The following is a 230,686-nucleotide window of genomic DNA, read 5'->3' as shown; positions in this document are numbered from 1 at the left end:
AACGTGGGATGGGTAAAGGGAGTAGCGCGTCAACGAAAACCGTCGATTCTTCCGATTCAAAAAGCAAATTTGATTCTCCCATGTCAGCTACAAATAAACGCAAAGATTGGCAGTCGGCCAAGCTAATCTTGCCAGCGAAGTGTTTGGACTAGATGAATCGCGTCTTGTTTCAAAAATTGAATGATAGGGGCTAATGAATCATTTTGGGTGGCGGTTTTAACATAAATCGCACCACGTAGAAAATGTTTAGAACTATCTGTCGTAAAGAATTGTAAAGAAGTGGCGACTTCACCATTTAATTCAATAAGTCCTGCTTTACGACCATCAGTCGTCGTCATGACATAATCTTGAATGCCTGAGGCTTTCCCTTGGTGTTTATAGGCCAATGCATAAGAATCATTAATCAGTGCATTCATTTTTTTACGATCACCACCTAAAGCCTTGTACGTAATCTGAATGAACGCGTCCCAGCGTGGATAGTAAATGTAAATCCAATGTGGCTCTGCTTTCCAGATTTTCTTTTTATTTCCTATTTCTGCAGTATCAGGTATTACTTGGGCGTACTTAGAAATTTCAAACCGGTATGGATGTCCTTTTTCTACTGGCTGAAAAACAGCGGGCGGCATAACAATTCGGTTAAATCCTTTGGGGCGAGGAAGGGAGTTAGTTTGCTCTGTATTCACCTGACAAGACCAAAGAATCAAAAGAATGAGTAGATAGCGCATGATTACCGAGGTTGGTCTACTCCATGAAAATCCAATATTGGCTTTTGGATGATTTCAAAAACTTTCTCCCTTAATACAGGCATATCCTCTTGCGTCAAACCTTTAGTTTCAACGGGCGCATGTATAATGACTTTGATTTTTCCAGGTTTTAAAGCAAAAAAATCATCATCCATCATTTGAAAATTATTCAAAAAGGAGACAGGAAGCACGGGGACTTGTTGCTGTATAGCCATTGCGAAGGCTCCATCTTTCAATGGGGTCGACATAAATGGGAATTTTTTTGACGTGATCCCGCCCTCGGGGAAAATGATAATACTGCGATTGGCTTGCAGCGCTCGGATGGATTTTGACAAGGTCGCAGTTCGAGAGGCGCGGTCATTACGGTCGACTAAAATATTCAGCCGACTATACAAATAACCGAAAAGGGGGACTTTTTTAATGGACGATTTCCCCACGAAGGAGAAATAGTTAGGCAAAATCTTGACAAATGCAGGAATATCCAAATAGGAAAAGTGATTGGAGCAGAAAACATACACCTGCTTGGAATCTAATTTTTCACTACGTTGAATCTCAAAACGCACTAATCCAAAAGCAAAGAATAAACTTGACCAAAGTCGGACTAGTTTATGCGCATAGCGTTTCGTATCCCGATGTTGGAGTAAAAGAAACATGAATGGATAAAGTGCTAAGAACCACCCAATAAACCAAAAACCGGTCCATACAGAGTATAGACCGATTAGCGGATTTGAAATATGTGGATTCTTTTTTTTCATAAACACATTACTCAACGATACCCAATTGAACCGTATTAGTTTTCTTGGTAGTATGCGCTGGAATTGATAAGGTAGTTACAAAAACATCACCTGGTGTCAGAAGCTTTTCTTGCTTTAACTTTTCTACCATGCCTTGAACCGTTTTTTCTGCACTTTCAGAGCTAGCTTCGTAATAAAATACTTTCACACCCCAAAGCAAGCCCATCGTAGACATCAGTTGCTTGTTGTTTGTGAATACAAACAAGTCAGCTTTTGGTCGGTGAGCTGATAATTTAAACGCAGTCTGACCCGAGTTTGTGATGCAAAGAATAGCTTTGGCTTTTGAATCACGTGCTAGTCTACAAGCGCCTGAAATTAGGCGATCGGTTAACGTAACATTGGAGGTATTAGCCAATGCGTGATTTTTAAAATAAATCGCAGCCTCATCTCCCTTGATAATTTCTATTGCATTTTGCTGTTGTTCAACAATCTCATGGATATGTGCCATGGTTTCGACAGCCTTGATTGGGTAGGCACCTGAAGCGGATTCACCCGAAAGCATGGTAGCCGAAGCACCTTGCAATACCGCATTAGCTACGTCAGAAGTCTCAGCACGCGTAGGCACTGGATTGGTAATCATCGACTCTAACATTTGGGTAGCGACAATCACTGGTTTTCCAGCAGCTGTACACTTCTCTACCATCACTTTTTGTAGGTATGGAACAACGGCTCCATCCATTTCAACGCCTAGGTCTCCACGTGCAACCATGATTGCATCCGTCGCTTCAATGATTTCATCTAAGTTATCAATAGCCTCAGGTTTTTCGATCTTAGCAATCACGCGCGCTGTTTTGCCGTATGCTTTAATTTTATCTTTAATATCCCAAATGTCAGATGCTTTACGCACAAAAGATAAAGCAATCCAGTCAACACCATGGTCTAAACCAAAATATAAATCTTCGGTATCTTTTTCAGTTAAACATGGTAATGAAACTTTAGTACCCGGAAGGTTAATACCCTTCTTTGACTTTAAAATCCCACCATATACAACCTCCGTAAGAACTTCTTTTTTAACCTTATCAATTGCTAATACCTTAACTTCTAGGTTGCCATCATCCATCAAAATACGCTCGCCTACATTCACATCTAAATACATTGACGTATATGTAGTTCCGACCTTCTCCGATGTTCCCAAAAGATTTTCATCCATCGCAAAAATCAATTGCTTTCCTGCTTCTAAAGGCACTCCATTGTTTTCAACTAACTGCGTACGAATTTTTGGACCTTGTAAATCTTGAAGAATTGTCAAATTCAAACCCTTCTCTTCACTGATTGAGCGAATAGTCTTTAAGCGTTCTAAATGATCCGCATGTGTACCATGTGAAAAATTCAAACGAAAGATATTTACACCTGCTTCTGCTAATTGGATTAAAGATTCTCTGGATTCAGAGGCTGGGCCTACTGTGGCAACTATTTTTGTTTTGCGTTGATACGACATAGATTAATTTAGTCAATTTACTCTGCAATTTACATTTTACTCAGCAAAAAATGGAATTAAATCAAGATAATACACTTGATATTTTGGAAAAAAATAAGAATAAAAACGCGATGCAGAACTAACGTTTTATTTTTTATCAAATTAATCCAAAATCAGAAAACACATAAAAAAAGGGAGCCATACATAGCTCCCTTCTTAATTACATCTTAGTTTTCCCAGAGATCATGCTCCATTTCTAACAACTTATATTCAAGCAATTGAGACATCATCAAACCCTCTTTTTCTCCTCCGTATAAATCAGTCAAGAATTTATTCTCCACATTCCCTTTTTTGATTATACGCGCCTGAAACATCCGTAAATCAAAGGCATCAGCCATGTTTTTGTGCTGCATTTCATTTTCCGAATTGTACCAAATACAATTTGGATTGCTACGGAACAATTTATACAAATCTTTATAACGGAATGAAGCGATTGCTTTATCAAATCCGGCTTTCGTTTTTGAAGCTGGAATAATTAGCGTGATGGATTGAATATCAAAATATAAACGTGAACGCCGACGGTCAATCACGGCATCTTCCCGAATTTCTAGAATAGATAATTCCTTCGGGAAATAGTACGAAACAGCACCATCTGCAGGCTTTGCTTCGAATGCATCTTTCGCAGGTGCTGCGGAAGACTTCGTGCCTCCACCCCAGCCATCATCAGCTCCTGTTGCTTTCGGTGTTGCACCTTCAGCACCAAAACCTGCTGCTTTTTCTGCATCTGAAAGCGCTGCATCTTCTGACTGCTCTTCCATCTTCAAGTTTTCTTGAAATTGGTCGGCGGTCAACTTTGTAATCAAAGAATCATTCGTGTATGGAGTTAACACCCCAGCCTTAACCCACTCCAAAATAAATTTTGAAATCTCGTTATTTACAGAAAAGAACGGTTGGTTAATTTTTTCGTTCAAGTCCATCCGGCGCCACAAACGAGCCTTGTAATGAATGCTAGATTCATCAATAGGACGAACTGAGTTTTGGTTGCCAGGGACAGGCTTTTCTTGCGCAAGCGATTGAAAAGCAAGGCCAACACACGCACTAAACAAGATTAATTTCGATACTAATTTCATGTATTTCGTATTAATTCAACGGAATATTTTTCGCCATGGTAAAAGGAATTGTTTCAACGGCACCTTTAAAGTTTTTCCGTTGGACTCCTTTAATCTCTATATAATAGCGGTCTCCTGCTTGCGCTTGAGCAGCTAATTTGGCAATTGAACCTGAACCAGGCAATGTCACATCATCTATTTTTCGTTGGCCACGCGCCAATGCAACATAAAGCTCCGATACACGGAAATTTGCATCTTCTGGGTTGGTCGTCTTAAACGATTCATCAGCTAAAGCACGGGCATCGATGCTACGTAAACCAGAAGCACTGGCTCCACGCTTTTCATCTAACTCCCCGCCATTACCAAACACCTTAACCTCAGGTCTTGGTACACGACGAACGCGGAATGTTTCTTTACCTAATAAAGTACCACTATTCGCTACATTTAAAGTGATTGACGCAGCACTTGGCACGATTGTTACTTTTCCACGCGTCTGGCCGGCGATAGCCTCGCCTCCATCCGCAGTAAATGATGGATTCCACAAGGCACCAAGACCTGGACTCGCTACACTAAGGCGGTTTGCACAGCCTAAATAAAGGGCTGGCAATGTAGCTGTTTCAATATTGTACGTTGGCTTTAGTACAAAATACTCCTTTTGGATTGTTTCTGTTTTAGGACCTGCTGGGCTCATGTAAGAAACAGATGCTGTGTACGTCTTTTTCGACATCCCATTCGCATCATATCCACCACCCGACGTTTTAAATTTGATTTGACCACGACCATCCACGACAGGAATTGATGCTCCATTGAAGCTCATCCGTGGAGTGAATCCACTCGACGTCGCTGCGATAAATACCTCAGCTTGATAATCCATACCCGCTACAACCGTGTTGGCATTGGCAGAAACTTGAGCAAATACTTTATCAAATTTAATCTCTTTGGCTCCTACTTTAGCCGCTAGCTGAGCTAGTACATCACTTTCATACCGTCTAATCTCCGCTTGTTTCTGACTAATAGTAGCCATGGCAGCAGGAACTGGCGTTTGAGCAAAATTCAATTCAGCAAAATCTTTGTTGGCCTGATTAGGATCCTTACTCGCAATTGGATCTGATTTACCATCTGCCGCCAAACTAGGGAATTTAGTTCCAGGATCAGCAAGACCTTCTAGTTTCTTAACATAGGCATCAAAAAGACCTACTAGCTTGTAGGCTTCACCTGATTTGTTGGCGCCTACCATCAAACTATATACTTTTTCTTCTTCTTTGGGATTTTTGATATTTCCTGTTTCAGGATCAATACCACCGCCAGTCTCTAAAACCTGTGACTTTAACGACTCCAAATGACCAACTAATGCGTCGGCTTCTTTCTTAACTTCATTCGCACGCTTCAAAATATCTGCATAAGCAGCAGGATTGGGCAAATCTTTGATTCGCTCCTCAATACCTTGAACCATTCCTTTATTCTTAGAAGCTGCAGACTGATTAGCAACCTCTAGACTTGAATTTAGAAGTGTAAATTTTTGCAATAGTGCATCGCTCACTTGCAGCGCAAGAAGAGCTGTTAACACTAAATACATCATCCCGATCATTTTCTGCCGGGGTGTTTCTTTTAAACTAGCCATAGTATCTGATACGTGACAAAAACGTGATTACCCTTTCATTGCAGTTAACATACTTCCGTATACTTGATTCAAAGCTTGAATGTTAGCGTTTAACTTCGCTAATTCAGCTTGGAACAAAGCAGCGTCTTTCGAAGAAGCAGCAAGCTGCTCTGTCGTCGCCGTCACATTAGAATAATATCCGTTTATTGCTTTTAAATGCTTAGATGATTCTTGAATTTCTGTTTCGTAGACTGCATTTAATGCAGCTAACTGATCACCTGCTTTTGCATATTGTTGCGCATACTTCGCAGCCTCTGTAGATGAAATCGAGATAGAACCTAACGATGTTGTCGCATCAGCTACCGTCTTATTTAATGCACCTAAAGACTGAGATGAAGTAGTCAATGACTGAACAAATTCTTGAGTAGCACCTGTCGCTTTAGAAATTTCTTGCAAACTGTTTGCCGTTGCCGTCAAACCTTGTAAGCTTTTTGTCAAATTAGCTACTACATCAGCACCTAAGCCTGGTTGGTTCGCTAAATCAGCTAACCCAGAACTTGTAGAACGCGCCGCAGCTGGCTTATCTCCCATTAATTCTGGATACACATTTTCCCAATTATATTCCTTTTCTGGCTTTGCTCTCAAATACAATACACCAAACAAAATAAAAATGGCTGCTTCGGTGAACATGCCGACCATCAACATCTCGTTAGCACCAGTCCAGTGAACAATCTTAAATAAAGCTCCGATAATAACAACTGCAGCACCAAAACTAGCTACGACGTTGATTGATTTTTCTAATCCCATTGAATTAATCGATTTAATGTGTTGTAAAATGAATGTTATTTAACTGCTGGTCGTCCTAGGTAACGCATCATCGAGCGGAAACCAATATATGAACGTTTTTTATTTTGTAACTCGTAGGCACGTGTACCTGTCTCCAAATAATAAGCAATATCTTTCCAAGATCCCCCACGCGTAACTTTTCTTGGTTCATCGGCATCTTTATTAACCGTATTCAAATCCCAAGTTACCGCAGAAGCATTGTCGGCATACGCATCTTCACACCACTCAGCCACATTGCCAGCCATGTTATATAAACCATAATCATTTGGCTCAAAGGCATTCGCAGGAGATGTATATGAATAACCATCTGCATCATAGTTTCCACGATGCGGCTTGAAATTAGCCTGCAAACAACCCACAGAGTTCGCAACGTATGGATTTCCCCAAGGATATTTAGTCGCTGCACGACCTCCACGAGCCGCCCATTCCCACTCAGATTCAGATGGAAGTTCAAAACGTGGAAGAATATATTGACCTTGTTTCTTCCGGTAGTCATTCATCATTTTTGAACGCCATAAGCAGAAGTATTTGGATGCGTCCCAACTAACCCCTACGACAGGATAAAGATCAAACGCAGGACTTGAGAAGTAATATTCGGTCATTGGATCACCATTGTGATAGGTGAAATCACTATTCCAAACCGTTGTATCCGGATAATATTCTGTGAAAATCTTATCCTCTCCTAAAACGGAAACAGAGTCTTTCAACAAGGCGTTTGTAAACTGACGAAATTCGTGATTCGTAATCTCTGTATCGTCCATGTAAAAGGCCGCAACAGTCACTCGCTTATTGAAACTTATACCTGAACGCGATGCATCTTCATCAGCTTGCCCCATCATAAAACTACCAGATGGAACTAAAACCATGCCATAAGGCGTAGGTTGACTCCAGCCCTTACGTGAAGCTGCAACGATTTCTCCGTTTTCAACTCCTGGAGCCTCTTTTGCTTGCTTACCAAAGCTCAATAAACCTTTTCCTTTTGAACCTCCTTTGGAGCTACTTAACGTTTTACCGCCAGATTTGGAATTTTTGGGGCCACCACAACTGTAAACAGCCATAGCTAACGCAATAACGGATAAACTTAAGGCGAGTTGCTTACCAACTAATTTAAAATTCATATACACGAATTAATAGATCTTTGTACAAAACGATTTGAACTAACAAATATTGTATGCCATGTAAATAGGCTACGGAATTAATTCAAATTCCTCAAAATTAAGGGATATTTCTGATAAAAAATACTGAAAGTCTGTTTTTTTTAAACGGATTAAAAGTGCTTAGTTTAGCCGAAAACGAGGCGTTTTGACCGGTGCATTCACTGTCTTAAATGTAAAACTAGGCAGATTAAATCGACAAAATACTTCATGTGTTAACAGGGCCTTAACCGGCAAATTAACGGTCGTGTAATCTATGGCGTAACCAGCCTCAATGCGTTGCTTCCAAATATTGGCCCCAATCATACCCACAACAGCGTCATTTGACCTAAAACTACCCCCAATCCATAGTGCGTTTTGATAGACAACACGTACACCGGGCTCCACAACAATTGCATCTGAGATGGAACGAAGGCGCAAAAAAGGATTAAGCTCTACACTCGTAACCACAGGAATCGTGTGCTCCGCATGCAAGGTGAATTCTTGCGCTTGATCATAGATGAAAGCACTCATGCCCACGTGCAGTTGCTTCCACTTAACTAGGGCTCCCCCACGAAAAGTAGGCTTTGCTTGACTTACCTGTTTATCCAAAAATTGATTTAGGATGGGATCTCCTGAATCACGCACGCGAAAAGCGGCACCATCTAAGGACTTGGTTTGTAGACCTACACCTGCACCAACTGAAATTTGTGCTTCTCCAATGGGTAAGTGATACGCCAGCTGAAGATTTCCCAATTGCATGCCGACACCAGAAGGAGTAAGATCAGACAAATAATTCAATCCTACGCCCAGTCCAGTTGTGCCTACAGGCAAAGAGGCACTCAATAGTCGCGTGCCTAAACTACCGCCCCCGTCTTGAGTCGTCTGATATCCCGTCCACTGATTACGTACATGTAATTGTATGTAAGTGCGATCACCTTCGCCCGAATAGGCCGGATTTAGATAGATGCGATTCTGAGTAAATAAACTTAGGTTAGGACCTAATTGGCTATATAGTCGAATTTGAGGAGTAAAACATATCCCCAAAATGACCCACAATAAAAGACGTGTACAATAGCCCATGAATATTATCAATCCTTTTATGACTTGACAAATCTAAGGAAAAAAAAAGCTCCCGATGGGAGCTTAACTGATTTATTTATTGACTTGTTTAATATAATATTCAAGCGCTCCAGTCATGGAAGGAGCGTTAGGCATCGGGGCCTGAATATCAATAATCAAACCTGCATCTGTAACAGCTTGTGCCGTAGTAGGACCAAAAGCCGCAAGACGTGTATTATTCTGTTTGAAGTCTGGAAAATTCAAAAACAATGAAGTGATCCCTGAAGGGCTGTAGAATGCAATTATATCATAAAATACATTTTCCAAATCCGACAAGTCCGCAGACACTGTTTCATACATCACAGCTTCTGTCAATTGAAAATCATTCGTGCCCATGTAATCTGGCAAATCCTTTTGTCGCTTGTTTGAACAAGGAAATAAGAATTTCTCCGTCTTGTGCTTCTTGATTATCTCCAATAAATCCAGTGCCGTACGTGTACCTGTAAATACCTTACGCTTACGGATTACAATATATTTTTGAAGGTAATTGGCTGTTTGCTCCGTAATACAGAAATATTTCATGTCCGCAGGAACCTCAATCTTCGCTTCCTTACAAATACGGAAAAAGTGATCAATCGCATTCCGACTTGTAAAAATAATTGCTGTATGCGTCAGAATATCAATTTTTTGCTTGCGAAATTCTTTGTAAGCAATACCTTGAACCTCAATAAAAGGGCGAAAATCTACCTTTACATTGTATTTACGCTCAATCTCAAAATATGGGGATTTCGCATCCGTAGGAGCCGCTTGGGTAACCAAGATACTTTTAACTTTCTTTAACCGACTGGCATCCTGTTGGACCCCATTTGCAATTTCACTCATAAGAACAATATTCAATTAATGTGCTTGAGACTACTAATTCTCAAAATGCCTGCAAATATACGATTTTTTTTAATCAAAAAATTATTGACCCTACATGTATTCTGGGAATATAAGCTCACGTAAACCAAAGACCAATACTTGACCTTCCATCAGAACTAAATATGCCAATAGTGATAGTTGGTTTACTTGGAATGACTTTCGGAAAACTTGAAACAAGTAAAAGGACCTAACAATAAAATAACCTGTAATGACAAAAGATATGTGTGTTAAGTTAATGGCAATCAAAGGTCCTTGGTAAAGTGAATAGAGACTGATGCCAACAAACAACAGAGAAAAAAACTGTAGGTTAGTTTGTAAGGACTTAAAGTAGTGCGCTTCTGCGACCTGTGATAAGCGAAACAGATTCGTAAAAAGCTTGAACATAAAGTACCGAGAAACAAACAAGATAAAACCAACAAAGACCTTTACACCTATAAAACCTAAGGATGCTCCGATGGATTGAAGGTTTTCCAAGGATTCGAATACTGCCTCATTGGACTGGCCCATCAGCCGATTGTAAAAAGAAATAAAGGCTGTTAACAGACTCAGCGTCAAAATGACCCACAAATTGGGGAATGCGAATGGGCTCTTTAAGACGGCATCCTCTTTAACTTCCCAATGAATCCAGTCAGAAAACCGATAATACGTTTGAAAATAACGTGGAAATGCGGCAAACAACGTGCCTATACACAGTAATAATACGATAAAGGCAAATCCAAAAAATTGATAGAAAATAAATGAACCTCGTCGCTTGATGGATAGAAAGTCGGCCATGGCGTCGGAGTTCACTTGAATTTTTCGTTCAATACTAAATTCAGTTGGCAGCCCTTTTAACTCATTGCTATAAATTGTCAATACCAGTTGCTCCTCGCCTCGGTATTTTTGTTGCATACTATCTAGCGATAAACGCATCAATTCATCTTTGGGCAAAAACCGTTGAAAGGTGCCTTGAACAAACAAATGATAATCCGCATCGGATTTAATTCGCAAAAATCCTTTGGGATAATCTGCAGGATTTAAGGCAAGTGATTTTGATTTATAGCTAAAATGCTTGTTGGCAATATAAGGCAAAAAGCCTTTGACACTAGGTTGATAAACCATCCATTCCTTATCAAATGTATGTGTTCGCTTCCATTGCGCATGTGCGAATGACACGGCTAAGCAAAAACAAAAACATAAAAAAAATCTGCTGACCTGGCCAATACGGTTCAGATAAGCAGATTTTTGAGCTAAAGGATGCATCCTTTTGAATTTATTATTTTCCAGCTAATGCCTTAATCATTGTTTCACCAATATCAGCAGGAGAGTAAACAACGTGAATACCACATTCTTTCATGATCTTCATTTTTGCTTCTGCTGTATCATCAGCACCACCAATAATCGCACCTGCGTGACCCATACGACGTCCTTTCGGCGCTGTTTGGCCAGCAATAAAGCCAACTACTGGTTTACGGTTGCCATCAGCCTTGATCCAACGAGCTGCTTCAGCTTCCATGCCTCCACCGATTTCGCCGATCATTACGATACCTTCTGTTTCAGGATCATTCATTAATAATTCAACCGCTTCTTTCGTTGTTGTTCCGATGATTGGATCACCACCGATTCCGATTGCCGTCGTTTGACCTAAACCAGCTTTGGTTAGTTGGTCTACTGCTTCATACGTTAATGTTCCTGACTTAGAAACGATACCTACACGACCTTTTTGGAAGATAAAACCAGGCATAATACCCACTTTACACTCTTCAGCCGTCATAACTCCTGGGCAGTTTGGCCCAATTAAGCGGCAATCATGGTTTTGAATATATTCCTTCGCAACGATCATATCTTTCGTTGGAATTCCTTCTGTAATACAAATAATGACTTTAATTCCAGCGTCAGCAGCTTCCATAATGGCATCCGCAGCAAATGCTGGGGGAACAAAAATGATTGACGTATCAGCTCCAGTCTTGCTAACTGCGTCAGCTACCGTATTAAAAATTGGTTTTTCTAAATGTGTACCACCACCTTTTCCTGGGGTAACCCCTCCAACAACTTGCGTACCATATGCAATCATTTGCTCTGCATGAAAGGTACCTTCTGTTCCGGTAAATCCTTGTACTATAATTTTCGAATTCTTGTTAACTAAAACACTCATTTTGTTGGGGTTAAATAAACGTAGGCGAAAAATTTTTCCAAAGGTACAAAATATTGATAAAATTCATCAAAAACCTTTTAAGCTTGGAAATAAAAATCCGAACAGATTATTTTTGTGTAAATTCGAATTCGGAATCCTTTTCATGCTTAAACACCTGCACATTCAGAACTATGCCCTAATAGACTCAATTGATTTGAGCCTATCTGATGGCTTGAGTGTAATCACAGGTGAAACAGGTGCTGGAAAATCCATTTTACTGGGTGCCATATCGCTGCTCATGGGTGCTCGGTCTGACGGAAAATCACTCTTTAATCCAGCTAAAAAATGCATTATTGAAGGTACATTTTCAGTTGCACCCTACCCACACATGCAGCAGATTTTCGAAGAGGAAGGAATCGACTTTGAAGAACCTTGCCTGATTAGGCGAGAGATTAATCCACAAGGAAAATCACGCACCTTCGTAAATGACAGTCCAGTGAATATAGATTCACTCAAAAAAATCGGCCAGGAGTTGGTTGATATTCATTCCCAACAAGACACTTGGTGGCTGGCCAACGCAGATTTTACGCTAGAATTAGTCGATAGCTTTGCTCAAAATCAGGAGGTAAAAACAGCGTACCAAAGCGCCTTTCGCGCCTACTCCCAAGCCATTAAAAATCTCCATTCGCTTCAAAAGAAAGCCGCGGAGGGGACTCAGGGACTCGATTTTTTGCAATTCCAATTCCAAGAATTAGTTGACGCCAAACTAGAAATTAATGAGTACGAATCACTGCGCTCACATGTAGAGAAAGGGCAAAATGCAGAACTGATTCATGAAAGATTAGCTCAACTTGCGAACTTGATGAGCTCTACAGACATGTCTACTGTAGAACAAATGCGTGCGGCGTTGCAACAAGCCAATGCACTAAGCAAGTATGGTGAGGATTATGCGAGTTGGAAAAATAGATTAGAGTCAATTTGGTTAGAAACCAAAGACTTGGCTAATGAGATTGAACGTGAGGCTGAAAATTTTCAATCCGACCCGAATGAATTAGCCCAATCGCAACAGCGACTCGACCTACTGAATCGACTACTTCAAAAGTATCAAGTGCGTGAAATAAGTGACTTAATTGCGTTACGCGACTCCATCGATGCACAAATTTCAGGACACGCAAATGTCGATGAAGCGCTTGCTTTGGCCGAAAAAGAAGTAGCCTCGCGTTTAAAAATCGCCGAAAATCAAGCAGCAAAATTGCAAACTAGTCGGCAAGTGGTCTACGATATCATCACACAAAAACTGGCAGAATCACTCCATGCCCTCGGAATTCCAAACGCGACACTGGCTTGGGAAATCCGTGAACAAGAATTACAGCTATCGGGTATTGACAAAGTACAGTTGTTGTTTTCAGCAAATAAAGGATTGGCCCCGAAGCCATTTAGACAAATTGCATCGGGTGGAGAAATGAGCCGACTCATGCTTTCGATCAAACATTTATTGGCCGAAAAGCGTGCTATGCCTACACTGATACTTGATGAAATTGATACCGGCGTATCTGGTGAAATTGCGATAAAAATTGGACAAATGTTGACGCAAATGAGTCGCTCACACCAAATCATCGCGATTACCCACCTCCCACAAATCGCTGCTGCTGGCGCGCATCATTGGTTTGTCTATAAAGATCATGCGGGTGAAAAAACTGTATCGAGCCTACGCGAGCTTAGTGGAGAAGATCGGGTAGATGAAATCGCCAAGATGATTGGTGGAAGTAAAGGGTATCTTGAACTTAAAGAGAACGTTAGAAAACTAATTCACGCTAACCATGACTAAAAAAATATGCACTTTATTTCTCCTCATGACAGGCTTTGCTTGTTCCACTGCGGAAGAAAAATTAAGTACGGAATTGCAAGAAAAAGTGCTTCAATTACACGACACGTTAATGCCCAAGACAGAACAATTAGTGTCCTTGAAATCTTCTTTGGACAGCCTATCGCGCGGAAAAGATTCTGTCCATGTGAAACAATTAATTTTTGCCCTGGGTAAAGCAGACCAATCCATGATGGATTGGATGCATCAATTTTCGATAGTCAGCCTATCAAAAATGGCCGTTGGCGATAAGATTTCTTATCTCCAATCACAATATTCCGCTTTGACCAACCTAAAATCATCAACAGACTCCAGTCTACATGCCGCACAAACTTATTTATCTCGTTAGTTTCGCACTACTTGTTTTCGGTTGCTCGCAGGACAAAAAGCTCCCTTACCTAGGAAAGCACGAAACCCGGGTTGTAGATGGCAAAACAGACACACTGTATCACCAAGTACCTCCATTTAAATTTCTAAATCAGGATTCCGTTTGGGTGAGCGAAAAAGACATGGCGGGTAAAATTTACATCGCTGATTTCTTTTTTACGACCTGTCCGACGATCTGCCCGAAAATGAAAACGCAATTAGTACGTCTTTATGAACGCTATGCGGACAATGATCAAATTCGGATTCTTTCGCATACCATCGATCCCGAATTTGATAGGCCACATGTTTTGAAACAATATGCGAATCGCCTGCAAGTTCAAGCTCCTCGCTGGAACATGGTGACGGGAGACAAGCAAGCGATTTATACCTTAGGCGAAAAAAGCTACCTGGTAACTGCCCAAGAAGACAAAAATGAGGTTGGCGGATTTGTGCACAGCGGAGCTTTTATTTTAGTAGATAAGCAGCGTCATATTCGTGGCATATATGATGGAACAAAGGAAGAGGAGGTAAATCACCTTATCGAAGATTTAGAAATCTTATTAAAAACAAACTAACATGAAGTCATTTTTGCTAGCCGCGTTGGCTTTAAGTTTATTTGCTTGTCAGACCAAAGAAGAAATTCTGCATGATCAATATGTCATTGAAGGCCGAATTCAATACGAAAATAATTGTGCGAATTGCCATCAATCCAACGGCGAAGGTCTTCGAAATTTGTATCCAGCTATCTCAAAAAGCACGCTATCCGCTCCTGAACTCGCTCGACTTATCAAACAAGGACGTAAATCAGCCACAGGTTACATGCCGGCCAACCCAAAATTACAGGCCATCGACATTGCTGAAATAATCACTTTTATGCGGCATGAATGGGGAAAAAACGAACAAACCTTTACGTTTGATTCGACCCGAATCGTCTTAAAAGGAATTAATTAGCAGGTAATTCATCTACCGTCAGTACTGAATTGGTTACTTGACGCAATGAATAGGTCGAGAAATCTTGGGCTGCATCGAGGCCCACGCCATGGATAATATCCGTACGTGTTTTGATGGATACAGGCTTCGTAGTGAAAATACGCTTCTCACTAGGCAACCAGGTAAATTCATCCGTTTTAATCAATTCACCCTTCAACTGATTATTAATCACGACGTGACCCATTAATCGATATGAATTCGTTTGGCGAAAAAAGTGAGCAGAATCTCCCCGAATCAAGGAGGTAACATTGCCTAATTTATCATAAAACCAAAGTTTCATTTCTTTCGGATAAACTCGATCTTCTGAAGGCGTGGTAATTTGGCTCTCTGTAACCATGCGAACAATGGCACGTGCAGAATCCGAATAGATCATATCAATTCCCGAAAGCTCTGATTTAGGTCCTTTGAAAACTAGATTTTGCTCCTTTTTTTCTTCACTGCATGCCAGTAAGAAAAAGGCCCAACCGAACAAAGAAATGATTCGAAGCTGGCGCATGGAAACGAGACTAGTTTAATTTGATTTTTTGGAACCACGCATCCCCTAGCGTTAAGCCAATAACAACCCGTTGATATTGTTCCTCCAAGGCGTTGTCGGCCAATAACCCTCTGCGTCCAAATTGATATGAAACGTTAACGTAATTCAAGAAATTACGTAATGGGAAGGCAAATCCACCACTGACAAATTGGTCTTTGGCGAAACGGCCATTTCCCGCAAAATCATAGGGTGTACTGGAATAACTGTAACCAATGCGGTAAGTTGTTCGCTTGAAAAAACTTGAAATAGACTCAAAATCTGGGGTATATTCCGCGCCAAAAGCAACCGTAGATGTCGTAGGTAATTTAGTCGAACGACCTAAATTGTTTTCAATGGATGTCCAATTTGTACGTGAGTAATCAACACCCACCATCCAATACGCAGGACGTTCTAAACTAATTCCAAATCGTTGGGACACGGGAATGTTTTGCTTGAATTTTGTTTCCTTCTCTAGCGTATCCGCATTAATTACATTCATACCAGTTAAATCCAAGGTGGCAAACCGACGTAAATTCGTAGCTCCTAATTGATTCGTCAAATCAAGTGTAGCTCCCACATTTAAGAAAAGATCCTTCTTTATCAGCTGGCGATAAGCCACACCGGCTTTGAATGAAAAGTCGGAATAACGTGTCGCGTTTTCTAATTGGATCTTATAAAATTGCCCATCCGATAAGTTTTGTGTGGATACCTGACGTGAAACTGAACCAAACAGGTAGGCAGCCTCTATGCCGACGTACAATTCCTTCGCGATGCGTACACCATGACTCATGGTCAACTTACTTACACCTCCGGTTCCTTTGTAGCCATAAATTAAACTATCTACACCCAATACATTTAGCCGACGATACGATATAGTCTCGTAGTTTACATTTGAATGTGGACGAATCCCAAAGGACATAGTCCAGCGATTCGACATGGGCAAGGTTAAATTGAAAGACTGATAATTACCCCCCAAGACTTGTTGGCGCTGACGATAATCCTGCATATTTTTCAATTCCAAGTTAATGCCAGCCTCCAAAACCGTATATCGGTTACGCGCTAAGAGTGCAGGATTCATCTGATTGGAATAAATTCCGTTCGAATTTGAGATACCGATACCTCCCATCATGGAATTTGACGGGGTTTCTGACGTATACATCTCACCCATTCCAATGTAGGAAAGCGGCGAATTAACAATTGTTTGCGCTTTAGATACTTGAAAAATGCCCAATAAAAGACAAATCACGGTACAAAAAAATACTCGAAGAGCCTTTTGTGTTTGTTGGGTATAAATCAATTGCTTGTAAATCATGCGGTTAAAAATCGGCTCTAGTATATAATTCAAGTCTGCAAAGGTCGTAATTTTTTTCATAATCGAGTAAGATATTAGCTATATTTGAAATCATATTTTGTTTGCAGATCTATGGATAGACTTCACGAATGGGTTTGGTTAGAAAATTCAGCGTTTGATTTAATCGCATTTTTCAGTGTCTTAATCTTAGGCATTCTTTTCCGTCGTTTTTTCTCCAATTCATTTTCTAAAATTGTCTATCGATTCATCCCAGTGGAATCGGTATCTATTCAAGACTGCATTCAGTTGCTACGCAAGCCGTTTGAATTGTTGCTCTTCTGGGTTTTCTTATATCTGGCTTCCCAAAATTTACACATACCTCAATCCTGGCATATCGCCTCTATTGATAATTTTGGACTATTATTTGTCCTCCAAAAAGTATTTGAAACGATCCTAATTATTTCAATTACCTGGGTGATTATTCGCCTCATGAAAGTGGGGATTTTGGTCGCTCAGGAGAAATGGCAAGGGGTAGGCGAGAAAGCAAAACAACAGTTTATTCCCTTTTTAAACGATCTTTCGCTTGTCTTTATTATGACAGGCGCCACCTTTGTTTTGCTTGGACGTGTCTTTGAGGTAGATGTCGTAGCGTTAATTACAGGACTTGGGTTGGGAGGTTTGGCGCTAGCTTTAGCGGCTCGGGAAACACTTGAAAACTTATTTGCCTCCTTCACGATATTCTTAGATCTCCCCTTTGTTGTGGGCGATAGCATTCAAGTGGGGACGATTTCAGGCGATATTGAAAAAATTGGATTCCGAAGTACAAGGCTGCGCGGAGTGGATGGAAATTTAATCGTGATCCCTAACCGATTACTAACCTCGCAGTCCCTGGAAAACATGACGGATCGCGAATTCCGCCGGGCCAAATACACCTTAACCTGTGACCTGGATACGAAAACGGCCCAGATTGAGTCGGCCATAGCAGCCATTGAAAAAACAATTCTTGAAGATACTTTATGTAAAAAGAAAGCACCTAAAGTGGTATTTGAGGGATTTGGATTGTACGCACTGGAAATCAGTGTAACCTACTTTGTGCAAACAAAAGACTTCGCTAAATTCCAACAAGTGAAACAAGAAATCAATTTGCGAATACTGCAAATTCTAGAGGCCAATCAAATCAAATTGGCCAGTAGCGTAAAATAAAAAAGGGACACTAGCGCGTCCCTTGGATGGTTGATTAACCAACTAACTCTTTCAGATCTTCATCATGAATCATTTTACGCGCGTCAGCCATGAGTAGGAAACGTGTGTAAATCTTGTCCAATTCAGGTTTTTCAAAATCAAATCCTAATATATTGAGGCGGTGACGCAAGGCTGCCCGACCAGAACGAGAGGTCAATAAAATCGCCGACGAGGGAACACCTACATCCTCTGGATTCATGATTTCATAATTCTGCGCATGCTTCAAAAATCCATCTTGATGGATTCCCGATGAATGAGCAAAGGCATTAGCGCCCACAACGGCTTTGTTGGCCTGCACCGGCATGCCCATCAAATTTGACACCAAACAACTTGTTGGGTATAAATATTTCGGGTTAATCCCAGTACTAAATCCTAAATCTTTATGGACATTTAAAATCATGGCAACTTCCTCCAGGGAAGTATTTCCAGCACGTTCGCCGATGCCGTTGATGGTCACCTCGACTTGACGAGCACCTGCCTGAATACCCGCGATGGTATTTGCCGTTGCTAATCCTAAGTCATTATGATTGTGCATGGAGATCGTAGCCTGATGGATATTATCCACATGTTCATATAAATAGGTGATGCGATCATACATCTGATTGGGCAACAAATAACCCGTAGTATCAGGTAAATTCACAACAGTTGCACCCGCCTTAATTACCTCGGAGGTTAATTTAGCCAGGAAAGGCAAATCGGCCCGACCAGCATCTTCCGCAAAAAATTCAACATCTTCCACGAAGGATTTGGCATACTTTACAGCCCATACCCCACGCTCAATAATTTCTTCTCGAGTTGAATTAAATTTATGCTTAATGTGCACATCTGAGGCACCTATTCCCGTATGAATACGCGGTCTGCGGGCAGACTTAAGCGCTTCCACAGCTGCATCAATATCTTCTTTTTTGGCACGTGTTAACGCACACACAGTAGGCTCAATGACAGACTCCGCAATGGCTTTTACTGAGGCAAAATCGCCAGGGGAAGAAATGGGGAAACCAGCTTCAATGATGTCAACACCCAACTTTTCGAGTTCTTTAGCCACTTCAACTTTTTCTTCTCGGTTTAATTGACAACCGGGTACTTGTTCTCCGTCGCGAAGTGTAGTATCAAAAATCTGAATGCGATTACTCATGGGGTTTGTGTGCTAATTAGGACGTAAAACTAAATTAATTTATACTAGGAAGCAAAAATCACTAGCGCCCTCATTTAGACTAAAAACCTATATATTTCGATAAATTGAATCAAATAAAGACTTAATATCTAAATATTAAACTAATTTAGATTAATTATCTAAAGTTGCTCGATGAATTGGAATGAAAATAGCCAAAGAAATTATTCTTTTTATCCATTTTTTTGATATCATGGATCTAAAGTTCGTGCATGTAATAAGTGGTAAAGTTGCACACACGTGAAAGTCCGAACAAAAAAAAAGTCGCCCAGGTATGCCTGGGCGACTTTACGCATGTCTATAAAATTAGTTGTTTTCAGGACGTAAGCTACGTACTGCAGCTCCCGCTCTCCACATTTCCATATCTGCCATTTCTTTCAATTCAGCATCTAATTTCACACGGTAATCTGGTTGAGAATTCAACGTGATAGAACGCTCTGCTTCTGCTTGCGTTTTCACTGAGTTATATAATTGCGCAAATACAGGCTTAGTTGCATCACGGAAAGGCTTCCACCAATCCAAAGCACCACGTTGCGCCGTTGTAGAGCAGTTGGCATACATCCAATCCATGCCATTCTCAGCCACTAATGGCATTAATGATTGTGTCAATTCCTCAACTGTTTCGTTGAAAGCTTCAGATGGTGAGTGACCATTTTCACGTAACACTTCGTATTGAGCTGCGAAAATTCCTTGGATAGCACCCATCAAAGTACCACGCTCACCTGTTAAGTCAGATGTTACTTCTTTGTAGAAATCGGTTTCGAATAAATATCCAGAACCAACACCAATCGCCATCGCGATACATTTTTCACGTGCTTTACCTGTTGCGTCTTGGTATACTGCGAACGAAGAGTTCAAACCTTTACCAGCTACGAATAAACGACGTAACGAAGTACCTGAACCTTTAGGTGCTGCTAAGAATACGTCGACATCTGCTGGAGGTACGATACCTGTTTTTTCTTTGTATGTAATTCCAAATCCATGAGAGAAATAAAGCGACTTACCAGCCGTTAAATATTTCTTCACTGTTGGCCATAATTCGATTTGAGCCGCATCTGAAAGTAAGTAACATATGATCGTTCCTTTTTCCAATGCTTCTTCGATTTCAAATAAAGTCACACCTGGAACCCAACCGTCGGCAACTGCCTTATCGTACGTTTTACCTTTACGCTGACCTACAATTACATTCAGACCATTGTCTTTCATGTTTAACGCTTGACCTGGACCTTGAACGCCGTAACCAATTACTGCGATTGTTTGATCAGCTAATACTTGTCTAGCTTTCTCTAACGGAAACTCTTCTCTTGTTACGATGTCTTCAACAACTCCACCGAAATTAATCTTTGCCATTTTTTTGTCTTTTAATTTATATACTATTTCGATTATACTATTTCCCAGTTACCCTCAGGAAGAAACTCAACCAATCCTTTTTCCGTTTTACCTACAGCAATACGGCCAGATTTAACATATTCTAATATTTCCCACTTTTTCAAATAGGCATAAAATTCATTCAAATCATCTTCGGTCCCATTTTTTTCTACCACTACATATTCCAGTCCCCAATGAACCACTTTGGCATTCCAATCTAAATTGATGGTTTTCACATCGATGGGTTCACCACCCAGCGGAGTTGCCAATTTAAACAAGGCTACCTCATTGAAAATTATCTCATCATCCAGGTATCCGTAAACGGCCAAGACATCGGTTACTTTACGAATTTGGCGAACCAACTTCTCTACGACCTCCCGATTCTCGTTTCGGATGACAATCGTAAAGCGTGAAACGCCACGACGCTCCGTTTCAGAAACCGTCAAACTTTCAATATTCAAACGGCGACGCGTGAAAATGATGGTAATCCGATTTAATAAACCGACCGTATTGGTTGTAAAAACTGAAAGTGTATAATTTGTCAACATATTACTCTAGCCTAACGTTGGTTACGGTACTGCCCGCAGGCACCATTGGGAAAACATTTCCCTCCTTTTCACAAACAATTTCTAACAAATAAGGTGTTTCTGAATTCAATAAAGTATCCAAAGACTCGCTTAGCAAACTGCGATCTGATACGGTATGACCAGGTATACCAAAGCCTTTGGCAATCATAATGAAATCAGGATTTTCCAATTCAACGAATGAATAACGACGCGCGTGGAATAATTCTTGCCACTGGCGAACCATCCCCAAAAAGTTATTATTCAAAATAATGATCTTCACTGGCAACTTGCTTTGAGCAATCGTACCCAATTCCTGCAAGGTCATTTGAAATCCTCCGTCACCAATCACCGCAACAACTTCTCGCTCAGGAACGGCAACTTTAGCACCGAATGCTGCCGGCAAAGCAAAACCCATAGTTCCTGCTCCACCTGAAGTCACAACCGAATTCTGTTTCTTAAATCGGTAGTAGCGGTTAGTCACCATTTGGTGCTGTCCTACGTCCGTGACGATAACGGCCTCACCTTTCGTCTTGTCAGACATCATGGCTATAGCCTCGCCCATTTTAATCTGATCCCCATCATGGAATACATCCTTCAAGGTAATCTTGGTGTATTCTTCTTTGTCGTAAGCGTCAAATTCCGCACGCCAAGCAAGGTGTTCAGCCGGTTTAATTAACGGCAATAATGCACGTAATGCGGCTTTGGCATCTCCCACAACAGGCGCATCTGCTTTAACATTTTTGTCCACTTCCGCCGGATCAATCTCTATATGAACCACTTTCGCCTGCTTCGCATACGTCGACAAATCTCCCGTAATCCGGTCGTCAAAACGCATACCAATCGCAATCAAAACGTCACATGAATTTGTCAAGACATTCGCTCCGTAGTTACCATGCATGCCTGGCCAACCCACATACATGGGGTGATCCGCATCCATCGAGGACATGCCTAATAGCGTCGTAGCTACTGGAATGCCAGCTTTGTCGACCAATTCATTTAATTCTTTTTCAGCACCGGAGATAATAATTCCGTGACCGGCAAGAATGTAAGGTTTTTTGGCACCATTAATCAGCTTGGCAGCGGCTTCTAAATGCTCGCGCTTCGGCTCGATACGTGGTTTATATGAAATAATGGACGTACACGGTGTATATTTGAAAGGCTCGGTCATCATTTCTGACTGAGCTGTACGCGTGATATCAATTAAAACTGGACCTGGACGGCCTGTTTCTGCAATGTAAAATGCTTTGGAAATGATCTCCGGAATTTCGTTGGGATCTACTACTTGGTAATTCCACTTCGTTACAGGCATGGAAATACCCATTAAATCACACTCTTGGAAAGCATCCGTACCTAATAAATTTCCTTTTACCTGGCCTACTAGACAAACGAGCGGCGTTGAATCCAACATCGCATCAGCGATCGGTGTAATCAAGTTGGTGGCACCAGGACCTGAGGTCACCATACACACGCCCGCTTTATTCAGCATACGTGCGTACCCTTGTGCGGCGTGACCAGCACCTTGTTCGTGGCGAACTAAAATATGCTTTAAGCGATCTTGATAATCAAATAATGCATCGTAGGTAGGCATAATCGCACCACCTGGATAACCAAAAATAGTTGTCACCCCTTGCGCAACCAATGATTCCATAATGGCTTGCGCACCAGTCAAGAATTTTTTCTGGTCGGCCTGATTCGAATCTGCAGTCTGCGTTTGGGTTTGTCCCATGGTATTCATTTTTTTATTCTCAACTTTCAAGGAAAGGCTAATTTAAGCTATCCCATGCTAGTAAAAAAGGTAATTTTCTTTTTTTACAAATCAGTCACACAACCTAGGCTGGCTGAGGCAACGTTTTTTATGTACTTCCGTAACACGCCTGAAGTGTGTGGAGAAACTTTTGGTTTCCACAGTTTCCGGCGTTCGGCTAACTCTTCATCTGATACGTGCAGGATGATTTTATTGTCCACTGCATCGATCGTAATTTTATCTCCGTCTTTCACTAAGGCGATGTTTCCACCTTCTTGCGCTTCAGGCGTCACGTGTCCTACCACAAAGCCGTGCGTTCCTCCAGAGAAACGTCCGTCCGTAATCATAGCTACTGAATTACCTAAACCAGCACCCATCAGTGCGGACGTAGGCTTTAACATTTCAGGCATTCCGGGTCCACCTTTCGGTCCTTCGTTACGAATAACCACCACATGTCCTGCTTTAATTTCTCCTTTGGATAAGAATTCCATCACATCTTCCTCGCGATCACAAACCTTCGCCAGCCCCTCAAAACGCTCCCCTTCTTTTCCTGTGATCTTCGCAATAGCACCTTCTGTCGCTAAATTTCCATATAATACCTGGATGTGACCTGAAGATTTCAAGGCCTTTGATTTAGGGAAAATGATTTTTTGTGCATCAAAATCCAAATCTGGCGCATCCGTCAAATTCTCAGCCATTGTTTTTCCGGTTACCGTCAAACATTCGCCATGCAAATAACCTTCTTTCCACAAATATTTTAAAATCGCTGGCATGCCACCGATCGCCAAAACATCCTCCATGTAATATTTTCCTGAAGGCTTCAAATCAGCCATTAATGGCGTACGATCCGAAATGTCTTGAATATCTTTCAAGGTAAATTCTACCCCCGCAGAATGCGCAATAGCCAAATAATGTAACACGGCATTGGTACTTCCACCCAAAGCCATCACTACAGTCATCGCATTCTCAAATGCATGACGCGTCATGATGTCGCGTGGACAAATGTTTTTCTCCAACAATACCTTCATCGCTGCACCGATCGCCAAACACTCCGCTTTTTTACCTTCGTGTGTCGCTGGATAAGACGACGAATTTGGCAAAACTAAGCCCATCGCTTCCATCGAGGATGCCATGGTATTTGCTGTATACATACCTCCACAAGCCCCTGCGCCCGGAATAGAATTCCGAATCACTCCCTCATAATCTTCATCTGAAATAGTTCCGGCATATTTTTTACCTAAAGCTTCAAAAGCCGAAACGATATCTAATTTTTCTCCTTTGTAATTTCCAGAACGAATCGTTCCTCCATAAACCAACATCCCCGGGCGGTTCAAACGCGCAAGCGCCATCATCGCTCCTGGCATATTTTTATCACAACCTACAACAGCAATCACGCCATCATACCATTGTGCACCCACCACATTTTCGATTGAATCAGCAATAATATCACGGGAAGGCAACGAATAGCTCATCCCCTCATTTCCGTTGGTCATTCCATCCGACACACCGATCGTATGAAAGATCAACCCCACCATCCCATTTTCTTGAATTCCTTTTTTCACATGAACCGATAAGCCATTCAAGTGCATATTGCATGGATTACCTTCGTAACCAGTACTGGCAATACCTATCTGCGCCTTCTCCATGTCCTCCGGAGTAAGTCCAATGCCATAAAGCATTGCTTTCGCCGCAGGATTTGTCACTTCTTGTGTTAACGTTCTAGAGAATTTGTTTAACGACATATGAATAAATTTTTTCAAACAACAAATATACGCAATCCGATTTGTTCAAGCCAAAGGATTGCCAAACAATATATGGCCAATCAAGGAAATACAAAATAAATTATTTGTTTTCCCCTACTTGTTGGCGCCACATGGCATAGTACAAACCTTTGTCGGCCAACAAACTATCGTGATTCCCCGATTCGACCACTTTTCCTTTTTCCAACACATAAATGCGCGTGGCATGCATGATGGTAGATAAGCGGTGGGCAATCAAAATTGTCAAATGCTCCGCATCCTGCGAAACTGCACGAATCGTTTCCGAAATTTCTTCCTCCGTTAAGGAATCTAAGGCAGAAGTTGCTTCGTCGAAAACCAACAAGTTTGGATTCCGTAATAAAGCCCGAGCAATACTTAAGCGTTGCTTTTCTCCTCCGGATACTTTTACGCCCCCTTCACCAATGAGCGAGTCTAAACCTTTATCGGCACGCGCCAATAAACTCTGACAAGCTGCTTTTTCTAACACTTCTAAACATTGAGCGTCAGTCGCATAAGGATTTACGAATAATAGATTCTCTCGAATGGATCCGGAAAACAATTGCGTATCCTGTGTTACAAAACCTATCTTTTTTCGTAGTTGGTCAAAATCAATCGCATCTCCAGCCTCCCCATTATAGAAAACCTGCCCTTTTTTTGGTCTGTATAGGCCCACTAATAATTTGACCAACGTCGATTTACCGGCACCCGATGGGCCAACAAACGCGATGGTTTCCCCGCCTTTAACTTGAAAGGAAATATCAGAAAGCGCTTCTTGCGTCGCGGATTGATGTTGGAACGAAACGTGATCAAATGTTAAGTCCTCAATGTGTGTGATAGCTTTGGGGTTCGCTGGTTTTTGTTCCCCAGGAATAGCCAAAATTTGTTCGAAATTCTGCAATGACACCTCGGCCTCGCGGAAGGTGTTGACTACATTTCCAATCTCTTGCAACGGGTTAAACAGGAAGAATGAATAGATGTTCAACGAGTAAAATTGGCCTATCGTAATTTTACCTTGGTAGATTAAATAGATCAAAACTACGACCATGAGCATGCGTAGTAAATTCACGCAGGTTCCCTGAACAAAGGCCATCGAGCGCACATAACGCACTTTTTTCAATTCAAGCTTTAGAATTTTCTCTGTCGTTGCATTTAAGTGGGCAATTTCTTGTTCGGCCAAACCTAGTGATTTTACTAGTTCGATGTTACGTAAAGATTCTGTCGTGGAACCAGCCAAACCGGTGGATTCTTTGACAATTTCAATTTGAATGACTTTGATTTTTTTACTTAAAACGGAAGATACCCAAGCAATTAATGGACCTGTCACTAAAAACAAAGGCATGACCATCCAATGCACAGAAAATGCATAGATCGAGATGAACACGAGGGCAATCACGGATTGAAAAAGGATGTTGATGCCCAATGTGATCAACTTTTCTACATCGGTACGTACCTTTTGCAACTTACCTAAAGTCTCCCCGGAGCGCTGATCTTCAAACGTTTCATACGGCAATTCCAACGAATGGCGGATTCCATCGGAATAAAGATTAGCCCCCACCTTTTGGGTGACCGTATTAATCATATAGTCTTGAAAGTTTTTCGCGACCCGACTCACGAACGCCACACCTACGGATGCCAAAGCTAAAGGCCAAATGGCATCTACAAACTGGCTCATCGTATGCGTGTCAGCCCGGTAAATGGCCGCTACATCGTCAATGATTTTTCGGAAGATGTAGGGATCCATCAACGAGAAAATCTGGTTGGTCGCAGCTAAACCTAGTGCGGCCATGACACGCCAGCGGTAATGAGAAAGGTAATTAAGTAATAATTTCATGTGGGTGACGGATCATTTTTCCATGACGCGAAAACTCGCGTCAAATTTGTAGAGACGCGATACCTCGCGTCTGCATATTTTCATAGACGCGATTATCGCGTCTCTATATTTTACTCAAACCGCACGAGCGCCATTTCGGCTACTGTCTTCCCAATTGCCAAAGAGGAAGTCGCTGCAGGGCTTGGGGCATTTAAAATATTGATAACCTTCTCATCTTGAACGATTGAGAAATCATCCAACAAACCTCCTGTGCGGTCACATGCTTGTGCACGAACACCGGCTCCTCCTGCTACTAAATCATCGATTTGAATTTCGGGAATAAGTACCTGTAGTGCTTTGGTAAAAGCCTCTTTAGAGAAACTTCGATACATTTCACCGAGGCCCGTTTCCCAATATTTAACAGCAACTTTCTGGAAGCCTGGCCACGTGAGGGTGTCCCAAAGTTCTTTGGCATTAATGCCTAATTTTTTGTAGCCTTCTTTTTTAAAGGCCAATACCGCGTTAGGTCCTGCCTCCACGCCACCGCGCATCATCCGTGTAAAGTGAACACCTAGGAATGGGAAGTTGGGATCTGGAACGGGATAAATCAAATTTTTAACGAGATACTCTTTGTCTTTTCTAAGCTTGAAATATTCGCCTCGGAAAGGAACAATGCGCACATCGAGCGGTTCTTTTTGGGTCCATTGCGCCACTTGATCGGAGTACAATCCGGCACAATTGATGATGAGTTTTGCTTCATAAACAGACTTTTCGGTTTCCACGATCGAAAAGGTAAGTCCTTTAGTGATATTGGTTACTTTTTCCCCTAAATGCATCTCACATCCGTTGGCTTGAACCCCTTGCGCTAATTTAACAGCGACAGCACGGTAGTCGACAATACCTGTTTGAGGTACAAACAAACCCTCCACGCCGGTCACGTGTGGCTCATATTCACGCATTTCCGCTAATGATAATTTCTTCAATCCGCCAAGTCCATTTTCTTGACCCCGCTGAAACAAGGTCTCTAATTGTGGGCGCTGTTCTTGGGTACTGGCAACCACCACTTTTCCCGTTAATTCGAAAGGAATATCTTCTTTTTGGCAATACTCGATTAATTGATGGTAGCCTTCAATGCAATTTTTGGCTTTTAATGAACCGGGTTTGTAATAGAGACCGGAATGGATAACGCCTGAATTATTTCCCGTTTGATGCATGGAAACGGTGGCTTCTTTTTCAAAAAGCGCAATTTTCAAGCTTGGTTTTGATTCTAACAGTCGGTGTGCTGTCGCGAGACCCACAATGCCTCCGCCGACGATGATTACATCTAATGCCATAAGGTGGATAGGTAAAATAAATAAGCCCCAAAGATACGAATTCCTGCGACGGAATTATCAATTAATTATCAAGTACTTGCTTAAATTTCAACCTCGCATGGCTGTTTTTTTTGTAGCTTTGTGCTCCCTCATTTAGCTTCGCCAAACCTCAAAGGATTGGCGAAGCTGAGGGGTTAAGCACAAAGCATTGAATCCACAACTCGAAAAATTATACCGCATCGCTCAGCAACCTAGTCGCGTGATTCTAGGATTGATGTCGGGTACCTCCATGGATGGATTAGACATGGCGCTTTGTCGGTTTACCGGCCAAGGCCCTACTACAAAATGCGAACTACTTCATTTCGATTCGGTTTCCTTTGACGAAGGCTTTAAAGCTTCAATTCGTGCGGTATTTGCACAAGAAAACATACATTTTCCGAGTCTGAGTACCCTAAACGCACAAATTGCGCGAACACACGCAAAGATAATTCTCCAAACGCTGGAGTCGTGGCAGGTAAAACCGGAGGAAGTGGATCTGATTGCTTCGCATGGACAAACGGTGATGCACCGGCCGGACCGCACGGGGAGATTACCTCATTCAACCCTGCAAATTGGGGATGGGGACCATTTGGCACATGTTACGGGTATCATTACCCTGTCGGATTTTAGACAAAAGCATATCGCAGCTGGAGGCGAAGGTGCCCCTTTAGCCATGTTTGGTGATTATTTTTTATTCAGCCAAGGAGGTGAAGCTCGCATATTATTGAACATTGGTGGCATCGGTAATTTTACCTACTTGCCGGCTGATCAAGATTCTACCCGCATACTAGTTAGTGACACGGGACCAGGAAATACGTTGCTCGATGCGTATATCAGACAACATTTTGCTGGGATGAATTTTGACAAAGATGCCCAAATCGCCCGCTCGGGAACAATTCATGCTGGATTCTTGCAAAATTTATTGAGCCTTCCTTTTTTCGAAGAGGCATTTCCAAAAAGCACGGGGCCTGAATATTTTAATTTGGAGCGCATAAAAGAACTAGCTCCCGCGGATCTAAACCCAGCTGATTTCTTAGCGACCTTAACGCGCTTTACGGCAGAAAGTATCGCTTTGGCAATCCAACATTACACAGGATTACATCAGGCGCATATTTATGTAAGTGGTGGTGGTGCGCGGAACCCGTTGATGATGGAGCATTTGAAAAACTTAATGCCTGGATTTACCATTCAGAATTCTGCCGTTTTAGGAATTGAGTCAGCGGCAAAAGAAGCAGTTTTGTTTGGCTTGTTGGCCAATGAAACCTTGATGGATCCGAATCCGGCACCTGATCGCCGACTGGGTGATTCGCCGTGGATGACGATGGGGAAGATAAGTTTACCGAATTAGAATTAAGAAGTAAGAGGTAAGAGGTGAGAGGTAAAACTCCGGACTAAAGACTAGCGACTAGTGACTAGCGACTGATATATGAAATACAAATTACAAGATTACATTCTTTTTGAAAACGACGATTTCATTGTCATCAATAAACCATCTGGGATAGCGACCTTGGATGAGCGGAAGGATGATTATGCGCCTAGTATTTTAAGAATGGCCAAAGTTTATTGGGAAGACGCGCAGGTGGGACACCGCTTGGATAAGGAAACGACGGGGGCTTTGGTGATTGCTAAAAACCCGGAAGCATACCGACATATTTCTATGCAATTTGAGCATCGTGAAACGGCGAAACGCTACCACGCAGTTGTGGAAGGCATGTACGACTGGGATGGCATGTTGGTGAATTTACCCATCCTCCCACTCAAAGATGGCAAAGTCATTATCGCGCGATCAAATGGTAAACATGCGGAGACTTGGTTCCGGACGCTGAAAGTATACAAAGGGTATACGCTCGTGGAATGTATGCCCATTACAGGCCGTATGCATCAAATCCGCATTCACCTCACCTGCCTACATGCGCCGATTGTCGCCGACGAAATGTATAGTGGAAAAGATGTGTATTTATCTGATTTGAAGCGCAATTTTCATCTGAAAAAGGAAACGGAAGAACGTCCTTTAATGCGACGAGTAGCCCTTCATGCGCACAGTTTGAGTTTCAAATTAATGGATGGAAATCCGATTACGGTCGAGGCTCCTTACCCGAAAGATTTTAATGTATTGACCAAACAGTTGGAGAAGTTTTCGTAAATTTGCAGCCCTGGCTCCGTAGTTCAATGGATAGAATGTAGGTTTCCGGTACCTAAGATGAAGGTTCGATTCCTTCCGGGGCTACTTATAAGTATCATAACCTCTTCTAAATCAATCAATTAGAAGGGGTTATTTGTTTCTTAATCCTTTATACATCTTACAGAAAATCCAGTTCCCCTAATTGATACTGAGGCTCCTGCGACACCAACTTTAAAAACACCAACATATGAATATTTTGGGTCACTAAATTGAGAATTATCTCCTACTGTACCTAACCAATAAGCACCTCCGATTCCACAATTCGAAATACAATATGTACCATTAGAGCCTCGACTAGTTGCTTCTGGCAATCTTAATGCTGAAACCAAAGCGCCTTTTGAATCTTTTGAAGACCAACTACTTACCTCTTCTATCCACTCATCCTTTGTGGGCAATCTGAATCCATTTGGACATGGATTGTTAACACCGTTTACTCCCTGCCACAATTTATCATTTTGCGTACTTCGCCAGTCTCCGCTTGTTATAATGAAATTTCCATTGTTTGGAATATCAGAACTAGATAAGGCAATAGTAGTAGAGGAAGATCTTAATTGATGCCCATCCGAACCACGTCCCCATTGATATAAATCTCCATATGATTGAATATCATCTGAACCTCTAGCTACCTGGGAAGCACCTAAATTCCTATCCATCCAAATGCGTCCTGTTTTGGATTTAACTTCTATGACTATAGTCGATGAATTTTGAGTTGAATTTAGTGGTTCCTCAGTTTTACAGCCAACAAAAACTATCAAGAAAAAATGGATAATAATATTTATTCGCAACATCTTAATATTCACTTTAAATATTTTCTGATGATTTTTTACAAGCAAAATACGATTCATTTAAGCCAAATTAAACCAAAATCTTCAAATTCCTAAAATTTGCCATCTACCCCTCCTTTAAGGTACTCCAGACTGCAACCCCTCCCATGACTTGGGCAGGCGGGTGTCTCCCACTGGGTCAATTCTGGCCTAGCAATTAATCATTTTTAAACATTTAACGCTATTTACATGGAAAAGGTCAACTCGACGTGTGGCTAAACGCAATTTAGTTTATTCATGACTGATTAATTTTTCAACAACCACACATCAAAAACTTTGGAATGTTGGCGCCAATTTAAATGAGACTCTTCGGGTTCATCAAACGATATGTCAATTTTACCATCGCGCACATATTGTGGACTGAGCTGAAACTCCTTGAACTCCCCCATGCCTTTTTGATAGAGCGTTGGCGCAATGCGAACCCCATCCACGCGTAACAAGGCCTCTCCATAACCTGAAATCCGAATGGAGTATTTGGCGTTCGGATCTAGGTCAACATAAGTTAGTTTAGGAAAATTTTGATACAACTGGGAGGATAGTCGGCGCCTACTTTTACCATTTTCCTCCCAAAGGACATCCGTTCCATCATCCGTTCGAGTCGTCACGCGTGGACCTTTCGCAACATCGGATACGTTATCGTAAAAACTACCAACCCCCGGATTCTCCCAGTTGGCAATCACCGCGATGCGCGCCAACTGATCTTCTACTTTTGGCATTTTTTTAATTTTCTCGAACTCATCAGCTAACCACCACCGGTTATTTAGTGGGTAATCAATAAAATCCAATATGGCCCCACGTTCCGCGCCACTTGCCCGATATTTCTCCACACTCGTTTGCAAACCAATGGAAGTAAATAATGCGTCGCAATACGTGATGATTTTTTGGCGTATTTCTGAATTTTCCAACGCGTTATCTGCCTCATTAACCTTTGCAAGCGCCATGTCCATCGCTTGAAGCACACCTATTTCGCTCGCTTTTGCTAAAATTAAATTGGCTTGTTGCTCCAGTTTTTGCTCACGTATTTTTCGTCGTTTTATATAGGTGTCGTAATAGGCACGCAATAATAGCTGTTGCCAGCGCCAATTATTCTTCAACGTTGGATGTTGCATTTCTAAATTTGTCCAATACGAAAACGTAGTTTCAATACCCCCATTTTCCTCTACCGGACCCACCCAATTACGCTCCAAAGCCAAAATACCATCAGCCACTTTCTCGGATACCTGATGGCCAAAAAAGAATCGCGCATAATCAACCAACACCTCACGCACATCTTTTGAAGGATCTACTGATTTTTGGCTCCAAACAACTTTGTTGATATCATCATGCACACCATCTGAATAAGCTATGGATCCATCTGTCAAATGCGCAAAGCGCTGATGTATTTTCGCATAATATACCGGCTGGGGATTCGAAACCTCCCGCCCCTCGGTGAGGGCAAATGCTTGATCCCAATTTTCCGTGGGATATTGGCAACGCACCGTATGGGTAATATCCGGGTAATGGCGGTGCTTGTATTGCTTGGGCAGTCTAAAACGCGTACTAGCCAGATCAGGGCTGCTGGGGCCTGTGACAACGCCCACTAACCAATTGGGCTGATACTTCTCCAGGTATTCGTAAAAACAATTAACCTCCTCATCACTAAATCCTTGCAAAGAGACCCACATGCCAGCTGCAGGATGTGATGATTTCAATGCTGCTGAAATTGCTTTTAAGAATGGCAACACATATTTCGGATGATTACTACCGGGATCTCCCCCTGGAAAAAAAACACCATCGATCTTGGGCGTTCTTTTGTAAAACTCAGCATGTTTGAGAACCTCTTGCTTAAACTTGGCTTCATCCGCTAAGTCCACAACGGCAGGTGTCCAAACCCAATAATCAAGTCCATAATTCTGACAGATTTGGCTTAATTTAACATTCATTTCCTCCCGCGATAATTTCATGTGAGGCCCCAGCGGACTGTCCTCCATCGGAATATTTTCAATCGCATTCGTTCCAAAAAGTGCTAAATCTAGAATGTACTGTTCATACTGCTTCGGATCCCAAGCATCCCATGAATTCGCTGTATTTCGGTAACCCAACTGGTGGCCACGAATCGTATACAGCGGTGAAACAGCCACCTCGTATTTTTTGTCAACTACAATTTTGTTCTTTGACAAATGGGCTTTTCGAAAAAACTCCCCTAAGGAATATAAAATACCCCTTTCATCCCCACCTATGAGCCATAAAATAGGCCTTTTCGTACGTATGTCGATGGAGAAAGCATATCCCTCTTTGGCAAAAGCAGGCGAATTCTTAGGTAATTGGGGCAATGGAATGCCATGTAAATTTTGATCTGTTGCAAACGCCAAAGCAATCATCGGCATCGCATCGGATTGATCTTGTACGCGCAAATTTAGCTCGGTCCGCTTTTTTATCTCTTCCTGAATTAGCCTAATATAGGTTTCTCGATAAGGAGATTTTAATTCTTTCGTCACATGTATATGCGCATTTGAAAAGTCAACAAGTTGCGCTTGACTCGAAATAGCATTCGCGAACAAAACAATAAACAATGCAAGAACTAATTTTTTCATGTGTGCCCATGTTATGGAATTGAAAAATTTTGTGCTAGTTGGCACAAACATATAAACCCCGCCAATATAATTTTATATTGCCAATCATTCCTGAAAAATAACATTTTAAATAAAATTTACGATGAAGTTAAATCAAGAAATCATCCAACTATTTGATGAATATACACACAAGCCTTTAACTAGAGAGGTCTTTTTAAATCGATTAACCAAATTAATCGGCGGCACAGCTGCATTAAGCACGATATTGCCAGTTTTGGAGGGCAGTTATGCGGCAAGTGCGCAAGTTGCCGAAGATGATAGCGACTTACTCATTTCAACGGCGGAATTCCAGTCCCCCAACGGAATTATCAAAGGCTATTTAGCGCAACCGAAGCAGGGGAAAAAGCGCTTGGGCGCTGTTTTAGTTATCCATGAAAACAGAGGATTAACTCCACACATTAAGGATGTAACTAGGCGAATCGCGAAGGAAGGTTTTATTGCGTTAGGGATTGACGGTTTGAGTCAGTTTGGTGGAACGCCAACCAATGAAGATGAAGGACGAACGCTGATTGGAAAATTAGATGCAAAGCAAAACATAGAAAATATGCTAAGCGGCCTGAGCTACCTTAGATCCTTGAAAAATAGTAATCAAAAAACGGCTTGCATTGGATTCTGTTGGGGTGGAGGTGTCGTGAACGATTTGGCCGCTGCGGATCCTGCGTTAACGCTAGGCGTGCCTTATTACGGTCGGCAAATCGATGCTACACTCGTTCCTAAAATTAAAGCCAAATTAATGCTTCATTATGCAGGTTTAGATGAACGTATCAATGGAGGTATTCCAGCCTACGAAAATGCATTAAAAAGTAATCAAATTGACTATCAATTGTTTATTTACGAAGGGGCCCAGCATGCCTTTAATAATGACTCATCTCCAGCGCGCTATCAGAAAGAGCCGGCTGATTTAGCTTGGAGTAGAACAATAAGTTTTTTCAAAAAGTATTTATAATATGATTGTTCGCTAGCGGGTAAAAGCTTCCGGATGAATTTCTTCATGCTTCGTATGATCCTGGTAAAATTGCGCAATCCGCAATAGATTGCCCTCATCATACAATTTACCCACAAATGATATCCCCGTAGGTAGCTTATTTTTCACATCCAATCCTGTAGGAACGCAAACCACGGGGTGACCCGTCAAATTCGTGATGGCCGATTGATTGCCTCCTCCCCGGGATGGACAAATAATCGCGTCATATTGTGAAATAACTGCGTCAACCTTTTGCATTAAGGTATACCGGTGCCGCTGGGCATTTATGTATTCTACTGCGGGAATAAATCGGGAAGTTCTGAATTGATTTGGCCAGTCATTTTTCGTTTGACGGGTCAACTGATCATCGATATTTTTTCTGGTCATCTCGTCAAATTGCGCCGCACATTCTGCCCCAATAATCACATCCATAATTTTGAACGTATATACCTTTTCATCTGGAAATTCCACCGGAATCAACGTCACCCCTTGCTGCCTCAATGCAGCCAAAGCGCGCCATTCATTCCGCGTCGTATCCTTAATCTTATCAAAATAGTTTTTGGCATACGCAATCTTCATTCCTTTCAATGAACGATTTGCCTGGTAATTGAATGGCATATTAACCGCTGCCAAATCCTTCCCATCCGTCCCATGTAGGTAATGAAAAACGATGGCCGCGTCGTTTGCCGACCGGCATATCGGGCCCACTTTATCCAACGAATAACTTAGTGCCATGGCACCAGACCGACTAATACTTCCAAAAGTAGGTCGTAATCCCGTCGCTCCGCAAGTCGTTGCTGGCGAAACAATACTACCCCATGTCTCCGTCCCAATCGCAAATGGGACAAGTCCCGCCACTGTGGCTGAGGCTGATCCTGCAGATGAACCTGATGAACCCACATTCAAATTCCACGGATTTTTTGTTCTCCCACCAAACCAATAATCACCCATCGCTAGTGCACCCAACGTGAATTTCGCCACCAAGACAGCCCCAGATTCTTTGAGTTTGGCATATACATACGCATCCTCCTCAATCACTTGATCTTGATAAGGTGCCGCCCCCCAAGTCGTTTTAGTTCCTTTCACCGCAAACAAATCTTTTAAGCCATACGGGATTCCATGCAACAAGCCCCGATATTTTCCGGCAGCAATTTCTCGATCCGCTTGACGCGCTTGCGCCAAAGCAATTTCCTCCTGCAGGCTGACCACACACTGTAAGCTAGCCCCATAGGTCTTGATGCGCTCAATGAAAAATTGAGTTAATGCAACAGAGGTAATTTGTTTCGTCTTAATCAAATACGCGAGCTGATCAATCGAATAAAACGCCAACTCTGCTTTATTCGCAGGCATTGAAGCCTTCACGGTAGGCCAAACCACCGCACGCTGCGTTTCATCAAACTTCATTCCAGGCAATCTTGGATTCTGCCATAAACTTAAAGGCACCTCATTCCCCAAACTTAATCCATGCATTGCCTTGTAATTCACCACGTTATCCAACACATCTGAATACAGCGTGTCAATTTCCTGAGAAGTGAAGGTTAAATCAAACAGGCGAGAAGCGCCTTGTATGTCAGATTTTGTTTGGCCAACGGCCACGTAGCTGAATAGTACTAAGAAGATAATTTTTTTCATGACGGTGAAAAGGGGATTAAAAAAGCCAACCGTGGATTTTGTCATAGTGCTTCCTCGGCAAGCCTAAAATTAATTATTTATTGGTCATATCATACCCTGTCATATATTTTCAAATGCATTTACCGCCAATAACCTCTGTGGATACCAAAAAATAAAGCCCCCGCTATCCCTAGCAGAGGCTTTGTATAAATTTAAGGTATTAGGGTTAGGTAATCGCGTATTGAATTAGAACTAGGAATTTTACTTATTCAAAGGAACGACCTTCTCCAGATAACCACAATAGGCCCTAGGCCTCATTTTGCAGATTTGAACCGATTGACCATTAACTAATTTATGAGCGGACTCACTGACAAATTGCTTAGCTTTACAGCGCTTTAAAGCTTCTCCTCTGTTTTGAAATTTATACCCACGTTATTGTTGATTAGTGTATGTGTACACCATGGCTTGATAGGCCAACAAATCACTTTTCATCAACTGCCGCAAAATCTACAGCTCTACCCGCGTGATGCTCAAAATATCGCATACATTCCCATTTCAGGGAAGATGAATGCGGGTACACCGGGAGCGATTTCGGTCAACGTCAAAAAAAATAATTCCCCCTACTCGTATGTCAAAACCGCACTAAAAACAGCCGGAGACTTCACATTACGCATTCCTATTCGGGCAGAATTAGCCGAATACCATCTAGATGTATATTGGCTAAACGGCAAGGACTCCACGTTCCTCGCGCGCCGAGAAAATATCGTCGCTGGCGATGTTTTTCTCGTGAGTGGCCAATCCAATTCGTATACGGGTAAAGATCACCCCAAGGTCTATAAAGGTGAATTTGCGCGTAGCTTTGGACGAAATCCAGACTATGAAAACTATGCGCCATACCATGCGGCGGATACACTTTGGTCGATTTCCAATAGCCCATCGGACGTTGGCCTCTTCGCCTCCGAACTCCAGCGCCTCCTAATTGAAAAACAAAAAATTCCCATCTGCATCATCAACGGTGGCTCTGGCGGCTCTTCCATGGAATATAACCTTTTCCGAAGTGCAAACCCCATTGATCTAAAAACATCTAGCGGAAAATTGTTTTACCGTAGCCAAAAAGCCGGCGTCACAAATCAAGTGAAAGCATTCATTTACCGACAAGGCGAAAATGAAACCAGCGGCAACGCCCCGGAGTGGTTGGCCAATTTCAAAAAGCACGCCGAATTGCTCAAGAAAGAATACCCGAGCATTCAAAAAATATACCTACCACAGATCAACATCCTTCACGGTGAACTTTCGATACAAAGCGTCATCCGCGATGGGCAGCGATCGATCACGCAAACGGATACCTTCATCAGGGGTTTTGCGACTATTGGAACGAAAGGATATGATGGGATTCATTATTCGCCAGAAGGTTATGCACAAACTGCGGCGGAATTACACCGATTGCTTGAGGCCGATTTATACCGTCCGGAGACAAATCCCCAGATTGAAAGTCCCAATATCCAACGTGCATATTTCGCGAGTAAAGACAAGAAAAAAATCATTTTGGTATTTGATAAAGGCCAAAAACTCCGCATACCGGCTGATTCAACCGTGACTGATTGGAATGGGAATAAATTAACTCAAAGTCTGAAAAACAACTTCTTCTTTGCTCCTATCGCGTTTCCACATGCGAATTTTACGGAATTAGTACGTATAGAAGCGAAGGAAAACGAATTGACTTTGTTGCTTTCAAAACCACCTACCACGGACACACTTGCGTATACCCCGTCATTTTATAATCATCCCAAAGGGTATCAAATTGCCGCTCCATTATTAACTAACCAAACGGGAATGCGGGCCTTTGCCTTCGATCATTTTTTAATTGAACCGTATGACAATTATTTTGATGATGATGCGGACGGCTATGTGAATGCGAAAGATCAATGTCCGAATACCAGCCCAAATAACCCCGTTGACAAAAACGGTTGCGCTTCAGATCAGCGCGATAGTGATGCAGATGGGCTCTTGGACAAAGTAGATGATTGTCCATTTGAGAAGCAATTGCCGATTCCTCAAATCAGTAACTTAAGCGAAAATACGCTAACTTCCTCACCAGCAGGATCTTACCAATGGTTCCAAAATGGCACCTTAATGCCTGGCGAAGTCAAGCAAAATTTAACGGTCATGGTTTCTGGAACCTATGCCGTAGAGATAAAAAGTGCGGCTGGATGCATGGTGCCCAGATCAGCAAATAAGCAAGTGCTAATCTTAGGGAATGAAGAGGAGATATCCGGTATACGCATTTTTCCCAATCCTGCTCAGGATTACGTACAAATAGAATTTGATACGAAAATCTACCCGAACCTGCAGGTGCAATTGATCGACTTACAAGGTCGGATTTGGTGGGGGAAATTGGAATTTCAAACCAAAGATCAAATCCCGCTGAGCCAAGTTCCCGTAGGAAACTATGTGGTCAAATTCAGCCATGGGCTAAAATCTATCAAGGTGCAAAAACAATAAAGTGTCCCGAATTTGTATCAGGACACTTTATATGGATTTATTAGAACGAGGAGTATTTCTACAAAGGAACGCTAATTTCCTCCCGATGACTATGAGTCCCGGGCCTCATATTTACATGTTTTTCAACGCCCAGGAGAGTAGGCTGTTATTTTCATTCGACAAGCCTAATTTCTTCGAAATATGATAGCGGTGGTTTTTCACCGTTTTCTCCGATATGAAAAGTATTTCGGCAATTTCCTTGGTCTTTTTTTGCGCCGCAATTAATTCCAAAATTCGCTTTTCGGCTGGCGTAAAGTCATGCCCTTCGCCCGATTTCTTATGGATAGCTTGAAAAGCCATTTCAACTGAAATGCTGATTTGACTTTCATTCCATGGTTTAACAAGGTAGTTTATTGGACTTGACTCATGGGTTTGATCTAAATGATTCCGATCTCCAAAGGCCGTCAAAAAGATAACTTCTAGTGAAGGCACCCGACTTTTGGCATCCAAGGCAAATTCAATGCCCGTTTTACCTTGCCCAAGGTCTATGTCGCAGATAGCCAACTGTGGTTTCCAGTCGACTAGAATCGTAAAAGCTTCCACGTAATTATGGGCTATCGTCACCTCAAAACCCGATTTTTCCAAAATTTCTTGAAGATCCATCGCTACAATTACCTCATCCTCCAAAACCAAAATTCGATTATTCCCCATCTAGATATAGTTAAACGTTATTTGGTGAATGATTCCACCGTCTGCCCGCATTTCGTGCGTAGCATCCATTTGCTTGCACATGAGTGTGATTAGTTTCATGCCTAATTGGCCCGAATCTGTCAAATCAGACTCCTTCCCCGGCCCATTGTCCGAAATGACGATACTAATCTTAGCCCCTTGACGCTGCACGCGAATCGTCAAAATGCCATTCTTTACCTGTGTAAATGCATATTTAAATGCATTCGAAATGATTTCATTTAGGATTAAACCAAACGAGGTGATTTTCTCCAAACTTAATTGGAGCTCCGTATCGATATCATACTGAATGGTCACAGGAATATCTTCCTCATGTTGGAAAACTAAAATCAAATGCGCAACCAAGGTCTCTATGTACTCTTTGACATTCACAAATTCAAATTCTTGGGTATTGTGTAAGTTTGAATGCACGAGGGCAAAGGTTTGAATCCGATTTTGCATGGAGCGAATCAGCTCATTTGATTCTTTATTTCTAACGCGTCGCTTTTGTAAATTCAATAGACTGTAAATCACTTGCAGGTTATTCTTAACCCGATGATGTAATTCTTTGAGTAAAATTTCGTTCCGACTATTCTGCAAAACGATTTGTTCTGCACGAACATTTAGCAGGTATTTTTGTCGAATGATAATGATGGAAACAAGGACTGAGACCAGCATGATAATCACCAATAAAATCAAACTGCGCACTTGAACTTGTTGGACCTCTGAAATCTTAGTTAGTTTCAACAGGTCATTTTTAGAAGCCAAAAGCTCTGCACGCCGTTTCGTCACTTCGAGTTGGCCCAATAACAACACCGACTTATTTCGATTCATGGTCTCGTTCAAACTATCCTGATAATTGTATTGTGCTTTCAAGAAATAAAAGGCAGAATCTGATTGACTGACCGACTTATGATACGCAGCATAGGTCGCTAGCAACTCAATTTTTAAGGGCCGAATCACTTTTCCACGCATGTAACGATTGGCTGAATCCAGGTAAATTTTGGCAACGGGGTATTGTTTGGCGTGAATGAAACATTGACTTAACACAATCATACTTTGAATTTGATGATCGATATCGTCTTTTGTCAAGGCCAAATCTTCTTTTAATGTCTGGATCGCATGGGTATAAATCCCTTTTTTGATACGACAAATGACCAACTTACCCTTAAAATCGCCTCGCCAGAAATTCAGCTCACGCGGCAAGTATTGTTTAGATTTTCTATTCCACTGTATCAATAACTGGATTTGTTCGGCACCTTTGGTATACTGTTGAAAGGCTTGATCTATTTGGCCATTCAATAGATATAAGTTGCCTAGGCGATCATAATAATATACGCGTCTGAGTTCCAATTTAGCGGGGAAAGGCTGATTGGCCCGATAATCTTTGATGGCATCTTCGTATAAGCCGCAATCGCGGTAAATTTCCCAAAAGGTTTTAATGTAGCCCTTTTCGATTCGCTTCTGCCGAATAACGATGGCCTTCTCGAGTAGATTTTTTCCTCGATATTCCTCTTCCAACTTAATGTGTACGTCGCGATGGTAATGTTTGGGAACCAGGTGGAGGTGTTGAAAAAGCCATTCCAACAAGGGTAGACCTTGGTCAAATTTAGCTTGATTGTGGTAGACCATGGACAATGGCAAGAGCACACGGACCACCTTGGGCAGGTCTTTCTCTTTTCGTGCTTTTTGTAAATGTCCAATTAGGATAGCCTCAAGGTCGGCTACATTGGCAAATGAAAAATAGCCTTCATCTGATCGATACTTTTGATCCCAATCTTGCCACATGGCGTCAAAATCAGCGTATTGGGCATGATTTGAAAACTTGCGGGGATGATAGCTATCAGCTACGGCCTGTGCTGGGGGACTACACCAAAGTGCACGCAGCAGCAGTAGGCAAAAACCGTAGGCGATTTTACGAAACATGTATAATTTGATTAGAACTAGGCCCTTTCGGGTTTTATTTTTTTACGCGTTTAATGCACTTCTAAAATCATGGCCGTTTTTCCGGCAACGCTTAGGTTGGCTCCTAAGGTAAATTGTTTATCCGTCATAACCTCTTTAACGGCCATGCCGGGTTGAATAATTTCTGCAAATTTGGCGAGATCAATGACTTTTTCTTGCACATTTTTATTCAGAACAACCATCACTTTTCCAGTATTCGTATATCTAAAATATACATAAACGCCATTTTCTGGCCCAAAATGAAGCAATTTACCCTCATGAATCACGGTGTTATTTTTCCGCCAATTCAATAATTTTTTAAAGAAATCCTGCGTGCTTTTCTCGTCGGCAGTAAACCCTTTTTGGCTCACTGCATCTTTCGCATCGCCTGGCCAGCCGCCATAAAAATCACCACGAATTTCGCCATGCTCGCTGCTTTTTGGGTTCGACATCAAATTCTCGGTACCATAAAAGATCTGTGGAATACCACGCGTGGTCATTAAAAACGTGATACCCATACGAAATAATGCTTGGTCATGTTTCACTTGGGTGTAAAAACGAGACATGTCATGATTGTCGCCGAAGACCACCAAATTATCTGGATTGGCATAAATCAAATCATTTGACAAGACATTGTACAGTTTATTTAGCCCTTTTCCCCATTCTTGGTCATTTTCGTTCATGGATTCTGTCAATGCATTCTGCAATGGGAAGTCCATTAAAGCCGGCAAGGACGATTTAAATCCATCGCGATTCACTTTTCCTTTTTGCCAATAGGACGTGATGATTGGATTTGAGGACCATTCTTCACCTACCAGATTGAGGTTAGGGTATTCCGCCAAAACGGCATCTGACCATTGCGCCGCAAATAGCTTCTCGGAATATGGATAGGTATCAATGCGAATGCCACCTAAATGGGCATATTCAATCCACCAAATCGTATTTTGAATCAAATATTTGGCCATGAACGGGTTTTTTTGATTCAAATCAGGCATGGCGGGCACGAACCAACCTTCTGATTGCATCTTCGCGTCGAATTTGGACACGTGTGGATCTTGCACCGTTTCTCTGCGATGAGTGGTTGAGACAAACTTTCCATCGAAGTTTATCCAATCCTTGAATGGAAAATCTTTCATCCACCAGTGGCCATCTCCACAGTGATTTAATACGACATCCATGATGATCTTGATGCCTTTTTGGCCAGCTTTTACGGATAAATTTTTATAATCTTCGTTGGTGCCAAAACGCGGGTCAATCGCATAATGATCTGTAATGGCGTAACCATGATAGCTTTCCTTTGCTTGGTCATTGGTTTGAACCGGCAAGCTCCAAATCGCGGTGAAGCCCATGTCGTGGATGTAATCCAACCGATCTGTTATTCCTTTGATATCTCCACCGTGGCGTCCGTACATTTCATTGCGTGCGGGATTGGGCTCGCGGTATCCAGGTGCTGCATCATTCGATGGGTCACCGTTTGCAAAACGATCTGGCGTGATTAGGTAGATGACGTCTTTGGTACTGTATGAGGGACGATTTGCGGAATTTTTATCGCGTGCTTGTAAGGAATAATCGATGTGATGGATGATTTTACCGCCTTTTTTTAGGTCAATGGGATATGTCCCTGCCGGGGTGTTTTTCGAGATTTCACAGTCAACAAATAGGTAATTTGGGCTGTCGGCCGAATGCACTTTCACAATCTTTAAACCTGGCTTTTTGGCAATTACCTCGCTCCCTTTAATGTCCTTTCCGTGGATCATTAATTGTAGTTGGCTATTTTTCATGCCCGTCCACCAGTTGAGTGGTTCCACGCGTAAGTCTTGGGCGTGAGCGGTTTGAAGGCTTAACGATACGAATAGGAATAATATAAGTTTCTTCATGATTCTGGAAGGTTTTGTTCAGGTTGGTGGGGTCAGGACCCCACCAACCTGTGACTTAAAATTAGGTTAAATAGCTCAAAAAAGCGCCTAAAAAGGGCTAAAAATGTGAAAATAATCAGGTTTTAGGTAGTTAAGCTGGCGAAATAGTACTTCTTTGCGTTACGCTGCCGGGGTCTGAAGACCTTGGCAGCGTTTACCGGTTTCTTGCATTTAAGCCGATATTTCAAGATATTTGTGCTTCTAAAATTCGCCCTAAAAATCAATCTATATGTGTGGAATTGTCGCTTACATCGGCCACCAAGCCGCTTACTCAATTATCCTAAAGGGATTAAAACGTTTGGAATACCGCGGTTATGACAGTTCAGGAATCGCACTTTATGGAGATCAAGTCACGAGTTTTAAGCGAAAAGGTCGGGTAGCTGAATTGGAGGCTTGGACAGATCCAATTACACAAACGGCTACAGTGGGCATTGGCCATACGCGCTGGGCCACACACGGTGAACCATCGGATGCAAATGCCCATCCACACAAATCTAATTCGGGAAAATTGACCTTAGTCCATAATGGGATTATCGAAAATTATGCCTCATTGAAGCAGGAGTTAATCCAAAAAGGATACACATTCGAAAGCGAAACGGATACGGAGGTATTGGTTAATTTCATTGAGGAAATTCAAAAAAACAACCAGTCATCACTCGAGGAAGCCATGCGCATCGCGCTTAAACGCGTGGTGGGTGCATACGTGATCATCGTCATCGAAGAGGGCTTTCCTAATCGCTTGATTGCAGCACGTAAAGGAAGTCCGCTCGTGATCGGTGTCGGAGAAGGCGAACATTTTTTAGCGTCGGACGCCTCGCCTATTATCGAGTATACGAAGCAAGTAATTTATGTCAATGACTATGAATTGGCCATTATTTCCCCGGATGAAATCATTCTAAAAAACCTGGGTAATGAGCCGATTACACCTTATATCCAGCAGCTCGACATGGAATTAGCCCAAATTGAAAAAGGAGGTTATGACCATTTTATGTTGAAGGAGATTTTCGACCAACCAGCCAGTTTGACGGATTGTTTGCGTGGACGTTTGGACAGTGAAAACATGACGTTAACCTTAGCGGGTGTTGAGCAACATTTATCTGTTTTTGCGCAAGCCAAACGCATCGTAATCGTGGCCTGTGGAACCAGTTGGCACGCCGGCCTCGTCGCCGAATACATGATCGAAACGCTTTGTCGGATCCCCGTTGAAGTGGAATACGCCTCGGAATTTCGCTACCGCAATCCAGTTATCGGACCAGGAGATATCATTTTAGCCATCTCACAAAGTGGCGAAACGGCTGATACGTTAGTTGCCATTGAACGGGCTAAAGAACAGGGTGCTTTTATTTTTGGCGTAGTCAATGCAGTAGGTTCCTCCATCGCACGCTTATCGCACGCGGGTGCCTATACGCATGCCGGACCGGAAATTGGCGTAGCTTCGACTAAGGCATTTACGGCCCAACTGACCGTTCTCGCCATGATGGCCATGAAAATAGGTAAGGCAAAAGGGACATTGGCTGAAGCTGAATACAATCGCTTGTTGGGTGAATTGGCCTTAATTCCTGAAAAAGTCAAAACAACATTAGCAACGCATGAGGCAATCAAGGAAGTTGCTAAACACTACGCTGACGCGCGTGATTTCCTATTTCTAGGACGTGGATACAATTTCCCAGTAGCCTTGGAAGGTGCGTTGAAATTGAAAGAAATTTCATACATCCACGCAGAGGGCTACCCTGCTGCCGAAATGAAACATGGCCCCATTGCCTTGGTAGACGAGAACTTACCCGTTTTATTCATCGCAACTAAAGATGCGTATTACGAAAAAATCGTTTCCAATATCCAAGAAATTAAAGCCAGAAAAGGCAAAGTGATTGCGGTAATATCCGAAGGAGATACACTCATCCGAAGCATGGCAGATCACGTGATGGTTGTACCCGAAGTGGATGAGCTTTTGGCGCCGTTGATCAGCGTATTACCCACTCAGCTTTTATCGTATTACATTGGGGTGGAGCGTGGATTGGATGTAGATAAACCAAGAAATTTGGCAAAAAGTGTTACGGTGGAATAAGTAGCTATTTTTTACCTTACCAGATGATGGCAAAAAAATTGTACCAACGTATATTTCTCGGATTTTTCGCACTCCTAGCCATTGCGCTAGTTTCTCCGATAAATTATGCGACCGTTGGCCTAGACGCAAGTTGGACACAAGCCATTCTGATGATCATGCAACAAGGCAAGACGTTCGGACATGATCTAGTGTTTACCTACGGCCCACTTGGTTACTTAAGCTTTAAATTACCACAAGAAAACGGATCCGTTATCCCCATTTTACTCGTTGACTGCATTTCCGTAGGACATTTCGTATTCCTACTCAAACTTGCATTCGATCGTTTTGAAGGGAACAAATGGATTTATCCAGCGATACTTGGACTCGTCATCCTTTTACCTTGGGGATTTTTCGCAGATTTATCGTTCACTTTTTTATACTTTTTTGTTTTCTGGATTCTGTATGCCTACTACCAAAATAAAACCATAGGTACGTGGGCAGCACTTCTCATTGCGATTTTGTTGTTTTTTATCAAAGTCAATATCAGTCTAATTGTATGCGCGCTGTTCGTTCTCAATTCGATCATCTTGGCTAGCACCCAAAAGACAACTTGGAAATTGGCAATCGCACAGAACCTCTTACTCATGTTGGGAATCATCTTAGGTTCCAGCTTCCTACATGTAGACCTCATCAATTACATCGCGTATTCGCTTCCATTAATAGATGGCTATCAAGATAGCATGGCCACAATCATCATCTCAACCAAAGCCTTGGTTGGGCTACTAATGTTTCAAGGCATAATTTTCGGGGTGTTTTGTTGGCAGATTTTTATCTTAAAAAACACAATAAAACAAAATCTCTACCTCTACTTTCTCATACTTTTTATTGCCTTTTTGGGATTTAAGCAAGCGCATACGGCTATTTCAAACCCAAATATTTTTGGGCTTTTCCTACTAATTCCCATGCTAAATGGCTTACTATTTTTGTTTTCCGATCGAACATATAACGCTAAAATTGGATGGGGATTTGTCCTTGTTTTGGCCGTCAATTTACTTGCCACCCAATACATCCGATTTTCAGATGGCAACAACACCTTAGGTGGATACATGGCGACATTCCGCCCCATTAATCCCAATCCTATCAAGTATTTTGGAACGCTATTTAATTATACATACAGCAAAAACTTTGACGAAAAACCGCTCCAATTTCCAGAAAGGGTTAAATCTAAAATTGGCCAAAGGACCGTTGACATACTTCACAACGACGTTTCATACATTTTCTTCAACAAGTTAAATTACAATCCAAGACCGGTTATTCAGACCTATTCCGCCTATACCGCAGAGTTAATGCAACTCAACGGCAGAAAATATGCGAGTGCTTCAGCACCGGATTTTGTCTTATTTAAACTAGATCAATTCAGAGAGCAAAACCCTTTTTGGGCGGATACAGATGTTAATTTTGAATTGTTAAAACGGTATTCCGTCAACGAACAATTTACAGTAGGTAAGGATACGCTCTTGTTACTGCAGAAAAATAGCGCGACCGCTCGGGGAGAAAATTTTGTATTTAGGCTGCCAACAATCCATCAGGATCAATACATTCCGCTTCCACAAAAAAGTGCCCCCTATCGCATGGTGGCAAATTTAGAATATAGTGTGTGGGGGAAACTTTGCCGACTGCTATTTCAGCCTCCCTACATGTATTGCACGATTTACTACGACGACGGCACCCAAAAAGAGTTCAGGGTCATTGACAAGATTTTAAAAGGTGGAGTCATTGTAAATAAACGCGTGACCACTCAAAATGAACTTTTGTCATTTTACATGCACGGCGGAGAAAAGAGTACGAATGTCGCGGGTATCAAATTTCACACGCGATTTCCATGGGCTTATTTATAAATTAAGAAACAATTTTTCCCCAGAGCGTGTTACGCTACCATGTCTGATTCGATTATTTCCATCCAGCATTTAGCTAAAAATTTTGGTTCTTTTCAAGCCGTCCGTGACGTAAATATTCAGGTCAATCGTGGTGATGTCTATGGATTTCTGGGGCCAAATGGCGCAGGAAAAAGTACCACCATGCGTTGTATGCTATCGCTCATCAAACCGGATGCGGGGGATATTTCACTTTTTGGTTTGCCACTTGCTTCCAATCGTACGCAAATTCTACGCCGCGTTGGTAGTCTGATTGAGAAACCAGATTTTTATAAATTTCTAAGCGCTTACCGAAATCTTGATTTGTTTTCCCGGATTTCAGGTGCGCCATCCACGAAAAAAGAAATCTATAACATGCTCGAATTCGTAGGCCTGGAAGGTCGCGAAAAAGATCAAGTGGGAGGATTTTCCCACGGCATGCGCCAGCGACTTGGCATTGCCCAAACATTATTACATAATCCAGATCTCATTGTTCTCGACGAACCTACTACCGGACTTGATCCGCAGGGAATCATCGATATGCGCAACTTGATTTTGCGCTTGAAAAATGAACAACAAAAAACGATTGTTTTCTCCTCACACAATCTCAGTGAAGTTGAAATTATCTGCAACAGAATGGTGATTATTCACCAGGGAAAAAGCGTGGTCGAAGGAAATGTGAAAGAATTATTAAACGAGGAAGACCAAATCATTCGGATTCAAACGCAAGAAGATGCAATCTCTAAAGGCATGTCCATTGTTGAAAAATATCCAAATGCTCAGGTGAAGAAAATCGGCAGCGACACCATCGAAGTCACCTTACAAAAAGAATTAATTCCGGAGGTAAATCGCCAACTGATCGAAGCCGGGGTACCTATTTTTTCGATAGAATCGAAACGGAAATTAGAAGATTACTTCATCAACTTACTTGCCTCATGATATTTTTACATAGCACCCGAAACGAGTTGATCAAAATCGCGCTGAAACCTCGAAGTTATTTAGGACTCGCGGCAATCACGGGATTGGTAGGCATCATTTTATTTGCGTTGATGGCAGATGGCATGTCGATGATTTCATTCGTCACGGCCTCTTTTGAACAAACGTTACGCTTTGAAGGCAAGGTACTCAACGGCAATTTAGTGGCATTTATCATCCTACAGATGCTTATCGTGCACATTCCACTGCTAGTTGCCCTAGTCACCGGCGACCTCATTTCAGGTGAAGCCGCCATGGGAACCTTGCGCATGCTCATGACCAAACCAATTACACGGACCCAACTCCTCATGTCCAAATTCCTAGCCGGTGGTATCTATACGTTTTTGATCGTTCTATGGTTGGGCTTTATGGCGGTTGGGATTGGTCGATTTTTATTCGGACCTGGAGATTTAATGGTTCTGAATTCAGATGGGCTCGTTATTCTTCAAGAAGGGGACGTTATGTGGCGATACGCTGGCGCATTTTGTGGCGCATTTTTAGCCCTGTTGACCATCAGCTCCTTATCCATTTGCCTGTCCTGCTTCTCCGATAATTCCATCGGTCCCATCGTCAGTACGATGGCCATTATTCTATTATTTACGATTATTGGCACCTTGGATGTACCCGTTTTTGATACGATTCGCCCACTATTGTTTACGACCCACATGGCTGCGTGGCGTTCCTTTTTTGAGGACCCAATTCCATGGCAACAGATCAAAGAATCTATCGGAATCCTCGTGGCACATAACGCCTTATTTATTGGCCTTTCTGTCATCACTTTTCACCGCAAAGACATCACTGTATAATGAAATATTGGCTTTTAATATGTTTTCCGTTTTTCGCTTCGGCCCAACAAGCCGACGAGCTTTTTGCCCGTTTGACTCAAAAATTCAAGCAGGTGCATCACTATGAAGTCGTCGCCCAAATCAAGCCCAATATTCCGCTAATCAAGATTTTACCGGTAAAAGCAAACGTGCAATTCACCTATCCCAATACCTATAAAATCAAATCGGCCGGCATCTCCATCCTACCGAAAAACGGTTTCTCGGAACTGCCTTTGCTTTTCAGTCAGCCCAATCAATTTACGGCCATCGCATCTGGAAACGAAGTAATTCAAGGTGTGCGTGCGGAAATCATCACGTTGTTGCCACGCGCAAATGAAGGGGATTTAGTACTAGCCAAAATCTGGGTGGATACCCAATCCATGCTCATCCTAAAATCGTTGATAACCAGTAGGTCAAACGGGACCATCCTCAGCGAGTTTGAATATACGAGCGAGAAATCCTGGGGTTTGCCCGCTCGTATGAAGTTCACGATTGACGTGAAAAAATTTAAAATTCCGAAAGGCGTGGCGACGGATATTAATCGCACAAGCCGACAAGTGGACGACGGAAACAGCACCAAAAAGGGCTCTATTGAGGTTATTTTCGGAAAGTACCGCGTAAATTCCTAAAGGTATTTACGTAGTAAATCGACACTTTTCTGAACGCCAACAGTCCCAGGTTCTTTGCCTTCGAACTCAATGGAAATGTAGCCTTGATAATTTGCTTTTTTTAACATCGCGATGATGCGCTGATAATCTAATTCGAGGCTATACCATTCACCACCACCGTAGTACGTTTTGGCTTGTACAAAACTCGTTTTAGAAACAATTTTCTCCAATTTATCGTAGGGATTTTCAAGGAAATTACCCGTGTCCATAAGTAGACCAAGCCAAGGCGAATTCACGGTATCATGAATGCGCAACATCCCTTCGGGTGTCGAACCTAAGCCCCAATGATTTTCAAGCGCCAATAACACACCACATTCCTCCGCTTTTTTTAAGCATTGTTGGATTCCATCCACACACCATTTATATCCATCATCCTCCGTATATCCTGGCAAAATGGGTTCAATCCCACGATTAGCCATTAATTCATCAAAACTTTTGATGGTATTCCAGCGACCCGTATTCAATCGTAAACAGGGAATACCCATTTTATAAGCAAGCTCAATACAATGATTCGTATGATCCACATGCTTTTGCAATTCCGCTTTGTCTGGGGTCACGAACCCCTGATGAATCGACAAACAAGTCAGCGCGATTCCATTCAAAAATGCATGTTTTTTAATGTCCTGTAGGTAGGCATTGTCCTCACTTTCCATTTGTCGGTGCAATACATCAATCCCATCCAAGCCCATTTTCGCCGCTTCATCAATCACGCGTTGAATTGGGAATTTATCACCTTTAAAATGCCAATAAGAATAGGAAGAAACACTTAACTTGATTTTGGGACTTGGTTTTACAACTGCAGATTGAAGCGGTGCAACCAAGGGAGCGGCGGTAGTTAGCGCGGCTGAAGACAAAAAATTACGGCGATTCATCATAGGATCTATTTATTTTTCCTGCCTAACTTACGTAAATATTTTAAATAAATAACAAGGATGTATCTGGATGAACTAGTCGAATTTTGTTTGAATCTGCCGGATGTCGAGGAGACGCAACCATTTGGCCCTGAACACGTTGTATATAAAACAAAAGGGAAAATGTTTTTGCTGGTTGGCCTAGAAGATTCCCCTATTCGCTTCAATGTCAAATGCAATCCGGAGCTTGCCATTCAATTACGCGAGGAATTCCCGCTGGCAGTCCTGCCCGGTTTTCACATGAATAAAAAACATTGGAATACGATTGTGGTGGGACCGGAGCTATCGCGTAAACAAATTGAATCGTTTATTTTACATTCGTATCAGTTAGTGCATAAGTAAACTGATCTTTGAAGTCAGTTTTTGAATAAACCATTGAAAATCACCTTCCACCCTGTAGCTTTGGCAAACCTTGGAGGCTTGCCAAAGCTAAGAGAGCAACTATGAAAAAAATACTCGCATTATTTCTACTATTCCCATTCCTAAGCCTAGCGCAAAAAACTAATTGGGAATTATCTGGATTTAAAAAACAAGATCAGGCAAATCCAATCATGAAACCTGATATTAACGCACGGTTTTTATGCCCCATTCAAAAAAAATCCGTGGGCTGGGAAAATAAAAATGTGCTGAATCCTACGGCTTTAGTACGTAATGGAAAAATTCATTTGTTATATCGCGCTCAGGATTCGTTAGGCACTTCGCGAATCGGAATGGCCACGTCAACCGATGGCGTTCATTTTATCAAAAATCCAACACCCATCTTATTTCCAACCAATGACCCATTTCAAAAATATGAATGGCCAGGTGGCATTGAAGATCCGCGCGTGATCGAGACGGTGGACGGTAAATACCTGATGACCTACACTTCCTATGATGGAAAAACAGCCCGACTTTGCTCAGCAATTTCGAGTGATTTGTTGGCCTGGGAAAAACTAGGACCGATGTTGAATAGCCCAAAATACGTGAACCTTTGGTCCAAATCCGGCGCTATCGTTGGCAAAGAAATCAATAGCCGAATCATCGCCCAAAAAATCGATGGATTCTATTGGATGTATTTCGGGGATACCGATTTATTCATGGCGAAATCTAGTGACCTACGCTCATGGGAGGTTTGTGAGAATGCAGAAAGCCAACAAAAAATCTCCGTCCTGCACCCGAGAATGGGGTATTTTGATTCCCGCCTCGTTGAACCGGGGCCGTATGCCTTACTCAGGCCGCAAGGAATTCTACTCATCTATAATGCGAGTAATGCCGCAAATTTCAACGATGCCAAATTCCCCAAATTCACCTATGCCGCCGGTCAAGCACTCTTCGATGCTAAAAAACCATACCGATTAATAAACCGGTCGAATCAGGCATTTATTTGGCCAGACAAAGATTACGAGCGTATCGGCGAAGTCAATGAGGTTTGTTTTGTGGAAGGACTTGTCCACTTTAATGGCAAATGGTTCTTGTATTACGGAACTGCAGATTCAAAAATCGCCGTGGCAGTAACAAACTGATAATTTTAAAAAACATGTAAAAATCTCACTTTTCCCCCCTAGCTTTGCCAAACCTTGGAGGATTGGCAAAGCTAAGAGAAAAGATATGATTTTAGGAATTCACCACATCGCAATTATTTGCAGCGATTATCAGAAATCGAAAACATTTTATACCGAAAAACTGGGCTTCACCATCGTGCGCGAAGTGTACCGCGAAGCACGAGATTCATATAAATTGGACCTGGAAGTCAATGGCTTATATCAAATCGAGTTGTTTTCATTTCCCAACCCACCGGCCAGAACTTCACGTCCAGAGGCCTCAGGACTTAGGCATCTTGCCTTTTCAGTTGACGATTTAGACGCGACCGTTGCCTCATTAAATCGGCAAAATATTACGTCCGAACCCATCAGAATCGATGAATTTACAGGAAAACGCTTTACTTTTATAGCTGATCCCGACGATCTCCCTATAGAATTTTACGAGCAATGAATCGAATAGATAAAAAACCACTAGCGCAATTAGGCTTTGATTTCGTGACAGAAAACTTCCTGAAAGCAAATGAAACAGAGTTCAAACACCGAAATACCCACATAAATCAAAGTCTTTACCGCCAACTTCAAGCACGCGAAATAAGTATTTTAGAGGCCAATTTAAATGAGGCCGAAAACTGGAAAGATCTTTGGGTAAAAGACGGATTCAACCCCTATTTGGTTAAAAATTGCCGATTTTTTGGCATTGTGCGCATTGGAAAATTAGAGTCTTGCTACCTCGAATTCAAGAACCTCCGCATGCCGGTGGGTCTATATAATTCCACGATTATTTCGAGTGATTTTGGCGATAATGTGGCCATAGATCGGGTCAATCTCCTCTCCCACTATCAAATAGGCAACGAGGTCATGATTTTGCAAGTCAATGAACTCGCTACAACCCCCACCGCTAAATTCGGCAATGGTATTGTCAAAGATGGAGAAGAAGAGCGCATTCGGATTTGGCTTGAATTAGGCAACGAAAATGGTGGCCGAAAAGTCGTTCCGTTTATCGGGATGCGACCTGCTGACGCATTTCTTTGGACGCAAGATCGAGAAGATAAAGAACTTCAAGCTGGATATTTAAACTTGACCAAAGCCGAATTTTCTTCGGAAAGAGGGTTTTATGGACAGATTGGCGATCGTACCGTTATCAAAAATACCGGTATCATTAAGGATGTCAATATGGGTTCGGACGCCTACATTAAGGGCGCGAATAAACTCAAGAATTTGACCATCATTTCTTATCCAAACGCCTCCACGCAAATCGGCGAAGGCTGTGAAATCGTCAACGGCATCATCCATGAAGGTTGTCGGATTTTTTACGGTGTCAAAGCTGTTCGATTTATTTTGGAAGCACATTCTCAGCTCAAATATGGGGCACGATTGATCAACTCATTTTTGGGAAGTAACTCAACTATTTCCTGCTGCGAGGTACTTAATTCCTTAATTTTTCCGGCACACGAACAACATCACAATAATTCATTTTTGTGCGCGTCCATCATTAAAGGCCAAAGCAACATGGCCGCTGGAGCTACATTAGGTTCAAATCACAATTCACGCGGAGCGGATGGTGAATTGCAGACAGGCCGTGGATTTTGGCCAGGCCTTTCAGTGGCATTAAAACACAATTCCAAATTTGCGTCCTTTAACCTAATTTCAAAAGGCAATTATCCAGCTGAAATCCACAATCCCATGCCCTTTTCATTATTGGGAAATGACGATCAAACAGGCGGTTTATTGATTATTGCTGGATATTGGTTTCAATACAACATGTATGCGATTGCCCGCAATGCATGGAAATTTGCAGCGCGGGATCAACGCGTGGAAAAAAACATGCTGCTTGAGTTTGATTATTTGGCACCAGATACCGTCAGTGAAATCCTACAAGCGCGTGAATTGTTTTGCCAGTGGGTCGGTGACGCTATCGGGAAAGATGCAGCCGCGGGAAAAGCTTGGTTGGCAAACCCTGCCAACGAGCATGAGAATCTAGCTGTTTGGGCCACCGGAATTGAAAATACCAAACGGAAAACACGCGTGGCTAAAGTGTATCGGGCATACCAGATTTTTGGCGACTTATTGCATTACCATGCGGCCAAAGAATGGGTCGCCACATGTGACCGCAATCCAAGCCAGAAACCGCTCGATTTACTACATAAGACCATGGAAAAAGCAACAGCTATTCAAACCTGGGACAACCTAGGCGGGCAGTTGATTCCTTCCGGGGCGGTACTCGAACTCAAAAACAGCATCAAAAACAGTCAAATCACGCGCTGGTCTCAAGTTCATGACTTCTACGAAACACAGGCCAAAGTATACCCAGATCAAAAATTTGAAAATGCATTAAATGGCTTGTTGAAAGTTGCTCCAGAGTCCATGGACAACATTCCAGCCTGGTTAAATAAAGCCGTAGAAACCGCACGTTTCTTAACTGCAGGAATCGAAAAATCACGCGAAAAAGATTATCAAGATCCATTCCGCCTGGCCATGTTTGGCAATGCCCAAGAACTCGAAGCGGTGGTAGGGGATCTGAATGATAATGAGTTTATCCAACAGTCGAAAGTAAGTCAGCAGATTTTTGAGGAGAAAATAAAAGCGATACAGGTTATACGCTAGGAATCGGCGTGAAGAACGCCTCAAACTTTGGCAATCCTTTGAGGTTTGCCAAAGAAAAAAGCCCACAGTTTCGCGCCAAGAAAAATAAAAGTCTTTCCAATTAGTCACTAGGAATCGGCATGAAGAACGCCTCAAACTTTGGCAATCCTTTGAGGTTTGCCAAAGAAAAAAGCCCACAGTTTCACGTCTCCACCAAAAAAAGCCCCAAGCATCGCTTGGGGCCCTCCAAAGTCTAACGTCCGACGTCTAGCGTCTAGATGCTTATGGCTTATTCGAATCAACCTTCAAACGCTCCTCGCGATTTGAAATTTCCCACGCCATGTAAAACACCAAACGACCCACTTTTTGTACCTGATCAAATTCAATTTTCTCCACATCATCACCCGGCTGGTGATAATCATCATGAACCCCGTTAAAGAAAAACGCCACAGGAATACCATGCTTGGCAAAGTTATAGTGATCTGAACGGTAATAGAAACGGTTCGGATCATTTGGATCATTAAAACGGAAATCCAACTCCAAACCTACGTGCTTCTTATTCTGATCAATCAAAATCTCGCGCAACGATGAAGACAATTTATCAGATCCAATCTCATAAATATAATCCGGCTTACCCAAGTGCTCATCGTCGATCCGACCGGTCATGTCGGTGTTTAGGTCAACCACCGTATTTGCCAATGGAAACAACGGATGCTTGGAATAATACTCGGAACCCAACAAACCTTTCTCCTCACCCGTCACCGTCATAAATAAGATACTCCGGCGCGGTTTTTTACCTTCTGCCGCCGCCTTTCCAAACGCCTCCGCCAATTCCATAATCGTCACCGTTCCCGAACCATCATCATTCGCACCATTGTTGATTTGGCCATCAGCCGAAATACCAATGTGATCATAATGAGCGGTTAATATCACCAACTCCTCTTTCTTGTCCGTTCCCTCTAAATAGCCAACCACATTGTAGGTGTCAACTGGTTTTTCCGTACGCTCAATAGTTAAGTTGATGGGTGCCGACTTATACGTAGGCGCAATCGATTTTTTGGCAGCAGCAATAGATGCTTTATAGGCTAATAATTGATCCTCACTTGTACCCAAAATTTCCGCTGCCATGGCAGATGAAATCAATAAAACAGGTGCCTCGTTTGGCGAAGCAGCCTCATCCGCAAAAACCATACGCTCATTACCAAAACGCTTCATCATCACCTGACGCTGACGCAATTGGTTACCAAAATCTTTCTCAGATTTATCCGAAATCAAAATCAATCCCGTCGCACCCACTGCCTGCGCACGCTTCAACTTCTCTTTCCATCCATCCCCTTTACCAAAAACAGACGGATCCTTAGTTCCTGATAAAACATAATTACCCGCTTCGTCTTTCGCCTCTCCTTCGAATGCTAAAACATATTTTCCTTTGGCATTTAATTTAGCAAAATCCGTAAAGCCCGCCTGCTGAATTCCAAATCCAGCAAAGACAACAGATACTTTCGTATTCGCAGCTACTGGTACCAAAGCACTCGCCATAAACTGGCCCAAATAATCGTATGATTTCCCTTTGATAGCTAAGGCAACCTTCGTCCACGAACGATTTACCAAATCTACTTTTTGAAAGTAAGATCCATTCACAGGTGCTAATCCTGATTTCTTAAAATGATCCGCAATGTAATTCGCAGCCACCTTTTGTTCTGGTGATCCCGTATTCCGCCCTTTCAAGCTATCGGATGCAATAAATGTCAGGTGCTTTTTTAGATCTTCTGCCTTAATTGTCAAGGCATAAGGCACCGGATTTGATTGAGCAAATGCACCCAATGAAATTAAATTAGCGAACAGAATGAGCGCTAACACATAGTTTGTAGATTTTTTCATCGATTGAAACAAATTATAAGAAAGCGAAGTTACGGAATCAAAAATAAATCGCTAAAAAAACATTACTTTTGTGGCGATTTTCAATCCAAATTCAGACGAATTTTATGACCCCAAATTTCAAGTATCGGGAAGATTTTTCATTGCGTCACAACAATGTTGAGCCGACCGATGTAGCAGCTATGTTAAAAGAAATCGGCGTAGCTGATTTAAACACACTCATCAATCAAACTGTACCCGAAAAAATTCGTTTGGCACAAGGCCTTCGCCTACCTGCTCCGAAAACTGAATTTGAATTCCTGCGCGATTTCAAACAAGTCATGGGTCAAAATAAAATCTTCAAAAGCCACATCGGCTTAGGATATTACGACACATTTACACCTACGGTTATTTTGCGCAATATTTTGGAAAATCCATCTTGGTACACGGCCTACACGCCATACCAGGCTGAAATTGCACAAGGTCGTTTGGAAATGTTGTTGAACTACCAAACCATGATCATCGACCTAACTGGCATGGAATTAGCGAACGCATCCCTCTTAGATGAAGGAACAGCTGCAGCGGAAGCCATGACCATGTTATATGGCCAGCGTCCGACCGAACGTGGAAATGCAGAAACCCTTTTCGTTTCATCACTTTGCCTGCCACAAACCATCGATTTATTGATGACCCGCGCAGAGCCAATTGGCATTGAAATCGAAGTGGGCGACCATACCAAAATTGACCTAACCAATCCGAAATATTACGGCATCGTGTTACAATACCCAGCCGCAAACGGTGACGTAATTGATTATACTGATTTTGTAAGTGCTGCCAAAGAACAACTTATACAAATTGTTGTTGCTGCCGACTTACTCGCATTGACTTTATTGACGCCTCCAGGAGAATGGGGAGCGGATGTTGTGGTAGGAAGTTCTCAGCGTTTTGGTGTACCGATGGGATTCGGTGGTCCACATGCGGCCTTCTTCGCGACGAAAGAAAAATACAAGCGTAGCATTCCAGGACGGATCATCGGGGTTTCCGTAGACACTGAAGGAAATCGTGCGCTTCGTATGGCTTTGCAAACCCGCGAACAACATATTAGAAGAGAAAAAGCAACGTCCAATATCTGTACCGCACAAGTGTTGTTGTCCATCATGGCTGCCGCTTATTCGATTTACCACGGACCCGAAGGCTTAAAGAAAATCGCTTCGCGTGTTTATGGCCTAACAGAATTATTAGCTGCTGGTTTGAAAAAACTAGGCTACACCTTAGAAAACACCCAGCACTTTGATACGCTAACTGTTTTAACCGGCGAACAAACCGAAGAAATTCGGGAATACGCAGAGGAATCTGAGCGCAATTTCAGATACTACAGAAACGATGCAGGTAAGCTAAGCATTGCGCTAGATGAGACGACTTCGGAAGATGACGTGATTGAGATTTTGGCATTTTTCCAACGGGCACAAGGCCAACGAATACTGGGTGATGAATTGACCGTCGCTTGGAACATCCCAACATCCTTAACACGCGCATCAAACTTCATGACCCATGAGGTCTTCAATCGCTACCATTCCGAGCACGGCATGTTGCGTTATTTGAAGTCATTGGAATCCAAAGATTTATCGATGGTACATTCTATGATTTCCTTGGGATCATGTACGATGAAATTGAATGCAACGACCGAAATGATTCCGGTAACCTGGCCAGAATTGGGCAAAATGCATCCATTTGCTCCGGGCTTCCAGACACGTGGGTACCAACAAATGATTACGGAATTAAGTAAGTGGTTATGTGAAATCACTGGATTTGCGGCGATGTCGATGCAACCTAATTCAGGTGCGCAAGGCGAATACGCAGGTTTGATGGTGATTCGTGCTTACCATGCTTCGCGTGGAGATTCGCACCGTAACATCGCGCTGATTCCTTCTTCTGCACACGGAACCAATCCTGCTTCTGCCGTAATGGCGGGCATGAAAGTAATCGTGACGCCTTGTGATGCAAACGGAAATATTGACGTAGCTGAACTACGCGCAAAAGCGGAAGAGCATAAAGATAATTTGGCTTGCTTAATGATTACCTATCCAAGTACGCACGGCGTATTCGAAGAAAGCGTCATTGACATTTGCCAAATGATTCACGAGTTCGGTGGACAAGTATATATGGATGGAGCAAACATGAACGCGCAGGTGGGGTTAACATCTCCGGCACGGATTGGCGCCGATGTATGTCACTTGAACTTGCACAAGACATTCTGTATTCCACACGGAGGTGGCGGTCCAGGCATGGGACCTATCGGCGTGGCACCACAATTGGTTCCATTCTTACCAGGTCACGTGATTACGGATTCGGTCGAAGCACCGGCACACGGCGCAGTTTCTGCGGCACCGGTTGGTTCAGCTTCTATCCTAGCTATCTCATACGCATACATTGCGATGATGGGCGGCGAAGGATTAACGATGGCCACGATGACAGCTATTTTAAATGCCAATTACATCAAAGCGCGTTTGGAAAAAGAATTCCCAATCCTATACACCGGCTCACAAGGTCGTTGTGCACACGAAATGATTGTGGATTGTCGGCCATTCAAAATCTCCGCTGCCGTTGAAGCAGAGGACATCGCTAAACGTTTAATGGATTACGGTTTCCATGCACCTACCCTATCGTTCCCGGTAGCAGGAACCTTAATGATTGAGCCAACAGAATCTGAAAGCAAGGAAGAATTGGATCGCTTTTGCGATGCGTTGTTAAGTATCCGGGCTGAAATTCGTGCGATTGAAGAAGGCCGAGTAGAGAAGACAAACAACTTACTGAAAAACGCGCCGCATACACAAACACGTGTGTTGGCTGCTGAATGGGATAAAGTGTACACGCGTGAAGAGGCTGTATTCCCACTTCCGTATGTACGAGCTAATAAATTCTGGCCAACAGTTTCGCGTATTGACTCAGCATATGGCGATCGAAACTTGGTTTGCGCATGTGAACCTATTTCGAGTTACGCAGAATCAAATTAAGTTATTGTAAAATTTAATCCCTCTGGAGCAATTCAGAGGGATTTTTGCTGATAATTTAATTAGTATGCTTGCATAACATTTTGTTTTTTCTTTATATTTACTGCGTTAGAAGTTGGCGCGGTCTCGGTACCCAACAACCCTAATAAAAATCAATCTCAAACTTGTTAACATGAATCGTTCCATTAAACGCGTAGCCATCCTTGGCTCAGGAATCATGGGCTCTCGCATAGCCTGTCATTTCGCAAACATTGGCGTTCAAGTATTGCTTTTGGACATCGCTCCCAAAGAACTGAACCCAGAGGAACAAGCAAAAGGCCTTAGCCTGGAGCACCCATCCGTGAAAAATCGGATCGTCCATACGGCATTTCAACAAACTATACAGGCAAAGCCCGCATCGCTTTATAGCAGCGGCTTTGCCAAAAACATCAAACTAGGCAACTTCGATGATAACTTATCGGAGATTGCGCAGGCCGACTGGATTATGGAGGTCGTGGTGGAAAATTTAGCGATTAAAAAATCGCTTTATGACCGCGTCGAGCAATTCCGTAAACCAGGAACACTAATCACATCGAACACGTCCGGCATCCCCATTCACTTGATGGCTGAGGGACGTTCAGATGATTTCCAAAACCACTTTTGTGGTACACACTTTTTCAATCCGCCACGTTACTTACGCTTGTTGGAGATTATCCCAACACCCAAAACGGATCCCAAAATCATCGATTTCCTCATGCAATTCGGCGAAACCCAATTGGGTAAAACTACCGTTTTGTGTAAAGACACACCTGCCTTTATCGCCAACCGCATCGGGGTTTATTCGATGATGCAAACGATGAAAGTGGTAGAGGAATTGGGATTGACGGTAGAGCAGGTAGATAAATTGACCTCGAAAGTCGTAGGCCGACCGAAATCAGGGACCTTCCGTTTATCGGATGTCGTGGGTTTAGATACGACGGTTCACGTAGCGAATAATTTGAAGCAAGCATTGACAAACGATGAGAGCAAGTCGATCTTCGAATTGCCCAACATGCTTCAAAAATTAATGGAAAATAAATGGCTCGGCGACAAGACCGGCCAAGGATTTTATAAGAAGACCAAAGAAGGTGGTAAGACTGTCATCTTAAGTTTGGACTTACAAACATTTGAATACCGACCGTCACAAAAGGTTTCTTTCGAAACCTTAGAACGCACGAAGGCCATCGACAAATTAGCTGATCGCTTTACTGTTTTATTAGCTGGCAAAGATTTAGCGGGAGAATTTTACCGCAAGACATTCCTAGACGGTTTCCGTTATGCTTCGATGCGTGTGCCTGAAATCGCGGATGATTTTGTTAAAATTGACCAAGCAATCTGCGCAGGTTTCGGTTGGGAAATGGGCATTTTCGAAACTTGGGATGCTATTGGCGTTCAAGCTGGAATCGATCTCATGGCTGCGGAAGGAATCCAACCAGCCGCTTGGGTGACCGAAATGGTGAAGGCGGGACATATCAGTTTTTACAGAGCAGATAATGGCGAACGTCAGTACTATGACATTCACAGCAAAAAATACCTAACGATACCGGGATCCAATAAGCAGATCAATCTGCAAATATTGAAGCCCACTAAAACCATCTTCAAAAACGACGATGCGAGCATCATAGATATTGGCGATGGCATCATCAACTTGGAGTTCCATTCGAAAATGAATACGATGGGCCAAGGAGTTTTGGAAGGAATCCAAAAAGCATTAGATGTTGCGGAGAAAGATTACCGTGGTTTGGTGATTGGAAACGAGGGTGTTGAGGCATTCTCGGCGGGCGCGAATTTGGGCATGTTGTTTATGTATGCGGCCCAGCAAGAGTTTGATGAAGTGAATCAAATGATTGCCATCTTCCAGAAAACCATGATGCGCGTGCGTTACTCGTCCATTCCGGTGGTTGTTGCACCGCATACACTTGCGTTAGGTGGAGGAACAGAAATCAATTTACATGCGGATAAAATTGTTGCCCATGCAGAATTGTACATGGGATTGGTGGAAGTGGGCGTTGGCTTAATTCCAGCCGGTGGTGGTACCAAAGAAATGGCTTTACGTATGGGCGATGCCCGTCGGAAAGGCGATGTGGAACTCAACCGTTTGCAAGAAGCATTCATGAACATTGCCACAGCGCGCGTGAGTACATCGGCGTATGAAGCGCTGGAAATGAACTACTTACGTAAGGAAGATCGCATTGTATTGAATCGCAGCCAATTGATTTCGGAGGCGAAAAAAGAGGCGATAGCATTGGCCGAAGCAGGTTATGTGCAGCAGCAGCCACGAAGTGATGTCTGGGTGGAAGGAAAACAAGGTTTGGCATTATTTAAAGCAGGAATCCAAGGCATGTTGATGGGTAAATACATCTCCGAACATGATGCCTTAATTGCAAATAAACTAGCTTATGCGATTTGTGGAGGTGATTTAGATACGCCACAAATGGTAACAGAAGAATACCTAATCGACCTAGAGCGCGAGGCATTCTTATCGCTTTCTGGCGAACGCAAAACATTGGAACGAATCAGTAGCATATTAAATGGAGGTAAACCTTTAAGAAATTAATCATGAACGCATATATCATAGCAGGTTACCGCACGGCGGTGGCAAAAGCAAACAAAGGTGGATTTAGAACCATGCGACCAGATGATTTGGCGGCAGAGGTGATCAAACATTTGATGGCGCAAGTTCCTTCGGTGGACCCAGCTTTAGTGGAAGATTTAATCGTAGGTAACGCGATTCCAGAAGCGGAACAAGGTATGCAAATGGCGCGTTACATTTCTCTTTTATCACTGCCAAAGAGCGTACCAGGATTCATCATCAACCGTTACTGCGGATCAGGTTTGGAGGCGATTGCTTTGGCTTCTTCCAAAGTTGCTGCCGGCATTGCGGATTGCATTATTGCCGGTGGAACCGAATCCATGAGCATGTTACCGATGATGGGACATAAAACTGTTTTGAATTACAACATCGCATCTGAGCATCCCGATTACTACATTGGGATGGGCTTAACGGCTGAAGAGGTTGCGAAGAAATATGAAATTTCACGTGATGACCAAGATGCTTTTGCATTGGCATCGCATCAAAAAGCATTAGCTGCTCAAGCGGCAGGTCATTTTGACGCTTCTATCGTACCGATTAATGTATCTGAAAATTATTTCGATGCGGCATCGGGCAAGAAGCAAACAAGAACTTGGACCGTCTCAAAAGATGAAGGTCCACGTGCTGATACGACCATCGAAGCATTAGGTAAATTAAAACCTGTATTCGCCATGGGTGGAACGGTGACGGCAGGAAATGCCTCGCAAACTTCAGACGGAGCAGCCTTTTTTTTAGTCGTTTCCGAAGCATTTGTGAAGCAACACAAATTGGAACCTATCGCGCGCATGGTGACGTATGCGACTGCTGGTGTGGAGCCAAGTTTGATGGGAATCGGTCCAGTGGAAGCGATTCCATTAGCTTTGAAAAAAGCGGGATTGAAACTGAATGACATCCAACAAATCGAATTGAATGAGGCCTTTGCGGCACAGTCTTTGGCCGTAATCAAAACCTTAGGAATTGATCCAAATATCGTGAATGTAAACGGCGGTGCGATTGCCTTAGGACACCCACTGGGATGTTCAGGTGCTAAATTATCCATTCAATTATTCGACGAAATGAAACGCCGCAACCAAAAGTACGGTATGGTAACTGCCTGCGTAGGTGGCGGCCAGGGCGTTGCGGGGATTTATGAGCGACTATAATACCCTAGGCTAAAGCCTAGGGATATCAAATATTTCATAACCCCAGACTTTAGTCTGGGGAACTCATCAACAAATGACATCAACCGATTACATTAGCCTAGAATCCGAATACGGTGCGCATAACTATCATCCCATACCCGTTGTCCTAAATAAAGGTTTAGGTGTGCATGTGTGGGACGTTGAAGGTAAAAAATACCTTGACTTTTTATCTGCCTACAGCGCAGTGAATCAAGGACATTGCCACCCCCGATTAATCCAGGCCATCACGGAACAAGCCCAAAAACTCACCTTGAGTTCACGTGCTTTTCACAATGACCAATTGGGATTAACGGAAAAAAAGCTCGCTGAAAAATTCGGTTACGAGAAAGTATTGTTGATGAATACCGGCGTCGAAGCCGGCGAATCCGCCATCAAATTAGCCCGAAAATGGGCGTATGAAGTAAAAGGAATTCCGGCAAATCAGGCCCAAATCATATTTGCTGAAGGCAACTTCTGGGGCCGAACGATATCGGCAATTTCCTCATCAACAGACCCGAGTAGCTATACCAACTTTGGTCCATTTACACCTGGATTTTTAAAAATTCCCTACAATAACTTAGCGGCTTTAGAAGAAAAATTACAAGATCCCAACGTCGCGGCATTCATGGTGGAACCTATTCAAGGTGAAGCTGGTGTAGTTTTACCCGACGCGGGCTACCTGAAAAAAGCAGCAGATCTTTGCAAAAAACATCGAGTACTTTTCATCGCCGATGAAATCCAAACGGGTCTCGGTCGGACCGGTGCGTGGTTGGCCTGCCACCACGAATTCGTACACCCTGATATTTTACTATTAGGAAAGGCGTTATCCGGCGGGTTCATGCCGGTTTCAGCAGTATTATGCAGCAACGAAATTATGTTGACCATTAAACCAGGTGAACATGGATCGACTTTTGGTGGTAATCCATTAGCCTGTGCGGTAGCAAACGTCGCGATTGATATCTTGGAGGATGAGGATTTAATTGAGAATGCGGAAAAACGCGGAAAACAATTAATGAAATTCCTTCAAACCCTGAAAGCAAAAACTGCCTTGATTCGGGAAGTGCGCGGAAAAGGATTATTATGTGCGATTGAAATCAACACCGAAGAATCTAGTCCGGTGGCTTGGGAAATCTGCCTAGATTTCATGCGCGCAGGTCTTTTGGCAAAGCCTACACACGGCAATAAAATTCGTTTAGCACCACCGTTGACCATTACGAAAAACGAAATGGATCAAGCCTGCGAAATTATTGAAAAGGTATTTTTTGGCTATTAACGCATTCATCGGACTGCCATGCCCGATAAACCAAACGGGCTGACGATCCGATGAACGTAATTCAATGGGTAAAATCGGCATACTAGCGATTCATGGAAACCAAAAACTCTTCGTTGTTTCGTGTACCTTTCATTTGCTGTTGCAAGAATTCCATGGCCTCTACTGAGTTCATGTCCGACATGTGCTTGCGTAAAATCCAAACACGTTGCAATACCGCTGGATCCATTAATAGATCCTCACGACGCGTACCAGATGCAGTAACATCAATAGATGGGTAAATACGGCGGTTGGCCAATTTACGATCCAATTGTAATTCCATGTTACCTGTACCTTTGAATTCCTCAAAGATTACCTCATCCATTTTAGAACCGGTTTCGATCAAGGCTGTTGCGATGATGGTCAAAGAACCACCATTTTCCACATTACGAGCCGCACCGAAGAAACGTTTTGGTTTGTGTAGGGCATTGGCATCCACACCACCCGATAAAATCTTACCTGAAGATGGAACAACCGTATTATAAGCACGCGCTAAACGCGTAATTGAATCTAATAAAATCACGACATCGTGACCACATTCCACCATCCGTTTTGCTTTTTCCAAAACCAGGTTAGCCACTTTCACGTGACGTTCTGCTTGCTCATCGAACGTGGATGAAATAACCTCCGCACGTACCGAACGCTGCATATCCGTTACCTCCTCTGGACGCTCATCGATCAATAAAATGATCAAATAAACCTCTGGGTGGTTGCGTGAAATTGCGTTTGCAATGTCTTTCAATAAGACTGTTTTACCCGTTTTCGGTTGGGCTACAATCATACCCCTTTGGCCTTTACCAATCGGCGCAAACAAGTCCAAAATACGCGTCGAATAATTATCCGCCGTGGAAGACAAGTTTAATTTTTCCTCGGGAAACAAAGGTGTTAAATATTCAAAATTGATCCGATCACGAATCTCATCCGTCGTTTTTCCATTCACAGATTCCACTTTCAATAAAGCGAAATACTTCTCCCCTTCTTTCGGTGGACGAATCTTTCCTAAAATGGTATCCCCCGTCTTCAAACCAAACATTTTGATTTGCGAAGGTGAAACATAAATATCATCTGGCGATGCCAAATAGTTGTAATCCGATGAACGCATGAAACCGTATCCACCTTCTTGCATGATTTCCAAAACCCCTTCATTGTCAATTAAGCCATCCAATTCTTTGATCACTTGATTGTAATTATTGCGGTGTTGGCGGTGATGCGGTTGTGGCTGTTGGCTCGGCGCATCTTCCTTCGGCAAGGTACTTAAATCCACCGGTGCATCTGTTGGCGACACTTTATCCGCTGCCAAAGGCGCATCACTTGTCACAAACGATGTATCCACTTCGTCTGGCTCAGGAATTCCATCTACTTCAATAGGGGCTTCATCGGAAGGACTAGGCTTGCCTTTACGCGGACGAATGTTACGCGCTGGCTTAGCTGATTCGGATGATTCTTCTGTTGTTTCTGCTGAAGGCGCTTCTCCCATAGGTAAAAGTGGAGCTTGCTCTTCGTTTGATTTTTGAATTCGTTGACGCTTAGGACGTTCGGCGGAATTGGAGGATTCTTTATTATCCATAAATGGGGTAAATGATGTTCTTTTTTGATTGATCAATCCTTATTGAATTGCAAAATTCTGTACCGAATTTGTTTGGCAAAGAGCTAATAAAAGAGGGATTGTCTATTTTGAAGCGCTCTCGTATCGAAACGCTCTGCAATACTACACGCTAAGTATTAGATTGTCAAGCATTTTCTTCTGTTTTTACACCAAAGCCCGATAATTTCGTATTTTTACGACCAATCCAGGTCATGAAATCAGCTAACGAACTCCTAATCACGCAATTGAATGAACGTAAAGCCTCTGGGCTCTTGCGGGAAACCAAATGTGTGGATGACCTCATCGACTTCTGTTCCAATGATTATTTAGGGCTTGCGCGCAACCGAGAATTGGGTGAAGCGATGGCGAAAAATTATTCCGCGTGGTTAGGCCAGCAACCCTTAGAAACGCCGATCAATGGGGCTACAGGATCTCGCCTTATTTCGGGACATAGTAAACTTGTAGACATTTTTGAAACACAATGCGCCGCCATGCATCAAGCAGAGGCAGCCTTATTATTCAGTTCGGGCTATGAAGCGAACGTTGGCCTAATTGCCGCTTTGGCCCAAAAGGACCATGTTATTTTTTGCGATAAATTATTACATGCCAGTTTAATTGATGGCTTACGTTTAAGTGCGGCGGAACGCCGGATATTTAAACATAACGATTTGGGGGATTTGATGCACTTATTGGAACAATACCCGAGCACTACCACCAAATGGGTTGTTGTTGAGTCCATCTATTCGATGGATGGTGACCAGGCACCTTTGGCAGAACTAATTGCACTTCGTGAAAAATATCAGTTTGAACTGATTGTAGATGAGGCGCATGCAGGAGGACTTTATGGATCCAAAGGAGCGGGATTAGGTGCTGCGTTTCCTGAAATTTTTGCGCGCGTCGTTACCTTTGGTAAAGCGTGGGGGAATGCAGGTGCCATTGTTTTGGGGTCCGCAATTTTAAAGCAGTATTTAATCAATTTTGCGCGCCCATTCATTTATTCCACGGCACCCACGCCAGAGCATGTACATCATTTACTAACGGCCATGCCGTTTGTCCAGCAAGCTGAAGAAGCAAGGTTCAGGTTGAAAAGTAATATTGATTTGTTCCGAAAAAACATCAACGCGTCCTCTTGGGGGCCGAGTGAAACCGCCATTCAAACCTTTTTTGTCTCGGGCAACGAGGCGATTCGTACAGTTGCCAAAGCAGCACAAGATGCCGGATATGCTGTCAAACCAATCGTTTATCCCACAGTTCCGAAGGGTAAAGAGCGCATCCGAATTACATTAACATCCCAGACAAAGGAATCAGATATCATTGGACTCATCCAAACCCTTGAATCACATGCATAAGCAGTATATCATCGCGGGGATTGGTACTGAAATAGGCAAAACTGTTTGCGCCGCTATTGTGACTAAAGCATTAAATGCGGCTTATTGGAAACCTATACAAGCAGGAAATTTAACGGATGGAGATGCGTATTGGGTCAAGCAATGGGTTCCGGAAACCAAGCTGTTTCCATCTGTATATGCACTTAATCACCCGCTTTCTCCGCATACCGCGGCGGAACTTGATGGGGTCAGCATTGAAATAGGTGCCTTTTCTTTGCCTGAGACGACTGGAAATTTAGTTGTCGAATTAGCAGGCGGAATTATGGTCCCCTTAAATGATCAGCAAACTAATTTGGACTTGATTAAACACCTCGGAGCCCCTGTAATTTTGGTGAGTAAAAATTACTTGGGAAGTATCAATCATACATTGATGACCTATGAAATTTTAAAATCACATCAGATTCCCATCGCGGGAATTATCTTTAATGGCCAAACAAATTCTTCCGGGGAGGCGTTTATTTTAAATCATACGGGGCTTCCTGTGTTGTTACGTGTGAACGAAGAAAAAGAAATTAACTCAAGCATTATTGCGCACTATGCCGAATCATTCCAACGCTAATTTATCTTCACGTGATGCCGCCGTGGTTTGGCATCCATTTACCCAGCATCAAATCGAACCACTTTCGATTCCAATTACGCATGGAGAGGGCGTGTATTTAGTTGATGCAGATGGCAAAAAATACATCGATGCCATCTCCTCTTGGTGGGTTAGTATTCATGGGCATGCGCATCCATATTTGGCCCAAAAGATTTACGAGCAAGCTTTAAAACTAGAACAAGTTATTTTTGCTGGCTTTACGCACGAACCAGCCATACAATTAGCTGAGCGTTTACTTGGGCATTTGCCTGCTAATTTTCAGAAAGTTTTCTATTCGGATAATGGAAGTACGGCGGTGGAAGTGGGCGTTAAAATGGCTTTGCAATTTTTCCATAACCAAGGGCAGACGCAGAAACGTAAAATCATTGCCTTTGAAGATGCTTATCATGGTGACACCTTTGGAGCGATGAGTCTCGGAGCACCGAGTGCCTTTAATGCGCCGTTTCAAGATATGTTATTTGAGGTAGAATTTTTACCTAGTCCAAGTGATCCGGAAGCATGTATCGCAGCCATGCGTGAAAAAATGCAGGATGCAGAAACGTATGCAGCCTTTATTTTTGAACCTTTAATCCAAGGTGCAGGCGGGATGAAAATGTATGCCCCAGAGACATTGGATACGTTGATTTCTTTGGCGCATGCCAACAAGCTTTTGTGTATCGCCGATGAAATCATGACGGGTTTTGGTCGGACGGGCAAGTGGTTTGCGATGGATTATTTGCAGCATAAACCTGATATAGCTTGTTTCTCGAAAGGATTAACCGGTGGCATGTTGGCGATGGGAATCACTACATGTTCGAATGAACTTTTCGATACATTTCTATCGGATGACCGCAAAAAAATGCTTTTTCATAGCCATTCATTTACGGCAAATCCGATGGCTTGTGCTGTTTCCCTTGCAAGTTTAGATCTGATGGAGAAACCGGAAACGTGGGAAAACATTGCGCGCGTTCAGGCGTGCCATGAGGCTTGGGTTGAAAAAATACGTCCCCATCAAATCATTCAAAATTTACGTGTGCAAGGGACAATCCTCGCATTTGAATTAGAAGATGGACAGGAGAATGGATATATGCATTCCATCCGAGATGATGCGTATCAGTATTTCATAAAAAAAGGGATCCTGATGAGACCCCTGGGTAATACCATTTATATTCTAGCACCTTATTGCATCAGCAATGATGAATTGGAAATCATCTATACGGAAATCGAAAACTTTGCTTCCGGGCTAGTTGGCTAATTTTGTCGACTGCCACGAAACCATTTGCCAGCGTCCATCTTCATATACGAATACATCCGTAAAGCGTAATTTAAGTGGCGTTTCCTTTCCATCTGCACCTAAATTTACAATATTGACAATTCCCGTATTGATACCTGTTTTTCCATAAACGCGCGTGACTAATTCTACTGGATCAATGGATTGGTAGTTTGATTTACCTGAAAAGATTGAGGCAATGTAGGAGTCCTTATTATCCGCTACTCCGCTGGAATGAAAATATACCAGATCCCGATGCATCACTGCCTCAAGACCCGCGCGATCCTTGGCGACCATCACTTTAAATCGACTTAATTCAGCTTGTTTTAATGATGTGACATCTGCTTTTTGCGCTAACGCAATGAAAGTCAAGCAAGTACATACGAGGGTTAATAGACTTTTTTTCATGTTTCAAATTTTAAATTAAAGACAATAAAATAAACGAACTACTCAAAATCTTTCCTATAAATAAATATATTGCGCCCGCTAAACCTACTTTATGTCAACTTTTCAAACGTATTTACTGCTCGGATTGCAGCATATTCTTAACTGGCAAGCCTTAGATCATTTGCTGTTTATACTCGCTATCACCTGTATTTATACCTTAACTGACCTGAAGCGACTATTTTATTTGATCAGTGCGTTCACCTTAGGACATTCACTTACCTTGGTATTAGCCACGTTAAAACTGATTGAAATTTCAGCTGATTGGATTGAGTGGCTGATTCCGTGCACCATATTGATTACTGCGCTGACTAACCTTCGATTTAAAGAGCGCCAAAAACAAAAAAATACCTATTGGATGGTTACCGCTTTCGGTTTAATTCATGGCTTAGGATTCTCAAATTACTTACAAAGTTTATTGGGCAAGGAAGCTGGAATTATCGGACCACTCTTTGCATTTAATGTTGGCCTTGAATTAGGCCAAATGATCGTCGTTGCAGTCATTTTAGGCCTAGGGACATTGTTGATGCACACCTTGCATGTACGCCAACGGACCTATGTGCTGGTCATATCGGGAATTATCATTGGTTTAGTTTTACCGATGATTCTGGAAAGGTGGTAAAAAAAAATGCCCTGAATTTCTCCAGGGCATCCAACATTTGAATCAATATGACTAAAAGTCTTCGTCCATGGAGAATGACATGGATTCTTTGTCGGACATAACACCTGATTTTTGGTATTCTGCCACACGTTTTTCGAAGAAATTTGTTTTGCCTTGTAATGAAATCATTTCCATGAAATCGAATGGATTGGTTGCATTGTAGTTCTTTTTGCAACCTAAAGAAACCAACAAACGATCCGCTACAAACTCAATGTACTGACACATCAATTCAGCGTTCATGCCAATTAATGATACAGGAAGTGCAACAGTTACGAATTCTTTTTCAATTTCTACTGCGTGTAAAATGATTTCATAAATACGCTCTTGAGAAATTTTATTTTTGATGTGATCAGTATATAACATACAAGCGAAATCACAGTGTAAACCTTCATCACGAGAAATCAATTCATTGGAGAAAGATAAACCTGGCATTAATCCACGTTTCTTCAACCAGAAAATAGAGCAGAATGAACCCGAAAAGAAGATTCCTTCTACGGCTGCAAACGAGATTAATCGCTCCACAAAATTATCGCTTTCAATCCACTTCAAAGCCCAGTCGGCCTTTTTCTTCACACAATCAATTGTCTCAATGGCACGCAACAAACGATCTTTCTCTGTTGGATCGTTAATGTAGGTATCAATCAAAAGCGAGTACGTCTCTGAGTGAATGTTTTCCATCATGATTTGAAATCCGTAGAAACATTTCGCTTCAGCATATTGAACTTCTTTCAAGAAGTTATTCGCCAAATTCTCATTTACAATACCATCAGAGGCTGCGAAGAAGGCTAAAACGTGTGAGATGAAGTGACGTTCACCATCATTTAACTTCTTCCAATCCGATAAATCTTGTTGTAAGTCAATCTCTTCAGCGGTCCAAAAGGATGCTTGTGATTGCTTGTAAAACTTCCAGATATCATCGTGTTTGATGGGAAATAAAACGAAACGATTTGGGTCCTCAACTAAAAGAGGTTCAGATAATAGTGCTTTTGACATGTGAAAAATAAATGAATTCGAAATTAAGAATTTATCGCTTATAATCTTTGATTAGTAAGACAATATTTTAGGTCAAATTGTTTTAAAATTTTAAAAGAAAAATCCACCCACTTGAACGACCAAAGCCGTGCCATACGGAGAGTTCGAACCGGCTGAATAATTCAGGTCGTAGAGGACGTTTAAGTTGATGCCCAACTTGGATCCAATGCCTACGCCAACCAACACAGGCGTGGAGTATTTTGTCTTAATAGCTGTGTTAGAAAGATCCTGAAAATTTTCAATCTGCGCAGTTAAATAGCTCTGGCCAATCATCGCAGATAATGCGGGCACGAATTGGCGAACGAAAATCCGTTGGCCCAATAAATTGGAAGCTTGATAACCACGGAATGAAAAATACTGGTAGGTTAAGCCCGCGCCCAAAATTGTGTTATTTGTGAGCATATAGCCAGCCATAGGCGATATTCCAATGCTAGTTGGGTTACCAAAACTCAAACCTGAAATCCCGCCACCATAGTGCATGCGTTGGCGAAAAGGCAATTCACTCACATCGGGTTCAATATCCAAATCTCCCTTCGCGCCGTCCTCCGAAATGACGACTGGATCTTGTGCGTGACTAGTGAATGAGATGGAAAAAAGTGCGAGCGAAAAAAACAAGTATATTGATTTCATATAATCAGTTTATAACATTTCAAAGGCTTCATTTCCCCTTACCTTTGGCAAACCTTGGAGGTTTGCCAAAGGTAGCGTTGGGTTTGTCAAAATTAAAGGATAATTTTGAGATATGAGTTCTCCCTTGCCCCAAGATTTCGAAAATCTGGACCCTCGGTCCCACATCATTATTAAGGGTGCCCGCGTACATAATCTAAAGGGAGTCGACGTCGCAATTCCACGTAATCAATTAGTCGTTATCACAGGCCTTTCGGGTTCTGGAAAATCATCACTTGCCTTTGATACACTTTTTGCTGAAGGCCAACGCATGTATGTCGAAAGTTTAAATTCCTATGCGCGTCAATTTTTAGGTCGCATGGAAAAACCAGCTGTTGACTACATTCGTGGAGTTTCTCCAGCGATTGCGATCGAACAAAAAGTCAATACTAAAAACCCACGTTCGACCGTAGGTACGACAACCGAGATTTACGATTACCTCAAATTACTTTTCGCCCGCATTGGTAAAACGTATTCACCGGTTTCAGGCCAAGAGGTTAAAAAAGATTCCGTGTCCGCCATCGTGGATTGGATCGGAACGCATCCGGACAAAAAAATATTGATCCTTGCTCCGCTTGTGGAACACGCGGATCGAAGCATCCTAGATGAATGCCAATTACTTATTCAAAAAGGATATACACGACTTAAATTCAAGGACGAAATTATTGACCTCGAAGAGCTTGTGGATGATGCGGACACGCTGAAAAAACTTCAAGCCAAACCGCGTGAAATTGCCATATTAGTTGACCGACTCATCAGCAAACCCGATGACGAAGAAACCATTTTCCGTTTAGGCGATTCGGTTCAAACAGCCTATTTCGAAGGCGAAGGGGTTTGTTGGATCGAAGTGGACGGCCAAAAACGCACCCAATTCTCCAATAAATTCGAACTTGATGGCCAGGTTTTTGAAGAACCGAGTCTCAATTTATTTTCATTCAATAACCCCTACGGTGCCTGTAAAAATTGCGAAGGCTATGGAAAAGTCCTTGGACTCGATCCTGACCTAGTCATTCCAGATCAAAGCCTTTCCGTGTACGAAGGAGCGATTGCCCCGTGGCGAAGTGAGCGCATGAGCGAATGGCTACATCCTTTATTGCGCAACGGAATTCACTTCGATTTCCCCATTCACCGGCCATTTAAGGACCTGAGTAGCAAGGAGCAACAATTGCTTTGGAAAGGAAATAAATACTTTGCGGGATTAAATCAATTTTTTGACCATCTCGAAAAAGAAACCTATAAGATTCAATACCGCGTACTTCTTTCCCGTTACCGGGGCAAAACTACGTGTCCCGAATGCCAAGGCTCGCGTTTGCGCGGTGACGCGGCGTATGTCAAAATTAATGATACGTCGATTATCGATTTGGTTCTTTGGCCGATTTCAAAGACCAAAAAATTCTTCGATTCACTGAAATTAACCGAAACCGATCAACAAGTCGCTAAACGTATTTTAATCGAAATTACGAACCGACTGGACTACATGGACCGTGTGGGATTAGGGTATTTGACCTTAAACCGACTTACATCTACCCTTTCGGGCGGTGAATTCCAACGAATCAAATTGGCGACTTCCCTCGGTAGCGCGCTCGTAGGCTCCATGTACATCTTGGACGAACCTAGTATCGGTTTGCATCCTCGGGATACCGAACGCCTCATTTCTGTTTTAGAATTACTCAAGTCGATGGGTAATACGGTTATCGTCGTTGAACACGAGGAAGACATCATGCGCGCAGCGGATCAAATAATTGATATTGGACCGGAGGCAGGCCGACATGGCGGTAATTTGATTTTCCAAGGCAATTTGGCAGAAGCGCTAAAAGACGATAAAACTGACAGCCACACGCTGCGATTCTTGCGTGGTACCGATAAAATTAATATCCCAACATTCCGCAGAAAGCCGTTGGCACATCTCGAGATTAAAGGGGCTAACGAGAATAATTTAAAGAATTTAGATGTTAAAATTCCTTTAGGAATATTGACCGTGGTGACCGGAGTCAGTGGCTCGGGTAAGTCGACATTGATCCGAAAAATACTCTATCCGGCGGTGCTACGTCACTTGCAATTAGGGACGGAGGAAACTGGCAAATTCCGTGAATTAGGCGGTAGTTTGAACAAAATTGCGGGTGTAGAAATGGTTGACCAGCAGCCTATTGGCAAGTCATCACGATCGAATCCGATCACCTACATTAAGGCTTACGACGCCATTCGCTTGTTGTTTTCAGAGCTTCCGCTAGCCAAAACACGTGGCTACAAACCGGCTCACTTCTCATTTAACGTAGAGGGTGGTCGTTGTGAAACCTGTCAAGGAGAAGGGGAAATCACGATTGAGATGCAGTTTATGGCCGATATTAAGTTGGTCTGCGAATCATGCAACGGCCAGCGATTCAAGCAAGAAGTGCTCGACGTTAAATATCAAGACAAAAATATTGCTGAAATTCTCGATTTAACCGTAGAGGAAAGTATTCCATTTTTCCAGGAAAAATCACCTAAAATTGCGGAGAAAATTGATCCGCTTTTCCAAGTTGGTTTAGGCTACATAAAATTAGGCCAAAGCTCAAATTCGCTTTCAGGCGGTGAAGCACAGCGTGTCAAATTAGCGAGCTTTTTGGGTAAAGGAAATGGGAATAAAGGCAAAACCTTGTTTATTTTTGATGAACCTACGACGGGCCTTCACTTTCATGACATCAAAAAATTACTCAAGGCATTAAATGATTTGGTGGAACAGGGCGATACTGTGATCATTATTGAACACAATATGGAGGTGATTAAATGTGCGGATCACATCATCGACTTAGGTCCGGAGGGTGGTGAACAAGGAGGTTACATCAGCTATGAGGGAACTCCGGAAGATATGGTCGTTTTGAAAAACAATCCGACGGCTCATTACTTGAAAGAAAAATTACCGACAAAATAAAAACGATGTTTTCAACCGAACTCCTTTCTAGCGTCTCAAGCAAAATAACGGAAACGACTGCGGGCTTTTCGTTGATCTTGCCGGAATTGGTCGTTGGTATTTGGATCTTGGTGAGCATTTTTGCCGACTTGTTTTTGCATGGAAAGCCTGCGAAAACGGCTGATTCGTGGCGGTATTTTTTGGCGCAAATAGGCATTTTATTGGCCCTGGGTTTGGCCTTTCAGCGCATGACACAAGGCTTAGCAGGTTTTGTTAGCTTTCAGCTTTTCCAAGTGAACATCGGGTCGAACACGATAAATGTGCTTATTATTGCCCTAGGGGCCCTTTTACTTGGATTAAATCAATTACATCAAAAAAGCTTCTCGCTGGAGGAGAACATCGGTTTCTCGTCGATTCTCTTGGGCAGTTTATTAACGTCCATGAGCGCACATATCTTAACGGTATTTCTCAGTTTAGAGCTCATTTCGATGGGTACCTATATCTTAGTTGCCATGCGCAAAGATGCCATTGGTGCTCGGGCGGCTTTACCTTATGTATTATTTGGATTAGGCTCGTCAGCCATATTCCTGTATGGAATGTCGCTTTTATATGGATTAAGTGGCAATATGTATTTGTTCTCCGCGGATTTCAGTCGGGGAATCGCCACAGCTGATCCTGTTTTTGCATACCTCGCTTTGGGGTTAGTTGGCACAGGAATCTTATTCAAAATGGCTTGGGTTCCATTTCACCCTTGGAGTCCGGATCTACTAGAAAGTTTACCAGCCTCATGGATGAGTTGGATATCAGTTGCCCCTAAACTTGCAGTTAGTTTGTTGGGCATTAAGCTCGTGCATTACGTCCCGATTTCGATGGTCTCGACGATAAGTTTATTGGCGATGGCTACTTTATTGGTGGGAAATTTAGCGGCTATGGGCCCAAAAAACAGCAAAAGATTATTGGCCTATTCCAGCATTGCCCATGGGGGATTTATGGCGATGGTTTGGTTGTTTCCGGCAGATCAGGCGCTAAAAGCCTTATTGTTTTATGGATTTTTGTATGGCCTAAGTACTTATTTGGTATTTTATCAGGTAGATGAAGTGACGGGCGACTCGATTGAATCGGATGATATGTTGGCCTGGACAGGTTACGCCCAGCAACAGCCGCTGCGATCGGCCACATTAGTAGTAGGCTTAATCGCCCTGATCGGCCTTCCTCCGGCGGGAACGTTTTTGGCGAAGGTTACCTATTTTAGTCAGTTGTGGGAAAAGTATCAGAGTGGCCAACAAACAAGCGTGTTGGCATTATTACTCGTTGCGGTGATTGTCACCTTGATTTCAGTCTATTATTATTTGCGTATTCCTTTTTTTATTTATTTGAAAAAGCGGGAAAATGTAGATGGATTGCTAGCTGAAAAATTTTCTGGAAAGGATTGGGGGTATTTGCTTTTGGCTATTTTGGTAATTAGCGCTCTAATCACTCCAAACCTGTTTTTTGAGCTATTAAATGTTTAAATAAAAATTAGAAAATAACCCAAATTGCTGATAATAATTCCCTAATTTTGGGCTTTATTTTAGTAAAATCTTCTCCTAAACCAACATGTCTGAATCCATCAAGCACGAATGCGGAATTGCACTAATCCGAATGCGAAAACCTTTTCAGCATTACCTCGATAAGTACGATACGCCGATGTATGGCTTAAATAAGTTGTATTTGATGATGGAGAAGCAGGTGAATCGAGGACAAGATGGAGCGGGGATTGCGAATATTAAAATAGATGTCAAACCGGGTAGCAGGTATATCAGTCGCTACCGTTCTGTAGAACCCCAAGCCGTTGCGGATATTTTTGGGAAGATTAATAAGAAATTTAAGAAAGCACAAAAATTAGCGAAGGAGACTAAGCGCGATACGGGAATTGATGCGGTTCATGATGCGACGTGGTGGCAAGAAAATGTGGCTTTTACCGGAGAAGTACTTTTAGGGCACCTGCGCTATGGTACGCATGGTCAAAATGAAATTGAGAATTGTCATCCGATGTTGCGCCAAAACAACTGGCGGAGCCGGAATCTCGTAATGGCGGGGAATTTCAACATGACAAATGTGGATGATTTGTTTGACAGATTAGTGTCGTTGGGCCAGCATCCAAAAGAGAAAGTGGATACTGTGACCGTGATGGAGAAGATTGGTCACTTTTTGGATGAGGAGAATCAGCGTCAGTTTGGCAAATTTAAAGACCAATATGAAAATCCTGAATTATCGGATGTACTTGCCGCAAATATAGACCTGAAGCGTGTTTTAGAACGTTCTTGCAAGGATTTTGATGGTGGCTATGCGATGGTGGGAATGACAGGTTACGGTGCTTCTTTTGTGGCGCGTGATCCGGCGGGTATCCGACCGGCGTACTATTACATGGATGATGAGGTCGTTGTGGTCGCTTCGGAGAAACAAGCAATAAAAACTTCTTTCAATTGTGCGTATGACCAAATTAAGGAGATTACTCCGGGTCATGCCTTGATTATTGAGATGGATGCTTCGGTTAGCGAAGTGCCATTTATTGACCGAATTGAGCAGAAATCTTGTTCGTTTGAGCGTATTTATTTCTCGCGTGGATCGGATCCAGATATTTATCGCGAGCGTAAGAAACTAGGTCGATTATTGATTCCTCAAATTCTGGATGAGGTTAAAAATGACTTAAAACATACTGTGTTTTCATATATCCCAAATACGGCAGAAAGTGCCTTTTTGGGGATGATTGATGGATTGGAGGATCATTTGGCGAAGGAGCGAAAGAAAGCCATCATGGAAGGCGTATTGTTTGAGGAGCAGCTGGAGGAGTTGTTGACCTTCCGTCCGCGTGTCGAAAAACTGATTTCCAAAGATGTCAAAGTACGTACTTTCATTGCGAGTGATGCGATGCGGGATGACATGGTGTCGCATGTCTATGATACGACCTATGAGGTGATTGAAAAAGGAGTTGACTCGGTTGTGTTAATCGACGATTCGATTGTGCGGGGAACGACCTTAGAAAAGAGTATTTTAAGTTTATTGGATAAGTTATCACCTAAGAAAATTGTTATTGTTTCTTCGGCGCCACAAATCAGATATCCGGATTGTTACGGGATTGATATGTCCAAAATGAAGGAATTCGTTGCTTTCCGCGCGGCGCTTGCCTTGTTGAAGGAACGTGGCATGGAGCATATTTTGGATGAAGTAAACTTGAAATGTTTGTTGGCCCTCGAAAATGGCACCGCATCCAGTGAGAACTTTGTAAAGGCGATTTACGCGCCATTCACCGACGAGGAGATTTCGGACAAAATTGCGGAGATCGTTAAGCCAAAGAATCTGCAAGCTGAGTTATCCATTGTATACCAAACGGTTCCGAACTTGAATTTGGCCTGCCCAAATCACTTAGGCGATTGGTATTTCACAGGTAATTTCCCGACGCCGGGTGGAAACCAGGTGGTAAATAAGTCATTTGTGAATTTCATGAAAGGGGTTGAAGTCCGGGCGTACTAGCTAGGAATTTATTTCCACCGGTCTAAACCGCCTTCGATCATCGGTTCTTCTAGAAAAGTCAAATTCCCATTATCTTCTAAAATGATGGTAATGTATTCCCATTGCTTATCGTAACGCGGAATTTGACAGATCCATTGATTTTGTTCGTTTCGAAAAGCTACAGTAAAGTAGGATCGAAGGGTTGCGGAGGAGTATAATTCAACTACTTTTTTTCCTTGCATGTAGGCAAAAAGTCGTTTGAAGAAAGATACTTGCATCGCTTAATTTGAGAGTGTAGATCAATTACAACTCAAAAATACCGCGTTAAAAAAGTAGACGAAAAAATTATTTATCTAGTGGTCTCTAATTTACTAATAGGCGACTAAAACACCCCCTTTTAGGGTCTGAGTACCTAGATTTGGGAAATTCGCGGGTGTAGAAACATATTCGATGACGTAGACATAGGTATCCTGGGGGACAAGTTTGCCTTTGTATTTGCCATCCCATTGTTCATCTGGGCGGGAATTGTCTCCTTCGAAAAGCAATTCACCCCAGCGATTAAATATTTTAACACCTGTAATTTTCGTTCGAGCTATACTCAACGGTTGTGGTACAAAGCGATCGTTCACATTATCCCCATTAGGCGTGAAAATATTGGGCGCCAAAACGACGGGGAGACATCTGTCCACTACTTCATATACTCGATTATATATACATCCATATTCATCCCGAACGCGCATGTTGTATTTCGTTGCATAAGTCACATTTAAAAATGGATTGGTGCCTTTGGGAAACCCTTGTTCTGTCCATAAAAATTCTAGGCTTGCTGGATTAGCAATAGGTCTGAGTTCTAATAGTCGGGACGGATTATCCATGCAAATGCTGGAGTCTACTTTAGGGATAAAATCATTTTCTGTATAATAACGCAGATCAATATCTCCTGTTACATCGCACCCTGTAGCATCATCACTTATTTTAACAGCATACGTTCCCGCTGTATTTACGGTGATAGTTGGCGATTTAGCTCCCGTACTCCAGTCATACCTAAGTCCAGATAAACCAGGAATCTTATCCAAAGTTGGATCTGGGAATGTAATATTTCGCTGGACACAATTAGGAGTCGCGATGGTAGTCATGTATAATTTATCCACCCTACTTCGCAAGGAGAATGGTTTTAAATTTCGGATATCAAACTCCTCTGCATCGAGAAAATAGCTTCCGCATCGCGTGAGAACTTCAACAACGATGATATACTTTTTGGGGTTTGGGGACTTGTCGGGATAGGAATAATTAATCGATTTCCGGTTTGAAAAATAGGCCTCGCGAACAAGTGTGGGGTCTTGTTTGATAACCCCTAAAATAGGATCATATATTAAATTCGGAGATGTCCTTCCCGAATAGGCATTTCCCACATATATAGACCAATTGGCCCCTATAATTTCTTTATCCTTATCCTTACACTTGGGAGGTTCTGGCAATCTGTAGGTAAACGTGGTACCTGAGCAGGACTGTTGAATTCCTCCCCCATTCGAATTAGAACCAAACCGAACACTGGTCATCCCTCTTCCTAAATTCCCAGCACCGGTAAATGTAGTAATATCAAAGTTGCTTGTTGGCCCAGGAATCGCCAAGCTGGTAAATAACACATTTGGTCTACGTATAAATGCCAAGTTGGTCGTATTTTCAATTGTGATATATAATCGAGCTGAATTATCAGGGTCCAATTTTAAATCTCCTAAGAGATCAGTCGTCTCATACACAACAAATTTGGTTGCTGCTACATTCGCTGCAGTTAAGTCAAATTGCAAAACCTGCGATTTGATTGTGGTCCCATTTCCTCGTGTTGTGACATAAAGAACCCTGCCGTCGGGAGAAAAAGCTACGCCATAAATTCTAGAGGTCAAGCCAGTCAACTGAATACGGTTCACTGTCCTCGTGTTAAAATTACCCGTAAGCGTGTCAACAGACATAATTAAAATTTGACTCATCCCAAGTGAATCGTTTGCCATGGCTAAACGTTGATTGTTGGGTGAAAAACTGAAACTCGAGTTAGACGAAAATGACACTGAGAAGTCTAGGTTTACCCGAGTCGGTTTAGATAAACCTAGGCTATCCAATTTATATCGATAAATATTTTTGGTACCTTCCTCAAAGGCATTGATCCAATATTCGCTGGTGCCTGATTGGGTGATCACCAACTTATCCGTAGACGCAAATGAACTAATTGGAGTTGCGATAGAAGCAGATGTGAAAGGTGTAACCACGGCTCCATTTCCACCATTGGCTGAAATATCAAAAACGCTGTAAAACAGCTGGTTTTTACCACCTACCTGCTTCATACCAAAAATATAGTATTCAGAATCACAACCTGAGCAGGACTGCTTGGGTAAAATTGCGGTAGCTTGACTCAAATTTACATCACCCCCTAAGTTGGCAATCACATTTCCAGTAAAAGTCTTTACCCTGTCACCATTGGTATAAATTCCCCCCAACGTAGTATTTGCCGCTTTGATCGGGGGAAATATAAAGGAGGAAGAGCCTGCGGGAGATGAAAATCCTGGATCTGGGCTGGTAGTTGGGGTACCGCTCGTAAACTGAACTTTATTCCCATTTCCCATGCTCCAAAAAAGGCTTCCTGACCCTGAAGATGCCCCATTATTTGTTTGACAGTACATCACGCGCAAGCGAGCTTCGGAATAACAACCAGAAACATTGTCCTTTATTTTAACGGAATAACAGCCTTCTTTGTCGACAGTCAATTGGTCTGTGGTTTCGCCATTCGGAAACCAGGTCACACTCAGATTTGCTGGATTTGGGAAACTAGACCTAGGTAAATTTTTAAATGCATTTATCACCGTAGTACCTGAACATAGCTCCAAGGTGTCTTTGCAGTTGTCATCTCCCAAAAAAGTACGGGGCATTTGGGTAATATAAACTTGTTTCGTAAATGGAATTGGTGAACCAACTGTTGGCCGAATATTTACACGAACCGTACGGACGCCAGGTCCAGCGTATGTGTGAACGGCCGTTGGCGTAGAATAACGCGCACCATCCCCCATATCCCATTCAAAAACAGTTCCGGTAGGGTAGATCCCTTCGACATCGCAAACCGTTTCGAGTCCTTCTTTTTTGCCTTCGCAATCTTGGCACGTTTTAAGGCAGGTGTTTCTACATTGAATTTGTCCAAACGCTGAGCTGTAGCTCACCAGACATAGGACAAGAAACAGGTACAAACGGTTCATGATGTGACGAAGTCTAAGCCAAAACATCCACAAAATAAGCCTTTAAATTGGTTTTTGAAAAACGAATCTGCTAAATTGCGGGGCTACGCGGTAGACAATGAACAAAAAGAGGCACATTGCATTCGTATTTTTCATCTGGCTGACTCAAGTTTACTTGGTTCGAGCGCAAGATCCGCAATTGTCTCAAATGTACGCCGCTCCTTTATTGATCAATCCAGCATTCGCGGGAATTGATAATCAATCAAATGTACATTTTACGCATCGGAATCAGTGGCCAGGGTTAAATGCCAACTACCAATTTTCGGCACTTAGTGCAAATATTGCTCTAGGTAATGAAAAAAGCGGCTTGGGTATTTTGGTGACGTCTGATAAGCAGTTTCTGAATTTACAAACCACGCAATTTGGTTTACAATATGGGCATCATATTGACCTAGGCGAGGATATACGCTTGTCGGCAGGAATCCAAACCGACTTATACATGCGAAGTTTAGATGCTTCGCAATTTGTATTTGCAGATCAATTTAGGTCTGTTGGTTATGGGTTTTTGCCATCTTCAAATGACCCAATTTATGCGGCACTACGATCAAGGCATCAATTTATTGACCTATCATCTGGAGCCTTATTAAACCTACGCAATTCATGGATTGGCTTGACGGCGCATCATATCAATCGGCCAGACAAATCGATATTTAATGGCACAGATGATCCGTTGAATACCAAATTTGGTATACAGATGGGAACGAAGATTATTTTTGAAGATCCTTATTTAAACAGGACGACGAGTAATCCGTGGGCGAACAAAGAGGTGAGCATCAGTCCGGTGGTTCATTACAAAAAACAAGGAAAATTCGACCAGTTGGACATGGGAGCCTATTTAACCATATCGCCATTGGTGGCGGGATTATGGTATCGGGGTGTTCCTATTACGAATAACAATCAGAATCGGGAGTCGCTAATCTTTTTATTAGGCTATCGCTTGGAGTCCTTTTCGGTTGGCTATTCCTACGACATGACGATTTCAAAATTGGGTGCCTCTGCGGGTGGTGCACATGAGCTATCCATTGCCTATGTATTGGATTTAGATTTATCACGAAGTAAACGAACGAAACTATTAAACAGCAAATTGGCTTGTCCGAAATTTTAGCGAATAACTGACCATTCCCTAAAAGAGGCGGTTTTAGACCGAAAAAAATTAATAAATTGCACAAATTTTGACGTTGACCATATGAAGTTTTTCCAAAAGGCAAACAAATCCCTTTTCCTTGCATTCAGTTTAATATGCTTGTTGGCCGCTCACCTAGCAACAGCCCAACAAGTCACCCAGCCCAAACGTAGTGTAGATGAGTTATCTGATGAGGAGATTGCCTTGTTTATGGAGCGTGCACAGGCGAGTGGAATGTCTGAAACTCAAATTGAGCAAGCAGCTAAGACGCAAGGGTACAGTGCCGCTGATATAGCTAAAATGAGAAGCCGAATAGCGATGGTTCAGGGAATTCCTACCTCTGGAGAATCAACAGGTGAGACAGCTGCTTCAAATGATGAAAACGATCCATTTGCCAAGAATAATGCTAGAAGTTTGAGTGAAATGGGTTCTGGCAAAAGCATTCCAAAAACGGGTAAAATTTCCGCTAAGGGAATAGCAAACATATCGCCAAACGTAAAATATGAAATTGACGAAAAAGGTCGGAAAGTTTACCTCAATGCTAAAGGGGAAGAAATCGATGCGCCACTAACACTTCAAGAACGTAAAATCCTAAATGCTCCACTGGATATCTATAATGATAGTTTAGTAGCTATCTATAAAAGAATTCAAAAAAAGGTTGCAAATAATATTGACAAAAATATTTTTGGATCAACTTTATTCAATAATGAATTAATGACCTTCGAGCCTAATTTACGGATTGCAACTCCTAAGAATTATCAATTAGGCCCAGAGGATGAACTTAACATTGCCATTTTTGGCGACGTATTAGACAACTTTAAAGTCAAAGTAAGCCCAGAAGGAACAGTTAAAATATTAAACATCGCCCCGATCTACGTCAATGGATTAACCATTGAAGTCGCGTCAGAAAGAATTATCAGTCGGCTTAGACAATTATACCAAGGTCTCAACAAACCAGGTAGCGGCTCTTCTGCTCAGGTAACCTTAGGAAATGTGAGGAGTATTAAAGTTACAATTACAGGCGAAGCTCAAATGCCTGGTACATATACAGTTTCTTCTCTATCTACAATTTTCAATGCATTGTATTTAGCAGGCGGACCATCCAAGAACGGATCATATAGATCAATTAAACTAATTAGAGGCAACAAAATTATTAGAACATTAGACCTATATGATTTTTTACTAAAAGCTGACCAAACAGATAACATACATTTGAATGACCAAGATGTCATTCGGATATCCGATTATGAAAATCGGGTTGAAGTATCAGGGGAAGTAAAAAGACCTATGACATTCGAAATGACAAAAGGGGAAACATTTAAGGATCTTTTAAAATTTGCTGGTGGTTTTACAGAAAAAGCTTACACCTACACCATCAATGTTCGAAGAAACACCTCCAGAGAAATCAAATTACTTAACATAACACAAGGTGAAGTAGAAAACTTTTTAACTCAAAATGGAGATAAATATACCATTGGTCAGATTATTGAACGATATGAAAATAGAATAGAGTTAGAAGGTGCTGTGTTTAGACCTGGAATGTATGCATTAGAAAATGGATTATCTACAATAAAAGAACTGTTCAAAAAAGCTGAAGGAGTTAGAGAAGATGCATTTTTAAATAGAGCAACCATTACTCGAAAAAAAGAAAATTTCGACCCTGAAATCATTTCATTTGACTTAGGAAAAGTTTTGAGAGGAGAGGTTGCGGACATACCTCTTCAACGGGAAGATGTGATAAAAGTGTTTTCCGTTAAAAACCTGAGGGAAAAGCGCGTAGTAAATATTACCGGTGAGGTAAACCAACCGGGGGAATTTGACTACAAAGAGGGAATGAAGGTTGCTGACTTGATTCTTCTTGCAAAAGGATTAAAAGAATCTGCAAGTTTTTCAAATTTGGAATTAGCCCGACGAATAATTAATCATGGAGCTAATCAAGAAAATGCTAATAAAATTGAAATTATCAACTTTGAAATTGATGGTGATTTGAAAATTTCAAACAAAGGAAGTCAATTAGTTCTGCAACCATTTGATATTATATCAATTCGTAGGGCTCCAAGTTATGAAGAACAGAGATCTGTTAAAGTTCTAGGAATGGTCAATTATCCTGGAAGCTATGCGATTCAAACTAATAAACAAAAAATATCAGATGTACTAGAACGAGCGGGAGGATTGCGTATTGAGGGCTATTTAGAAGGTGCAAAACTACTTCGCAATGGCATTACGGTCGGAGTTAATCTCAAAGAGGTACTTAGTAATCCAAATTCACAAGAAAATCTTCAATTAATGGCTGGTGATGAATTGATGATACCACGCTTGTTACAAACTGTTAAACTAAATGGTGCAGTGCAAAACCCATTAGCGGTATCATATAAAGAAAGTTTTACCCTGAAAGATTACGTAGCTGAAGCTGGAGGATATTCCATATTGGCTAACAAAAAACAAATTTATGTTACTTATGCAAATGGGGTGTCGAATCAGATTCGCAAGTTCTTAATTTTCAAAAAGAATCCGAGAATTGAGCCAGGTGCAGAAATCACAATCCCCGCTCTTCCTGAGAGTTCAAAGAAGGGATTGACAGCTGCTGAAGCAATAGGTTTAACGTCGAGTTTTATCTCAGTTGCACTAACCTTGATTACCCTAATTAATAATTTACCGAAATAATCGTATGTCTACAGAAAATAATATCCAAGAAACTGGAGAGATTTCGATCAATTTTGGTGAAATCTTTAAGTCTTTAAAAAACAATAGCCTATTAATTTTATTGATATCAGTCATTTTTACAGGTATTGGAGGTCTCTATTCATTCACTCTTGATAACGAATACGAATCAATTGCAAAAGTACTCCCTGAAAGTACCTCAAATTCAGGATTATCAGGAAATCTTGGTGGATTATCATCACTTGCTGGACTGGCAGGCATTAGTTTAGGAAATGGACAAAGTAATGGAGATTTATTAACTCCAGGCCTTTATCCGAATATTATACAGAGTAGCCCGTTTTTAAGAGAGTTAATTGTACAAAAATTATATAATCCAAAGACGAAATCCTGGGGTACGGTCAAAGATTATTTAAACCAAGACAATTCCAATGCTCCTATACTTTTCTTTAAAGAGAAAAAATCAACAAAGGTGTTAGATAAAGTAATACCATTGCGCGGAATGTCTTCTGATTTATTGGCATTAAGTCCAGCAGAGGCTAACGCTATGGGGATATTGAAAACTGCTATAAAAATTGAAACTGATAAAAAATCCCCAGCAATTTTAATCTCGGCGAAATTCAATGACCCATTAGTAGCAGCTAATATGACAAGTTTGATTCAGAATCAGTTAACAAAATACATAATTAGCTATCGAACGGAAAAGTCGCGTAAAGAGATGCAATTTCTCCAAGCAAGAAAAAACGACGCGAGAAAACGGTATGATTTAGCGCTTTTTTCACTTTCAAATTACAAAGACCAAAATAGAAATGTGTTTAAATATGTAGCCAGGGACCAAGAAAAGAAACTACAATATGAAGTTGACCTAGCATTTAATATTTATTCAACGCTATCAAGCCAACTAACTGAAGCTAAAATTAAAATCCAAAAAGAGACACCGTTATTTAAAATATTAGAACCTGCCCAAGTTAATCCATCAAAAGTAGGACCAAACCGAACATTGATAACACTAGGAGCCATGTTTTTTGGATTATTTATTTCACTTATTATCGTATTCTTCAAATCCGTAAACCTCAAAGAACTTCTAAGCTAATCCATTCCGGAAAGCACATAAAAAAAGCCGAATCTCTCGATTCGGCTTTTTTGTTATTTCAAGGTTCGTTTCACCTCTTTCATTTCGTAGCATTCTAAATGATCGCCTACCTCCAGGTCATTAAATCCTTTGATTGACATACCACATTCATACCCGAATTTAACTTCCGCTACATCATCTTTGAAACGCTTCAAAGCTGAAATCTCCCCATCGTGAATCACGACAAAGTCACGAATCACACGAATCTTATGCGCACGTTTTACGGTGCCATCCAATACATAGCAACCCGCCACCGTACCAATCTTCGTAATCTTAAAGACATCACGGATTTCAATATTGGCGGTGTTAACCTCTTCGAATGCAGGAGCCAACATTCCCTCCATCGCGGCCTTGATTTCATCAATCGCCTGATAGATAATCGAATAATTACGAATTTCAATTTGCTCCGTTTCTGCCAGGCGGCGTGCATTTTGCGAAGGACGAACCTGGAACGCGATAATCACCGCATCCGACGTCGAAGCTAAAGCCACATCGGACTCAGATACCTGACCCACACCTTTGTGAATAATACGTACCTGAACTTCTTCAGTTGACAATTTCAATAAGGAATCCGAAAGCGCCTCCACGGAACCATCCACGTCACCCTTCACAATCACATTCAACTCGCGGAACGTACCAATCGCCTTCCGACGACCAATCTCCTCTAAAGTAATGTGCTTACGTGTACGCAACGATTGCTCACGTAAAATTTGCTCACGTTTATTCGCGATTTCACGCGCCTCACGCTCATTCTCCAAGCAAATCAATTTATCACCTGCTTGTGGCGCACCATTCAAACCAAGTACTTGTACCGGCGTAGATGGACCCGCTTTCTTAATCTTACTGCCATGGTGATCAAACATCGCCTTGACACGACCATAATTGTCGCCGGCCAACATCATATCGCCCACGTGTAAAGTTCCATCTTGAACCATCATCGTCGTCACATAGCCACGACCTTTGTCCAATTCGGCCTCAATCACTGAACCAATTGCTTTCTTGTTTGGATTAGCAGTCAATTCAAGCATTTCTGCTTCTAATAAAACCTTCTCCAACAAGTCATTGATACCTAAACCGGATTTAGACGAGATTTCTTGGCATTGGTATTTACCACCCCAATCCTCCACTAACATATTCATCGCCGCTAACTCCTCACGAACTTTGTCGGTATTCGCCCCATCCTTGTCCACTTTCGAGAACGCAAAGACGATTGGCGCACCAGCAACCATCGCGTGATTAATCGCTTCTTTTGTTTGTGGCATGACCGAGTCATCCGCCGCAATCACAATAATAACAATATCCGTTACCTTCGCACCACGCGCACGCATCGCCGTAAAGGCTTCGTGACCCGGTGTATCCAAAAACGTTACTTTCTTTCCAGATTCAGTCTCAACCGAATAAGCACCAATGTGCTGCGTGATACCACCCGCTTCACCCGCTGTAACCTTAGACTTACGGATGTAATCCAATAAGGATGTCTTACCGTGGTCAACGTGTCCCATGATCGTAACAATCGGTGCACGTGGTACTAAATCAGCTGGATCATCTTCCACTTCTACCTCCACCGCATCGATTTCCTCTTCCGCAGAAATAAACTGAACCTCATACGAGAATTCATCGGCAATAATCGTAATCGCCTCCGCATCCAAACGCTGATTAATCGAAACGAACATACCTAAACTCATACAAGTCGAGATAACTTCATTCACAGAAACATCCATCAAAGAAGCCAAATCACTCGCCGAAACGAATTCTGTTACCTTCAATACTTTTGCCTCCTCATCCTCGGCCATTTGGCGAGCCTCCTCAGCATCCGCACGTTCACGACGCTTTACACGACGCTTATCCGCACCAAAACTTTGCTTATTCGTTGCACCCTGCAAACGGGCCATCGTAGCCTTAATTTGCTCTTGAATGTCTTTATCAGATAATTCCTCCTTAACACCTGGTTTTGCGCCAGGTACAGGTTTCTTACCAAAATCTTTGCGATTGTTATTGTTTTGAGCCCCTGGAGCCGGACGCGACTGATCATTGGCAACTGGCTTCTTCTCCTCTTTAACGATTCGCTTACGCTTGTGCTTACTACCACCACGGTCATTATCCACTGGCAATTCAATCTTACCTAATACTGTCAAACCCTTTAAGGTCTCTCCTCTTGCTTCAATCAACTGAATCTCCTCAGGCGCAAGAGAGGCTAAATCTATTTCAGCCAATACTTCCGCCGGAATAACTTTTTCCTCGACTACTTGAGGAGCTTCAACAACAGGTTCTGGAGCTTTTTCCTTAGCTACTGGTTTGGCAACCGGCTTAGGAGCAACTGGATTACCCTTTTTATCTAGGTCAATCTTACCTAAAACCTTTAGGCCTATTTGCTTTTCTTCAATGATCGGCTCTTCCTTGGGAGCTGCAGGAACCTCAGCGACCACTTCCTTGACAGGTGCTGGCGCAGGAACCTCCGCTACTACAGGTGCAGGCGTTTCCACAACCACTGGCTCTGGCTTCTCCTCCCTAGGAGCGGCAACCACAACAACCTCTTCCTCTACTTTTTTGGGCGCTTCCGTGCTTTCCAAAATATGATTCGCACCATATTCCTTGGCTACCAAAGTCAACTGCTCAAAATTCAGCTTCGCATTCGGGTTACTGTCGACCTTATGGCCTTTAGCAGAAAGAAACTGAAGGATCGTAGACGTTCCCACGTTTGTTTGTTTTGCTACAAGGCTTAATCGCATTGTTTTCTCTTCTGCCATATAAAATTTTACAAAATACTAATTCGTCAATGTTACATTTTACTCAAACTCTGAACGCAATACGGCTAATACATCATCAATTGTCCCCTCTTCCAATTCCGTTCTACGCTCAAGTTCCTCTTTCGATAAAGCCAAAACTTGTTTCGCTGTATCCAATCCAATCTTATGAAGCTCATCCAAAATCCAAGCCTCAATCTCATTGGAGAATTCTGTCAATTCTACATCCTCCTCGTCCAACTCATCTTTAGGCACATCACGGAAGACATCGATTTCATAGCCAACTAACTTGCCAGCCAATTTGATGTTTTGACCTCCACGACCAATCGCCATCGACACTTGATCCGAATTCAAATAAACTGAAATACGACGACGCTCCTTGTCAATCGCCATCGAATTCAACTTCGCTGGGCTCAAGGTACGCGCCACCAATAATTCTAAATTATCTGTGAAATTAATCACGTCAATATTTTCATTTTGTAATTCACGCACAATTCCGTGAATACGCGATCCTTTCATCCCAACACATGCTCCCACCGGATCAATACGATCATCAAATGACTCAACCGCTACTTTCGCACGCTCACCTGGTTCACGCACAATCTTGCGAATTGAAATCGTACCATCGTAAATTTCTGGAATCTCTTGCTCAAACAAACGCTCTAAAAATACCGGCGAAATACGTGACAACACAATACGAGGTGTGCCATTGGCCATCTCAACTTTGTGAATAATCGCACGAATAGTCTCACCTTTCTTAAAGCGGTCTTTCGAAATCATCTCTGATTTTGGTAAAATCAATTCATTGTCCTCGTTGTCCAATAAGATTAATTCACGACCCAAAATTTGGTATACTTCAGACGTCACTAATTCGCCTACTAAATCCTTATACTTATCATAAAGACCTTCTTTCTCAATGTCTTTGATGCGCTGGATCAATGTCTGACGCGCAGTTTGAACCACACGCCGACCGAAATCCTCGAGCTTAATCAATTCAGCCACCTCTTCACCAATCTCAAAATCCGGCTCAATCAACTTCGCTTCCGCCAAAGGTATTTTATCAAAATCCCAGATGTCCTCCGAGTTATCGTCGACGATCTCGCGCGTACGCCACATCTCTAAGTCACCACTTTCGGGGTTAATAATCACATTGAAATTCTCATCAGAACCGAATTTCTTACGAATCATCGTACGAAATACTTCTTCCAATACCGCGATCATGGTCGGCTTATCAATGTTCTTTTCCCGAGCAAAATCTGAAAATGACGAAATTAATTCAACACTATTCATTGCTATCCTTACGTTTTTTTATTGAAATGATACTTGAACTTTTATTTTATCCACCGTCTGCAACGGAAACCACGAAGGTTCCTTCGCCACAACAACGCGATGTTTCACTGTCTTCTCAGTCAAAACCTGAATCGCATCAGCCGTATGACCCTGCAATTCCCCAACAACCGGATCTCCCTCCTTCAACCAAACCTTTACTTTACGACCCGCATTTTTCTCAAACTGCCAGCCATGTGTCAACGGAAAATCCAAGCCCGGTGACGAAACCTCTAAATTATAGGCCTCCTCAATCCATGCTTGCTCCTCAATATGATGACCCAATTTCCGACTCATCAAGGCACATTCCTCAATCGTCACCCCCTCCATCGTATCGACCAATACAGTCACTAAAGAACGTCTAGCTCCCGTAGTCACCTGTAGGTCAACCAAAAAGATGGGACCTGCACCGATGTACTCCTCAATCCACGCGTTAATCTTTGTTTTTATATCTGCCATCAATGCACTGAAAACAAAAAGAGGGATTAAAAACCCCTCTTCTTTCTTAAATTTCCGATGCAAAGATAGGTAAATATTTCAATAAACCAAGATATAGATACCTTATGCAGGTGAATCGACACAAACAAGCGCCTAATTCATTAAAAAAAAGCGTTACTTGCAATCCAATTTTTAAGCGATTATGTATCGGTCAGTTTGGCTATTTTTTCAACTTCTATTTTTCGCATTTATGAGCCATGCGAAATTTGACCGATTCCCTACCCCAGCTCATTCAACCAACCGACTGTTCTATATTCAACGTAGCTCCAATGCAAATACCGTTGTGTATGACGCGAATCTGCTACCCAACAAATCACTGAATCCCAAAAGACCCGTTTATACCTACTGGATTCGTTTTGATGAACAAGGACAGAAAGAGGAACTGACAACCATCCAGCGAACCCTCGCCTATGGACTTTATACCAACCCTATTCCAGCCGAACACAATACCTTCGAAGGCTACTTCCTAGCTTATCGCAAACGGAAATTTGTTGTCAAATTAGATGCCAAAGGAAATCCCATAGCCTTGTTTCCCATCAACAACAAACTGAACATACTTAAACGGGTGTATGTCAGTGTCGATGAAACTAATTTGATGCCATCGGTCAACTACATCGAGCTGTTTGGCAAAGATGTTGTGACAGGAAAAGATGTTTACGAACGCTTTAAACCTTAAAAGCGAAAGATTAAACTCGACTGCACGTTGAGCGGCTGCCCCGAATATCCTACCAACTCCACGATTTCCTGATTTAACATATTCTTGGCCATCACCTGTATTTTCCAGTGGCTAGATAATGTATACGAGGCCTGCATCTCCATCCAAACATAGCCCTTTAAATCAACCCCACGCGTGGCATACGTCGCATCATCAAAATAATAATCGCGACGTTCCCCCACATATTGCGTAAACAAGTTGAGCATTAGTTTAGGCCCAATTTGCTGCGATAAACGCAGGGAAACTTGATGTGCTGGTCGGCGAATCAACGAAGAATAGGTTGAATCCGTAGTGCCCACAATACTTTGAATATTGCCTCTTAAATAGGTATACGATCCTGTGGCAGAAAATTTAGCTGACGTAAATTTGAATTCAGCCTCGATGCCACGCGTTTGTTGTTTGGCAAAATTTGCATAGCGGCCATAAGGTTCCTCATTCATGGACTGAAACACAATGCCGTCTCGAACGTCATTTTGAAAGCCAACAATCCTACCAGACCACTTACCGATGGATTGCTCGATACCTACTTCCCACGTTTCGCCATATTCCGGCTTTAATGCTTTGTTTCCATAGGGGGAATACAATTGATACAACGAAGGTGCTTTAAAACTCGTCGCATAATTGGCAAATACCTTAGATTTCGCCGCAAATGTCCAGTACGGATTTACGTGATAGGTAAGCGATTGCCCAAAAAGAGAGTGCGTATTCCAGCGAACTCCTGCCTCCAAACCTGCCCGATCCGTATGCTTTTGTAGAGTTACATAATTACCCCAAAGCTGTATATTGGCTAAGTCTGCATTAATCTCAGGCGAGTCATACCGACCATAAGCACTGATAGAAAAATCAGATTGATTCGATGCTTGATACCGAAACTCAGACCCCAATAAGCCTGTGATTCCAAATGGAAGACGCCATTTGGCATATACCTCAGCCCCTTGATTTGTACCCTCATAATTGGATTCACTGTAGTTAGAATAGGCGTTAGTAGGTATAGACAAGGAATCATTCCTGAAATTCCGTTGGGTCACATCGTGAAATGCGCGTAAAAACAAATCACCGTTTGTAAACTGCGTGTGCCATTGACCACGAAACGCATGATTGGTTGCTTTAGAGGTAAAATCCAAATCGTCCGTAAATGGGCCCGCATCTAAGTTGCCCCGGTATTTTTCACCTTGATAACTCAAATCCCAATCATTCCGTTTACCCACCGAGCTACCTAATCGAATCCGCAAATTTTGTTGATTAAATCCATCCTTTTCAGATTGATTTGCTGCTGCAGAAAAACCATTGGTACTCATATTTTGGGCAGAAACACCTAAATGAAATTTTCCTGCATTGTTCTGAAGCGTAATCGATTCTGCATGAGTCCCAAGGCCCCCACCCTGCAACGTAATGGTATTACTAGAGCGATCCGTCACCAAATTGATCACACCTGCCATGGCATCCGACCCGTATAACGTTGACTGGCCACCTTTCATAATTTCAATCCGCTCCAAATTTGCCAAATTAATTAAATTCCAATCCATGACCGATGAAATATGGGAAGGGTCATTCGCTGGAAATCCGTCAATCAATAATAAAACATGGCCCGTATTTGCCCCGCGGACATAGATTTCTTGGTTCGTGCCTGGCGCACTTCGAGAACCTACGACAGAAATGCCAACCGTTTCTTGTAACAATTCCCCTAAACCTTTACCTAAACTCGCTTGAATTTGTTGGCGCGATATAATCGAAACGACTTTTCCAGTCTGCGCTAATTTGGCAGGAAACTTACTGGCCGTTACTTGAACTTCGGCTAATGTAGAATCGGAAAAGGATGTTGTTTGTCCAAGCGTGGAATGATACCCATACAGGAATAAAGTAGCGATTGCAATCGCTGATGGTAATTTTAACATTTTTTTGCCCAAAGGGCGTGAAGATAAAAAGGTAATCGAACGCTCGACCCCAGTTCATCCTCCGTAAAACAGGGTCAAGGATCATTCAAGGCAGGTCTCCTGACTCACTTCCGATTCTTTTCAGTCTTCCCAGCCGAAGCCAGTGACATGAGGTTGAAAAGCATTTTGAAAGCTTACAGTTGCGGGGACAGTTCCAGCCTCTCACTGGATTCCCTATTAAGCAGCAAACCACGGATGGTTTGATACACCTTAAACTGACACAAACTTAGTCATTTTTATCTAGAACTTGATTTTTATTCCAATTTATCAAATTGCTACTCTGTCAATTCCCAATAATTTCTCTTCTTTGCAGCCTAAACCTCACCCCATGGAAACTATAAACCGATGCCTTTGGCCTGGAAATGACCCACTTTATCAAGCCTATCATGACCATGAATGGGGGAAGCCATTGCATGACGATCAGGCCCTTTTTGAGTTACTTTGTTTAGAAGGTTTTCAGTCCGGTTTATCTTGGATTACCATCTTGCGCAAAAGGGAATTTTTTAGGGAAGCTTTTGAGCATTTCGATTATCGTGTGCTGGCGAATTGGACGGAAGAATCGCTAATAAGCCAACTAGAAAATCCGCTGATTATAAGAAACCGACTTAAAATCTGGTCTGTCCGGACGAATGCGCAGGCATTTATTCGAATTCAGGAAAAATTTGGTAGCTTTGACCGATTTATATGGGCTTTCGTGAACGATCAGCCCATCCAAAATCATTTCACTTCACATGAGGCTTTGCCTGCAAGTACCGAGTTATCGGAACGAATGAGTAAAGAATTGAAGAAATTGGGATTTAAATTTGTAGGCCCCACGATCTGCTACTCATTTATGCAAGCCGCCGGCTTAGTGAATGACCATATAACCAGTTGTTTCTGTTACGCTAACAAATAGAATGAATTCAAGGATCGTCATCATACCGACCTACAATGAGATCGAAAACATCCAAGCCATCATCGAAAAGGTGTTGAGTTTGGAGCCTGTTTTTGATTTATTGATTGTCGACGATGGCTCACCTGATGGAACTGCTTCAGAAGTTAAGCGCCTACAAACTCAACACCCAAATCGAATTCATCTGCTCGAACGCAAAGGAAAATTGGGGTTAGGAACGGCTTACATTGCTGGTTTTAAGTATGCATTGGCGCATGGTTATGAATATATCTTTGAGATGGATGCCGACTTCTCGCACAATCCAGATGATTTAGTTCGCTTGTATGATGCCTGTCACGAAAAAGGTGCATTTATGGCCATTGGATCGCGCTATATCAATGGGGTCAATGTGGTTAATTGGCCTATCGGGCGTGTATTGATGTCCTATTTTGCAGGACACTACGTTCGATTTGTTACAGGCATGCCCGTCCAAGATGCAACAGCTGGTTTTGTTTGCTACAGAAGAAATGTATTGGAAACGATTCCGTTAGATCGAATCAAGTTCATCGGATATGCATTTCAAGTAGAGATGAAATTCACGACCTGGAAGTATGGATTTAAGATGACTGAGGTGCCTATTATTTTTACAGACCGGACAAAAGGGACGAGTAAGATGTCAGCCAATATATTTCAAGAAGCGATTTTTGGTGTTATCCAGATGAAAATTAGCAGTTTGTTTAAGCGTTACCAAGCATCGTAATGGACTACTCAATTCTAAAATCCTTACATATTATTTTCGTAATCAGCTGGTTTGCAGGCTTATTTTATCTGCCGCGTTTACTCGTCTACCATGCGGAAGCTCAAAGTAAAGAACCCAACGAAAAAGCTATTTTATCTGCTCAGTTTTCCAAAATGGAGAAACTGCTATTTAATGCCATCATGATTCCGGCCATGTTTTTAACATGGATTACAGGATTGAGCCTCATTTACCTTTCCTGGTGGGATTCATTTGCGGCACACACCTGGCTTCATTTGAAATTAGCCTTCGTTGTGGGGATCACGATCTACCATTTTGTTTGTCGGCATTTCATCCGCCAATTTCAACAGGGTAAATTCATCATTTCAGGTCCTCAATTGCGTTTGTTCAATGAAATCGCAACCATCCTCCTTGTGGCGGTAGTCTTTCTCGTGGTAACGAAAAACACTACGGATTTAACGCAGATATTGCTGGGGTTTGTAATTTTTGCCATCGTCATTATGGCAGCTGTGAAGGTGGTTCGAAAATACCGATCTAACGCATAGCGCGATCCATATCGCGTTTCACATCTTTCTCTTTAATGTCATCTCGTTTATCAAAGGTCTTCTTTCCTTTGGCTAAAGCGATATTCAATTTGGCATAGCCTTTATCTGAAATAAACAGGCGGGTGGGAATAATCGTCAAGCCAACATTTTTGAGTTCTTTTTGCAGCTTCGTTAATTCACGTTTAGACAATAATAATTTTCGATCTCGGAGTGGATCATGGTTATAGTGGGTTCCCTCATCATAGGCTGAGATGTGCATATTGCGCACAAACAGCTCCTCTTGAAAGAAAACGCAATAGCCATCTGTCAAATTCGCCTTGCCTTGTCGGATCGATTTAATCTCCGTGCCAGTCAATACCAAGCCAGCCGTAAACGTATCCAAGAATGCATATTCGAAGGATGCGCGTCGGTTTTTAATTTCGACTTGTTTTTGAATTTTTTCTTTGGCCATGGATTAAAAACAAAAAAGCCACACAGCAAAAACTGCGTGGCCTTTAACACGAGTTATCTATTACTTATCGCCTTTTTTAGCTGCGTATTCTTTGTTAAGACCGTCTACTAATTTTTGAGTTACATCTACTGAAGCGTCAGCGAATAAAATACCGCCACCTACTTTCGAATAACCCAATACGAATTCGTATTTGTTTTCTTTATTCACTTTAGCGATGTACTCACGGATGTTGTTGTACAACTCTTCGTTTTTCTTCGCTTGCTCTTGCCCTAATTCGGCTTGTTTTTGCTGTGAATACTGTTGCAATTCAGCACCTTTCTTTTTCAAGGTCATGTCAGCAGCTTGTAATTGCGCTTGCGTCATCGCCTCAGCACGTTGTTGGATCGCTTGCAATTCAGCTTGCAATGCACGCTCTTTTTGGCCTAGGTCAACTTGTAAGCGATATCCTTTATTTTCAAATTCTTTTTGTGCGTCTTTGTAAAACTGGTAGTTCGTTAATAACGAATCGGAATTAACAAATACGATGCGCTTACCGTCTGCAGTTGTTGCGCTTGCACTTCCACTTGTGCTTGGCTTAAATAATGAATAGCCTACTGCTATTGTCAAAATGGCTAACCAAACGTAAGCGATACTTGGATTTTTCACGAGATTAAATTTTTATTTTTAAAGAATGGTAAATATACAAGGTCAAAATTGATTGTCCTAAAATTTTATTATTTCTGTCTTAAACGAGCGCCAGCCCAAACCCATAATCCGGTTGTTAAACCACCTATGATTCCGGTCACCATATATAAAAGAGAAACTTGGCCTTTCAATGGTAGCAACGATGCCATCCGACTTGGGAGGGTACTCGGATGTCCCAATGCCGTATAATAGGCTGCCAATACCCATAATATGAATCCAGCGGCAAAACCGATTAAAAAAGAGCCTTTTGTTTTCATGCCCAATACATAGGCGATGATAGCAGCAGAAATACCCATCGCATACCAAGGCAGATACATGCCAATTATGGCTCCTACAACAACAATGACAAGCATTAATCCAAGCGAATATTTCATACTATTGAACAGATAAAGTTAATTTTTTACGAATACGGTTTGATGATTGGGTCGGTTGATCCAAATAGAGCAATGGTTTCAATTCTCCTTTTGCCCACGTATCAATTAAATCATCATAGTGCGCACTTCCCGGATTTCCGGATTGACCACCCGGGTAAATTCCAAATCCTTTCGGCGTACCTTTTTTAGATAACTCCACGATAAAACGCCAGGATGGACCCGTCCGTGTGGTCGTGGCATTGACGATTGAACCGCCACCGCCAACTGGAATGTGGAGTCGGCTTAACGCATCCATTCCCGGAATTAAATGACGCACACCTGTTTCCTTTTGCTTATGCCAAGCCCACTCAGCTCCCAGGGGACCATGGTGCTTTTTCAAAGTATCCAAAGCAGCTTGAAATGATCCGGAAATGATATCCCGCATCGTCTCCTTTTTATTTTTCGTTTTCACATTATCCCACCAGCGTGCAGCTCCTTCATGCTCAACTAAATGAATGGTGCGATCCATGGCAGGACGGTTCATAGGTACTTTTTCATCTGAGTCAAATTCGTCATCCCAAAGGAATGATTGCAAAGTAAGCACCCATGTTTCAAAAATAGTTGCTCCTACGGACTCGGCTGAATTTTGCAAATTCCAACGCTTTAACTCGTCTAAAGCCTTGTCTTTGGAATCTACTTGTGCTAATAATAAGGGTAATAATTTACGTGCCCGAATGTTATAATTATCATTTTGTAATCCACGCAAGGAGTCTACCGTAATTTTACTCATGGCCGCTAGGCGCTCATTGATTCGTCGGCCACGTTCAGATGGGGCATATTGCCAGCCCAGGTAATATGGATACGCAGGATCGGTTGAAAATTGGTTCGCTGAACTAACGAAACCTCGTACCGGGTTTTTCACGTGTGGATTGTGCGCTTGAGGAATGAATCCTTGCCAGTCGGCAGCCGGATCCGTCCCATCCATCAAATACTTCCCTTGCAATTTCGACTTGAGCGGAAACTTGCCATTGACCCAAAGAGCAATATCTCCTTCATTACTTGCGAACACAAAGTTCTGAGCAGGTGCGGAATAATAAGTAAGCGCCTCCGTATAATCTGCGTAGTTTTTAGCGCGATTTAGTTTGTAAAAGGTGGTTAATTCTTGTGACTTTTCGTGTGCGATCCAGCGGAGCGCATGGCCAACGGGGATATTCGATTTGAACGCTTTTTCATGGCTCAAATAAACGACTGGACCGTGGTGGGTAAAGAATACCGTATCAACAAAATCTTTTTTGCCTTTGATCTTGAAGGTTTCAATCCGGAGTTTGGTTTTTTTCCATTGACCGCCGTGCCAGTACTCAAGTTTGGAAGCGTCTTTGAATTTTACTTGATACCAATCGAGCACATCAGAACCCACATTCGTTACACCCCATGCGATATCTTTGTTGAAACCTGTAATCACATTCGGCGTTCCTGGCATGGTCGAACCATATACATTGACGCCTGGGGCAACGAGTTGCACTTGATACCAAATCGATGGAAGTGATAACGTTAAATGGGGGTCATTTGCCAAAATCGGCATACCTGAAACTGTTTTATTACCTGAAACGGCCCAGTTATTAGATCCTATATTGGGGTCTTTTTCAGGTGTTTTCATAGCACTGCCTAGGCCCATAAAATCCTTAGGACTTGCAGGAATAGGCACGGGTTTGAAATCGATAGGTGAACCTGAAGGAATAATTGGGCTTTCTTCGAAGGGGTAATTTGGGAAAAGATCTTCTGCAACTTCACGCCCATATTGGCGTAAAATATTTGTCATTTTCAAGTCATCTGTTCCTGAAGCCAGCACAAAAGACATATTCTTTAAGAATAGCGCACTTTTAATAGGCGACCAAGGTTCAGGTGAATAATTCAATAATTTATATTCCAGCGGTAGATTACGCTCATCAAGTGAATTTATGTAGGCGTTCACTCCATCCGAATAGGCTTCCAAGGCAACCTTAGCTTGAGGGTCAGCTTTCATTCCCTCAAAAGATTGTTCAGCCCCATAAACAGAACCCATGCGTCGCTGAAATTGATCGGAAGCTAGTCCTTTATCGCCTACAATTTCGGAAATACGTCCCCCAGCAAAATGCGTTTGAAACTCCATTTGCCATAAACGATCTTTGGCAGTTAAATAACCTTGCGCCAGATACAAATCGTGATCATTTTCAGCAAAAATATGCGGAATTCCCATTTCATCATAAACCACCTTTACGGGTTTTTGAAGACCAGGAATTTGTAAATTTTCGTCCGTTGGCTCACCTGTTTCCGGCGCCTCCGCATTTACCCAAAAACCATGAAACGGACTTAAGAATTTCCCAAAAGGTGGTATCGTCCCCCAGGAGTTCGACAAAACGTATGTAACACAAAGTGTAATGAGCAGTGGGAATACCTTTTTAACTAGGTTCATAGAAACGGTTGATGATGAACGATAAATTTTCTAAGATTTTTTTTACTTTTAGAAGGGCAATTTTACGCAATTGTCACACAACCAACAAATATTTTAATTTAATTAAAAATAAGTCAACTGAGTTTATACATGAAAAGAAGACAATTTCTGCAATCCGCAGGCCTGATGGGGGCCGCAAGTACGTTGGCCACCAATCCAAGTTCCGAACCAATCATTATTGCTACGTGGAAAAATGAGGCAGGAACAAAAGCAGGCTGGGATAAAATCATGCAGACGGGTAAAGCCTTAGATGGCGTCGAAGCTGGCGCCTGGGTGCCTGAAGCAAATCCAGAAGAAACTACAGTTGGGTATGGCGGTTATCCTGATCGAGATGGTCATGTTACCTTAGATGCTTGCATCATGGACCACTTGGGAAATGCGGGGTCTGTTACGTTTTTAGAGGGTATTATGCACCCGATATCGGTGGCGCGCGCAGTGATGGAAAAGACGCCGCATGTCATGTTATCAGGTGCTGGAGCCTTACAATTTGCCTTATCTCAAGGGTTTAAACAACAAAATTTGCTCACGGAGAAATCTAAAAAGGCTTGGGAGGCATGGAAAAAGGAATCCAAATATGAAACGAAAGTTAATATTGAGCGGCATGATACGATAGGTTTATTAGCCCTTGGAAAATCAGGTGAAATCGCAGGGGCTTGTTCCACGAGTGGTATGGCGTTTAAAATGCATGGCCGCGTGGGCGATTCGCCGATTATCGGTGGGGCCGTTTTTTGTGATGATGAGGTTGGCGGTGCTTGTGCCACAGGATTAGGAGAATTTGTCATGAAGACCTTAGGCTCCTTTTTGATTGTTGAATTTATGCGGCAAGGGATGTCGCCCCAACAAGCCTGTGAGGCGGCTATCATGCGGATTGTGAAACGTTATAAATACCAAGAATTTCAAGTGGGCTATTTGGCCTTGAACAAAAAAGGCGAATACGGTGCTTATTCTATCCAAAAAGGGTTTAATTTCACTATTACGAAAAATGGCGTCACCCAAGTGATTGAGAGTGGCTATTACATGTCCTAGACTTATGGAAAGAAAAGTTACCGAAAAGAAGAAGTTTTTAGTGGAAGTTGCTTGGGAGACGTGTAACCAAGTGGGCGGTATTTATACCGTCATTCGAACCAAAGTCCCGGCGATGGTCGAGAAATGGGAGCAAGACTATTTATTACTCGGACCCTATTTCAAGCAAACTGCCGCGGCGGAATTTGAACCTTTAGCCATCGATGTAGAAACACCTGTGGGTCGAGCAATCGCCTGGATGCGCGCTCAAGGCATGGAGGTTCATTACGGAAACTGGCTCATCACGGGAAAACCCAAGATTGTCCTTTTCGATTTAGCTTCTCTGATGAAAGAGGTAGATATCGTCAAAGGTCGTATTTGGGAAAACCACAAAATCTCCACACTTGGCGTAGAGGAGTTAGTCAATCAAACCATCATTTTCGGGGAGTTAATTCGTCTTTTTTTAGGCCAGTTGGCCGTTGAAAACAAGGCCAAAAAAGACATCATTGTCCATTTTCACGAATGGATGGCGTCAACTTGTATTCCAGATTTACGCAAAGAAAAAGTAAAAATTTCTACGGTATTTACGACCCATGCTACGATGCTGGGACGGTATTTAGCTGGAAATGTGCCCAACTTTTATGATGTCTTGGACACCTTTGATTGGCATAAAGAAGCCAAACATTATGGGATTGAGGCGCAAGCTTCTTTCGAACGGGCAGCCGCACAAAAAGCGGATGTATTAACCACAGTTTCTGATATTACAGCCAAAGAATGTGTGGCATTTTTGGGTAGAATACCTGAATTAATTTTGCCAAATGGTCTGAATATTCAGCGTTTTGCGGCCTTACACGAGCACCAAAACTTACATTCACTTTACAAAAAACGGATTTCAGATTTTGTGATGGGTCACTTTTTCCAGAATCAACCCTTTGACCTGGATCAAACCTTATATTTATTCACTTCGGGACGGTTTGAATATTCGAATAAAGGATACGATTTGACATTGGATGCGTTAGAGATCTTGAATCGAAAAATGAAAGAATCTGGGTCGCGCAAGACGGTGATTATGTTTTTTATCACCAAGCAGCCTTACCATTCCATCGATCCAGAAGTTTTACATTCCCGCGCCGTCTTAGACGAAATTCGCGAAAACTGCCAGGCGATTGAAAAGGAAGTTGGCGAGAAATTATTTCAAGCCTCCGCTGCCTCCAAGGATTTAACGCTGCCTGATTTAAATGATTTTGTGGGGGAATATTGGCGATTACGTTTACGCCGAACCGTTCAAACTTGGAAAACAAATGCGCGTCCTAAAGTTGTCACGCATTTACTTAAACAGGAGGATGACATCATTCGCAATTTACATCGGACGCAATTATTGAACCATGCAGAAGATAAGGTAAAGGTGGTTTACCATCCTGATTTTATAGTTTCGACCAATCCTTTGTTTGGACTTGATTATGGCCAATTTGTTCGTGGTTGTCACTTAGGAGTTTTTCCTTCGTACTATGAACCTTGGGGCTATACGCCATTGGAATGTATGGCGCGTGGTGTGCCTACGGTTACGTCTGACCTGTCGGGTTTTGGAGATTACATGATGCAAATTATGCGTGATTATGAGCAATGGGGAGTGAGTGTGGTGAATCGTAAAACGCAGAACTATCAAGAATCCGCAGAGCAATTGGCCAATTTACTTTTCAAATTCGTCCAACAAAGTCAGCGAGATCGCATCATGCAACGGAATCGCGTGGAGAGTATTGCGGATACGTTTGATTGGTCAAATCTTCGTGGGTATTACGACACGGCACATGAGCTTGCGGTGATGAAACGCCGGAAATAGAGTATCAGTTTTTGAGGTTCAAAAATCCTCAGTTCCCCTTACCTTTGGCAATCCTCCAAGGTTTGCCAAAGGTAGGTGGGAAATATGCTTTAGAGCCTCGCGTTTCGACAAAGGCATCAACTCATTTTCTGCTACAAATTCGCACACCCAGTCGGCATTCGTCCGCGCATATTGCCGCAAAATCCACCCGATCGCTTTTTGAATAAAAAACTCTTTAGACGAATTCAAGGCTAGAATCACCTGTGATAAAAGTACCAAATCAGTTTTTGATTTATAGCCCAACTGAAACAAGATACAGAGTCGTTGGTGCCAAAAAACCGGCGAAGCCATCCAACGAGCAATCCAAGCATCCCGCTCCGTAGGAAAACGTAAAAAATAAGCCCCCAACACTTTTGGCCCTAACACATCAACTACGTCCCACCACGATTGGGCATCAACAAAGCGATCAATCAATTCAGGGAGGCGTTTGTCCCAGCATTTCTGCGCCTTCATTAAATAATCCATCGCGGCATATTGAAACTCCCTTTCAGGCATGGCAAATAATTCCGAACAAACCTCAAACCAATCTCCACATTGGCCATGTGCTTGATAAATTGCCTTGAATACAGTCGCTCGTTCAGGTTTTTTAATTCCAATAAATGGGTATTGATCCCGCATGTATCCACGCATCCAAAAGGCATTTTCTGGATAATCCAACGCGTAAAATGCAGCCGTTAACTCTTTGACAAAACTCATCGATTTGAAAAATACAAATTACCCTGTAAACCACTTTCGGTCACATCCCAACTGGATGCATCGAAAGGCTTGTATTGAATGTCGACAAAATTGATCTCATAAAAATTCTTCCAATTTACACGATCCCGATCCAGCTTTCGGATGCGATTTGCAGATACATTCGTGACTGTTAATTCGATATGATTTGACGTCTTTAAAACACCTGCCGGAACTTGAATCTGATACGGAAGTGACCAAACAATTCCCAAATCAACACCATTAATCTTCACGCGTACCCAATCCCTTACCTGATCTAAATGCAAAATTTTCGCTTGTGGCAATTGTTCCGCATTCAATTCAAAATCAAATGCATAGGTTCCTTTCCCCCAATAATCGTGCGTCGATGAATCGCGGGTCCAATAATTCAAGTCATCTGAAACCAAGGATTTTAACTGCTTATCCGGAAAACTAATGGAGACTTTACCCAATGGCTCAATCGGACTAATCACCTTATCTCCGACCACCTGAACTTTTGACATCGTCGTGACTCCACGAATCAACATGCTTTGGCCAGGTGCCAAATTCAAGAAAAACGATTTATCCTTATTCACATGAACCACAGATTTGACACCAGTCATCGGATCGTATAATTCCAAATCTGCCGCTCCTTTCGCGAGACGAACCGGCCCTTCCGAAAAACGATTAGACAAATTCGAAATGAAATACGCAGCTCCCTGTGGCGAACGCTTTCGAATAAATGAAATCCCTTGGTCGGCAATCGACTCGCGACTAATTCGATACCGCTCTAAAATATTCGTTGGATCTGAAACCCAACGCATCACCATGGTTTCCCGAGCGATGTGCCAGCGGTCCTTTTGTTCATCCGTCAGGCCAAACGAATTTGGCTGAAGCGGCATGTGTTCCAAAAAGTAAACCGGCAAGCCTTGCTTCACCCATTTGGCCCATAATTCCATCGTTTCCAGCGAAACAAAATGTGGGGCAGGAATCAACAACATCTTATATTCGGCACCAGCAGCCGTTCTAAAGGTACGCTTTGGAGTAGGCTGCAAGCCTTTCATGAGCAAATCAGATACATAATCAACTTGGTAACCCTTGTTTTGCATGTGCTCCGACCAGTGTCCAAAAGAAGTATTTTTCATCCAGTCCCGACTATTGGCATGTAAATCTAACGGATGCGTTTTCCCTTTTCCATTTCGCTCATGCCAAATATCCTCCATCGGAAAAAACATTAGCACATCCGCATCAGTGGGATGCGCCTGCAACATTTTTTGGCAATTATCTACATACCGATTTAACTCAGGCAAAGCTTCCCAAAAATGACTTTGCGGATTGAAGTTGGTGCTTGCATAAAACAGCCAACCTGGCCAAGCGACCTCAGGGGGCGAATAAGTTGCCCCATGGTAAAAAATGTGATTCACCCCACCGATAAAAACTTGATCGACGACTGGCTTTACCTGAGCCAATGAAACTTTAAAGTGATTTCCTAGCCAAGTTGTTGTCTCGGAAGAGACCAATTTCTTACCCGTCAAGTTAGCTGCCGATGAAGCTAATTTCAAGTTTCGCACATCCGGAATGCCAAATCGAACCGAGTCATAGTCCGGATCTACCCGATATCCTGGGATATCGAACGGTTTACTGCCAAAAAACTCCGTTTCAGGTATATCAACAGCAGCATATAAATCCAATAGGTTTCCGGGAGAACCATGTGCCTGATCTCGACTCACAAATCCCATTTGCTTAATCCATGAGGCAAAAGGTTGCGTAAACTCGGTCAACAACAAATGAGCTAACGTGCGATGATAATCTGCCCAAATCGCATTCTCAGCATCAGATTCTGCTTTTGATTTGGCCATCACATCCAGATAGACGCGCAAATCATAGCCATTCATGCGCTGAAATTCCGCAAATAAATCAGGAGTGTAATTTGCTCCATACACCTCATAGGAATCGTTATACAATGCTCTTAAAGGCGCATGCGACTTCTTTAATAAGGGGACAAACGCTTCACGGTATTGGGCAAATGCCGACTTACTAAAATGATCCATCACCAAACCCTCCGCTCCCGGAGCTGCCCGCTTGACTTGTTGGTTCGTTAAAGTCTCCATAAACACATAAACAATCGCTCCCTCCGCCCCCGCTGGAAAACTTGATTTCTTTAAAGACACCAAATCCTCCACAAATACCTTGTTCACATAAACTGAAGCAGCTTTGGCTTCTTTAGGAACCGTCCAAGATTTACCTGGCGCGATGGAAATAGTTTCAATTTTATACGATTTGGCGGCGTCTTGTTTTCGAACTTGTGGGCCGCCTAAAGGCCAACCAGTTCCTAGCGTCATGTCGATACCCAAGTGCAAACGCTTGGCTTCCTTTAGCACAAAGGCAAACTTCTGATTCCAGCCCTCACTCAGATACGGCTGAAACGTTGACTCATAGCCTTTGGCTCCATAGATGGGAATGATGTGCAAGCCGCCAAAACCTGCTTTGGCAAAAGCTTCGAGATTATGGGTAATCCCAACCTCTGTGACCGCACTTCCAGGCCACCACCAATACGCCCAAGGCTTAGAAGTAGAAAAAGCAGCAGGAGTTTGCGCTCCAACTGCTTTTGCTACTAGTATAAAAAATAATAGGTATCTGAATTTGATCATACCCCGAATGTCGTTTTTTTAGACAAAACGACCTAACAAATTCTCCAAATATTCTTGCTTTCCAGAGATCATAGCAGGCTCGCCAATCTCAACAGCAATTTGATACAAATCTTCTAATTTAAGCTTACCAGCCTCAAAATCAGCACCTTTACCCGAATTGAAACTTGCATAGCGCGCGGCTTTCAAGCGATCCATTTCACCATGGGAAGCTAATTTGTCGGCAATTATCAACGAGCGAGCAATCGTATCCATACCACCAATGTGCGCATAGAATAAATCTGCAGCATCTGTTGAATTACGGCGACGCTTGGCATCGAAATTGATACCTCCACCCGCTAATCCACCTTGCTTTAAGATGATTGACATGGCTTCAGCCCATTCGTAAATATCGGTTGGGAACTGATCCGTATCCCATCCATTTTGATTATCACCGCGATTTGCATCGATCGAGGCCAACATCCCCGCATCAGATGCAACTTGGCACTCATGTGCAAACGTGTGACCCGCTAAAGTCGCGTGATTCACTTCTAAGTTTAATCCAAATTCCGACAACAAGTCAAACTCGCGTAAGAAACCGATTACGGTTGCTGCATCATAGTCATATTGGTGTTTAGTTGGCTCACATGGTTTTGGCTCGATAAAGAACTTTCCTTTGAAACCATTGCGTCGTGCATATTCCACACAAGTGTGTAACATACGTGCAAAATGTTCCCGCTCACGCTTCATATCCGTGTTCAATAAGGTCATATACCCTTCGCGACCTCCCCAGAACACATATCCGCCGCCACCTAATTTGATCGTCGCGTCGATCGCTCCTTTTAGTTGGGCACCTGCATGAGCAACTACCTCAAAATTCGGATTCGTAGACGCACCATTCATATAGCGTTCATTCGAAAACAAGTTGGCCGTTCCCCACAATAACTTCACTCCACTTTCTGCTTGTTTTTTCTCGAAAATATCCGTGATGAATTTCATTCGATCCGTGAATTCCTTCGGATCATTATGCCCTTCGATTGCATCCACATCATGAAAGCAGTAAAATGGCGCACCTATTTTAGTAATAAATTCAAACGCAGCATCTGCTTTGTCGGCAGCACGCTGACGCGCATCAGACGCAACATCCCAAGGATAATGATGTGTTCCTGGACCAAATGGATCTGCACCATCGCCGCAGAAAGAATGCCAATAAGCTATGGCGAAGCGCAAGTGCTCCTTCATGGATTTACCGGCAATCATTCGATTTTCATCGTAATAGCGAAATGCTAAGGGATTATCTGATTCAGGACCTTCAAATTTGATTTGACCAATTCCTTTGAAATATTCTTTTTGTCCAATTAATACGCTCATAAGATTTGAAAAATATGGTATTTTTTTGCTTGATAAGGTCCAAAACTACAAATTCTAGCGTTTAATCCAAACGCTTTCGTTAATTTTTTAGCATAGTATAGCACAGTTAGCAAGTATATAATGGTATGATTATAAATAGTTTTTTTTATTTTTGGCAAAACACTACTTCATTATGTATAAACTTATTAAGGTTGGTTTGTTGCTAATCATCGCATGGCCAACATTCGCGCAAACGGCATTTAATGCCAACGGTCGTTTCGAACAATTGGAATCGACCCTTCCTACGCCAAATTCATATCGCACAGCAAGTGGATCACCGGGGAAAGATTATTGGCAGCAACGTGCCGACTACGATATCAAGGTGGAATTGGACGATATCAATCGGAAAATTACAGGTACTGAAACGATTACCTATTTCAATTATTCACCAGATGAATTGCCATATTTGTGGATTCAATTAGACCAAAATTTATTTGAGAAAAATTCGGCAAGTAAAACAACTGCGACAGGTGAAATCAAAAATGGCATTCCTGCCTCTGCTTTCAAAGATTTGACAAACCCTAAGGATTTCGGATATAAAATCACCGCCGTGAAAGATGCGAAAGGGAATCCATTGCGCCATACCATTAATCAAACGATGATGCGCATTGATTTACCTACTCCCGTAAAATCGGGCGGATCCGTGAGTTTTAACATCGACTGGAATTATTTGATTACGGAATACTATGGCCGTTCTGGCTATGAGTTTTTTGCCAAAGATGGTAATGCAAATTATTTTATCGCACACTGGTTCCCACGTATGGCCGTTTACAATGATGTGTATGGCTGGCAACACAAACAATTCATGGGCCAAGGTGAGTTTACCTTAAACTTTGGTAACTATAAAGTAGCCATCACGGCACCAAACGACTTGGTTGTTGGCGCTGGCGGAGAATTAGTTAACCCAAATCAAGTCATGACCTCGACCCAATTAAAGCGTTGGGAGCAAGCAAAAACAGCCACACGTCCGGTGGAAATCGTGACGCAAGCTGAAGCAGAGGCGGCGGAGAAAGGTAAGCCAACGGGCAAAAAAACTTGGGTATTTAAAGCAGATAATGTACGTGATTTTGCGTTCACAGCATCCCGTAAATTTATTTGGGATGCCTTGCAGGTTGATGTAGAAGGCAAAAAAGTATGGGCGATGTCCTACTATTCAAAAGAAGCAAACCCACTTTGGGGAAAATATTCAACAATGGTCGTAGCACATACACTACGCTCTTATTCAAAAAGAACGATTGCTTATCCATATCCGGTAGCGATTTCATGTCATGCGACTTTAGGTGGCGGTATGGAATATCCAATGATATCCTTTAATGGCGGTCGGCCAGAGGCGGATGGTACCTATACGGAGAATGTGAAAAATGGGATGATTGGTGTCATCATTCACGAAGTGGGTCACAACTTTTTCCCTATGATTATCAATTCGGATGAGCGTCAGTGGTCCTGGATGGATGAAGGTTTAAACACTTTTTGTCAATATTTAGCTGAGCAAGAATGGGATCGTAATTTCCCAGCGCGCCGTGGAGAACCACAAAACATTGTGCCTTACATGCGCTTGGATTCGAAGAATCAAGTGCCTATCATGGCAAATTCAGAGAACATTATGGACTTCGGAAACAATGCGTATGCAAAACCAGCAACGGCTTTGAATATCTTGCGTGAGACTGTCATGGGTCGTGAGCTATTTGATTATGCATTCAAAGAATATGCACGCCGTTGGGCCTTTAAGCAACCTTATCCAGCTGATTTCTTCCGTACGTTGGAAGATGCATCGGGCGTAGATTTAGATTGGTTTTGGCGCGGATGGTTCTACGGAACAGAGCCGGTGAATCAATCCATTGAAACGGTTGAGTGGTTTGGCGTAGACAATATGGATCCGGTAGCTAAAAAGGCAACGGAAAAAGCAAAAGCTGAGGCAAAACGCCAAACGATTTCGAATATTCGTAACAAAACAGATATCAAATCGACCGTTGTAGAAGAGAATCCTGATTTAACAGATTTCTACAATACCTATGACCGCTTTGCGACATCAGACGCAGAGAAGAAAAAGTACCAAGATTACTTGGGTGGCTTATCAGATGAAGAGCGCAAATTAGTTTCAGAAGGTAAAAACTTCTACGTAGTGAACTTCAAAAACAAAGGCGGTTTACCGATGCCCGTAATTGTTAAGTTGACCTACGAAGATGGTACCGACGAAGTACTTCGTTTCCCTGCCGAGGTGTGGCGCTTGAATGACGTAGAGGCGAAGAAAATTATTCCTACATCGAAAAAAGTCGTTAAATGGGCGCTAGACCCATACTTTGAAATTGCGGACATCGATACAGATGATAATTCGTATCCACGCGAACCTGTACAACCAACCCGCGTACAACTATTCAAGGCGCAACCACGTAGCTATGGTGGAGGACAAAATCCAATGCAGGAAGCTCAAAACGCTAAAAAAGCAGGGGCTGTGACTGGTTCGAAAAACTAATAATTTACTCCAGGAAACTGATAAAAAAATCTCGAATAGGCTCCTATTCGAGATTTTTTTATTCCTGATCGATCAGGTTCAATTTAGATAAGTCCAAATCAGTCCGCTTAGACTTACTGAAATACATGGGTAAGAACTTGAATCCAAATTTGAAATCCTGAATGGCATAAGACATGCGTGCAACGACGATGGATGAGTACACCTCATCAAAACCCGTCAAATTAGCTGCAATTTCAGGTTGCAACGTCACAATCTCCTTTTGAGACAAGCCATAAAAAGGGCTATCCTCATCAATGGGATGAACGACCGTCCAGTTTAACACTAAGCTATCCACATGGCTTCGCTCTAAGCGAAGGTTATAAAAACGATACGTATTTTCAGGAGTCACAATACGCACATTGACTTTGATTTCTGCATTCATCAACAAATGATCGTCTTTAAAACATACCAATCGGAACATCAAGGCCTTACCTCCTTTGTAATTCGTATGCACAATCAGATTTGAAAAGCGAATGAATGCACGCGGACGCGAAAAACGCCCATATAAAAGACCTGTGGCGATGGCTAGGGAAAGAAATCCCACCAGCGACTCAATCGCCGCAATCCAATTCGCCATTTCACTTACCGGATTTACACGTCCATACCCCACCGTAGTTAATGTCTGGGTAGAGAAAAAGAACAACTCTTTTAGTTGGCCTACCGCATCATCTTGATGCTGAATGCCTTCCAATCCAGTAGGGCCCGTGAACCAATACAACGCCGTAAACACGCAATTGATTAACAGGTAGACCAAAAATATAACAATCAAAAACCGCCACCGAGGCATGGTCAGCATATTTTGATAATTACTCATGCGGTGATGCACATGAATCCCAATCCGGCGAATGTTGTAGGTGCCATCCTTATTCACCATGCGACCACCCATATCGGTGCTGCGCTCCCCAAATCCCGTATCTTGATTTACGTTTTCTATCATATCGATTTTAAACAAACCACAATTTACCTGACGCGATGATGAGTACCAAAGCGAGTACCCACTTTACTTTGGTATTTGACGCAAAACGCGCGCCCCACCGCGCACCTAAAAAACCGCCCAGAAGTGACACCAGCAACCAATAGATCAGAGATGATTGATCTAGCGGAACCCAGGTTTTTAAACCCGCCAAACCAGAAAGGGAGTTAACAAATATAAATAGTGCCGAAACGGCTGCGGCCTCTTTTACATTAGCCCACCGAAATAACAATAAGACAGGACTCAAAATAATCCCTCCCCCAATTCCAATCATACCTGAAAGTAAACCGATGAAGGATCCAGCAGTTAATCCTGCCCACAATGGAAGTGGCTTTGACTGCGATTCACGCAAGGAAGTCAGCATGCGAAAAACAGCAATCAACAAGCAAGCCCCCAATACTTGTTTATAGGTCGACTCACTCAAGGGTATTTTTGCCCCTATAAATGCAGCCGGAATAGAGCCCAAGGCAAACGGCCAAAACAAGCGCCACTTAAAAAATCCTTGTTGGTAAAATGCCATAAACGACATCAACGATACACCTAAGTTCAATAAAAGAGCTGATTGCTTCATGACCACAGGTGACACACTAAACAGCGCTAAAACGGCCAGATAGCCAGATGCTCCACCATGTCCAACGGACGCATATAAAAATGCCATGGTGCCCAGCAAAACAAGGATTAGCCAAAAATCCATATTACACGCGTAGATAGATCAATAATTTTTCCCAATCTGGTACACGAATCCGCTCCTCCTTCACGCGCGAAGCGGGCAGCGCCTTAATCTTTTCAAATAAACGAATGTAATATTCGTATGCGAGTAGAACGCCTTTACGCGCAGCTTTGGGCAAATTTTCAATGCCACGCAATCCCGCATCAAAATCCAATTGGATATCCGCTTCAATTTCTTTCTTCTCCGTATCGGAAAACGTTTCAAAATTAACACCCGGGAAATACACCCGTCCACGCTCGTCAAAATCTGACTTGATATCCCGTAAAAAATTAATTTTTTGAAAGGCTGAACCCAACGCACAGGCATCCGCTCGTAAGAAGTCATATTGTGCTGAATCCCCCAAACAGAAAACTCGTAAGCACATTAAACCCACTACTTCTGCCGATCCGTATATATATGTTTTATAGGTTTCAACATCGTAGACACGATCTGTTAAATCCATTTCCATGGAAACCAAAAATGCATCAATCAAATCATGGCCAATTTGAAATGTATTCACCACCCATTGAAATGAATGTAAAATCGGATTCAAGCTAATTTCTTCTTCAATCGCCTGAAAGGTATCCGCTCGGAATCGCGCTAAAAGCGCTTGCTTATCTTGATCATGAAAGGTATCCACAATCTCGTCGGCCAACCGCACAAATCCATAAATTGCATAAATTGCCTCGTGATATTGCTTGTCTAACGTACGAATACCAGAAGAAAATGAGGTAGAATAAGCTTGTGTTAACAGCTTACTTGAATCGAGTGAAACCTTTAAATATAAATCCATTTGACTAGTTAAATGATTTGTCAACTTCCTTAGCGACGACTAAACCTGAAATAAGCGACGGGGGAACGCCTGGTCCTGGTACGGTTAATTGGCCCGTATAGAACAAGTTTGCCACATGCTTATTTTTTAAACTTGGCTTCAAAATGGCCGTTTGCATTAATGTATTAGCCAAACCGTAGGCATTTCCTTTAAATGCATGATAATCTCCGATGAAATCTCGGTGCGCATAGGAGCGTTTATAGACGATTGAATCACGAATCGATACACCGCAATACGCCTCCAAACGATCCATCAATTGCGTAAAATACTTTTCGCGAACCTCCTCCGTATCGACCAAATCAGGTGCTACTGGAATTAATAAAAAGACATTTTCACACCCTTCCGGTGCCACAGAAGGATCTGTTACGGAAGGTGCCGAAGCATAAAAAAGCGGATCAGAAGGCCAAGAAGCCTCCGTATAAATCTCATGCGAATGCACGGAGAAATCACGATCAAAAAACAAATTATGGTGTTTTAAGCGTGGCAAACGTTTATTTATCCCTAAATAAAATAGTAAGGAAGAAGGCGCCATCACGCGTTTATCCCAGTAAGCCTCATCATAATTCCGATAGGCTTCTCCCAGCAATTCTTCTACATGGTGATAATCTGCACTAGCTACGACGGCGTCCGCCTCCCAAGTTCCAGTTGTCGTTTTGACAGACTGTACCCGACCATTGGTAATGCCAAAACCCGTAACCTCCATGTTAGTCCGAATCTTCACACCTTTTTCTTCTGCTAGCGCAACCATGCCTCTGACAATGTTGTGCATGCCGCCCATCGGATACCAAGTACCCAATTTGATTTCTGCATAGTTCATTAAACTATACATGGCAGGCGTATTTTGCGAAATGGCTCCCAAAAATAAGATGGGAAATTCCATCAATTTCAAGAGCGTTGGTGATTTGAAATACTTCCGAACATGGCTATAAAACGATTGAAAAACATCCATTCGAAGGGCGTCTATCAAGATACGTAGACTCAAAAATTCGGTGATTTTCGTCGATGGCTTCCAAACAAATTCTTGAATGCCCACCTTATACTTATAAGCGGCTTGTTCCAAAAAACGATCTAACGCATTTCCGGCACCCGGCTCAATCGAATCAAATAATAATTTTAACGCCGTGTAACTCGCAGGCATATTAATGATTTGCTCATCAGCCAATATCACGGAATACGAAGGATCTAACCGGACTAAATTGTAATAATCAGAAGGCTTTTTCCCAAAGCGACCAAAGTAATCTTCAAAAATATCGGGCATCCAATACCAGCTGGGACCCATATCAAACACAAATCCCTTTTCAGAAAATACACGTGCACGTCCACCTGCCTGATCATTTTTCTCGAAAATCTCTACCTCATATCCTTGATCCGCCAGTGCTGTGGCTGTAGATAAGCCGGAAAATCCAGCACCAATAACTATTATCTTCTTCATATAAGAAACAAATATAGGAATTCTCTCCCGTTATCCTGACAAAGAAAAAGTCAGATAAAATCTGACTTTTTACTTCCTCCTCTGTTAACCAAAAAAAACGTAATTACCTATGCATACATTTGTAAATGCTGCTTTAAAGACTTTCTTGCAATGTGAATTCGGTTTTTGACTGTACCAATCGGCAAACCTAATTCATCAGCAATTTCATGATATTTGAATCCCTCAAAATATAAAAGAAATGGAACACGATACATCTCCTCCGTATGGCTCAAAGCCAAGTTGATATCCTCTCGCATAAACGTAGACTCAGCTGCGTTGATTTGAACAGATTCTGAAGAATTGATGAAGTGTAAATTCTCGGTTGTGTCGATGAATGTGTTCCGACGAACCATGCGTTGATATTGTGTAATGAACGTGTTCTTCATGATCGTAAATAACCATGCTTTCAAGTTCGTTCCATCCATATACTTTTCACGATTCGTATATGCTTTAACTAAAGTGTCCTGTACCAAATCATTTGCATCATCCCCATCACGTGTCAATCGTAAAGCAAATGGCTTTAAAAACTTGGAAAAATTACCTACTTGATAAGAAAATTCTAACGCCGTCATCTTGAATTGTTGATTTTGTTTAACAAATTTATAAAAAGATTAAACAAAACAAATGTTTGTTTAAGAATTTTCAAAAAAAATTAAACAAAATTTTTTTGACAAGTTTTTGGCATCTATTTGTAAGTTCGTTGGCGTTATCAATTATTATGCTTTTCAGCCTATTTTAGCGTATATTTATCCCCCTATCCGAACGTCATGTTTCGTAAAATATTTTTACTCTTTTGGTTTATAGGTTCAACAAGCTCGCTCTTCGGACAAGCTTCATGTACCTGTACCTTAGAGGGAAATGTGACCGCCAAAGAAACAAAAGAGACCATTTCTGGGGCTTATATATATATAAAAGGGACAAATAAGTTTGCCCTATCCGACCGTAAAGGTCATTTCAAAATCCAATCCCTTTGTCCTGGTGCCTATACATTGATCTGCAGAATGAGCAGTTTTGATGCGATAGAAATTCCAATATCCATTCAAGACGAAGCCAATCACAACGAAAATTTCACGCTAGAAAGTCATGACGAACACCTCCAAGAGGTCGTCGTCAGCGGAAAAAAAAGTGAGAGTAGTGCCCAACTTCGCGGCAACCTCAGTGAAACAGAAAGAGCCGAACGAGACGGTTTAAGTTTAGGAGAAATGTTGCGCGGAATCAGTGGCGTGCAAAGTTTACAAACAGGTAGTACCATCTCGAAACCCGTTATTCACGGCATGCACTCGGCCAGGGTAATTATTCTAAACCATGGCATCCGACAAGAGGGTCAGCAATGGGGAAGCGAACACGCGCCCGAAGTAGATCCATTCGTATCCAAAAACATACAAGTAATTAAAGGTCCCGGTGGGTTGCGCTATGGCGGTGACGCCATCGGCGGAATGGTCATGATGGAACCCGATGCACTACCCGATAGCGCTGGGGTGAAAGGAGAAATACAATCGATTTATTTTACAAATGGCCGACAAGGAGTTCTGTCGGGCATGGTAGAAGGAGGTATTAACCGCGCAAATGGCTGGGGATGGCGGGTGCAAGGTACGCTGAAAAATGGAGGGAATATACGTACGGCCGACTACTTTTTGGCGAATACAGGTGTTCAGGAGGAGAATTTTTCTGCAGCCATTGGCTACAAAAAAAACAACTGGTCAAATGATTTATTTATTAGTCATTTTCACTCCGTTATTGGAATCTATTTGGGCTCCCACATCGGAAATGTCAATGATCTTGAAAAATCGATTGCTCGTTCAAGACCTTTTGAAGCATTTACTCCCTTGGAATTCAGCAGAGAAATATCCCGTCCAAATCAAGATATAAACCACAGTTTGGGCAAGTTTAAATCGCAATATAAATTCGCATCAGGTCAAACCATACGCGGAACGATTGCCTTTCAAAACAATGAACGACTCGAACTAGACGTACTGCGCGCCGGTAGAGGTGTAAATAATTTACGTTTCTTACTCCATACGTTTACGAGCGAACTTGTATTAGATGAGGCAAACACCGACAAAAAATGGAAAGGACAATTTGGCTTTAACCTACAATCGCAAGGCAATTTAACTTCGGGCAGAAGTGTAAACACACCCACATTAACATCCAGCCTGCTTCCGAATTACTTCCAACATACCTTAGGCGTTTTTGCGATCGAACGCTTGATCAAGGAAAAATTTGAATTTGAAGTTGGCCTACGTGTCGACCAAAAAATAATCGATGTCTATCGACCAAAAATCAATTATTCAACCATCATCAACCGAAATAAAAATCAGTTCACGGGTCTATCAGGTAGCGCGGGACTCAAATATCATTGGTCAGAAAAATGGACCAATCACCTCATCCTAGCGCGCGCTTTTCGTACTCCAGGTGTGAATGAATTGTTTTCGTATGGTGTTCACCACGGTGCGGCCGCATTCGAGATTGGAGATCCCAACTTGACTGGGGAAACGGCCTATAATGCCAGCTTAAACACGTTAATTGATGCCAACAAATGGCAAATTGAAGTAGGCGTATACCATAATTACATTCAAAACTTTATTTATTTGAAGCCCATGGTTACGCGTGGCGTGGCCGAATACTTTACCACCGTACGTGGCGCATTTCCAGTTTTTCAATACGAACAAATCAATGCACTTTTTAGTGGTATCGATGCGCAAGTCAACTATCAATTGACACCTAAACTTGTATTACAACATAAAACGAGTATCGTCCAAGCAATTGACAACTCGTCGGCCAACAAACGTTACCTCGTAAATATTCCCGCAAACCGTTTTGAATATACGTTGACCTACCGATGGATGCAGGACAAACAATATGTGAGTGTTGGCCTCGTTCAAGTGAGCAGACAAACGCGCGTGGAACCAGGATCCGATTACTCGGAACCGCCCAAAGGCTACCAATTAGTACAAGCGAATTGGGGAATAAACCTCAAGAAAATAGATGTGGGAATTCGCATTAATAATGCCCTGAATACATCTTACCGCGATTATCTCAATCGCTTCCGATATTTTACAGATGACCAAGGTCGAAATATCAGCCTACGCGTCTTGTATAAAATTTAACGGCGCAACCAAACTTCAGGGTTTTGGCGTACCGTATTTTTCCAAACCTGGAAATTAATTTCCGACGTTCCATCTTCATCCGAAGCTACCGATCCGATCCGTTGGCCAGTTTTCACCTTTTGACCCGTACTGACAGATACGCCAGCCAACTTACTATATACGGTAAAATAGTCTCCATGTTGGATCGCTACCACCATATTGATTCCCGGTATATTCACCACCGACTGCACTACGCCATCGTATACGGTATGCACAGGAGAGCCCGGTGACGTTTGAATATCAATTCCGTTGTTATTGATCATCACTCCCTTCAAAATAGGGTGTTTATGAACACCAAAGTGATCTGAGATAAATCCGGAAGGAACTGGGAACGGCATCCGTCCGCGTAAGGCACTAAATGAACTCGCTAATTTCGCCTCCTCTGCATTCATATAATAGGTATTCGAATTCAATGCTGGCTCCGCTTTTTCAGCCACAACAGCCTTTTCTTTAACAGTTTCTTTCTTCTCAGCTTTCGCTTCCAATTTTGTTTCTGCTTTTGGCTGCTCCTCTACGCCTAATTTTTCCGATCTCTTCACCACTCCTTCTTCCAATTTCACCTTCGGTAAAGCAGGTTTGTTTACTTCTAACTTACGTGCTTGAGCTGCTTGACGTAGCTTGCGCTCACGCTCCATCGACTTTTGAATCTCGCGTTGTACGATTCCGGCAATTAAATTATCCAACTTCCGAATAGACAATTTCTTACGTTCCAATTCCGTACGTAACTTTTTCTCTTGTTGGGTCAACACCGTAACCACCTTATTCTCCTTGGTCTTCAACACCTCAAGTGTCTTGGTTTCTTGTTCCTTTTCAACAATCACCTTCTTCTCCTCATTCTTCTTGAAGATCACTTGCTGCTTTTTGGTCATTAAATCTTGACGCGTCTCAAATATTTTATTCGCCTGCTCTTTTCGATTTTTCGTAAACTGACGAAGAAAATCCAATCGACGGGTAAATTGCCCAAAATCATTCGACAAAATCAAAAAACTGATTTTATTTGAGACTGTGGAAACTTTTTGTGACTCAAACAACATCAGGGCATAGTTCTTTTTTAAGCGCTCCAACTTAGCTGCCAGGACATCGCTTTCCCGCGCAAGCTTCGTTGCTTCCGCCGCTAAGATTTGTTGGTTTTCATTCAATAAATTAATCTGCTTTTTCTGCACCCCGATCTGCTGCTTCAACACATTCAGTTTACCTATGGATGCATTTTTCTTTTTGGACGTACGCGAAATAATGGAATTCAACTCCTTGATCTTAGCCAAATTGTCCTTTTTCTGCTGCTCTAACTGCGCCTTCTTTTCTACCTGAGCAGGCAACGAAAAACTCCAAATCAAACAAACTACAACAAACAGATATCTCATGGTTTTGAATTCAATAATTTAACAGGAACACGAAATGGAAATTCCAATGGCGTGTCCATCAATTCTACTTTGGAATATTTGATGCTAATCACCGTCTTCACCTGCTTGTTCTCTTTATTTTTAACATCCAACGTAATCAAACTACTAAAGGGGAAAACCACTTGATTCAAGCTGGTAAACTCCTCAAAATCCATGGTTAATTTATTGGTGCTCGGCTCATCGTTCACTAACAATTTTTTCAATTTTCGATTAGGGCCCACCATATTATCAATCTTAATTCGTCCCGAATCCTGCTTAATAATGATGTTTTCATTCTCCCGAATGACCCGTGAATTATTCCGCTTGAACGGTTGATTCCCCACAATCAGCGACTGCAATATCCGGAAGTCAACCTTGAACCCCATCATGGTACTCAAGCTATCATACGACATATCAAAATATTGCCCATTGATCTTTTGATAAAACCGTAAATGCTGTTGGTCAAATACACCCGTCGCCCCAGAAACTCCCACTTGGCCAATGTTTACCCAAATGATGCTATCGCGCTTCATGCGTATGTCAACGGTATAATTGTCTTGATTATTGCCCGATTTCCAAACAACACGTGATTTTGCTTTTAGGTAATTGAAGCGTAAATCCTCCACAGCCTCGCGACGATCTGCCTCTGGAATGAGCGGCACTTCTACCTTTTTCACTTCCGCCTGAACCGTGTCTCGAACTAATGAATCTGGCTTGTTGACCTGCACGATCACAGCCGACTGCTTTCGCTGGCATGCGCTCACAAACAAGAAACAAAGGATGCAAATTACGTAGCGCATAGTTACCGGTAAGCCTTAAAAAGTATACAAAAATATCTCAATTTTCGATAATTCGCTTCATCTCGATCTTTTTATCGAGTATTAGATTTTCACCCACTAGTTTTTTGGCATGCTTCCAAGCTACCACCGCATCTTCGATACGTTTCAATTGGTACAAGGTGTCGCCTAAATGCTCCCACACCGTGGCGCCCGCTGGATCTTTATCCGCAACCGCCAATTCTAAATAAACGAGCGCTTCCGTATAGAAACCCTGCTGGTACAAAACCCACGCATAAGTATCCAAATAAGTCCCATTCGTAGGAAATTTCTGTACTAATTTCTTCGACATGGCTGCCGCCTCCTCTAATCGCTCCTTTCTTAAAGACAAATAATAACTGTAATTGTTTAGCACATGCTCATCCTCCGGTTGCTTTCGCAGCACATAATCAAACGATTTCTCTGAATCGCGATACCTTTTCTGCGCCTGATACACATCGCCTAAAATGGAAAACAACTGAACATCCCAGGCATCTTCTGACTTCAAATTTGACTTGGCCAGTTCTAATGAAACCAAAGAACCTTTTAAATCCCCTTTGATATACTGACCAAAACCCTTTTGAAAATGAAAAAATCCATGGGTAGGCCAAAGCACCAAAGCCTCCTGCGCATGCACAATGGCACTATCAATGGCATTTAATTCAAAGTCCAACTGGATAATTCGGGCCCATACCTCTAACTTACTTTTACCCAAACGAGCCGCTTGCAAATAACTAGCTAAGCCACTCGTAAAGTCTTGAGCACTAACCTGCAGATCTCCGCGAATGGCCAGAAAACGAGGTTCCTCCGGATACATTTGAATAAAATGCTGCGTCACATCTAAGGCTGCCGACCACTTTTCCTTAGTATCAATTAACTCAAACACCTTCAAGGCAACTTGGGAAATCATCTCGGGATAAAGTGATCGATCCTCCGAAGCTGCATGCAATTGACCAAGTGCAGCGCCAAAATCTTTGGTTTGTAAAAACACATGGGTGAGCAATAAGGGAATCTGTCCCTCGGATGGAAAGCGCTCCGACAAACGTTGATACGCAGCGCGCAACGAATCCCCCTGGCTTAGCTCCCAAGCAACATCCATCTGATCCCACGAAAATAAGGTCTCGCCTTCCTCCTGCTCCATCAATTGCGCACCCAAGTTCAGCGCGTCTAACAAGCGTTTCTTTTTTAAGAGGATAAACTGCTTCGTTCGAATGATTTCTGGATATTCTCCAACCCAGCGATTCGCCTTTTCCAGCGCCTCCAAGGCCAAATCTCCTTGCTCATTAAACAAATACGCTTGGGCCAAAAGCAAATTGACATCCGGCTGGGATTCATCATATTGCGATAACTGACGTAAACAAGCGATCATTTCATCGAACCGGCGTTCTTGCATCAACAATTCACTGTAGAACAAGCCATAATCCAACGAATAGGGCGAGAGTTCATTCGCTTTTTTCGCATGGGGCAAGGCAAGCGCAGGTTTGGCTAAAGCGACATGTGATTTTGCCAGATAAAAATAGAGGGCAGCCTCCTGTTTGACATACGGCAGCATGCTTTCCCAAACTAAAATCGCCTCCTCATAATCACCTTTCGTATAATAGCGCATTCCCTCCGCCATCAACTCCTCTTGCTTAGCCGGAGATAACACGCCTTTTTTTTGCGCATCCACGAAGGGTATGTTGGCCAATAAACAGAAAAGAATCAATAAGATTGCGCGCATATTACAGTTGAGCACCTCGCAGCACTTCATTCAATTGGTCAAGCCAAACACGCGCCCCGCGTTGATTCCAATGGGAATCAGACTGATAAAAATATTGACTTGCATTCGACTTTAATCGTGGAGAGGGATCGATGATTGTCAACTTCCCAGCTCCGGCAGCCTGAATTCGGGCCAAATACTGATTGCCTTTTTCTGCCTCCAACAAGGAAACTGGGTTTGGCATAAAGGAGAATAAAACTAAATCAAATCCTTTCGAAAGATAAAACGCTTGAATCTCCTCCATTTTTTGCACAGTTCTATTGACCTCATCTTCTGAAATCTCCCGGTACGAACTACCTTTTTCCTGCGCATCCACCGTTTCTTGCATAAACAAACGATCACCCGATTTTGAGCGGTGGACCTCGCGCGCAAGCCGACCGAATACGCGGTCATTCCAAGTGGCTTTCCATGCTTTGATAGGCGAAAGGAGCGCCAGGTTGAATAGCGTAAATTCCAAATTGGATTCTAGGGTTGGATGATATAAGGCCGACTTGATAGCCTCATTCCATTGTTCCCACCACGGCAATGCCGGAGGGGGTGTCGGTTCGAAAACGGCCCTAATACGCTCTAAAGCAATCACATTGGCTATATTTCGCTCCACCGACTCAATCAATAACACCTTTTTGCGCCCCGATGTAAAGGCCTCCGCACGAACGGGCACATGTTCCCAGCGTCTGAAATCTAGCTGATTAACCCGAGCATAATAATCCGGTAGCGTGTCCAAATAACTATATAAATAACTATCGCCTACGACAAATAAATCAAGATCCTTTTCGGCCGGAAGCCCGGAAGGAACTTCAGTAAATTTCTCTTGTTTCGCAATCCGAAACTCCGGCAAATAAGATAACCCATACAAATCCCCAAAGGCATATTTATCCGAATTCAAAATGCCAGCACCGGCATAGCGCTCTTTCGTTAACATCCGCATACCTCGCTCGGAACTACTCACGAGTAGCGCAAGCAGGCAGATGAAAAACACGAAAAGGGCGACTATTTTTTTCATGTTAGAATTGGAAATAGATAAACTGTTTCAAACTAAAAACACCAAAGAAATAAATACATGCAATGAATAAGGGCATGAGCCACACAAAATCTTTTGAACGAAGCTTGCCGCGAACATCATAGATCAATAATCCGATAACTAATGCCACACTAAAGCCTATTTCGGCAGGTTTTAAACCGAGCGTACCTATTCCCAACGGCTCCGATAACCCTCGGAAGAATAAACGGATATCTGAAAAATGAGGCAAGCGGAAAAACACCCACGCAAGCGTCACCAAACTAAACGTCCACAAACGATACATCCACAAACTGATGCCCGATTGCGCATCGGCAGCCAGTGAAGGAAACATTCGATTAATCGTTAAACCCAGCAATTGAAATCCGCCATGCAAGGCACCCCAGATGACAAAATTCCAACTAGCTCCATGCCAAATTCCTGACAACACAAACACAATCATGATGTTCAGATACCAGCGAGGAACAGAAACGCGATTACCCCCCAGTGAAAAATACACGTAATCCTTGAACCAGGTCGAAAGTGAAATATGCCAGCGACGCCAGAATTCAGGGATGGATTTGGCGCTGTATGGCGCATTGAAATTCTCCATTAAATTGAAACCCATCACACGCGCTGCTCCGATGGCGATATCAGAATACCCTGAGAAATCGCAGTAAATCTGAAACGAATAAAAGACCGCAGCTAATATTAGTGAGCCCCCGGATTGCGAACCTAAATCTCCATAAACCCTGTCAACTAACAGCGCCAAGCGATCTGCGATGACCACTTTCTTAAAAAGTCCCTGAGCCATTTGCAGTAAACCGAGTTTGACTCGATCGGTATCCCAAGAGTGTTTTTCGTAAAATTGATGAATCAAATTTTGGGGACGTTCAATCGGCCCAGCTACCAGCTGCGGATAAAACATCACGTAAAGGCTGTAAATCCCAAAATTCCGTTCCGCTTTTTGATGCCCTCGATATACCTCGATCGTATAACTCATCGCCTGAAATGTATGAAACGAAAGTCCGATGGGCAGTAAAATTTTCAAGGCAGGAAAATTGAATTCCATCCCAAACAAATGGCCAACTCCCGTCAGATTATCGGTAAGAAAACCATAATATTTAAAGATGGCCAGCACACCCACATTGGCTAATAAACTCAGCGCGAGAAACCATTTTTTGGTGGCGCCTTCAAAACGCTCCAAGTAAATCCCTGCGAAATAATCCACGACAATCGTGAATCCCAAAATACCCAAATAGATGGGCATAAAGGCCATGTAAAAATAGCAGGAAGCAAAAAGTAAAAGGGCCCACCGGAAACGGTGAGCCAATAAAAAATAGGCACTGGTCACAATCCCAAAAAACACCAAAAATTGTAGGGAATTGAAAACCATGTTAGATTTAGTTGAAAATCGCTACTTGAACTTGTAAGGTAGAATCATCAAATGTCAACTCAGACGAGGCGCCCGATAAAGTAGGAACAATCTCCAACGTCACCGCTTGAACTTCCTGCTGAATATAGCTCGCAAAATCCGTGATACTCGCATTCCATTCCGCCGAACTCGACTGCACTAAAATGCTAATTTTGTCCACGACATCAAAACCCGAATCCTTCCGCAAATTCTGAATCCGATTCACAAATTCACGCGCCATTCCTTCGCTGACTAATTCCGGCGTCAAGGTATTATCCAAGGCAATCGTCATCCCAGCTTCCGAAGCGGTCAAATAACCTGGCATATCTTCCGTCAAGATTTCAATATCAGCCAATGCAATGTCAAATCCGTGCAGATTTGAAGCTCCCGTACTTTCAATCGTTGCCAAATCAGCGGCCGACATGCCGGTGATGACATCGGCAACGGCCTTCATATCTTTCCCGAATTTTGGCCCTAGAGCCTTGAAATTTGGTTTCACTTTTTTGCTTAAAACACCCGAGGCGTCATCTAGGTAATTGACCATTTTGACATTCACCTCCGACTTGATCAAATCTTCCACGCGGCGAATTTGCTCGCGCACAGATTCTTGCAAAACCGGAACTAAAACTTGTGCCAAAGGCTGACGCACTTTCAATTTATGCACCTTACGCAACGAGTGTACGAGCGAACAAATACGTTGCGCCATGTCCATCGAAGCTTCTAAATCTGGATTTCTCCACGAGTTATTGACGGTGGTAAAGTTGGTCAAATGCACCGACTCCTCTCCCGTCAAATTCTTGTATAACCAATCTCCGTAAAACGGCGCGATCGGCGACATGAGTTGGGCTACAGTCGCTAAACACGTATGCAATGTTTGATAAGCGGCTGCCTTATCCGGCGAAATTCCTTGGTTGGTATCCTCCGGATTCCAGAAGCGACGTCTCGATAAACGCACATACCAGTTGGACAAATGATCACACACAAAATCCTGCACTGCACGACCCGCTTTGGTAGGTTCATAAGCGGCAAAAGCCTCGTCAACTTCAGCCACTAAACTGCTCAATTTCGATAAAATCCAGCGGTCCAATTCAGTTAAATTAGGAGACGTTACCCCATGAGCTTCGGGAGCAAAACCATCCAAATTCGCATATAAAGCAAAGAAATTATAGGTATTAGTTAAGGTACCAAAGAACTTATTACGAACTTCTGTAATTCCAGCTAGATCAAATTTCAAGTTGTCCCATGGCTGCGCATTGGTAATCATATACCAGCGCGTCGGATCCGCTCCATATTTCGAAAGCGTATCAAAAGGATCAATGGCATTGCCCAAACGTTTAGACATTTTATTGCCATTTTTATCAAGCACTAATCCGGTAGAAACAACATTTTTAAAGGCAACCGATTCCTCCACCATGGCCGAAATGGCATGTAGCGTGAAGAACCAACCGCGCGTTTGGTCCACCCCTTCCGAGATGAAATCCGCTGGGTAGGATTGCTTAAATATCTCCTGATTTTCGAATGGGTAATGCCATTGTGCGAAAGGCATCGCACCGGAATCAAACCACACGTCAATCAAATCAGACTCCCGGCCCATCACAGTTCCGGAGGCACTTAATACAAAAATATTATCCACATACGGACGATGTAAATCCGCTTCTCCCGACTTCACAGCGGCGATAAATGCTTCGTTTCCTGTGGTTTGTTCCGCGTTTAATTTCCCTGAATTCAGCGCTGCTTGTAAGGATTGAACTAAATCTTCCACAGATCCAAAGCATAATTCTTCCGAACCATCTTCCGTCCGCCAGATCGGCAAAGGCGTTCCCCAATAGCGGGAACGAGATAAATTCCAGTCCACTAAATTCTCCAACCAGTTTCCGAACCGACCCGTTCCGGTAGATTCTGGTTTCCAATTGATGGTATTATTCAATTCGATCAGCTTGTCTTTTACCGCGGTCGTTTTGATGAACCAAGAGTCCAATGGATAATAGAGGACGGGCTTGTCGGTGCGCCAACAATGCGGATAGGGGTGATCAAATTTCTGTACGTTGAACGCTTTATTTTCGGTTTTTAATTGGATCGCGATGCGCTCATCCACCGATAAATATTTATCTCTTCCTTGTTTAACCTTAGCAGCTTCCTTCTCCTCTTCCGTCAAATATGCCTCTTTCACAGGTTCCAGGGCATAATCTGTTACCTCTTGCACGAAACATCCTTGTCGGTTTACTAACGGCACATCCTTCCCATTTTCATCCGTCACCATAATGGCCGGAATGTTGTTTTGTTGGGACACCCGAAAGTCATCCGCACCAAAAGTCGGCGCCGTATGCACAATGCCTGTTCCATCTTCCGTCGTTACAAAATCACCTAATATGACACGAAAAGCAGGTGTTTTTGGCTGAACATAGGGCATTAATTGCAGGTATTCCACTCCGTCGATATCGGCACCTTTAAATGTGTCAACGATCGAATAGGGAATGGCAGCAGGTTTCTTTTCAGCTGCGCTATAAGCCTCAAAATCTCCGTTTTCAGCCGCGGCTTGGAAATAGTTCTTCACCAAATCCTTCGCTAAAACGACATGAACTGGTAAATACGTATACGGATTAAAGGTCTTGACTAAAACGTAGGCAATATTTTTTCCAGCGGTCAGTGCAGCGTTCGAAGGCAAAGTCCAAGGAGTCGTCGTCCAAGCTAAAATATATACGGGAGCACCCGCTGATTTATCAAAAAGAAACGCAGATTTAGCTGTTTTTGACACCTCAAATTGAGCGGTGAGCGAGGTGTCTTTGACATCGCGGTAACAGCCTGGTTGGTTTAATTCATGTGACGACAAACCCGTTCCCGCTGCCGGAGAATAGGGCTGAATCGTATAGCCTTTATAGAGTAATCCTTTATCGTAAAGTCGCTTTAACAAGTTCCAAACACTTTCGATGTAGGGAGTTTGGTAGGTCACATAGGGGTTATCTAAATCCACCCAATAGCCCATTTTCTGCGTCAAATCATTCCACTGATCCGTGAATTTCATGACCGTTTCGCGGCACTTTTGATTGTATTCTTCGACGGAAATGGACTTTCCGATGTCTTCTTTGGTGATGCCTAATTCTTTCTCAACTTGCAATTCGACCGGAAGACCATGGGTATCCCAGCCCCCTTTACGTTTCACTTGTTTACCCTTAAGGGTTTGGTAGCGGCAGAAAATATCCTTGATGGTACGCGCCATCACGTGGTGAATCCCGGGTGTACCATTCGCGGAAGGCGGGCCTTCGAAAAAAGTAAACGTAGGTTTTCCCTCACGTGAGGAAATAGACTTCTCAAAAATATCATTCTCTTTCCAGAAATTTAGAACCTCGTCTGCCACGGCAGCATAATCCAAATTTTTGTATTCCTTAAAGGCCACAGTCTTGTTGTTTTTTATGAAATAATCGGCAAAATTGAGGCAAAAATAAGAAAAAATACCGAATAGTTAAGGCCAAATCCATGAACAAATCACGCCTCCGACAGCTTGCATTAACCCGACGTAAAAATGTATCGGAACATGTGTTTGGATTGTTGAATGAGTCGCTCCAACAAGAGTTCATGGATTTCATCACGAGCTTTCAGTTGCCACATCGCATCATGAGTTTCCAGCCGATTGTGGAGCGCCGGGAAGTTCACATGTCATTTATCCATGAAACATTGGAGTCATTGGGGCATCAGCTTTGTTTTCCGAGGGTAGAAAATGAATCTGAGATGGTTGCCTATCATGTGCCATCAAACGATGCACTCATCACTTCGGATTGGGGAATTCAGGAACCTAATCCTCAAACATGCCAAAAAGTACCGATCACAGACATCGACCTCGTGATTATTCCCCTATTAGCTTTTGATGCTAACGGAAATCGCGTCGGGTACGGCAAGGGATTTTACGACCGCTTTTTGCAGGATTGTCGGCCTGACACCCTAAAAATTGGCGTCTGTTTAGATGAACCTGTTCAGCGCATCGACGATGTTGAAGCGCATGATATTCCACTTGACTTGTGCATTTCCCCCATTGGCCTACATCTTTTCGAGGGATTTTATCCAAAAAATCCTTTTGATTCAATGAGATAAGCCCTAATTTTGCAGGCTACAAAAACACGTTGGTTTGTGAAAATCAAGCATTTAGGTATACTTCTTTTCGTACTTATGTCTGCCCAAGCGATGGCGCAGGAAGAAAACCGTGAACGAATGTACCCGATTGAGCAAATCCAACAAGGTTTTAGAACTAAGTATGTGTACAAACGGCAGGTCATTGAGAATCCATTGGCCTTGCAAATTCCCTTACTGGAATCGAAAGATCCAGAGGTGAGTTTGGCGTTTTACCGGTATAAATCACAGCGCAAAGTGATGACTTGGATTTCAAGTGTGGGACTTGGCTTGTCGGTGTATTCGTTCCTTAAACCTGGAAAAGTATCTGACGGATTTAATTTGTCAACGATTGGAGCGGCGGCTTTGGTCAATTTTTATTTGGGCACAGTAAGTATGCGTCATTTAAATCGGGCTTTATCTCGATATAACCAGTTGGCCCAAACTAGCCCACAATTGAGTTTACAATTTACGCCAAACACGCAGATCTCCGGGTCGAATTTGGCATTGCAGTGGAAGTATAATTTTTAATTTATAATAAACATGAAAGTTGCTGTTGTAGGCGCCACAGGATTAGTTGGCGGCGAAATCTTAAAAGTATTAGCAGAGCGTAATTTTCCAGTCTCTGAAATCATTCCCGTTGCGTCTGAGCGCTCAATTGGTAAAAAGATTTCCTTTAAGGGAAAAGAGTTTGCGGTCGTAGGCTATGAAACAGCGATTGCCATGAAGCCAAATGTGGCGATCTTCTCTGCTGGGGGGAGCTCTTCCTTGGAAATGGCACCTAAATTTGCTGCAGCAGGCATTACGGTCGTGGATAATTCATCGGCATGGCGCATGGACCCAACGAAGAAATTAGTGGTTCCAGAAATCAACGCGAATACCTTAACTTCTGAAGATAAGATCATCGCGAATCCGAATTGTTCGACAATTCAAATGGTGGTGGTCTTAAATCCATTGCACAAAAAATATAAAATCAAGCGTGTGGTTGTTTCTACGTATCAGTCGGTGACTGGAACTGGAAAAGCGGCGGTTGACCAGTTGTTCGATGAGCGTGCGGGTAAAGATGGTGCGAAAGTATATCCCCATAAAATTGACTTGAACGTGTTGCCACATATCGATGTGTTTTTGGAGAATGGCTATACGAAGGAGGAGATGAAGATGATTTTGGAAACGAAAAAAATCATGATGGATGAGTCGATTCAGGTGACGGCGACAACGGTGCGTATCCCGACGATCGGGGGACACTCGGAGGCGGTGAACATTGAATTTGAAAATGATTTTGATTTAGCGGAGGTGCGTGCGATTTTGGAAAAAGAGGAAGGCATTATCGTTCAAGATGATCCAAAGAATTTCGTTTATCCGATGCCGATTACCGCACATGGAAAAGATGAGGTATTTGTGGGACGTATCCGCCGGGATGAGTCGCAGAAAAATACGTTGAACGTATGGATTGTGGCAGATAATCTGCGTAAGGGTGCGGCAACAAATGCCGTACAGATTGCGGAATATTTAGCGGCACACAACTTGATTTAAACAGAAGGGCCGGTGACACCGGCCTTTTTTTTGCTATGACGAGACTAAGTGTAAATATTAACAAGATTGCGACGCTGCGAAATTCGCGGGGAGGCAATAATCCAGATGTCATTCAGGTGGCCTTGGATTGTGAGCGCTTTGGAGCGGAGGGCATTACGGTGCATCCGCGTCCGGATGAACGCCACATTCGGTATGCGGATGTGCGTGCGTTGAAGGAAGTCGTGACGACTGAATTTAATATCGAGGGCAATCCGATGGAGCAGTCATTTATTGACTTGGTTTTAGAGGTCAGACCGGAACAAGTCACCTTGGTACCAGATGCATTAGGCCAAATAACTTCGAATCACGGTTGGGATACCATCCAACACCAAGGCTTATTGCAATCATTAATCGCTCAATTTAAGGAGGCAGGGATTCGGACTTCAATCTTCGTGGATCCTGTTTTGGAGCTGGTCGAGGCGGCGTCTACCACGGGTGCTGACCGCATTGAATTGTACACGGAACCCTATGCAGATATATTTCGTGAGAATCCGACCCAAGCGGTTTCGGCTTATCGAAAAGCAGCTTTTCGGGCGAGCCAACTGGGTTTAGGGATTAATGCGGGACATGATTTAAGCTTAGAAAATTTGGCCTTTTTTAAAGCCAATGTGGCCCCGTTAGATGAGGTGTCGCTCGGGCATGCCTTGATTTGCGATGCCTTGTATTATGGATTGGAAAATACGATTCAGTTGTATAAACGATCGTTGAAATAAACATGGCGCAGTAAGTAACTGCGCCATGTGAAAGATTTACTCGCGATTACCTGTCAATACTACTTGACCACCGGCTACTGACAATTTGATTGTTGCCACTTTGCCTTCAGTACGAGAGAACGTGATATCTGCATCGTAACCTTGAATGCTTGTTGTAAACGTATCAGCTGTAGCGCTTGCCTTTAAAACTGCACCTTCTGCTGGATTTGCATCTGTGCTGATTTGCAAAGAGCCATCTTTGATCGCTACGATTACTTTCTTAACATATTCATTGTCGGCCATTTTAAAAGAAGCTGCGTAATCAGATAGGCTTGCGCCTTCTTTTTTGCCGCCTAATGTTTGACCTTGTGCTTCAATTTTGATGCCTTTTACGATACCACCTTCGCGAACGAAGTTGACCGTGCCACTCATGCTCGTTAATTCATATTGATCTGCTTGCTTACCAGGTGTCAATTCTGCATCTGGAAAACCTTCGGCAGCCATCATGACTTTACCTTCTTTAATGGAAATGGCTATCGTTTTTACGTAGGGATTCTCCTCTAATTTGAAGACACCTGCATAATCAGCTGAAGTTCCTGTTTGTGCGTTTGCGGCGAATGTTCCTGCTAACAATAGGCCGATGAAGTATAATTTTTTCATGTGTTTATTTGTAGTTTATTTTTGACAAAACTAATGATTTATCGGAAAGTGTGTTAAACCATTCATCATAAAAAAATATACAAAATTTTGTTTTCCAAAAGATTTATCTACTTTTGGCAGGCCCAAGCGGCACAAATCAACTAATTCGTCCAAAAAAATCTATAGGAGATACAATATGAGATAAAGCTTTACGTTAACAATTTTGAAGTTTTATGATTAAAATTCAGGTTAGCGATGCAGCTCTATTATCAGCGTACATCCAAGGGGACGATAAAGCGTTTGAGACATTGGTCAAACGTAGTAAATCCAAAGTGTATACAACTATTTACCTGATCGTTAAGGATCGCTATGTAGCGGAAGACTTAATGCAGGAAGCCTATATTAAGGCCATCGACGTGATGAAGTCGGGCCGATACAACGAGGAAGGGAAATTTTTACCTTGGATTCTGCGTATTGCGCACAACATGGCGATCGATTATTTCCGGAAGGAAAAACGTTATCCAACTATTGTGCTGGAGGACGGGTCAAAAGTGTTTAACAGCTTTGAATTTGCAGAAGACTCGGTAGAGGACATGCAATTAAAGGCGGATCAAGTCGCGAATGTGCGGGAATTGATCAAAAAGTTACCTGATGAACAACGTGAAGTGTTGGTCATGCGGCATTATGAAGACTTAAGTTTTCAGGAAATCGCGGATCAAACGGGCGTGAGCATCAATACGGCCTTGGGAAGAATGCGTTATGCGCTCATTAACCTGAGGAAAATGCTAAACAAACAAGAGATTGCCTATGACGCAAAGCTTTACCCCAAATGACCTCATTAAAAATTTGTATGAGCCTGAATCGGGCTTTTCCCAAAATTTATCTATTGAAGAACGCTCGGAGTTAGCGTCCTTTCACCAGGTCAAAAACGCATTAGATCAAGCGGCCTATCAGCCTTCAGATCGTGTGGTCGATCGTATTCTCGCGTATTCAAAACACAAAGAGACGATACAATCTTAATCTTGAAATTGTTTCTTAATTTGCATGAAATTCAACACATGCAGAAGAAGGAACGATTTCAAGCTTTTATCGCGCATTTTTCCACTTCATTTCCGGAGGCGGAAACGGAATTGCATTACAGCAATCCGTTTGAGTTATTGGTGGCCGTCGTGCTTTCTGCGCAATGCACTGATAAACGTATTAACCAGGTCACTCCGGCACTTTTCAAGCGATTCCCGGATCCTCAGGCACTGGCTGATTCGAGTGTAGATGAGATTTTTTCCTACATCCGTTCGGTCTCTTATCCAAATAATAAAGCGAAGCATTTACTGGGCTTAGGCCAAAAAATCGTTGATCAATTTCAAGGTGCTATTCCCGTGACCATTGACGATTTGCAGACCTTACCAGGCGTGGGTCGAAAGACGGCTAATGTGATTGCTTCGGTGATTTATAACCAACCAGCCATGGCGGTGGATACACATGTGTATCGTGTTTCACGTAGATTGGGCTTAGTTCCTCAGACGGCAAAAACGCCCTTGCTCGTTGAAAAAGCATTGATTCGGCATTTGCCAAATGACATCATTCCTCGGGCGCATCATTGGCTCATTTTGCACGGTCGCTATGTTTGCCTAGCCCGTAAGCCACAGTGTTCAGCTTGTGAGATTACGCATTTCTGCGCGTTTTACGCCAAAAACAAAGAATCATGATCGAGGGAATTGGCGTTGCCACTGCTTTGTTGGGTGTTATTTTTTCCATGCGCAGACACTGGTTGGCCTGGATATGGAACATCATTTCTTCCGGGATTTACGGCTATGTTTTTTATGCCAATCAGCTGTATGCGGATATGGAGTTGCAGGGATTGTTTATCGTCTTAGGATGTATTGGTTTGTTTTCTTGGAATCAATCGGAGCAAAACTGGCAGGCGGAACGTACTAGTTTTTCGAGTCTGGGCATCGGGGTTGTTTGTTCCCTAGTGATGGGGCTTGGATTGGGCTTGTTGCATAAAAAATATTTACCGGATGCTTCCTATCCATTTTTGGATGGTGTGCTCGCGGGGTTTAGCGTTTGGGCAACGTGGCTGGCCACACAGAAAAAAATTGCCAATTGGATTGTTTGGATTGGGGTGGATGTGTTGTACATTGGCCTCTATATTCAGAAGGAGATGTGGGGGACGGCCTGTTTATATGCGGTGTTTATCGGACTTGCTTATCAGGGCTACCGGGAATGGTCAAACAGCTTAAAATCAATTGATTAAAAAATAATACACGGAACCTATCGAATTCAAGTTTATAAATTTATCTTTGCATAAGCGAACAAAACTACAATTGCAAGTACTTGACTATTAGTCACTTACACGTTTAATTTATTATTTTTATTATGGCGAACGAAGAAAAATTACGTTATACAGCAGAAGAATTAAAAGAGTTTGAAGCAATCATACAAGGGAAGTTGGCCGAGACCAACGCTGAGTTAAAGTATTTGCGTGAAACATTACGAAAAAAGAATGATTCGGGAACGGATGATACATCAGGGAACTCGAAGGTGATGGAAGATGGTGCGGATACCCAAGAGAAAGAAAGCTTGAACCAGTTGGCTGTACGCCAGCAAAAATTTGCCACGAGTCTTGAAAATGCGTTGATGCGTATCAAAAACGGAACATACGGAATTTGCATTGATTCAGGCAAATTGATTTCAAAGGAACGTTTGCGTTTAGTACCGCACACACAGCATTCGATTGAGGCAAAGTTAAAACAACGGTAGATGGGATTTTTCGAGAACAATAGGCTGGTCGATTTATTGACCAATTATTTGAAGACGCAGTTTGAAATCATCAAACTGGATATTCAAGAACATTTGGAGGCCTTATTGGAACGAATTTTCAAGTTTATCATTATTGCTTTTGCTTTTGGCATTGCGGGTATTTTCGCCTTGATGGGCATCGCAAATGCATTAAACCAATGGCTTTCGAGCGCATTTTGGGGCTATTTAATTGTAGCTGGGATAAGTTTACTGGTGGGACTTTTATTAGTAGCGAGTTTTCGGGCTCCCCTTCCAGAAAAAATAAGTGAAGAAGAAATCGAAAATGAGTCAGACAACTGAGAAAAAGGCTGTTTTGGAAGCGAAAGCTTCTGCCTACCAAAAAGAGTTAGTAGAAGAAATTGCAGATATTAAGCAAGTCGCGAAAGAGCGCGGTGGCCAAATCCTAATCGCCGGTGGCGTTCTCGCTGGAGCTTACTTATTATATTCGTTGTTTTCGGATTCTTCTAAAAAATCAGAGAAAAAAGAATCGTCCTTTCTTGGGAATGCATTGACCTCCTATGCGGTAGGTATTGCGTTGTCTTTAGCGAAAGATCAGTTAGTTGATTATTTGAAAAAGCTCGAATCAGAGTCCTCCAAATAACCTACCTTTGGCAATCCTCCAAGGTTTGCCAAAGGTAAGGGGGGCTAGTTCTCCATCAAATAAGCCTTTATAAAATCATTTATTTCACCGTCAAGTACGGCATCGGTATTCGATGTTTGGTGATTTGTCCGGTGGTCTTTTACACGGCGATCATCTAGTACATACGACCGGATCTGCGAACCCCATTCAATTTTCTTTTTGCCCGCCTCCACTTCCGCACGCGCAGCATTACGCTTGTCAATTTCGATTTGGTATAACTTCGATTTCAAGAGACGAAGGGCCACTTCCTTATTCATCAACTGCGAACGTTCTTGTTGGCACGCAATAATAATCCCCGACGGCTTATGCGTTAAGCGCACTGCGGTCTCCACCTTATTGACATTCTGTCCCCCTGCCCCACCGGAACGGAAAGTATCCCAATCGATATCGGCCGGATTAATTTCAATCTCAATCGTATCATCTGCCAGCGGGCAAATGTAGACGGAGGCGAAAGATGTGTGCCGACGGGCATTCGAATCAAAAGGCGAAATACGTACGAGGCGGTGAACACCATTCTCCGACTTCAAATTTCCGTAGGCAAATTCGCCGTCCACTTCAATGGTCACCGATTTGATACCTGCCACATCGCCGGCATTTTCATCCACTAAACGAACTTTGAAGCCATTTTTCTCTGCCCACATGTGGTACATACGCAGTAGCATGGCGGCCCAATCTTGCGATTCGGTTCCACCGGCACCGGCATTGATTTCAAGGACAGCGCTCATGTTGTCCCCTTCCTCCGACATCATCTTACGGAATTCGAGGGATTCGAGTAAGGCTTCGAGTTTGGCACCTTCCGCATCCACTTCGGATTCCGTGGCCTCACCCATTTCTAAAAATTCCCAGATTGTTTCTAGATCATCTTGCGCTCGGGACAGCTGGTCAAAGCCATCCGTCCAAAACTTAAGTCCGCGCATCTCCCGCATCGTCGCCTCAGCTTTGTCGGGATTATTCCAAAATTCGGGATCTAGGGTAACGGTCTCCAGTTCGGAGATTAAATATTTCTTGTGATCGTAGTCAAAGATACCTCCTTAAAGCCTCTATTCTGGCTTTCAGGTCATTGAACCTGTCTCTAGTCATGCGTTTTTCTTCTTTATAAAGTGCAAATATACCCGATTTTGTGCTAAATTGCGGCCTCATTCATTTAAATCAAGCAATAAAATGGCGCAACAATACGATTTGATCGTGGTAGGCTCAGGCCCTGGAGGGTATGTAGCAGCTATCCGAGCTTCTCAATTAGGTTTAAAATGTGCAGTGGTAGAAAAGGAATCCTTGGGTGGTATCTGCCTAAACTGGGGATGTATCCCAACCAAAGCATTATTGAAATCTGCCAGTGTTTTTGAATACATCAAACATGCATCGGATTACGGCATTACGGTAAAAGGTGCGGAGGCCGACTTCCCAGCGGTGATTGCGCGTTCACGTGGTGTCGCGGATAGCATGAGCAAGGGGGTTCAGTTTTTGATGAAGAAAAATAAGATCGACGTGATCATGGGATTCGGAAAAATCCAACCGGGTAAAAAGGTGGAGGTAACGGATGCGGATGGAAAAGCGACGATTTACGAAGGAAAAAATATCATGATTGCGACAGGTGCACGTGCGCGTGCCTTGCCAAATATCCCAATCGACGGTGAAAAAGTAATCGAATACCGCAAGGCGATGAGCTTAGCTAAACGTCCAGATTCTTTAGTAATTATCGGTTCCGGTGCGATCGGCGTAGAATTTGCGTATGTATACGCAGCGATGGGAACGAAAGTAACCATTGTAGAATTTATGCCAAACATCGTTCCCGTAGAGGATGAAGATGTGTCGAAAGAATTGGCGAAGCAATACAAGAAAATGGGCATCGACATTTTGACATCATCAAGTGTGGAGTCAGTAGATACGAAAGGTAAAGGTTGCAAAGTGAGTGTTAAAACGCCAACGGGTAATCAGGATATCCAATGTGATATCGTGTTGTCAGCTGCGGGTGTGATTTGCAATTTGGAAAATATTGGTTTGGAGGAAGTGGGTATCATTGTGGAGAAGGGACGTATTCCGGTGAACGCATGGTATGAGACAAATATCCCAGGCTATTATGCGATTGGTGATGTGACTCCGGGTCCGGCATTAGCACACGTGGCATCTGCGGAAGGTATTATTTGTGTGGAGAAAATGGCTGGTCACAAGACGGAGGCATTGGATTACACCAACATCCCGGGATGTACGTATTGCACGCCAGAAATTTCTTCAGTAGGTATGACGGAGAAGAAAGCAATCGAAGCGGGTTATGACATCAAAGTAGGCAAGTTCCCATTCGTAGCATCTGGAAAAGCGACCGCTGCCGGAGCGCGTGATGGTTTTGTTAAAGTTATTTACGATGCCAAATACGGCGAATTATTAGGCGCACACATGATCGGTTACAATGTAACTGAGCTCATTGCGGAAGCGGTTGTCGTACGTAAATTAGAAAGTACAGCTTACGAGATTATGAAATCGATTCATCCTCATCCGACCATGTCAGAAGCCTTCAAAGGCGCGACGGAAGCGGCTTACGGAGAAGCAGTAGATTTATAAAAGGAAAGAGGAGCTCAAAAGGCTCCTCTTTTTTTATTGATTAAAATAAGCATCCGTGCCTCCCTCAAGCCAGTTGGCCCCCGGAATCAGCTCAGCTGCCTCCGCGGATCTTTCTCCATTTCCACAAACTAATATGATTGGCTTATCCGTGGGAATTTCATTCAGACGATTCGTTAGTTGTTTCAGCGGAATGTGTTTTGCCCAAGGAATGTGACCATCTTCGTATGCTGATAGATTTCTTACATCCACGACAAATACTTTCCCGTGTTTCAAAAGTGGCTTAAAATCAGCTTGGGTGATCACTTGATTTCTCGCACTTGAATTTGTTGGTACGCCACCTTGCTTTTCGGATCATGGGCTTGGATCGCGATGGTTCCGGGTTGGAGTTTACGCGGATCGGTGCCGTTCGCGCGCTCAGCGGTTTCCGTATAATCGATGACGGTTTGGCCGTTGATTTTTGTCGTGATTTTATTTCCTTGGACGATGACATTTAGGTCAAACCACTCGCCGTCTTTAACGTAGGTTTCTTTGGCGTCTTGAATGCCGTACACAGATGCCGTCCGTCGCCAGTCGGTGTGCGAATTATTCACCTGAATTTCATAGCCTTGTTTTGGCCAATCTTTTTCAAGGAAAGCGGTACATACATAAAGTCCAGAATTTGCGCCGGGATATGTTTTCACGCGGGCGTGCACTTCAAAATTTCTAAGATTAAGTCCTTCGTAGAACAGGTGACCGCGGGGGCCTTCGATGATGAGTTCGCCGTTTTCGACGCGGAAGGAATTGGGATTTTCACTTGTTTTCCAGGCTTTTAGGTCTTTGCCATTGAACAGGTCGGTCCATTGGGCATTCGAAGTGAAGCTGGCGAGGAGTAGGAGCAGTAAGAGGTTTTTCATGGAATTATAGATTTAGATGACCGCAAAATATAAATTATTGAAACATTTTTGACCTAATTCAATTTATATAGTTAAAAATAGGTGAGTTGAAATATACAAAATCCAACTTTAATCAAATATGAAAGATTTAAAAACATTAAAATTGCCGGGTTTAATTGCCTGTTTTCTAGTAGCAATTTTGGTATTAACAGGTTGTTCCAAAAAGGATGAGGTGACTCCAGCAGCTCCTGAACTAGCTATCGTAGGCAAATGGCAGCACATGATTTCTAAGCGATCAGAAAACGGAAAAGTAGTTTATGAATATGTGGGTACGCCTGCAGATTATATGGAAATAACGACCAACGATATTATAGATTTTATGGATGGGGCTAAGTCGGCTTACACCTACAAAGTAATTGAAAAAAATAAAAAAATATCGATAATTGGTTCGGGACTAAATGGCGCAAATGAAGTGATTGAAATCAGAAATCTTTCGAAAACGGCGATGACCTTTTATCAGGAGCGCGTCGTCAATAACAATAAGTATATCTGGTATATTGATTTCAAAAAACAATAATTCTCTCGAGATTATCAATTCATTGGTAACCCTTACAAATCAAGCATAATTCGCAAATTATCTTTAATTTTTACCTGTTGTGCCTGCGTCAATCGACCTAATTTTGATATCAATCGCGTATTATCGATCGCACGAATTTGGTCTACCAGCACGTCACTTATTTCGTCTAATTGACCTTTAGCCAAATGGATACGCAAGTATTCCAACTCCGGTTGGACATTGGTAGTTACTGGACAGATAAGCGTGGACAAATGTATCGTATTCAATAGATCTGTCTGAACAATAACAACTGGCCTTGTTTTGCCTGCCTCTGTGCCTTTGCTCGGATTTAAATTGGCCAACCAGATATCATATTGCTTAATTTCCATCGAACAGCTGATCAAACTCCCGCAAAATTTCCATGGATTCAGTGGCAGCCACGGCAGATTCCTTAGCTAAAGACTTTTTCAATAATCTTCTTTTTTGTACCAGATTATACATATTGACCGCCTCGTTGATATACCGATTCCGTGCCAAGCGCAATTTTGCCGTTATTTCTTCCGTTTCGTTAAAAATATCGTCGTCCAACTTAAGCGATAAAATTTTCATCTGTTTGATTTTTTTCAAAGGTATATATTAATAGTATATACCACAAGTCAGATGACGGATTATCAATTCATTGATATTTGATAAGGCTTATGCTCTGCGAGGTATCCCTCCCACTCCGCTCGACTACCCCTGAACACATTCAAATCAGCGCGATGCGTAATCGCCATCAAATCCGCGTCAATATTAAACTGCCAAAAAGTACAATCCATCATCGCCGGCCGCCAGGTATTCGTTGAGCTCAACCACAAGGTGTGCTGCTCAAAATCAGATGCGATAAAATCACGGTACCCATCCCCATTCGTATAGATTATTGGCTGATGATCCACATACTTTTGCAATTCCTTCATAAACGCGCGGAGTCGATTTTTTACTTTCTCTTGGGGAACCGAACGATTCCCATGTTGCTCTACATCGATGACCAATGGCAATTGTAAACGCTTTCCGTCCAACTGCCGTAAGAAATGTTGGGCCTGCTCCCGCCCATCAACCTCAAAACGAAAAAAGTGATAGGCGCCAACGGGTATTTCCTTAGAACGAAACGCGTGGTAATGTTGGCCAAAAGTATCATCCACCCGATCATTTCCTTCAGTCACTTTCAAAAACACAAAATCCAAGGAGTCTAGGTGATCATATAACACGCGCCCATTCCAATGCGAAAGATCCAAGCCACGCACGTCATAGGATTTGGCGAGCGCCCAAGGGTCTCCAGGTTTCACATGCTTTTGGGTTGCAGGACGAAAATAAAAGACCAAAGTGCCTAACAGGCCAACGAAAAGAAAGAATAGAAATAGCACAGTTTTGGTCATAATGGGATTGCACGATTTGAAAAGCTATTTATTTTAGCCCGCTGATATATGTTATAGGATATCAAAAAAAATACTAGATTAAATGTGATGTTGTAGAATAAAGCTAATCCAAAAACACTTTTGGGAAATGGGAGTGCGCAAAGAAATGAAATCACCGAAATTAAAATTAAACCTATAGAAATCCTGTTTCGAGGCCTTTCTACGAGCATGGTGATAAGCAGTAAGCCAAAATGGAGAAAAATAAAAATGATTAATTGGGCTATAAGCACAAAGCTCTCATAGATATGAAAACCAAAAAATAAAAATCGTTTATGCGCATGAAATTTCATATCCTCAACCCAAATGTAGTTGTAGACAAGCAAATAAGCGATTATCTCCAGGATAGGTAGACCGATAACGCAAAATAACGTGAAGGATAATAGTTTTTTCATGGGTATTATTCGGGAGTATCCGTTTATTCATTAACCAACTTAAGAACTAATTGATATTGGCTTGCTCAATAGTATTAATAAAGCCAATATAAATTCGATCCTGACGTTTACCTGTAACAAAATCCTCAATTTGGTCATCTAAAAGGAGATAAGGTATGTTTTCATTTTAACCTATAAATTAATAACACAACATCACTTCGTTGATTTTTTCCCCTTCCCCGTAATCACAATCTGCTTATTCTGATTATCAATCATAATCGTTGCTAAATTCTGCATCGCACTTTGACCAATCAACATCTCTGCCTCCCGATTCTCCACAATCGAAGCAAACACATTCGTCAACACCAAACCACCGATTTCCAAACGCCTTAACATAATTGTTTTTGACTCCTCATTTGCGCCATTTGCCATGCTGTATATCATCTTCCCTATAAAATCACGCTCACTCAAAAATCCATTTTTTAACATGAAATCAACCTCCGTCCTAGAAATCGTAATATCCGAAGCACCCGTATCAAATAACATATTCAAAGGCAAGCCATTTACTTTCGTGGCCACCTCGTAGGTTCCTCCGTTATGTTGTTTATATGGAATTTTATACGTGCCTACGATGATATTTTTATCTTTAAATGCAGGTAATTGCTTCGCGTCAACTTGAAATTTTGTTTGCCACTTACCAACCAACTGTTTAAATGCAACCGAATTTCGAACAAAATCTAAATCATCATCTTTAGATACATGCGTAAAATCTCTAAACCCCTTTTGAAAAGCTGTGTCCAAATAGGCTATCGACTCACGAGGCATTTTCATTAGGGAATACAAACAAGCCGCATCATAGTAATTGCCATCCGACGGAAACTCTGCCAAATTCCTGGCCATCCAAGCTTTAGCCTGATCAGCCTGACCTAGGCCTAAATACCCATATTGTCTAACATTGCCCGCAGAACCCGTTATCGAATCCAACAAAACTACTTGACGAAAATCTGCATGGGAACGCAACGTATCCTGTAAATGCTTTTCATACAAACGCCCCCGATATAAATAGGCATACGCTAATCCGCGGTCGATCTCGATGGCTGACGTGTAATCCGCTAAGCCCGCTTCCGGATTATGCTGAAATTCATCCTTCACCCATCCACGTTGCATGTAATAATGTGCACTTTCTGGATCCAACTCAATCGCTCGATCGTAATCTGCAATGGCTAGGTCATATTTACCAACTAATCGATATGCCTCCCCTCGACTCGCATAATCATACCCATCAGTAGAATCAATCTTAATCGCTTTGGTATAATCCGCAATGGCCATTTCATGAAGCCCCATCAGCCCATACAGTTCACCACGCCTCGCTTGAAACGTATTTGTTTGTCTCATGGGCATGATCTCTGAAATCGTTTGAAATTCCTTCAAAGCCTTATCCCACTCCTTCTTTTCCGCATAAATCTCAGCGCGTAAATAATGCCAAACTTCCTTATTCGGAAACTCATTAATGAGCAAACCTAATTTAGCCAGCGCCAGCGCGTAATTCTTCTTCGCATACACAACGAAATTGTCACGCAAACGTCTTCGATTATCCACTAAAGTCAACGCGACATACGCATCCTCGATAGCTAAATCATATTTCTTTAACTGAAAATTCCCAAACGAACGATGATCATAAGCAGCTGAATTATCAGAGGCTAACACAATGATCCGACTCGCCTCCTTCACCAACGCATCATATTTTTTCTCATCGCTATATATATGACACATTAATTCACGCGCCGCTATGTTCCCTTCATCTTGAGTTAAAACACGTGCCAAGTCAGCCATGGCTTTGTCATACCAATGGAGGGAATAATATTGGGTAGCCCGACTTAAATAAATATCAGGAACGGAAGGAAATAAAGTTAATGCCTGGGCATAACTAGATTCAAATTTGACCGTATCCGCTAAACGCAAATAGATATCACCCTTTGCTGCCCATGCTTTTGCCAGCAACGTATCTGTGGGTGCCAAATGCTTAATTGCCAAATTAACTTGCGTCAAACCTCCCGCAAAAGTTTCTTTATTGACCTGAATCTGTGCCAAATAATAATAGGCTTTCCCCTCCCCAGGATGCTGCTGCAATTCTTTATTTAAAAAGTCAGCCGCCTCATCATATTGTTCTTCATGAAAATAATTGATACCTGTTTGCAGGTTATAGCTTTGAGCAAATGACTGAAAACTAATGAATAAGAAAAGGTATAAGCGTATTTTTCGCATGGTTGGGATAAGAAATAGGAAAGAAAATTAAAGTTTAGGTACGTAATCTTTGTTACGCGATTTTAAGATATAATAAAACAGATTATCTCGGATGGGATAGAATTCATCTTCCTCTTTGATCGCGAGAAACTCCTCCCAAGAAATGTTCATGTACTGTTTCAATAAATGCGCATATTGTTCAGCATAGAGCGTTGAAAAGTTAAAGATCTTCGCTAAGTCTTCCTTATGTATATGTATCCCCAAATGACTTATGCGGTAGTAATCTTGACTATTACAATCGCAATCAGAATTATAAAAAAGATGTTGCGCAATATATTGATTTAGCTCTCGGTAAGCATATAACCAATTCGTCAAATTCCGCTCAACATTCATGTCAAACTTGCTGTAATCATCCAGTGCAAAATGGGCATTCCACCCTTCTTTATCCACAAAGAGATACGCAGAAAAAACCGCATCAAACAGGTAGAAGAATCGATCAAATCCATCATACCGTTTTAAGTGCGTTTCTACTTCGTGAAACAACTCCGTGTAGCTGTCTACAACCGCTTTCAATTCAACCATGCGGTAATTCAACACATCTCCGGTCAGTATGTCGGCGTAGGCAGCATCGCACCGACTGCGCAGATCCGTATATTCAGCATCTGGCACAAAATCCGGAGCTGCGTCTAGGCCTGGTTTCCACTCAAATGGGTCTGCCGTACGATCGAAATCTTTAGTTGTCATTTCCATACGAAGTAAATAGCCAAAAGAATCAAAGCACCTAGGAGTAAGGCCACGAGCCACCCCATCGAAATTTTGGAAGATTTTTTAGCAGCATGCGGAACAGTCATCCGTTCTGACTCCAACATGGAATCACTTTCGACCATTTGTCGACGACTACCCTTGAACTCCGTATTTTCTAAGACTCGTTCCCTAGCTTTCATTTCCCTGCGCCAGCGATTCATTTTTGATTTCATCGCAGATTTCTTTTCATAGGCGACGAAGGCTTGTTTAAATTCTTCTTCAAAGGCGAGGTCGATGACTACTTCTTTCGCCTGCATCACAAAATAGACCAAACGTAAATTTTCAAATTCCTCCTCTGTGATGAGTCGATAGAATTTCGATTTTTGATAATAGATATTTTCAGGCGCCTGCTTCATCAGGCTTAAAAATATATTGACGTAATCTCGCACTTGAGGAGATAGCAAAGGCCAAACTTTCTTTTGTTCTTGTGGGTCTTCGATTGTTAGATACCCATACATTTCTTGGTATATCATCCTCCTGAAGCATTTAGAAGTAAACGTCTTTCAATCTCTGTTTTAGCCTTAACCAAACATTTGTATTTCTGATTACGCACATTTGCAGCGGTAGTATAGCCAAGCCGATCAGCAATCTGTTGCATGCCAATGTTTCTGAAGTAGAACAGTTGGAAAATTTCATAACAACGAGCCGCTCGATTCTTCATTAATTCAACCACTTCTGAAAAAATAGCAAAGCGCGTAGCATTTTCATCTTCGTCCATGTCAACTTCCATGGCGAGTTCTAATTCGAATTCTGAACTAATGGAGGTGTGCACGGGTTGCCGCCGGTATTTATTTACTAATATGTTCCGACAGATTGCATTGAGATAGGTTTGCAAAGAGCAGGTCAATACGAAACTGGGATTATCCATCTTCTTCAATAACACCAAACAAGCATCTTGAAATACATCCTCAAAGTCCACACCAGAACGAAAATGGCTTCGCATAAAGCGATGGCTGGTTGAGCTACACCGCTCATAAATAGTACGCCAAGATCCCTCTCGATCCATATGAAAGTAGGCTAAAATCTCGTTGTCGCTTTCGGGTAATCTATCGGGCATTAAGGAATTGAATTGGAATCGAAATTAGATTTTTTTGTAGCAAGAAAAAATTTTGGGTGACGTTTTTCAGATTTAGTTATTAAGAGGTATACATAAACTTTTAATATTAAAATCTAACTAAAATGAACAAGCAAAAAACCATTTACCATTTCGTATTAGACCAAAGTGGCTCCATGAGTGATTGTGTGGACGCGACCTTAAGCGGCATTGAATCCCAAAACAAAAAAATCAAAGCCATCGCACAGGAATTCCAAGATCAAGACATCCGTGTAGGGCTTACCGTGTTTAGTGACTCGGTCGATATTCGCTATGATAATCTACCTGTAGATCTACTCCCGAACGTCAACCAAATCAACTACAAACCAGCGGGTGGTACGGCCTTATTGGACGGCATCGGTCTGAGCATTAATCGGGTTGATCAATTAATCGAAAACGAAGGAGACACCGCGGTCATCGTCATCCTGACCGATGGCCACGAGAACGTATCCAAATTCTTTTCACTCGCCCAAATTCAAGAATTGATCAAAACCAAAGAGGCCAGCGGCAAATTCTCATTCAGCTTTTTGGGCGCCACACTCGACGCCGTGGACATGGCCGAAAAGATGAACATTCGTCGGGAAAACAGCGCCGCCTTCGCCAAAGTCGACATGCAAGACGCGGTCTTTAATCGAGTGGCAAATTCGATGATTAATTATTTGGAACGGAAGGGTAAGGGGGAGGATTTGAGGAGGTTTTAAATATAGCAGTCGCCTGGAATTAATGTTCTGGGCGACCTTTTAATAAGTATTTAAAAAAATACAATGCCGATATACTAAATTTAACTTCACTAAAATATGACTCACAAAAATCTATGGAAATTATATTCCCATTAATCATTTTCTTTTTATGGAGTTGGTTTGCAATTTCATTTTTCAAGAAATATAGAGAAAATCAAACATCAGCGCGCTTTAAAAATAATGATTTTTGGAACAATTCATATGTTTTCGAGCTAATACCATCTGTTTTCCCAACCATTGGAATATTTTGCACGGCACTAGGTGTTACTGTTGGAATTTGGAATTTCGACACAACAAATATTGAAAAAAGTATACCTGAATTATTACAAGGTCTAAAACTTGCTTTCATTGCAACAATGGCGGGAATTATAGGACTTATAATTTTCCAAAAAGCACAAGCAGTAATTCAAAAAGAAATAGACGAAAACCCTTTGAGACCAGTTCGTCAAACAGATGAGCTGTCGGCGCTCAACAAAATTATTAATCTCCTAGAATTATCAAAATCATCAAATGAGCTTAATATAGAAAGGCTAATCGAATCCATTGGAGTTAATCTGGAATTAAAAGTTGAAAATCCTCTAAGTAAAATCAACCAAGAGTTGATAACACAAACAAAGAAAACGGTAGACATTAGAGTAGAAACAATTGAATTTAATCGCCAACTAAAAACCATTAGAGAAGAGAATAAAATCGACAATCAAAAATCTCACCTTGCTTTTGAGAATATTTTAAACAAAATAACAAATGGCAATGAAGTGATAGCGTCCAAGTTTGATGAATTTTCGGTTCTATTAAGAAAAAACAATACAGAGGCATTAGTTGAAGTAATGAAAAAAACTACGGAACAATTCAATGCCCAAATGAGCGAATTGATAAACAAACTTGTTAAAGAAAATTTTCAAGAACTTAACAATAGTGTTAAAAATTTAAATGATTGGCAAAAGACAAACAAAGCTCAAATTAATAGCTTAACAACTCAATATGAAAAGGCTGTAGAACTCTTTAATACGTCATCTGTTAAATTAGAACAAGTTTCTAAGAACACGAAAATCCTAACAGACGAAGGAGGCAAATTAAGTCAACTCGTGACTCAACTTCAAAAGGTAATGATTGATGATACCAAATTTGAAGAAATTGTATCCAAAATTCATTCAACTGTCGATACTCTTCAAAATACAACAAATGAATTTGAAGCCACAACTGACAAGTTGAATAGATGGATCCGCGATGAAAGAAACTTTAAGGAGGGGGCTCAAATAATTATTAATAAACTTGAGGAATTTAGAGATTTAAATGGTGGAGTTTGGGATTCATATAGAGAAGAATTAACAAAATCTATTGGGATAATTAAAGGAACAAGTGAGAGGCTTGGAAATGATTTAGACAATATTAATGCCGAATTTTATGAACGTTTAAATGATACATTTACCAATTTAGACTTGCTAATTCAACGATTTATTCCAACTGGACAAAAATAATGCGACTTAAAAAAAAAGAAGATTTTTGGATACCATATGCAGATTTAATGACTGTATTAATGGCAATTTTCCTATTTATTGCGATAGCATTTATGGCTAAAATTCAAATTCAAAATAAGTCCAAAAATAAGATTATTGAAGATTATGAAAAATCTAAAAAAGATATCTACAATGATTTAAATACTATTTTCAAAAATGATTTCAAAAGATGGAACTTAGAACTGGATAAGGATTTATCAATTCGATTTTCAGATCCCAAAATTTTATTCGAAAGTGAACAAGCAGTTTTGCCAGCAAAATTCAAATTAATTTTAAACGACTTTTTCCCTAAGTTTTTAATAGTTATTAATAACAAAAAATACAGGGACAAAATCCAAGAAGTTCGAATAGAGGGACATACTGATGATTTGCCGATTGTGAGAAATACAATTGATCCATATATAGACAACATGACACTTTCTCAAGCCAGAGCGAGAAATGTTTTATTCCATTTTAGGCGACGACCAGAGTATTTAAGGTTACCTCTTGAAGATAGGAAATATCTATCATTTGTATTAACCGCAAATGGACTTTCTTATGGCCGTACACTTGATAATAAAAAACAATTTTCATATCAAACAAAAAGGAGTATTAATAGAGATTTTTCAAGGAGGGTTGAATTTAAAATTGTAACGTCTAGTGAACAAATAATTAAAGACCTGGCAAGTCAATTAGAATAATGGAACTTTATAAATTTAAAAAGCTAGAAGCACACCTTGATGATTTAGGTTTCCCAGATGTCCAAGAGAGTCGATTCAAAATATTTAGAAGAGATTTTACAGAAGAACAGGCAAAAGGAACTTTAATTAATAGGGATGGCAAATTTTATTTAGTTGAAAATGGAATTGAATCGCTTGGTTATTTTTACATAAAAATGCCAGATATTAAGCAATATGGATTACCTAAGTTCCACATAACTGAATGTAGGACAATATTAGGATACAAAGCAAACAACAATTTCGATGGCCACTATTATTTAAATAATAATAATGTTGTGGATCTAGTGGACAGGCAAACTCGAAAAAAACACACCAATCAAAAACTTGCATTATGCTACCATTGTCGGCAAATTTTCCCGGAAGAAGCTGCCGACACTCAAGAATTTTTCGACCGCTTAGTGAACGATGAAACTCAAACTGAAAATATCTTGGAAGTAGATATTTTTGGATATACTTTGAACTGGCCACAAATTAGTAAGTCTTTTAAAAAGTTAAAGAATCACACTTGCCAGCGTTGTAACATTCAAATGAAAAACGCAAGTGACTTCCGCTTTATCCATGTTCATCATAAAAACGGAAATAAAAGACAAAATGACCCTAGTAATTTGGAATGCCTTTGTATAAAATGTCATTCTTTAATTGACGAAAACCATCAAAAAAAAATTGGAAGTAATCTGAAAAACTTTATTTTAAAATATCCTCAACTTTAAAAACTATACTTTACAATTTTTACAAACCCGCATTTTCAACATTTCTAAATATCTTTTTTCAATCAAGTAATATTGTGCTTTTTTAAAACCATTTTTCTTCTCTGTAAAAACACCAGTATTTTGATGAAATTGTTCTTCGTCGTAATTGTTTCTCATTGAAACACATTCAAAATTGATGTGAAAAATTTTTCGATGATATTGATTTTTCAAATCATCCGCATTTTTATAATTTCTGAAAATTTCTCCAAATCTTTCCTGTTGTTGTAAATTATCAGCAAAATTTTCGAACCTGTCATTTTCATTCATAAAAGAATAAAGATTCAAAAAAAAAGCACTTTGACTCAAAAAAGATTCCCGTAATTCTTCTGATGTAAATTTATTTTGGTCTAGATTACCTAAAGAGTATTTATCTCTTAATCCTTTAATTTGAGATGGGGATAAACCAGAATTATTTAGGTACATCATTGCATAAAATACTATGGAATTTGCAACTGCATTTGTTACATAAGCCCAGTAACATGGTATCTTATTGTTTGATAAAGGATCTATGTAAACTGGAGCTGTGCCAAACTCCAGAAATGTCAAAACATCACTTGAATAACCAACAAGCGCTTGATCTAAGCTATGTCCACTTAATAACAATGAATAGTCACCTTCTTTTAAGTAAACCCAGTACATTAATTTACTTTGTTCTTCTATTCCCGCTAGCTTAACAAATTTCCCAAAGTTATTTTCAAAATGATTAGTAATACAACTTTTCCAAAACATAATTGATGTATTAAAACTTGATAAAATTTGAACTCATCAAACAAACATAAAATCTCAAGTAACAAAAAACTAGTAACAATTAATATTTTAACTATTGATGCGAAATGCCTATTATAAAAGCAATGAATGAAATTATTATCATGAGAATCATTAAATAATGACTAAATGTAACTTTAGTTTTAACAACAAATTGCTTGTTTTTACTACTGTTTAATTTAGCTGATATTTTTACTACTTCTTTACTTTTCTTATGGTCTGAAATTTCTTTAAGAATTACATCGCTTAAATATGGGAAGTAGAACGAGTTATCAACTTCAGATATGTATTTTTCATACGATATTTTACCATCAGTATAAAGGTTTAGCAGTTTTATCAATCCATATCGAGCCTGTCGTTCATCATTATCCATATTATTATAGGAATGCCAATCAGGTTTAAAATTAATATCATTTGACATATTAAATATATTTTGAATTATTAAATTGACTTTAAAATAAAAGAATCAAATATAAAGTTTATAGAAAACAAAAAACAAAAAATCACACGAAATCACACCGATTTGCATCGTTAGTGAAGGAGTGACAGCTCCGTTTCACTCCGCTGTCATCCGCAAAGGGCATCTGGAACAAAGCCTACAGTATTCGCTGCTCGAATCCTGTACTTTTTTCATTGGGGCCGTTCAACCACACAAGTGCTTTTCCTGACCCTAACAAAAAAGCCTCCCAGCTCACGCTGAAAGGCTTTGTAGAGGGGAAGGGATTCGAACCCTCGGTAAGCTTGAGACCTACACACGCTTTCCAAGCGTGCTCCTTAAACCACTCGGACACCCCTCTAATTGGGATGGCAAAGTTATCAATTTATTTTGACGAATCGAAAAAGCCATCCATATCCTTTTTGAACTGAATCAAAGAGGGTTTGTGGATGTAATACATGTGGCCCGACTCATACATTTTGATGTCCACCCGGCTGCGTTGCTCCGGACGTAAAAACATGTGCTCAATGTCATATAAAGCTGTGAAATATGGTGTCGCAAAGTCATAATACCCACAACCCAAATACACCTTCAAAGCCGGATTTTTCGCCATCGCATCCCGTAAACTCTCCGCCACATTCAAATACTTATTCTGCACATTCTTGTACGACCACGGATACACATCCCCAAACACATTATAGCCCTTCTCCTCCTTAAACTTCAATTCCTTCTGCATATACGCATTGATCGTCGACGTAAACGGCCCGTCTATGTTGGCAAAGGATGGGTCAAAATCCACATACTCACCCGCATCATCCAAGTCTCTTCCAGTAAAGCGTGCATCCAAACGACCCACGGATAAACCATCCGCCCGACGCAAGGATTTATAAAAACGATTCTCGTCTACACGTAGATTGGATTGTAAACACAATTCTTTGGAAAGTCCCGTCCAATAGGCCAATTTGCCTGCAATCGCGTCCTTTTCAGCGGCCGACATCCATCCGCCCTTGATCAATGCCGAAGCATATTCGCCAATAGACCAAGCTTCAGACTCTTTCAAGATATCTGCCAAAGGACGTGCCTGTAAAGCCGGTGCCAACTTCTTATGATACCATGCCGCCGCCGTATAAGATGGGACATATAAAGCACGAGGCAAATCATTTCCAACCGCGTAATCATTCGTTCCAAAATTCAAGACAGCCGAAATCAAAATCACCCCATTGATGTATATCCGATGGCGATCCTGCAAATGCTTCGCTAATCCCGCCGCTCGTGTTGTTCCATAACTCTCGCCCGCTAAGAATTTAGGCGATGCCCAGCGCTCATAGCGACTCAAAAAGTTGCGCACAAAGGCACCAATCGATTCGATATCTTCTACGTATCCATGGTATTTGCTGGCGTCCTGACCCACTGCACGGGAATAACCCGTGGAAACGGGATCAATGAAAACTAAATCCGTTTTGTCCAACCACCCATATTCATTGTCGACATACGTATACGGAGGAGCAGTCGCAGTTCCATCATCCTTCAACAGAACACGCTTAGGACCGACGCCACCCATGTGCAACCACAAAGAAGCTGAACCCGGACCACCGTTAAAGGTGAAGGTTAACGGACGCTTGCCAGCATCCTCGCCATCCTTTTGGTAATACGTAAAAAAGATCTTCGCTAACACCTTACCGGTGTCGGCCTTCATGTGCATGTAACCCGTATAGGCAGTGTAATTAAGCGGCTTTCCGGCCAGATTCAACACATGCGACGTCTTAACTACCTCGACCCCTTGAATGTCCATGGTAGGCTTTTGAGCCATTAGACCAAAGAAGGCCAAACAAATAATTCCAGTAAATATTGATTTCATCTTAAAAAATTTAAAAACGAATATAAAAATTCTTTGGCAATAAACCTGTTTTGACTTACTTTTGCCTAATACTCTATATATTATATAGACTTAATACGTTTAACTTACCAAATATGCAAAGTTTCCGCTCTGAGATAGAAAACCCGATTGTTGAAAAAGACATCCTAGATTTGGCCAAAAAGATTGCCCAATTCAAGGCTGGCGAGATTCACGAAGAGAAGTTCCGTAGTCTGCGGTTGGCACGTGGGGTGTATGGACAGCGCCAACAAGGCGTTCAGATGATCCGTATTAAATTACCCTACGGCAAGATTCAATTCCATCAATGGAAGCGTATCGCGGATATCTCCGATGAATATTCAACTGGAAACTTGCACTTAACAACCCGTCAAGACATTCAAATCCACTTCGTTTCCTTGGACCGCACGCCGGAACTTTGGGCGAAATTGGAACAAGACGATATCACGTTGCGTGAAGCCTGCGGAAACACGGTGCGTAACATCACCGCCTCCCCTACTTCGGGCATCGACCCCAAAGAACTTTTTGACGTAAGCCCGCATGCAGATGCTGCTTTCCGTTATTTTCTACGCAATCCGATCTGCCAAGAAATGGGGCGCAAAATCAAGATGTCATTCTCGAATACAGAAGAAGATACATCACTCGCCTATCTACATGACGTTGGTTTTATTCCCAAAATCCAAGACGGAACGCGCGGCTTTAAAGTCGTAGTTGGTGGTGGATTAGGAGCCCAACCTATGTTGGCACACACCGCCTACGAATTCCTAGCGGAAGACCTAGTCATTCCTTTCATCGAATCTGTACTTCGTGTTTTCGATCGCCACGGCGAGCGTAACTCACGCCACAAGGCCCGCATGAAGTTCTTGATTCAGAAAATTGGCTTTGAGGAATTCATGAATTTGGTGAATGCCGAAACCCAAGCCTTGAAAAATCACAGTTTCGCGATTGCAGATGCGTCGGCTTGGGAAGTATCAGAGCCAACCTTAATAGCTGATATCGCCGCACCGTCAACGGCTGAATACCAAACGTGGATCGACACAAATACATTTGAACAAAAGCAAAAAGGATTCCACGCGGTATACGTGCGGATCCTAAATGGCAATATTTCAAGTGATACGTCTCGTTCGCTAATTGAGGCGTTCACAGGGTATATAGGAGATGATGTTCGAATCACAATCAACCAAGGATTGATGTTGAAGTTTGTGCCTACGGCCAACTTACCTTATGTTTTCCAAGTATTGAACGCACATGGTTTAGCGGCACCCGGTGCGAATTCCATTGCCAACATTACCGCATGCCCAGGAACGGATACCTGTAATTTGGCGATCTCGGATTCGACACACATTACATCGAAATTGGAGCAAGTGATCAACGAGGAATTCCCTTCCTTGATTCATGATTCAGCGATGAAAATCAAGATTTCGGGCTGTATGAATGCTTGTGGCCAACACAGCATGGCATCCATCGGATTCCACGGATCATCCTTAAAAGCAGCAGACAAGCGTGTGTTGCCTGCTTTGCAAGTATTGATTGGCGGAGCAACCTTAGGAAATGGCGACGGCCGCATCGCGGATAAAGTCATCAAAGTTCCTTCCAAAAGAGGCCCTGAAGTGTTGCGCGTATTATTGAACAACTTCGAAGAAAACGCCCAAGACGGCGAATATTTCCATGAATATTACGATCGTCAAGGCGAGAAATACTTCTATAATTTATTGAAACCAATTGCTGATTTGACCACATTGGTGAATTCAGACTTCATCGATTGGGGGGCGACGGATAGCTTCGCAACGGAAATTGGCGTAGGCGAATGTGCCGGTGTGATGATTGATTTGGTGGCAACCTTGTTGTTTGAATCAGAGGAAAAATACGAATGGACAGCGGCAGCATTAGAGGACAAACGCTGGGCAGATGCTATTTACCATGCTTACTCCGTTTTCATCTCAGCTGCCAAAGCCTTGTTATTAGATAAATCAGTCACGGTAGCGAATCAAAGTGCGGTCATCAATAAGTTTGAGGAGCATTTTGTGGCGACGGGTGAATTTGCGATTGAGGCTGCGACCTTCCCTGAATTGGTCTTGCAGATCAACCAAAACGAACCTTCCGAAGCCTTTGCGCGTCAATTCGCGGCGCAGGCACATAACTTTTTAACAGCTGCCACTTCATTCCGCCAAGCCATCGCATGAAAAATTTAGCTCATTTCAGAAAATTAGAACCACAACCCCGCCTAACGGTGTTGGGTGCGGGCCCTGGTGATCCGGAATTGATCACCTTGAAGGCGATCAAAGCGATTGCTTCGGCACAGGCAGTATTATATGATGCGCTGGTGGATGTCAGTTTATTAGAACATTGTTCACCTGTTTGCGAAAAAATATTCGTTGGCAAAAAGCCCGGCGAGAGCCATTCGCAAGCGGCGATCAACGAATTAATCGTAGAAAAAGCGTATGCGGTGGGACATGTCGTTCGTTTGAAAGGCGGTGACCCATTCGTATTCGGAAGAGGCCAAGAAGAAATCGAATTCGCCAAATCCTATGGTCTGATTACGGGCTATATTCCCGGCATCAGTTCATCTTACGCGGCGCCCGGTGCAGCGGATATTCCCTTAACTGTACGCGGTGTGAATGAAAGTTTCTGGGTGATGACCGGTACCAAATCGGACGGCTCATTATCTGAAGATTTAAAACTAGGCTTGCAATCCACAGCTACGTTGGTGATTTTGATGGGGATGAATAAATTAGGTGAAATTGCTGCTTTATGCCAAAGTTACAGCAAAGGTGATATCTCCGCTGCCATCATCCAAAACGGCACCATGGCGAATCAGCGCGTTGGCATTTCTACTGCGGCGGAGCTTGAAAATTTGGCCAAAAAAGAAGATCTTCGTAACCCTGCGATCATCGTGATCGGCGAAGTAGTTCGCCACGCGAAGCCTGAATTGTGGGAGAAAATTTTAAAAAATACACTGAATCGCTAAGCTTTGGCAAACCTTAAAGGTTTGCCAAAGCTAAACGCGGAAATCACACTTTTCGTATGTCACAAAGACTCAACATATCCTCTGGATCCCCATTTGAAGACACATTCGGCTATTGCCGTGCCGTAAAAACGGGAAACTTATTAGAAATATCAGGTACGGTTGCCCTCATTGATGGCGAAAAAGTAACGGCCGACGATCTATATGCCCAAACGTATAACATCATTGAGCGCATTGCAGTCGTATTAGAAGAAGCAGGTTCATCAATCAAAGATGTGGTTCGTACCCGAATTTTCACCACCGACATTTCTCAAAATTTAGAAATCGCCCGAGCGCACGCACATTTCTTTAAAGATATTAAACCAACAACCGGTATCTACGAAATATCCGCATTGATTGCTCCACAATATAAAGTGGAGATCGAATTCACGGCGTGGGTGGGATAGTTTCCTTTGGCAAAGCTCCTGGCTTTGCCAAAGTTATAAGTATGCTAGCGCAAGAAAATTAACATATACCATGTATGGGCCATAGAAAAAAGACGCGAAGTATCGCGTCTCTACAAATCCAAGGTCCAACGTCTAAAGTCTAACGTCTATACAGCGTCTAAGCCTGCCGCCTCCCTCTTCAACAACTCCGCTTCGATCGGCACCACACCTAATAACTCACACACCAAGCCTCCACCCAAATTTGCAAGTTCCGCGATTTGTGCTGGCGTTGCTCCCGCCGCTAACGCGCATGCGGCAATCGAGATCACGGTATCACCCGCTCCAGACACATCCGCGATTTGACGAATATGTGCTGTGATAGCTACCTGCTCCGACGCGTAATCCATGTAAACGCCACGCTCAGATAACGTCACAAATACACCACCAAAATTTTGAGATTCTTTAAATTTCTTAACCGTTGCAGGCAAGGCCAACGAACTTAAATCCGAAGATTCCAAGCCCAAACCATCCCGCAATTCATGTAAATTCGGCTTAAATAAGCTAGCTCCCCGATACGCAAAGAAGTTCTTTTTCTTTGGATCAACAACGGTAGGAATTCCTGCCCCCCGAGCCAATCCCATTACCTCTTGGATCAACCCCTCACTCAAAACTCCTTTGTCGTAATCTTCGAAAATAATCACGTCAACTTGTGAAATGTACGCTTTGATGGCGGCCAGCAAAGCTGCCGATGAGGACTTTGAAATATGCGCCTCAGTCTCCGAATCCACCCGAATGAGTTGTTGGGACCCCGCTATCACCCGCTCCTTCACGGTCGTAGGCCGACCGCCCTCCTGGATGATTCCGTCCACCGACAAGCCCGCGTCAACTAAAATCTGCAACAAAGAAGCACCCGTTGCATCATCTCCAATCACCGAACAGACAATTGGCTTAGCCCCTAAGCTCGCCACATTCAATACCACATTTCCTGCTCCACCTAAACGCGATTCGCGCTTCACCACATTCACCACTTGCACCGGCGCTTCAGGTGAAATCCGACTCACTTTTCCCCACGTATAGGCATCGACCATCAGATCCCCGATGACCATCACTCGAAGCTTCGAAAAGCCCTCAATAACTTTAGCTAAAGCGCTCATAAATTAACCTCCTATCGTCGTCATCGATTCATTAATGACGCCCTTTCTATTTTTTTCAGCCTCAAAACCATCTAGAGGCCGCTTTTGATACAATCCCACTAATACATTGCGCAAGTCCTCATCCGAAATCCCAGCGCGAAGATACGCCTTCAAATCAAAAACGCCATCATCATACAAACAGGTTTTTACTTGGCCTTTGGCAGTCAATCGAACCCGATTGCAGCTTCCGCAAAAAGTCCGCGAAAATGCAGCAATTATCCCCACATCCCCCGCATGGCCTGGTATTTCATAGCGATTTGCCGTCTCACCCCCCCGCATAAATACAGGTTTCATGACCGGATAAACCGTTTTCAACTCATTCAAAATGCGCTCGTGATTCCAAAACAAGGTCCCCTCCACTAAGCCGGAACCATTAAATGGCATCTCCTCAATATACCGAACTGAAATAGGCAATGCTTTTGTCAACCCAGCCAAAGCCAAAATATCCGCCTCATTCTGACCCTTCATCACCACCGCATTGATTTTTACGTCAAATCCTTCGGAAACCAGACGTAGTAAATTTTGGTATACGACGTCATAATCATCCCGACGGGTTATCTGCTTAAAGCGATCACGATCCAAGGCATCCAAACTTAAATTTATGGAACGAATACCCAGCATCTTTAATTGATCGATATAATCCCCAATCAACACGCCATTACTCGTCAAACATATTTCCAAACCCGGGAGCGTCGAAATCTCCGTCAGAAAATCCATCAATCCATTGCGCACAAATGGCTCTCCTCCTGTAATCCGTACCTTCTCGATTCCCATTCCATGCATCACGCGAACCACGCGAACCATTTCCGGCCAGGTCAATAATTCCCTCTCCGGCATGTACACAATCCCCTCCGCAGGCATGCAATACGAACAACGTAAATTGCAACGATCCGTCACCGCAAGACGTAAATACGTCATCGGCCGACCATGATTATCCAAGAGTTGATTATCTTTACCCATTCGACGCGCAAATTACGAAAAATATGGCCACCTATACCCTGCTTCTATTTGGCATTTGCCGAGATCTTCTAAAAAAAGATCAAATAACGCTGGAATTAGACGGCCCCGTGGATGCCCAAGGATTATTGACACAAGTGAAAAATCAATTTCCTGAACTTCAAAACCTTCCTTCACTTCGCCTGGCGGCCGACCACCATTTTCCGAAACCCGAGTTTATCGTCGAACAACACATGGAAATAGCCTTAATTCCCCCCGTAAGCGGCGGATAATTACCAGCTATTCCCTACAAAACCAGTAGATTATTTTATATTTGCAGATTCGATTAACGTAACGCATGCCTGTACCGAGTATTTTTCTGGCACTCCTCGCAATCCCTTGGCTTTCCGCCCTGGCCATTGCAGTGATTCCAAAAAAAATCCAGGTCAACACATCCATCGTTTTAGCCGGAATTTTCACCTACTTAGCCTTTAAAATAGGCCATATTCCGGAGCAAATCATCGCCTACCCTTGGTTTACATTGGGCGGCAAATCAATTGAAGCAAGTTTTTGGATCAATTCCTCCGCACAACTATTACTACTACTCGTCAGCGTAGTCGCTCTTTTTGTTCAGATTTTTTCCAAATCTTATCTAGCCAAAGACCCCAATATCGGGCGCTACTATAGTTATTTGCACCTGTTTATTGGCTCCATGACGCTCTTGGTTTTAACCGATCAGGTCTACCTATTTTACGGCGGCTGGGAACTCGTGGGCGCTTGCTCCTATCTACTCATCAGCTTTTGGCATCAAAAAGACAGCGCCATCAAAGCTGCGAAAAAAGCATTCCTATTAAACCGAATCGGAGATATCGCCCTTCTTTTAGGGCTTGTTGGCCTCAGTAATTTCTTCGGCACCACCAGCTTTTCCAACATGCACGGTACCGCACCAGCGCTCATCGGCATCGCCATCATCATCGGCGGAATTGGAAAATCCGCGCAATTTCCACTCATGTCTTGGTTACCCGACGCGATGGAAGGACCTACGCCGGCATCAGCTTTAATTCACGCAGCCACCATGGTCGCCGCGGGCGTATTCGTTGGCATCCGCATTTTCCCATTTGTTGGCGAAGAAACCCACCTTTTCATGGGAGCCATTGGAGCAATCTCCCTCGTTTCTGGTGCCTTTTTTGCCCTATTCCAAAACGACATCAAAAAGGCACTCGCCTATTCAACCATCTCGCAACTGGGCCTCATGTGGCTTGGGATGGGTTCGGGTGCTTCCCTTTTTCATTTATATGTGCATGGCATTTTCAAAGCCGGACTTTTTCTAACGGCTGGATCTGTCATTCATTACCTGCATAACCAACAAGCCACGCACCACCACGACGCACAAAGTCTCACACAGATGGGTGGCCTTCGTAAGCAACTCCCTTTGAGTTTTGCGGCCTACCTGATTTTCGGGGCTGGCCTGATAGGCATTCCATTAACGAGCGGTTTTTATAGCAAGGAAAACATCGCCGGATACTTGTGGGTGTCGGCTCAAAACAGTGCATTTTCGAGCTATTACTACGTTTTATTGGGGGCACTGGCGCTAGGAATGGCGCTGACGGCGACGTATATATGCCGACAAACCTATTTGATTTTTTTAGGTCAAAACAGGGGCGGACACATATTTGAAAAAGTGAATACTAATTGGCTTCAAAATATCCCCATCAGTTTACTGATTTTCTTCAGCTTGTTTTTCTGGATTTCGGTGAATCCAATTGACGCACACCATTCTGTATTCTTGTCCTTTTTCCATATTGAAAATTATCACATTCCTTCGTTCTGGTTGGCAATCACTGCGGGAACTTGGGCGATTGGAATCTTAGCCACCGCATTGACTCGCCACTGGATCCCTGCGAAAAATTATCAGTTTGCTGGATTTATTTGGCCTAAAACATATCAATTTGCGCTATGGATAGGCCGTAAAACACACGTTTTTGACGTCCGAGTACTTGACAGACTCTTGGTCAAATTATCCGAATTGCAAGTTATCATCGCGCACCTTTCCGCATGGATCGACCGACATCTAGTGGATGGTCTCGTGGGAGGAATCGCATCCATTAGTCAAGCGCTAGGTGCTCGCCTACGCACATGGCAATCAGCACAGGTTCAAAAATATTGGATCTGGGTAATCATCACATTGGTTTTCATCCTACTTTACCTTTTGTATTAATGGGAAATATATCACTACTTATCGTTCTACCTTTGGTTGCCTCGCTCATTGCGGGTTTCGGCAAATTAGGTGCGACTTACAGCCGACTGCTCGCCTTGGGCGTTGTGGGAATTCAGCTACTGATTTTAGCAAAAATTGCGCTCATTTTCGACCCGGTGCAGTCGGGCTACCAGCAAATCGAATCCATGCACTGGATTCGATTAAACTTAGGCAGTCTAGGCCAATTCGTTTCCAATTATGCCGTGGGCATCGACGGCCTCAGCTTAGGTTTAGTCCTTTTAACTGGGCTTATCAGCTTTGTTGCCCTATGGAATTCAAAAGAAATTTACACCAAAATTGAAGCCTACTACGCCCTCGTTTTATTGCTCAACGCCGCATTAATGGGCTGTTTTGTTGCGCAAGACATGTTCTTGTTCTACATATTTTTCGAATTCATGCTCCTGCCGATGTACTTCTTAATTGGCATTTGGGGTGGCCCGCGTCGCAATTATGCCTCTTTGAAATTTTTCATTTACACCTTAGTGGGATCCTTATTCATCCTCATTATCATGTTGGGGATTTCTTTAGCCTACATGGATCCGTACGAAACGGCATTGGCCTTACAGAAAATTGGGGCCAACCAAGCCTTTGATTTAGAAGCATTGCAATCCATGCAAACAGCCTTAGCTGCACATCAAATTACCCCCAATCAAGTAGTGCACAGTTTCGATTTCCAAGCTTTAAGCGATCCACTTAACTGCCAGGCGAATAATATTTTAAGTCCGCAATCCGGATTTTTATTAGGTGGTTTATCAGGTCGCGCGTGGGGCTTCTGGTTGCTATTTATTGGTTTTGCCATCAAATTACCACTCGTACCCTTACACACGTGGTTGCCAGATGCACACGTAGAGGCACCCACACCCATTTCGGTTATGCTAGCCGGAGTCCTATTGAAAATAGGTGCTTATGGCTGGTTGCGCATGGCGATTCCATTCTTCCCGGCCGAGGCAATCCAAGCGGCACCGATCATGGCGGGTTTGGGTGTTTTGTCCATCATTTATGGAGCCTATAATGCGTTGGCCATGACCGATTTGAAAAAATTAGTGGCCTATTCATCCGTGTCTCACATGGGTTTTGTATTGCTTGGAATTGCGTCTTTTACACCGGAAGGCTGGCAGGGTGCAATTTTCCAACTGCTTTCACACGGCATTCTTTCTTCCTTGTTATTCCTAGTTGTAGGCGTATTGTATAGCCGCACAGGAAATCGAGAAATAGATAATTTTTCAGGCTTGGCAACCAAAATGCCTTTGTTTACAGTCATATCGGGTATTGCCATCTTTGCCTCCCTTGGTCTACCGGGATTCTCTGGATTTATTGGCGAATTTTTCAGCTTGATGGGAGCGTTTACGAGTGCGCATTTGATGCCAATTTATGCGATTCTAGGAGCATTTGGTATTTTACTAGGAGCTGGTTACCTGTTATGGACCTTTCAAAAAATTTATTTGGGAAGCTATTTTGTGCGCGATAACACCTGGGAATTACCGGATTTAAATCGTTTGGAATTGATCAGCTTATTCGGCTTAGGTATCTTGAGTATCATACTCGGAATTTTCCCCGGAATCGTTTTCGAGCTAAGTGAAATTTTCGTAACTAACAGCCTGAAATTAATTTTCCGTTGATGCATTCGAACATCTTTCCTTTGTTGGCCACATTAGATTTAGAAGAAGCAAACGCGCTGACGTCTACCTTAAACCGGTTATCAGAAGATCAGCAATCACAATTCATGTCAATTTATATTAGTAAACGGCGGGATCCGGTACTAATTCTGGTTTGTATTTTGGCAGGATTTGTGGGATTTGCGGGCTTACATCGGTTCATCACGGATCGCATTGGCCTAGGATTACTCTACTTTTTTACGGGAGGCTTCTTATTGATCGGTACCATCATCGATCTATTTCGCTACAAAAAAATCGCACGTACCTATAATGAAAAGATCGCCTTTCAAACGGCTAGCATCATATCAAATTTCAATTAAAACCTATTAAAAAGATACTATGAAAAACAATTTGAGTCGGAGAGAAATCCTTAAGAATTCTGCTGGATTGGCTGGATTGGGATTATTCGGTTCATCCATGGAGGAGCGCTTCAAGAAAGCTGACCTCGCTGTGGGTGCAGACCTGAAAGGCAAAGTGCAACATTCGGCATGTCGCTGGTGCTACGATAAAATTCCATTTGAGGAATTAATCGTGAATGCCAAACGCATTGGCTTATCTTCTATTGAACTTACCGGTCCAGATGAGTGGGATATTTTGAAAAAATATGACATGACGGCGGCGATCGGTTGGGGCAAATACCCAGCGGGCATGAACATCCCGAACTTCTTTAATCGCGTAAAAAACCACGATGGCCTCGTGGGTTTTTACGAAGACATCATCCCAAAAGCAGCGAAAGCCGGTGTGAAAAATATCATCGCATTCTCTGGAAATCGCGATGGCTTGAGTGATGAAGATGGCTTAATCAATTGCAAAAAAGGTTTACAGCGCGTGATGAAAACCGCGGAGCGTTACGATGTAACGATCTCGATGGAATTATTAAACTCGAAAGTGAACCACAAAGATTACCAAGCGGACACCACCGAATGGGGTGCAGCACTTTGTGAGATGGTCGGTTCAGATAAATTCAAATTACTTTACGATATCTACCACATGCAAATCATGGAAGGGGACGTAATTGCAACGATTAAAAAATACCATCAGTATATCTCACACTACCACACAGGTGGTGTTCCGGGACGTAATGAAATCGATGATACGCAAGAATTAAATTACGCGGCTATAATTCGTGCCATTTACGATACGGGCTACAAAGGATATATTGGCCAGGAATTTATTCCGGCGCGTGCAGATAAAATGGCATCGCTCGAGCAAGCAGTTAAGATCTGCGATATTTAAGATAAGCTACTGATTTGCTAGCCAGCCTCCGTTCTTCGGGGGCTGGTTTTTTTATGCCAACAAACTGATAATCAATCGATTATTCAATTTAGGAATAAGGGCTTAGCCACGTCTCCGTTACCTTGCAGGAGCAATGTGAATCTAAGCCAATGAAAAAACTGATCCTATTTTTAGCCATTCCGTGGGGATTATTGGCGCAGTGTCCGGTGATAAGCCAACAACCCAGCAGTCAGTCCGACTGTGAAACAAATTCGATACGGATGATGGTGGTTAGTAATGCCAGCCAGTTTCAATGGGAAAAGAAACGGCCACAAGATGCTTCATTTACAAACATTTCTGGGGCAACACAAGCAAGCTATCAAATCTACCCAACTGGCGGAACGGCCCATCCGAGTGGCACCCAATACCGCGTAAAATTAAATGCATCCACCTGTCTTGTCGTTTCTGAGCCGGCTTCTATCACCTTGCACACCATTACAAACATTCTAAATCCAAGTATTTGTGCAAGAGGAAATGGCCGCTTGGAAGCTCAAATTCCTACAGTAAATCAGGCGTCAAATTTCCAATGGACGGTATCAGTCAACAATTCCCCATTTCAGGATTTGACAGATAACGCGACTTACGCTGGCACGCAAACACCCAATTTGAGTATTTCTCAAGTCCGTACCGAGATGGATGGCTATCGATATAAAATACGGATGAATTTTGCGATTAGCCCCAATAATGACAATGAGGGTTCATTAGTAAATCTAAACCAAACAACAACCTGCCCACGTAGCTCGAATGACATTTTACTTCAAGTAAAAACGAGTCCGATTCCGGTTCATGCGGCAAGTCTCTACAAAGGCTGCATCGATCAGCCGATCACCCTAAATTCGACCGGATGCTCTCCCTATACCACACAATGGTATGACCGGGATGGAAATCCGATGTCACAAGGAGCAAAAGCGACCGTCATACTTAGCGACCCAAACCCACGCATCTATACGGCGACGTGTGTAAAACTAGGTTGTGAAAGTCTCCCTTCACGAGGCACGGGCGCACAAGCATTTGTGCAACCAAGCGCACCACTGAACGCGGGAACACCTGAATCAATCTGTGTCTATCTTCCCATTACATTCAAAGCTTCGGGAGGGACGAATAACCTTTGGTACCTAACAGCGACCGCAAGCACAGCCGTATCCACTGCCACGCAAATAAACGTAACTGGTCTGACGCCAGCATCAACCGTCACGCGATTCGTAAGTCAAATGGTGAATAACTGTGAGAGCGCACGCACGGCTATCAATGTCCGAATCAAATCCTCCGTCGAATGTGATACAATCCCTATTCCGCCTAACCCTCCTACACCACCTACTAATCCGCCTACACCATTACCCGAAACCCCGCCGTCGACACCGGACCCTGTGGTAGAAATACCACCTGCCAAAGAACCCGAGGTCCCACGAATCTCTTTTACGCTTTCTCCGAATTGCGGAAATGAGACCTACCAAATTACCGTCATGGGGTGCCCAAACACCCCTCAAATTTTCAATCAATATGGCCCCGAAAAGCTCATCGGACTGGGAGAGTCTACGGCCATTTCCGCCAGCTTTGAAACTTATATACAAATTAGATGTCCTGGAACAGCAGCAGCACCTATTCAAGTTACTTTGCCCGAAATACAAAGACCAGCCGTCTCTATTGAAACCACTTATGCGAATTTTGCCTGCAGCGGAGATGATATTAAACTACAAGCTGTCCTTCCTGCACATACTACCATTATCGGCTGGGAATTGAATGGACATCTACTGGCGGAACAACAGGTGATTTCGGGCCAACTTCGACCAGGTTTTTACCAACCAGTTGTCCAGAAAAATGGCTGCATCCATCGAGGAGATGGAATCTATATCGAAGTGCATGAGCGCCCATCCCCGCCGGAGATTTTACTCTCTGCGACTGAAATATGCCTAGGAGATACAATACAGGTTCGATCGAATGTAAACCATCTAAAATGGTTGAACGACGCACCTGTACATGGTAAATTTATTGGCACATCTTCAGGGCAATTTACATTCTCCGCCCAAACCGCAACCGATGGAGTTTGTTGGTCTGAACCCAATAAACCCATTTCACTACGCGTACGTTCGTTGCCACAAACGCCAGCGATCATCAGTCAACGGAAGGCAGGATTTTGCGCAGGTGATTCCACTAAACTACAAGCAGACCTTCCTAGTGAGCAATATGCATGGAATTCAGGTGAGCGTACCCAAACACGGTATAGCAAAACGCCCGAAGTAAATCGGGTAAAGTACCAAGATCCCAACGGATGCTGGTCGGCATGGAGCGACCCCATCTCTTCATTTCATTTCCCCGCCGAACCACAACCATTCATCCGGGCATATCCTAACCGTCAGTTTTGCCAAGGCGCTTTCGTCACGATTCATGCAACTCCAGCTTTTCGCTATGCATGGAATACAGGTAGCTCGGAAGACAGCATCGTCGTCAGAAATTCAGAAAAAATAACACTGAAAACCCAAAACGAATATGGCTGCTGGTCCATCCCAAGCCCACCCTTAACCCTACTAGCCAGACAAAATCCAAGCAGTCCCATACTCGAAAAAATGGGCTCTTATTTTCTTCAAGCACGTAATTTGATGGATAAGCCGGATCGCTATGTTTGGAAATTCAATCAGGTATTATTATCAGATTCGCTCAATCAAATAAAACTATTCAATACAGGAATATATACCGTAAACGCGCTGAAGGATTATTCGTTGGACAAATCTCTCCCAATTACCTGCAAGTCTGAATCGAAATTCTACCTATATACCTTGCCAACGGAATTAGGTGGCATTTCGATCTACCCTAATCCTACTCAAAGTAGCTCCATTTCAATTGAAATATTAAACGAAACGTTGCAAAGCAGAATTGAATTAATTGACTTTCAGGGGCATCTCATGCAGCGTTGGGAATTGGGATCCTCTGCATTTAGGCATCGCATTAGGCTAGCTGATCAGTTGGCGAACGGGAATTACATACTCAGATTTGAAACCGATGAAGGAATAAAAACAAGAATCATATCGGTTATGAAAAACTAAATAAGCTGTTACTCGTAAATCCCTTTGGCAATCTTTTCACTAACCGACTTAGGGGTTACCCAGGCGAGAAAGGCAGCTAATTTATTGACAAAGCCAGTGATGACTTCTTGTTTCCCAGCGAACATACCCGCTACAGCTAGCTTGGCAACAGACTCAGGAGTCATGGTGATTTTTTCAGCAGCTTTGCGCGCTTTAGCTGGCAAGTTTGCCCGATCGTTAAAATTGGTTGTTGTCGCACCCGGACTGACTGCCGTCACGATTACACCTTTAGATTTCCATTCATGGTATAAACCGCGGGAGAAATTAAGCACGAATACTTTAGTAGCTGCATATAAACTCATGTTCGGAATAGCCTGATAAGCGGTAGAGCTAGCAATATTGAGTACATGTGTCTTTCCTTTTCCAGAGAGGAAAGGGAAGAATTTCTGGCACATGTCCACTAGGGCATTCATGTTTACCTGCATCATCTTTTGGTTCTCCTCAAAAGAATACGACTCAAATTGGCCCACCAAACCATAGCCTGCATTGTTAACCAAAATACGTAAATCAATTTGCTTAGAATCAACCCATTGAACAATGCGGTCCACTGCCCCCTCCTCGCTCAAATCACTGACAAGGTAGTCGGCCTGAATCGCATATTTCTTCTCGAGCTCCTCTTTGACCATTTGTAATTCATACGAATTACGTGCAATCAATAACAGATGATAGCCTTGAGATGCTAAAATGCTAGCAATCTCTTTACCAATTCCCTTACTTGCTCCAGTGATTAATGCGTACGACATAGCGTGTGGGTTTAATAAAAAAAAGCCCATTGCTGGGCTTTTTTAGAACTAATTACTTCTTTGGTGCAGCAGGCGCAGCGGGAGACGCTACGGCTGGTGTTGGATTGAAATAAGCTTTGATATCTGGATCTTCAGGCTTAATTTCTTGTGCTTTGGTGAATAAATCTTTCACTTTAGCTTCATCTTTGGTCACCGACAAATGATATCCGCCTAAGAATTTATAGGCTTCAAACAATTGATTTTTATCTTCTTTGTATTGCGTACTCTTCTCTGCTTTTTGTGTTTCCACTGCGGCAACAAATTTCTCATACCAAGGAGCGCCTAACCATTTCGTACCTGTGTAGTCAATAAAGTTATTTGCACGTGCACGGTTAATGTAGAATGGAGGCCATTTGTCATTAATCTCAATTGCTTTCGCAAACATCGAATCGGCACGCATCGCCATCGCTGGACGACCTAATGTATCAGCCTTGTTGATGTAAGCTGCTGTCAAATAAAAATCCATCGCAACTTTAAAGTAGTCACCTGAACCAACCGTTTGAGCCTTTTTAACTTTCCACTGAATTGAATTCAAACCAGCTGCTGCTGCATCGCTGTAACGCTTTTGCTTGTAACGAACATCATGAATGATTGAATATACGTTATTGTTCGTATCCAAAGGAGCAGCCTTCTCTAAATATAATAGAGCGATTGAATCTTTCCCTAAACCTTGGTATCCTTTTCCAAAGTACAAATCATCCATAAAGTATGGCTTCACACCACGCTTCACCATACCGTCTAGGTTATCAATACCTTGTTGGAAATTACCCATCTCCACATTTGAATATCCACGCATACGGAAGATGTCATTATCTTTCACCCCACGCTTGTCCGCATCATCTGTAAATTTCATGGCTCCTTCATAATCCTTAGAAAGGAACAATAATTTAGCTGTTTCTAACGTAACCTCTGGAGTTGCTTCCGCCTTCTCTAAATAACGACGGAAATAACGCGATGCGTTTTTATACTGACCACCTACGATCAAGTACTCACCATATCTACGATGTGCAGGTGCATAGTTTGAGTCTAAGTCGATGGCCTCTTTGTAACGCGCTTGTGTTTCTTTATAGTTCTTACCACGTAAATAAACCGTTCCAATTTTAACTTTAGCCTTCACGTTTTTAGGATCTTGCATCAAACCTGTCTCGTAAGCAGTTACTGCATTACCACCGTCATTTTTGATCAAATACGCATCTCCTTTAACAATGTAATGCTCCACAGTAGGCATTTTCTTATCCTTCATCAAACGCTCCTGAATCAAATCGATTAAGCGAATTGCCTCACCTGGATCGTTGTTATTGGCATTGAAACTTTCTTCTTTACCTAGAATGTAATACATAGAATACGCCTCAGCGATTCGGTACATCACATCGATATTTTTGTTTTTTGTATCCGCTAGAATTCGGTCGAATTCTACTTTTGCTGCAGACACGTTGTTTTGACCTACTAAAATAGAACCTAGACCCACTTGGTTTAAGTAATTTTTAGGATCTGCCGCTTTTCCTTTTTCGAAGGTAGCCTTGGCATTATCCCAATCACGTTGTGTCAGGTAATAGTAACCCAAATAGAAATAATTTTCACCTGTTGGAGTTGCAGCAACCAACCCCTCAAAAACTTGTTTCGCTCGACTTGGCTGATGGCGATCTAATAAATGTAGACCATCTTGAATCGTTTGCCCGAAAGCTAGATTGGTCAACAAAAGACCAATTCCCAAAAGCCATGATTTCATTTTCATCATTTGTAATTTAAATTTTTGTTTAAAAGAAGTATGCTTAGGCGTAACATTGAAAAGTTCAATAAATTACTAGTAAAGTTTTATATTTTTTAGAATGACAAATTTAAGCAAAAATCTTGAAAAACTGACAAATGTCAATCCCAAAAATACGTTTATTGGCTGATTTGATACTGTCTAATCGTGATAGGTCGGGTCAATGGAATTAACCCCGCTTTCAAAACAATCAATTGTCCCATGTCACCACACACGTAATTAACAAATCCTGTACCCAAACCTGAATGCGATTCTTTCAGAATCATTTTGATCTCACGGCGCAATGGATATTTCTTCAAGGCTAAATTATACCCAAAAGGTTGGTAGTAGTCTTTCCCATTTTCAGACACAGACATTACTTGAATGGAACGTATAAAACCCAATGAGGTAGGATTATCTCCATCGCTAATCCAGTTTGAACCAATGATCCCTAACGCATTTTTGTGCGACTGAACATATTCAATGACAGACTTATTTGATCCTACGGCGGCAACTGCTAAACCAGAATTTCCAAGTCCGAAACGGTCAACCAAGAATTTAATGTTGCTCGAATTCGCTTTGTCAACGACCAATTCTATTGAATTTCCATCTTTTGCAGAACCGTTCAACAAGGACTTTAAGCGGTCAAGCGTTATCGAAGTATCTTTATTTGACTTATTGGCAATCAGCGCAATCCCATCCGCAGCAAATTTAAAACTACGGTAAGTGATTTTTTCGCGTGTAAATATTTCTTTCTCCGCATCCGTTAACTCACGTGATACGACAACGGAACGTACTTTATCATTTAGCAAGTCGGCAATCGACTCATTCTCCGGTTTAAACACCAGATTCAATTTAGCAAAATGATAATTTTCTTCGAAGGCAGCTTTCTCCGCATTGACTAATGGCTGAAAAGATTCATCTACACCAATGGAGATTGAACCGGTTGCGGGTCCATCCTTGGGTGCATCATTTTTAGATTCACCACATGCGAAAATCCCAAATACCATGGCAAAAAACAAAATCTTAGTCTTCATAATGCCCATAATTTTGATCGTTCATTTCACTAAAATACAAATAGGCTCTCCAAAGTCGGAAAATCCCATAGACAAAAAATAGCACTCCTAACATCTTGACGATGGGAACACCAGCAAAATCACCTAATTGAAAATCAGACCACACAGCTACGTAGGCACCTAAGCCACTATAAGCTAGCGCAACGACTACACGGAATGAGATGTTAATCAGAACAGCAATGGGTAGTTTCATAAGTAGTTTAAACAATCAGACCTGCCAAATGTACATTTAGCAGGTCTGATAAAATTCAATAATTGAGATTACTCAGATAATACGAACGTGATCGGCTGCGTAAAACGTGAACGTACTGCACGTCCAGATTGCTTACCAGGAGTCCATCTTGGTACCGATTTAATTACACGAATCGCTTCTTCGTCGCAACCAAAACCTACAGACTTTAATACTTGAACGTCTTGGATCGTTCCATCCGTATTAACTACGAACTGAACATATACCTTTCCGCCTACGTTGGCACGCTGTGCCGCAGATGGATAACGCAAGTTACGCTGTAAGAACTGGCCAAAAGCACGAGGACCACCAGGGAACTCGGCATTTTGCTCAACCGCTGTAAAGATCTCATCTTCAGCTGGTTTTGGCGGCTCAACAGGTTCTGCACCCTTAGCATCTGGATCTACTGGTGGTTCGTACGTTTCCGACTCCCCTTTAACAGTTTCAGATGCCGTATTACCTTTCACCTCTTCAGGCGGCGGCTCAGGCTTCGTTACTTCCTCATCATGCTTGATTTCAGGAGGTAAGAATTTAGTCGTCGTCACCTTAGGAATTTCTTTGGGTGGTGGCGGTGGTGGCGGTGGAGGCAACTCTACTTTCTTAGGTGGAGCTGGCTTATCCAATTTCATTACTTCAGCTGTCACCTCAGTCTTATCTTCTGACGCTGCAGTCAACTGTTTCCAGAAAGCTGCGATCAAAAGAGCACCGACAAAGAGTGCAGAGCCTAGTAATACCGACCGCTTCATTACTTTGGGATACGTCTTCCGAAGAACAAAAGCACCGAATTCACGGTTTTTGTCTTTGAAGATAATATCATCCAAAGTAGTATCTTGGCTTATTACTTGTGACATAATATTCGTTTAATTTAAAATTAATTTAATAGGTCTATTTACCTGATCGTTTAATCAAAGCTTCCGTATCCGGATCGATTTCCAACAAAGCATAACGCTTGTTATTGGTAATCGCACACTCATCAAGCATATCAATCATATTCCGATATTTTGCTTTTTTCGTAGGCTTAATTACGATAGTAAAATTAGAACCAACTTTCGCCTTAAGATCCGCAATTACCTTACGAATTCCTGTCTCTGAATAGTTGGTCACTTGCATTACTGTACCTGCTTCTGTAGGAATACCTTGGTAATAATACACCTTGTTCTCGTCTGGACACACCGTAAGTGTTTCAGACAATTTAACAGGTGACGTTTCCTTCGTATCCGTTTTATCAGGCATGTTTAATTGCATGGTAACGGGCTTTGCTAACGTAGTTGTTAACATAAAGAAAGTAATCAACAAGAAGCCTAAGTCCACCATGGGTGTCATGTCGATTTTGGTCGACATTTTCTTACTACGCTTCTTCCCGCCTTTCTTCCCGCCACCGGAGCTATCTATTTCTGCCATTTCTGTTTGTAATTAAAAATGAAAACTTATTTCGGTTTGTTTTCCGGACCCGTTACCAATTGGAAGATATTGATGTTCTGAGCTTGCAAAGTACCGATGATATCAGCAAATACTTTGTAGTTAGACTCTTTATCTCCTTTTACGGCAACCTTCAATTCCGGATTAGACAATTTCGCATAACCCACCCAATACGAAAGCTCGTTGTTGGTTGAATCAATTGGAATTCCCTTGCTTAGCTTTTTAGCATCGGCAGGTTTCATATTTAACACCTGACGCATCGCACCAAGAGGATAGCCTACAATTTCAGAAGCCATAAAGTTCTTCTTCATTTCAGCTGTTACAGCGATTCCATAGCGATTAGCCATACGCTCTAACATAAACTCTCTTGCCTGTTGATCATCAGTTGCCAAATAAACTCCTCCTTCTGGTGAAACACTAACCATAAGCATACCATCTTTTATATTCAAAGGTTTCTCTGAAATAGATGATGGTGGCGTGATTGTAACTGCCTCTTCTGGACGGAACTTCGCGGTTAACATGAAGAACGTCAAAAGAAGGAAAGCCACATCACACATCGCTGTCATGTCGAGTGAGACACTTTGTCTTTTGGCTTTAACTTTTGGCATAACAATTATTTTTTTGAACTGTGAATAAAATTGAATGAAAGGGCTAGGCCCCTAAATCGGTTCAAATATTAATTGTGATGCGTAGCGTAGTTCTGGTTAACGCTCAAGCCGATCTCATCAATGCTGTAAGTTAACTCATCAATTTTCGCTGTAAATACGTTGTATGCAATGATACAGATCGCCGAAGTACCGATACCTAATGCCGTATTGATTAGGGCCTCAGAAATACCGTTTGCTAACGCTGATGAATCTGTAGATCCACCTGAGTTACCTAATGAAGCAAAGGCCTTGATCATACCAATTACCGTTCCTAATAGACCGATCAAAGTTGATACTGACGCCAATGTTGCAATGATTGTCAAGTTTTTCTCCAACATTGGTAATTCCAATGAAGTAGCTTCCTCCACTTCTTTGCTTAATGCAGCTAATTTTTGCTCTTTATCCAAAGCCGTATCAGAAATCAACGCTTTGTATTTTTTGATTGCAGCTAAAGTAACATTACCTACTGAACCTTTTTGCTTGTCGCAAGCTTTTAAAGCTCCTTCAACATCATCTTTGTCCAACGCAGCTTGTACTGAACGAACGAATGCGTTTACATCACCAGTTCCTTTTGCTTTACCGATTGTAAACATACGCTCAATTGAGAATGTTAATGCAGTTAAGAAACAAGTCATCAAAACTGGCACAATAACTCCACCTTTGTAAACTACACCAAAGTAGTCACCTGGAAGTGGGTGTCCTTCGTTTGTTCCACCTTCAAAGTGAGATCCATCTCCCATGACAAGGGTGTAAATTGCAATCGCAATAGCAAACAGGACAATTAGGATTAAACCTGCAGAAATACCGCCAGATTTTTTTTCGGTTGCAGCTGGCTTAGCAGCTGGCTTTGGTTGTTGTGTACTCATTAGTTTGGTAATTTGGGGTTAAAGAATTATTTTTTTGTTAATAAAACTTGTTGAAAAATGACGGAGTAGTTTTCATAGTTTAACTGCCGTTGTATTTTTCAGTACAAGCAAAAGTAATGCAATTCTAATTTAATTTTTACATGCCCCAAACCCCCCACCGCACAAAATATTCGACCCAAAAAAAAAGCTATTGTACTATCTTGATATTTTACCCAAAAATAGCCCCTTTATTAGGTACTTTTTTGAGAATTAAAATTTGAAAAAAAAATTAAAAAAAAATTAAAATCGACCAATTACGACCCCAAATAGTACCAAAAAAACATACCTTTGCTCCGTAAACTTCGAAAATGGATTCCCCTTTTAGCCCCAAAGGCCCACGCGCCGCACACCGCAAAAGTGAAAGCCAGCCCCTTAAGGAGGCGATTGAGTCCCTTTTACGCGTCTACAAACTCCAAGGCCAATACGACGAAACCTATATAGTAGCCCACTGGGAAGAGATCATGGGCAAACCAATCGCCGCTCGGACCCAAAAAATGTATATCAAAAACGGCAAACTGTTTCTCCAACTAGACAGCGCGCCGCTCAAAAAAGAACTCATGATGGCCAAAGCCAAAATGATTGAATTAATTAACAAATACGCACATTCCGAACTGATACAAGAAGTCGTATTCTTATAATACTACCCATGTCCCAACTACCCCACCTGTTAAAACCTGGAAATCGTGTAGGCATCATCTCGCCCGCATCACATCCCACGTCCGATCAATGGAAAGCAGGACTTCAAGTTTTATCCGATTGGGGACTAGAAATTGTATTGGGAGATCATTATTTAGCCGAGCACTTTGGGTTAGGCGGAACAGATGAGCAACGCCGCTCGGACCTGCAACAAATGCTCGACGACCCGAGCATCGCAGCGATTTTTCCACTACGCGGAGGATATGGCGTCAGCCGACTCCTCGACGGGTTGGATTTTACGAAATTTCGCAAGAACCCCAAATGGATCGTTGGCTTCTCCGATATCACCGCACTTCTTTGCCACATTGACACCTTTTCCATTGCCAGCATACATGGACCCATGCCCAATAATTTCTGCCAAAAAGGTGGAGAAGCGGCATTGGCCAATTTACATACCCTACTTTTTGAAGGTCTTACCCACGTTCATACCACGAGTCACGCATTAAATAAACATGGCGTTGCGGAAGCAAGTATCATAGGTGGCAACCTGTCATTACTCACCCACTTGATTGGAAGTAACAGTTTCCCTAATCCCAAAGGGAAGATTCTTTTCATTGAAGAAGTAGGCGAACGCCTGTATCATGTAGACCGACTATTACTCCAACTCAAGCGAGCGGGATATTTGGCCGACCTAGCCGGATTGATCATTGGCGGATTTACCGATTGCAAAGAAGCTAGTTTAACCATAGGCTTAGGTGTCGAAGACATGATCCTCGAGCATACGGCAGACTATCACTATCCAATAGCTTTTGATTTCCCAGCTGGACACATTCCCAACAACCAGGCCATTACAATAGGTAAAAAAATCAAGTTCTTGGTAAATGCAGAAATTGTCCAAGTAACTGATTAGAAACCTTCGATTATCTGCGAGCACACACGTAGATTTAATAAAAAAAGATGCTCGCAAAAACTTACGGCATGTCCGTTATTGGCATTTCCGCCGCACTAATCACCATTGAAACGAATGTAGGACGCGGCAGCAAATGCTTTCTCGTAGGCCTGCCAGATTCCACCATCAAAGAATCAATCCTTCGTGTCGAATCAGCCATCAAACACATGGGCTGCTTTTTCCCCAGACGCAAAGTGATCATTAATTTGGCCCCCGCAAACATTCGGAAAGAAGGCTCTGCCTATGACTTGCCCATCGCTTTATCGCTGATGCATGCCTCCGAGCAAGTGGATATGCAAGCATTAGCTAATTTTGTCATTATGGGAGAGCTTGCGCTGGATGGCGTACTTAGGCCAATCAAGGGTGCTTTAGCCATGGGAATTGAAGCGAAAAAACAAGGCTTCACTAAAATAATTTTGCCGCTAGCCAATGCGACGGAAGCCGCTTTAATTGAAGGAATGGAGGTTTTTGGCATGGAAACCTTACGAGAAACCGTCCTGTTCCTACGCGGAAAAACCAGTCACATTCCTTTTCCCACGACTAAAACGAATACGTATACCTATGACAACAGTCTGGATTTCGCCCATGTCCATGGCCAAAAAGTAGCCAAAAGAGCATTCGAGATCGCCGCGGCAGGTGGGCATAACCTGATCCTCATCGGCCCACCAGGAGCCGGGAAAACAATGTTGGCCAAACACATACCGAGCATCTTGCCTCCACTCAGTTTAGAAGAAGCCATGGAAACCACCATCATTCACTCTGTCGCAGGAAAAATTGCGCAAAATTCACAATTGATTTCAAAGCGCCCATTTCGAGCCCCACACCATAGTATATCTGCTACTGCGCTAATCGGTGGTGGCTCCAGTCCGCAACCGGGAGAAATTTCATTGGCACACAACGGTGTCCTATTCCTCGATGAATTGCCTGAATTTTCACGTCATGCCTTAGAAGTCATGCGCCAGCCACTTGAGGACCATCTCGTACTGATATCTCGGGCCAAATCAGCCATCGAATTTCCGGCAAACTTTATGCTCATCGCCAGCATGAACCCCTGTCCCTGCGGCTATTTCAACCATCCTACTAAAGACTGTACCTGTGGCGAAGAAATGGTCAAGCGCTACTTGAATAAAATTTCGGGGCCACTCCTCGATCGCATCGACTTACATATAGAAGTAAGTCCGGTCGCCTTTGAAGACATCCGATCACCTGAAATAGCCGAAGCCAGCGAGGACATTCGTATACGCGTGATTAATGCACGAAAATTACAGCAACTGCGGTTTATCCAGAGTCCCAAAGTCCATGCCAATGCAGGGATGACGGGCCTCCAAGTCCGTCAATATTGTCAGCTCAACCCAGAGGTAGAACAACTTTTGCAACAAGCCATGCGTCGATTAAAACTTTCAGCACGCGCCTATGAACGCATACTCAAAGTAGCCCGAACCATTGCAGATTTAGCGGACCAACCAGAAATAAATACCCGTCACATGGCTGAGGCCATCACGTATCGAAATTTAGATAGAGAAAATTGGGCAGGATAATGTATTTTTGAGAAAAATATTAAAGATGACTCGAACGCTTCCAATCATTGGTTTTTTATGCACACTCGCACTTTCAAGTTTTGGACAAAATCCATCCTTCAAAACGTGGGAAGCCCCCGAAGCTATTTTTCAGCGGGCAGCCAAAGAAAAAAAACCGATTTTACTCGAAGCATTTCTGCCTACTTGTTCCCATTGTTTTGCCTACGACAAAACCTTGCGGAGCCCGGTCATCAAAAATTACCTAGATAAAAACTTCCTTGCCTATCAATTAGATCTTTCTAAACGAGAAAATGGTCTCTTCTTACGCAAGAATAAAATCTACATTCCTTCCACCCCATCTTTTATCATCCTCTCGCCCGAGGGCAAAATCTGGCATATAGAAATTATGGGCGAAGAATTGAATTCAGTACCCGGGATTCTTAAGACACTACAGCTCGCCACAGATCCTAAAGAACGCGATGCAGCGAAATTAGCGCGTTACCAAGCAGGTGATCGCCAACCAGACTTATTACTTTCCACTGCTTTCTATACGCGCGTCACGATGGATACGACACAAAATATAGCCATTGTCAACGACTATGCGAAATCAGAAGCGACGGAAAACTACGGATCCGAATTGAACTTTCTTTTGATTCAAAAAGCAATGCTTGATTCAGACAATCCAATTTTTAGTTATTTCATCAAAAATCTTCCTGCCTATTATGCCAAATACGACACGGCCATGGTCAAGCAAATGGCTGAAAATGTATTGATGTCGAGTATTTTTTCTAGTCGAGCACGCACCTATAGTCCAGCACGTATTCAGTCCATCAAAAATGATTTGACACTACTTGGGATTCCTGCTAAACAAATTGCGATGCGATTTATTGTCCTAGAGGTCCTTATTGACCTAGATCAAGCGAAGACAATGCAAGCAATTGAGCGCATCAATCAGTTTTACGAAGGGAAACCAATTCCAGAAAAAGAGAAAGCATTTTGGTGTAAGCAACTAACCCGAAAAGGAGATGCCACAAGTCCTTGTCCCTTACCTTAATTCATTTTGCAATTTTCCTGTAAATGCATTAATTTCATTGACAAATTTGTAACCTCTGTGCTCCTTGTATGAAAAAAGTTTTACTCCTACTTATTTGTAGTTCCATTGGAATCTTGGCAACGAGTTCCATTCCCTTAGGTGGAGAAGAATCATTGGAGTCTGTCTTCAAGCGCATCAAAGAAGAGGTTGATCAAAATTCTAAAGCCTATGTCACCTTGGGCGATGCCTGTAAGAAAATTGGCCACCGGTTAACAGGTAGTGCCAACGGCAAAAAAGCAGAAGAATTTGCTTACCAACTATTCAAAAGCTACGGATTTCGCGATACCAAATATGAAGGATTTCAAGTTGAAGCTTGGGCGCGCGATACCGTTACCTTATCCGTTGCTCCTCCCAAATCAGATGACTTTAGAGACATTAAAGTAGTTGCCTTAGCACTTACACCAGTAGAAGCAAACGTAACAGGAACAATCATCGACTGCGGCAATGGATTAGATGCAGATTTTGCCGCCAAAAAAGACCTCGTAAAGGGCAAAGTGGTGCTAGCGAACATCGGCTTATTAGACGCCCCTGCCGGCACAAGAAATCTACATCGTTCCGAGAAAACAGCCTTAGCTATTCAATATGGTGCCATCGGTGTCATCTTTGTCAACACCGTCAAAGGGGAAGTTTTACTAACAGGAACGGCATCCGTAACAGGTAATTTAATTTCCATACCGGCTGTTTGTATTTCACTTGAAAGCGGCACTGAATTACGCAAATGGCTCGTGGAGCAGCCAGGCTTATTGAGCATGATTGAGATGCATAATGTGAGCCAACCGATCAAAGCGCGCAATGTAGTAGCTACCTTAAAAGGTGAAAGCAGAAAACTTCGCCATGAAAAAATCATCATCGGCGGCCATTTAGATTCTTGGGATCTAGCCACGGGAGCCATTGATAATGGAATTGGTTCATTTTCTGTCATAGACATCGCCCGTACATTTAAAGCCCTAGGTTTGACAAGCAAGCGTACCATTGAGTTTGTGGCGTTTATGGGCGAAGAAGAGGGCTTGCTAGGCTCTAAAGCTTACATTGAACGCGCAAAACGCACAGGGGAAATTGACGATATTGTCTATATGATCAATTTAGACATGGTGAATAACGTTTATGGATTTAATGCAGGCGGACGTGATGAAATGCTTCCTATCCTGAAGGAAATCGGGGATAAAATCAAATCCATCGATGCGAAATTTGGCAATGAAATTCACAATTCAGCCGGACTACATTCAGATCATCAAGCATTTCTAATGGAAGGTATTCCCGCAGCTGACCCCTTGGGGAAATTAACCAAATCCGTGTTAGATTGTTACCATGCCAATTGCGATTCATTCGATTTAGTAAATAAATCAGAAATGGAAAACAATGTAAAGTATACAGCCATGTTACTGTATGCGTTGGGTAACGCGCCCACCATCCCTGCCAAAAAGCTCGACTTCTATTCCACACGCGACTTTTTCATTAAGCAAAACTTGCGCCGAGAGTTGGAATTAGGCAATGAATGGCGTTGGGGGAATAACTAAAAAAACGTATTTTTACACTTTATTGACCTATTGTTGCCTACATGAATACTTCGAACCCCTCTTTTTTTGATCACGACATGGAAATGATTCCGGAAAATTCTTTTAAATCTATCATCAAAGTTATCGGTATCGGTGGTGGCGGCTCAAATGCCGTGAAGCACATGAAAGAGATGGATATCAAAGGCGCCGACTTAGTTATTTGCAACACAGATTCGCAAGCATTAGCGTCAAACCCGGTGCAAACGAAGATTAAGTTGGGCCAACAAGGTTTAGGTGCTGGTACGGATCCGGAAGTAGGCCGACAAGCCGCTTTGGAATCTCGCGAAAAAATCCAACAAGTCTTATCGAATGATACGCAAATGGTGTTTATCACCGCGGGTATGGGTGGAGGAACAGGAACAGGAGCCGCACCGGTCATTGCAGAAATCGCACGTGAGCGTAATTTGTTAACCGTTGCTGTAGTCACTGCACCCTACAAGTGGGAAGGAAGAGATAAAATCCACTTCGCTATGGCGGGCGTGGATAAATTAAAAAGTTTTTGCGACACGGTCATCGTTGTCATGAACGATAAATTAGCCGAACACTACGAAAATTTACCTATGTCCGATGCTTTCTCGAAAGCAGACGATGTCCTGGCAAAAGCCGTTAAATCGGTCGTGGACGTAATCTCAAAACCAGGTGATATCAATACTGACTTTATGGATGTAAAGAAAGTATTGACAAACGCCGGAAAAGCCATGATGAGTTCGTCCTATGGTGAAGGCGAGAATCGCGCTGCGGATGCTATTGAAGAAGCATTGAAATCTCCTTTATTAAATTCTCAAGAAATTAAGGGCGCGAAGCGCATCTTAGTAACGGTATCTACGTGCAGCAAGCGTCCATTATTGATGAAGGAACAAAACACCATTATCAATTACTTGAATGATCGCATCTATGCCCAAGCGGATATGGTGAAGTTTGGTTATTCGACCGACAATGATCTAAATGAAAGCTTATATCTAACGGTAATTGCCGCAGGTTTTGAGCATGAAGAAGATGGCTTCAACGACTATTTCAAAGGAAATAAATCCAAGCCTTACACGCAAGGAGAGTTTGAAGCACAAGAATTAATACCAGGGAACCCAATTACACTTGAAGCTGAAAATTTATCAGAGGAAGAGCGCTTTGATCAAATGGTCTCGCAATATGTCAATGGGGGAATTTCAGAAATGGAATTTAACGTCCCTACCTTCAAGCGTAATCATTCAGAATTAATTTCATTAGAAACAATCCGCCAAGAGGATTGGGTCGTAACTGATTTATTCGAAAACTAATTCAAGCGTATTTGATGAATAGCCTGGCGAATGATTTCTTCACTTGCCAGCGCTACCTCAAATTCTGAAATCGCGGCAACACCACCCATGGAAATGCCGGGTCTGCGGTATTCCATCATCGAATTACGAACTGTTCGTGCGCTTAAATGTATCGCATCAACCCCTATTTGCTTGAAAAAGGTGCAGTTTTGAGGGTTGACCCCACTGCCAGCCATGATTTGAATGCGGCCATCGGCACGTTCAACCATCTCCGCTAAAGCTTCGATTCCATCCATGGCCTTGTCTTTTTGGCCTGAACTTAAAATCCGAACAAAGCCTAAATCGATGAGCCCTTCCATGACCTCTAATGGATCTCTAGAAACATCTATGGCCCGATGGCAGGTAAGGGAGACGCCATTAGCCACCCGTATGATATCTTTCAAAAAATCAATATCTAGATCCCCGTTTGGCAGCAGAGCTCCCACAACTAATCCATGTACGCCCGCAGCCACTAAATCAGCCGCCTCCGCTAACATCGTTTGCTTCTCCGTGGCATCATAACAGAAATCACCACCTCGCGGTCGCAACATCGCATGCACTTGAATGTTGGTATCCGCTAACACCCGCTTAACCAAACCGGTGGAAGGCGTCGTCCCTCCGTCATGTGGGCCAGCACATAGTTCGACGCGATCGGCTCCTGCGCGATCAGCTGCCAAACAAGAAAAGAGGGAATAGGCGCAAACTTCAACGGCGATTTCTTGATTATTTTTCATAAAAAGAGGCGAATAAACGCCGAAAATGAGACTTTTTGATATTTATTCAAAATTTAAAAAATAAATCTTTTATAAATATATTTTTATTTTACTTTTGCACACAGATCAATTTGAAATACTAAAATTACAAATCATATGTATTGGACACTAGAACTTGCCTCCTATTTAGAAGATGCGCCTTGGCCAGCCTCTAAAGATGAATTAATTGACTTCGCGATCCGCACAGGATCACCTTTGGAAGTTGTTGAAAACTTACAAGAATTAGAAGACGATGGACAACCCTTCGAAAGCATTGAAGAAATTTGGCCAGACTATCCAACAAAAGATGACTTCTTTTTCAACGAAGACGAATATTAATTAAGAGGCGAAAGCCTCTTTTTTGTTGGCCTTAATCTCCTCTGCCAACCGTGCATTACGCAAACCGATTCCCCAGCGGCGCATGAGTACATCTTCCCAACAAGTCGCCATTTCATGTGTTTTTAGGTAATCCAGCTCACCAGCCACATAAGGCAATTCAGGGTGAATACGCGTTAAATCACGCGTTAATAAGGTAAATGCCTGTGAACCATAGGTAGCCCATAAATGGGTTTGAATATCGGTCGGCAAGTGAGCCGCCTCCACTAAATAACGAGACTTTTCATTTTCGTATCCCCCCACAAGTGTGTGATCTTGTGTGCGACAAACGCTGGGAGACTTGTGCAAAACTTCTCGTTCCAACTCATTTAGTGTGTCGGCAGCCATGACACGGTAAGTGGTCCATTTACCACCCATGATACTCACCAACTTACTTCGGCCGTCTATTTCAACCTCGTGATCGCGCACTAAAGATTTGGTATCGGTCGACAAAGCACTGTCTAATGCAGCCTGCAATAATGGCCTTTGACCTACGAAAGTCGCATGCACATCTTTTTGGGTTGCTTTTTTCGTCGCATACCGATTAAAATAGTCTAACAAATAATCAACCTCTGCCGGTAGAATTTCAGGTGATTCGGACAGTGAATCGGGGTCGTCTGTGGTACCTACCAACACATATTCGCGCCATGGAATGACAAAGATTACGCGGCCATCATCCGTTTTAGGGATTAACAAAGCCGTGGCACCTGGCCAAAAATCTGCAGACAAAACGATGTGCGCACCGCGACTCACTTTCATCCGAGGCTTTAATTTCGGATTAGCCAATGCCCGAACATGATCTGTAAATGGCCCTGTCGCATTGACGACGGCTTTAATGGGGATTTGATAGGTTTGACCTGATAGAAGATCAGTCCAGCAAACCTCTTTAATTTTTAAACTCTTGGGGGAATGAACAAACGAATTCAATGTGGCATAATTCAATATGCATGCACCCGCAGCCTCTGCGGCTTGTAAGATGGCAAGCGCATACCGCGCGTCATTGAATTGCCCATCATAGTATAAAACACCGCCACGCACATGATGCATTTCTAAACTCGGACATAGATCTCGCATTTGGCGCTGACTTAATCCCCGACTAGGCTCTAAATTTGTGCGTCCTGCAATCAAATCATATACCCACATGCCAATGCGGTAATAAACACGATCAAACCACGTGTAACATGGCGTCAATAAAGCTAAGGGGTGTGCCAAAAATGGAGCATTTTGCAATAAAACCTTGCGCTCATGTAACGCTTTATAGACCATTTTAAATTGCTGCCAATCTAATTTCTTAACAGCCTGCTCGAGGTATCGCACGCCTCCGTGGACCAATTTGGTGGACTTGGACGAAGTTTGAGTAGCAAAATCTCCCTTTTCGATGAGCAAAACACGATATCCACGCAATGTCGCATCTAAGGCAACCCCAGCACCACTGGCACCACCACCAATGATACATAGATCAAATGGTGCCTCTAGTTTCTGTAATTGATCTGGGCGATTGAATGCCATAGCATGGATTATTTACTTCTAAACAAATGATTTAGCCACATTTACTCACAATTTGGAAAATAAAAAGCAAAAGATTCCACGAACATTGATATAAATGGCGGAGAATTTATAATTTTGCAGTCCTTAAAAAAGAATTAATTAGTCGTATGGCAAAGAAAGAAACAAACGAATCGATTGAAATAATTGAAAGCCCAGAAGCTCTTCAACAAGAGTTAACGAAGGTGACCGGTTTTTTTGAAAATAATAAATCCTCTGTAATTCTAGCAGGCATTGTGGTAATCGGTGCGATTGTTGGCTATTTCGGTATGACTTGGTATCAAAACAATCAAGCGACTGAAGGAGAAAAGAAATTATACAAAGCAGTTTATGCATTTGAGTCAGATTCATTAGCTGCCGCAGCAAAAGACTTAGCTAAAGTTTCAGATGAGTTTGGTGGAAACGCACAAAATTTAGCTGATTTATATTTAGGTATCACCTTGATCAAACAAGGTAAATACGACCAAGCGATCGAAAAATTAAAGGGTTTTAATAGTAGTGACCTATTGGTTCAAGCCCGCGCACTTTCACTCGTTGGCGATGCTTACTCAGAGAAAAAATCGTACGCTGACGCCATTGAGTATTATCAAAAAGCAGCTGAGTACAAGCCAAACAAATTTTTCTCGCCGATGTATTTGTTAAAGTTAGCAAACGCATACGAAGCAAATAAGCAGGCAAAAGAAGCATTAGCTACCTATACGGAAATCACGGAAAAATATCCGCAATCATCCGAATCAATCCCAGCTAAAAAATATAAGGCGCTTTTAGAAAGCTCTATCTCCGAATAAAAAACACATTAGATAATGAAATGAAGGGATAAGAGCTTACGCTTTTATCCTTTCTTTTTTTAAGCCCAACGCATGTCCTCAGCATTAAAAAATTTAAGCGATTTTTCAACGGCCAATCTGCCAGATGTCAGCCAAAAACGGTTTGCCATCATCGTATCGGAATGGAACACCGAAGTGACAGGCGCGCTGTATACGGGAGCCTTTGATACCTTGGTTAAACATGGTGTTCAAGAAAATCATATCGTTAGCGCACAGGTGCCAGGAAGTTTTGAACTAAGCCTGGGTGCCCAGAAATTCGCACAACGTGAAGATATTGATGCGGTGATCTGCCTAGGCTGTGTGATACAAGGTGAAACCCGCCATTTTGATTTTATTTGCCAGGCCGTTGCAGATGGCATTACAAACGTGAGCTTAAAATACAATAAACCGGTTATTTTTGGCGTATTAACACCAAACACCCAAGAACAAGCGATGGATCGTGCCGGCGGAAAACATGGAAATAAAGGGGATGAAGCGGCGATTACAGCCATAAAAATGTTAGCACTAAATTAAGACTATATGATGATGCAAGTTTGGAAGTTTGGCGGTACATCCGTAGGGAAGCCAGAAAGAATGCAATCGATTCGTCAACTGATCACAGCGGACGGGAAGCCGAAAATTGTGGTTTTATCTGCTCTATCGGGATCAACGAATGCATTGCTATCCATTTCAGAATCTTTGATTGCTCAAAATCAAGCGGACGCAAAAGCGAAAGCTGGCGAATTGCGCGCTCACTATGACGCATTTTTAACCGAATTATACCACACACCAGCTGGCTTAGGTAAAGGTCAAACGATCGTTGAAAAGGAATTCAATTTCATCGATAGCCTAATCGCGACGGTACCTTATACAGTTAAACAAGAGAAAGAGATGGTGGCCTTGGGCGAATTGTTGTCCACCCAAATTTTCGAAGCTTATTTACAAGAAGAGGGCGTCAATTCAACCTTATTGCCTGCGTTAGATTTCATGGTGATCGACGAAGATAATGAACCGATCATGGCTGACATCGAACATAAATTAGCCGCAACCATTGCCCCCGTAAAAGACAAGCAAATCTTCATTACGCAAGGATTTATTTGCCGTAACCCATCTGGAGAGGTAGATAATTTAAAACGTGGAGGTTCGGATTATACCGCATCGTTAATCGGCGGAGCGATTCAAGCAGAAGAAATTCAAATTTGGACGGATATCGATGGTATGCACAACAACGATCCACGTATCGTGAAAAATACATTCCCGATTCGTGAATTGTCATTTGCTGAAGCAGCTGAACTTGCGTACTTCGGTGCGAAAATTTTACACCCAAGTACGATTACTCCGGCGAAAATTAAAGGGGTTCCGGTACGGTTGAAAAATACGATGGAGCCAAGTGCATTTGGTACATTGATTTCAGAAAAGTCAACAGACATCGAAATCAAAGCCATTGCTGCGAAAGACAATATTACCGCGATTTACATTCATTCGACCCGGATGTTAAATGCCTACGGTTTCTTGAAACGCGTTTTCGAAATTTTCGAAAAATACAAGACGCCAGTTGACATGATCACCACATCCGAAGTTTCCGTATCTGTCACCATTGACCAAACCGCGAACCTTGACGCCATCATGCGCGAATTGCGTGAGTTTGCCGAGTTAGAAGATCCGGATAATGACCAAGTCATTATTTGTATTGTGGGTAATTTCTGGGCCGACAAAGAGGGTATTGCCATCAAGGTGTTGGATGCAATTAAAAACATCCCAATTCGTATGATTTCATATGGTGCTTCCGAGCATAATATCTCACTTTTAGTGGATGCCAAACATAAAAATGATGCCTTAAACGCATTAAACAAAGGACTTTTCTAAACGAACGCCATGCTAACGATTCCATTTATCCGGACAAACACGGAACTCACCATTGCGGGGTTAACGAAAAAGCATGTGAAAGATGCCGCTGAAACTGTGGCACAACTCATTGCGATGGATGATAAACGGAAAGCTTTACTCCAACAAGCCGAACAGGCGCTCGAAAAATCCAATGCCGCCGCAAAGGAAATCGGCGCACTCATGCAATCGGGACAAAAAGAATTAGCTGAAGGCAAACGGGCAGAAACTGCAGCCTTGAAAGGCGAAATCAAAGTAATGGAAGAGGCTGCACGCGTTGCCGAAAAGGAATTGACTGATTTGTTAGTCACACTTCCCAATCTGCCACACAGCTCTGTTCCAGAAGGAAAAGTAGCCGAAGACAATGAAGTGGTATTAAACTGGGGCACCATCCCTACCCTACATGCTGCTGCTAAGCCGCATTGGGACCTGATCAAAGACTACGACATCATCGACTTTGATCTTGGAAACAAAATTACGGGAGCGGGATTTCCTGTATATAAAGGAAAAGGGGCTCGTTTACAGCGTGCGTTAATCAACTTCTTTTTAGACGAAGCGATTAAAGCAGGCTATTACGAAATTCAACCACCCATCTTGATCAACGAAGACTCAGGTTTTGGTACGGGACAATTGCCTGATAAAGAAGGCCAAATGTATGTAACGCAGGCGGAAGGATTGTATTTAATCCCAACAGCTGAAGTGCCGATCACCAACCTGTACCGGGATGTGATTGTCAACGAAAAAGAATTACCCATCAAAAACGTAGGCCATACACCATGTTTCCGCCGCGAGGCAGGATCTTGGGGAGCCCATGTGCGAGGTTTAAACCGCCTGCACCAATTCGACAAAATCGAAATTGTTCAGATTCAAAAGCCTGAAAATTCATACGCTGCCTTAGAAGAAATGTCCTTGCACGTTCAAAGCCTATTACAAAAACTAGAATTACCATACCGCGTGTTACGCCTTTGCGGTGGCGATATGAGCTTTACTGCAGCACTAACGTATGATATGGAAGTTTGGTCAGCGGCACAAGGGCGGTGGTTAGAAGTAAGTTCCGTTTCCAATTTTGAAACCTATCAGGCAAACCGCTTGAAGTTGCGAACAAAAATTGATGGAAAATCAATCCTGTGCCATACGTTAAATGGATCTGCCTTAGCATTACCAAGAATTGTGGCAGCTATTTTAGAGAATAATCAAACGCCAGACGGAGTTAAGATACCGGACGTTTTGGTGCCATATACAGGCTATACCCACATTAGCTAATCCCTTCAATACTCAATCGAAAACCCTCGCCGTGCAAATTCACTAATTGTACGCGAGGGTCTTCTTTTAGCATTTTGCGCAATTTGGTCATATACACATCCATGCTCCGCGCATTGAAATAGGTATCATCTCCCCAGATTAATTTCAAGGCATACGACCTACTGACAGGTCGGCCTAAATTCTCACACAACAATTTCATCAAATCATTTTCCTTAGGCGTAAACTTTTGCTCAACACCCGCACGAATCAACTTCATTTTTTGCGGCCAATAGACAAATTCACCTAAGCTTATCTCCTCTGCCAAACTTGGAATTACCTTATCTGTTTTCGTTCTTCTCAGCACCGCTTCCATCCGTGCTACCAGAACATCCATGGAAAATGGTTTGGTTAAATAATCATCCGCACCAGCTTTGAAACCCTGAAGTGTATCTTCCTCCATGGCTTTGGCGGTCAAGAAAATAATGGGAACATCGAGGTGAGTAGCGCGAATGTCTTTGGCTAACGAAAACCCGTCTTTCTTAGGCATCATCACGTCCAATACACATAAATCGAATGAGCCTTTCACAAAGCAATCCAAAGCTTCGTCTCCATTTTGTGCCCAGGTAACCCCGTAACCTTTCTTTTTCAAGAATTCGGCCAAAAGTAATCCCAAGTTGGGATCATCTTCTGCTAATAAAATTTCAGTTGTTTGTGCCATATGGTATAGTTATTTCAAACGTACTACCTACGCCTAATTTACTGCTCACTTGTACGCTTCCTCCATGTGCCTCCACAATTTTCTTCACATAACTTAAGCCCAACCCGAAACCCTTCACATTGTGCACATTACCGGTAGGCACGCGATAAAAAGGCTCAAAAACGGCCGCAAGCACGTCTTTTTGCATGCCCATTCCTTGATCACGCACCTGAATATGCAAACCTTGATGATCAGCGCGCGTTTGAATGACAACTTGTGGTGCTTCCGGACTGTATTTAATGGCATTGTCCAACAGGTTGTTTAGCACATTGCTGATATGCACCTCATCGACCATCACTTGGCTTTGCTCGGCATCTAAATGCAAAATTAAAGAACCTGCATGCGTTTGTAGGAGTGGTGCATTCATGTCGGCCACTTGCTGAATTAAAGCGTGTACATCCACCAACTTTTTCTTTAGTACGATTTCTTCGCGCTCCATTTGAGCCGTTTGCAATACGCGCTCGACTTGTTGGCCTAAGCGAATATTCTCATCCTTAATGATCCCTAAATATCTTAAGATAGATTCACTTTTCGCGGCTTGAGGCTCCTCTTGAATCAATTGGGTTGCTAATGAAATAGTAGAAATAGGCGTTTTGAATTCATGCGTCATATTGTTGATGAAGTCATTTTTAATTTCGGCCAATTTCTTTTGCTTGATAATGGTCATCATCGCCATGTAAAAACACCCAATCATGATGAGCAGCAAGACACCTGAACCCATTAGATTCAAGCCCATGGTCTGCCAAATAAATCCGTTGGTGTCCGCAAAATTGATATGTAAAAATTGCCCTGAAGCACGTAAATCATTCGGAAATAAAGCAGCGGCAAATTGTGTTTTTTGCTTTTTAATACTGGCATTGGAGGCATAAATCCAGTCGGCAGCCTTCTTTGGATTTGCTGGCCCGATGCCAAAATCATAACTTAATTGAATGTTCTTGGCCGCCAATTCTTTACGTACCAAGCTATCGATAAACTGTGGTTCGACACGCTCCGTAATGGGTCTTTCTTTGAACAGATAATCTGCGAAAACTTCTTTGGCTAATGCGGTTTTTTGAATCACCTTGTCCACATCTTTTTTAGCGAATGAATCAACTGGATTTGAGGGCTTTTTAGGAGCTTGGGGTTTCACAGAAACAATCATTTTTCTGTTTTTAAACCTCTTTTTAATGTTATTCAAGCGCTTCTGAAGTCTAGGCGCGAATAGTTCGGAAAGTTGATGATCCTCTTGCATGCGCCTTTGGATTTCCAGTTCGGGGTCAACGTCCACACGATATTCCTCCGTTATCTCTGCAATTTGACCATTGGGTAATAAAAATGACTTTCGAACATACATGATATCGGAACGAACCTCATTTTGCATTGCACCTCTTGGGCTCCGAGAGATACCTTCGGGGCCAACAAACGCTACTTCGGGATGCACATCTTCTGTTAGCGCTTCCTGCTTGGGCTTGATGACCGGTTTAGGTTTGGCGGCTAGTTTGGCAGAAAGTTCTTTCAATTTCTGCTGCTGGCTTTCAAAAGTCTTATGCCGCTGAGCGAGCATGACTAATTCCTGTTTTTCCAACTTTCGAACGACTTGTGCTAACCCGTCCTGCACATCAGATGCGAATTGTTCTTTTTTTGTTTCGAGCATAAACCCAAGCCAATAGGCCTGAAAAGCAATCAAGCCCACTAACGCGAGTGTCATGAAGCCGATAATCCACCTGATTTTTGATTGGGTCATGGGTAATAAAATTACAAAGCACAAATTTATCAAAATGCACCGAGCAAAAAAGTGGCCTTAACACATCTTAACAAACAACATTGCCAGCCATTTTGTAAGTTTGCTCCGCATTAAAAAACAAACACATGAAATACCTATTCATCACCGCGTTAGCCGCATGTATTTCCACTGCCGCTTTTGCACAAGAAAAAAAAGAAGCCACGGTTAAAATCGTTATCAACGAAAATGGCAAAGAACGCATCATTGAGAAAAAATTCAGTGACTTAGATCAAGCTGATGCCGAAATCAAAAAATTAAGCGATTCCTTAGACATCAATATTTCTACCTCAGGTGGAAAGAAAAAGATTGTTCGTGTAGACGTCAATAAAAGTCATTCACGTATGGGTGAACAACCAGGCAAAATCATCATCGAAAATATGGAAGGTGATTTAGCAGGCGGTCCAGACAAGCGTGTGATTATTCGTCGCGGAGGTCCAGGCATGGTCACTCCTGCACCAGGCGCTCCAGGTTTTCATGGAAAAGAGCCAAATGTGATGATCTTCCGAGGAGAAGGTGGCCCCGAGGGAATGCATAAAGAATTCAATATTGAATTAGATGGTCCAGGCATGGCACGACGTGAATTCAAACGTATCCACAAAGGTATGCTGGCAGATCAAGGCTCAAAAACGATTCACGGATTGAAAGCCACACCAAACAAACCATTTAATGGAAAAATCAGTGTTAAATTCAATGCCCCTGAAAAAGGAAATGTGAACATCTCAATTTTAGATGTAAATGGCAAGGAATTAGCTAATGAGCAAATTAAAGATTTTCAAGGCGACTATTTGGGTCAAGTAGACATCAAGAAAGCAGGTGCTGGCGTTTACTTTATTCGGGTAAGCCAAGGTGCAGATGGAGCTGTACGTAGAATTAAGGTTGATTAGTTTAATTCCCCAGGCCCTTGAGTCTGGGGAACATTTAAATCCGTCTAAGAAACAAACCCTGAGCTAACGCTCGGGGTTTTTATTTACCCATATTGGCCCAGGCAAAGGCATACATATCAGCCGTCAGCTCGATCAGCTTGGCTGTATTACTAGAGCCATGACCACTGTTGGTATCTATTCGAATGATCGCAGGTTTCTTTCCTGTATTTTTCTCTTGCAATGTCGCCGCATATTTAAATGAGTGCGCAGGTACTACGCGATCGTCATGATCTGCCGTAGTTATCAAAGTCGCCGGATAGGCCTTTGCTTGAATATTGTGTAGAGGAGAATAACTGTATAAAACCTTGAATTCTTCGGCATTATCACTAGAACCATAATCGGCAATCCAGTTCCAACCAATTGTAAATTTTTGGAAACGTAACATATCCATAACGCCTACACCAGGTAAGGCAACCCCGAATAATTCAGGATGCTGGTTGATAGCTGCACCCACTAACAATCCACCGTTCGACCGGCCAGAAGCGGCTAAATAAGAAGCAGAAGTATATTTCTGACGAATCAAATACTTAGCAGCATAAATGAAATCATCAAAAACATTCTGCTTTTTAAGTTTCATACCCGCCTCATGCCATTTTTCGCCATACTCGCTACCGCCACGTAAATTAGCCAATACATAGACGCCACCCTTTTCCAACCAAGCCATTAGGCTGGCCGTGAAAGTTGGCGTAGAGCTAATGTTAAACCCACCATATCCGTGTAGGATCGTTGGGTTTTTACCGTTGAGCACCATCCCTTTTTTACTCACAATAAACATCGGAACGCGTGTTCCATCTTTACTTGTGTAGAACTTCTGAAGTACTTGAAAGTCTTCAGGCTTGAAGGCTAATTTTGGCTTTTGGAATACCTTACTGGTATTTTGAGCAATCTCGTATTTATAAACTGTCGGTGGAAAGTTAAAGGATGAATAGGTAAAGAAAGCAAACGTATCTTCCTTCTCGCCTTGAAAACCGCTCACATTACCAAGACCCGGCAAACGAACGGATCCCAAGGCAACACCATTATAGTTGTAAATTAATGTACGTGAAGTTACGTCTTTGGAATAGGTCAAATACAAACGATTCCCTGCCGTAGTTGCATATTGCAAAGGTTCTGGTCGCTCAGGAATAAGTGGTTTCCAATTCGACTTTTCAGGTTTGGCTACATTTACTTCGACTAATTTCTGATTGGGCGCACCGTCATTTGTTTGCAAAATCAATCGATCGCCTTCATTGTCTACCACTGAATAATGAAATTGGGATGGTTCCGCGACAATCGGACGAAATACATCCCCCACCACATCTGTTCGAATAAACCAAAGCGCATTTCCATCTAAACCTTTGCCTCGATCACTAATCGTTAGGTAAGCGAATTTCTCATCATCCGACGTACTTACTGTATGGAATCGCTGGCCATTGCGCTTGTCTTCATACACTAATCGGTCCTGTGCTTGCGAAGTCCCTACGGTATGAAACCAAACTTGGTGGTTTTCATTCTTCGTACTCAATTCTTTCCCAGCTGCAGGTGCAGGATAACGTGAATAATAAAAGCCATTACCTTTCCAGGCAACGCCACTTACTTTAACCCATTGAATCTCATCCGCTAAGTCTTTACCCGTTTCCATGTCGCGCACCGTGTACGTCTGCCAGTCACTACCGCCTTTACTTAAACCGATACATGCATACCGACCGTCTTTATTTAAATTAAACACCGTTAGTCGCGTAGTTGCATCCGAGGATAATTTGTTGGGGTCTAAAACCTCTTCAGGAGTACCATTTAGGCCTTTTTGACGGTAGAGTACCGATTGGTTTTGTAGTCCTGAATTTTTGTAAAAATAGAACCATTCACCACGACGCGTAGGTGCTGAGAGCTTTTCGTAATTGCTCAATACCTCAATTCGTTTTTTGAATGTTTCACGCAATGGCAATTTTTCTAAATAGCCAAAACTTACTTCATTCTGAGCTTTAACCCAGGCTTTGGTATCTGCGCTGTTATCATCCTCAAGCCAACGGTACGGGTCGGCCACGGAAACCCCATGATATTGATCAACATGATCTACTTTACGTGTTTTAGGATAGGACAATTGAGCCATGGCATGAAGGCTTGCGCCAACTAAAAGGAGTGAAAGAATTCGTGTCTTCATAATCATTTATTTTTGATGAACCCAAAGCACTGCATCTGCAACGATTAGTCCTTTGGCATTTTTCGTGTAGACAAGCACGTCTGCTGTAACAGGGTCTGAAAAAGTATAGGTCCCGAGTGGCACCCAACCTGATTTCATATCCTGCGTTAATTTCAAGGCGACTGGAAATTTAGTTCGACCTACATAAACTTCCAACTGTACCGTGGTATTTCCCATGGAAGTTGGCAAAAAATAATACGCTTGATAAACACCTTTCAAAGGCGTTCGTGAATTAAACCTAACCCGCGCGCCCAAATCGTCATTCGAAAATGTGGACAAATATCCCTCTCCATACCCATTGACTTTATCGGCAACTTTCTTCCAGGGACCAATAACCTCGACCATCGATTTATTTGAATCATCTATCAACAAATCTGGACGAGATCCGTCCATCAGCGGATTAAAACTATAATATCGTTGCACATCTTCATCCTTCACCTGAGCCACCGATATTCCTTTTTGTATCGCATCGAGCATACGAATAACAGCCGTTTGACTCGCTAAAATAGCGTCTGACTCAAGAACCTTGTTCAGCATAAAAATAGGTGCTTGCGCGTTGGACCATTTAATAGATGTCTTTTGCAGATGTTTGGTGGTGCCGCCCATGCCATCATCCTCGACTTGATAGCTAACCTGATATCCCGCTTTGGTAAGCAATTCTGCCTTCAAACTGCAATCAATGAACTGTTTTGCTTTAACTAATCGAATGCCCTTTTCATCAGAAACACTCAACTGAAGCAATTGGGCCTCATTTTGTTGGATCTCTTGCAATTGCATCCCTTCCCAAACCAGGTATTCTGATTGCTTTTGATATGCGTCAATAACTTGTTTTTTAACTCCTGGCGCTGCCTCAAACACATCAAACTGGCCCACCTCTTTACCTAGTTTTCGGTAAAAATCCCAAGCTAAGCCTTTGATTTCGTGTCTGATAAGCTGGCTTGAAACCGGTAGTTCATCAACAGATTGTGGTACAATCAACAGTGTTTTTTTGCCTGCAATTTTGGCGGCGTGGGCGGCCAACTGAGCCCCAATATTTGACCCATAAATGACCACATCTACCTGCTGGGCTTTTTGGCCCAAGCAACAATGTACCGTCAGTAAAAGAATTAGAATTAAACGCATGCCATTAAAATAACGTACCGGTTTGGGCTTTAGGGGCGATTCCCACATGGTGGTAAGCCTTTTCGGTTGCTTCACGTCCACGAGACGTCCGCTTCAAAAATCCCTCCTGAATTAAAAATGGCTCATATACTTCTTCTATGGTTTCTGCCTCCTCTCCACATGCGGTGGCGATGGTGGTTAGGCCAACAGGCCCACCCTTGAACTTTTCGATAATCGTCATTAAAATGCGATTATCCATTTCATCCAATCCATTTTGATCCACATCCAAAGCATCCAGGGCAATTTGCGCAATGCGCACATCAATCTCCCCATTGCCTTTTACTTGGGCGAAGTCACGTGTTCTACGTAATAAATTATTGGCGATACGAGGTGTTCCTCTGCTCCGACGGGCAATCTCATAAGCCCCAGATTCCTCTATCGGCATTTTAAGAATTTGTGCGGAACGCTTCACAATGGTGGTGAGTAATTTGGCATCGTAATATTCCAAACGGGCATTAATCCCGAATCGGGCACGTAATGGTGAGGTTAATAAACCAGCTCGTGTGGTGGCTCCGATCAATGTAAATGGATTCAAACTAATTTGGATACTGCGGGCATTCGGACCCGAATCCAACATGATATCAATTTTATAATCTTCCATGGCTGAATACAAATATTCCTCCACGATTGGATTTAAGCGATGTATTTCATCAATAAACAATACATCAAAAGGCTGTAGATTGGTCAATAATCCCGCTAAATCAGAGGGTTTATCCAAGACCGGACCAGAAGAAATTTTCAACGTTGACCCCAATTCATTCGCAATAATGTGCGAAAGTGTTGTCTTACCTAAGCCGGGAGGGCCATGTAGCAGGACATGATCCAAAGCTTCTTCACGAGCTTTAGCAGCGCCAACAAATATTTTTAGATTCTCGACAATTTTTCCTTGGCCTGAAAAGTCAAAAAAACTCAAGGGCCGGAGGGCTTTATCGAACTCTTTTTCTTGTGGATTCAATGCTTCCGCATCACCCGTTAAATAATCTTCCCGCATAAGGCGTTGTGAATCAAAAATTGAAATCAAAGATAATTTTTTTATTGCGAAGATTTTATAGTTTTGAAAAACCTTATCGTTAATCATAAACCTATGACCTCCATCTTTATCGGCGAACTGGCCGGAACTGCTACGCTATTATATCTTGGAAATGGCGTTGTGGCCAATGTCCTCTTAAAAAATACCAAAGGAAACGGAACTGGATTACTCGCCATCGCAGCAGCTTGGGCTTTTGCGGTAACAATCGCCATTTACGTTTCAACGTATTTTGGTAGTTCAGGTGCCCATTTAAATCCAATCGTTACGATTGCAGATTGTGCTAAATCAGGCGACTGGACTTTATTCCCGACGTTTATTGGCGCACAATTACTTGGAGCCATGTTAGGGCAATTATTGGTTTGGATTCACTACAAACCACATTATGATATTACAGAGGATGCAGGTGCAATCAAAGCATCGTTTTGTACGGATCCTGCAATTAAAAATACCCCATTCAACTTTATATCGGAAGCCTTTGCATCAGCACTTGCTGTTGTTGCCCTCGGAACGTTTAGCACGATCGAAACAGGATTAGGTCCATTTATGGTAGGAATTCTAGTCTGGGGAGTGGGCCTTGGATTGGGAGGAACCACCGGATATGCGATTAACCCGGCACGTGATTTAGGCCCGCGTATTATGCATGCAATTCTACCTATTCCAAACAAAGGCCATTCGGATTGGGGCTATGCGTGGATTCCTGTTTTGGGTCCAGCGGCGGGAGCTTTGTTGGGTACCTACATTTTGACCTTAAACTAGACCACGTATGTATATTGGATCCATCGACCAGGGAACAACAAGTTCTCGGTTTATCATCTTTAATAAGGCTGGAGAAATTATTTCCGTAGGCCAAAAGGAACATCAACAGATTTACCCGCAAGCAGGCTGGGTCGAGCATAACCCAGATGAAATCTGGCAGAATACCCAAGAGGTTATTGGCCTAGCGCTAGGAAAAGCAAACTTATCCGCGAAAGATATTGCGGCAGTGGGAATTACGAACCAACGGGAAACGACGGTTGTGTGGAATAAACACACGGGTAAACCGTATTACAATGCAATCGTTTGGCAGGATACCCGCGTTGGATCTGAATTAGCTGAACTTGCCAAAGATGGCGGAATGGATCGTTTTCGTGCCAAAACCGGCTTGCCACTAGCGGCCTATTTTAGTGGATTAAAACTACGCTGGTTACTCAATAACATTGAAGGACTTCGTGCTGACGCTGAAAAAGGCGATGCGATTTTCGGAAATATGGATACGTTTATTGCGTGGCATTTAACCGGCGGATTGCACATCACGGATGTGACCAATGCAAGTAGAACCCAGTTGATGGATTTGGCTACATGCCAATGGGACGATGAAATTTTAGGCATTTTCAACATCCCCAAAATCATGTTACCCGAAATTAAATCAAGTTCCAAAGTCTATGGGCACGCAAAAGGGGTTTTAGGTGGTGTGCCACTTGCAGGAATTTTAGGGGACCAACAAGCTGCGTTGGTAGGCCAAACCTGCTTCAATCCGGGACAAGGGAAAAATACCTATGGAACGGGTTGCTTCTTACTGATGAATACGGGGGAGAAACCGGTGCCATCGAAGCATGGGTTGTTGACAACGGTAGCGTACCAGCTGGGCGATGAACCTGTGCATTATGCCCTAGAAGGTTCCGTAGCCATTACAGGCGCATTAGTACAATGGCTGCGCGATAACTTAGGGATCATTAAAAACAGCCCCGATATTGAAAAATTAGCCAAAGAAGTGGAGGACAACGGCGGATGCTATTTTGTGCCAGCCTTCTCAGGTTTATACGCTCCCTATTGGAAATCAGATGCGCGTGGCGTGATTGTAGGCCTGACACGCTATGTCAATAAATCACATATTGCACGTGCTGCGTTAGAAGCTACCGCTTTTCAAACCTGGGAAGTATTGGAAGCGATGGAAAAAGACGCCGGAATTCCAATCACGTCTTTACGCGTCGATGGAGGCATGGTCGTCAATCAATTATTGATGCAATTCCAAGCAGATATACTCGGCGAAGAAGTGATTTGTCCCAAGATCATTGAAACAACAGCATTAGGTGCTGCCTATGCAGCTGGACTCGCAGTAGGTTATTGGAAAAACTTAGAGGACCTACGCAAAAACTGGGGCATTGCCCATACCTGGAAAAAACAAATGCCGGCGTCAACACGCCAGCATCTGCAAGGTCAATGGAAAAAAGCCGTTACGAAAAGTTTCGACTGGGCTGAAGATTAAGCACGCTTAATCTTTACGGCTTCTACTTTTGTTGTCCCATAAGCAGGACAATACGCAGGTTGTGCACAAGAACTAAAGATTAATCCGGCCAACACACTTAATGCAATAAGCTTTTTCATATCGTTTTGATTAAACTGTTACTACTGTTTTTTTAATCACTGGCTTCACCTCAGCAACCGGAGTTTTAGGCTCATTATAACCTAAAATCTGTAACATCGTCCCACTCGATTGTTCCTCTTGGAACAAGCGCGTTGTAATTGTTCCATCTTCTAATCGATCCACAATCACGTGCTTCGGTGCAGGAATTAAGCAATGTTGGATACCACCGTAACCTCCTAAAGATTCTTGATAGGCACCGGTGTGGAAAAAGCCAACATACTGGCGTTCCTGATCCTCTTCAAATATAGGTAAATACAAATCGGAACTATGTGCTTCAGTATTATAAAAATCCATCGAGTCGCAAGTCAATCCACCTAAGTTCACTTTCTGATAAGGCGAACTCCAATTATTGACAGGTAACATGATGTACTTCTGATTCATACCCCATGAATCCGGTAATTGTGTAATGAAAGAACCATCGATCATGTACCACAACTCCTTATCATTCTGCAACTTCTGATCAATAATCTCATACAACACAGCACCACTTTCCCCGACCGTATACGAACCAAACTCAGTGAATATATTCGGTACTGGTACATTGTTCTTATTGCAAATCCACGAAATTGATTCAACGATTTCATCGACCATCGACTGGTAATCGTAGTTAAATTGAAGTGATGTTTGAATCGGCAAACCACCCCCTAAATCGATAGAATCTAATTCAGGACAAACTTTTTTCAACTCACAATATTTGTAAATAAAGCGGCTCAATTCCGACCAATAATACGCAGAGTCTTTAATTCCTGTGTTGATAAAGAAATGAAGCATCTTCAGATTAAACTTCGGATTTGGCTTAATTTTCTCTTCATATAAGGAAATCACATCGGAATAACGAACACCTAAACGCGATGTATAGAATGCGAAATCTGGCTCCTCATCTGTTGCGATACGGATCGCAAGATTCGCTTTTTCGGCAGTCACCGACTTCTCATAGAAATCGATTTCCTTTAGATTATCAAGGATTGGAATACAGTTAAATCCATCATTAATTAACTCGGAAATATATTGCGTGTACAAAGGTTGCTTGTAGCCGTTGCACAAAATATAGGTCGATTTCGACACTTTACCTTGTTTGTACATATCCCGAATAATGGGAATATCAAATGCACTTGAGGTTTCTAGATGCACATGTTGCTTCAAAACTTCCTCTAAAATGAACGAGAAATGAGAAGATTTCGTACAGTAACAATAGGTATAATTCCCCTTGTAATTATATTTCTTAATGGCATTACGAAACAGCAATTTGGCGTTTTCGATATGCTCCGAGATTTTCGGCAAATAGGACACTTTTAACGGCGTGCCATATTGTTTGATGATTTCCATCAAGGGCACGTTGTTAAATAACAACTCATTATTCTCATTGATATTGAATTCACGCGTGGGGAACTCAATGGTTTGATCAATTAGATCGACGTAATTTTTCATTCAGTCAGATGAATTGTACTCAAGCGAACTTGAGTTTGTGGAAAAACGTGCAAAACTGCAATAAAAGTATGTACTTTGCAAACGAATTACTGATTAAGTTATTATGCCCAAAATTCATTTTATCGCAATCGGCGGCGCTGCCATGCATAATTTAGCACTTGCCTTAAAAGCCAAAGGATTTGAAATCACCGGCTCCGATGATGAAATTTACGAACCATCTAAAAGTCTTTTAGAAGCAAATGGTATCCTTCCAGATGCATTTGGCTGGTTTCCTGAGAAAATCACCACTGATTTAGATGCCGTTATTGTGGGGATGCACGCACGTGCCGACAACCCTGAATTACTCCGCGCACAAGAATTGGGCATTCAGATTGAATCCTATCCTTCATTTTTATACGAACAAAGTAAAAACAAGCAGCGTATTGTAATTGCAGGAAGTCATGGAAAGACCAGTATTACTTCCATGATTTTACATGTTTTAAAAACGCTTAACAAACCATTTGACTATTTAGTAGGCGCGCGGATCGAGGGATTCGACCTGATGGCCTCGCTTTCAGATGCGCCGATCATCGTCATTGAAGGTGACGAATACTTAGCTTCTCCGATCGACCGACAAGCTAAATTTTTATTATACCAACCGCATATTTGTTTAATCTCAGGCATCGCTTGGGATCACATTAATGTATATCCAACGTTTGAATCGTATACAGATTCATTCAAACAATTAATTCAAGAATTACCCAAAGCAGGTTCTTTGTTTTTTGACGAGACGGACCACGTGCTGGCAGACCTAACGGAAAGCTGTCCGGAACATGCCGCGAAGCAAGGTTATCAGGCACATCCATCGACTATTCAAGATGGCCAGACGATTTTGATTGGAAAAGATGGCAAATCATATCCAATTCAGGTTTTTGGCGAACATACCTTGAAGAATTTAAATGGCGCCCGATTGATTTGCGAGCAAATAGGCATTTCGACTACCGCTTTTTATGAGGCCATTCAAAGTTTCAAAGGGGCAGCAAAACGATTGGAGTTAGTTGCGTCAGCAGAAAACGGATTGTTTTATAAAGATTTTGCGCATGCTCCATCGAAAGTAAAAGCGACCACAGAGGCATTAAAAAATCAATTCCCGTCTCGAAAATTAGTGGCTTGTTTGGAATTACATACATTTAGCAGCTTAAATCCGGCCTTTTTGCCCCAATATGCGGGCACCTTGGATTTGGCAGATGAGGCGATCATTTACTTAAGTGAACATGCGCGCGAAATCAAACGCATGGACCGTATCGAAGAATACGTCGTTCAAACTTATTTCAAGCATCCTAGTTTGCGTGTTATCCGTGATGCGGAAACCTTACGCAATGCCTTGTTAGCGGAAACGTGGGGAGAAGCCAACCTCCTTATGATGTCTTCAGGGACATTTGATGGATTGGATATGCCAAAATTGGGCCAAGAAATCGGGATGTTACGCGTTTAGCAATTGGTCTAGCTCGGCTTTAAAACCTGTTAGCAAAAGCTCCTTCATGCTAATCTTACGTTTTTGCGTATTGATTTTGCTCTGCGTAGGTTTATCATCCATGAGACGATCGCGTTCCGCTTGCGCCATAAAATCGTCAAGTTCACCTCGCTCCTTCTTCGTCATGTAATCCATCTGATTAATCATGATTTTCAGCTGCTCGATCCGAGGCTTATCATTTAAGGCTGGATGGCGATACGAAATCACGCGCAACAAATAGTTCATTTCAAAAATCTTATCGCACGCGTTACGGAAACGTTCAGCCATACTGCGATCTATCGTTTTCACCTGCGCAGTAACCTCTTTCCATTTAATGAGGTAGGCCTTAGCTAAGTCGGCAGTAGCCGGCATATTCACTTGATCGCCCAACTTCAATTCTAATTCTCCCGTCATAGCGACTAGTTCTTGAATGCGTGGATCGACACGAGGCTTGTATTCAATGCCGTTAATGCGATTATACTTTTCGAAAAACATGTCATTGGCTTTCTTGAAATTCTTCCAAAGCATGGATTGCTTTTTCGGAGGAAGACCAATGACCAATTTCCATTCTTTTTGCAATTCTTTGACCTTGATAATGGCTGCGTCTAGGTCGTCTGACTTGCGGTATTGATGTACGGCATCGATGTATCCTTGTAACGTGAGGATTTTCTCGTCGATTTGTCGGTTTTTATCTTCAAAAAACGCTCTTCTACGTAAGAAGAACTGATCCATAATTTCTTGAAATGAATCTGAAAGGGCATCTTGGAATTGTTTGTCCACCGGCCCTGTCTTTACCCATTTGGCTTTCAATTCCATCAGCTCATCGGTCGCCGAAATTACATCCTCTTGGTTTGCAATGACTTGAGCGTCCTCAATGAGGGCACGTTTGATTTCAAGATTCTTGATTTGATTGTTTTGGATGAGTCCACGAAGAAATTCCTCGAGTTCGTCTAACTTGGTGAGCAGGGGAATAAAATCGCCTAGGCCATCGAAGGAAGCCAAGTAGGCTTTCATCTGAACAACCTTGGTTAGGTAGGATCCTTTATTTTGGACTTCTTCCACCTCTTGGGCTAATTGATTAACCTTAGATTTGGCTAATTCGAACCGTCTGGCGAAATAATTTAGTGCTTCTTGTTCGGTATCGCGAACAAAACCGATTTCACGCAAAGGGAAATCCAAATAGGCATTTAGAAAAACTTTGCCGTCCTGGCAAAATCCGTACTCATTTTTAACGGTGTGGCTCATGTCAAATCTTATAAAAGAGCTTCAAGCAAACGCTTTGGCTCATTAAATCCAACCTCAATTTATCTAAAAAATTATAAATAAATCAAGAAATCATCCGTAGAAACTCAAAAAATTACATAAAAATAACATTCTTTGCAGGTTCAAATCAAACTAACACGATTGACCTTATGAGTAACGAAACGATTATATTTTCAATGGAGCGCGTTTCCAAAGTGATTCCTCCACAGAAAACGATCATAAAAAATATATATTTATCCTTTTTTTACGGTGCAAAAATCGGGGTTCTTGGACTTAATGGTTCCGGTAAATCAACCCTTTTACGCATCATTGCCGGATTAGATAAATCATTTACAGGTGATGTAGTCTGGTCTCCAGGCTACACGGTTGGATTGCTTGAGCAAGAGCCCCAATTAGATCCTAATAAAACTGTTCTTGAGGTTGTTGAAGAGGCCGTAGTTGAAATTAAAAACCTATTAAAGGAGTTTGATGAGATTAACGAGGCGTTTGCTGATCCGGATGCCGACTTTGATAAGTTATTAGCGCGTCAAGGAGAAGTTCAAGAAAAACTTGACCACAGCAATGCGTGGGAATTGGATACACGTTTGGAAAAAGCCATGGACGCGTTGCGTTGTCCAGATCCAGACGCTTTGGTCAGTACACTTTCTGGTGGAGAAAAACGCCGTGTGGCGCTTTGCAGATTGTTACTTCAAGAGCCTGATGTCTTGTTATTGGATGAGCCTACTAACCACTTGGATGCTGAATCCGTTGACTGGTTGGAGCAACATTTACGTCAATACAAAGGAACCGTTATTGCAGTAACCCACGATAGATACTTCTTGGATAATGTAGCTGGTTGGATTTTGGAATTAGATCGCGGCGAAGGGATTCCATGGAAAGGGAATTATTCTTCGTGGTTAGAGCAGAAACAAAACCGGTTGGCGCAAGAAGAAAAGACAGAATCTCGCCGACAAAAAACCCTACAACGCGAGTTGGAGTGGGTTCGTATGGCGCCAAAAGCCCGTCAAGCGAAATCAAAAGCGCGTATCGGGGCTTATGAAAAATTACTCTCGGAGGAGAATCGTCAGAAAGAAGATAAGTTGGAGTTGTTCATTCCAGCAGGTCCTCGTTTAGGAAATAAGGTGATTGAAGTACAAGGTGTTTCCAAGTCCTTTGGAGATAAATTATTGTACGAAAATGTGAGTTTCACACTACCTCCGGCAGGCATTGTGGGAATTATTGGACCAAATGGTGCGGGTAAAACAACGATGTTCAAGTTGATTACGGGTCAATTGCAACCTGATTCTGGTAGTTTTGAGGTAGGTGAAACAGTGAAATTAGCATATGTAGATCAAGAGCATAATCAACTGATTGCTGAGAAATCGGTGTATGAAACTATTGCCGACGGTAATGATTGGATCATGCTGGGTGGCAAACAATCAAATGCCCGTGCCTATGTGAGTAAGTTTAATTTCAATGGGGCGGATCAAGAAAAGAAAATTGGCAATTTATCTGGTGGCGAACGCAACCGGGTACATTTGGCGATGATGTTAAAAGAGGGGGCGAATGTGTTGTTGCTGGATGAGCCAACCAATGATTTGGATGTAAATACACTTCGTGCATTAGAGGAAGGTTTAGAGAATTTTGCGGGTTGTGCGGTGGTTATTTCCCACGATAGATGGTTCTTAGACCGTATTGCAACGCATATTTTGGCATTTGAGGGAGATTCTCAGGTGACTTATTTTGAGGGTAATTATTCAGAATATGAGGAAGCTCGGAAAAAACGATTAGGGGACGTGGCTCCGAAACGAATTCGGTACAAGAAGCTACAATAAGGTCTGCAGATTAAGCAGGACCACTTATGAACACTTTTGCGTATTTTTGCACGTGAAAATGAGCCTGGCAATAAATGATTTAGGCAAAGATTGAGCGTTTAAACGAATGGCAACATGACACCAAGAGAAAAAATTCAAGCGGTTATTGACGAAATGGGTAAAGTGGTTGTTGGGCAGGAACGCCTCATAAACCGCCTCCTTGTGGGTCTATTTACGGGTGGACACGTACTCTTAGAAGGTGTCCCTGGTCTAGCCAAAACGCTAACAATCAATACATTAGCTAAAATATTAGATTTACATTTTCAGCGAATTCAATTTACTCCGGATTTACTTCCTTCAGATTTAGTGGGTACGATGATTTACAATCCGCTAAAAAATGAGTTTGAAGTCAAAAAGGGGCCTATTTTTGCTCAGATTATTTTAGCGGATGAAATAAACCGGGCACCCGCAAAAGTGCAGTCGGCCTTATTAGAAGCCATGGCTGAAAAGCAGGTTACGATTGGTGAAACTACTTACCTGTTAGACAAGCCCTTTCTGGTTCTAGCTACCCAAAACCCCGTGGAGCAAGAAGGAACTTTCCCTTTGCCTGAAGCACAAGTTGACCGCTTTATGATGAAGGTTTTCCTTAATTATTTGGATAAAGAACAGGAACTGGAGGTGATGCGGAAGATGTCTAACATGGATTTCCAGTATGAGCCCAAGGCGATTTTAACTTTATCAGATATTCAGGCAATTCGAAAAGAGATCAATCAAATTACGATTTCGGAGACCTTGGAAAAATACATCATTGAGTTGATTTTCGCGACGCGAAATCCGGCGGATTATGGGCTAACGAAAGAGGCAGATTACATTCAATTTGGCGCTTCGCCGCGTGCGAGTATTCATTTAAACTTAGCTGCTAAAGTGATGGCCTACCTCGCAGGACGTGATTATGTATTGCCAGAAGACATCAAGGAAATGACGCCGGATGTGTTAAATCACCGGATTATTTTGACTTACGAGGCAGAGGCGGATAACATCACGAGTTTACAAATCATTCAAACAATCTTGAGTTCGGTGGCAATTAATCGCTAAAAAAATAATCCTCCAAGTTGTACCACCAATGCTCGTCCGTGTGGAGATAAATCACCAACGGAATAATTCAAGTCATACAAAATTGAGATATTAGGACCAATGCGACTACCACGACCGATTCCTAATAATATTGGAGTGCTGTATTTTTGCCCAAAACTAACATTACTAATAGCTGAATACTTATCAATTTGAAAGTGTAAATATAATTCTCCAATTCTTTCATTAAAAACAGGTAAATATTGCTTAGCGAAGACACTTCCCCCAAGCAAACTAATCGAGCTACTCCCAAAAGAATTGTACTGATAATTTGCTCCCAAACCAACTACTGATGAATTTGTCAACAAATATCCCAACTGAGGACCAAGACCAATACTAAATGAAGTGCTTCCTGAACCGATACTTCCGATACTTAATCCCGTCAATCCTCCTCCAAAATAAATTCTTTCTCGAGTAGAAAGCCTATTGACATCTTCTTCATAGCCCTGAGCTTGCAATAGAAAGCATGACCCCAAAAAAAACAAAATAGAAAAAAGTGTATTCATTTTCATAATTCCATAATTTATTACCAATAACGATAGACACGATAAACAATTTTGGGCTGATGATTTCCATAAGCAACACCAATGTCGCGAATCGCCTTTATCTGCGATTTTTGCAAATTGTAAGATCGTGTTGCGGCCAGTTTATTGGATTCTTCTACCCTTAATTGGCGCTCCTCTTCTTTCTTTTCACGTATATCTAGTTTGGTTGCGACCTGAGCAGATAGAGTCGCCGCATCAGCTGCACATTCAGAATCAGAAGAAATTGCACCCAAATAGGCAGAAGCTTCCTCCGCATTTCGGTTAGCCCATGCAGCACGAGCTTTTCCCAAATTCTCAGCACAAAGATGATTGGAAATCTTTTTTAAGATTAAACCTACCTCAGTGTAGCATTTCATATCAGGAGTATAATTGACCAAATAATCTGCAGCACCTTGCCAATCATTTTTGGCAATTAAAACATTGGCATTTGTGATATTTTGCTGACACTCCAATTCTAATTTCTCACGATAAATTGTAGCTGCCTCGTCCATGGATTTCATGTAACAATCTTTACATACTTCAGGAATAGCAACAAGTTCTGCTAATGCAGCATCAAAATCACGCATTTTGGCTTTTGTTTGAGCTCCTTTTATGATAAAATCACATCTTGAATTATAATACTCGATGATCTTATTTTTGCCTTGCTCAATCATTTGAGTATATTTGGGGTCATCTGTCTTCAAATTTCGTAGAGCGGAAACATAAGCCTTAGATTCAGTTTCGCCGACACCTTTCAAAGTGACATTTGTACCAGAAAATTTCGTTCCAGCAATACCATCGCCGACAAAAAAGTTTACATCAATCGCATAAGAATGCATCGGAGGAGCAGTAGTGGTGATTTCTTTGGATATAACATTCACTGCCGCAGATATAATAAACCGCTTATCGATAGCATTTCCTCCAACCCCTTGCTTCGTTGCAATTTGATTAATCTTGTTTTCGAGATTCGAACGAGCAATATCAGTTAGACCCTCCACCTGATCAGGGATATATGTTGATAATACAATCCGCGCAACATCATCTGATTTCCCAAGATTATTTTGAGCAAAACTAGAATGATAAATTACTATTGACATCAATAGGATGAATAAAATTCGTTTCATATGTTTGGTATTTCTCATTTGCTGCCTAAAGTAATCAATGCTTCGCCTAATCCTTTAGTAACTAATTTACATTCCAAAGCATATTTATCCTTTAACATTTTTCTTAGCCCTTGTCCCCAAGCATATGCATCCAATTTTCTATTTTTTGCATCCACGACAGGAACCATTACTTGAGAAAAATTCATCATATTTTCTGATTGGTCATCAAGACTAAAATTCCCTTGAACTGAATTCTCGCGTACCCAGTCTTCAATGATTTCTAGTAATTCTTTCCCATCAAATTCAGACTCAAGATCCTTATCAAAGTTGCTTGATTTGCGAACCTTAAGTGACATTTCACGACCTTTTGTTTCAACACTTGTAAAGTGATCTAACAATTGTACATTGAATCGATCTAAATAGGACAAAATTGCTTCTTCCAATAAAACTGAAATCTCAGATGTAAAAGTTTGCTGGCCAGTACCTGATGCACCTGCAATTTGTTTACCTGAAAATGAATCATTACCAGCCAATGTAAATGTAATAGATCTGCGAGGGCCTTGCGGATTATTTACTGTCCACCCCAAATCAATGATAATATCTGCTTTAGCGGTTTTCTTTAACTTATCCGTAGGTGATTCACTGAGTTCTCCACCATCCTTCAGCGTAGTCATCGCTTCCGAAGCAGCGTCATTTTCCAACTTTTTCAACATAGTTTCAAGATTTACTAAAGGGAAACCACGCGATGTCATCAATTCATTGATTTTAGTAATCACTAAACCTAGCTCAGAACTTGTTTGAAGTGCACGCTTATAATCAGGTACAACTACCATCTTACCTTGATTGTCAAAATTTGAAGTAAAGTTGTGCTCCAGGCACCACTGGTCTTTAGGAACTACCATAATTGAAGGCTTTTTTCCAGTAATTGCATTTGACAAGGATTTAATAATATTATCCTTTTCCAATTCCTTTCGAAGATCCTCAATGTTCACAGATACAACAACACCTATTTTAAATTCCTTACCAATTTTGATCCTATCACCTGGCCCTATTTCTCCATTATCAACCAAAGAAACAAATTTCATGTAACGACCACCATTCTCAAAAAAGGATTCAAAATAATCTCCTTTCTCTAGCTCTACATTAGAGTCGAGTACCAAGGCTTTTTGGCCTGGTACTCGATCTATGGGAGCAAATCCTTTGAAAATTACACCATGTATTGCATTCTTTTTTGACTGCTCAATGGCAGTTTCTGCAACTTTTGAATAGGACCAAACTTTAATTTGATAGGTCCCTTGTGTGCCGACACCAACTGCTTCAATTTCGTATCGCCAATTTTCCGTGTCCTTGTCAGCCTTACGTTGGCCTTGTGCAAAAACGGTAGATATTGAAATCAATATACCTAAAGTTGCTAAATATAATACATTACCTATTTTCATTGTTAGTAAATTATTTAATTTGACGCAGTAACATTCCTACTTGAATCTTCTTTGATCCCTCAAAAGTTGTTTTGCCTAAAGCTTGTGCCTCTGTAGTCGCTGGATCTGTAGATTTTTCACCCCCAGAATAACGATTATCCCAAACCAATTTCTTATCAACAGTTACCTTACCAACCGACTTATACTCCGTCATACCAGTATCAGGATTTTGGACAATTTCCAAGGCTTCAAATTTTTCACCACCTTCTAGACCTTCTTTCATTCCTATACTAGCTGTAATTGGATTTACACTAGATACTTGGATTTTAGGTTTAAATACGTCATATACCTTCTGCATTTTTGCAAATACATTGTCAACGTTTCTAACTGTGGCCAAATTTATAATTTGCTCTTCCGTCCGTTCTTCCTTTAATGAAAAAGTAACTAAACTCGTTGCAGATTCTTTACCTACAAACTCGAGTTCATAATCATTTGATGCATCAAATGCTGCAGAATTAGACCAATGCTCATTATAAAACTTGTCTTCGATAGACTTGTCCCATTTTAATTTATATAACCAAGTCTTCGTCCAAACACTGTACCCAACTTTAGCTTTCTCATAAGCCGCTTGTGCAAGTTGCTCAGCTTTTTGTCGAGCAAATGGAATCGAAATTTTCGCAGTTTCCGTTAATGCTAAAAGTAGTGCAGCTTTTGCAACTGGCTCATTTTCTACAAAGTTTAATTTTGAAAATACAACAAATGTATTGGGAATCAAGTCAGCGCCTGCGTCTTCCAATGCTCGGCTACCTTTAACTTGTCCTGCTGCTTTTGCTTTTTCTAATTCAGAGGCATCATAAATTCCTCTTTCTCCAACAAGATCAACATTAAATTTACCTGCAGCATTACGGTTAAACCATTTTGCAACTAATTGCTTTGCAAGTTGCTTTTCTTTAGCAAACTTGTAAATTTTAGATGGCATATCTGCATCATTATCAACTATTCCTGAAGATGCCCCAGCCATTGCCCCATTTAAAGCACCGCCTAGCTCAGATGGCTTCTCCTGACCAGCCGCAGCTCGATCGCCATCAGTAACTTGAATTGCTGCTGGATTCATTGTTTTCAAATTGGGCAGAATGTGATTATTGTACTTGTCAGGAAATGGGTATCCATTCCAAGATTTCATAACAAGGTCCTTTTGAGGGAAGGATTCTGATTCCATCAGAACAATGTGTAATGAACTTCTACGATAAGTAGGTTTCGCATCTTGCGAATTTGCATTTAGCGTCGCAAAACATACGAATGCTAAGATTAAGTAGTAAAATTTTTTCATTCTAATTGAGGGTCTTATTATTAATAATTCGGCAAAAATTAATATTTAAAATGATTTCGATTATATTTATTTATCTAACGGTCGCACAATTACCAAGTGGTCTCTTTTCGGTTGATTTAGCAATTTTAGTATAAATTCAATTTAAAGGTCTTTATAGCTAAAATAACTCCTATGAAAAACCAATTTATACTACTAATTTCTACCTTTTTATTATTCAGCTTCGCCTTACCTGAACCACTTCGCATATTTTTGATTGGCGATTCCACGATGGCCGATAAGATTCCTGCGGACTTTCCCGAGACTGGCTGGGGTATGCCATTTGCGAAATTATTCAATGAGGCAGTAGAAGTGCAAAATCATGCGTTTAACGGTCGGAGCACCAAAAGCTTCCGCCGCGAAGGTCGCTGGTCGAAAGTACAAGCTCAATTAAAAAAAGGCGATTATGTGTTCATTCAGTTTGGGCATAATGATGCCAAAGTAAGTGATACGTCTCGGTATGCCCCAGCTCAGACAGATTTTCGTGCCAATCTGATTCGCTATGTGAAGGAGACGCGCGCATCAGGTGCTACTCCAATTTTATTAACGCCAACGCAACGACGCAAGTTTGATTCAACCGGTGTTTTTGTCGATCAACATGCTGATTATCCGGCAGTTATTCGCGAAGTAGCGGCGCAGGAAAAAGTGATGTTGATTGATGTAGAGAAGGCGAGCAAATTGATTATCCAGCAAGAGGGGCCTGAAGGCGCGAAAAAAATATTCTTGCATTATCCGGTAGGCATATTTAAGAAATTCATGAAAGGAGTGGCGGATGATACACATTTCTCGCCCTATGGTGCGACGCGCATGGCAAATCTGGTGGCAGAGGCTTTAGCCAATTCAACAGAGCATTTGAAAAGCTTCTTACGTAAATCAGCTTTCAGCGAAAAATATGAATTCGAATTACCTGCCGTGGCAACGACAGCATTTAAAAGAGATACATTTAATATTGTACAATATGGAGCTAAGCGCGCGGTAGGGGTGTTGAACACGGGTGCGATTCAACAAGCGATTCAAACTGCAAACCAACAAGGCGGTGGGGTTGTCTTAATTCCTACTGGATTCTGGATCAGTGGGCCGATAACAATCTTATCGAATGTGAATTTGCATTTGGCGCAAGGTGCAGTTTTGCAGTTTAGTGATAATCCAAAAGATTACCCGTTAGTGCGCACAAATTGGGAGGGTGTAGATGCCATCAGGGCTCAATCTCCTATTTCAGCTTTGGGTGCTCGGAATATTGCCATAACGGGTCAGGGAATTATTGATGGTGCGGGGGAAGCGTGGAGACCGGTCAAGAAAGGGAAAATGACAGCGGGAGAATGGGATAATTTGGTTCGTTCGGGAGGAGTATTGGATTCGAAAAAAGAAACCTGGTACCCAACGGCTGGGGCGCTAAAAGCGTCTACGATGGATCGCCCAGGTGTCGTCGCGGCAGGGTTTACGGAGGCAAATACGGAGGAAATTAAGGAATTTGTCCGGCCAAATATGATCAGTTTACGGGAATGTGAACAAGTGTTATTGGAAGGTGTAGCGTTTCAAAATTCACCAGCTTGGAATATTCACCCACTGCTTTGCAAGCATGTAACCGTTGAAAATATCTCAGTAAAAAACCCGTGGTATGCACAGAATGGCGATGGAATTGATATCGAATCCTGTGAATATGTGACGGTGCGTAATTCACGTTTCGATGTGGGTGATGATGGAATTTGTCTAAAATCTGGCAAAGATGAGGAAGGTCGTAAACGCGGTCGGCCAAGTGCGCATATCATGATTGAGAATTGTGTTGTTTTCCATGGTCATGGTGGAGTGGTGGTCGGAAGTGAGATGTCGGGAGGTGTTCATGACTTGTATGTAAGGAACTGTCAGTTTTTAGGAACGGATGTGGGATTGCGATTTAAGACCGCACGCGGACGGGGCGGTGTCGTAGAAAACGTATTCATTCGGGACATTTCAATGAAAAATATAGCGGGCGAGGCGATTCTATTTGATATGTATTATCAAGGGAAAGATCCGGTGGCTACTTTTGGCGATGGAGGTGAGGCCCCTAAAATTGAATTGTTACCTGTCAATGAAGGAACGCCACAGTTTAGACATATTTTCGTTGAAAATGTGGTTGCCAAAGGAGCCGAAACTGGATTGTTGATTCGCGGCCTACCCGAAATGCCCATTCACCATATTCAACTTAGCAATTTAGATATTGAAAGTGTCCAAGGGTATCGGGTAATTGAGGCGCGGGATATTGTCTTGAAACAAGCAAAATTCACGGAGACTGGAGCGAAAAAATCGGAGTTATTTCATGTGAAAAACTGGAAAAATAATTAACCCCTTACCTTTGCCAATCCTCCAAGGTTTGGCAAAGGTAGGAGGAATATAGTTCAACTAATTGATAATTTTATGGCCTATCCATCCATTTATCTTTCATCTACAACTGAGGAATTGTTTCGCAGAATAGACCAACTGAATGCTCAAAGTCAAGGGCTTTGGGGCAAAATGACTGTTGGCCAAATGCTTTCACATTGTGCCGTTCCATATGAGCAAATTTTGGGATTAAATACGCTCCAACCACCTTTGCTGATGCGCATTATTTTGAATTTATTTCTCAAAAAATCCATGGTCAATGAAGTTCCGTACAAACAAAATTCACCTACCGCTCCGAGCTTTATTCGAACAGAGCAATATGATGTAGCTATAGAAAAGGAAAGATTAAAAGACTTAATCAAAACCATTCAAGAAATGGGCGCCAAAAAATTAGCTAGAACTCCTTCGTTAAGTTTAGGGAAACTCACTGCGACCGAATGGAATAATCTATTGTACAAACACTTGGATCACCACCTCCAACAATTTGGTGTTTAGCCTACCTTTGCCAATCCTCCAAGGTTTGGCAAAGGTAAGGGGGAAAAACTTCAAGTAACTGATATTTTTACTTGCGTAAAATCAAAATACTTGGATCCGTTACAAAGCGCCCAGCTTGATCACCATATAGCGCCAAACCTCCACGCGTAGACTCAAATCGAAGCACTAATTTTCCAGCTTTCAAAGCGGCTTGCCAAGCAGCTGGAGGAATCACACCTTGAACGATATACCCATAGGTTCCCGCCTCATCTAATTTTTTATTCCGCGCCTGATAATGCCACGAAAGCACTCCTTGGTGATCAGCAGGATCATCCGCTAAAACCGTCTCTAACGCCACAACTCCATTAGCCGAAACACGCATCGAGGAAGAGGATGGATACACATCCGTCTGCGGATAGGCATTCGGATTAACACTGGGATCAAAGGTGCCTTTACCCAACATATAATCTCCATCCATTTTACCACCATCAGGTCGATCTTTTCCTAAAATCGGCTTAGAGGAAGCCTCCACCATAAATCGAACCTCCGTAATATCACTTCCCGATATCGGGAATTCATATTCAAAGTAACCGGCACCTGCCCCGTTTACCTTTTGGCCCAAAACTCCAGTCCATTGCTTTTCCGGCCATTGCGAAGCACTATACCGCTCCACAGGAACGGAAACTAATTCCATTTTGGGATTCGACGGCTTTACATTTCCTTCCTCAACGATAATATGACCAAAATTCCGATGTAACACTTTTCCCGCAGGATCCATCAAAATGAAGCTGAGTGTATTGACTGATTTATCTTTTGGCAAAACCACAGACAAAGAATCCAACGCCCGAACATCCCAAGGAGCAAACTTTAATGGCAAATCCTTCGTCCAATGCGTTTGCTTTTCTCCCCATGCCGTCACACCAGCAAACGAAATTTTCAAACGCAGCCCACCTGACAAATTCGTCATGGATGACAGATGAAGCGGAATCTTAATGGTTTGGCCAGCCTTTCCAGCCCAAGTTATTTCCTGACCCGTCGAAACATAAAACGGCCCATGCAAATCCTTCAATGTCATCCCCGGCACAATTGCGCCCAACCCTGTTTCCTTCTCCGTCCGATCAAATTTATAATAGCCATTCCACTCATTAATCACATCATGATGTTCCGTATACAACCAACCAGCCATCTTCGGATGATTCCGAAACGAATTCATCGCCTTATGATAATCAAAGGTATAATCCACATCACCCGTACTTCCCTGATACCCCCACACATTCCCAAACTCCGAATTGATCATCGGCTGTGCCCCTTGCACATAGCCCTTTTCAAAATTCCACTGACTCCCCGGAAATACATTTTTAGATTGATCATCCATAACTTGATCCCACTCATAACCCGCCTGATACGCATGCCATGAATGAATATCCGTCTCCGTATGCCCCCGACCACAACAAATCGAATTATCTTCCACTAGGCGTGTCGGATCTAAGGATTTTGCCAAACGATAAACTGAAGCCACCCACTTTTGGGTTTCCGGGGTATAAACAGATTTCTTGTCGACCCGAGTAAACAAACCCCAAGTCTCATTAAACGTTATCCAAGAAAAAATCGCCGGATGATTAAAGTCGCGCTTCAACATCTCATGCAAGGTATATTCTGTCTCCTGACGCATATCGGCATCCGGCTCACCCCAGGAATTAGGAACGTCCGACATCACCAATAAACCCAACTTATCTGCCCAATATAACTTGCGTGGGATGTCCACCTTGATGTGCGTTCGAATCCCATTTAACCCGATTCGCTTGCTGCGAATGATTTCATCTTTCATAAATGCATCCGAAGGAAACGTATAAAATCCATCAGCATGATAGCTTTGGTCAAGCGCCAATTGCAAATACACCGGCTTATTGTTTAAGGCAATGTAAGGAATCTTAGAACCCGGCAAAGGCGTCACCGAAATCTTCCGAAATCCGAAATATCCTTTCACCTGATCATCCCCCAAACGCAGCGACAAATCATATAAATATGGATCTTCTAGTGACCATAAACGTGGTTTTGCCAATTTCAACGTAAGCTCCGCAACAGCTGCACCTTTCTTCACAGGCATGCTTGCCGACTGCCCATTGGCAAGTCTAACTTGTAAAACGGCATCTTTTGACGCCACACCCCCTAAATAGGTTTTGATCCGAACAGAACCCTTGTCAATATCCGGGTACACCGCATAATGGTCAATGTAATCCGATCCCCGCGCATCCAAATAGACCGTCTGCCAAAGCCCCCGCGCATTCCCATACCCCTGCTTCCCATATAAGGTAAACATCCGCCGCTTATCATCCACACGAATGTCGACTGATTGAATACCTGCTTTCAAAAATGACGTGACATCAAAATCAAACGGCGTATATCCGCCTTTATGCTCGCCAACAAATTTGCCATTTACATACACAGACGTATGCCAATCAGAAGCTCCAATGTTCAAAAACACACGCTTGGAACCCCAAACAGCAGGCACTTGGAATGTCCGGTGATACCATGCCACATCGGCTTCATCCTTTACACCAGAAAGCTTCGATCCCCAAGGGAAAGGAACCTGAATTTTATGTGCAAATTTGGATGGAATAACGAAGGTGGAATCAAAGGTAAAATCCCAGGGACCATTTAAATTCAACCACTGTGACCGCATTAAATCAGGCCTCGGATGTTCCGGAAGGGGTTGAGTTGTTTTTTGTGCAAATACAAAGGAGTTAGCCCCCATTAATAGGAGTATCAATAGTTTTTTCATAGGTTTAGATTTACACAAGGGTAAATTGCGCGAAACAAATTTGGCAAATTTTCTGATTGTTTCAGCTAATTTTTAATTTAATAGGTAATTTTACGGCCATGAGTCAATTAGAAGAATTAAAAAAGAAGATCCCTACACAAATAGCTGTAATCGGAGGAGGTAGTTGGGCAACAGCACTTGTTAAAATTTTATCTGAAAACCAGGTCAAAATTAAGTGGTGGATCCGTCGGAAATCGGACGTTGACTTTATCCGAAAATACAACCACAACCCAAGCTACCTTACAGATGTAGCCATCAACCCCCGCAAAGTAAAAACATACAGTAAAATGTCTGACGCCTTAGCAGGTGTTGAATATATCATTTTAGCTGTACCCGCTGCATTTATTCCAGCCACCTTAAAAGATTTAAACCAAAAACACTTCGAAGGAAAGAAAATTGTGTCCGCAATTAAGGGCATGATTCCAGAAGAAAATTTGTTGGTCACAGACTGGATGGAAAAAGCATTCAATGTGCCCATCAGCCAAACCTGTGTGATTGCCGGCCCATGTCACGCTGAGGAGGTCGCACTCGAAAAACAGTCGTATTTGACTATTGCATCGCCTTCTTTGGCAGTTGCGCAATCCTTTTCGAATTTACTGAACAGTCGATTTTTGCAAGCTCATGCCATCGAAGATCTCTATGGCGTTGAATATTGCGCGGTTATCAAAAACATCATTGCGATCGCTTGCGGAATTACCCGTGGCTTGGGATTTGGCGACAACTTTCAGGCGGTTCTTGTCAGTAACGCCATGCAAGAAATTAAGATTTTCTTAGATGTGGTCTACCCCGAAGCTAAACGCGACTTAAATAGCTCTGGATATCTTGGGGACTTATTAGTGACGGCTTATTCCCAATTTTCCCGTAACCGTACGTTTGGAAACATGATAGGTAAAGGATATTCCGTTAAATCTGCGCAGATTGAAATGAACATGATCGCAGAAGGGTATTATGCCGTTCGCAGTATTTATTCGATTTCCCGTCAGCACCAAATTCACCTTCCCATCATCGAGGCTGTCTACAACATCGTGTATGAGAAGGCAAATCCACAGGTGGAAATGAATAAGTTAAAAGGATTCTTAAAGTAAGAAGGACTTAATTAATGCCGCCGTTGATGCCAAAGATTCTTGCGAAGGTTTCAACTTTTCTTGCGAAAAATTAATGTCCAACATACGATTCATCGGCACCAAATGCACATGCGCATGTGGGACTTCTAGGCCAATAACAGCCACACCTACCCGTTTACATGGAATCGCCTTTTTGATAGCTGGTGCAACTTTTTGCGCAAATTTCATCAAGTCTCCAAGCAATTCAGGCTCCAAATCAAAGATATAATCTACCTCCTGCTTGGGAATAACCAACACATGTCCTTCGACTAAGGGCATCACGTCTAAAAATGCCATAAAACGATCATCCTCCGCGATCAAATGACACGGAATTTCTCGATTCACAATTTTGGTAAATATCGTCGCCATACTAGTCGATGCGTTTAAGATTACACTTGGTAATCGGCTTAATAATCAAAGGTACCTTTTCCAATTTCACCGCATCACTATCTAAACCAAAATACTTATCCTCCGAATGCGTAAACTGCTTCACAAAGAAGTGCGCTTTCATAACCAAACGATCCATAAATGGCATCTCGTTATCATAAGATAAGAATTTCTCTAGGACAACAAATCGGAAATCACCGATCACATTTTGCTCATTTAATGACTTATAACGTGACGTAATATCCACTTCACCTCTAGCCACCATCTCCTCAACAACCTTACGGAAGTATAAATTAATGCGTTGCTCCACACGGAAACCTAATTTGAAATTCACCTTAATAATATCGTCACGCTCAATCACCGTCACTTTATAATCCATGGTATATGGATCATCCATCGTATCCACGTGAACAAACCAGTAGATATCCGCTTTCTTCGGTCGGCGTTGAAAAATCGAATAGATAATCTTCGATTCAATATCCGTCACCCGCGCGGCATTGGACATAAAGACCAAGTGAGTTGCGTATTTAGGAATTGTTTCATCCTTACTTAATTCTTTGAGCGGCTCGATGTAGTCGGCCAACTTTTCATATTCGGTTAATTTTTTCTTAATACGTGTTGCACGGAACCAAACCCACATAAGTAGGATGATTACTCCGGCAATAAATAGTGAAACATAACCACCATGCCAGAACTTTTGGAGATTTGCAACTAAGAAAGCACCTTCTAAAGAAACATAGACCACTAAAAATAATAAGATCCACCACATGTCAACTTTCTTGATATGCAAGTAATACGCCATCAGAGAAGTTGTCATTAACATCGTCATCGTAATGGCCAAACCATAGGCAGCTTCCATATTTGCCGATTCACGGAACCACAAAACAACGCCTACGCAACCCATCCAAAGCAATAAATTAATGGAAGGAACGTACAATTGACCTTTTTGATCTGATGGATAAATCAAACGAACACGTGGCCAGAAGTTCAAACGGATGGCTTCAGAAATCAATGTAAATGATCCTGAAATCAAGGCCTGCGATGCAATCACGGCGGCGGCAGTGGCCAACATGATTCCGGAGAATAAAAATTGGACCCCTAATTCAGATTTCAACAATTCAAATATTGGCTTTTTAACCCCCAATAAAGTTCCATTATGTGACAATAACCAAGCTCCTTGTCCAAAATATTGAAGTAACAAAGCGACCTTAACAAACATCCACGAAACACGAATATTGTCCCGACCGCAATGCCCTAAATCAGAATAGAGTGCTTCTGCTCCTGTGGTACACAAAAATACAGCTCCTAAACTCCAGAAACCCGCCGTTCCGGACTGATGCGTCGTCAATAACTCCCAAGCATATGTTGGATTGATAGCCCGTAAAATAGACCAATCATTTTCGATACCGAGTATACCAGTAAAAGCTAACATTCCGAACCAAGCCAACATAACCGGACCAAAAAATTTACCAACTATTTTCGTTCCTAGAATTTGAAATAAGAATAAACAAGATAAAATAACGATCACAATAGGTACCGTATCCGTCACAAATGGCGTTCCATCCGCATGATGCAACATACGCAGACCTTCCACCGCTGAAGAAACTGAAATGGGAGGCGTAATGATACCATCAGCTAAAAGCGTGGCCCCACCGATGATGGCAGGTAAAGTTAACCATTTGGCATGCCTCCGAACCAATGCGAAAAGTGCAAATATTCCACCTTCACCCTTGTTGTCTGCGCGCAAGATTAAGATTACATATTTCAATGTAGTCTGCAAAGTCAATGTCCAGAAGATACAAGATAAACCACCTAAGACCGTTAACTCATTGATTGGGTTGTCGCCAATGATGGCCTGCATTACGTAGAGCGGAGATGTTCCGATATCCCCATAAATGATCCCCATGGCTACCAAAAGGCCGGCAGCCGTCATTTTATTCTTGTGTTTGTGTTCCATTTAACTAAAAGGGTAGTAAACGTATTTTCAAATAAAAATGCTTTAACGTAAGAGTGCAAAAAATGCCCAAAATTGTACTATTTCATACCATTTTCTTGAAATATTTCAAGAAGTGGAGGCAAATATAGTTCAATGTTTTTGATATCAAATAAGGATCAAAAATTTTTAATCAAAAGCCTGATGGCATGGAGTTTAGCGCGTATAGTAATACCCGAAAATGATATTCATTTCGTCTTCTGACGTGAGACCAAAGTTGATGTCTTTCGCTGTATCATTGACATACGTAACAACAGAAGTTAAGCCTTCACCGGCTTGTAGATTGATGGGGACTTCGTAGTTAATTACCTTAGGGTGCTCCCAATCGGTGTTTTCGTAAATAATCTCACCGTTTCTCGCTCCACCTTTTATACGTATTTGAAACAACTTACCCTTTGCATGAAAATGAGATGTTAGGGAAACCACCACCACATCTTTGTCAAATTTAAAATCACGCGTTATCGTAGTCGTCTGCTTAGCCGGAAGCGTAAAATTAGTAACACCAAAATCAATCATTTGAACTACTTTTTTGACTTGATCCGCAGGTACTGTATATAGGTTCACATAATTTTCCCCATAAAGTGGCTCCTTCGTTCGATTAAAATAATGTGGGTTCAAATCCACCGAAGCATTGGCGGGCAATTGAAGCGCCATACCTGCTGGGAACGTGTAATCTGAATTTGGATCCGTACCACCGCCTAAAAAAATGTGATTAGACATTTGCAAAAATGTCAATATGTTTAGAGAGTTGTCTAAATTTCTTAAATCACGAATCTCATCTTCTTTAGGGAGCACCGATTTATTCCTAAAATCATAAATAACCATGTGATGGCTATTCGACCGGGATTTTAATTTAATCCGGGATACATACACGGGTGCGGCGTTATTCAAGGGTCTGCGCACAAAAAGTTCGCGCTCAAAATTTGGAGGGACAACAAAGCGCTCAACCTTTAACTGGACGCCCGCTTTACCTTCTTCGGATGGAGAAGGCAGTGGTATGAAATTTGCATCCTCAACAAAACTAGGTGTTTGATCATCTAACAAGGTAGGATCCGCCACTTCACCCGCGAGCGGCGCACCTGCATCAATCCATTTTTGAACAAATGAGAGTTGGCCTTTACTAATTGGCTTGCCACCCAACGGCATGGGAGCACCATAATTAACTAAACCATGATGCGCCAAATCCCAATTTAACTTGTGAAAAAATAAACTTTCATTCGAAGCAAACTTCTTAACACGCGGAATAGACCGAGCCAAGGCCGCCGCATTGACAGAGGGCACGCCTACTAAATTAGCATATGCTTTCCCCTTAACCAAGATGAGCTTATGCTGAGCAAAGCTGGCATCTTTCTCCGAAAAATGGCATCCAGATGTCGCACAACTTGGCGTTAAAAATTTATCCTGCAATGCATCAAACGACGCAATTACCTTGGATTGAGGCGCTGGCGTAACACCCGGATCCGTAGCCTCTTTCGAACAGGCAAACGCTAAAATTGAAACGAATATCCAGCCTTTTTTCATCGTAAAAAATACATATCATGTTGTTCTCCCGGCTCAATCCGCAAGACACGCCCCAGCACAAGCAAGACTAATTTACGCGACGCTAGCCATATAGGCAATCCCGATTTTAAGGCAAATTCAGCTAATGTAATCACCTCATTTTCGCGTAAATACTCCATTAACCATTTCTCGGAATCTCCATAAGCAAACGTTAATCCCGGATCATGCTCACGACGTAAAATTTGCTTCATTTCTTTACTTGCTTTCACCGTCCTATCCTTGACCCGCACATAGCAAACTGGATTAGAGTCTGATTCCAACTGCACAAAATGAGGCTTATCCACACTTTCAAAGACGTGATACACCAAGACGGAACGTCCATTCTCCAAAGGAATACGGTATACATTATAGGTGAATGCAGGAAAACAGTAGGTATTTATTGCTTTTTCCAACAAAAACTGATCTTCCTCCACAAACTTAGAACCTTCAATGTGGCCTTCATCAGATACGCCCACAAATAAATGACCGCCATCTGAATTCGCAAAAGCAACCAACTCTTTGATAATCTTTTCTGGGAACTTTACCTTCATCTTAAACTCCAACCGCTGCCCCTCGCCATGGCGAACCAAATGCTTCAGATTGCGCAAATCCAAAAATAGATCTGCGTCTTCTCCAGACACTTCATCCAACAAAATTTCATTCCCTGTGCGCATGGTAGTAAAACTCATTTCAATTTAACAAAGTTTTAAAACATTCACATTTTATTTTACTTAGTATAGCAATTCAATAGACTTTGTATATCTTTGTCAAAATTTTAGTAAATGATCCCGGAAAATTTCGAAAAATCCATCCTTCCTTTATCTCTTGACGAAAGACTTGCCCAAATCGCACTTCTTTTTCAAGGTAAAAAATTGGTATTTTCCACCTCATTTGGACAAGAAGACCAAGCGATTACCTACGCAATCGCTTCGCAAAAATTAGCCATAGAAATTTTTACGTTAGATACCGGTCGGCAATTTCAAGAGTCCTATGAACTCATCGACCTAACAGTCAAAAAATTAGGATTCAACCTGACCACCTTTTTCCCGCAAACAGCTGCCGTGGAAGAACTCGTAGCTAAAAAAGGGTTTAACTCTTTCTACGCATCGGTCGAAAACCGGAAGGAATGTTGTTTCATACGCAAAATTGAACCTTTAAACCGAGCACTTCAAGGTGCAGATGTGTGGATTACTGGGTTGCGCGCCGAACAATCAGAGAATCGGGCGGACATGCCCATGATTGAGTGGGATGCGCAGAAGAACCTATATAAAATCAATCCACTGATTGATTGGTCTTTTGAAACCCTTGAAAAATACTTAACTGAACATAAAATACCCCAAAACCCACTACATAAAAAAGGGTTTGTATCGATCGGATGTGCGCCATGCACGCGTGCGATCAGTGAAGGTGAACATCCCCGCGCAGGTCGCTGGTGGTGGGAGAATTCACAAAAAGAATGTGGTTTACACGCCTAATAGTTGTTTATGAATACGTACCAAGATAAAATCGGCCATTTCCCGCGTCAGCTTGAAGATGAGTCCATATACATTATGCGTGAGGTTGCGGCACAATTTGAACGCCCTGCGTTGCTTTTTTCAGGTGGAAAAGATTCCATTACGCTGGTTCGTTTAGCCCAAAAGGCATTCTTTCCAGGTAAAATTCCATTCCCGCTCGTGCACATTGACACAGGCCACAACTTTCCAGAAACAATCGAATTTCGCGATTGGTTAGCCAAAGAAACTGGGGCCGAATTAATTGTACGTTATGTGCAAGATTCGATCGACCAAGGGAAAGCCAAAGAAGAAACAGGCAAATATGCCTCACGAAATGTCTTGCAAACCGTAACGCTGTTAGATACGATTGAAGAATTTAAATTTGATGCATGTATTGGCGGCGCACGCCGTGACGAAGAAAAAGCTCGCGCCAAAGAACGGATCTTCTCTGTTCGCGACGACTTCGGACAATGGGATGCGAAACGCCAACGCCCCGAATTATTTGACATGCTGAATGGCCGTATTGCCGTAGGTGAAAATGTTCGCGTTTTCCCGATCTCCAACTGGACCGAATTAGATGTTTGGAACTACATCAAGGAAGAAAAAATGGAAATTCCATCCATCTATTTTTCGCACAAACGTCAAGTAATTGAGCGTGACGGCATGCTTTGGGCTGATTCCGAACACCTTAATAAAGAAGCAGACGAGATTCCATTTGAAGCAACAGTTCGATTCCGCACCGTAGGCGACATGACCTGCACCGCAGCGGTTGCTTCCGATGCCACCGAAATCGATATCATCATCGAAGAAATTCTTTCAGCCGAAATTTCGGAACGTGGCGCCCGCATCGACGATAAACGTTCGGAAGCAGCGATGGAAAAAAGGAAACAACAGGGGTATTTTTAATCAAGCGAAGAAAGACAATGGATATATTACGCATAGCAACTGCCGGTTCTGTTGATGACGGAAAAAGCACCTTGATCGGTCGTTTATTATATGAGACCAACTCAATTACCAAAGATAAAATTGAAGCACTCGAAACCGCTTCGAAACGCAAAGGGCTTGATTTCTTAGACCTTTCGCTTTTGACGGACGGCCTAATCGCAGAACGCGAGCAAGGAATCACCATCGACGTAGCGCATATTTATTTCTCTACCCCTACCCGTAAATACATCATTGCCGATACCCCGGGGCACGTGGAATATACCCGGAACATGGTAACAGGTGCTTCCAATGCCAAGGTTTCCTTAATTCTAGTGGACGCGCGTCAAGGATTAGTCGAACAAACCGCACGCCACTTGTCGATTGCGGCCATGCTGCGCATTCCCAAAGTGATTATTTGTATCAACAAAATGGATTTGGTTCAATACCAAGAATCCACTTTTGAGGAAATAAAAGCCAGTTTAACCGAACTCGTAGCACAGACAACATTCGCAGGACAAGAAGTTTGTTTCCTGCCCATCTCATCATTATACGGTCAAAATATAACTACCAAAGCAGAACACATGCCTTGGTTTTCAGGAAATACCTTATTAGGCGAGTTAGAGGCTTTTGAATATGCGGAGACATTGGCACATGCTCCAGCTCGTTTTCCGGTACAGTTTGTCGTTAGACCCATGACCGAAGCCTACCACGATTTCCGTGGTTACGCAGGTAAAATAAGTTCAGGTACGTTCCAAGTTGGCGATGCGATTCGCGTATTACCCACGGGCCAAGAGAGCACCATTGCGACGATCGAAAAATTTGAAACAAAATTATCGACTGCCATCGCTGGCGATTCGGTGGTGATTACTTTGTCTACCGACATCGATATTTCACGTGGGAATACGATTGTTTTGGCCAACGAATCCGCTGCACCGCAATTGAAAGATTTTTCGGCACAGGTTTGTTGGCTTGATCACCAAGCACTTACTCCAGGTAAAACGTATTTATTACAGCACGGCATTAACATCACCAAAGCTAAAATTTCGCAAATCACAGAACGTTTGGACGTTGTTGCACAGACAGCTACGGAAGGAGTTGACTCGCTGAAGCTGAATGAAATTGGGCGCATTGCGTTGCGTACGGCACAGCCGATTAGCGCAGATGTGTATGCAAAAAACCCATCCAATGGGGCCTTTATTTTAATTGATGAATTTTCGAATTCAACAGTTGGCGTAGGGTTCGTTCAATAAAACTTATTGAAATTTCTTAGGGGCGTACAGGAAACCAAAAGCCTGTGCGCCTTCTTTCGTATGTACTTCATGGTGCACATAATGCGCTTTCATAATGCGCTTCATGTACCGACTCGTCGCTTTGTATTTAATTTTGATCCGACGATGCACGATAATGTCGTGGAAAATAAAATAGAAGATTCCGTAAGTCGCAATGCCTAAACCGATATAAAACAAGGGCCAAAGCTCAGGAATCTCAGCTCCTGCAATGATCGTAAGTGTAGATGAAATACCAAAAACAACCGAGAATAAATCGTTTTTCTCAACCGGATCATGATGATGTACATGATGTGACTGATGCCAGTGCCACATAAAACCATGCATGATGTACTTATGCGTCAACCACGCGACGCCTTCCATTCCGATAAAAGTAACCAACCACAAGAGAATTCCCATTTGAAACTTTTTGAATTTTAACCCAAAATTACACGGAATTGTTTTAAAAATCGACCGCCTCCTTTGGCATAATTCAATTATCTTTGTAGGCTATAAATGACCGCATTGCTTTTATGATTGATAAAAATTACGCCCCCCAGGAAATCGAACAAAAATGGTACGCTTATTGGTTGGAGAATAAGGTCTTCGCTTCGAAACCTAACCCAGCAAAAGAAGCGTATTCCATCGTCATTCCGCCACCCAATGTCACCGGGGTGTTGCACATGGGGCACATGTTGAATAATACGATTCAAGATGTTTTAATCAGAAAAGCACGCATGGAAGGCAAAGAGGCTTGTTGGGTCCCTGGAACCGACCACGCCTCCATCGCCACAGAAGCAAAGGTCGTAGCCATGCTGAAAGAAAAAGGCATTGAGAAAAAAGACATTACCCGCGAAGAATTCTTGAAACATGCCTTCGAATGGAAGGACAAATACGGCGGAATTATCCTCGACCAATTAAAGAAATTAGGTGCTTCATGTGACTGGGATCGTACCCGTTTTACGATGGAACCATCTTTGTATGAGGCAGTTATAGACACTTTTGTACGTTTATACAACAAGGGTTTGATTTACCGTGGTGTCCGAATGGTCAACTGGGATCCGCAGGGAAAAACAGCTTTGTCGGACGAGGAAGTGATTTACAAAGATGTTCAGGCCAAATTATACCATATCCAATATCCTTTAGTGGACGGCTCTGGATTTGTGACGATTGCCACAACCCGACCAGAAACCATCATGGCCGATGCCGCCATTTGCGTTAATCCAGCGGACGAACGCTATGTTCATTTACATGGAAAAAAGGTGCGTATTCCATTAATCGATCGTGAAATCAGCATTATCCCAGATGAATATGTGACGCTGGATTTTGGAACAGGTTGCCTAAAAGTAACCCCTGCCCATGATTTAAATGACTACGAATTAGGCTTGAAACACAAATTACCTGTCATCGATATCTTGAATGACGATGGTACATTAAATGAAAAGGCGGTATTATTTGTGGGCGTTGATCGTTTCGAAGCCCGTAAACGTATCTTTAAGCAATTAACCGCAGAAGGTTATTTAGTCAAAACGGACGAATACAAATCGACCGTAGGGACTTCCGAGCGTACAGGTGCGGTCATCGAACCGAAATTATCCTTGCAATGGTTCATGAAAATGGAAGAGTTGGCAAAGCCAGCATTGGATAATGTCATGAATGACAACATTCAATTACACCCTGCCAAATTCAAAAATACGTACCGTTCATGGATGGAAAATGTGCGTGACTGGTGTATATCAAGGCAGTTATGGTGGGGCCAACAAATCCCTGCATTTTACATGGAAGATGGCACAGTGATTGTGGCCAAAGACAAAAAAGAAGCTTTGCGTATTGCGCGAGATAAATACCAATTATTCGCTTTGGTCGAAGATGATTTGACGCAAGATCCGGATGTATTGGATACATGGTTTTCATCATGGTTATGGCCAATTTCGGTATTTGACGGAATTGAAAACCCTACTAATGAGGAAATCAATTACTACTACCCGACCAATGATTTAGTTACGGGACCCGATATTTTATTCTTCTGGGTAGCTCGTATGATTATGGCGGGATATGAATGGCGGGATGAATTGCCATTTAAAAATGTCTATTTAACCGGTATTGTTCGGGATAAACAAGGACGCAAAATGTCCAAATCACTCGGCAATTCACCTGATCCTTTGGAGTTAATTGAGCGTTTTGGTGCGGATGGTGTTCGTTCAGGTTTATTGTTTTCGGCTCCTGCTGGAAATGACTTGTTGTTCGATGACAAATTATGTGAGCAAGGAAGAAACTTCTCGAATAAAATATGGAATGCATTCCGCCTGTTAAAAGGTTTGGAGGTTGTTCCTGGAGCATCTTTGCCAGAGCATACGTTGGCGACCGCATGGTTTGAATCCAAATTAAACCAAACGATTATTGACGTTCAAGACCACTTCAGTAAGTTCCGAATTTCAGACGCATTGCTAAGTATTTACAACTTGGTGTGGGATGATTTCTGCGGTAAGTATTTGGAGATCATTAAGCCAGCTTATCAAAGCCCAATTCACGCAGACACCTTGCATGCGGCATTGGGATTATTTGATTCTTTAATGCGCTTAATGCATCCGTACATGCCATTCATCACGGAGGAAATCTGGCAATCTATTGCCCATAGAAGCGAAAAAGGCACTATTTGCACAGCCGAGTACCCTGCAGCGGGCAAAGTTGACGAAGCTTTAGTCGCGCAATTTGATGTCGTTTTTGAGGTCGTAACGAAGGTGCGAGAAATTCGTAATTCGAAGCAATTATCACCAAAATTAGCTTTACCACTTTGCATTAAATCAGAACAACCTGTGGCCTATGCGGCAGTTGAAGCCATCATGTTAAAATTGGCCAATTTAGAATCGATTAGTTTTATTACAGAACCGATTGCAGATGCGCAGACCTTTGTGGTGAAGTCGGACCAGTTCTTTGTTCCGATGGCAAACGATGAAGATCCGGCGGTTTTAAAGGCCGAATCTCAAAAGGAATTGGACTATTTGCTAGGCTTTAAGAAATCAGTTGAGGCAAAATTGGCAAATGAAAAATTCGTTCAAAATGCAAAAGGGGATTTAGTGGAGCGTGAGCGCCAAAAGCTATCTGATGCGGAGAATAAAATCAAATCGTTGCAAGAACTTTTAGCACGTTTGGGATAATGAAACGTTGGATTGGGCTATTTATCGGTTTATGCTTAGCATCCTGTTCTTCCAAAAAAGAAGAAGAAGTAGTCACATCATTGCCTGATATCAAATGGGACATGCAGCGATTGGACCGAGCGATTGCACTAGCTTCATCAGAAGCAGCGATTGATTCCATACTCAAAAAACACCCGGAATTAGGGATTGGCTATTTCAGCTGTCCGCCTGAAAAAACACCGTTATTGGCGCGCGATTTATACCAACTATTCAAAAATCCTGCGTTGAGAAAATTTTACGATCAGAGCCAGGATAGTAGTTTCTTTGGAGGAGATCGGCTGGAGAAAGAGTTGAAAATTGCTTTTCAGCGTGTGCAAAAGGAGTTTCCTGGGATGAAGACGCCAAAAATCAGAACAGTCTTTTCGGGATTCGGAGGATTGGGAAGTGAATTTACAGCCCAACATCTGCAAGTAACGGATTCGCTGATCGTGATTGGCTTGGATTTTTTCATGGGGAAAAAGGGTTTGTATCTACCTCCAAATGTGTATGATTATCAATTGCGCCGACTGGAACCTCGTGCGTTAGTAGGCCAAGTTATGCTTCAATATTCTGCGTTTTTAAATAAGCAAAATGAGGAAGACCACACCTTGCTGAGTGACATGATTTGGTATGGAAAGGGCTATGCGTTTACCAAAACGATCGTGCCTGAAGTTTCCGACAGCCTTCTGTTTGGCTATACGGCGCAAGAGTTGCTGGAGACAAATGCCTTTCAGAAACAAGTTTGGGAGCATTTTATTGATAAGAAGTTATTGTTCAATAAAGAGGAATTAATTAAAAGTAAGTATTTGGGTGAGCGGCCTAAAACACCAGAAATTGGTCCAGCATGTCCAGGTTCAATCGGTCGTTGGGTCGGCTATACGATTGTACAGCATTATTGGGCCGCTAATCCAAAGCTCAGCATATCAAAAATTATGGCAGATCAGGATTTTAATCGCATATTTTTAAAGTCGGCCTACCGAGGTGAGCCATTAACGAGTAATTAGGCATGGCAAAACGACACGAGAAAATGGGTGCGGGAGTTGATCCCAAAGATAAAGTCAAGGTAGACAAGAAGGGCTTAGAAAAGGCCTTGAAAATATTCCGCTTTGTCATTCCATACAAATGGACATTTGGTTTTGGGATGATGTTCTTGTTGCTGTCGAATTTAACGACGATGAGTTTCCCTTTGTTGATTGGGGAAATGACAAAGGTGATAGAAGGAAAATCCAAGTACTTGATTAATGAAGTGACTATTTTCTTCTTTGCCATTTTGATTGTGCAGGCTATCTTATCGTTTATACGTATTTACACATTTGCGCAAGTTTCAGAAAAATCGATGCGGGATGTTCGTCAAACGTTGTATGCGAAAATCATCACCATGCCTATTTTTCATTTTGAAAAACGGCGTGTGGGGGAATTGATGAGTCGAATCACATCGGATATCACGCAATTGCAGGATGTACTGTCAATAACATTGGCCGAATTTTTTCGTCAGATATTCACGTTAATTGGCGGTATTGCTTTAATCACGTATTTATCATGGAAGTTGACACTATTCATGTTGGCCACCTTCCCTGTCTTGGTTATTGCTGCTATCGTTTTTGGCAAGTTTATTCGCAAGATCTCGAAAAAGTCACAAGATGAATTAGCTGAAACTAACATCATTGTGGAGGAAACATTTCAATCAATTCAAGCGGTTAAGTCCTTCACGAATGAGTCGTATGAAGTGAACCGATATACACAATCGTTAAATAAGGTTATTGAGGCGGCATTAAAGGCGGCCACGATGCGTGGAGCTTTTGTGAGTTTTGTGATTTTTGCCTTGTTTGGTGGGATTGTCGGGGTTGTTTGGTATGGCGCTCAATTGGTTGCTCAGGGGGATATGATCTTAGCGGATTTGTTAACCTTTATATTTTACACGGCGTTTATTGGAGGATCCGTGGGTGGCTTAGGTGATATTTATGCGCAATTACAAAAAACGATAGGTGCATCAGATCGTATATTGGAAATATTGGAGGATCCTTCTGAGGTACATTTAGCTGATGAAGCTAAGGAGGCTTCGATTGAATTTGGCACCATAGAGCTCAAAAACATACACTTTTCGTATCCGAGCAGGCCTTCGGTGGAAATTTTGAAGGGAATTTCGATACGTATTGAACCGGGTCAAAAGGTAGCGATTGTGGGTACTTCTGGAACGGGGAAATCGACATTGGCTCAATTAATGATGCGCTTCTATGAGCCTAATTCAGGTGAAATTGAATTAAATGGCACGAATATCAATGCGTATTCGGTAAATGCGTGGCGAAAGATGTTGGCCCTTGTACCTCAGGAAGTATTATTATTTGGAGGAAGTATCCGTGAAAATATTGCCTATGGCAAACCAGGTGCTACACAAGCTGAAATTGAACGTGCGGCAGAGCAGGCGTATGCCCGTGAATTTATTGAGTCGTTCCCGGAGAAATGGGATACGTTGGTGGGTGAGCGCGGCGTTAAATTGTCTGGTGGCCAGCGCCAGCGGATTGCGATTGCGCGAGCCATATTAAAGGATCCTAAGTTTTTATTGTTGGACGAAGCTACAAGTGCCTTGGACTCTGAATCCGAAAAATGGGTACAGTCGGCCTTAGAGGAATTAATGAAAAATAGGACAAGTTTAATCATTGCGCATCGGTTGTCGACGATTCGTTCAGCGGATCAAATTATCGTGATGGAGTCGGGCAAAATTGTAGAGGCTGGAACGCATGAGGAACTGCTTGCAAAGAAGCAAAGTGTTTACCGTAAAATGGTATCGTTACAAACAGAACATTTAGGATGACAAAATTAGCTGCTTTTTCGTTACGAAATACCCCATGCCGAGAGGCGGTGTTACGCGCATTTGAGGATGCTGGATATGCCTTAAGTCAGGGAGATATTGAGCAACATTTGTTATCGCATTTTGATCGGGTTACCATTTACAGAACATTAAAAACCTTCTTGACATCTGGAATGATCCATAAGGTTTTAGATGATCAGGGTAGTATTAAATATGCTTTGTGCAAAACAGTTTGTCAGCATGAGGGTCACCAGCATGATCATGTGCATTTCAAATGTATCCAATGTGGGCAGACCACGTGTTTGGAAACGGTGCATATCCCAAATATTCCATTACCGGAACACTTTATTAAGCAGGAGAGTAATTTATTGATTCAAGGTATCTGTAAGCCGTGTAGTTTACAGGGATAGTTCTTTTTTGACAAAGTCTTTCACCTGATCATGTAGCATATACCGTTTCTGACGTTTATCCAGTTGGGAGCTTACGCGTAAAATGGCGTTTTTCTCTCCGGTGATTATGGTTAATTTCGAGTTAAGTTCTTTGATGACTGTTGACCTGCGGAATCGCTGCGTGTCGGCCCCTAATTGAGTAATCCCTAAAATCTCATTAACATGCTCTACATCGAGACCTGCTTGCGCACTTTCCTTTAAAAATTGGTTTAAAAGGGCTAACTGTACCTCATCAAAATGACCTCCTATTTGTGGAGTAATGACAGGTTTTTGCGCATTGGAACTATTAGTTTTGCCAAATAACTTCATTACTGTCCAGAAGCATAAGGCGGCTACTAGTAACATAATGAAGGCATAAAACCAATTAGTCTGATACCACGGTTTGTCTGTTAGGTATCCGAGGAATTTAGCTTTTTTGACGATTTCATGCAGATTGACCAACTTTGATTCATTGGCAAGATGCATATCATTCGAATATTTGGTCCCTAAAACCCATTCATTATGGAAAAAAATATTGGGTTTCTCTACGGTCATACTGAAGAAAGGGAATCGCGAAAATTCCATATTGATATCTTCGTATTCATAAATACGTAGGTCCCGAGGGTCGATAAATGTGATGGTGACATGTCCTTTAGACCCTAGTGGGAAGAGCACAAAATATTTTCCGGTATATAGGACGCGAACGCGGCTATCGATAGGTAGTTTACTGAATACATCTTTCAGATAAGGATGTGAAATTTGACCTAAATTTTTCCATGTTCTCGTGGCAAAGGAGAACTCGAATATGTCATTCATTAAATCAAGACTACCAAAATTCTGACTAATGTCGTTCGAAAAATTGGATATGGTAATCAATTTGTCTTGCTCGGGGAGGTAGGCAGTGTAACCTCGGTAAATTGCGGTGGGGACATCTCCACTGACAGAAACGCCTTCCCATTCTTTTATCTGGGGATCAAAATAGGTAATGTGGTTGTTTGTTTCCCAAAATCCATATCCACCCACCTGATAGTATTGGCCTTTACGAATAAAACTATATGATCCACAATTATCACCACGAAAATACGTACGGTCAAGCCTTTTAATCGTTTTGGCATTCAGATCAAGACTAAAGACTTGATTGGTGCATTCTAGAAATAGAATGAATTGATTCGGTGTGTTTGTCGCAATTGTTTTGAATTCAGATTCCTTTCGAATTTCAGAAATGGAAAATGAATCAATGGCGATGGGTCCTGTTTCTACCCAATGTTTTTTATCAATGAGCGTTTGGTGCGTTTTGGTACCAAAGTCGATCCGATTTGCTTGCTTGGTAATGGGATTAAGAAAATGTGCGAATGGCCCGCCATATACGAGGGGCGCCAAAAGACATAGCAGGACAGTAATGTAATTGCGAAGCATTTGACAAAGATAAGGAAAAGATAAGGAAAAGAGTGGGAAGTAGTAGACAGTGGTTAGTAGTCAGTGGTCAGTAACCAGTGTATAGTCCGGAGGGAATGAGTCCGGAGGAGAGGTAAGAGGTAAGAGGTAAGAGGTGAGAAGTAAGAGCTTTATGTTCCCTTCGGACTATCTCCCTTCGGACTAATCTCCTCCGGACTCATTCCCTCCGGACTGACGACTAGCGACTAGTGACTAGCGACTTTTTGGGGCATAAAAAAACCGCTCTCTTACGAGGCGGTCTTTCATAAATAACTTGGAGCTTACTTACTTTCCCGGGTTTGATCCCAGTATCATCAGCGGTGCGGGGCTTAACTTCTCTGTTCGAGATGGGAAGAGGTGAACACCCGTCCTATCGGCTCCATACTTTTTACAAGGTCTTAGCCTTTTTCCATATTGTGAGATAAAATAAACAGCAGTGTGTAAATTAATAAAATGTAAGCTTTCGGGTAATTAGTACTACTCGACTTTGACATTACTGCCTTTACATCTGTAGCCTATCGACCGTGTCGTCTACACGGACCCTTCATGGAATACTCATCTTCAGGTCAGTTTCGCACTTAGATGCTTTCAGCGCTTATCTGGTCCCGACGTGGCTACTCAGCTATGCCCTTGGCAGAACAACTGATATACCAGCGGTCAGTCCAACTCGGTCCTCTCGTACTAAAGTCAGAACCTGTCAATATTCCTACGCCCACAACAGATAGGGACCGAACTGTCTCACGACGTTCTGAACCCAGCTCGCGTGCCACTTTAATCGGCGAACAGCCGAACCCTTGGGACCTTCTCCAGCCCCAGGATGTGACGAGCCGACATCGAGGTGCCAAACCTCCCCGTCGATGTGAGCTCTTGGGGGAGATCAGCCTGTTATCCCCAGAGTACCTTTTATCCTTTGAGCGATGGCTGTTCCATACTAAACCACCGGATCACTATATCCTACTTTCGTACCTGATCGACTTGTCGGTCTCACAGTCAAGCTCCCTTTTGCTATTGCACTCTACGCACGGTTACCAAGCGTGCTGAGGGAACCTTTGAAAGCCTCCGTTACTCTTTTGGAGGCGACCACCCCAGTCAAACTACCCACCAAGCAATGTCTCCCCTTTGGGGATTAGAATTCCAGTACAAGAAGGGTGGTATTTCAACGTTGGCTCCCCGATGCCTAGCGACACCGGCTCACAGCCTCCCACCTATCCTACACATCCAGTACCAAAACTCAATGCTAAGCTATAGTAAAGGTTCATGGGGTCTTTCCGTCCCGTTGCGGGTAAACGGCATCTTCACCGTTACTACAATTTCACCGAGCTCACGGCTGAGACAGTGCCCAGATCGTTACACCATTCGTGCAGGTCGGAACTTACCCGACAAGGAATTTCGCTACCTTAGGACCGTTATAGTTACGGCCGCCGTTTACTGGGGCTTCAGTTCAATGCTTCGCCTTGCGGCTAACATCCCCCCTTAACCTTCCAGCACCGGGCAGGTGTCAGGCCTTATACGTCATCTTTCGATTTAGCAAAGCCATGTGTTTTTGTTAAACAGTCGCCTGGGCCATTTCTCTGCGGCCACGATTGCTCGTGGCTCCCTTTATCCCGAAGTTACAGGGTTAATTTGCCGAGTTCCTTAGCCGTGATTCACTCGAGCGCCTTAGAATATTCTTCTCGACCACCTGTGTCGGTTTACGGTACGGGTTACTTATTA

General features: G+C 42.3%; 194 protein-coding genes, 2 tRNA genes, 1 rRNA gene, 1 pseudogene, 1 riboswitch and 1 other annotated feature (2 of these 200 running past the window's edge). Of the genes and pseudogenes, 94 read left to right on the top strand and 104 right to left on the bottom strand.

Features of this window, described 5'->3' with window-relative positions; all coding sequences use genetic code 11:
• The 12 genes from priA to sucD all read right to left on the bottom strand — a co-directional run.
• Positions 1 to 82 carry the 5' portion of a replication restart helicase PriA gene (priA, locus tag U0R10_RS00995; RefSeq protein ID WP_377981813.1) on the bottom strand. Its footprint begins 2,420 nt before the window's first position, so the window shows 82 of its 2,502 coding nt (coding positions 1–82); it begins with the start codon at positions 80 to 82; the stop codon falls past the left edge of the window.
• A gap of 40 nt (positions 83 to 122) precedes the next feature.
• A complete protein-coding gene (gene gldD, locus U0R10_RS00990) occupies positions 123 to 725 on the bottom strand; it encodes a gliding motility lipoprotein GldD (protein ID WP_377981812.1) in 603 nt (200 codons plus the stop codon).
• 2 nt (positions 726 to 727) lie between these two features.
• Positions 728 to 1,498 carry a lysophospholipid acyltransferase family protein gene (locus U0R10_RS00985; RefSeq protein ID WP_377981811.1) on the bottom strand — a complete coding sequence of 257 codons (771 nt, stop codon included), beginning with the start codon at positions 1,496 to 1,498 and terminating at the stop codon, positions 728 to 730.
• A 7-nt stretch (positions 1,499 to 1,505) separates the two neighbouring features.
• Entirely contained in the window at positions 1,506 to 2,975 is a 1,470-nt protein-coding gene (gene pyk, locus U0R10_RS00980) for a pyruvate kinase (RefSeq protein WP_377981810.1), read from the bottom strand.
• A gap of 206 nt (positions 2,976 to 3,181) precedes the next feature.
• Positions 3,182 to 4,084 carry a type IX secretion system ring subunit PorN/GldN gene (gene porN, locus U0R10_RS00975; RefSeq protein WP_377981809.1) on the bottom strand — a complete coding sequence of 301 codons (903 nt, stop codon included), beginning with the start codon at positions 4,082 to 4,084 and terminating at the stop codon, positions 3,182 to 3,184.
• A 10-nt stretch (positions 4,085 to 4,094) separates the two neighbouring features.
• Entirely contained in the window at positions 4,095 to 5,684 is a 1,590-nt protein-coding gene (gene porM, locus U0R10_RS00970; protein WP_377981808.1) for a type IX secretion system motor protein PorM/GldM, read from the bottom strand.
• Positions 5,685 to 5,711: 27 nt separating this feature from the next.
• Complete coding sequence (porL, locus tag U0R10_RS00965; RefSeq protein ID WP_377981807.1) at positions 5,712 to 6,470, bottom strand: type IX secretion system motor protein PorL/GldL; 759 nt, start codon at positions 6,468 to 6,470, stop codon at positions 5,712 to 5,714.
• Positions 6,471 to 6,505: 35 nt separating this feature from the next.
• Positions 6,506 to 7,627 (bottom strand): T9SS ring complex lipoprotein PorK/GldK, encoded by a 1,122-nt coding sequence (gene porK / locus U0R10_RS00960; RefSeq protein ID WP_377981806.1) that lies wholly within the window; start codon positions 7,625 to 7,627, stop codon positions 6,506 to 6,508.
• A 159-nt stretch (positions 7,628 to 7,786) separates the two neighbouring features.
• Complete coding sequence (locus U0R10_RS00955; RefSeq protein ID WP_377981805.1) at positions 7,787 to 8,725, bottom strand: PorP/SprF family type IX secretion system membrane protein; 939 nt, start codon at positions 8,723 to 8,725, stop codon at positions 7,787 to 7,789.
• 72 nt (positions 8,726 to 8,797) lie between these two features.
• The gene (locus U0R10_RS00950; protein ID WP_377981804.1) at positions 8,798 to 9,586 is read right to left on the bottom strand and encodes a uroporphyrinogen-III synthase; all 789 of its coding nucleotides are present in this window, start codon (positions 9,584 to 9,586) and stop codon (positions 8,798 to 8,800) included.
• A 90-nt stretch (positions 9,587 to 9,676) separates the two neighbouring features.
• Positions 9,677 to 10,867 carry a hypothetical protein gene (locus tag U0R10_RS00945; RefSeq protein WP_377981803.1) on the bottom strand — a complete coding sequence of 397 codons (1,191 nt, stop codon included), beginning with the start codon at positions 10,865 to 10,867 and terminating at the stop codon, positions 9,677 to 9,679.
• 13 nt (positions 10,868 to 10,880) lie between these two features.
• Positions 10,881 to 11,759 (bottom strand): succinate--CoA ligase subunit alpha, encoded by an 879-nt coding sequence (gene sucD / locus U0R10_RS00940; RefSeq protein WP_377981802.1) that lies wholly within the window; start codon positions 11,757 to 11,759, stop codon positions 10,881 to 10,883.
• Between the two features lie 142 nt (positions 11,760 to 11,901).
• Between sucD and recN the strand changes: the two genes are divergently transcribed.
• The 4 genes from recN to U0R10_RS00920 are packed head-to-tail and all read left to right on the top strand — an operon-like array spanning position 11,902 to position 14,919.
• The gene (gene recN / locus U0R10_RS00935) at positions 11,902 to 13,566 is read left to right on the top strand and encodes a DNA repair protein RecN (protein WP_377981801.1); all 1,665 of its coding nucleotides are present in this window, start codon (positions 11,902 to 11,904) and stop codon (positions 13,564 to 13,566) included.
• Positions 13,559 to 13,951, top strand: a complete 393-nt coding sequence (locus U0R10_RS00930; protein ID WP_377981800.1) for a hypothetical protein — start codon at positions 13,559 to 13,561, stop codon at positions 13,949 to 13,951. The genes recN and U0R10_RS00930 overlap by 8 nt, the downstream gene beginning before the upstream one ends.
• Positions 13,923 to 14,543 carry an SCO family protein gene (locus U0R10_RS00925; RefSeq protein WP_377981799.1) on the top strand — a complete coding sequence of 207 codons (621 nt, stop codon included), beginning with the start codon at positions 13,923 to 13,925 and terminating at the stop codon, positions 14,541 to 14,543. Before U0R10_RS00930 ends, U0R10_RS00925 begins: the two co-directional genes overlap by 29 nt.
• A gap of 1 nt (position 14,544) precedes the next feature.
• Entirely contained in the window at positions 14,545 to 14,919 is a 375-nt protein-coding gene (locus U0R10_RS00920) for a c-type cytochrome (protein ID WP_377981798.1), read from the top strand.
• Here the strand turns inward: U0R10_RS00920 and lptC are convergent.
• Positions 14,912 to 15,454, bottom strand: a complete 543-nt coding sequence (gene lptC / locus U0R10_RS00915) for an LPS export ABC transporter periplasmic protein LptC (RefSeq protein ID WP_377981797.1) — start codon at positions 15,452 to 15,454, stop codon at positions 14,912 to 14,914. The two genes, U0R10_RS00920 and lptC, sit on opposite strands and share 8 nt — an antisense overlap.
• A gap of 10 nt (positions 15,455 to 15,464) precedes the next feature.
• Entirely contained in the window at positions 15,465 to 16,844 is a 1,380-nt protein-coding gene (locus U0R10_RS00910; protein ID WP_377981796.1) for a hypothetical protein, read from the bottom strand.
• Positions 16,845 to 16,895: 51 nt separating this feature from the next.
• Here U0R10_RS00910 and U0R10_RS00905 point away from each other — a divergent pair, with 51 nt between their 5' ends.
• Positions 16,896 to 17,966, top strand: coding sequence for a mechanosensitive ion channel family protein (locus U0R10_RS00905; RefSeq protein WP_377981795.1), 1,071 nt, complete (start codon positions 16,896 to 16,898; stop codon positions 17,964 to 17,966).
• 34 nt (positions 17,967 to 18,000) lie between these two features.
• Here the strand turns inward: U0R10_RS00905 and U0R10_RS00900 are convergent, their stop codons facing one another.
• The 7 genes from U0R10_RS00900 to lhgO all read right to left on the bottom strand — a co-directional run bounded on the left by U0R10_RS00900 (position 18,001) and on the right by lhgO (position 27,758).
• Positions 18,001 to 19,140, bottom strand: coding sequence for a 2-isopropylmalate synthase (locus tag U0R10_RS00900; protein WP_377981794.1), 1,140 nt, complete (start codon positions 19,138 to 19,140; stop codon positions 18,001 to 18,003).
• Between the two features lie 342 nt (positions 19,141 to 19,482).
• On the bottom strand, positions 19,483 to 20,526 hold the full coding sequence (gene ilvC / locus U0R10_RS00895) for a ketol-acid reductoisomerase (protein ID WP_377981793.1): 1,044 nt from the start codon (positions 20,524 to 20,526) through the stop codon (positions 19,483 to 19,485).
• Between the two features lie 32 nt (positions 20,527 to 20,558).
• Positions 20,559 to 21,089: an acetolactate synthase small subunit gene (gene ilvN / locus U0R10_RS00890; RefSeq protein ID WP_377983001.1), complete on the bottom strand. Its 531-nt coding sequence runs from the start codon at positions 21,087 to 21,089 to the stop codon at positions 20,559 to 20,561.
• A 4-nt stretch (positions 21,090 to 21,093) separates the two neighbouring features.
• The gene (gene ilvB / locus U0R10_RS00885) at positions 21,094 to 22,836 is read right to left on the bottom strand and encodes a biosynthetic-type acetolactate synthase large subunit (RefSeq protein ID WP_377981792.1); all 1,743 of its coding nucleotides are present in this window, start codon (positions 22,834 to 22,836) and stop codon (positions 21,094 to 21,096) included.
• An 83-nt stretch (positions 22,837 to 22,919) separates the two neighbouring features.
• Positions 22,920 to 24,596: a dihydroxy-acid dehydratase gene (gene ilvD, locus U0R10_RS00880; RefSeq protein ID WP_377981791.1), complete on the bottom strand. Its 1,677-nt coding sequence runs from the start codon at positions 24,594 to 24,596 to the stop codon at positions 22,920 to 22,922.
• A gap of 100 nt (positions 24,597 to 24,696) precedes the next feature.
• The gene (locus U0R10_RS00875) at positions 24,697 to 26,445 is read right to left on the bottom strand and encodes an ABC transporter ATP-binding protein (RefSeq protein WP_377981790.1); all 1,749 of its coding nucleotides are present in this window, start codon (positions 26,443 to 26,445) and stop codon (positions 24,697 to 24,699) included.
• 110 nt (positions 26,446 to 26,555) lie between these two features.
• Positions 26,556 to 27,758 (bottom strand): L-2-hydroxyglutarate oxidase, encoded by a 1,203-nt coding sequence (gene lhgO / locus U0R10_RS00870; protein WP_377981789.1) that lies wholly within the window; start codon positions 27,756 to 27,758, stop codon positions 26,556 to 26,558.
• Between the two features lie 187 nt (positions 27,759 to 27,945).
• Here lhgO and U0R10_RS00865 point away from each other — a divergent pair, with 187 nt between their 5' ends.
• From U0R10_RS00865 to U0R10_RS00855, 3 genes are all read left to right on the top strand, one after another.
• Positions 27,946 to 29,124, top strand: a complete 1,179-nt coding sequence (locus tag U0R10_RS00865) for an anhydro-N-acetylmuramic acid kinase (protein ID WP_377981788.1) — start codon at positions 27,946 to 27,948, stop codon at positions 29,122 to 29,124.
• Positions 29,125 to 29,202: 78 nt separating this feature from the next.
• The gene (locus tag U0R10_RS00860; protein ID WP_377981787.1) at positions 29,203 to 29,919 is read left to right on the top strand and encodes an RluA family pseudouridine synthase; all 717 of its coding nucleotides are present in this window, start codon (positions 29,203 to 29,205) and stop codon (positions 29,917 to 29,919) included.
• A 12-nt stretch (positions 29,920 to 29,931) separates the two neighbouring features.
• A tRNA-Arg gene (locus U0R10_RS00855) sits at positions 29,932 to 30,003 on the top strand.
• Between the two features lie 56 nt (positions 30,004 to 30,059).
• On the opposite strand, the gene U0R10_RS00850 is transcribed toward U0R10_RS00855, so the two are convergent.
• Positions 30,060 to 30,803, bottom strand: coding sequence for a fibrobacter succinogenes major paralogous domain-containing protein (locus U0R10_RS00850; RefSeq protein WP_377981786.1), 744 nt, complete (start codon positions 30,801 to 30,803; stop codon positions 30,060 to 30,062).
• 224 nt (positions 30,804 to 31,027) lie between these two features.
• A complete protein-coding gene (locus tag U0R10_RS00845; RefSeq protein WP_377981785.1) occupies positions 31,028 to 33,355 on the bottom strand; it encodes a hypothetical protein in 2,328 nt (775 codons plus the stop codon).
• A gap of 121 nt (positions 33,356 to 33,476) precedes the next feature.
• On the opposite strand from U0R10_RS00845, the gene U0R10_RS00840 reads away from it, so the two are divergent.
• On the top strand, positions 33,477 to 34,340 hold the full coding sequence (locus tag U0R10_RS00840; RefSeq protein ID WP_377981784.1) for a dienelactone hydrolase family protein: 864 nt from the start codon (positions 33,477 to 33,479) through the stop codon (positions 34,338 to 34,340).
• Between the two features lie 12 nt (positions 34,341 to 34,352).
• Here U0R10_RS00840 and U0R10_RS00835 read toward each other — a convergent pair whose 3' ends face one another.
• Positions 34,353 to 35,990 (bottom strand): amidase, encoded by a 1,638-nt coding sequence (locus U0R10_RS00835; protein ID WP_377981783.1) that lies wholly within the window; start codon positions 35,988 to 35,990, stop codon positions 34,353 to 34,355.
• A 393-nt stretch (positions 35,991 to 36,383) separates the two neighbouring features.
• Here U0R10_RS00835 and U0R10_RS00830 point away from each other — a divergent pair, with 393 nt between their 5' ends.
• Positions 36,384 to 38,471: a T9SS type A sorting domain-containing protein gene (locus U0R10_RS00830; protein WP_377981782.1), complete on the top strand. Its 2,088-nt coding sequence runs from the start codon at positions 36,384 to 36,386 to the stop codon at positions 38,469 to 38,471.
• 111 nt (positions 38,472 to 38,582) lie between these two features.
• Here U0R10_RS00830 and U0R10_RS00825 read toward each other — a convergent pair whose 3' ends face one another.
• Genes U0R10_RS00825 through U0R10_RS00815 form a run of 3 tightly spaced genes read right to left on the bottom strand, consistent with a single transcriptional unit; the run spans position 38,583 to position 42,997 of the window.
• Positions 38,583 to 39,161 carry a response regulator transcription factor gene (locus tag U0R10_RS00825; protein ID WP_377981781.1) on the bottom strand — a complete coding sequence of 193 codons (579 nt, stop codon included), beginning with the start codon at positions 39,159 to 39,161 and terminating at the stop codon, positions 38,583 to 38,585.
• Complete coding sequence (locus tag U0R10_RS00820) at positions 39,162 to 41,102, bottom strand: sensor histidine kinase (RefSeq protein ID WP_377981780.1); 1,941 nt, start codon at positions 41,100 to 41,102, stop codon at positions 39,162 to 39,164. It lies immediately after the preceding gene.
• A gap of 50 nt (positions 41,103 to 41,152) precedes the next feature.
• A complete protein-coding gene (locus U0R10_RS00815) occupies positions 41,153 to 42,997 on the bottom strand; it encodes a glycoside hydrolase family 13 protein (RefSeq protein ID WP_377981779.1) in 1,845 nt (614 codons plus the stop codon).
• A gap of 268 nt (positions 42,998 to 43,265) precedes the next feature.
• On the opposite strand from U0R10_RS00815, the gene glmS reads away from it, so the two are divergent.
• From glmS to U0R10_RS00790, 5 genes are read left to right on the top strand one after another with little or no spacing between them, the layout of a single operon-like run.
• A complete protein-coding gene (gene glmS, locus U0R10_RS00810; RefSeq protein WP_377981778.1) occupies positions 43,266 to 45,101 on the top strand; it encodes a glutamine--fructose-6-phosphate transaminase (isomerizing) in 1,836 nt (611 codons plus the stop codon).
• A 23-nt stretch (positions 45,102 to 45,124) separates the two neighbouring features.
• Positions 45,125 to 46,978 (top strand): hypothetical protein, encoded by a 1,854-nt coding sequence (locus U0R10_RS00805; protein WP_377981777.1) that lies wholly within the window; start codon positions 45,125 to 45,127, stop codon positions 46,976 to 46,978.
• A gap of 39 nt (positions 46,979 to 47,017) precedes the next feature.
• The gene (locus tag U0R10_RS00800) at positions 47,018 to 47,932 is read left to right on the top strand and encodes an ABC transporter ATP-binding protein (RefSeq protein ID WP_377981776.1); all 915 of its coding nucleotides are present in this window, start codon (positions 47,018 to 47,020) and stop codon (positions 47,930 to 47,932) included.
• Entirely contained in the window at positions 47,929 to 48,774 is an 846-nt protein-coding gene (locus U0R10_RS00795) for an ABC transporter permease (protein WP_377981775.1), read from the top strand. Before U0R10_RS00800 ends, U0R10_RS00795 begins: the two co-directional genes overlap by 4 nt.
• Positions 48,774 to 49,421, top strand: a complete 648-nt coding sequence (locus tag U0R10_RS00790) for a LolA family protein (protein WP_377981774.1) — start codon at positions 48,774 to 48,776, stop codon at positions 49,419 to 49,421. Before U0R10_RS00795 ends, U0R10_RS00790 begins: the two co-directional genes overlap by 1 nt.
• Here the strand turns inward: U0R10_RS00790 and U0R10_RS00785 are convergent.
• Positions 49,418 to 50,335, bottom strand: coding sequence for a TIM barrel protein (locus U0R10_RS00785; RefSeq protein ID WP_377981773.1), 918 nt, complete (start codon positions 50,333 to 50,335; stop codon positions 49,418 to 49,420). The two genes, U0R10_RS00790 and U0R10_RS00785, sit on opposite strands and share 4 nt — an antisense overlap.
• A gap of 57 nt (positions 50,336 to 50,392) precedes the next feature.
• On the opposite strand from U0R10_RS00785, the gene U0R10_RS00780 reads away from it, so the two are divergent.
• From U0R10_RS00780 to U0R10_RS00765, 4 genes are all read left to right on the top strand, one after another.
• Complete coding sequence (locus U0R10_RS00780; protein ID WP_377981772.1) at positions 50,393 to 50,713, top strand: MmcQ/YjbR family DNA-binding protein; 321 nt, start codon at positions 50,393 to 50,395, stop codon at positions 50,711 to 50,713.
• A gap of 101 nt (positions 50,714 to 50,814) precedes the next feature.
• Positions 50,815 to 51,873, top strand: a complete 1,059-nt coding sequence (locus tag U0R10_RS00775; protein WP_377981771.1) for a glycoside hydrolase family 130 protein — start codon at positions 50,815 to 50,817, stop codon at positions 51,871 to 51,873.
• Positions 51,874 to 51,958: 85 nt separating this feature from the next.
• Positions 51,959 to 52,342 carry an SMU1112c/YaeR family gloxylase I-like metalloprotein gene (gloA2, locus tag U0R10_RS00770; RefSeq protein WP_377981770.1) on the top strand — a complete coding sequence of 128 codons (384 nt, stop codon included), beginning with the start codon at positions 51,959 to 51,961 and terminating at the stop codon, positions 52,340 to 52,342.
• Positions 52,339 to 54,495: a DUF4954 family protein gene (locus U0R10_RS00765; RefSeq protein WP_377981769.1), complete on the top strand. Its 2,157-nt coding sequence runs from the start codon at positions 52,339 to 52,341 to the stop codon at positions 54,493 to 54,495. Before gloA2 ends, U0R10_RS00765 begins: the two co-directional genes overlap by 4 nt.
• Before the next feature lie 261 nt (positions 54,496 to 54,756).
• Here the strand turns inward: U0R10_RS00765 and U0R10_RS00760 are convergent, their stop codons facing one another.
• Positions 54,757 to 56,355, bottom strand: a complete 1,599-nt coding sequence (locus U0R10_RS00760) for a M28 family peptidase (protein WP_377981768.1) — start codon at positions 56,353 to 56,355, stop codon at positions 54,757 to 54,759.
• A gap of 104 nt (positions 56,356 to 56,459) precedes the next feature.
• On the opposite strand from U0R10_RS00760, the gene gcvP reads away from it, so the two are divergent.
• The 4 genes from gcvP (at position 56,460) to rocD (ending at position 64,386) form a co-directional block, all read left to right on the top strand.
• Positions 56,460 to 59,345: an aminomethyl-transferring glycine dehydrogenase gene (gene gcvP, locus U0R10_RS00755; protein WP_377981767.1), complete on the top strand. Its 2,886-nt coding sequence runs from the start codon at positions 56,460 to 56,462 to the stop codon at positions 59,343 to 59,345.
• Positions 59,346 to 59,514: 169 nt separating this feature from the next.
• Entirely contained in the window at positions 59,515 to 61,917 is a 2,403-nt protein-coding gene (locus tag U0R10_RS00750) for a 3-hydroxyacyl-CoA dehydrogenase/enoyl-CoA hydratase family protein (RefSeq protein WP_377981766.1), read from the top strand.
• Between the two features lie 2 nt (positions 61,918 to 61,919).
• On the top strand, positions 61,920 to 63,095 hold the full coding sequence (locus tag U0R10_RS00745) for an acetyl-CoA C-acyltransferase (protein WP_377981765.1): 1,176 nt from the start codon (positions 61,920 to 61,922) through the stop codon (positions 63,093 to 63,095).
• Positions 63,096 to 63,168: 73 nt separating this feature from the next.
• Positions 63,169 to 64,386 carry an ornithine--oxo-acid transaminase gene (rocD, locus tag U0R10_RS00740; protein WP_377981764.1) on the top strand — a complete coding sequence of 406 codons (1,218 nt, stop codon included), beginning with the start codon at positions 63,169 to 63,171 and terminating at the stop codon, positions 64,384 to 64,386.
• 82 nt (positions 64,387 to 64,468) lie between these two features.
• Here rocD and rho read toward each other — a convergent pair.
• A pseudogene (gene rho, locus U0R10_RS00735) lies at positions 64,469 to 65,617 on the bottom strand (transcription termination factor Rho); the annotation flags it as partial.
• A gap of 602 nt (positions 65,618 to 66,219) precedes the next feature.
• Here rho and U0R10_RS00730 point away from each other — a divergent pair.
• The 3 genes from U0R10_RS00730 to bioA are packed head-to-tail and all read left to right on the top strand — an operon-like array spanning position 66,220 to position 69,227.
• Entirely contained in the window at positions 66,220 to 67,356 is a 1,137-nt protein-coding gene (locus U0R10_RS00730) for an aminotransferase class I/II-fold pyridoxal phosphate-dependent enzyme (protein ID WP_377981763.1), read from the top strand.
• Positions 67,349 to 67,954 carry a dethiobiotin synthase gene (bioD, locus tag U0R10_RS00725; RefSeq protein WP_377981762.1) on the top strand — a complete coding sequence of 202 codons (606 nt, stop codon included), beginning with the start codon at positions 67,349 to 67,351 and terminating at the stop codon, positions 67,952 to 67,954. The genes U0R10_RS00730 and bioD overlap by 8 nt, the downstream gene beginning before the upstream one ends.
• Positions 67,932 to 69,227, top strand: coding sequence for an adenosylmethionine--8-amino-7-oxononanoate transaminase (bioA, locus tag U0R10_RS00720; protein ID WP_377981761.1), 1,296 nt, complete (start codon positions 67,932 to 67,934; stop codon positions 69,225 to 69,227). Before bioD ends, bioA begins: the two co-directional genes overlap by 23 nt.
• On the opposite strand, the gene U0R10_RS00715 is transcribed toward bioA, so the two are convergent.
• Positions 69,216 to 69,650, bottom strand: coding sequence for a nuclear transport factor 2 family protein (locus U0R10_RS00715; RefSeq protein WP_377981760.1), 435 nt, complete (start codon positions 69,648 to 69,650; stop codon positions 69,216 to 69,218). The genes bioA and U0R10_RS00715 overlap by 12 nt on opposite strands.
• Positions 69,651 to 69,741: 91 nt before the next feature.
• Here U0R10_RS00715 and U0R10_RS00710 point away from each other — a divergent pair, with 91 nt between their 5' ends.
• Positions 69,742 to 70,308, top strand: a complete 567-nt coding sequence (locus tag U0R10_RS00710; RefSeq protein WP_377981759.1) for a HupE/UreJ family protein — start codon at positions 69,742 to 69,744, stop codon at positions 70,306 to 70,308.
• A 51-nt stretch (positions 70,309 to 70,359) separates the two neighbouring features.
• On the opposite strand, the gene U0R10_RS00705 is transcribed toward U0R10_RS00710, so the two are convergent.
• Complete coding sequence (locus U0R10_RS00705; RefSeq protein WP_377981758.1) at positions 70,360 to 71,340, bottom strand: ribonucleoside-diphosphate reductase small subunit; 981 nt, start codon at positions 71,338 to 71,340, stop codon at positions 70,360 to 70,362.
• 90 nt (positions 71,341 to 71,430) lie between these two features.
• Positions 71,431 to 72,009 carry a hypothetical protein gene (locus U0R10_RS00700; RefSeq protein ID WP_377981757.1) on the bottom strand — a complete coding sequence of 193 codons (579 nt, stop codon included), beginning with the start codon at positions 72,007 to 72,009 and terminating at the stop codon, positions 71,431 to 71,433.
• 112 nt (positions 72,010 to 72,121) lie between these two features.
• Here U0R10_RS00700 and uvrA point away from each other — a divergent pair, with 112 nt between their 5' ends.
• The 3 genes from uvrA to U0R10_RS00685 all read left to right on the top strand — a co-directional run bounded on the left by uvrA (position 72,122) and on the right by U0R10_RS00685 (position 78,448).
• A complete protein-coding gene (gene uvrA / locus U0R10_RS00695; RefSeq protein WP_377981756.1) occupies positions 72,122 to 74,956 on the top strand; it encodes an excinuclease ABC subunit UvrA in 2,835 nt (944 codons plus the stop codon).
• 5 nt (positions 74,957 to 74,961) lie between these two features.
• Positions 74,962 to 76,446: an NADH-quinone oxidoreductase subunit N gene (locus U0R10_RS00690; RefSeq protein WP_377981755.1), complete on the top strand. Its 1,485-nt coding sequence runs from the start codon at positions 74,962 to 74,964 to the stop codon at positions 76,444 to 76,446.
• An 85-nt stretch (positions 76,447 to 76,531) separates the two neighbouring features.
• Positions 76,532 to 78,448 carry an amidophosphoribosyltransferase gene (locus tag U0R10_RS00685; protein ID WP_377981754.1) on the top strand — a complete coding sequence of 639 codons (1,917 nt, stop codon included), beginning with the start codon at positions 76,532 to 76,534 and terminating at the stop codon, positions 78,446 to 78,448.
• A gap of 8 nt (positions 78,449 to 78,456) precedes the next feature.
• On the opposite strand, the gene U0R10_RS00680 is transcribed toward U0R10_RS00685, so the two are convergent.
• Together U0R10_RS00680 and U0R10_RS00675 are read right to left on the bottom strand one after the other, a co-directional pair.
• The gene (locus U0R10_RS00680) at positions 78,457 to 78,705 is read right to left on the bottom strand and encodes a hypothetical protein (protein ID WP_377981753.1); all 249 of its coding nucleotides are present in this window, start codon (positions 78,703 to 78,705) and stop codon (positions 78,457 to 78,459) included.
• Positions 78,706 to 78,798: 93 nt separating this feature from the next.
• The gene (locus tag U0R10_RS00675; protein ID WP_377981752.1) at positions 78,799 to 81,669 is read right to left on the bottom strand and encodes a T9SS type B sorting domain-containing protein; all 2,871 of its coding nucleotides are present in this window, start codon (positions 81,667 to 81,669) and stop codon (positions 78,799 to 78,801) included.
• 97 nt (positions 81,670 to 81,766) lie between these two features.
• Between U0R10_RS00675 and U0R10_RS00670 the strand changes: the two genes are divergently transcribed.
• The 3 genes from U0R10_RS00670 (at position 81,767) to U0R10_RS00660 (ending at position 86,582) form a co-directional block, all read left to right on the top strand.
• Positions 81,767 to 82,813, top strand: coding sequence for a PorP/SprF family type IX secretion system membrane protein (locus tag U0R10_RS00670; protein WP_377981751.1), 1,047 nt, complete (start codon positions 81,767 to 81,769; stop codon positions 82,811 to 82,813).
• Between the two features lie 81 nt (positions 82,814 to 82,894).
• Positions 82,895 to 85,495, top strand: coding sequence for an SLBB domain-containing protein (locus U0R10_RS00665; protein ID WP_377981750.1), 2,601 nt, complete (start codon positions 82,895 to 82,897; stop codon positions 85,493 to 85,495).
• Between the two features lie 4 nt (positions 85,496 to 85,499).
• Positions 85,500 to 86,582 (top strand): Wzz/FepE/Etk N-terminal domain-containing protein, encoded by a 1,083-nt coding sequence (locus U0R10_RS00660; RefSeq protein WP_377981749.1) that lies wholly within the window; start codon positions 85,500 to 85,502, stop codon positions 86,580 to 86,582.
• A 53-nt stretch (positions 86,583 to 86,635) separates the two neighbouring features.
• Here the strand turns inward: U0R10_RS00660 and infB are convergent, their stop codons facing one another.
• From infB to U0R10_RS00645, 3 genes are read right to left on the bottom strand one after another with little or no spacing between them, the layout of a single operon-like run.
• Entirely contained in the window at positions 86,636 to 89,368 is a 2,733-nt protein-coding gene (infB, locus tag U0R10_RS00655; RefSeq protein ID WP_377981748.1) for a translation initiation factor IF-2, read from the bottom strand.
• A 39-nt stretch (positions 89,369 to 89,407) separates the two neighbouring features.
• Positions 89,408 to 90,655, bottom strand: a complete 1,248-nt coding sequence (gene nusA / locus U0R10_RS00650) for a transcription termination factor NusA (protein ID WP_377981747.1) — start codon at positions 90,653 to 90,655, stop codon at positions 89,408 to 89,410.
• An 18-nt stretch (positions 90,656 to 90,673) separates the two neighbouring features.
• Positions 90,674 to 91,150 (bottom strand): ribosome maturation factor RimP, encoded by a 477-nt coding sequence (locus U0R10_RS00645; RefSeq protein WP_377981746.1) that lies wholly within the window; start codon positions 91,148 to 91,150, stop codon positions 90,674 to 90,676.
• 229 nt (positions 91,151 to 91,379) lie between these two features.
• Here U0R10_RS00645 and U0R10_RS00640 point away from each other — a divergent pair, with 229 nt between their 5' ends.
• Positions 91,380 to 91,865 (top strand): DUF4833 domain-containing protein, encoded by a 486-nt coding sequence (locus tag U0R10_RS00640; RefSeq protein ID WP_377981745.1) that lies wholly within the window; start codon positions 91,380 to 91,382, stop codon positions 91,863 to 91,865.
• Here U0R10_RS00640 and U0R10_RS00635 read toward each other — a convergent pair.
• Entirely contained in the window at positions 91,862 to 93,799 is a 1,938-nt protein-coding gene (locus U0R10_RS00635; RefSeq protein WP_377981744.1) for a TonB-dependent receptor plug domain-containing protein, read from the bottom strand. The two genes, U0R10_RS00640 and U0R10_RS00635, sit on opposite strands and share 4 nt — an antisense overlap.
• A gap of 72 nt (positions 93,800 to 93,871) precedes the next feature.
• Positions 93,872 to 94,066, bottom strand: a riboswitch (cobalamin riboswitch).
• A gap of 100 nt (positions 94,067 to 94,166) precedes the next feature.
• Here U0R10_RS00635 and U0R10_RS00630 point away from each other — a divergent pair.
• Genes U0R10_RS00630 through U0R10_RS00620 form a run of 3 tightly spaced genes read left to right on the top strand, consistent with a single transcriptional unit; the run spans position 94,167 to position 96,011 of the window.
• A complete protein-coding gene (locus U0R10_RS00630; RefSeq protein WP_377981743.1) occupies positions 94,167 to 94,733 on the top strand; it encodes a DNA-3-methyladenine glycosylase I in 567 nt (188 codons plus the stop codon).
• A gap of 1 nt (position 94,734) precedes the next feature.
• Positions 94,735 to 95,469, top strand: a complete 735-nt coding sequence (locus U0R10_RS00625; protein ID WP_377981742.1) for a polyprenol monophosphomannose synthase — start codon at positions 94,735 to 94,737, stop codon at positions 95,467 to 95,469.
• Positions 95,469 to 96,011: a CopD family protein gene (locus tag U0R10_RS00620; protein ID WP_377981741.1), complete on the top strand. Its 543-nt coding sequence runs from the start codon at positions 95,469 to 95,471 to the stop codon at positions 96,009 to 96,011. The genes U0R10_RS00625 and U0R10_RS00620 overlap by 1 nt, the downstream gene beginning before the upstream one ends.
• Here U0R10_RS00620 and smpB read toward each other — a convergent pair.
• The 4 genes from smpB to U0R10_RS00600 all read right to left on the bottom strand — a co-directional run bounded on the left by smpB (position 96,001) and on the right by U0R10_RS00600 (position 99,951).
• Positions 96,001 to 96,462 (bottom strand): SsrA-binding protein SmpB, encoded by a 462-nt coding sequence (gene smpB / locus U0R10_RS00615; RefSeq protein ID WP_377981740.1) that lies wholly within the window; start codon positions 96,460 to 96,462, stop codon positions 96,001 to 96,003. The genes U0R10_RS00620 and smpB overlap by 11 nt on opposite strands.
• Positions 96,463 to 96,522: 60 nt before the next feature.
• Complete coding sequence (locus U0R10_RS00610; RefSeq protein WP_377981739.1) at positions 96,523 to 97,107, bottom strand: OmpH/Skp family outer membrane protein; 585 nt, start codon at positions 97,105 to 97,107, stop codon at positions 96,523 to 96,525.
• Between the two features lie 68 nt (positions 97,108 to 97,175).
• Positions 97,176 to 97,520, bottom strand: a complete 345-nt coding sequence (locus tag U0R10_RS00605; protein ID WP_377981738.1) for a hypothetical protein — start codon at positions 97,518 to 97,520, stop codon at positions 97,176 to 97,178.
• Position 97,521: 1 nt separating this feature from the next.
• Positions 97,522 to 99,951: a penicillin acylase family protein gene (locus U0R10_RS00600; RefSeq protein WP_377981737.1), complete on the bottom strand. Its 2,430-nt coding sequence runs from the start codon at positions 99,949 to 99,951 to the stop codon at positions 97,522 to 97,524.
• Positions 99,952 to 100,080: 129 nt separating this feature from the next.
• On the opposite strand from U0R10_RS00600, the gene U0R10_RS00595 reads away from it, so the two are divergent.
• Positions 100,081 to 101,016 (top strand): N(4)-(beta-N-acetylglucosaminyl)-L-asparaginase, encoded by a 936-nt coding sequence (locus U0R10_RS00595; RefSeq protein ID WP_377981736.1) that lies wholly within the window; start codon positions 100,081 to 100,083, stop codon positions 101,014 to 101,016.
• 4 nt (positions 101,017 to 101,020) lie between these two features.
• Positions 101,021 to 102,832 (top strand): glycosyltransferase, encoded by a 1,812-nt coding sequence (locus tag U0R10_RS00590; protein ID WP_377981735.1) that lies wholly within the window; start codon positions 101,021 to 101,023, stop codon positions 102,830 to 102,832.
• Between the two features lie 18 nt (positions 102,833 to 102,850).
• Here the strand turns inward: U0R10_RS00590 and U0R10_RS00585 are convergent, their stop codons facing one another.
• The 3 genes from U0R10_RS00585 to xylA are packed head-to-tail and all read right to left on the bottom strand — an operon-like array spanning position 102,851 to position 107,559.
• Positions 102,851 to 103,567, bottom strand: coding sequence for a DNA alkylation repair protein (locus U0R10_RS00585; protein WP_377981734.1), 717 nt, complete (start codon positions 103,565 to 103,567; stop codon positions 102,851 to 102,853).
• The gene (locus U0R10_RS00580) at positions 103,564 to 106,212 is read right to left on the bottom strand and encodes a glycosyl hydrolase (protein WP_377981733.1); all 2,649 of its coding nucleotides are present in this window, start codon (positions 106,210 to 106,212) and stop codon (positions 103,564 to 103,566) included. Before U0R10_RS00580 ends, U0R10_RS00585 begins: the two co-directional genes overlap by 4 nt.
• A gap of 18 nt (positions 106,213 to 106,230) precedes the next feature.
• Positions 106,231 to 107,559 carry a xylose isomerase gene (gene xylA, locus U0R10_RS00575; protein ID WP_377981732.1) on the bottom strand — a complete coding sequence of 443 codons (1,329 nt, stop codon included), beginning with the start codon at positions 107,557 to 107,559 and terminating at the stop codon, positions 106,231 to 106,233.
• A 172-nt stretch (positions 107,560 to 107,731) separates the two neighbouring features.
• On the opposite strand from xylA, the gene U0R10_RS00570 reads away from it, so the two are divergent.
• Positions 107,732 to 110,071, top strand: a complete 2,340-nt coding sequence (locus U0R10_RS00570) for a M1 family metallopeptidase (RefSeq protein ID WP_377981731.1) — start codon at positions 107,732 to 107,734, stop codon at positions 110,069 to 110,071.
• Positions 110,072 to 110,129: 58 nt separating this feature from the next.
• Here the strand turns inward: U0R10_RS00570 and U0R10_RS00565 are convergent, their stop codons facing one another.
• From U0R10_RS00565 to U0R10_RS00545, 5 genes are all read right to left on the bottom strand, one after another.
• A complete protein-coding gene (locus U0R10_RS00565; protein ID WP_377981730.1) occupies positions 110,130 to 111,047 on the bottom strand; it encodes an ion channel in 918 nt (305 codons plus the stop codon).
• A 7-nt stretch (positions 111,048 to 111,054) separates the two neighbouring features.
• Entirely contained in the window at positions 111,055 to 111,777 is a 723-nt protein-coding gene (locus U0R10_RS00560) for a sulfite exporter TauE/SafE family protein (protein WP_377981729.1), read from the bottom strand.
• 1 nt (position 111,778) lies between these two features.
• Positions 111,779 to 112,585 (bottom strand): phytoene/squalene synthase family protein, encoded by an 807-nt coding sequence (locus tag U0R10_RS00555; protein WP_377981728.1) that lies wholly within the window; start codon positions 112,583 to 112,585, stop codon positions 111,779 to 111,781.
• A gap of 4 nt (positions 112,586 to 112,589) precedes the next feature.
• Entirely contained in the window at positions 112,590 to 114,056 is a 1,467-nt protein-coding gene (locus tag U0R10_RS00550) for a phytoene desaturase family protein (protein ID WP_377981727.1), read from the bottom strand.
• Between the two features lie 107 nt (positions 114,057 to 114,163).
• The gene (locus tag U0R10_RS00545; protein ID WP_377981726.1) at positions 114,164 to 114,667 is read right to left on the bottom strand and encodes an RNA polymerase sigma factor; all 504 of its coding nucleotides are present in this window, start codon (positions 114,665 to 114,667) and stop codon (positions 114,164 to 114,166) included.
• A gap of 195 nt (positions 114,668 to 114,862) precedes the next feature.
• Here U0R10_RS00545 and U0R10_RS00540 point away from each other — a divergent pair, with 195 nt between their 5' ends.
• Positions 114,863 to 117,202: a TonB-dependent receptor gene (locus tag U0R10_RS00540; RefSeq protein ID WP_377981725.1), complete on the top strand. Its 2,340-nt coding sequence runs from the start codon at positions 114,863 to 114,865 to the stop codon at positions 117,200 to 117,202.
• Here the strand turns inward: U0R10_RS00540 and U0R10_RS00535 are convergent.
• The 6 genes from U0R10_RS00535 to ileS form a co-directional block, all read right to left on the bottom strand.
• Positions 117,199 to 118,602, bottom strand: a complete 1,404-nt coding sequence (locus U0R10_RS00535) for a murein hydrolase activator EnvC family protein (protein ID WP_377981724.1) — start codon at positions 118,600 to 118,602, stop codon at positions 117,199 to 117,201. The two genes, U0R10_RS00540 and U0R10_RS00535, sit on opposite strands and share 4 nt — an antisense overlap.
• Positions 118,599 to 119,420 (bottom strand): lipoprotein insertase outer membrane protein LolB1, encoded by an 822-nt coding sequence (lolB1, locus tag U0R10_RS00530; protein WP_377981723.1) that lies wholly within the window; start codon positions 119,418 to 119,420, stop codon positions 118,599 to 118,601. The genes U0R10_RS00535 and lolB1 overlap by 4 nt, the downstream gene beginning before the upstream one ends.
• A gap of 37 nt (positions 119,421 to 119,457) precedes the next feature.
• Positions 119,458 to 121,155, bottom strand: a complete 1,698-nt coding sequence (locus tag U0R10_RS00525; protein ID WP_377981722.1) for a tetratricopeptide repeat protein — start codon at positions 121,153 to 121,155, stop codon at positions 119,458 to 119,460.
• 1 nt (position 121,156) lies between these two features.
• Complete coding sequence (locus tag U0R10_RS00520) at positions 121,157 to 122,197, bottom strand: alginate O-acetyltransferase AlgX-related protein (RefSeq protein ID WP_377981721.1); 1,041 nt, start codon at positions 122,195 to 122,197, stop codon at positions 121,157 to 121,159.
• A 1-nt stretch (position 122,198) separates the two neighbouring features.
• Positions 122,199 to 123,461 carry an MBOAT family O-acyltransferase gene (locus U0R10_RS00515; protein WP_377981720.1) on the bottom strand — a complete coding sequence of 421 codons (1,263 nt, stop codon included), beginning with the start codon at positions 123,459 to 123,461 and terminating at the stop codon, positions 122,199 to 122,201.
• A gap of 133 nt (positions 123,462 to 123,594) precedes the next feature.
• Entirely contained in the window at positions 123,595 to 126,999 is a 3,405-nt protein-coding gene (gene ileS, locus U0R10_RS00510; RefSeq protein WP_377981719.1) for an isoleucine--tRNA ligase, read from the bottom strand.
• Between the two features lie 80 nt (positions 127,000 to 127,079).
• Between ileS and U0R10_RS00505 the strand changes: the two genes are divergently transcribed.
• Genes U0R10_RS00505 through U0R10_RS00490 form a run of 4 tightly spaced genes read left to right on the top strand, consistent with a single transcriptional unit; the run spans position 127,080 to position 129,991 of the window.
• The gene (locus tag U0R10_RS00505) at positions 127,080 to 127,691 is read left to right on the top strand and encodes a 5-formyltetrahydrofolate cyclo-ligase (RefSeq protein WP_377981718.1); all 612 of its coding nucleotides are present in this window, start codon (positions 127,080 to 127,082) and stop codon (positions 127,689 to 127,691) included.
• Positions 127,692 to 127,727: 36 nt separating this feature from the next.
• Positions 127,728 to 128,237 carry a hypothetical protein gene (locus U0R10_RS00500; RefSeq protein WP_377981717.1) on the top strand — a complete coding sequence of 170 codons (510 nt, stop codon included), beginning with the start codon at positions 127,728 to 127,730 and terminating at the stop codon, positions 128,235 to 128,237.
• 12 nt (positions 128,238 to 128,249) lie between these two features.
• Positions 128,250 to 129,239 carry an aspartate-semialdehyde dehydrogenase gene (locus U0R10_RS00495; RefSeq protein WP_377981716.1) on the top strand — a complete coding sequence of 330 codons (990 nt, stop codon included), beginning with the start codon at positions 128,250 to 128,252 and terminating at the stop codon, positions 129,237 to 129,239.
• Between the two features lie 35 nt (positions 129,240 to 129,274).
• Complete coding sequence (locus tag U0R10_RS00490; RefSeq protein ID WP_377981715.1) at positions 129,275 to 129,991, top strand: pyridoxine 5'-phosphate synthase; 717 nt, start codon at positions 129,275 to 129,277, stop codon at positions 129,989 to 129,991.
• A gap of 36 nt (positions 129,992 to 130,027) precedes the next feature.
• Here the strand turns inward: U0R10_RS00490 and U0R10_RS00485 are convergent, their stop codons facing one another.
• On the bottom strand, positions 130,028 to 130,630 hold the full coding sequence (locus tag U0R10_RS00485) for a hypothetical protein (RefSeq protein WP_377981714.1): 603 nt from the start codon (positions 130,628 to 130,630) through the stop codon (positions 130,028 to 130,030).
• A gap of 212 nt (positions 130,631 to 130,842) precedes the next feature.
• Between U0R10_RS00485 and U0R10_RS00480 the strand changes: the two genes are divergently transcribed.
• The 7 genes from U0R10_RS00480 (at position 130,843) to U0R10_RS00450 (ending at position 134,009) form a co-directional block, all read left to right on the top strand.
• A complete protein-coding gene (locus U0R10_RS00480) occupies positions 130,843 to 131,442 on the top strand; it encodes an RNA polymerase sigma factor (RefSeq protein WP_377981713.1) in 600 nt (199 codons plus the stop codon).
• Positions 131,417 to 131,629, top strand: a complete 213-nt coding sequence (locus U0R10_RS00475) for a hypothetical protein (protein ID WP_377981712.1) — start codon at positions 131,417 to 131,419, stop codon at positions 131,627 to 131,629. Before U0R10_RS00480 ends, U0R10_RS00475 begins: the two co-directional genes overlap by 26 nt.
• Positions 131,630 to 131,667: 38 nt before the next feature.
• The gene (gene nth, locus U0R10_RS00470) at positions 131,668 to 132,315 is read left to right on the top strand and encodes an endonuclease III (protein ID WP_377981711.1); all 648 of its coding nucleotides are present in this window, start codon (positions 131,668 to 131,670) and stop codon (positions 132,313 to 132,315) included.
• The gene (gene pnuC, locus U0R10_RS00465; RefSeq protein WP_377981710.1) at positions 132,312 to 132,863 is read left to right on the top strand and encodes a nicotinamide riboside transporter PnuC; all 552 of its coding nucleotides are present in this window, start codon (positions 132,312 to 132,314) and stop codon (positions 132,861 to 132,863) included. The genes nth and pnuC overlap by 4 nt, the downstream gene beginning before the upstream one ends.
• A 122-nt stretch (positions 132,864 to 132,985) precedes the next feature.
• Positions 132,986 to 133,369 carry a TraR/DksA family transcriptional regulator gene (locus U0R10_RS00460; protein WP_377981709.1) on the top strand — a complete coding sequence of 128 codons (384 nt, stop codon included), beginning with the start codon at positions 132,986 to 132,988 and terminating at the stop codon, positions 133,367 to 133,369.
• Positions 133,370 to 133,708, top strand: coding sequence for a phage holin family protein (locus U0R10_RS00455; protein WP_377981708.1), 339 nt, complete (start codon positions 133,370 to 133,372; stop codon positions 133,706 to 133,708).
• On the top strand, positions 133,692 to 134,009 hold the full coding sequence (locus tag U0R10_RS00450) for a hypothetical protein (protein WP_377981707.1): 318 nt from the start codon (positions 133,692 to 133,694) through the stop codon (positions 134,007 to 134,009). The genes U0R10_RS00455 and U0R10_RS00450 overlap by 17 nt, the downstream gene beginning before the upstream one ends.
• Positions 134,010 to 134,053: 44 nt before the next feature.
• Here U0R10_RS00450 and prfB read toward each other — a convergent pair.
• A protein-coding gene (gene prfB, locus U0R10_RS00445) for a peptide chain release factor 2 (protein ID WP_377983000.1) occupies positions 134,054 to 135,128 on the bottom strand; the annotation gives its coding sequence in 2 pieces (ribosomal slippage) (positions 134,054 to 135,076 and positions 135,078 to 135,128; 1,074 coding nt in all).
• 81 nt (positions 135,129 to 135,209) lie between these two features.
• Here prfB and lpdA point away from each other — a divergent pair.
• Positions 135,210 to 136,604: a dihydrolipoyl dehydrogenase gene (gene lpdA, locus U0R10_RS00440; RefSeq protein WP_377981706.1), complete on the top strand. Its 1,395-nt coding sequence runs from the start codon at positions 135,210 to 135,212 to the stop codon at positions 136,602 to 136,604.
• A 33-nt stretch (positions 136,605 to 136,637) separates the two neighbouring features.
• On the opposite strand, the gene U0R10_RS00435 is transcribed toward lpdA, so the two are convergent.
• The gene (locus tag U0R10_RS00435) at positions 136,638 to 136,907 is read right to left on the bottom strand and encodes a rhodanese-like domain-containing protein (protein ID WP_377981705.1); all 270 of its coding nucleotides are present in this window, start codon (positions 136,905 to 136,907) and stop codon (positions 136,638 to 136,640) included.
• The gene (locus tag U0R10_RS00430; protein WP_377981704.1) at positions 136,904 to 137,497 is read right to left on the bottom strand and encodes a 3-keto-disaccharide hydrolase; all 594 of its coding nucleotides are present in this window, start codon (positions 137,495 to 137,497) and stop codon (positions 136,904 to 136,906) included. The genes U0R10_RS00435 and U0R10_RS00430 overlap by 4 nt, the downstream gene beginning before the upstream one ends.
• Positions 137,498 to 137,615: 118 nt before the next feature.
• On the opposite strand from U0R10_RS00430, the gene U0R10_RS00425 reads away from it, so the two are divergent.
• Positions 137,616 to 138,053, top strand: coding sequence for a hypothetical protein (locus U0R10_RS00425; RefSeq protein WP_377981703.1), 438 nt, complete (start codon positions 137,616 to 137,618; stop codon positions 138,051 to 138,053).
• Positions 138,054 to 138,085: 32 nt separating this feature from the next.
• Here U0R10_RS00425 and U0R10_RS00420 read toward each other — a convergent pair whose 3' ends face one another.
• The 7 genes from U0R10_RS00420 to U0R10_RS00390 all read right to left on the bottom strand — a co-directional run bounded on the left by U0R10_RS00420 (position 138,086) and on the right by U0R10_RS00390 (position 143,911).
• Positions 138,086 to 138,421, bottom strand: a complete 336-nt coding sequence (locus U0R10_RS00420; protein WP_377981702.1) for a type II toxin-antitoxin system PemK/MazF family toxin — start codon at positions 138,419 to 138,421, stop codon at positions 138,086 to 138,088.
• A complete protein-coding gene (locus U0R10_RS00415; protein WP_377981701.1) occupies positions 138,411 to 138,641 on the bottom strand; it encodes a hypothetical protein in 231 nt (76 codons plus the stop codon). The genes U0R10_RS00420 and U0R10_RS00415 overlap by 11 nt, the downstream gene beginning before the upstream one ends.
• Positions 138,642 to 138,703: 62 nt before the next feature.
• Positions 138,704 to 139,447, bottom strand: a complete 744-nt coding sequence (locus tag U0R10_RS00410; protein ID WP_377981700.1) for a glycoside hydrolase family 25 protein — start codon at positions 139,445 to 139,447, stop codon at positions 138,704 to 138,706.
• Between the two features lie 623 nt (positions 139,448 to 140,070).
• Positions 140,071 to 142,122, bottom strand: a complete 2,052-nt coding sequence (locus U0R10_RS00405; RefSeq protein WP_377981699.1) for a tetratricopeptide repeat protein — start codon at positions 142,120 to 142,122, stop codon at positions 140,071 to 140,073.
• Positions 142,123 to 142,149: 27 nt separating this feature from the next.
• The gene (locus U0R10_RS00400; RefSeq protein ID WP_377981698.1) at positions 142,150 to 142,851 is read right to left on the bottom strand and encodes a hypothetical protein; all 702 of its coding nucleotides are present in this window, start codon (positions 142,849 to 142,851) and stop codon (positions 142,150 to 142,152) included.
• Positions 142,842 to 143,378, bottom strand: coding sequence for a hypothetical protein (locus tag U0R10_RS00395; protein WP_377981697.1), 537 nt, complete (start codon positions 143,376 to 143,378; stop codon positions 142,842 to 142,844). The genes U0R10_RS00400 and U0R10_RS00395 overlap by 10 nt, the downstream gene beginning before the upstream one ends.
• A complete protein-coding gene (locus U0R10_RS00390) occupies positions 143,375 to 143,911 on the bottom strand; it encodes an RNA polymerase sigma factor (protein ID WP_377981696.1) in 537 nt (178 codons plus the stop codon). Before U0R10_RS00390 ends, U0R10_RS00395 begins: the two co-directional genes overlap by 4 nt.
• 173 nt (positions 143,912 to 144,084) lie before the next feature.
• Here U0R10_RS00390 and U0R10_RS00385 point away from each other — a divergent pair, with 173 nt between their 5' ends.
• The 4 genes from U0R10_RS00385 (at position 144,085) to U0R10_RS00370 (ending at position 147,684) form a co-directional block, all read left to right on the top strand.
• Positions 144,085 to 144,699: a vWA domain-containing protein gene (locus U0R10_RS00385; RefSeq protein WP_377981695.1), complete on the top strand. Its 615-nt coding sequence runs from the start codon at positions 144,085 to 144,087 to the stop codon at positions 144,697 to 144,699.
• Between the two features lie 113 nt (positions 144,700 to 144,812).
• On the top strand, positions 144,813 to 146,216 hold the full coding sequence (locus U0R10_RS00380) for a MotA/TolQ/ExbB proton channel family protein (protein WP_377981694.1): 1,404 nt from the start codon (positions 144,813 to 144,815) through the stop codon (positions 146,214 to 146,216).
• Positions 146,216 to 146,935, top strand: a complete 720-nt coding sequence (locus U0R10_RS00375; protein ID WP_377981693.1) for an OmpA/MotB family protein — start codon at positions 146,216 to 146,218, stop codon at positions 146,933 to 146,935. The genes U0R10_RS00380 and U0R10_RS00375 overlap by 1 nt, the downstream gene beginning before the upstream one ends.
• The gene (locus U0R10_RS00370) at positions 146,935 to 147,684 is read left to right on the top strand and encodes an HNH endonuclease (protein ID WP_377981692.1); all 750 of its coding nucleotides are present in this window, start codon (positions 146,935 to 146,937) and stop codon (positions 147,682 to 147,684) included. Before U0R10_RS00375 ends, U0R10_RS00370 begins: the two co-directional genes overlap by 1 nt.
• 3 nt (positions 147,685 to 147,687) lie before the next feature.
• Here U0R10_RS00370 and U0R10_RS00365 read toward each other — a convergent pair whose 3' ends face one another.
• The 4 genes from U0R10_RS00365 to U0R10_RS00350 form a co-directional block, all read right to left on the bottom strand.
• Positions 147,688 to 148,452 carry a hypothetical protein gene (locus tag U0R10_RS00365; RefSeq protein ID WP_377981691.1) on the bottom strand — a complete coding sequence of 255 codons (765 nt, stop codon included), beginning with the start codon at positions 148,450 to 148,452 and terminating at the stop codon, positions 147,688 to 147,690.
• Positions 148,453 to 148,543: 91 nt separating this feature from the next.
• Positions 148,544 to 148,909: a hypothetical protein gene (locus tag U0R10_RS00360; RefSeq protein WP_377981690.1), complete on the bottom strand. Its 366-nt coding sequence runs from the start codon at positions 148,907 to 148,909 to the stop codon at positions 148,544 to 148,546.
• 288 nt (positions 148,910 to 149,197) lie between these two features.
• Positions 149,198 to 149,285, bottom strand: a tRNA-Ser gene (locus tag U0R10_RS00355).
• A 24-nt stretch (positions 149,286 to 149,309) separates the two neighbouring features.
• Entirely contained in the window at positions 149,310 to 150,782 is a 1,473-nt protein-coding gene (locus U0R10_RS00350) for a S10 family peptidase (protein ID WP_377981689.1), read from the bottom strand.
• Between the two features lie 113 nt (positions 150,783 to 150,895).
• Between U0R10_RS00350 and U0R10_RS00345 the strand changes: the two genes are divergently transcribed.
• Genes U0R10_RS00345 through U0R10_RS00335 form a run of 3 tightly spaced genes read left to right on the top strand, consistent with a single transcriptional unit; the run spans position 150,896 to position 154,208 of the window.
• A complete protein-coding gene (locus U0R10_RS00345) occupies positions 150,896 to 152,980 on the top strand; it encodes a nitrite reductase (protein WP_377981688.1) in 2,085 nt (694 codons plus the stop codon).
• Positions 152,977 to 153,765 carry a uroporphyrinogen-III C-methyltransferase gene (gene cobA, locus U0R10_RS00340; protein ID WP_377981687.1) on the top strand — a complete coding sequence of 263 codons (789 nt, stop codon included), beginning with the start codon at positions 152,977 to 152,979 and terminating at the stop codon, positions 153,763 to 153,765. The genes U0R10_RS00345 and cobA overlap by 4 nt, the downstream gene beginning before the upstream one ends.
• 56 nt (positions 153,766 to 153,821) lie before the next feature.
• Positions 153,822 to 154,208 (top strand): RidA family protein, encoded by a 387-nt coding sequence (locus U0R10_RS00335; RefSeq protein ID WP_377981686.1) that lies wholly within the window; start codon positions 153,822 to 153,824, stop codon positions 154,206 to 154,208.
• Between the two features lie 146 nt (positions 154,209 to 154,354).
• Here U0R10_RS00335 and U0R10_RS00330 read toward each other — a convergent pair whose 3' ends face one another.
• The gene (locus U0R10_RS00330) at positions 154,355 to 155,341 is read right to left on the bottom strand and encodes a bifunctional heptose 7-phosphate kinase/heptose 1-phosphate adenyltransferase (protein WP_377981685.1); all 987 of its coding nucleotides are present in this window, start codon (positions 155,339 to 155,341) and stop codon (positions 154,355 to 154,357) included.
• A gap of 3 nt (positions 155,342 to 155,344) precedes the next feature.
• The gene (moaA, locus tag U0R10_RS00325; RefSeq protein WP_377981684.1) at positions 155,345 to 156,340 is read right to left on the bottom strand and encodes a GTP 3',8-cyclase MoaA; all 996 of its coding nucleotides are present in this window, start codon (positions 156,338 to 156,340) and stop codon (positions 155,345 to 155,347) included.
• Positions 156,341 to 156,363: 23 nt separating this feature from the next.
• On the opposite strand from moaA, the gene U0R10_RS00320 reads away from it, so the two are divergent.
• The 6 genes from U0R10_RS00320 (at position 156,364) to U0R10_RS00295 (ending at position 164,544) form a co-directional block, all read left to right on the top strand.
• Positions 156,364 to 156,609, top strand: coding sequence for a MoaD/ThiS family protein (locus tag U0R10_RS00320; RefSeq protein ID WP_377981683.1), 246 nt, complete (start codon positions 156,364 to 156,366; stop codon positions 156,607 to 156,609).
• A gap of 65 nt (positions 156,610 to 156,674) precedes the next feature.
• Positions 156,675 to 158,534, top strand: coding sequence for an NADH-quinone oxidoreductase subunit 5 family protein (locus U0R10_RS00315; RefSeq protein ID WP_377981682.1), 1,860 nt, complete (start codon positions 156,675 to 156,677; stop codon positions 158,532 to 158,534).
• The gene (locus U0R10_RS00310) at positions 158,534 to 160,192 is read left to right on the top strand and encodes a complex I subunit 4 family protein (RefSeq protein WP_377981681.1); all 1,659 of its coding nucleotides are present in this window, start codon (positions 158,534 to 158,536) and stop codon (positions 160,190 to 160,192) included. Before U0R10_RS00315 ends, U0R10_RS00310 begins: the two co-directional genes overlap by 1 nt.
• On the top strand, positions 160,192 to 160,548 hold the full coding sequence (locus tag U0R10_RS00305; RefSeq protein ID WP_377981680.1) for a TM2 domain-containing protein: 357 nt from the start codon (positions 160,192 to 160,194) through the stop codon (positions 160,546 to 160,548). The genes U0R10_RS00310 and U0R10_RS00305 overlap by 1 nt, the downstream gene beginning before the upstream one ends.
• A gap of 19 nt (positions 160,549 to 160,567) precedes the next feature.
• Positions 160,568 to 161,464: a hydroxypyruvate isomerase family protein gene (locus tag U0R10_RS00300; RefSeq protein WP_377981679.1), complete on the top strand. Its 897-nt coding sequence runs from the start codon at positions 160,568 to 160,570 to the stop codon at positions 161,462 to 161,464.
• A gap of 149 nt (positions 161,465 to 161,613) precedes the next feature.
• Positions 161,614 to 164,544, top strand: coding sequence for a T9SS type A sorting domain-containing protein (locus U0R10_RS00295; protein WP_377981678.1), 2,931 nt, complete (start codon positions 161,614 to 161,616; stop codon positions 164,542 to 164,544).
• An 8-nt stretch (positions 164,545 to 164,552) separates the two neighbouring features.
• Here U0R10_RS00295 and U0R10_RS00290 read toward each other — a convergent pair whose 3' ends face one another.
• From U0R10_RS00290 to U0R10_RS00255, 8 genes are all read right to left on the bottom strand, one after another.
• Positions 164,553 to 165,326 carry an SDR family NAD(P)-dependent oxidoreductase gene (locus tag U0R10_RS00290; RefSeq protein ID WP_377981677.1) on the bottom strand — a complete coding sequence of 258 codons (774 nt, stop codon included), beginning with the start codon at positions 165,324 to 165,326 and terminating at the stop codon, positions 164,553 to 164,555.
• Positions 165,327 to 165,378: 52 nt separating this feature from the next.
• A complete protein-coding gene (locus U0R10_RS00285; RefSeq protein ID WP_377981676.1) occupies positions 165,379 to 167,094 on the bottom strand; it encodes a tetratricopeptide repeat protein in 1,716 nt (571 codons plus the stop codon).
• Between the two features lie 158 nt (positions 167,095 to 167,252).
• Positions 167,253 to 168,149, bottom strand: coding sequence for a PstS family phosphate ABC transporter substrate-binding protein (locus U0R10_RS00280; protein ID WP_377981675.1), 897 nt, complete (start codon positions 168,147 to 168,149; stop codon positions 167,253 to 167,255).
• Complete coding sequence (locus U0R10_RS00275; protein ID WP_377981674.1) at positions 168,139 to 168,381, bottom strand: hypothetical protein; 243 nt, start codon at positions 168,379 to 168,381, stop codon at positions 168,139 to 168,141. The genes U0R10_RS00280 and U0R10_RS00275 overlap by 11 nt, the downstream gene beginning before the upstream one ends.
• A 68-nt stretch (positions 168,382 to 168,449) precedes the next feature.
• Entirely contained in the window at positions 168,450 to 169,268 is an 819-nt protein-coding gene (locus U0R10_RS00270; RefSeq protein ID WP_377981673.1) for an energy transducer TonB, read from the bottom strand.
• Between the two features lie 34 nt (positions 169,269 to 169,302).
• On the bottom strand, positions 169,303 to 169,818 hold the full coding sequence (locus U0R10_RS00265; protein WP_377981672.1) for an ExbD/TolR family protein: 516 nt from the start codon (positions 169,816 to 169,818) through the stop codon (positions 169,303 to 169,305).
• Positions 169,819 to 169,844: 26 nt separating this feature from the next.
• The gene (locus U0R10_RS00260) at positions 169,845 to 170,444 is read right to left on the bottom strand and encodes an ExbD/TolR family protein (RefSeq protein WP_377981671.1); all 600 of its coding nucleotides are present in this window, start codon (positions 170,442 to 170,444) and stop codon (positions 169,845 to 169,847) included.
• A gap of 68 nt (positions 170,445 to 170,512) precedes the next feature.
• Positions 170,513 to 171,349, bottom strand: a complete 837-nt coding sequence (locus U0R10_RS00255) for a MotA/TolQ/ExbB proton channel family protein (RefSeq protein WP_377981670.1) — start codon at positions 171,347 to 171,349, stop codon at positions 170,513 to 170,515.
• A gap of 347 nt (positions 171,350 to 171,696) precedes the next feature.
• Between U0R10_RS00255 and U0R10_RS00250 the strand changes: the two genes are divergently transcribed.
• From U0R10_RS00250 to ftsZ, 6 genes are all read left to right on the top strand, one after another.
• Positions 171,697 to 172,026 carry a DciA family protein gene (locus U0R10_RS00250; RefSeq protein WP_377981669.1) on the top strand — a complete coding sequence of 110 codons (330 nt, stop codon included), beginning with the start codon at positions 171,697 to 171,699 and terminating at the stop codon, positions 172,024 to 172,026.
• An 8-nt stretch (positions 172,027 to 172,034) separates the two neighbouring features.
• On the top strand, positions 172,035 to 172,934 hold the full coding sequence (locus U0R10_RS00245) for a S66 peptidase family protein (RefSeq protein WP_377981668.1): 900 nt from the start codon (positions 172,035 to 172,037) through the stop codon (positions 172,932 to 172,934).
• A 47-nt stretch (positions 172,935 to 172,981) separates the two neighbouring features.
• On the top strand, positions 172,982 to 174,511 hold the full coding sequence (locus U0R10_RS00240) for a YifB family Mg chelatase-like AAA ATPase (protein ID WP_377981667.1): 1,530 nt from the start codon (positions 172,982 to 172,984) through the stop codon (positions 174,509 to 174,511).
• A gap of 25 nt (positions 174,512 to 174,536) precedes the next feature.
• Entirely contained in the window at positions 174,537 to 175,544 is a 1,008-nt protein-coding gene (locus tag U0R10_RS00235; RefSeq protein ID WP_377981666.1) for a thioredoxin family protein, read from the top strand.
• A gap of 68 nt (positions 175,545 to 175,612) precedes the next feature.
• The gene (locus U0R10_RS00230) at positions 175,613 to 177,100 is read left to right on the top strand and encodes a M20/M25/M40 family metallo-hydrolase (RefSeq protein ID WP_377981665.1); all 1,488 of its coding nucleotides are present in this window, start codon (positions 175,613 to 175,615) and stop codon (positions 177,098 to 177,100) included.
• A 41-nt stretch (positions 177,101 to 177,141) separates the two neighbouring features.
• Positions 177,142 to 178,413 carry a cell division protein FtsZ gene (gene ftsZ, locus U0R10_RS00225; protein WP_377981664.1) on the top strand — a complete coding sequence of 424 codons (1,272 nt, stop codon included), beginning with the start codon at positions 177,142 to 177,144 and terminating at the stop codon, positions 178,411 to 178,413.
• On the opposite strand, the gene U0R10_RS00220 is transcribed toward ftsZ, so the two are convergent.
• Positions 178,410 to 179,165 (bottom strand): copper homeostasis protein CutC, encoded by a 756-nt coding sequence (locus U0R10_RS00220; protein WP_377981663.1) that lies wholly within the window; start codon positions 179,163 to 179,165, stop codon positions 178,410 to 178,412. The two genes, ftsZ and U0R10_RS00220, sit on opposite strands and share 4 nt — an antisense overlap.
• A gap of 135 nt (positions 179,166 to 179,300) precedes the next feature.
• Here U0R10_RS00220 and U0R10_RS00215 point away from each other — a divergent pair, with 135 nt between their 5' ends.
• Complete coding sequence (locus U0R10_RS00215; protein ID WP_130895915.1) at positions 179,301 to 179,522, top strand: DUF2795 domain-containing protein; 222 nt, start codon at positions 179,301 to 179,303, stop codon at positions 179,520 to 179,522.
• Here U0R10_RS00215 and U0R10_RS00210 read toward each other — a convergent pair whose 3' ends face one another.
• Positions 179,523 to 181,067: a glycerol-3-phosphate dehydrogenase/oxidase gene (locus tag U0R10_RS00210; protein WP_377981662.1), complete on the bottom strand. Its 1,545-nt coding sequence runs from the start codon at positions 181,065 to 181,067 to the stop codon at positions 179,523 to 179,525. It abuts the gene before it with no gap.
• Positions 181,068 to 181,213: 146 nt separating this feature from the next.
• Between U0R10_RS00210 and U0R10_RS00205 the strand changes: the two genes are divergently transcribed.
• From U0R10_RS00205 to serS, 4 genes are all read left to right on the top strand, one after another.
• Entirely contained in the window at positions 181,214 to 181,891 is a 678-nt protein-coding gene (locus tag U0R10_RS00205; RefSeq protein ID WP_377981661.1) for a tetratricopeptide repeat protein, read from the top strand.
• A gap of 72 nt (positions 181,892 to 181,963) precedes the next feature.
• Positions 181,964 to 182,443 carry a 6,7-dimethyl-8-ribityllumazine synthase gene (gene ribH / locus U0R10_RS00200; protein ID WP_377981660.1) on the top strand — a complete coding sequence of 160 codons (480 nt, stop codon included), beginning with the start codon at positions 181,964 to 181,966 and terminating at the stop codon, positions 182,441 to 182,443.
• Positions 182,444 to 182,455: 12 nt separating this feature from the next.
• Entirely contained in the window at positions 182,456 to 183,775 is a 1,320-nt protein-coding gene (locus tag U0R10_RS00195; protein WP_377982999.1) for an aspartate kinase, read from the top strand.
• Between the two features lie 9 nt (positions 183,776 to 183,784).
• The gene (gene serS / locus U0R10_RS00190; protein WP_377981659.1) at positions 183,785 to 185,056 is read left to right on the top strand and encodes a serine--tRNA ligase; all 1,272 of its coding nucleotides are present in this window, start codon (positions 183,785 to 183,787) and stop codon (positions 185,054 to 185,056) included.
• Here serS and U0R10_RS00185 read toward each other — a convergent pair.
• Entirely contained in the window at positions 185,049 to 185,753 is a 705-nt protein-coding gene (locus U0R10_RS00185) for a response regulator transcription factor (protein WP_377981658.1), read from the bottom strand. The genes serS and U0R10_RS00185 overlap by 8 nt on opposite strands.
• Entirely contained in the window at positions 185,737 to 187,515 is a 1,779-nt protein-coding gene (locus tag U0R10_RS00180) for a sensor histidine kinase (RefSeq protein WP_377981657.1), read from the bottom strand. Before U0R10_RS00180 ends, U0R10_RS00185 begins: the two co-directional genes overlap by 17 nt.
• 125 nt (positions 187,516 to 187,640) lie before the next feature.
• Between U0R10_RS00180 and U0R10_RS00175 the strand changes: the two genes are divergently transcribed.
• Entirely contained in the window at positions 187,641 to 188,438 is a 798-nt protein-coding gene (locus U0R10_RS00175) for a T9SS type A sorting domain-containing protein (RefSeq protein WP_377981656.1), read from the top strand.
• A 79-nt stretch (positions 188,439 to 188,517) separates the two neighbouring features.
• On the opposite strand, the gene U0R10_RS00170 is transcribed toward U0R10_RS00175, so the two are convergent.
• The 3 genes from U0R10_RS00170 to ruvB are packed head-to-tail and all read right to left on the bottom strand — an operon-like array spanning position 188,518 to position 192,808.
• Positions 188,518 to 190,617, bottom strand: coding sequence for a prolyl oligopeptidase family serine peptidase (locus U0R10_RS00170; RefSeq protein ID WP_377981655.1), 2,100 nt, complete (start codon positions 190,615 to 190,617; stop codon positions 188,518 to 188,520).
• Between the two features lie 6 nt (positions 190,618 to 190,623).
• A complete protein-coding gene (locus tag U0R10_RS00165) occupies positions 190,624 to 191,778 on the bottom strand; it encodes a golvesin C-terminal-like domain-containing protein (RefSeq protein WP_377981654.1) in 1,155 nt (384 codons plus the stop codon).
• 4 nt (positions 191,779 to 191,782) lie between these two features.
• Positions 191,783 to 192,808 (bottom strand): Holliday junction branch migration DNA helicase RuvB, encoded by a 1,026-nt coding sequence (ruvB, locus tag U0R10_RS00160; protein ID WP_377981653.1) that lies wholly within the window; start codon positions 192,806 to 192,808, stop codon positions 191,783 to 191,785.
• 93 nt (positions 192,809 to 192,901) lie between these two features.
• On the opposite strand from ruvB, the gene U0R10_RS00155 reads away from it, so the two are divergent.
• Together U0R10_RS00155 and glpK are read left to right on the top strand one after the other, a co-directional pair.
• Entirely contained in the window at positions 192,902 to 193,603 is a 702-nt protein-coding gene (locus tag U0R10_RS00155; protein ID WP_377981652.1) for an MIP/aquaporin family protein, read from the top strand.
• 7 nt (positions 193,604 to 193,610) lie between these two features.
• On the top strand, positions 193,611 to 195,092 hold the full coding sequence (gene glpK, locus U0R10_RS00150) for a glycerol kinase GlpK (protein ID WP_377981651.1): 1,482 nt from the start codon (positions 193,611 to 193,613) through the stop codon (positions 195,090 to 195,092).
• Here glpK and U0R10_RS00145 read toward each other — a convergent pair.
• Positions 195,089 to 195,211 (bottom strand): hypothetical protein, encoded by a 123-nt coding sequence (locus U0R10_RS00145; RefSeq protein WP_377981650.1) that lies wholly within the window; start codon positions 195,209 to 195,211, stop codon positions 195,089 to 195,091. The genes glpK and U0R10_RS00145 overlap by 4 nt on opposite strands.
• 10 nt (positions 195,212 to 195,221) lie before the next feature.
• On the bottom strand, positions 195,222 to 196,679 hold the full coding sequence (locus tag U0R10_RS00140; protein WP_377981649.1) for a type III PLP-dependent enzyme domain-containing protein: 1,458 nt from the start codon (positions 196,677 to 196,679) through the stop codon (positions 195,222 to 195,224).
• A 103-nt stretch (positions 196,680 to 196,782) separates the two neighbouring features.
• Here U0R10_RS00140 and U0R10_RS00135 point away from each other — a divergent pair, with 103 nt between their 5' ends.
• On the top strand, positions 196,783 to 198,153 hold the full coding sequence (locus U0R10_RS00135; protein ID WP_377981648.1) for a UDP-N-acetylmuramate--L-alanine ligase: 1,371 nt from the start codon (positions 196,783 to 196,785) through the stop codon (positions 198,151 to 198,153).
• Here the strand turns inward: U0R10_RS00135 and U0R10_RS00130 are convergent.
• Complete coding sequence (locus U0R10_RS00130) at positions 198,142 to 199,416, bottom strand: DUF349 domain-containing protein (protein ID WP_377981647.1); 1,275 nt, start codon at positions 199,414 to 199,416, stop codon at positions 198,142 to 198,144. The two genes, U0R10_RS00135 and U0R10_RS00130, sit on opposite strands and share 12 nt — an antisense overlap.
• A 167-nt stretch (positions 199,417 to 199,583) precedes the next feature.
• On the opposite strand from U0R10_RS00130, the gene ettA reads away from it, so the two are divergent.
• Both ettA and U0R10_RS00120 read left to right on the top strand, forming a co-directional pair.
• Positions 199,584 to 201,248 (top strand): energy-dependent translational throttle protein EttA, encoded by a 1,665-nt coding sequence (ettA, locus tag U0R10_RS00125; RefSeq protein ID WP_377981646.1) that lies wholly within the window; start codon positions 199,584 to 199,586, stop codon positions 201,246 to 201,248.
• Positions 201,249 to 201,362: 114 nt separating this feature from the next.
• On the top strand, positions 201,363 to 202,322 hold the full coding sequence (locus U0R10_RS00120) for an AAA family ATPase (protein ID WP_377981645.1): 960 nt from the start codon (positions 201,363 to 201,365) through the stop codon (positions 202,320 to 202,322).
• Here U0R10_RS00120 and U0R10_RS00115 read toward each other — a convergent pair.
• From U0R10_RS00115 to U0R10_RS00100, 4 genes are read right to left on the bottom strand one after another with little or no spacing between them, the layout of a single operon-like run.
• On the bottom strand, positions 202,319 to 202,870 hold the full coding sequence (locus U0R10_RS00115; RefSeq protein ID WP_377981644.1) for a hypothetical protein: 552 nt from the start codon (positions 202,868 to 202,870) through the stop codon (positions 202,319 to 202,321). The two genes, U0R10_RS00120 and U0R10_RS00115, sit on opposite strands and share 4 nt — an antisense overlap.
• Before the next feature lie 14 nt (positions 202,871 to 202,884).
• Positions 202,885 to 204,006, bottom strand: coding sequence for a hypothetical protein (locus U0R10_RS00110; protein WP_377981643.1), 1,122 nt, complete (start codon positions 204,004 to 204,006; stop codon positions 202,885 to 202,887).
• Between the two features lie 14 nt (positions 204,007 to 204,020).
• A complete protein-coding gene (locus tag U0R10_RS00105; protein WP_377981642.1) occupies positions 204,021 to 205,424 on the bottom strand; it encodes a DUF6175 family protein in 1,404 nt (467 codons plus the stop codon).
• A 10-nt stretch (positions 205,425 to 205,434) separates the two neighbouring features.
• On the bottom strand, positions 205,435 to 206,733 hold the full coding sequence (locus tag U0R10_RS00100; protein WP_377981641.1) for a hypothetical protein: 1,299 nt from the start codon (positions 206,731 to 206,733) through the stop codon (positions 205,435 to 205,437).
• A 171-nt stretch (positions 206,734 to 206,904) separates the two neighbouring features.
• Between U0R10_RS00100 and U0R10_RS00095 the strand changes: the two genes are divergently transcribed.
• Together U0R10_RS00095 and U0R10_RS00090 are read left to right on the top strand one after the other, a co-directional pair.
• Entirely contained in the window at positions 206,905 to 209,091 is a 2,187-nt protein-coding gene (locus U0R10_RS00095) for a glycosyl hydrolase family 28 protein (protein ID WP_377981640.1), read from the top strand.
• A 72-nt stretch (positions 209,092 to 209,163) separates the two neighbouring features.
• Entirely contained in the window at positions 209,164 to 209,622 is a 459-nt protein-coding gene (locus U0R10_RS00090; RefSeq protein ID WP_377981639.1) for a DUF1569 domain-containing protein, read from the top strand.
• Between the two features lie 67 nt (positions 209,623 to 209,689).
• On the opposite strand, the gene U0R10_RS00085 is transcribed toward U0R10_RS00090, so the two are convergent.
• Positions 209,690 to 212,383, bottom strand: coding sequence for a glycoside hydrolase family 2 protein (locus tag U0R10_RS00085; RefSeq protein WP_377981638.1), 2,694 nt, complete (start codon positions 212,381 to 212,383; stop codon positions 209,690 to 209,692).
• Positions 212,384 to 212,481: 98 nt separating this feature from the next.
• On the opposite strand from U0R10_RS00085, the gene U0R10_RS00080 reads away from it, so the two are divergent.
• A complete protein-coding gene (locus U0R10_RS00080; RefSeq protein ID WP_377981637.1) occupies positions 212,482 to 213,507 on the top strand; it encodes an NAD(P)H-dependent glycerol-3-phosphate dehydrogenase in 1,026 nt (341 codons plus the stop codon).
• Here the strand turns inward: U0R10_RS00080 and U0R10_RS00075 are convergent.
• From U0R10_RS00075 to U0R10_RS00060, 4 genes are all read right to left on the bottom strand, one after another.
• The gene (locus U0R10_RS00075) at positions 213,499 to 213,894 is read right to left on the bottom strand and encodes an HIT family protein (protein WP_377981636.1); all 396 of its coding nucleotides are present in this window, start codon (positions 213,892 to 213,894) and stop codon (positions 213,499 to 213,501) included. The genes U0R10_RS00080 and U0R10_RS00075 overlap by 9 nt on opposite strands.
• Before the next feature lies 1 nt (position 213,895).
• On the bottom strand, positions 213,896 to 215,869 hold the full coding sequence (locus tag U0R10_RS00070) for a KUP/HAK/KT family potassium transporter (protein ID WP_377981635.1): 1,974 nt from the start codon (positions 215,867 to 215,869) through the stop codon (positions 213,896 to 213,898).
• Positions 215,870 to 216,061: 192 nt separating this feature from the next.
• Complete coding sequence (locus U0R10_RS00065) at positions 216,062 to 217,426, bottom strand: hypothetical protein (protein WP_377981634.1); 1,365 nt, start codon at positions 217,424 to 217,426, stop codon at positions 216,062 to 216,064.
• Complete coding sequence (locus U0R10_RS00060) at positions 217,423 to 218,133, bottom strand: AlbA family DNA-binding domain-containing protein (RefSeq protein WP_377981633.1); 711 nt, start codon at positions 218,131 to 218,133, stop codon at positions 217,423 to 217,425. Before U0R10_RS00060 ends, U0R10_RS00065 begins: the two co-directional genes overlap by 4 nt.
• Positions 218,134 to 218,226: 93 nt before the next feature.
• Between U0R10_RS00060 and U0R10_RS00055 the strand changes: the two genes are divergently transcribed.
• From U0R10_RS00055 to U0R10_RS00045, 3 genes are read left to right on the top strand one after another with little or no spacing between them, the layout of a single operon-like run.
• On the top strand, positions 218,227 to 218,919 hold the full coding sequence (locus U0R10_RS00055) for a phosphoadenylyl-sulfate reductase (RefSeq protein WP_377981632.1): 693 nt from the start codon (positions 218,227 to 218,229) through the stop codon (positions 218,917 to 218,919).
• A gap of 9 nt (positions 218,920 to 218,928) precedes the next feature.
• Complete coding sequence (gene cysD, locus U0R10_RS00050; protein WP_377981631.1) at positions 218,929 to 219,843, top strand: sulfate adenylyltransferase subunit CysD; 915 nt, start codon at positions 218,929 to 218,931, stop codon at positions 219,841 to 219,843.
• Between the two features lie 17 nt (positions 219,844 to 219,860).
• Positions 219,861 to 221,111, top strand: a complete 1,251-nt coding sequence (locus U0R10_RS00045; RefSeq protein ID WP_377981630.1) for a sulfate adenylyltransferase subunit 1 — start codon at positions 219,861 to 219,863, stop codon at positions 221,109 to 221,111.
• 3 nt (positions 221,112 to 221,114) lie between these two features.
• Here U0R10_RS00045 and U0R10_RS00040 read toward each other — a convergent pair whose 3' ends face one another.
• Positions 221,115 to 221,546, bottom strand: a complete 432-nt coding sequence (locus tag U0R10_RS00040; protein ID WP_377981629.1) for a sterol desaturase family protein — start codon at positions 221,544 to 221,546, stop codon at positions 221,115 to 221,117.
• A gap of 113 nt (positions 221,547 to 221,659) precedes the next feature.
• On the opposite strand from U0R10_RS00040, the gene U0R10_RS00035 reads away from it, so the two are divergent.
• From U0R10_RS00035 to U0R10_RS00020, 4 genes are read left to right on the top strand one after another with little or no spacing between them, the layout of a single operon-like run.
• A complete protein-coding gene (locus U0R10_RS00035; protein WP_377981628.1) occupies positions 221,660 to 224,284 on the top strand; it encodes a valine--tRNA ligase in 2,625 nt (874 codons plus the stop codon).
• On the top strand, positions 224,284 to 225,306 hold the full coding sequence (locus tag U0R10_RS00030) for a gliding motility protein GldB-related protein (protein WP_377981627.1): 1,023 nt from the start codon (positions 224,284 to 224,286) through the stop codon (positions 225,304 to 225,306). The genes U0R10_RS00035 and U0R10_RS00030 overlap by 1 nt, the downstream gene beginning before the upstream one ends.
• Before the next feature lie 2 nt (positions 225,307 to 225,308).
• A complete protein-coding gene (locus U0R10_RS00025; RefSeq protein WP_377981626.1) occupies positions 225,309 to 227,114 on the top strand; it encodes an ABC transporter ATP-binding protein in 1,806 nt (601 codons plus the stop codon).
• Positions 227,111 to 227,521, top strand: a complete 411-nt coding sequence (locus U0R10_RS00020) for a Fur family transcriptional regulator (protein WP_377981625.1) — start codon at positions 227,111 to 227,113, stop codon at positions 227,519 to 227,521. The genes U0R10_RS00025 and U0R10_RS00020 overlap by 4 nt, the downstream gene beginning before the upstream one ends.
• Here the strand turns inward: U0R10_RS00020 and U0R10_RS00015 are convergent.
• Together U0R10_RS00015 and rrf are read right to left on the bottom strand one after the other, a co-directional pair.
• Positions 227,510 to 228,955, bottom strand: a complete 1,446-nt coding sequence (locus U0R10_RS00015) for a hypothetical protein (RefSeq protein ID WP_377981624.1) — start codon at positions 228,953 to 228,955, stop codon at positions 227,510 to 227,512. The two genes, U0R10_RS00020 and U0R10_RS00015, sit on opposite strands and share 12 nt — an antisense overlap.
• A gap of 290 nt (positions 228,956 to 229,245) precedes the next feature.
• A 5S ribosomal RNA gene (rrf, locus tag U0R10_RS00010) occupies positions 229,246 to 229,357 on the bottom strand.
• Positions 229,358 to 229,424: 67 nt separating this feature from the next.
• Positions 229,425 to 230,686, bottom strand: a sequence feature (mutual gap in cmsearch alignment for this rRNA model is longer than 100); it runs 1,669 nt beyond the window's last position.

The sequence above is a fragment of the Aquirufa avitistagni genome (assembly GCF_042715545.1).
Lineage (GTDB): Bacteria > Bacteroidota > Bacteroidia > Cytophagales > Spirosomataceae > Aquirufa > Aquirufa avitistagni.
Note: the sequence above shows the minus strand (reverse complement) of the source record. Positions and strands in the feature narration are given on the sequence as shown.

Excerpts from the sequence above, each read along its gene's own strand:
- U0R10_RS00070 (WP_377981635.1), bottom strand. The coding sequence starts at position 215,869 with ATGGAACACAAACACAAGAATAAAATGACGGCTGCCGGCCTTTTGGTA.
- U0R10_RS00320 (WP_377981683.1), top strand. The coding sequence starts at position 156,364 with ATGGCCACCTATACCCTGCTTCTATTTGGCATTTGCCGAGATCTTCTA.
- U0R10_RS00180 (WP_377981657.1), bottom strand. The coding sequence starts at position 187,515 with ATGACCCAATCAAAAATCAGGTGGATTATCGGCTTCATGACACTCGCG.
- U0R10_RS00425 (WP_377981703.1), top strand. The coding sequence starts at position 137,616 with ATGAAAGATTTAAAAACATTAAAATTGCCGGGTTTAATTGCCTGTTTT.
- U0R10_RS00430 (WP_377981704.1), bottom strand. The coding sequence starts at position 137,497 with ATGAAAAACCTCTTACTGCTCCTACTCCTCGCCAGCTTCACTTCGAAT.
- U0R10_RS00580 (WP_377981733.1), bottom strand. The coding sequence starts at position 106,212 with ATGATCAAATTCAGATACCTATTATTTTTTATACTAGTAGCAAAAGCA.
- U0R10_RS00345 (WP_377981688.1), top strand. The coding sequence starts at position 150,896 with ATGCAAAGTTTCCGCTCTGAGATAGAAAACCCGATTGTTGAAAAAGAC.
- U0R10_RS00280 (WP_377981675.1), bottom strand. The coding sequence starts at position 168,149 with ATGAAGACTAAGATTTTGTTTTTTGCCATGGTATTTGGGATTTTCGCA.
- U0R10_RS00310 (WP_377981681.1), top strand. The coding sequence starts at position 158,534 with ATGGGAAATATATCACTACTTATCGTTCTACCTTTGGTTGCCTCGCTC.
- U0R10_RS00900 (WP_377981794.1), bottom strand. The coding sequence starts at position 19,140 with ATGAGTAATCGCATTCAGATTTTTGATACTACACTTCGCGACGGAGAA.
- U0R10_RS00035 (WP_377981628.1), top strand. The coding sequence starts at position 221,660 with ATGATTGATAAAAATTACGCCCCCCAGGAAATCGAACAAAAATGGTAC.
- U0R10_RS00300 (WP_377981679.1), top strand. The coding sequence starts at position 160,568 with ATGAAAAACAATTTGAGTCGGAGAGAAATCCTTAAGAATTCTGCTGGA.
- U0R10_RS00525 (WP_377981722.1), bottom strand. The coding sequence starts at position 121,155 with ATGCGCGCAATCTTATTGATTCTTTTCTGTTTATTGGCCAACATACCC.
- U0R10_RS00690 (WP_377981755.1), top strand. The coding sequence starts at position 74,962 with ATGTTTTCAACCGAACTCCTTTCTAGCGTCTCAAGCAAAATAACGGAA.
- U0R10_RS00115 (WP_377981644.1), bottom strand. The coding sequence starts at position 202,870 with ATGAAAATGAATACACTTTTTTCTATTTTGTTTTTTTTGGGGTCATGC.
- ilvC (WP_377981793.1), bottom strand. The coding sequence starts at position 20,526 with ATGGCAAAGATTAATTTCGGTGGAGTTGTTGAAGACATCGTAACAAGA.
- U0R10_RS00315 (WP_377981682.1), top strand. The coding sequence starts at position 156,675 with ATGCCTGTACCGAGTATTTTTCTGGCACTCCTCGCAATCCCTTGGCTT.
- U0R10_RS00055 (WP_377981632.1), top strand. The coding sequence starts at position 218,227 with ATGATCCCGGAAAATTTCGAAAAATCCATCCTTCCTTTATCTCTTGAC.
- U0R10_RS00195 (WP_377982999.1), top strand. The coding sequence starts at position 182,456 with ATGCAAGTTTGGAAGTTTGGCGGTACATCCGTAGGGAAGCCAGAAAGA.
- U0R10_RS00370 (WP_377981692.1), top strand. The coding sequence starts at position 146,935 with ATGGAACTTTATAAATTTAAAAAGCTAGAAGCACACCTTGATGATTTA.
- U0R10_RS00710 (WP_377981759.1), top strand. The coding sequence starts at position 69,742 with ATGTCAACTTTTCAAACGTATTTACTGCTCGGATTGCAGCATATTCTT.
- U0R10_RS00450 (WP_377981707.1), top strand. The coding sequence starts at position 133,692 with ATGAGTCAGACAACTGAGAAAAAGGCTGTTTTGGAAGCGAAAGCTTCT.
- U0R10_RS00630 (WP_377981743.1), top strand. The coding sequence starts at position 94,167 with ATGGAAACTATAAACCGATGCCTTTGGCCTGGAAATGACCCACTTTAT.
- U0R10_RS00155 (WP_377981652.1), top strand. The coding sequence starts at position 192,902 with ATGACCTCCATCTTTATCGGCGAACTGGCCGGAACTGCTACGCTATTA.
- U0R10_RS00085 (WP_377981638.1), bottom strand. The coding sequence starts at position 212,383 with ATGAAAAAACTATTGATACTCCTATTAATGGGGGCTAACTCCTTTGTA.
- U0R10_RS00290 (WP_377981677.1), bottom strand. The coding sequence starts at position 165,326 with ATGTCGTACGCATTAATCACTGGAGCAAGTAAGGGAATTGGTAAAGAG.
- U0R10_RS00585 (WP_377981734.1), bottom strand. The coding sequence starts at position 103,567 with ATGAGTTTTGTCAAAGAGTTAACGGCTGCATTTTACGCGTTGGATTAT.
- U0R10_RS00620 (WP_377981741.1), top strand. The coding sequence starts at position 95,469 with ATGGACTACTCAATTCTAAAATCCTTACATATTATTTTCGTAATCAGC.
- U0R10_RS00420 (WP_377981702.1), bottom strand. The coding sequence starts at position 138,421 with ATGGAAATTAAGCAATATGATATCTGGTTGGCCAATTTAAATCCGAGC.
- U0R10_RS00080 (WP_377981637.1), top strand. The coding sequence starts at position 212,482 with ATGAGTCAATTAGAAGAATTAAAAAAGAAGATCCCTACACAAATAGCT.
- U0R10_RS00820 (WP_377981780.1), bottom strand. The coding sequence starts at position 41,102 with ATGTTTCGTAAAATCGCCTACGGTTTTTGCCTACTGCTGCTGCGTGCA.
- U0R10_RS00135 (WP_377981648.1), top strand. The coding sequence starts at position 196,783 with ATGCCCAAAATTCATTTTATCGCAATCGGCGGCGCTGCCATGCATAAT.
- U0R10_RS00545 (WP_377981726.1), bottom strand. The coding sequence starts at position 114,667 with ATGACGGCGTTAGAATTTTCTTATCAAGTAGGTAATTTTTCCAAGTTT.
- U0R10_RS00285 (WP_377981676.1), bottom strand. The coding sequence starts at position 167,094 with ATGAAATCATGGCTTTTGGGAATTGGTCTTTTGTTGACCAATCTAGCT.
- U0R10_RS00040 (WP_377981629.1), bottom strand. The coding sequence starts at position 221,546 with ATGGGAATTCTCTTGTGGTTGGTTACTTTTATCGGAATGGAAGGCGTC.
- U0R10_RS00550 (WP_377981727.1), bottom strand. The coding sequence starts at position 114,056 with ATGAAGAAGATAATAGTTATTGGTGCTGGATTTTCCGGCTTATCTACA.
- porL (WP_377981807.1), bottom strand. The coding sequence starts at position 6,470 with ATGGGATTAGAAAAATCAATCAACGTCGTAGCTAGTTTTGGTGCTGCA.
- U0R10_RS00105 (WP_377981642.1), bottom strand. The coding sequence starts at position 205,424 with ATGAAAATAGGTAATGTATTATATTTAGCAACTTTAGGTATATTGATT.
- U0R10_RS00535 (WP_377981724.1), bottom strand. The coding sequence starts at position 118,602 with ATGAGATATCTGTTTGTTGTAGTTTGTTTGATTTGGAGTTTTTCGTTG.
- serS (WP_377981659.1), top strand. The coding sequence starts at position 183,785 with ATGCTAACGATTCCATTTATCCGGACAAACACGGAACTCACCATTGCG.
- U0R10_RS00555 (WP_377981728.1), bottom strand. The coding sequence starts at position 112,585 with ATGGATTTATATTTAAAGGTTTCACTCGATTCAAGTAAGCTGTTAACA.
- U0R10_RS00540 (WP_377981725.1), top strand. The coding sequence starts at position 114,863 with ATGTTTCGTAAAATATTTTTACTCTTTTGGTTTATAGGTTCAACAAGC.
- U0R10_RS00460 (WP_377981709.1), top strand. The coding sequence starts at position 132,986 with ATGGCGAACGAAGAAAAATTACGTTATACAGCAGAAGAATTAAAAGAG.
- porM (WP_377981808.1), bottom strand. The coding sequence starts at position 5,684 with ATGGCTAGTTTAAAAGAAACACCCCGGCAGAAAATGATCGGGATGATG.
- U0R10_RS00625 (WP_377981742.1), top strand. The coding sequence starts at position 94,735 with ATGAATTCAAGGATCGTCATCATACCGACCTACAATGAGATCGAAAAC.
- U0R10_RS00110 (WP_377981643.1), bottom strand. The coding sequence starts at position 204,006 with ATGAAACGAATTTTATTCATCCTATTGATGTCAATAGTAATTTATCAT.
- U0R10_RS00255 (WP_377981670.1), bottom strand. The coding sequence starts at position 171,349 with ATGAGTACACAACAACCAAAGCCAGCTGCTAAGCCAGCTGCAACCGAA.
- U0R10_RS00485 (WP_377981714.1), bottom strand. The coding sequence starts at position 130,630 with ATGAAAAAATTATACTTCATCGGCCTATTGTTAGCAGGAACATTCGCC.
- infB (WP_377981748.1), bottom strand. The coding sequence starts at position 89,368 with ATGGCAGAAGAGAAAACAATGCGATTAAGCCTTGTAGCAAAACAAACA.
- U0R10_RS00775 (WP_377981771.1), top strand. The coding sequence starts at position 50,815 with ATGAAAAAAATACTCGCATTATTTCTACTATTCCCATTCCTAAGCCTA.
- U0R10_RS00490 (WP_377981715.1), top strand. The coding sequence starts at position 129,275 with ATGACGAGACTAAGTGTAAATATTAACAAGATTGCGACGCTGCGAAAT.
- U0R10_RS00700 (WP_377981757.1), bottom strand. The coding sequence starts at position 72,009 with ATGAAATCAATATACTTGTTTTTTTCGCTCGCACTTTTTTCCATCTCA.
- U0R10_RS00605 (WP_377981738.1), bottom strand. The coding sequence starts at position 97,520 with ATGAAATATTCGCTTGGATTAATGCTTGTCATTGTTGTTGTAGGAGCC.
- U0R10_RS00380 (WP_377981694.1), top strand. The coding sequence starts at position 144,813 with ATGGAAATTATATTCCCATTAATCATTTTCTTTTTATGGAGTTGGTTT.
- pyk (WP_377981810.1), bottom strand. The coding sequence starts at position 2,975 with ATGTCGTATCAACGCAAAACAAAAATAGTTGCCACAGTAGGCCCAGCC.
- U0R10_RS00145 (WP_377981650.1), bottom strand. The coding sequence starts at position 195,211 with ATGAAAAAGCTTATTGCATTAAGTGTGTTGGCCGGATTAATCTTTAGT.
- U0R10_RS00950 (WP_377981804.1), bottom strand. The coding sequence starts at position 9,586 with ATGAGTGAAATTGCAAATGGGGTCCAACAGGATGCCAGTCGGTTAAAG.
- U0R10_RS00230 (WP_377981665.1), top strand. The coding sequence starts at position 175,613 with ATGAAAAAAGTTTTACTCCTACTTATTTGTAGTTCCATTGGAATCTTG.
- U0R10_RS00760 (WP_377981768.1), bottom strand. The coding sequence starts at position 56,355 with ATGAAAAAATCTACAAACTATGTGTTAGCGCTCATTCTGTTCGCTAAT.
- U0R10_RS00270 (WP_377981673.1), bottom strand. The coding sequence starts at position 169,268 with ATGTCACAAGTAATAAGCCAAGATACTACTTTGGATGATATTATCTTC.
- U0R10_RS00815 (WP_377981779.1), bottom strand. The coding sequence starts at position 42,997 with ATGAAGAAACTTATATTATTCCTATTCGTATCGTTAAGCCTTCAAACC.
- U0R10_RS00330 (WP_377981685.1), bottom strand. The coding sequence starts at position 155,341 with ATGAGCGCTTTAGCTAAAGTTATTGAGGGCTTTTCGAAGCTTCGAGTG.
- U0R10_RS00660 (WP_377981749.1), top strand. The coding sequence starts at position 85,500 with ATGTCTACAGAAAATAATATCCAAGAAACTGGAGAGATTTCGATCAAT.
- smpB (WP_377981740.1), bottom strand. The coding sequence starts at position 96,462 with ATGGCCAAAGAAAAAATTCAAAAACAAGTCGAAATTAAAAACCGACGC.
- U0R10_RS00495 (WP_377981716.1), top strand. The coding sequence starts at position 128,250 with ATGAAAGTTGCTGTTGTAGGCGCCACAGGATTAGTTGGCGGCGAAATC.
- U0R10_RS00780 (WP_377981772.1), top strand. The coding sequence starts at position 50,393 with ATGTATCTGGATGAACTAGTCGAATTTTGTTTGAATCTGCCGGATGTC.
- lolB1 (WP_377981723.1), bottom strand. The coding sequence starts at position 119,420 with ATGCGCTACGTAATTTGCATCCTTTGTTTCTTGTTTGTGAGCGCATGC.
- U0R10_RS00045 (WP_377981630.1), top strand. The coding sequence starts at position 219,861 with ATGGATATATTACGCATAGCAACTGCCGGTTCTGTTGATGACGGAAAA.
- U0R10_RS00215 (WP_130895915.1), top strand. The coding sequence starts at position 179,301 with ATGTATTGGACACTAGAACTTGCCTCCTATTTAGAAGATGCGCCTTGG.
- U0R10_RS00205 (WP_377981661.1), top strand. The coding sequence starts at position 181,214 with ATGGCAAAGAAAGAAACAAACGAATCGATTGAAATAATTGAAAGCCCA.
- U0R10_RS00505 (WP_377981718.1), top strand. The coding sequence starts at position 127,080 with ATGAACAAATCACGCCTCCGACAGCTTGCATTAACCCGACGTAAAAAT.
- U0R10_RS00925 (WP_377981799.1), top strand. The coding sequence starts at position 13,923 with ATGCCGCACAAACTTATTTATCTCGTTAGTTTCGCACTACTTGTTTTC.
- cysD (WP_377981631.1), top strand. The coding sequence starts at position 218,929 with ATGAATACGTACCAAGATAAAATCGGCCATTTCCCGCGTCAGCTTGAA.
- U0R10_RS00910 (WP_377981796.1), bottom strand. The coding sequence starts at position 16,844 with ATGAAAAAAATTACGACCTTTGCAGACTTGAATTATATACTAGAGCCG.
- U0R10_RS00800 (WP_377981776.1), top strand. The coding sequence starts at position 47,018 with ATGTCTGATTCGATTATTTCCATCCAGCATTTAGCTAAAAATTTTGGT.
- U0R10_RS00220 (WP_377981663.1), bottom strand. The coding sequence starts at position 179,165 with ATGAAAAATAATCAAGAAATCGCCGTTGAAGTTTGCGCCTATTCCCTC.
- U0R10_RS00065 (WP_377981634.1), bottom strand. The coding sequence starts at position 217,426 with ATGAAAAAAGGCTGGATATTCGTTTCAATTTTAGCGTTTGCCTGTTCG.
- xylA (WP_377981732.1), bottom strand. The coding sequence starts at position 107,559 with ATGAGCGTATTAATTGGACAAAAAGAATATTTCAAAGGAATTGGTCAA.
- U0R10_RS00415 (WP_377981701.1), bottom strand. The coding sequence starts at position 138,641 with ATGAAAATTTTATCGCTTAAGTTGGACGACGATATTTTTAACGAAACG.
- U0R10_RS00090 (WP_377981639.1), top strand. The coding sequence starts at position 209,164 with ATGGCCTATCCATCCATTTATCTTTCATCTACAACTGAGGAATTGTTT.
- U0R10_RS00745 (WP_377981765.1), top strand. The coding sequence starts at position 61,920 with ATGAACGCATATATCATAGCAGGTTACCGCACGGCGGTGGCAAAAGCA.
- U0R10_RS00680 (WP_377981753.1), bottom strand. The coding sequence starts at position 78,705 with ATGCAAGTATCTTTCTTCAAACGACTTTTTGCCTACATGCAAGGAAAA.
- bioD (WP_377981762.1), top strand. The coding sequence starts at position 67,349 with ATGCATAAGCAGTATATCATCGCGGGGATTGGTACTGAAATAGGCAAA.
- U0R10_RS00175 (WP_377981656.1), top strand. The coding sequence starts at position 187,641 with ATGAAATACCTATTCATCACCGCGTTAGCCGCATGTATTTCCACTGCC.
- U0R10_RS00095 (WP_377981640.1), top strand. The coding sequence starts at position 206,905 with ATGAAAAACCAATTTATACTACTAATTTCTACCTTTTTATTATTCAGC.
- U0R10_RS00020 (WP_377981625.1), top strand. The coding sequence starts at position 227,111 with ATGACAAAATTAGCTGCTTTTTCGTTACGAAATACCCCATGCCGAGAG.
- sucD (WP_377981802.1), bottom strand. The coding sequence starts at position 11,759 with ATGAGTGTTTTAGTTAACAAGAATTCGAAAATTATAGTACAAGGATTT.
- recN (WP_377981801.1), top strand. The coding sequence starts at position 11,902 with ATGCTTAAACACCTGCACATTCAGAACTATGCCCTAATAGACTCAATT.
- U0R10_RS00025 (WP_377981626.1), top strand. The coding sequence starts at position 225,309 with ATGGCAAAACGACACGAGAAAATGGGTGCGGGAGTTGATCCCAAAGAT.
- U0R10_RS00275 (WP_377981674.1), bottom strand. The coding sequence starts at position 168,381 with ATGAAACTACCCATTGCTGTTCTGATTAACATCTCATTCCGTGTAGTC.
- U0R10_RS00075 (WP_377981636.1), bottom strand. The coding sequence starts at position 213,894 with ATGGCGACGATATTTACCAAAATTGTGAATCGAGAAATTCCGTGTCAT.
- U0R10_RS00675 (WP_377981752.1), bottom strand. The coding sequence starts at position 81,669 with ATGAACCGTTTGTACCTGTTTCTTGTCCTATGTCTGGTGAGCTACAGC.
- U0R10_RS00130 (WP_377981647.1), bottom strand. The coding sequence starts at position 199,416 with ATGAGCCACACCGTTAAAAATGAGTACGGATTTTGCCAGGACGGCAAA.
- ilvB (WP_377981792.1), bottom strand. The coding sequence starts at position 22,836 with ATGGGACAAACCCAAACGCAGACTGCAGATTCGAATCAGGCCGACCAG.
- U0R10_RS00750 (WP_377981766.1), top strand. The coding sequence starts at position 59,515 with ATGAATCGTTCCATTAAACGCGTAGCCATCCTTGGCTCAGGAATCATG.
- lpdA (WP_377981706.1), top strand. The coding sequence starts at position 135,210 with ATGGCGCAACAATACGATTTGATCGTGGTAGGCTCAGGCCCTGGAGGG.
- U0R10_RS00590 (WP_377981735.1), top strand. The coding sequence starts at position 101,021 with ATGGAAAGAAAAGTTACCGAAAAGAAGAAGTTTTTAGTGGAAGTTGCT.
- porK (WP_377981806.1), bottom strand. The coding sequence starts at position 7,627 with ATGAATTTTAAATTAGTTGGTAAGCAACTCGCCTTAAGTTTATCCGTT.
- U0R10_RS00645 (WP_377981746.1), bottom strand. The coding sequence starts at position 91,150 with ATGGCAGATATAAAAACAAAGATTAACGCGTGGATTGAGGAGTACATC.
- U0R10_RS00875 (WP_377981790.1), bottom strand. The coding sequence starts at position 26,445 with ATGAAATTATTACTTAATTACCTTTCTCATTACCGCTGGCGTGTCATG.
- lptC (WP_377981797.1), bottom strand. The coding sequence starts at position 15,454 with ATGCGCCAGCTTCGAATCATTTCTTTGTTCGGTTGGGCCTTTTTCTTA.
- U0R10_RS00515 (WP_377981720.1), bottom strand. The coding sequence starts at position 123,461 with ATGCCCATCTATTTGGGTATTTTGGGATTCACGATTGTCGTGGATTAT.
- glmS (WP_377981778.1), top strand. The coding sequence starts at position 43,266 with ATGTGTGGAATTGTCGCTTACATCGGCCACCAAGCCGCTTACTCAATT.
- U0R10_RS00920 (WP_377981798.1), top strand. The coding sequence starts at position 14,545 with ATGAAGTCATTTTTGCTAGCCGCGTTGGCTTTAAGTTTATTTGCTTGT.
- U0R10_RS00235 (WP_377981666.1), top strand. The coding sequence starts at position 174,537 with ATGACTCGAACGCTTCCAATCATTGGTTTTTTATGCACACTCGCACTT.
- pnuC (WP_377981710.1), top strand. The coding sequence starts at position 132,312 with ATGATCGAGGGAATTGGCGTTGCCACTGCTTTGTTGGGTGTTATTTTT.
- U0R10_RS00365 (WP_377981691.1), bottom strand. The coding sequence starts at position 148,452 with ATGTTTTGGAAAAGTTGTATTACTAATCATTTTGAAAATAACTTTGGG.
- U0R10_RS00635 (WP_377981744.1), bottom strand. The coding sequence starts at position 93,799 with ATGTTAAAATTACCATCAGCGATTGCAATCGCTACTTTATTCCTGTAT.
- U0R10_RS00845 (WP_377981785.1), bottom strand. The coding sequence starts at position 33,355 with ATGAAAAAATTAGTTCTTGCATTGTTTATTGTTTTGTTCGCGAATGCT.
- moaA (WP_377981684.1), bottom strand. The coding sequence starts at position 156,340 with ATGGGTAAAGATAATCAACTCTTGGATAATCATGGTCGGCCGATGACG.
- U0R10_RS00520 (WP_377981721.1), bottom strand. The coding sequence starts at position 122,197 with ATGAAAAAAATAGTCGCCCTTTTCGTGTTTTTCATCTGCCTGCTTGCG.
- gcvP (WP_377981767.1), top strand. The coding sequence starts at position 56,460 with ATGACCCCAAATTTCAAGTATCGGGAAGATTTTTCATTGCGTCACAAC.
- U0R10_RS00350 (WP_377981689.1), bottom strand. The coding sequence starts at position 150,782 with ATGAAATCAATATTTACTGGAATTATTTGTTTGGCCTTCTTTGGTCTA.
- U0R10_RS00140 (WP_377981649.1), bottom strand. The coding sequence starts at position 196,679 with ATGAAAAATTACGTCGATCTAATTGATCAAACCATTGAGTTCCCCACG.
- U0R10_RS00185 (WP_377981658.1), bottom strand. The coding sequence starts at position 185,753 with ATGGCACAAACAACTGAAATTTTATTAGCAGAAGATGATCCCAACTTG.
- U0R10_RS00670 (WP_377981751.1), top strand. The coding sequence starts at position 81,767 with ATGAACAAAAAGAGGCACATTGCATTCGTATTTTTCATCTGGCTGACT.
- U0R10_RS00100 (WP_377981641.1), bottom strand. The coding sequence starts at position 206,733 with ATGAAAAAATTTTACTACTTAATCTTAGCATTCGTATGTTTTGCGACG.
- ruvB (WP_377981653.1), bottom strand. The coding sequence starts at position 192,808 with ATGCGGGAAGATTATTTAACGGGTGATGCGGAAGCATTGAATCCACAA.
- U0R10_RS00480 (WP_377981713.1), top strand. The coding sequence starts at position 130,843 with ATGATTAAAATTCAGGTTAGCGATGCAGCTCTATTATCAGCGTACATC.
- U0R10_RS00955 (WP_377981805.1), bottom strand. The coding sequence starts at position 8,725 with ATGGGCTATTGTACACGTCTTTTATTGTGGGTCATTTTGGGGATATGT.
- U0R10_RS00405 (WP_377981699.1), bottom strand. The coding sequence starts at position 142,122 with ATGCGAAAAATACGCTTATACCTTTTCTTATTCATTAGTTTTCAGTCA.
- U0R10_RS00265 (WP_377981672.1), bottom strand. The coding sequence starts at position 169,818 with ATGGCAGAAATAGATAGCTCCGGTGGCGGGAAGAAAGGCGGGAAGAAG.
- U0R10_RS00120 (WP_377981645.1), top strand. The coding sequence starts at position 201,363 with ATGACACCAAGAGAAAAAATTCAAGCGGTTATTGACGAAATGGGTAAA.
- U0R10_RS00685 (WP_377981754.1), top strand. The coding sequence starts at position 76,532 with ATGTCTGAATCCATCAAGCACGAATGCGGAATTGCACTAATCCGAATG.
- glpK (WP_377981651.1), top strand. The coding sequence starts at position 193,611 with ATGTATATTGGATCCATCGACCAGGGAACAACAAGTTCTCGGTTTATC.
- U0R10_RS00985 (WP_377981811.1), bottom strand. The coding sequence starts at position 1,498 with ATGAAAAAAAAGAATCCACATATTTCAAATCCGCTAATCGGTCTATAC.
- ribH (WP_377981660.1), top strand. The coding sequence starts at position 181,964 with ATGTCCTCAGCATTAAAAAATTTAAGCGATTTTTCAACGGCCAATCTG.
- U0R10_RS00595 (WP_377981736.1), top strand. The coding sequence starts at position 100,081 with ATGAAAAGAAGACAATTTCTGCAATCCGCAGGCCTGATGGGGGCCGCA.
- U0R10_RS00765 (WP_377981769.1), top strand. The coding sequence starts at position 52,339 with ATGAATCGAATAGATAAAAAACCACTAGCGCAATTAGGCTTTGATTTC.
- U0R10_RS00210 (WP_377981662.1), bottom strand. The coding sequence starts at position 181,067 with ATGGCATTCAATCGCCCAGATCAATTACAGAAACTAGAGGCACCATTT.
- U0R10_RS00570 (WP_377981731.1), top strand. The coding sequence starts at position 107,732 with ATGTATAAACTTATTAAGGTTGGTTTGTTGCTAATCATCGCATGGCCA.
- U0R10_RS00850 (WP_377981786.1), bottom strand. The coding sequence starts at position 30,803 with ATGAATCGTATTTTGCTTGTAAAAAATCATCAGAAAATATTTAAAGTG.
- ettA (WP_377981646.1), top strand. The coding sequence starts at position 199,584 with ATGAGTAACGAAACGATTATATTTTCAATGGAGCGCGTTTCCAAAGTG.
- U0R10_RS00715 (WP_377981760.1), bottom strand. The coding sequence starts at position 69,650 with ATGAAAAAAAGTCTATTAACCCTCGTATGTACTTGCTTGACTTTCATT.
- U0R10_RS00015 (WP_377981624.1), bottom strand. The coding sequence starts at position 228,955 with ATGCTTCGCAATTACATTACTGTCCTGCTATGTCTTTTGGCGCCCCTC.
- U0R10_RS00410 (WP_377981700.1), bottom strand. The coding sequence starts at position 139,447 with ATGACCAAAACTGTGCTATTTCTATTCTTTCTTTTCGTTGGCCTGTTA.
- U0R10_RS00385 (WP_377981695.1), top strand. The coding sequence starts at position 144,085 with ATGAACAAGCAAAAAACCATTTACCATTTCGTATTAGACCAAAGTGGC.
- U0R10_RS00260 (WP_377981671.1), bottom strand. The coding sequence starts at position 170,444 with ATGCCAAAAGTTAAAGCCAAAAGACAAAGTGTCTCACTCGACATGACA.
- U0R10_RS00805 (WP_377981777.1), top strand. The coding sequence starts at position 45,125 with ATGATGGCAAAAAAATTGTACCAACGTATATTTCTCGGATTTTTCGCA.
- U0R10_RS00945 (WP_377981803.1), bottom strand. The coding sequence starts at position 10,867 with ATGCATCCTTTAGCTCAAAAATCTGCTTATCTGAACCGTATTGGCCAG.
- U0R10_RS00665 (WP_377981750.1), top strand. The coding sequence starts at position 82,895 with ATGAAGTTTTTCCAAAAGGCAAACAAATCCCTTTTCCTTGCATTCAGT.
- U0R10_RS00905 (WP_377981795.1), top strand. The coding sequence starts at position 16,896 with ATGGATAGACTTCACGAATGGGTTTGGTTAGAAAATTCAGCGTTTGAT.
- cobA (WP_377981687.1), top strand. The coding sequence starts at position 152,977 with ATGAAAAATTTAGCTCATTTCAGAAAATTAGAACCACAACCCCGCCTA.
- U0R10_RS00335 (WP_377981686.1), top strand. The coding sequence starts at position 153,822 with ATGTCACAAAGACTCAACATATCCTCTGGATCCCCATTTGAAGACACA.
- U0R10_RS00360 (WP_377981690.1), bottom strand. The coding sequence starts at position 148,909 with ATGTCAAATGATATTAATTTTAAACCTGATTGGCATTCCTATAATAAT.
- U0R10_RS00455 (WP_377981708.1), top strand. The coding sequence starts at position 133,370 with ATGGGATTTTTCGAGAACAATAGGCTGGTCGATTTATTGACCAATTAT.
- U0R10_RS00565 (WP_377981730.1), bottom strand. The coding sequence starts at position 111,047 with ATGATAGAAAACGTAAATCAAGATACGGGATTTGGGGAGCGCAGCACC.
- U0R10_RS00475 (WP_377981712.1), top strand. The coding sequence starts at position 131,417 with ATGACGCAAAGCTTTACCCCAAATGACCTCATTAAAAATTTGTATGAG.
- U0R10_RS00560 (WP_377981729.1), bottom strand. The coding sequence starts at position 111,777 with ATGGATTTTTGGCTAATCCTTGTTTTGCTGGGCACCATGGCATTTTTA.
- U0R10_RS00860 (WP_377981787.1), top strand. The coding sequence starts at position 29,203 with ATGAAATACAAATTACAAGATTACATTCTTTTTGAAAACGACGATTTC.
- nusA (WP_377981747.1), bottom strand. The coding sequence starts at position 90,655 with ATGAATAGTGTTGAATTAATTTCGTCATTTTCAGATTTTGCTCGGGAA.
- U0R10_RS00640 (WP_377981745.1), top strand. The coding sequence starts at position 91,380 with ATGAGCCATGCGAAATTTGACCGATTCCCTACCCCAGCTCATTCAACC.
- U0R10_RS00305 (WP_377981680.1), top strand. The coding sequence starts at position 160,192 with ATGCATTCGAACATCTTTCCTTTGTTGGCCACATTAGATTTAGAAGAA.
- U0R10_RS00295 (WP_377981678.1), top strand. The coding sequence starts at position 161,614 with ATGAAAAAACTGATCCTATTTTTAGCCATTCCGTGGGGATTATTGGCG.
- U0R10_RS00170 (WP_377981655.1), bottom strand. The coding sequence starts at position 190,617 with ATGAAGACACGAATTCTTTCACTCCTTTTAGTTGGCGCAAGCCTTCAT.
- U0R10_RS00930 (WP_377981800.1), top strand. The coding sequence starts at position 13,559 with ATGACTAAAAAAATATGCACTTTATTTCTCCTCATGACAGGCTTTGCT.
- nth (WP_377981711.1), top strand. The coding sequence starts at position 131,668 with ATGCAGAAGAAGGAACGATTTCAAGCTTTTATCGCGCATTTTTCCACT.
- U0R10_RS00240 (WP_377981667.1), top strand. The coding sequence starts at position 172,982 with ATGCTCGCAAAAACTTACGGCATGTCCGTTATTGGCATTTCCGCCGCA.
- U0R10_RS00840 (WP_377981784.1), top strand. The coding sequence starts at position 33,477 with ATGAAGTTAAATCAAGAAATCATCCAACTATTTGATGAATATACACAC.
- U0R10_RS00795 (WP_377981775.1), top strand. The coding sequence starts at position 47,929 with ATGATATTTTTACATAGCACCCGAAACGAGTTGATCAAAATCGCGCTG.
- gloA2 (WP_377981770.1), top strand. The coding sequence starts at position 51,959 with ATGATTTTAGGAATTCACCACATCGCAATTATTTGCAGCGATTATCAG.
- bioA (WP_377981761.1), top strand. The coding sequence starts at position 67,932 with ATGCCGAATCATTCCAACGCTAATTTATCTTCACGTGATGCCGCCGTG.
- ftsZ (WP_377981664.1), top strand. The coding sequence starts at position 177,142 with ATGAATACTTCGAACCCCTCTTTTTTTGATCACGACATGGAAATGATT.
- U0R10_RS00705 (WP_377981758.1), bottom strand. The coding sequence starts at position 71,340 with ATGTCAAAAGCACTATTATCTGAACCTCTTTTAGTTGAGGACCCAAAT.
- U0R10_RS00375 (WP_377981693.1), top strand. The coding sequence starts at position 146,216 with ATGCGACTTAAAAAAAAAGAAGATTTTTGGATACCATATGCAGATTTA.
- U0R10_RS00835 (WP_377981783.1), bottom strand. The coding sequence starts at position 35,990 with ATGAAAAAAATTATCTTCTTAGTACTATTCAGCTACGTGGCCGTTGGC.
- lhgO (WP_377981789.1), bottom strand. The coding sequence starts at position 27,758 with ATGGCATTAGATGTAATCATCGTCGGCGGAGGCATTGTGGGTCTCGCG.
- U0R10_RS00825 (WP_377981781.1), bottom strand. The coding sequence starts at position 39,161 with ATGGGGAATAATCGAATTTTGGTTTTGGAGGATGAGGTAATTGTAGCG.
- U0R10_RS00250 (WP_377981669.1), top strand. The coding sequence starts at position 171,697 with ATGGATTCCCCTTTTAGCCCCAAAGGCCCACGCGCCGCACACCGCAAA.
- rocD (WP_377981764.1), top strand. The coding sequence starts at position 63,169 with ATGACATCAACCGATTACATTAGCCTAGAATCCGAATACGGTGCGCAT.
- U0R10_RS00400 (WP_377981698.1), bottom strand. The coding sequence starts at position 142,851 with ATGGAAATGACAACTAAAGATTTCGATCGTACGGCAGACCCATTTGAG.
- U0R10_RS00790 (WP_377981774.1), top strand. The coding sequence starts at position 48,774 with ATGAAATATTGGCTTTTAATATGTTTTCCGTTTTTCGCTTCGGCCCAA.
- gldD (WP_377981812.1), bottom strand. The coding sequence starts at position 725 with ATGCGCTATCTACTCATTCTTTTGATTCTTTGGTCTTGTCAGGTGAAT.
- U0R10_RS00060 (WP_377981633.1), bottom strand. The coding sequence starts at position 218,133 with ATGAGTTTTACTACCATGCGCACAGGGAATGAAATTTTGTTGGATGAA.
- uvrA (WP_377981756.1), top strand. The coding sequence starts at position 72,122 with ATGAGTTCTCCCTTGCCCCAAGATTTCGAAAATCTGGACCCTCGGTCC.
- U0R10_RS00390 (WP_377981696.1), bottom strand. The coding sequence starts at position 143,911 with ATGGATCGAGAGGGATCTTGGCGTACTATTTATGAGCGGTGTAGCTCA.
- U0R10_RS00600 (WP_377981737.1), bottom strand. The coding sequence starts at position 99,951 with ATGAACCTAGTTAAAAAGGTATTCCCACTGCTCATTACACTTTGTGTT.
- porN (WP_377981809.1), bottom strand. The coding sequence starts at position 4,084 with ATGAAATTAGTATCGAAATTAATCTTGTTTAGTGCGTGTGTTGGCCTT.
- U0R10_RS00030 (WP_377981627.1), top strand. The coding sequence starts at position 224,284 with ATGAAACGTTGGATTGGGCTATTTATCGGTTTATGCTTAGCATCCTGT.
- U0R10_RS00395 (WP_377981697.1), bottom strand. The coding sequence starts at position 143,378 with ATGATATACCAAGAAATGTATGGGTATCTAACAATCGAAGACCCACAA.
- U0R10_RS00245 (WP_377981668.1), top strand. The coding sequence starts at position 172,035 with ATGTCCCAACTACCCCACCTGTTAAAACCTGGAAATCGTGTAGGCATC.
- U0R10_RS00165 (WP_377981654.1), bottom strand. The coding sequence starts at position 191,778 with ATGCGTTTAATTCTAATTCTTTTACTGACGGTACATTGTTGCTTGGGC.
- U0R10_RS00730 (WP_377981763.1), top strand. The coding sequence starts at position 66,220 with ATGAAATCAGCTAACGAACTCCTAATCACGCAATTGAATGAACGTAAA.
- U0R10_RS00785 (WP_377981773.1), bottom strand. The coding sequence starts at position 50,335 with ATGATGAATCGCCGTAATTTTTTGTCTTCAGCCGCGCTAACTACCGCC.
- ilvD (WP_377981791.1), bottom strand. The coding sequence starts at position 24,596 with ATGTCGTTAAACAAATTCTCTAGAACGTTAACACAAGAAGTGACAAAT.